The 230,686-nt window shown below is 47.6% G+C and carries 206 protein-coding genes (1 of these 206 cut by a window edge); 86 read left to right on the forward strand and 120 right to left on the reverse strand.

Going from position 1 to position 230,686, the window contains the following annotated elements:
* Both H6H02_RS26840 and H6H02_RS00005 read right to left on the reverse strand, forming a co-directional pair.
* A partial coding sequence (locus H6H02_RS26840) for a hypothetical protein (RefSeq protein ID WP_206757256.1) occupies positions 1-228 on the reverse strand: 228 nt, incomplete at its 3' end.
* Between the two features lie 104 nt (positions 229-332).
* On the reverse strand, positions 333-701 hold the full coding sequence (locus H6H02_RS00005) for an EamA family transporter (protein WP_190813447.1): 369 nt from the start codon (positions 699-701) through the stop codon (positions 333-335).
* 116 nt (positions 702-817) lie between these two features.
* Here H6H02_RS00005 and H6H02_RS00010 point away from each other — a divergent pair, with 116 nt between their 5' ends.
* Entirely contained in the window at positions 818-1,504 is a 687-nt protein-coding gene (locus tag H6H02_RS00010) for a Mo-dependent nitrogenase C-terminal domain-containing protein (protein WP_190813449.1), read from the forward strand.
* A gap of 107 nt (positions 1,505-1,611) precedes the next feature.
* Positions 1,612-2,631: a GTPase ObgE gene (gene obgE, locus H6H02_RS00015; RefSeq protein ID WP_190813452.1), complete on the forward strand. Its 1,020-nt coding sequence runs from the start codon at positions 1,612-1,614 to the stop codon at positions 2,629-2,631.
* Positions 2,632-2,710: 79 nt separating this feature from the next.
* Here the strand turns inward: obgE and H6H02_RS00020 are convergent, their stop codons facing one another.
* The 4 genes from H6H02_RS00020 to H6H02_RS00035 form a co-directional block, all read right to left on the reverse strand.
* Positions 2,711-3,505 (reverse strand): class I SAM-dependent methyltransferase, encoded by a 795-nt coding sequence (locus H6H02_RS00020; RefSeq protein ID WP_190813454.1) that lies wholly within the window; start codon positions 3,503-3,505, stop codon positions 2,711-2,713.
* A 93-nt stretch (positions 3,506-3,598) separates the two neighbouring features.
* Entirely contained in the window at positions 3,599-5,209 is a 1,611-nt protein-coding gene (locus tag H6H02_RS00025) for a 2-isopropylmalate synthase (RefSeq protein ID WP_190813459.1), read from the reverse strand.
* A 100-nt stretch (positions 5,210-5,309) separates the two neighbouring features.
* On the reverse strand, positions 5,310-5,831 hold the full coding sequence (locus tag H6H02_RS00030; RefSeq protein ID WP_190414139.1) for an NYN domain-containing protein: 522 nt from the start codon (positions 5,829-5,831) through the stop codon (positions 5,310-5,312).
* Positions 5,832-6,148: 317 nt separating this feature from the next.
* Positions 6,149-6,991: a sulfurtransferase gene (locus tag H6H02_RS00035; RefSeq protein ID WP_190813461.1), complete on the reverse strand. Its 843-nt coding sequence runs from the start codon at positions 6,989-6,991 to the stop codon at positions 6,149-6,151.
* Between the two features lie 595 nt (positions 6,992-7,586).
* Here H6H02_RS00035 and H6H02_RS00040 point away from each other — a divergent pair.
* On the forward strand, positions 7,587-8,495 hold the full coding sequence (locus H6H02_RS00040; protein ID WP_190813463.1) for an MnmC family methyltransferase: 909 nt from the start codon (positions 7,587-7,589) through the stop codon (positions 8,493-8,495).
* 321 nt (positions 8,496-8,816) lie between these two features.
* On the forward strand, positions 8,817-9,863 hold the full coding sequence (locus H6H02_RS00045) for a two-component system response regulator (RefSeq protein ID WP_190813465.1): 1,047 nt from the start codon (positions 8,817-8,819) through the stop codon (positions 9,861-9,863).
* Here the strand turns inward: H6H02_RS00045 and H6H02_RS00050 are convergent.
* Positions 9,821-9,961 carry a hypothetical protein gene (locus H6H02_RS00050; RefSeq protein WP_190813467.1) on the reverse strand — a complete coding sequence of 47 codons (141 nt, stop codon included), beginning with the start codon at positions 9,959-9,961 and terminating at the stop codon, positions 9,821-9,823. The two genes, H6H02_RS00045 and H6H02_RS00050, sit on opposite strands and share 43 nt — an antisense overlap.
* 56 nt (positions 9,962-10,017) lie before the next feature.
* Between H6H02_RS00050 and glmU the strand changes: the two genes are divergently transcribed.
* Positions 10,018-11,409, forward strand: a complete 1,392-nt coding sequence (gene glmU / locus H6H02_RS00055; protein WP_190813469.1) for a bifunctional UDP-N-acetylglucosamine diphosphorylase/glucosamine-1-phosphate N-acetyltransferase GlmU — start codon at positions 10,018-10,020, stop codon at positions 11,407-11,409.
* 282 nt (positions 11,410-11,691) lie between these two features.
* On the opposite strand, the gene H6H02_RS00060 is transcribed toward glmU, so the two are convergent.
* The gene (locus H6H02_RS00060) at positions 11,692-12,651 is read right to left on the reverse strand and encodes an isoaspartyl peptidase/L-asparaginase (RefSeq protein ID WP_190813471.1); all 960 of its coding nucleotides are present in this window, start codon (positions 12,649-12,651) and stop codon (positions 11,692-11,694) included.
* A gap of 111 nt (positions 12,652-12,762) precedes the next feature.
* A complete protein-coding gene (locus H6H02_RS00065) occupies positions 12,763-12,915 on the reverse strand; it encodes a DUF2256 domain-containing protein (RefSeq protein ID WP_190814162.1) in 153 nt (50 codons plus the stop codon).
* A gap of 113 nt (positions 12,916-13,028) precedes the next feature.
* Here H6H02_RS00065 and H6H02_RS00070 point away from each other — a divergent pair, with 113 nt between their 5' ends.
* Positions 13,029-13,862 carry an RNA methyltransferase gene (locus H6H02_RS00070; protein ID WP_190813473.1) on the forward strand — a complete coding sequence of 278 codons (834 nt, stop codon included), beginning with the start codon at positions 13,029-13,031 and terminating at the stop codon, positions 13,860-13,862.
* 199 nt (positions 13,863-14,061) lie between these two features.
* On the forward strand, positions 14,062-15,882 hold the full coding sequence (locus H6H02_RS00075) for a serine hydrolase (protein WP_347342549.1): 1,821 nt from the start codon (positions 14,062-14,064) through the stop codon (positions 15,880-15,882).
* 607 nt (positions 15,883-16,489) lie between these two features.
* On the opposite strand, the gene H6H02_RS00085 is transcribed toward H6H02_RS00075, so the two are convergent.
* Positions 16,490-16,780, reverse strand: a complete 291-nt coding sequence (locus H6H02_RS00085; protein ID WP_190414708.1) for a Ycf66 family protein — start codon at positions 16,778-16,780, stop codon at positions 16,490-16,492.
* Positions 16,781-16,997: 217 nt separating this feature from the next.
* Between H6H02_RS00085 and H6H02_RS00090 the strand changes: the two genes are divergently transcribed.
* Positions 16,998-18,455, forward strand: coding sequence for an ATP-dependent DNA helicase RecQ (locus H6H02_RS00090; protein ID WP_190814166.1), 1,458 nt, complete (start codon positions 16,998-17,000; stop codon positions 18,453-18,455).
* A 79-nt stretch (positions 18,456-18,534) separates the two neighbouring features.
* Positions 18,535-19,077, forward strand: a complete 543-nt coding sequence (locus H6H02_RS00095; RefSeq protein WP_190813476.1) for a GNAT family N-acetyltransferase — start codon at positions 18,535-18,537, stop codon at positions 19,075-19,077.
* A gap of 166 nt (positions 19,078-19,243) precedes the next feature.
* Here the strand turns inward: H6H02_RS00095 and H6H02_RS00100 are convergent, their stop codons facing one another.
* On the reverse strand, positions 19,244-19,411 hold the full coding sequence (locus tag H6H02_RS00100) for a hypothetical protein (protein WP_190534091.1): 168 nt from the start codon (positions 19,409-19,411) through the stop codon (positions 19,244-19,246).
* A gap of 7 nt (positions 19,412-19,418) precedes the next feature.
* Positions 19,419-19,508 carry a cytochrome b6-f complex subunit PetN gene (petN, locus tag H6H02_RS00105; RefSeq protein WP_190414712.1) on the reverse strand — a complete coding sequence of 30 codons (90 nt, stop codon included), beginning with the start codon at positions 19,506-19,508 and terminating at the stop codon, positions 19,419-19,421.
* Positions 19,509-19,657: 149 nt separating this feature from the next.
* Between petN and H6H02_RS00110 the strand changes: the two genes are divergently transcribed.
* On the forward strand, positions 19,658-20,101 hold the full coding sequence (locus H6H02_RS00110) for a hypothetical protein (protein ID WP_190813477.1): 444 nt from the start codon (positions 19,658-19,660) through the stop codon (positions 20,099-20,101).
* On the opposite strand, the gene H6H02_RS00115 is transcribed toward H6H02_RS00110, so the two are convergent.
* Together H6H02_RS00115 and H6H02_RS00120 are read right to left on the reverse strand one after the other, a co-directional pair.
* On the reverse strand, positions 20,088-20,765 hold the full coding sequence (locus H6H02_RS00115; protein WP_190813478.1) for an SDR family oxidoreductase: 678 nt from the start codon (positions 20,763-20,765) through the stop codon (positions 20,088-20,090). The genes H6H02_RS00110 and H6H02_RS00115 overlap by 14 nt on opposite strands.
* 97 nt (positions 20,766-20,862) lie before the next feature.
* Positions 20,863-21,489 carry a class I SAM-dependent methyltransferase gene (locus H6H02_RS00120; protein ID WP_190813479.1) on the reverse strand — a complete coding sequence of 209 codons (627 nt, stop codon included), beginning with the start codon at positions 21,487-21,489 and terminating at the stop codon, positions 20,863-20,865.
* Positions 21,490-21,567: 78 nt separating this feature from the next.
* On the opposite strand from H6H02_RS00120, the gene H6H02_RS00125 reads away from it, so the two are divergent.
* The gene (locus H6H02_RS00125) at positions 21,568-22,272 is read left to right on the forward strand and encodes a class I SAM-dependent methyltransferase (protein ID WP_190813480.1); all 705 of its coding nucleotides are present in this window, start codon (positions 21,568-21,570) and stop codon (positions 22,270-22,272) included.
* Positions 22,273-22,477: 205 nt separating this feature from the next.
* On the opposite strand, the gene H6H02_RS00130 is transcribed toward H6H02_RS00125, so the two are convergent.
* Both H6H02_RS00130 and H6H02_RS00135 read right to left on the reverse strand, forming a co-directional pair.
* Complete coding sequence (locus H6H02_RS00130) at positions 22,478-23,587, reverse strand: acyltransferase (protein ID WP_190813481.1); 1,110 nt, start codon at positions 23,585-23,587, stop codon at positions 22,478-22,480.
* Between the two features lie 296 nt (positions 23,588-23,883).
* Entirely contained in the window at positions 23,884-24,828 is a 945-nt protein-coding gene (locus H6H02_RS00135) for an ABC transporter substrate-binding protein (RefSeq protein WP_190813483.1), read from the reverse strand.
* Positions 24,829-24,958: 130 nt separating this feature from the next.
* Here H6H02_RS00135 and H6H02_RS00140 point away from each other — a divergent pair, with 130 nt between their 5' ends.
* From H6H02_RS00140 to rpsD, 3 genes are all read left to right on the forward strand, one after another.
* Positions 24,959-28,501 (forward strand): PAS domain S-box protein, encoded by a 3,543-nt coding sequence (locus tag H6H02_RS00140; RefSeq protein ID WP_190813485.1) that lies wholly within the window; start codon positions 24,959-24,961, stop codon positions 28,499-28,501.
* A complete protein-coding gene (locus H6H02_RS00145; RefSeq protein WP_347342550.1) occupies positions 28,498-28,938 on the forward strand; it encodes a response regulator in 441 nt (146 codons plus the stop codon). The genes H6H02_RS00140 and H6H02_RS00145 overlap by 4 nt, the downstream gene beginning before the upstream one ends.
* A 107-nt stretch (positions 28,939-29,045) precedes the next feature.
* Positions 29,046-29,654, forward strand: a complete 609-nt coding sequence (gene rpsD / locus H6H02_RS00150; protein ID WP_190813489.1) for a 30S ribosomal protein S4 — start codon at positions 29,046-29,048, stop codon at positions 29,652-29,654.
* A 61-nt stretch (positions 29,655-29,715) separates the two neighbouring features.
* Here the strand turns inward: rpsD and moaA are convergent, their stop codons facing one another.
* Entirely contained in the window at positions 29,716-30,702 is a 987-nt protein-coding gene (gene moaA / locus H6H02_RS00155; protein ID WP_190813491.1) for a GTP 3',8-cyclase MoaA, read from the reverse strand.
* 45 nt (positions 30,703-30,747) lie between these two features.
* The gene (locus tag H6H02_RS00160) at positions 30,748-32,175 is read right to left on the reverse strand and encodes an MFS transporter (RefSeq protein ID WP_347342558.1); all 1,428 of its coding nucleotides are present in this window, start codon (positions 32,173-32,175) and stop codon (positions 30,748-30,750) included.
* 794 nt (positions 32,176-32,969) lie between these two features.
* Here H6H02_RS00160 and H6H02_RS00165 point away from each other — a divergent pair.
* Positions 32,970-34,184: a pentapeptide repeat-containing protein gene (locus H6H02_RS00165; protein WP_190813496.1), complete on the forward strand. Its 1,215-nt coding sequence runs from the start codon at positions 32,970-32,972 to the stop codon at positions 34,182-34,184.
* An 818-nt stretch (positions 34,185-35,002) separates the two neighbouring features.
* Complete coding sequence (locus H6H02_RS00170; protein ID WP_190813499.1) at positions 35,003-36,217, forward strand: pentapeptide repeat-containing protein; 1,215 nt, start codon at positions 35,003-35,005, stop codon at positions 36,215-36,217.
* Positions 36,218-36,524: 307 nt separating this feature from the next.
* On the opposite strand, the gene H6H02_RS00175 is transcribed toward H6H02_RS00170, so the two are convergent.
* The 3 genes from H6H02_RS00175 to H6H02_RS00185 form a co-directional block, all read right to left on the reverse strand.
* The gene (locus H6H02_RS00175; protein WP_190813501.1) at positions 36,525-36,746 is read right to left on the reverse strand and encodes a hypothetical protein; all 222 of its coding nucleotides are present in this window, start codon (positions 36,744-36,746) and stop codon (positions 36,525-36,527) included.
* 95 nt (positions 36,747-36,841) lie between these two features.
* Positions 36,842-38,344, reverse strand: a complete 1,503-nt coding sequence (locus tag H6H02_RS00180) for a DUF4157 domain-containing protein (protein ID WP_242040486.1) — start codon at positions 38,342-38,344, stop codon at positions 36,842-36,844.
* Positions 38,345-38,840: 496 nt separating this feature from the next.
* On the reverse strand, positions 38,841-39,161 hold the full coding sequence (locus H6H02_RS00185) for a hypothetical protein (RefSeq protein ID WP_206757257.1): 321 nt from the start codon (positions 39,159-39,161) through the stop codon (positions 38,841-38,843).
* Positions 39,162-39,298: 137 nt separating this feature from the next.
* Here H6H02_RS00185 and cbiD point away from each other — a divergent pair, with 137 nt between their 5' ends.
* Together cbiD and guaA are read left to right on the forward strand one after the other, a co-directional pair.
* Positions 39,299-40,459: a cobalt-precorrin-5B (C(1))-methyltransferase CbiD gene (gene cbiD, locus H6H02_RS00190; protein WP_190813505.1), complete on the forward strand. Its 1,161-nt coding sequence runs from the start codon at positions 39,299-39,301 to the stop codon at positions 40,457-40,459.
* A 193-nt stretch (positions 40,460-40,652) separates the two neighbouring features.
* The gene (guaA, locus tag H6H02_RS00195; protein ID WP_347342551.1) at positions 40,653-42,260 is read left to right on the forward strand and encodes a glutamine-hydrolyzing GMP synthase; all 1,608 of its coding nucleotides are present in this window, start codon (positions 40,653-40,655) and stop codon (positions 42,258-42,260) included.
* 200 nt (positions 42,261-42,460) lie between these two features.
* Here the strand turns inward: guaA and H6H02_RS00200 are convergent, their stop codons facing one another.
* Positions 42,461-43,390 carry a cation diffusion facilitator family transporter gene (locus H6H02_RS00200; protein WP_190814172.1) on the reverse strand — a complete coding sequence of 310 codons (930 nt, stop codon included), beginning with the start codon at positions 43,388-43,390 and terminating at the stop codon, positions 42,461-42,463.
* Between the two features lie 144 nt (positions 43,391-43,534).
* Between H6H02_RS00200 and H6H02_RS00205 the strand changes: the two genes are divergently transcribed.
* Positions 43,535-43,873: a hypothetical protein gene (locus H6H02_RS00205; protein ID WP_190813507.1), complete on the forward strand. Its 339-nt coding sequence runs from the start codon at positions 43,535-43,537 to the stop codon at positions 43,871-43,873.
* Positions 43,874-44,138: 265 nt separating this feature from the next.
* Positions 44,139-44,531 carry a hypothetical protein gene (locus H6H02_RS00210; RefSeq protein ID WP_190813508.1) on the forward strand — a complete coding sequence of 131 codons (393 nt, stop codon included), beginning with the start codon at positions 44,139-44,141 and terminating at the stop codon, positions 44,529-44,531.
* 452 nt (positions 44,532-44,983) lie between these two features.
* Here the strand turns inward: H6H02_RS00210 and H6H02_RS00215 are convergent, their stop codons facing one another.
* The 5 genes from H6H02_RS00215 to H6H02_RS00235 all read right to left on the reverse strand — a co-directional run bounded on the left by H6H02_RS00215 (position 44,984) and on the right by H6H02_RS00235 (position 48,121).
* Positions 44,984-45,226: a DUF4327 family protein gene (locus H6H02_RS00215; protein WP_190813509.1), complete on the reverse strand. Its 243-nt coding sequence runs from the start codon at positions 45,224-45,226 to the stop codon at positions 44,984-44,986.
* Positions 45,227-45,526: 300 nt separating this feature from the next.
* Positions 45,527-47,200: a glycoside hydrolase family 3 N-terminal domain-containing protein gene (locus H6H02_RS00220; RefSeq protein WP_347342552.1), complete on the reverse strand. Its 1,674-nt coding sequence runs from the start codon at positions 47,198-47,200 to the stop codon at positions 45,527-45,529.
* A gap of 5 nt (positions 47,201-47,205) precedes the next feature.
* Positions 47,206-47,607, reverse strand: a complete 402-nt coding sequence (gene rbfA / locus H6H02_RS00225) for a 30S ribosome-binding factor RbfA (protein ID WP_190813510.1) — start codon at positions 47,605-47,607, stop codon at positions 47,206-47,208.
* A 51-nt stretch (positions 47,608-47,658) separates the two neighbouring features.
* Complete coding sequence (locus H6H02_RS00230) at positions 47,659-47,865, reverse strand: DUF751 family protein (RefSeq protein ID WP_190813511.1); 207 nt, start codon at positions 47,863-47,865, stop codon at positions 47,659-47,661.
* A 94-nt stretch (positions 47,866-47,959) separates the two neighbouring features.
* Complete coding sequence (locus H6H02_RS00235) at positions 47,960-48,121, reverse strand: hypothetical protein (RefSeq protein ID WP_190813512.1); 162 nt, start codon at positions 48,119-48,121, stop codon at positions 47,960-47,962.
* Positions 48,122-48,228: 107 nt separating this feature from the next.
* On the opposite strand from H6H02_RS00235, the gene H6H02_RS00240 reads away from it, so the two are divergent.
* The 3 genes from H6H02_RS00240 to H6H02_RS00250 all read left to right on the forward strand — a co-directional run bounded on the left by H6H02_RS00240 (position 48,229) and on the right by H6H02_RS00250 (position 51,176).
* Entirely contained in the window at positions 48,229-49,077 is an 849-nt protein-coding gene (locus H6H02_RS00240) for a DNA adenine methylase (RefSeq protein ID WP_190813513.1), read from the forward strand.
* A gap of 158 nt (positions 49,078-49,235) precedes the next feature.
* Entirely contained in the window at positions 49,236-49,904 is a 669-nt protein-coding gene (locus H6H02_RS00245) for an SOS response-associated peptidase (RefSeq protein WP_190813515.1), read from the forward strand.
* Between the two features lie 180 nt (positions 49,905-50,084).
* Positions 50,085-51,176 (forward strand): DUF3616 domain-containing protein, encoded by a 1,092-nt coding sequence (locus tag H6H02_RS00250; protein WP_190813517.1) that lies wholly within the window; start codon positions 50,085-50,087, stop codon positions 51,174-51,176.
* Between the two features lie 234 nt (positions 51,177-51,410).
* Here the strand turns inward: H6H02_RS00250 and H6H02_RS00255 are convergent, their stop codons facing one another.
* Both H6H02_RS00255 and H6H02_RS27440 read right to left on the reverse strand, forming a co-directional pair.
* Positions 51,411-52,436, reverse strand: coding sequence for an SGNH/GDSL hydrolase family protein (locus H6H02_RS00255; RefSeq protein ID WP_242040487.1), 1,026 nt, complete (start codon positions 52,434-52,436; stop codon positions 51,411-51,413).
* 27 nt (positions 52,437-52,463) lie between these two features.
* Positions 52,464-52,595: a hypothetical protein gene (locus tag H6H02_RS27440; protein ID WP_277922489.1), complete on the reverse strand. Its 132-nt coding sequence runs from the start codon at positions 52,593-52,595 to the stop codon at positions 52,464-52,466.
* A 119-nt stretch (positions 52,596-52,714) separates the two neighbouring features.
* Between H6H02_RS27440 and H6H02_RS00260 the strand changes: the two genes are divergently transcribed.
* Positions 52,715-52,912: a hypothetical protein gene (locus tag H6H02_RS00260; protein WP_190414739.1), complete on the forward strand. Its 198-nt coding sequence runs from the start codon at positions 52,715-52,717 to the stop codon at positions 52,910-52,912.
* 257 nt (positions 52,913-53,169) lie between these two features.
* Here H6H02_RS00260 and H6H02_RS00265 read toward each other — a convergent pair whose 3' ends face one another.
* A complete protein-coding gene (locus tag H6H02_RS00265; protein ID WP_190813521.1) occupies positions 53,170-54,009 on the reverse strand; it encodes a GUN4 domain-containing protein in 840 nt (279 codons plus the stop codon).
* A 111-nt stretch (positions 54,010-54,120) separates the two neighbouring features.
* On the opposite strand from H6H02_RS00265, the gene H6H02_RS00270 reads away from it, so the two are divergent.
* Positions 54,121-54,282, forward strand: a complete 162-nt coding sequence (locus H6H02_RS00270) for a hypothetical protein (protein ID WP_190813523.1) — start codon at positions 54,121-54,123, stop codon at positions 54,280-54,282.
* A 197-nt stretch (positions 54,283-54,479) separates the two neighbouring features.
* On the opposite strand, the gene H6H02_RS00275 is transcribed toward H6H02_RS00270, so the two are convergent.
* On the reverse strand, positions 54,480-55,862 hold the full coding sequence (locus tag H6H02_RS00275) for a cytochrome P450 (RefSeq protein ID WP_190813525.1): 1,383 nt from the start codon (positions 55,860-55,862) through the stop codon (positions 54,480-54,482).
* 232 nt (positions 55,863-56,094) lie between these two features.
* On the opposite strand from H6H02_RS00275, the gene H6H02_RS00280 reads away from it, so the two are divergent.
* Together H6H02_RS00280 and H6H02_RS00285 are read left to right on the forward strand one after the other, a co-directional pair.
* A complete protein-coding gene (locus H6H02_RS00280) occupies positions 56,095-56,727 on the forward strand; it encodes an AAA family ATPase (RefSeq protein WP_190814175.1) in 633 nt (210 codons plus the stop codon).
* A gap of 5 nt (positions 56,728-56,732) precedes the next feature.
* Positions 56,733-57,401: a hypothetical protein gene (locus tag H6H02_RS00285; RefSeq protein WP_190813527.1), complete on the forward strand. Its 669-nt coding sequence runs from the start codon at positions 56,733-56,735 to the stop codon at positions 57,399-57,401.
* Positions 57,402-57,568: 167 nt separating this feature from the next.
* Here H6H02_RS00285 and H6H02_RS00290 read toward each other — a convergent pair whose 3' ends face one another.
* A complete protein-coding gene (locus H6H02_RS00290) occupies positions 57,569-58,690 on the reverse strand; it encodes a site-2 protease family protein (protein ID WP_190813529.1) in 1,122 nt (373 codons plus the stop codon).
* 269 nt (positions 58,691-58,959) lie between these two features.
* Here H6H02_RS00290 and H6H02_RS00295 point away from each other — a divergent pair, with 269 nt between their 5' ends.
* From H6H02_RS00295 to H6H02_RS00310, 4 genes are all read left to right on the forward strand, one after another.
* The gene (locus H6H02_RS00295) at positions 58,960-59,457 is read left to right on the forward strand and encodes a 2TM domain-containing protein (protein WP_190666608.1); all 498 of its coding nucleotides are present in this window, start codon (positions 58,960-58,962) and stop codon (positions 59,455-59,457) included.
* The gene (locus tag H6H02_RS00300) at positions 59,445-59,654 is read left to right on the forward strand and encodes a hypothetical protein (protein WP_190813531.1); all 210 of its coding nucleotides are present in this window, start codon (positions 59,445-59,447) and stop codon (positions 59,652-59,654) included. The genes H6H02_RS00295 and H6H02_RS00300 overlap by 13 nt, the downstream gene beginning before the upstream one ends.
* A 170-nt stretch (positions 59,655-59,824) precedes the next feature.
* On the forward strand, positions 59,825-60,304 hold the full coding sequence (locus H6H02_RS00305) for a hypothetical protein (protein WP_190813533.1): 480 nt from the start codon (positions 59,825-59,827) through the stop codon (positions 60,302-60,304).
* Between the two features lie 131 nt (positions 60,305-60,435).
* The gene (locus H6H02_RS00310) at positions 60,436-60,867 is read left to right on the forward strand and encodes a hypothetical protein (RefSeq protein ID WP_190813535.1); all 432 of its coding nucleotides are present in this window, start codon (positions 60,436-60,438) and stop codon (positions 60,865-60,867) included.
* Between the two features lie 103 nt (positions 60,868-60,970).
* Here H6H02_RS00310 and H6H02_RS00315 read toward each other — a convergent pair whose 3' ends face one another.
* From H6H02_RS00315 to H6H02_RS00325, 3 genes are read right to left on the reverse strand one after another with little or no spacing between them, the layout of a single operon-like run.
* A complete protein-coding gene (locus H6H02_RS00315) occupies positions 60,971-61,366 on the reverse strand; it encodes a DoxX family protein (RefSeq protein ID WP_190813538.1) in 396 nt (131 codons plus the stop codon).
* Positions 61,367-61,415: 49 nt separating this feature from the next.
* Positions 61,416-62,978 carry an NAD(P)/FAD-dependent oxidoreductase gene (locus H6H02_RS00320; protein WP_190813541.1) on the reverse strand — a complete coding sequence of 521 codons (1,563 nt, stop codon included), beginning with the start codon at positions 62,976-62,978 and terminating at the stop codon, positions 61,416-61,418.
* Positions 62,979-63,022: 44 nt separating this feature from the next.
* On the reverse strand, positions 63,023-64,231 hold the full coding sequence (locus tag H6H02_RS00325) for a NupC/NupG family nucleoside CNT transporter (protein ID WP_190814177.1): 1,209 nt from the start codon (positions 64,229-64,231) through the stop codon (positions 63,023-63,025).
* A 157-nt stretch (positions 64,232-64,388) separates the two neighbouring features.
* Here H6H02_RS00325 and H6H02_RS00330 point away from each other — a divergent pair, with 157 nt between their 5' ends.
* Positions 64,389-65,219, forward strand: a complete 831-nt coding sequence (locus H6H02_RS00330; protein WP_190813542.1) for an N-acetylmuramoyl-L-alanine amidase — start codon at positions 64,389-64,391, stop codon at positions 65,217-65,219.
* A 143-nt stretch (positions 65,220-65,362) separates the two neighbouring features.
* A complete protein-coding gene (locus tag H6H02_RS00335; protein ID WP_190813545.1) occupies positions 65,363-66,007 on the forward strand; it encodes a molybdenum cofactor guanylyltransferase in 645 nt (214 codons plus the stop codon).
* A 65-nt stretch (positions 66,008-66,072) separates the two neighbouring features.
* Here the strand turns inward: H6H02_RS00335 and H6H02_RS00340 are convergent, their stop codons facing one another.
* From H6H02_RS00340 to H6H02_RS00350, 3 genes are all read right to left on the reverse strand, one after another.
* Positions 66,073-66,720, reverse strand: coding sequence for a hypothetical protein (locus H6H02_RS00340; RefSeq protein WP_190813547.1), 648 nt, complete (start codon positions 66,718-66,720; stop codon positions 66,073-66,075).
* Between the two features lie 315 nt (positions 66,721-67,035).
* Positions 67,036-68,208, reverse strand: a complete 1,173-nt coding sequence (gene moeB / locus H6H02_RS00345; RefSeq protein ID WP_190813549.1) for a molybdopterin-synthase adenylyltransferase MoeB — start codon at positions 68,206-68,208, stop codon at positions 67,036-67,038.
* Between the two features lie 97 nt (positions 68,209-68,305).
* Positions 68,306-68,809, reverse strand: a complete 504-nt coding sequence (locus H6H02_RS00350) for a M67 family metallopeptidase (RefSeq protein WP_190813551.1) — start codon at positions 68,807-68,809, stop codon at positions 68,306-68,308.
* Positions 68,810-69,065: 256 nt separating this feature from the next.
* Here H6H02_RS00350 and H6H02_RS00355 point away from each other — a divergent pair, with 256 nt between their 5' ends.
* Positions 69,066-69,368: a Dabb family protein gene (locus H6H02_RS00355; protein WP_190813553.1), complete on the forward strand. Its 303-nt coding sequence runs from the start codon at positions 69,066-69,068 to the stop codon at positions 69,366-69,368.
* A 131-nt stretch (positions 69,369-69,499) separates the two neighbouring features.
* Here the strand turns inward: H6H02_RS00355 and aspS are convergent, their stop codons facing one another.
* Together aspS and H6H02_RS00365 are read right to left on the reverse strand one after the other, a co-directional pair.
* On the reverse strand, positions 69,500-71,305 hold the full coding sequence (gene aspS / locus H6H02_RS00360) for an aspartate--tRNA ligase (protein ID WP_190813555.1): 1,806 nt from the start codon (positions 71,303-71,305) through the stop codon (positions 69,500-69,502).
* Positions 71,306-71,679: 374 nt separating this feature from the next.
* On the reverse strand, positions 71,680-71,985 hold the full coding sequence (locus H6H02_RS00365; RefSeq protein WP_190813557.1) for a hypothetical protein: 306 nt from the start codon (positions 71,983-71,985) through the stop codon (positions 71,680-71,682).
* A gap of 208 nt (positions 71,986-72,193) precedes the next feature.
* On the opposite strand from H6H02_RS00365, the gene H6H02_RS00370 reads away from it, so the two are divergent.
* Positions 72,194-72,715, forward strand: coding sequence for an orange carotenoid protein N-terminal domain-containing protein (locus H6H02_RS00370; RefSeq protein ID WP_190813559.1), 522 nt, complete (start codon positions 72,194-72,196; stop codon positions 72,713-72,715).
* 121 nt (positions 72,716-72,836) lie between these two features.
* Here H6H02_RS00370 and H6H02_RS00375 read toward each other — a convergent pair whose 3' ends face one another.
* From H6H02_RS00375 to H6H02_RS00385, 3 genes are all read right to left on the reverse strand, one after another.
* On the reverse strand, positions 72,837-73,601 hold the full coding sequence (locus tag H6H02_RS00375; RefSeq protein ID WP_190813561.1) for an ABC transporter ATP-binding protein: 765 nt from the start codon (positions 73,599-73,601) through the stop codon (positions 72,837-72,839).
* A 76-nt stretch (positions 73,602-73,677) separates the two neighbouring features.
* Positions 73,678-74,895, reverse strand: coding sequence for an ABC transporter permease (locus H6H02_RS00380; RefSeq protein WP_190813563.1), 1,218 nt, complete (start codon positions 74,893-74,895; stop codon positions 73,678-73,680).
* Between the two features lie 87 nt (positions 74,896-74,982).
* Entirely contained in the window at positions 74,983-76,569 is a 1,587-nt protein-coding gene (locus tag H6H02_RS00385) for an efflux RND transporter periplasmic adaptor subunit (protein ID WP_190813565.1), read from the reverse strand.
* A 314-nt stretch (positions 76,570-76,883) separates the two neighbouring features.
* Here H6H02_RS00385 and H6H02_RS00390 point away from each other — a divergent pair, with 314 nt between their 5' ends.
* Entirely contained in the window at positions 76,884-77,768 is an 885-nt protein-coding gene (locus H6H02_RS00390) for a tetratricopeptide repeat protein (RefSeq protein ID WP_347342553.1), read from the forward strand.
* 270 nt (positions 77,769-78,038) lie between these two features.
* On the opposite strand, the gene H6H02_RS00395 is transcribed toward H6H02_RS00390, so the two are convergent.
* The gene (locus H6H02_RS00395; protein ID WP_190813568.1) at positions 78,039-78,359 is read right to left on the reverse strand and encodes a hypothetical protein; all 321 of its coding nucleotides are present in this window, start codon (positions 78,357-78,359) and stop codon (positions 78,039-78,041) included.
* Positions 78,360-78,809: 450 nt separating this feature from the next.
* Positions 78,810-79,043 carry a Nif11-like leader peptide family natural product precursor gene (locus tag H6H02_RS00400; protein WP_190813570.1) on the reverse strand — a complete coding sequence of 78 codons (234 nt, stop codon included), beginning with the start codon at positions 79,041-79,043 and terminating at the stop codon, positions 78,810-78,812.
* A 94-nt stretch (positions 79,044-79,137) separates the two neighbouring features.
* Here H6H02_RS00400 and H6H02_RS00405 point away from each other — a divergent pair, with 94 nt between their 5' ends.
* Positions 79,138-79,671 (forward strand): hypothetical protein, encoded by a 534-nt coding sequence (locus H6H02_RS00405; RefSeq protein ID WP_190813571.1) that lies wholly within the window; start codon positions 79,138-79,140, stop codon positions 79,669-79,671.
* A gap of 453 nt (positions 79,672-80,124) precedes the next feature.
* Here H6H02_RS00405 and H6H02_RS00410 read toward each other — a convergent pair whose 3' ends face one another.
* Both H6H02_RS00410 and H6H02_RS00415 read right to left on the reverse strand, forming a co-directional pair.
* The gene (locus H6H02_RS00410; protein ID WP_190813573.1) at positions 80,125-80,343 is read right to left on the reverse strand and encodes a hypothetical protein; all 219 of its coding nucleotides are present in this window, start codon (positions 80,341-80,343) and stop codon (positions 80,125-80,127) included.
* Between the two features lie 161 nt (positions 80,344-80,504).
* A complete protein-coding gene (locus tag H6H02_RS00415; protein ID WP_190813575.1) occupies positions 80,505-80,936 on the reverse strand; it encodes a nuclear transport factor 2 family protein in 432 nt (143 codons plus the stop codon).
* A 277-nt stretch (positions 80,937-81,213) separates the two neighbouring features.
* On the opposite strand from H6H02_RS00415, the gene H6H02_RS00420 reads away from it, so the two are divergent.
* Positions 81,214-81,543, forward strand: a complete 330-nt coding sequence (locus H6H02_RS00420; RefSeq protein WP_190413787.1) for a phosphomannose isomerase type II C-terminal cupin domain — start codon at positions 81,214-81,216, stop codon at positions 81,541-81,543.
* A gap of 139 nt (positions 81,544-81,682) precedes the next feature.
* On the opposite strand, the gene H6H02_RS00425 is transcribed toward H6H02_RS00420, so the two are convergent.
* The 5 genes from H6H02_RS00425 to H6H02_RS00445 form a co-directional block, all read right to left on the reverse strand.
* A complete protein-coding gene (locus H6H02_RS00425) occupies positions 81,683-82,099 on the reverse strand; it encodes an endonuclease domain-containing protein (protein ID WP_190813577.1) in 417 nt (138 codons plus the stop codon).
* Positions 82,100-82,311: 212 nt separating this feature from the next.
* Positions 82,312-82,665, reverse strand: coding sequence for a hypothetical protein (locus H6H02_RS00430; RefSeq protein WP_190813579.1), 354 nt, complete (start codon positions 82,663-82,665; stop codon positions 82,312-82,314).
* A gap of 340 nt (positions 82,666-83,005) precedes the next feature.
* Complete coding sequence (locus H6H02_RS00435; protein WP_190813581.1) at positions 83,006-83,653, reverse strand: Uma2 family endonuclease; 648 nt, start codon at positions 83,651-83,653, stop codon at positions 83,006-83,008.
* A gap of 65 nt (positions 83,654-83,718) precedes the next feature.
* Positions 83,719-86,331, reverse strand: coding sequence for a bifunctional aconitate hydratase 2/2-methylisocitrate dehydratase (gene acnB / locus H6H02_RS00440; RefSeq protein WP_190813583.1), 2,613 nt, complete (start codon positions 86,329-86,331; stop codon positions 83,719-83,721).
* 449 nt (positions 86,332-86,780) lie between these two features.
* Positions 86,781-87,206 (reverse strand): DUF4278 domain-containing protein, encoded by a 426-nt coding sequence (locus H6H02_RS00445; RefSeq protein ID WP_190813585.1) that lies wholly within the window; start codon positions 87,204-87,206, stop codon positions 86,781-86,783.
* A gap of 433 nt (positions 87,207-87,639) precedes the next feature.
* Here H6H02_RS00445 and H6H02_RS00450 point away from each other — a divergent pair, with 433 nt between their 5' ends.
* Positions 87,640-88,284, forward strand: coding sequence for a hypothetical protein (locus H6H02_RS00450; RefSeq protein ID WP_190813587.1), 645 nt, complete (start codon positions 87,640-87,642; stop codon positions 88,282-88,284).
* A 6-nt stretch (positions 88,285-88,290) separates the two neighbouring features.
* Here H6H02_RS00450 and H6H02_RS00455 read toward each other — a convergent pair whose 3' ends face one another.
* From H6H02_RS00455 to H6H02_RS00465, 3 genes are read right to left on the reverse strand one after another with little or no spacing between them, the layout of a single operon-like run.
* Positions 88,291-89,715: a DUF1802 family protein gene (locus tag H6H02_RS00455; RefSeq protein ID WP_190813589.1), complete on the reverse strand. Its 1,425-nt coding sequence runs from the start codon at positions 89,713-89,715 to the stop codon at positions 88,291-88,293.
* A gap of 10 nt (positions 89,716-89,725) precedes the next feature.
* Positions 89,726-91,579 (reverse strand): hypothetical protein, encoded by a 1,854-nt coding sequence (locus tag H6H02_RS00460; RefSeq protein ID WP_190813591.1) that lies wholly within the window; start codon positions 91,577-91,579, stop codon positions 89,726-89,728.
* Between the two features lie 60 nt (positions 91,580-91,639).
* Positions 91,640-92,332, reverse strand: a complete 693-nt coding sequence (locus tag H6H02_RS00465) for a hypothetical protein (RefSeq protein WP_190813593.1) — start codon at positions 92,330-92,332, stop codon at positions 91,640-91,642.
* Positions 92,333-92,496: 164 nt separating this feature from the next.
* On the opposite strand from H6H02_RS00465, the gene H6H02_RS00470 reads away from it, so the two are divergent.
* Positions 92,497-93,774: a Mur ligase family protein gene (locus tag H6H02_RS00470; protein WP_190813595.1), complete on the forward strand. Its 1,278-nt coding sequence runs from the start codon at positions 92,497-92,499 to the stop codon at positions 93,772-93,774.
* A 68-nt stretch (positions 93,775-93,842) separates the two neighbouring features.
* On the opposite strand, the gene H6H02_RS00475 is transcribed toward H6H02_RS00470, so the two are convergent.
* Complete coding sequence (locus H6H02_RS00475) at positions 93,843-94,406, reverse strand: adenylate kinase (protein ID WP_190813597.1); 564 nt, start codon at positions 94,404-94,406, stop codon at positions 93,843-93,845.
* Between the two features lie 302 nt (positions 94,407-94,708).
* On the opposite strand from H6H02_RS00475, the gene H6H02_RS00480 reads away from it, so the two are divergent.
* From H6H02_RS00480 to thyX, 3 genes are read left to right on the forward strand one after another with little or no spacing between them, the layout of a single operon-like run.
* Complete coding sequence (locus tag H6H02_RS00480; protein ID WP_190814182.1) at positions 94,709-95,245, forward strand: P-loop NTPase family protein; 537 nt, start codon at positions 94,709-94,711, stop codon at positions 95,243-95,245.
* A gap of 56 nt (positions 95,246-95,301) precedes the next feature.
* Complete coding sequence (dcd, locus tag H6H02_RS00485; RefSeq protein WP_190537077.1) at positions 95,302-95,883, forward strand: dCTP deaminase; 582 nt, start codon at positions 95,302-95,304, stop codon at positions 95,881-95,883.
* A gap of 12 nt (positions 95,884-95,895) precedes the next feature.
* On the forward strand, positions 95,896-96,618 hold the full coding sequence (gene thyX / locus H6H02_RS00490; RefSeq protein ID WP_190813599.1) for an FAD-dependent thymidylate synthase: 723 nt from the start codon (positions 95,896-95,898) through the stop codon (positions 96,616-96,618).
* A gap of 24 nt (positions 96,619-96,642) precedes the next feature.
* Here thyX and H6H02_RS00495 read toward each other — a convergent pair whose 3' ends face one another.
* The 7 genes from H6H02_RS00495 to pilM form a co-directional block, all read right to left on the reverse strand.
* Positions 96,643-98,148 carry an NAD(P)/FAD-dependent oxidoreductase gene (locus H6H02_RS00495; protein WP_190813601.1) on the reverse strand — a complete coding sequence of 502 codons (1,506 nt, stop codon included), beginning with the start codon at positions 98,146-98,148 and terminating at the stop codon, positions 96,643-96,645.
* A gap of 75 nt (positions 98,149-98,223) precedes the next feature.
* Positions 98,224-99,300 (reverse strand): threonine-phosphate decarboxylase CobD, encoded by a 1,077-nt coding sequence (gene cobD / locus H6H02_RS00500; RefSeq protein ID WP_190813603.1) that lies wholly within the window; start codon positions 99,298-99,300, stop codon positions 98,224-98,226.
* A gap of 26 nt (positions 99,301-99,326) precedes the next feature.
* Positions 99,327-99,608 (reverse strand): HU family DNA-binding protein, encoded by a 282-nt coding sequence (locus H6H02_RS00505; RefSeq protein WP_190413637.1) that lies wholly within the window; start codon positions 99,606-99,608, stop codon positions 99,327-99,329.
* A 373-nt stretch (positions 99,609-99,981) separates the two neighbouring features.
* Positions 99,982-102,600, reverse strand: coding sequence for an AMIN domain-containing protein (locus H6H02_RS00510; RefSeq protein WP_190813605.1), 2,619 nt, complete (start codon positions 102,598-102,600; stop codon positions 99,982-99,984).
* Positions 102,601-102,681: 81 nt separating this feature from the next.
* Positions 102,682-103,473, reverse strand: coding sequence for a hypothetical protein (locus H6H02_RS00515; RefSeq protein ID WP_190813606.1), 792 nt, complete (start codon positions 103,471-103,473; stop codon positions 102,682-102,684).
* A complete protein-coding gene (locus H6H02_RS00520; RefSeq protein WP_190813608.1) occupies positions 103,470-104,273 on the reverse strand; it encodes a PilN domain-containing protein in 804 nt (267 codons plus the stop codon). The genes H6H02_RS00515 and H6H02_RS00520 overlap by 4 nt, the downstream gene beginning before the upstream one ends.
* A 4-nt stretch (positions 104,274-104,277) precedes the next feature.
* A complete protein-coding gene (gene pilM / locus H6H02_RS00525; RefSeq protein ID WP_190814184.1) occupies positions 104,278-105,381 on the reverse strand; it encodes a type IV pilus assembly protein PilM in 1,104 nt (367 codons plus the stop codon).
* 233 nt (positions 105,382-105,614) lie between these two features.
* Here pilM and H6H02_RS00530 point away from each other — a divergent pair, with 233 nt between their 5' ends.
* Positions 105,615-106,895 (forward strand): sugar ABC transporter substrate-binding protein, encoded by a 1,281-nt coding sequence (locus tag H6H02_RS00530; protein WP_190813610.1) that lies wholly within the window; start codon positions 105,615-105,617, stop codon positions 106,893-106,895.
* Positions 106,896-107,033: 138 nt separating this feature from the next.
* On the opposite strand, the gene H6H02_RS00535 is transcribed toward H6H02_RS00530, so the two are convergent.
* The 5 genes from H6H02_RS00535 to H6H02_RS00555 all read right to left on the reverse strand — a co-directional run bounded on the left by H6H02_RS00535 (position 107,034) and on the right by H6H02_RS00555 (position 116,132).
* Entirely contained in the window at positions 107,034-108,398 is a 1,365-nt protein-coding gene (locus tag H6H02_RS00535) for an ATP-binding protein (protein WP_190813612.1), read from the reverse strand.
* 613 nt (positions 108,399-109,011) lie between these two features.
* Positions 109,012-109,944, reverse strand: a complete 933-nt coding sequence (locus H6H02_RS00540) for a PAS domain S-box protein (protein WP_190813614.1) — start codon at positions 109,942-109,944, stop codon at positions 109,012-109,014.
* Positions 109,941-111,800, reverse strand: a complete 1,860-nt coding sequence (locus H6H02_RS00545; protein ID WP_190813616.1) for a CheR family methyltransferase — start codon at positions 111,798-111,800, stop codon at positions 109,941-109,943. The genes H6H02_RS00540 and H6H02_RS00545 overlap by 4 nt, the downstream gene beginning before the upstream one ends.
* 591 nt (positions 111,801-112,391) lie before the next feature.
* Positions 112,392-114,056 carry a chemotaxis protein CheB gene (locus tag H6H02_RS26950; RefSeq protein ID WP_190813617.1) on the reverse strand — a complete coding sequence of 555 codons (1,665 nt, stop codon included), beginning with the start codon at positions 114,054-114,056 and terminating at the stop codon, positions 112,392-112,394.
* Positions 114,057-114,572: 516 nt separating this feature from the next.
* Positions 114,573-116,132: a hypothetical protein gene (locus H6H02_RS00555; RefSeq protein WP_190813619.1), complete on the reverse strand. Its 1,560-nt coding sequence runs from the start codon at positions 116,130-116,132 to the stop codon at positions 114,573-114,575.
* Between the two features lie 515 nt (positions 116,133-116,647).
* Here H6H02_RS00555 and H6H02_RS00560 point away from each other — a divergent pair.
* The 4 genes from H6H02_RS00560 to H6H02_RS00575 all read left to right on the forward strand — a co-directional run bounded on the left by H6H02_RS00560 (position 116,648) and on the right by H6H02_RS00575 (position 120,170).
* On the forward strand, positions 116,648-117,337 hold the full coding sequence (locus H6H02_RS00560; RefSeq protein ID WP_190814186.1) for a general stress protein: 690 nt from the start codon (positions 116,648-116,650) through the stop codon (positions 117,335-117,337).
* 82 nt (positions 117,338-117,419) lie between these two features.
* Positions 117,420-117,929 (forward strand): BON domain-containing protein, encoded by a 510-nt coding sequence (locus H6H02_RS00565; protein WP_190813621.1) that lies wholly within the window; start codon positions 117,420-117,422, stop codon positions 117,927-117,929.
* A gap of 84 nt (positions 117,930-118,013) precedes the next feature.
* A complete protein-coding gene (locus H6H02_RS00570) occupies positions 118,014-118,574 on the forward strand; it encodes a DUF1269 domain-containing protein (RefSeq protein ID WP_190813623.1) in 561 nt (186 codons plus the stop codon).
* 198 nt (positions 118,575-118,772) lie between these two features.
* Entirely contained in the window at positions 118,773-120,170 is a 1,398-nt protein-coding gene (locus H6H02_RS00575) for a TldD/PmbA family protein (RefSeq protein ID WP_190813625.1), read from the forward strand.
* 25 nt (positions 120,171-120,195) lie between these two features.
* On the opposite strand, the gene coaE is transcribed toward H6H02_RS00575, so the two are convergent.
* The 7 genes from coaE to H6H02_RS00610 all read right to left on the reverse strand — a co-directional run bounded on the left by coaE (position 120,196) and on the right by H6H02_RS00610 (position 132,804).
* A complete protein-coding gene (coaE, locus tag H6H02_RS00580; RefSeq protein ID WP_190813627.1) occupies positions 120,196-120,786 on the reverse strand; it encodes a dephospho-CoA kinase in 591 nt (196 codons plus the stop codon).
* A complete protein-coding gene (locus H6H02_RS00585; protein ID WP_190813630.1) occupies positions 120,783-122,981 on the reverse strand; it encodes an EAL domain-containing protein in 2,199 nt (732 codons plus the stop codon). Before H6H02_RS00585 ends, coaE begins: the two co-directional genes overlap by 4 nt.
* A gap of 154 nt (positions 122,982-123,135) precedes the next feature.
* Positions 123,136-123,579: a response regulator gene (locus H6H02_RS00590; RefSeq protein ID WP_190813632.1), complete on the reverse strand. Its 444-nt coding sequence runs from the start codon at positions 123,577-123,579 to the stop codon at positions 123,136-123,138.
* Positions 123,572-127,489, reverse strand: coding sequence for a PAS domain S-box protein (locus tag H6H02_RS00595; protein WP_206757258.1), 3,918 nt, complete (start codon positions 127,487-127,489; stop codon positions 123,572-123,574). Before H6H02_RS00595 ends, H6H02_RS00590 begins: the two co-directional genes overlap by 8 nt.
* 374 nt (positions 127,490-127,863) lie before the next feature.
* Positions 127,864-129,381 carry a glycosyltransferase family 2 protein gene (locus tag H6H02_RS00600; RefSeq protein WP_190813636.1) on the reverse strand — a complete coding sequence of 506 codons (1,518 nt, stop codon included), beginning with the start codon at positions 129,379-129,381 and terminating at the stop codon, positions 127,864-127,866.
* A gap of 180 nt (positions 129,382-129,561) precedes the next feature.
* Positions 129,562-131,082 carry a carotenoid oxygenase family protein gene (locus H6H02_RS00605; protein WP_190813638.1) on the reverse strand — a complete coding sequence of 507 codons (1,521 nt, stop codon included), beginning with the start codon at positions 131,080-131,082 and terminating at the stop codon, positions 129,562-129,564.
* 273 nt (positions 131,083-131,355) lie between these two features.
* Positions 131,356-132,804, reverse strand: coding sequence for a folate/biopterin family MFS transporter (locus tag H6H02_RS00610; protein ID WP_190813640.1), 1,449 nt, complete (start codon positions 132,802-132,804; stop codon positions 131,356-131,358).
* Between the two features lie 514 nt (positions 132,805-133,318).
* Here H6H02_RS00610 and H6H02_RS00615 point away from each other — a divergent pair.
* Together H6H02_RS00615 and H6H02_RS00620 are read left to right on the forward strand one after the other, a co-directional pair.
* Positions 133,319-135,289, forward strand: coding sequence for an adenylate/guanylate cyclase domain-containing protein (locus H6H02_RS00615; RefSeq protein ID WP_242040490.1), 1,971 nt, complete (start codon positions 133,319-133,321; stop codon positions 135,287-135,289).
* A gap of 566 nt (positions 135,290-135,855) precedes the next feature.
* Positions 135,856-136,701 (forward strand): universal stress protein, encoded by an 846-nt coding sequence (locus H6H02_RS00620; protein ID WP_190813642.1) that lies wholly within the window; start codon positions 135,856-135,858, stop codon positions 136,699-136,701.
* Between the two features lie 111 nt (positions 136,702-136,812).
* Here H6H02_RS00620 and psbM read toward each other — a convergent pair whose 3' ends face one another.
* Positions 136,813-136,929 carry a photosystem II reaction center protein PsbM gene (gene psbM / locus H6H02_RS00625; protein ID WP_190414683.1) on the reverse strand — a complete coding sequence of 39 codons (117 nt, stop codon included), beginning with the start codon at positions 136,927-136,929 and terminating at the stop codon, positions 136,813-136,815.
* A gap of 70 nt (positions 136,930-136,999) precedes the next feature.
* On the opposite strand from psbM, the gene H6H02_RS00630 reads away from it, so the two are divergent.
* On the forward strand, positions 137,000-137,236 hold the full coding sequence (locus tag H6H02_RS00630; RefSeq protein WP_190813644.1) for a hypothetical protein: 237 nt from the start codon (positions 137,000-137,002) through the stop codon (positions 137,234-137,236).
* 32 nt (positions 137,237-137,268) lie between these two features.
* On the opposite strand, the gene H6H02_RS00635 is transcribed toward H6H02_RS00630, so the two are convergent.
* On the reverse strand, positions 137,269-137,589 hold the full coding sequence (locus H6H02_RS00635; protein WP_190813648.1) for a hypothetical protein: 321 nt from the start codon (positions 137,587-137,589) through the stop codon (positions 137,269-137,271).
* A 954-nt stretch (positions 137,590-138,543) separates the two neighbouring features.
* On the opposite strand from H6H02_RS00635, the gene H6H02_RS00640 reads away from it, so the two are divergent.
* Both H6H02_RS00640 and H6H02_RS00645 read left to right on the forward strand, forming a co-directional pair.
* A complete protein-coding gene (locus H6H02_RS00640; RefSeq protein WP_199328908.1) occupies positions 138,544-139,416 on the forward strand; it encodes a site-specific DNA-methyltransferase in 873 nt (290 codons plus the stop codon).
* Positions 139,404-140,045, forward strand: coding sequence for an MvaI/BcnI family restriction endonuclease (locus H6H02_RS00645; RefSeq protein ID WP_190813651.1), 642 nt, complete (start codon positions 139,404-139,406; stop codon positions 140,043-140,045). The genes H6H02_RS00640 and H6H02_RS00645 overlap by 13 nt, the downstream gene beginning before the upstream one ends.
* A 255-nt stretch (positions 140,046-140,300) precedes the next feature.
* Here the strand turns inward: H6H02_RS00645 and H6H02_RS00650 are convergent, their stop codons facing one another.
* The 7 genes from H6H02_RS00650 to H6H02_RS00680 form a co-directional block, all read right to left on the reverse strand.
* Positions 140,301-140,771 carry a cupin domain-containing protein gene (locus tag H6H02_RS00650; RefSeq protein WP_190813653.1) on the reverse strand — a complete coding sequence of 157 codons (471 nt, stop codon included), beginning with the start codon at positions 140,769-140,771 and terminating at the stop codon, positions 140,301-140,303.
* Between the two features lie 70 nt (positions 140,772-140,841).
* Positions 140,842-141,141, reverse strand: a complete 300-nt coding sequence (locus H6H02_RS00655; RefSeq protein WP_190813655.1) for a hypothetical protein — start codon at positions 141,139-141,141, stop codon at positions 140,842-140,844.
* Between the two features lie 168 nt (positions 141,142-141,309).
* Positions 141,310-141,789: a GNAT family N-acetyltransferase gene (locus H6H02_RS00660; protein ID WP_190813657.1), complete on the reverse strand. Its 480-nt coding sequence runs from the start codon at positions 141,787-141,789 to the stop codon at positions 141,310-141,312.
* Positions 141,790-141,871: 82 nt separating this feature from the next.
* Complete coding sequence (locus H6H02_RS00665) at positions 141,872-142,450, reverse strand: PadR family transcriptional regulator (protein WP_190813659.1); 579 nt, start codon at positions 142,448-142,450, stop codon at positions 141,872-141,874.
* A 392-nt stretch (positions 142,451-142,842) separates the two neighbouring features.
* Entirely contained in the window at positions 142,843-143,142 is a 300-nt protein-coding gene (locus H6H02_RS00670) for a 2Fe-2S iron-sulfur cluster-binding protein (RefSeq protein WP_190414681.1), read from the reverse strand.
* 126 nt (positions 143,143-143,268) lie between these two features.
* Positions 143,269-144,960, reverse strand: coding sequence for a TolC family protein (locus tag H6H02_RS00675; protein WP_242040491.1), 1,692 nt, complete (start codon positions 144,958-144,960; stop codon positions 143,269-143,271).
* A 257-nt stretch (positions 144,961-145,217) separates the two neighbouring features.
* Positions 145,218-145,784 carry a PadR family transcriptional regulator gene (locus tag H6H02_RS00680; protein WP_190813660.1) on the reverse strand — a complete coding sequence of 189 codons (567 nt, stop codon included), beginning with the start codon at positions 145,782-145,784 and terminating at the stop codon, positions 145,218-145,220.
* A gap of 230 nt (positions 145,785-146,014) precedes the next feature.
* On the opposite strand from H6H02_RS00680, the gene H6H02_RS00685 reads away from it, so the two are divergent.
* Together H6H02_RS00685 and H6H02_RS00690 are read left to right on the forward strand one after the other, a co-directional pair.
* Entirely contained in the window at positions 146,015-147,394 is a 1,380-nt protein-coding gene (locus tag H6H02_RS00685) for an efflux RND transporter periplasmic adaptor subunit (RefSeq protein ID WP_190813661.1), read from the forward strand.
* Between the two features lie 109 nt (positions 147,395-147,503).
* A complete protein-coding gene (locus tag H6H02_RS00690; RefSeq protein WP_190813662.1) occupies positions 147,504-150,695 on the forward strand; it encodes an efflux RND transporter permease subunit in 3,192 nt (1,063 codons plus the stop codon).
* A 150-nt stretch (positions 150,696-150,845) separates the two neighbouring features.
* On the opposite strand, the gene H6H02_RS00695 is transcribed toward H6H02_RS00690, so the two are convergent.
* From H6H02_RS00695 to H6H02_RS00705, 3 genes are all read right to left on the reverse strand, one after another.
* Positions 150,846-152,615: a ribonuclease J gene (locus H6H02_RS00695; protein ID WP_242040511.1), complete on the reverse strand. Its 1,770-nt coding sequence runs from the start codon at positions 152,613-152,615 to the stop codon at positions 150,846-150,848.
* A gap of 323 nt (positions 152,616-152,938) precedes the next feature.
* Positions 152,939-153,823, reverse strand: coding sequence for a 4-hydroxy-tetrahydrodipicolinate synthase (dapA, locus tag H6H02_RS00700; RefSeq protein ID WP_190813664.1), 885 nt, complete (start codon positions 153,821-153,823; stop codon positions 152,939-152,941).
* A 109-nt stretch (positions 153,824-153,932) separates the two neighbouring features.
* Positions 153,933-154,976: an aspartate-semialdehyde dehydrogenase gene (locus tag H6H02_RS00705; protein WP_190813665.1), complete on the reverse strand. Its 1,044-nt coding sequence runs from the start codon at positions 154,974-154,976 to the stop codon at positions 153,933-153,935.
* Positions 154,977-155,422: 446 nt separating this feature from the next.
* On the opposite strand from H6H02_RS00705, the gene tig reads away from it, so the two are divergent.
* The 5 genes from tig (at position 155,423) to H6H02_RS00730 (ending at position 161,331) form a co-directional block, all read left to right on the forward strand.
* Positions 155,423-156,880 carry a trigger factor gene (gene tig / locus H6H02_RS00710; RefSeq protein ID WP_190813667.1) on the forward strand — a complete coding sequence of 486 codons (1,458 nt, stop codon included), beginning with the start codon at positions 155,423-155,425 and terminating at the stop codon, positions 156,878-156,880.
* 157 nt (positions 156,881-157,037) lie between these two features.
* Positions 157,038-157,730: an ATP-dependent Clp endopeptidase proteolytic subunit ClpP gene (gene clpP / locus H6H02_RS00715; protein WP_190813670.1), complete on the forward strand. Its 693-nt coding sequence runs from the start codon at positions 157,038-157,040 to the stop codon at positions 157,728-157,730.
* Between the two features lie 9 nt (positions 157,731-157,739).
* Positions 157,740-159,080 (forward strand): ATP-dependent protease ATP-binding subunit ClpX, encoded by a 1,341-nt coding sequence (gene clpX, locus H6H02_RS00720; RefSeq protein ID WP_190813672.1) that lies wholly within the window; start codon positions 157,740-157,742, stop codon positions 159,078-159,080.
* A gap of 115 nt (positions 159,081-159,195) precedes the next feature.
* Positions 159,196-160,116, forward strand: a complete 921-nt coding sequence (locus H6H02_RS00725) for an alpha/beta hydrolase (RefSeq protein WP_190813674.1) — start codon at positions 159,196-159,198, stop codon at positions 160,114-160,116.
* Between the two features lie 159 nt (positions 160,117-160,275).
* Positions 160,276-161,331 carry a hypothetical protein gene (locus tag H6H02_RS00730; protein WP_190813676.1) on the forward strand — a complete coding sequence of 352 codons (1,056 nt, stop codon included), beginning with the start codon at positions 160,276-160,278 and terminating at the stop codon, positions 161,329-161,331.
* 119 nt (positions 161,332-161,450) lie between these two features.
* Here the strand turns inward: H6H02_RS00730 and H6H02_RS00735 are convergent, their stop codons facing one another.
* Entirely contained in the window at positions 161,451-162,065 is a 615-nt protein-coding gene (locus tag H6H02_RS00735) for a hypothetical protein (RefSeq protein ID WP_190813678.1), read from the reverse strand.
* Positions 162,066-162,106: 41 nt separating this feature from the next.
* Complete coding sequence (locus H6H02_RS00740) at positions 162,107-163,375, reverse strand: glycoside hydrolase family 10 protein (protein ID WP_199328909.1); 1,269 nt, start codon at positions 163,373-163,375, stop codon at positions 162,107-162,109.
* Between the two features lie 374 nt (positions 163,376-163,749).
* Here H6H02_RS00740 and H6H02_RS00745 point away from each other — a divergent pair, with 374 nt between their 5' ends.
* Positions 163,750-164,247, forward strand: a complete 498-nt coding sequence (locus tag H6H02_RS00745; RefSeq protein WP_190814195.1) for a pentapeptide repeat-containing protein — start codon at positions 163,750-163,752, stop codon at positions 164,245-164,247.
* A 122-nt stretch (positions 164,248-164,369) separates the two neighbouring features.
* Here the strand turns inward: H6H02_RS00745 and ftsY are convergent, their stop codons facing one another.
* The 5 genes from ftsY to H6H02_RS00770 all read right to left on the reverse strand — a co-directional run bounded on the left by ftsY (position 164,370) and on the right by H6H02_RS00770 (position 170,159).
* Complete coding sequence (gene ftsY / locus H6H02_RS00750) at positions 164,370-166,283, reverse strand: signal recognition particle-docking protein FtsY (RefSeq protein ID WP_190813681.1); 1,914 nt, start codon at positions 166,281-166,283, stop codon at positions 164,370-164,372.
* Positions 166,284-166,346: 63 nt separating this feature from the next.
* On the reverse strand, positions 166,347-166,985 hold the full coding sequence (gene nusB, locus H6H02_RS00755) for a transcription antitermination factor NusB (protein ID WP_190813683.1): 639 nt from the start codon (positions 166,983-166,985) through the stop codon (positions 166,347-166,349).
* Positions 166,986-167,145: 160 nt separating this feature from the next.
* Entirely contained in the window at positions 167,146-167,868 is a 723-nt protein-coding gene (locus tag H6H02_RS00760) for a DUF502 domain-containing protein (RefSeq protein WP_190814197.1), read from the reverse strand.
* A 306-nt stretch (positions 167,869-168,174) separates the two neighbouring features.
* Positions 168,175-169,080 carry a glycosyltransferase family 2 protein gene (locus H6H02_RS00765; protein WP_190813685.1) on the reverse strand — a complete coding sequence of 302 codons (906 nt, stop codon included), beginning with the start codon at positions 169,078-169,080 and terminating at the stop codon, positions 168,175-168,177.
* 272 nt (positions 169,081-169,352) lie between these two features.
* Positions 169,353-170,159, reverse strand: a complete 807-nt coding sequence (locus H6H02_RS00770; protein WP_206757259.1) for an HpsJ family protein — start codon at positions 170,157-170,159, stop codon at positions 169,353-169,355.
* A gap of 57 nt (positions 170,160-170,216) precedes the next feature.
* Here H6H02_RS00770 and H6H02_RS00775 point away from each other — a divergent pair, with 57 nt between their 5' ends.
* Positions 170,217-170,360 carry a hypothetical protein gene (locus tag H6H02_RS00775; protein WP_190813687.1) on the forward strand — a complete coding sequence of 48 codons (144 nt, stop codon included), beginning with the start codon at positions 170,217-170,219 and terminating at the stop codon, positions 170,358-170,360.
* Positions 170,361-170,786: 426 nt separating this feature from the next.
* Here H6H02_RS00775 and H6H02_RS00780 read toward each other — a convergent pair whose 3' ends face one another.
* The gene (locus H6H02_RS00780; RefSeq protein ID WP_190813689.1) at positions 170,787-171,875 is read right to left on the reverse strand and encodes an adenylate/guanylate cyclase domain-containing protein; all 1,089 of its coding nucleotides are present in this window, start codon (positions 171,873-171,875) and stop codon (positions 170,787-170,789) included.
* Positions 171,876-172,102: 227 nt separating this feature from the next.
* Between H6H02_RS00780 and dnaG the strand changes: the two genes are divergently transcribed.
* Together dnaG and H6H02_RS27445 are read left to right on the forward strand one after the other, a co-directional pair.
* On the forward strand, positions 172,103-174,112 hold the full coding sequence (gene dnaG / locus H6H02_RS00785; RefSeq protein WP_190813691.1) for a DNA primase: 2,010 nt from the start codon (positions 172,103-172,105) through the stop codon (positions 174,110-174,112).
* Between the two features lie 136 nt (positions 174,113-174,248).
* Positions 174,249-174,371, forward strand: coding sequence for a hypothetical protein (locus H6H02_RS27445; RefSeq protein ID WP_277922490.1), 123 nt, complete (start codon positions 174,249-174,251; stop codon positions 174,369-174,371).
* On the opposite strand, the gene H6H02_RS00790 is transcribed toward H6H02_RS27445, so the two are convergent.
* Entirely contained in the window at positions 174,361-175,602 is a 1,242-nt protein-coding gene (locus tag H6H02_RS00790; protein WP_190813693.1) for an FtsX-like permease family protein, read from the reverse strand. The two genes, H6H02_RS27445 and H6H02_RS00790, sit on opposite strands and share 11 nt — an antisense overlap.
* Before the next feature lie 60 nt (positions 175,603-175,662).
* On the opposite strand from H6H02_RS00790, the gene H6H02_RS00795 reads away from it, so the two are divergent.
* Entirely contained in the window at positions 175,663-176,424 is a 762-nt protein-coding gene (locus tag H6H02_RS00795; RefSeq protein ID WP_190813695.1) for an ABC transporter ATP-binding protein, read from the forward strand.
* Positions 176,425-176,441: 17 nt separating this feature from the next.
* Here H6H02_RS00795 and H6H02_RS00800 read toward each other — a convergent pair whose 3' ends face one another.
* From H6H02_RS00800 to H6H02_RS00820, 5 genes are all read right to left on the reverse strand, one after another.
* Positions 176,442-177,413 carry an NAD-dependent epimerase/dehydratase family protein gene (locus tag H6H02_RS00800; protein WP_190813699.1) on the reverse strand — a complete coding sequence of 324 codons (972 nt, stop codon included), beginning with the start codon at positions 177,411-177,413 and terminating at the stop codon, positions 176,442-176,444.
* Complete coding sequence (locus tag H6H02_RS00805; protein ID WP_190813701.1) at positions 177,410-178,561, reverse strand: hypothetical protein; 1,152 nt, start codon at positions 178,559-178,561, stop codon at positions 177,410-177,412. The genes H6H02_RS00800 and H6H02_RS00805 overlap by 4 nt, the downstream gene beginning before the upstream one ends.
* Before the next feature lie 84 nt (positions 178,562-178,645).
* Entirely contained in the window at positions 178,646-180,223 is a 1,578-nt protein-coding gene (locus H6H02_RS00810) for a B12-binding domain-containing radical SAM protein (protein ID WP_190813702.1), read from the reverse strand.
* A gap of 72 nt (positions 180,224-180,295) precedes the next feature.
* On the reverse strand, positions 180,296-181,576 hold the full coding sequence (locus tag H6H02_RS00815) for an aminotransferase class I/II-fold pyridoxal phosphate-dependent enzyme (RefSeq protein WP_190814201.1): 1,281 nt from the start codon (positions 181,574-181,576) through the stop codon (positions 180,296-180,298).
* Between the two features lie 205 nt (positions 181,577-181,781).
* Positions 181,782-182,960 (reverse strand): aromatic ring-hydroxylating dioxygenase subunit alpha, encoded by a 1,179-nt coding sequence (locus H6H02_RS00820; RefSeq protein ID WP_190814203.1) that lies wholly within the window; start codon positions 182,958-182,960, stop codon positions 181,782-181,784.
* A 188-nt stretch (positions 182,961-183,148) separates the two neighbouring features.
* Here H6H02_RS00820 and H6H02_RS00825 point away from each other — a divergent pair, with 188 nt between their 5' ends.
* Positions 183,149-184,324 (forward strand): MFS transporter, encoded by a 1,176-nt coding sequence (locus tag H6H02_RS00825; protein ID WP_190813704.1) that lies wholly within the window; start codon positions 183,149-183,151, stop codon positions 184,322-184,324.
* On the opposite strand, the gene H6H02_RS00830 is transcribed toward H6H02_RS00825, so the two are convergent.
* Complete coding sequence (locus H6H02_RS00830) at positions 184,299-186,008, reverse strand: GH3 auxin-responsive promoter family protein (protein ID WP_190813706.1); 1,710 nt, start codon at positions 186,006-186,008, stop codon at positions 184,299-184,301. The two genes, H6H02_RS00825 and H6H02_RS00830, sit on opposite strands and share 26 nt — an antisense overlap.
* A gap of 182 nt (positions 186,009-186,190) precedes the next feature.
* Here H6H02_RS00830 and H6H02_RS00835 point away from each other — a divergent pair, with 182 nt between their 5' ends.
* From H6H02_RS00835 to H6H02_RS00850, 4 genes are all read left to right on the forward strand, one after another.
* The gene (locus H6H02_RS00835; protein WP_190813708.1) at positions 186,191-187,165 is read left to right on the forward strand and encodes a cupin-like domain-containing protein; all 975 of its coding nucleotides are present in this window, start codon (positions 186,191-186,193) and stop codon (positions 187,163-187,165) included.
* A gap of 78 nt (positions 187,166-187,243) precedes the next feature.
* Positions 187,244-187,747: a sterol desaturase family protein gene (locus H6H02_RS00840; RefSeq protein WP_190813710.1), complete on the forward strand. Its 504-nt coding sequence runs from the start codon at positions 187,244-187,246 to the stop codon at positions 187,745-187,747.
* A 157-nt stretch (positions 187,748-187,904) separates the two neighbouring features.
* On the forward strand, positions 187,905-188,228 hold the full coding sequence (locus H6H02_RS00845; protein ID WP_190425116.1) for an Mpo1-like protein: 324 nt from the start codon (positions 187,905-187,907) through the stop codon (positions 188,226-188,228).
* Between the two features lie 128 nt (positions 188,229-188,356).
* Positions 188,357-189,766: an amidohydrolase family protein gene (locus tag H6H02_RS00850; protein WP_190813713.1), complete on the forward strand. Its 1,410-nt coding sequence runs from the start codon at positions 188,357-188,359 to the stop codon at positions 189,764-189,766.
* A 132-nt stretch (positions 189,767-189,898) separates the two neighbouring features.
* Here H6H02_RS00850 and H6H02_RS00855 read toward each other — a convergent pair whose 3' ends face one another.
* Positions 189,899-190,405 carry a pentapeptide repeat-containing protein gene (locus H6H02_RS00855; RefSeq protein ID WP_190813715.1) on the reverse strand — a complete coding sequence of 169 codons (507 nt, stop codon included), beginning with the start codon at positions 190,403-190,405 and terminating at the stop codon, positions 189,899-189,901.
* Positions 190,406-190,419: 14 nt separating this feature from the next.
* Between H6H02_RS00855 and H6H02_RS00860 the strand changes: the two genes are divergently transcribed.
* A complete protein-coding gene (locus H6H02_RS00860) occupies positions 190,420-190,986 on the forward strand; it encodes a YraN family protein (RefSeq protein ID WP_190813717.1) in 567 nt (188 codons plus the stop codon).
* On the opposite strand, the gene H6H02_RS00865 is transcribed toward H6H02_RS00860, so the two are convergent.
* Positions 190,987-191,376: a hypothetical protein gene (locus H6H02_RS00865; protein WP_190813719.1), complete on the reverse strand. Its 390-nt coding sequence runs from the start codon at positions 191,374-191,376 to the stop codon at positions 190,987-190,989. It abuts the gene before it with no gap.
* Between the two features lie 157 nt (positions 191,377-191,533).
* Between H6H02_RS00865 and queA the strand changes: the two genes are divergently transcribed.
* Both queA and H6H02_RS00875 read left to right on the forward strand, forming a co-directional pair.
* Positions 191,534-192,703, forward strand: coding sequence for a tRNA preQ1(34) S-adenosylmethionine ribosyltransferase-isomerase QueA (gene queA / locus H6H02_RS00870; RefSeq protein ID WP_190813721.1), 1,170 nt, complete (start codon positions 191,534-191,536; stop codon positions 192,701-192,703).
* A gap of 132 nt (positions 192,704-192,835) precedes the next feature.
* Positions 192,836-194,095, forward strand: a complete 1,260-nt coding sequence (locus tag H6H02_RS00875; protein WP_190813723.1) for a tetratricopeptide repeat protein — start codon at positions 192,836-192,838, stop codon at positions 194,093-194,095.
* 53 nt (positions 194,096-194,148) lie between these two features.
* On the opposite strand, the gene H6H02_RS00880 is transcribed toward H6H02_RS00875, so the two are convergent.
* Together H6H02_RS00880 and H6H02_RS00885 are read right to left on the reverse strand one after the other, a co-directional pair.
* Positions 194,149-194,847 carry an NAD-binding protein gene (locus H6H02_RS00880; protein WP_190813725.1) on the reverse strand — a complete coding sequence of 233 codons (699 nt, stop codon included), beginning with the start codon at positions 194,845-194,847 and terminating at the stop codon, positions 194,149-194,151.
* 179 nt (positions 194,848-195,026) lie between these two features.
* Positions 195,027-196,361 (reverse strand): TrkH family potassium uptake protein, encoded by a 1,335-nt coding sequence (locus tag H6H02_RS00885; RefSeq protein WP_190813727.1) that lies wholly within the window; start codon positions 196,359-196,361, stop codon positions 195,027-195,029.
* A 92-nt stretch (positions 196,362-196,453) separates the two neighbouring features.
* On the opposite strand from H6H02_RS00885, the gene H6H02_RS00890 reads away from it, so the two are divergent.
* From H6H02_RS00890 to H6H02_RS00910, 5 genes are all read left to right on the forward strand, one after another.
* Positions 196,454-197,323: a methyltransferase domain-containing protein gene (locus tag H6H02_RS00890; RefSeq protein ID WP_190813729.1), complete on the forward strand. Its 870-nt coding sequence runs from the start codon at positions 196,454-196,456 to the stop codon at positions 197,321-197,323.
* 54 nt (positions 197,324-197,377) lie between these two features.
* Positions 197,378-198,349, forward strand: a complete 972-nt coding sequence (locus tag H6H02_RS00895) for a homogentisate phytyltransferase (RefSeq protein WP_190813732.1) — start codon at positions 197,378-197,380, stop codon at positions 198,347-198,349.
* Positions 198,350-198,419: 70 nt separating this feature from the next.
* Positions 198,420-198,881, forward strand: coding sequence for a tetratricopeptide repeat protein (locus tag H6H02_RS00900; RefSeq protein WP_190813734.1), 462 nt, complete (start codon positions 198,420-198,422; stop codon positions 198,879-198,881).
* 30 nt (positions 198,882-198,911) lie between these two features.
* Positions 198,912-200,603, forward strand: coding sequence for a uroporphyrinogen-III C-methyltransferase (gene cobA / locus H6H02_RS00905; RefSeq protein ID WP_190813736.1), 1,692 nt, complete (start codon positions 198,912-198,914; stop codon positions 200,601-200,603).
* Between the two features lie 687 nt (positions 200,604-201,290).
* On the forward strand, positions 201,291-201,830 hold the full coding sequence (locus H6H02_RS00910) for a phycobiliprotein lyase (protein WP_190813738.1): 540 nt from the start codon (positions 201,291-201,293) through the stop codon (positions 201,828-201,830).
* Here the strand turns inward: H6H02_RS00910 and H6H02_RS00915 are convergent.
* From H6H02_RS00915 to H6H02_RS00935, 5 genes are all read right to left on the reverse strand, one after another.
* Positions 201,827-204,034, reverse strand: a complete 2,208-nt coding sequence (locus tag H6H02_RS00915; protein ID WP_190813740.1) for a response regulator — start codon at positions 204,032-204,034, stop codon at positions 201,827-201,829. The genes H6H02_RS00910 and H6H02_RS00915 overlap by 4 nt on opposite strands.
* A 71-nt stretch (positions 204,035-204,105) precedes the next feature.
* Positions 204,106-204,561, reverse strand: coding sequence for a response regulator (locus tag H6H02_RS00920; protein ID WP_190813742.1), 456 nt, complete (start codon positions 204,559-204,561; stop codon positions 204,106-204,108).
* The gene (locus H6H02_RS00925; protein WP_190813744.1) at positions 204,555-206,603 is read right to left on the reverse strand and encodes a CHASE3 domain-containing protein; all 2,049 of its coding nucleotides are present in this window, start codon (positions 206,601-206,603) and stop codon (positions 204,555-204,557) included. The genes H6H02_RS00920 and H6H02_RS00925 overlap by 7 nt, the downstream gene beginning before the upstream one ends.
* A 330-nt stretch (positions 206,604-206,933) precedes the next feature.
* Positions 206,934-208,703 carry a diflavin flavoprotein gene (locus tag H6H02_RS00930; RefSeq protein WP_190814205.1) on the reverse strand — a complete coding sequence of 590 codons (1,770 nt, stop codon included), beginning with the start codon at positions 208,701-208,703 and terminating at the stop codon, positions 206,934-206,936.
* Positions 208,704-208,812: 109 nt separating this feature from the next.
* On the reverse strand, positions 208,813-210,531 hold the full coding sequence (locus H6H02_RS00935; RefSeq protein ID WP_190813746.1) for a diflavin flavoprotein: 1,719 nt from the start codon (positions 210,529-210,531) through the stop codon (positions 208,813-208,815).
* A gap of 145 nt (positions 210,532-210,676) precedes the next feature.
* On the opposite strand from H6H02_RS00935, the gene H6H02_RS00940 reads away from it, so the two are divergent.
* Entirely contained in the window at positions 210,677-211,432 is a 756-nt protein-coding gene (locus H6H02_RS00940; protein WP_190813748.1) for a pantothenate kinase, read from the forward strand.
* Positions 211,433-211,596: 164 nt separating this feature from the next.
* Here the strand turns inward: H6H02_RS00940 and H6H02_RS00945 are convergent, their stop codons facing one another.
* Together H6H02_RS00945 and H6H02_RS00950 are read right to left on the reverse strand one after the other, a co-directional pair.
* Entirely contained in the window at positions 211,597-212,436 is an 840-nt protein-coding gene (locus H6H02_RS00945) for an alpha/beta hydrolase (RefSeq protein WP_190813750.1), read from the reverse strand.
* A 72-nt stretch (positions 212,437-212,508) separates the two neighbouring features.
* Complete coding sequence (locus H6H02_RS00950; protein ID WP_190813752.1) at positions 212,509-212,964, reverse strand: NUDIX hydrolase; 456 nt, start codon at positions 212,962-212,964, stop codon at positions 212,509-212,511.
* 726 nt (positions 212,965-213,690) lie between these two features.
* Between H6H02_RS00950 and H6H02_RS00955 the strand changes: the two genes are divergently transcribed.
* Together H6H02_RS00955 and H6H02_RS00960 are read left to right on the forward strand one after the other, a co-directional pair.
* Positions 213,691-213,900: an RNA-binding protein gene (locus tag H6H02_RS00955; protein WP_190813754.1), complete on the forward strand. Its 210-nt coding sequence runs from the start codon at positions 213,691-213,693 to the stop codon at positions 213,898-213,900.
* Positions 213,901-214,089: 189 nt separating this feature from the next.
* Positions 214,090-214,284 (forward strand): hypothetical protein, encoded by a 195-nt coding sequence (locus tag H6H02_RS00960; protein WP_190414631.1) that lies wholly within the window; start codon positions 214,090-214,092, stop codon positions 214,282-214,284.
* A gap of 146 nt (positions 214,285-214,430) precedes the next feature.
* Here the strand turns inward: H6H02_RS00960 and argH are convergent, their stop codons facing one another.
* From argH to H6H02_RS00985, 5 genes are all read right to left on the reverse strand, one after another.
* Positions 214,431-215,822 carry an argininosuccinate lyase gene (gene argH, locus H6H02_RS00965; RefSeq protein WP_190813756.1) on the reverse strand — a complete coding sequence of 464 codons (1,392 nt, stop codon included), beginning with the start codon at positions 215,820-215,822 and terminating at the stop codon, positions 214,431-214,433.
* Positions 215,823-216,014: 192 nt separating this feature from the next.
* Positions 216,015-216,215, reverse strand: coding sequence for a hypothetical protein (locus tag H6H02_RS27825; RefSeq protein ID WP_190814207.1), 201 nt, complete (start codon positions 216,213-216,215; stop codon positions 216,015-216,017).
* 202 nt (positions 216,216-216,417) lie between these two features.
* Positions 216,418-217,842: a PP2C family protein-serine/threonine phosphatase gene (locus H6H02_RS00975; protein WP_190813759.1), complete on the reverse strand. Its 1,425-nt coding sequence runs from the start codon at positions 217,840-217,842 to the stop codon at positions 216,418-216,420.
* A gap of 875 nt (positions 217,843-218,717) precedes the next feature.
* Positions 218,718-219,701: a GntR family transcriptional regulator gene (locus tag H6H02_RS00980; RefSeq protein WP_190813761.1), complete on the reverse strand. Its 984-nt coding sequence runs from the start codon at positions 219,699-219,701 to the stop codon at positions 218,718-218,720.
* Positions 219,702-219,978: 277 nt separating this feature from the next.
* On the reverse strand, positions 219,979-221,139 hold the full coding sequence (locus H6H02_RS00985) for a polysaccharide deacetylase family protein (protein ID WP_242040493.1): 1,161 nt from the start codon (positions 221,137-221,139) through the stop codon (positions 219,979-219,981).
* Between the two features lie 367 nt (positions 221,140-221,506).
* Between H6H02_RS00985 and H6H02_RS00990 the strand changes: the two genes are divergently transcribed.
* Entirely contained in the window at positions 221,507-222,253 is a 747-nt protein-coding gene (locus tag H6H02_RS00990) for a dienelactone hydrolase family protein (protein ID WP_190813763.1), read from the forward strand.
* A gap of 63 nt (positions 222,254-222,316) precedes the next feature.
* Positions 222,317-223,219 (forward strand): S1 RNA-binding domain-containing protein, encoded by a 903-nt coding sequence (locus H6H02_RS00995; RefSeq protein WP_190676916.1) that lies wholly within the window; start codon positions 222,317-222,319, stop codon positions 223,217-223,219.
* 88 nt (positions 223,220-223,307) lie between these two features.
* Here H6H02_RS00995 and H6H02_RS01000 read toward each other — a convergent pair whose 3' ends face one another.
* Positions 223,308-227,054: a HEAT repeat domain-containing protein gene (locus H6H02_RS01000; protein WP_190813765.1), complete on the reverse strand. Its 3,747-nt coding sequence runs from the start codon at positions 227,052-227,054 to the stop codon at positions 223,308-223,310.
* A gap of 175 nt (positions 227,055-227,229) precedes the next feature.
* On the opposite strand from H6H02_RS01000, the gene H6H02_RS01005 reads away from it, so the two are divergent.
* From H6H02_RS01005 to H6H02_RS01015, 3 genes are all read left to right on the forward strand, one after another.
* Entirely contained in the window at positions 227,230-227,727 is a 498-nt protein-coding gene (locus H6H02_RS01005; protein WP_190813767.1) for a hypothetical protein, read from the forward strand.
* A 53-nt stretch (positions 227,728-227,780) separates the two neighbouring features.
* Positions 227,781-228,386 (forward strand): glutathione S-transferase family protein, encoded by a 606-nt coding sequence (locus tag H6H02_RS01010; RefSeq protein ID WP_190813769.1) that lies wholly within the window; start codon positions 227,781-227,783, stop codon positions 228,384-228,386.
* Positions 228,387-228,747: 361 nt separating this feature from the next.
* Entirely contained in the window at positions 228,748-229,947 is a 1,200-nt protein-coding gene (locus tag H6H02_RS01015; protein ID WP_242040494.1) for a S41 family peptidase, read from the forward strand.
* Positions 229,948-230,005: 58 nt separating this feature from the next.
* Here H6H02_RS01015 and H6H02_RS01020 read toward each other — a convergent pair whose 3' ends face one another.
* Positions 230,006-230,686 carry the 3' portion of a fructosamine kinase family protein gene (locus H6H02_RS01020; protein WP_190813773.1) on the reverse strand. 183 nt of this gene lie beyond the right edge of the window, so only the last 681 of its 864 coding nucleotides appear in the window; the start codon falls outside the window, past its right edge; its stop codon occupies positions 230,006-230,008.

The following is a 230,686-nucleotide window of genomic DNA, read 5'->3' on the forward strand; positions in this document are numbered from 1 at the left end:
TATCAGTTCTCTGACCCTAGATGAGATGCGGCTGGCTTTGCCGAACGAATTCGCCAGCACTGGCACATTGAAAATCAGCTGCATTGGTCTAAAGACGCGGTTCTCCAGGAGGATGAGGCTCCTTTGTGCGATGGCTATGCCCCTGCTAATTTCGCCATTGTGCGGACAATCGCACTGAATTTGTTTCGTCAAGCGGGTTTCCCTTCTATCACTAAAGGGCTTCGACATTTATCTCATGATGTACATCGTTTATTTTCCTTTTTTCAATGAATCAGCCCTGCCTTTTCAAGGGGGGGTTAAGAAAAAGTGGCGCAGGGCGTAATGCACAAAATTTAGTTTTTCCAAATCACCAACACCACACCGCTGACAATCAGACCCAAACCGATTGCACGGCTCAAAGGAATCGCTTCTCGGAAAATAAAATAACCTAGCAGCACAGAGAATATATAAGTCAGACTCACCGCAGGGCCAGCGATGCTGAGATTCACCCGCGTCAGTAGCAAAATATAAGCAAACGCCCCTAAACCATAGCAAGCCAGACCTGCTAGAAGTTCTGGTGTACTGAGAATGCTCAAAAGATGACCGATCCAATTATCTACATTGACTCTGCCTAACTTCAAAGCTCCAGCTTTGAGCAAAAATTGCCCTGCAACGCTCGCTAGGATCGAAATCAGGAATAATCCAAATTCTGGTGAATTCACAGAAATATCAATAAAGTGAGGAGATCCGTCTATAAGTTTACAGCCATCCGAGGCAGAGCCAGAGCTAGAATCGACTCAAAGCGATCGCAACGTAAATTCAAGTAAATCAGAGTGTTATGACGAGCGTACTTCAATCTCCCTATACCAGCGAGCAAATGGCGGTTTGGATACGCGGCTTGCTAATGGTTGCCTGGGCAGACGGCAATTTTGACGCCGAAGAACAGAAATTAATTTCATCGTTGACTCAGAACGAAATAGCGCCAACAATGGATTTGGGGTCGATCGAACCGATTACGGCTGATGAATTAGCAGCGGCTTTTAAGGAAGACCCCAGAGGCGCAGAAGATTTCCTACGTACCGCTGTTATGGTGGCAGTCGCAGATGGCGTTTATTCCGTCAGCGAGGATGAATTGCTATTCCAGTTTTGTGAGGCATTAGGACAGCAGCCAAAGGCGCTTTCATTGCTGCGGCAAACGCTGATTCCGACGCCGGAAAGCGAGATTTCCTCTGACTCGGACAAAGGAGCAGCGGCTCGCATTCGGCAGCGGGATGTGCTGCGACCTGTACGGGTATGGCTCGATGGGTTAGAAATTCACGATTCCCGATTGGCAAGATTCTTGTGCAAAATGATTCCTGCTCAGTGCCCGTTTGAGCGCGATGTCAAGCTATTTGGTCACAAAATTGTCCACATCCCGCCCCTGTGTAAGCTCAATCCTATCTACGAGCAGTTAGTGGGTTTGCGCTTCCGAGCTTTGTCCTATTTGGCGGATGATTGTGGTGAAGATGTGTCACCGTATTGTTAATGGAAGACTGGCTAATGGCTAATGGTTCATGATTCATGGTTCATGGTTCATGGCATCCCGGAGCAAACAATCAATCGGTAACAATTAGCAATTAGCAAAGGAAATTTATGCAATTTATCGATCAGGTAGAAGTAGAAGTTGAGGCGGGAAAAGGCGGCGATGGAATTGTCGCTTTCCGACGAGAAAAATATGTGCCAGCTGGGGGGCCATCCGGAGGGAATGGAGGTCGCGGTGGTTCGCTGATTCTAGAGGTGGTTGAGAATTTGCAAACCTTGCTGGACTTTAAGTATGCCCATCGTTTCAAGGCTGAGGATGGGGCGCGGGGAGGACCAAATAATCGCACGGGTGCCGCAGGGCGCGATCGCGTGATTCATGTTCCCCGTGGCACGATGGTTTATGATGCCGAAACGGATGAGTTGCTGAGCGATTTGGTCGAAACCGGGCAAACTTTCTGTGTGGCTCAGGGTGGCAAGGGAGGACTGGGAAATCAGCACTTCCTGAGCAATCGCAATCGAGCGCCGGATTATGCTTTAGATGGGTTGCCGGGTGAAAAACGGCAGTTGCGTTTGGAATTGAAGCTCTTAGCTGAGGTGGGGATCATTGGTTTACCCAATGCCGGTAAGTCTACGCTAATTTCGGCGATTTCAGCGGCACGACCGAAGGTTGCAGATTATCCTTTTACAACGTTGGTGCCGAATTTGGGTGTGGTACGCAAACCCAGCGGTGACGGTACTGTATTTGCGGATATTCCTGGTTTAATTGAGGGTGCCCATACGGGTGCCGGGTTGGGACACGACTTTTTGCGTCATATCGAGCGCACCCGATTACTGCTGCACTTGATTGATGCGACCAGCGAAGATCCAATTAGCGCGTATCAAACGATACAGCAGGAGTTGCACTCTTACGGTCGAGGGCTGGCAGATCGTCCGCAAATTGTGGCGCTGAGCAAGGTGGATGCGACCGATCCAGATAATGATGTGGAAGCGATCGCGCAACAGCTTCGTCAGTTAAGCCATGCGCCAGTTTTCCTGATTTCAGCGGTCGCCCGCATTGGACTAGATCAATTGTTGCAGGAAGTTTGGCAGACTCTTGCTCAACTGGATGAAGTAGCAGCCATTAATCATTAGAAATGAAAAATTAAAAATGCAAGAATTTATCTTTCATTTTTAATTTTTACTTCCAACTTTTGCTCTTGAGTAATACAACTCATTTCGTTGCGACTACAGCAAGATTCCAGGCAAAACGCTTCATTAAAGGAATCTTTTTAAAACCGGCATCCAGCTTCTCTAACCGTTGGTAACTCGGTGCCAATCTTTCATGTTCAATAATAATTTTCTTCCAGTAACGCTCTTTATTGGGATCGATTTTTTCTATCAAATAAAAGCGCAAGAAAATCCACAGCGTTGCTAACCAAAACGTATCGTAAGACGTTTCTAAAAACTGGGATTTTACAAAATCGACAATATTAATATCTAGCGGCGTTTCATCTTCAGTTCGCACTTTCGTCGCAATCCGCCGGTACACGTTAATGACTGGATTGTGTTTCAGGGGGTCCCAGAAACAAGCTTTTCCACCAGGTTTAAGTACCCGGTGCATTTCCCGAATGGCAAGTTTCGGATTGGGTAAATGGTGCAACAAATTCGAGGCGTAGACAATATCGAAACTATTATCGGGGCAATCGAGAGCGATCGCATTCATGGTTCGCCCCTCAATCTCGACGCCGTTTTTCTCTGCCAGTTGCAGCGCAACTTCCACCATGCCGGGAGAGTAGTCAGATGCTACGCACAGCGCCCCTTTTTTAGCAAAATAAACGCTATTTTCCCCAGCACCACACCCTAAATCGAGAAGCTTTTTGCCTCTGATATCTCCCAGTTTTCTGAGGATGAAACGATTTTCAGGGGCAGTACAAGCTTCAAAATAATCTTTAACTTTGATTCCATCTACATCAATGGTGGATGCCCATTGATCGTGGAATTTTTTCTCTTTGTCAAAAATATCCATGATTTAAGAATTAAACGCGAAGGTTCGCAAAGGTAAACGCAAAGGTACGCAAAGGATTTTCTCACTTTGCGTACCTCTGTGGCTATTTGCGGTTTATACTTTTTGGGAGATTACGGCCGATCGCGTCTCTTCTTTTTCCAAGACAACATACAACCGATTCAGGGCGTTGACATAGGCTTGGGCGGAGGCGACGATGATATCGGTGTTGGCAGCATGACCGGAAAATACTCGATCTTGGTGCCGTAGGCGAATCGTGACTTCTCCGATGGCGTCAATTCCAGCCGTTACTGATTGAACGGAAAATTCAATCAGTTGGTTGGGGACGTTGACGACGCGGTTGATTGCTTTATAAACGGCATCTACGGGTCCCGTACCAATGGCGGCGTCTGTTAGTTCTTCGCCTGCGGGAGTGCGAAGTGTAACGGTTGCGGTGGGCTGGGAGTTGCTGCCGCAAGAGACTTGCACCAATTCTAGGCGGAAAAGTTCTGGGGCTTGTTGGATTTCATCGTTGGCGATCGCTTCCAAATCCCAATCGGTGATTTCTTTCTTTTTATCCGCTAAGTCTTTAAACTTCAGAAAGGCTTTATTTAACTCGCTTTCTGATAGTTCAAACCCCAATTCTTTCAGCCGAGCGCTGAAGGCATGACGACCGGAATGTTTGCCCAGTACAATCTGATTATCGGTTAAACCGATAGATTGGGCATCCATGATTTCGTAGGTGAGCTTGTTTTTCAGCACCCCATCTTGGTGAATGCCAGACTCGTGTGCAAAAGCATTTGCGCCCACAATTGCTTTATTCGGCTGCACCAACATCCCTGTTAAGTTGGAAACTAACCGGGAAGTCTTGTAAATCTGCTTTGTGTCAATATTCGTGAGGGGTTCTTCTGACTCCTCAGGGCGTCCTAAAAATGGATTGTAATACTGACGCCGGACATGGAGTGCCATCACCAATTCTTCCAGTGAAGCATTCCCTGCTCTTTCGCCAATGCCGTTGATGGTGCATTCTAGCTGGCGTGCGCCATTTTTCACGGCTTCCAAGAAATTCGCAACTGCCAAGCCTAAGTCATTATGACCGTGTACGGAAATAATGGCTTGGTCAATATTCGGCACGTTCTCTTTAATTCCCTTAATTAAGTTACCAAACTCGCTGGGAGTCATGTAACCGACGGTATCGGGAATATTGACCGTTTTGGCACCCGCTGCAATCGTCCGCTCTAGCACTTGGTAGAGGAACTCTGGATCGGAGCGAGCGGCATCCATTGGGGAGAATTCTACATCGTCCATGAAGGATTTAGCGTAGGCGACCATTTCTTCTGCGATCGCTAACACTTCAGGCCGTGTCTTTCTGAGCTGATATTCTAAGTGAATATCAGAGGTCGAAATAAAGGTGTGAATCCGACCCTTTACTGCCGGTTTTAGCGATTCTGCGGCGGCCTCAATATCTGCTTTGATCGCCCTTGCCAAACTACAGATAACGGGACCGTCTTCTGTCCCTACTGTCTTGGCAATTTTCTGAACTGCCTCGAAATCTCCTGGGCTAGCATAAGCGAAACCCGCTTCGATTACATCCACACCCAAACGAGCCAATTGTCGAGCAATGCTCAGCTTTTCGTCTACGTTTAGAGTTGCGCCGGGGCACTGTTCCCCATCTCGAAGGGTCGTATCGAAAATAATGATCCGGTCTTGGTTAGGTTCGACTTTCATAGTTCAAAAAAACACATCCTTCAACTTTGATTCATTAGCCGTTAGTTATTGCATCACTTCTTGCTAATTAGTTATAGCCAAAAAAACTAAGGTTTGAGGGCTAATATTCAGTCTTTTCAATAAATTCCCGAATTTCGTTCAGGTCGATATAACGGTCTGTGGCGTTTCTCAGCTCTCTCGCTATCATTCCTTCTGTGGAAACTACTGTAATATGCGTATTTTTAGAACGTAACAGTTCGATGGCTCGTTCAAAATCGCCATCTCCACTGAATAAAACTACCCGGTCGTACTGCTCTACTGTATTAAACATATCGACAACAATTTCAATATCTAAGTTCGCCTTTTGTGAATAGCGACCGGAAGTGTCATCGTAATACTCTTTAAGAATTTTTGTACGGACGGTGTATCCCAAACTAATTAGTGCGTCTCGAAATCCCCGCTGATCCTGCGGATCTTTTAGCCCGGTGTACCAGAAAGCATTGATGAGATTTGTATCGGGTTGTTCCTTTCTGAAGTATTCCAATACTCGTCTAGGATCGAAAAACCAACCATTTTTTTGTTGAGCGTAGAACATATTGTTCCCGTCTACAAAAATAGAAAGACGGTTCATTAAGAAAGCCATAGAAACTAAAACCTAAAATTTGTAGAAAAGAATTTTAGTGGAATGATTTATTCTAGCAATTAGTTACGAATAGTTATTCATAAGTACTTTAGTGCAATCCCAATTTCTTTTTATCTTTCCGAGTTTCTCAAACCCTGCTGGCATTCAGGAGGTTTTGAGGGTAAAATCGGCGATTAAAGTCGAAAAAGGGAAATAGCACTGATAAAGTCAAACATAACTTCTTCTTTAAACTCTACCTTAGTTGAGGACTCTGTTACTGTCCTAGTGGGCACTATCGTATAATTAGGGCAAGTACTTAGGCACTGCCTTTATAGTATTTACAGGTAGGAACACCAATCACTCCAACTACCAGCATATAGCTTGCCAGTGTGAACTCCCGCTATTTCTAAAGACAACAGATTCACGCAGGCAGTAACGCCAGAACCGCAGTAGACTAAAACCTCCTCGGCTTGCTCTAAGCCTACCCATCGTGCGCGTTGTTCCGTCATCGGTCGTAGGTAAGATTGACTAGTTGATACTTCCTGCCAAGGATAGTTTACGGCTCCGGGGATATGACCAGCAATCGGGTCGATGGGTTCTTGTTCGCCAGAAAAGCGATCGCTTTCCCGCGAATCTACCAATACCACTCCAGGCAAGTCTTTTCTGGCTTTGACGGTTTCAATATCGACTACCCAGTCTTGTCGCACCTGAGGCACAAACTTGCCTCTGTGTGGCGTTGGCAGAACGTCTGTAACCGGATATTCCGCTGCCTGCCATCCGGAAAAGCCGCCATCTAGCAAAGCCACGCGATCATGCCCTAGGTAACGCAGCAGCCACCAGAGACGTGCAGCAAAGGCAAATCGGGAATCATCATAGGCGACAACCAAGGTTTCCTGACAATTTACCCCAATGGCTGCTAACTTATTGGCTAATTCATCGGGATTGGGCAATGGATGCCTTCCCCCGTGCTGTCCGGCGGGTGCAGAAAGGTCTTTGTTGAGATCCAGATAGTGGGCACCGGGAATGTGACTGGTGAGATACTGTTGGTGTCCTAATTCCGGATTGGCGAGGGAAAAGCGACAGTCCACAACGATAACTTGCGAAGGCTCCGGAGCCGCTGCGCTAAGGTTCAGGTGTTCGGAAAGCCACTGGGCGGAAACGACAAAAGGGGTATCGGTCATTGACTTGACTCTCTGCAATCAAAACAGTGTACAAGTCTTCAGGGAGCGATCGCATCTGTGTTGCCGATGCAATGCTGGGCAAGCGATCGCGTTTTTGTTTGGAGTTCAGCCCTAAATATCCATGTGGCTCACTTACAATTTATAGGGTTAGATGAGTGTTAGGAGTCATCAAACTAAATGACAAAACCCGAAATTATCGCCAAGCGGGAAAGGTTAGATTTTTACCAAGGCTAAGTCAGTCTCACAAAATAAACTGCAAACAGTTGGTAATGAATTTAATAAGCAGTATGCTAAATTTTCAAGCCCGTCAACAAGCTTTCATGAGAGGTTTTTAAGAGTAGAGGACTGCGAGTTTTATCACTTTAAAAATTACTTAAATCGGCATTTTGGTAATCCGGGCTTCATGTTCTCTCTTATTGAAAAGTCCGAAGTAATTGATGCATTACGTAAACACTGGGTTTAAGAGTCGGCAAATGCAGCCGAAGTCGTGAGATTTTCCTAAGATTCACTCATCCTCTTGACAAATTAAATTTAGTTTCAACTGAGCTTAAGCAGCTTTTATAGTGCTTTAATAACCTACCTTTCTCTCTGAAAAATGCAAGATATGGGCATCTTTACACCCCAACTTACCGCTGATGGCTCATTCACCTTCTTTTCAGAAGAGTTTGGTGAAACTTTTCATAGTCAGCAGGGTGCGAAGAAGGAAGCCGAACTTAAGTTTGTCGAACCGACTCAACTTAGGCAGAAAGCACAGCAACCAACATTACATTTGTTAGATATTTGCTATGGTCTGGGCTACAACACCGCAGCGGCTTTGGAAACGATTTGGAAAGTGAATCCGAATTGCCGAGTCGAGTGGAGGGGGCTGGAATTAGATGTAGCGGTGCCGAAAGCAGCGATCGCGCATCATCTCTTGAACCACTGGAACCCAGAACACGCTCAAATTTTCCACCAGCTAGCCACTTCTGGCAAAATTCAGACCGAACGCCTGAATGCTCAGCTAATTCTGGGGGATGCCAGAGCCACAATTCAGCAGATATACTACTCAAACTTCCGGGCAGATGCGATTTTTCTCGATCCTTTTTCACCCCCCCGATGTCCGCAATTGTGGACGGTGGAGTTCTTGAGCTGGGTTGCCAAGTGCTTAAAACCCGATGGGAGACTTGCCACTTATTCTTGTGCAGCGGCGGTGCGGGCTGCTCTAATCGCGGCTGGGTTGCAAATTGGCGCGACATTCCCTGTGGGAAGGCGATCGCCTGGAACGGTCGCTAGTTTTACGACCCTAGATTTAGTGGCGCTTTCATTACAAGAACAAGAGCATTTGCACACCAAAGCTGCCATTCCCTACTGTGACCCTAATCTGTGTGACCCTGCTGATGCGATTTTGCAGCGTCGTCAAATCGCTCAACAAGCCAGTGCTTTAGAGCCAACCTCTCATTGGAAAAAGCGTTGGTATTTCCATCCCGACTCGGAATTCCATCGCTCCAGCAGAATCGGGCTTTAGAATAAACTTCTGCTAGTCCCCGATCGGGATTCAATGCGATCGCTCAGTTGGTCTGCTTCCAAACTGCGGTGTATAATCGTAGCATTCTTGGCAACCGCTCAAGTGAAATATTATTAACTTTTTAGAACAGCTTGACAAACCCCGGATATCCAGAGAATCCCTGAAATTTTGAAGGTTATCAAAAGATTAAATCTATACCTTCATGTCTGAGGGCTGGAGCTGAAATCAAGATTTCCGATTAAAGCTGTTAATATCCGTGAAAAACCCGATCTCAGGGTTAAGCGATTCGATCATACTAAAAACAAATTTATGTTATAAATCATGCTCAATTTATCAACTGCTGCTGCTGCTTCTCAAACAAACTCTTCTTCAGTGAGCTTTCTAGATTCGGAGTTGCCCAAAATTCTGGTGGTTGACGATCATCCCTCCAGCCGCATGACGGCGGTAGCACTCCTGTCGGTAGAAGGGTACGAAGTTTTGGAGGCAGAAAGTGGGCCAGATGCATTGAAGCGTGTCGTCGAGTGCAATCCAGATTTAATTCTGCTGGATGTAATGATGCCGGGTATGGATGGGTTTGAGGTATGTCGGAAGCTAAAACAAGACGAACAAACCCGCCTGATTCCGGTTGTTTTCATCACAGCGCTCAATGACCGGCGATCGCGCATTCTGGGTATTGAGGCAGGTGGAGATGATTTTCTGACCAAACCCTTCGATCGCTTAGAACTCTCTGCCAGAGTCCGGTCTCTTGTCCAGCAAAAGCGCTTGAATGAAGACTTGGATCACGCCGAACAAGTCCTATTCTCGATCGCCCGCAGTGTTGAAAGCCGCGATCCCGTGACTGGCGATCACTGTGGAAGACTGGTGGATATGGGGAAAGCTTTTGGTGAATTTCTGAATCTTTCTCGCAACGAAGTTCGAGATTTGATGTGGGGAGGTTATCTCCATGACATTGGTAAAGTAGGGATTCCCGACGCCGTGCTGCTCAAAACTGGGAAACTCAATGACGAAGAATGGGTAATTATGAAGCAGCACGTTCTGATTGGTGAGAAAATTTGTAAGCCCCTGCGAACCATGCGGGGCGTCATTCCGATTATTCGTAATCACCATGAACGCTGGGATGGAACGGGTTATCCCGATGGTTTGGCTAAAGAGGAGATTCCCTTTCTGGCCCAGGTTTTTCAAATTATTGATATTTACGATGCCCTGACAAGCGAACGTCCCTACAAACGCGCGTTTACACCGGCAGAAGCCTTAGAAATTTTTGCAGAAGAAACGGCAAAAGGTTGGAGAAATCCTCAATTAGTAGAGAAGTTTACTGAGTTTATTCAATCAGTTCCCCTCGCTGAAACGCTGCCAGAAGCCGTGTAGGGGCGAACCGACAGGTCGGCTGGCTCAAAAATTAGTCGGATGCTGGCGGCTGATTGGGTCAAGGCTTCACCGACAAAGAACCACGAATGCTCTTTCATGGTTCATGCTTCATCCTTTATTGTTTTAGCTGGTCTGATAACGCGAAAAGCTGAATATGGTAGCAGTAGCAATTCTTGCAGCAGGACGGGGGACACGGATGAAATCGAATCTGCCCAAGGTCCTACATTCCTTGGGAGGGCGATCGCTCGTCGAACGGGTTCTCCATAGTCTGTCTGAAGTCGAACCATCAAGGTGCCACATCATCGTTGGATATCAAGGCGATCGCATCATAGACGCCTTGGGAGAGGTCATCGATCGATTACCTCCACTTCCCACTCTGGAGTTTGTCGAACAAACCCAGCAGTTGGGCACGGGTCATGCCGTCCAGCAATTACTCCCCCATCTGGAAGGCTTCACCGGCGATTTGCTGGTTTTAAATGGGGATGTCCCGTTATTGCGATCGCAAACGCTTAAAAATCTGCTGCAAACTCACCGAGAGCATCAGAACATTGCGACCCTCCTCACCGCCCAAATGCCCAACCCCAAAGGCTATGGGCGGGTTTTTTGTAATGGTCAAAATCTAGTTAAAGAGATTGTAGAAGACCGGGACTGCACGCCTGCTCAAAAGCAAAATCGCCGGATTAACGCAGGGGTTTACTGCTTCAATTGGCCGCAACTGGAAAAAGTATTGCCACAACTGGTAGCGAACAACGATCAGCAGGAATACTATCTGACTGATGCGGTTAAATTCATGGAGCCGGTGATGGCTGTGGATGTGGAGGATTACCAGGAAATCCTGGGAATCAACGACCGTAAACAACTTAGCAATGCTTACGAAATTTTACAAGAGCGGGTCAAGGATGCCTGGATGGCGGCGGGTGTGACTTTAGTGAGTCCAGACACAATCACCATTGATGACACGGTACAGTTGCAACCGGATGTGGTGATCGAACCGCAAACTCATCTGCGGGGAAATACCGCGATCGCATCTGGGAGTTGCATTGGCCCTGGTAGCTTGATTGAAAATAGCCAGATTGGGGAAAATGTCACGGTAGTTTATTCCGTGGTGACTGACAGTGTGGTTAAAAATGGTACGCGGATTGGCCCCTACGCCCATTTACGCGGTCATGTAGAAGTCGGGGAATCTTGCCGCATCGGAAATTTTGTGGAACTGAAAAATAGCACTTTGGGCGATCGCACGAATGCTGCCCACCTGTCCTATTTAGGCGATGCTACTTTAGGGAATAAAGTGAATATTGGGGCAGGGACAATTACTGCTAATTATGACGGCGTGAAGAAGCATCGTACCAAAATCGGCGATCGCACGAAAACCGGCTCCAACAGTGTTCTGGTTGCGCCGGTGACACTGGGAGAAGACGTAACGGTTGCAGCCGGGTCTGTGGTCACGAAAGACGTTCTAGATGATTCTTTGGTAATCGCCCGTGCCCGTCAAATCGTCAGAAAGGGCTGGCGGTTAAAACCTCAATCGGAAGAATCACCCAGTTAACTTTAGCCATTGGCGTTGCCCAAAATCCGCCACTTCAATATTTTTGAGCGAACCTCTCCCTCACCTCTCCGACAAGGCTACCGTTTACACATCTTGTACAGAATGCGAAACGCTGTCCGATCCCCCTTGCATCCCCCTTAAAAAGGGGGACTTTGACTTCAGTCCCCCCTTTTTAAGGGGGTTGGGGGGATCAAAACGTTGTGGGGCAACATCAGAAGACTTGTGTGTACACGGTAGCCGATAACGGGGGGGAAAAGGGCTGGGATTTTGTTGAAGATTGAGCTAACCAATGAAGCCAGATAGGGTGTCACCCGTCCATTCCAAGGTGTCCCCCATCTGTTCGCCAGTGTGAAAAGCGGCGAGGAGGACTTCGCTCGTTTTCCCAAATGCGATCGCTCCAGTTGCATCAATCCCAATCGCCCCAAAATCCCGCTGACGCCCACGCGCTTCAGTAAAGGAACGCTCAAAAGCATCTGCTAGAGACAAACCATCCGTCACCCGCACCACAATCCGCGCCGCCAGACATTCATCAATAATGTCTTCTCCAATCCCCGTACAGCTAATCGCCGCTTGAGCAGTCGCGTAATTCCCCGCAGGCATTGCCGAATCGCTGACTCGACCAATCCGCTCAAAACCCTTGCCTCCCGTCGAAGTGCCTGCGGCTAAATTTCCCTGACCATCCAGAACCACCACTCCAATCGTGCCGCGTCCAGCTTCTGGGTCATCCACCAGCTCTTTTTCAGCCACAACCCCAGCGGCTTCTTTAATAAAATTCTCGCTCCGCTCTTGCAGCCACTCTTGCAAGCGAATCTCGATCATTGGATTGTAAATCGGAACTTGCAATTCCCGCACGAGTTCTGCCGACCCGTAATCTGATAGCACGCGATCGGGAGAAGCTTGTAAAGCTTGAGCTAGGTCAATGGGATGTTGAACGCGCGATACATTAATCACGCCGCTCAATCGCTGAATTCCCCCATCCATCAGCGAGGCACTCATGCGAATTTGACCATCTGATTGCAGTACCGAACCCGTTCCCGCATTAAAGCGGGGATCGTCTTCCATCAAGTGGCAACCATGCACCACTGCTGCTTGGGCAGTTGCTCCTGCCAACAGCAGGGTATAAACTTCTTCCACTACTTTGTAGAGTGACTTGCGGACTGCGTCAGCCCCCTCTTGACTTTTGAGGGCGCTACCGGCACCACCGTGAATAATCACCTTGGGTTGCACCTGATTTACTGACATATTTCAATCCTTTGTAATTTTTAATCCATTAGTTAGCCTTGATTTCAGATTTCAGATTTGTGATGTTTTCAATCCAGGCATCCAAAATCTAAACTTGGGCTTTTACGTGTGCTAATTGGCTTGGGTGCGACGGCGGCGACAGCGCTCCGAACAGTATTTCACATCATCCCAACAATCGGCCCATTTTTTGCGCCAGGTGAAGGGACGCTGACATACCGGGCAAATTTTGCTGGGTAAGTCGGACTTGGAGCGAACACGCTTCATGCTAATTTGACGATACATTGCCAATATTCAATTTTACGAAATCGATCGGAACTATGGTAATTATGTCCGCCCATAGAGAGATGCGCTTTTAGACTATTTTATTATTTTGAATCATGGATGAGAATAGATTAGCCAGGGTGCGGATTGTATTAGTAGAGCCAGCAGGCCCGCTGAACGTAGGTTCTGTGGCTCGCGCGATGAAAAATATGGGATTGCGGCAGTTGGTGCTGGTGAATCCCCAATGCGATCGCCTCTCGAAAGAAGCAACAGATATGGCAGTTCATGCCCTAGACGTACTGGAATCGGCTCAGGTAGTCGCGACGATCCCAGAAGCATTACAAGGGTGCGTGAAAGCGATCGCCACCACGACCCGCCCTCGAACCTTAGAAACGCCGCTAGAAAATCCCAGAATCGCTTTACCTTGGTTGCTGGAAGAACCGCTGCCATCAGCATTGCTCTTTGGCCCAGAAGATCGAGGGTTAAGTAATGTGGAATTAAACTATGCTCAGCGATTTGTACGCATTACCACTAATCCGGAGTATCCTTCATTAAATCTGGCTCAAGCAGTTGGCATTTGTTGTTACGAGCTTTACCAAAATTGGTCAGCCCTCAGCAGTCAGCCGCAAATCACTGGCAATCAACGGTACGAGAACGGTAGTGCCGTGCCCGTACCAACGGACAACCCCCAACTGACAATTGACCCTGCCTCATTAGAAGTTTTGGATGGGTATTATCAACAGATGGAAGCCGTGTTATTAAAAATGGGTTATCTCTATCCCCACACTGCCAGCAGGCGAATGGAAAAATTTCGGCGTCTGTTCAACCGAGCCAATCCCTCCAAAGCAGAAGTGGCAATGCTCCGAGGCATTTTCAGCCAGATGGACTGGGCGCTACAATTTCTGCCAGATTCTGTTACGAATGAATCAGAACAGCAAGACGCACCATAAAATAAGCAAAAGTTGGTAAGAACGTTACCGTTAGCGTTAGCAATGCGTTAGCAGTGTTGCGATAAGCAAAAGCATTCGTTCCCTTATGCAAGTGATAGACCCTGGAAAAGTAAAGCTAAAGCTTCGCCGGTACAGTGGTTAGTCACTCTTTATTAACAGGTAACAATTAACAATAACCATATTGGTGGAGGAGTTAGGAGTGACTCAGCAGTCTGAAACTCAGTCAGTTGTGTCAGAGGTGTCAGGAGGAAGTACGTTTAAAGACAATGGGCAAAGCCCAAACGGTTCATCCTCACCGAACCCACACAATCGTTCTGACATCCGCGAACGTCGGCGGGGGCAACAAAAAAGACAACCCGCGTCACGAAATCGACGCGATGTACTCAAAACTACGCCCTTGAGCGTGAGCCGTGAAGGGGTTGCGACGCCGCGAGGAAAGAATCAAAGTTCAGCAAGGATAGGTTTCGGTTTGAAAAATGCGCCCCTAGACACACAACAAAAGAAATCTTCCCCGTCCCTACGCACTCGAAACTCCTCCGGTGCCAGTCTGTCATTGCGACAGGGGGAGTCAAATAACGCTCCCAATCGTTCCTTAAGATCCACGACGCCCTCCACCACGCCAATCAGGAAATCACCCTTGCGGTTCGGTTCCGATGTGAATCAGGGAAGGCAGCGGATAGAAGCACCCCTACCCCAAACAAACCGTCGCCATCGCTCACGTCAAGGCGGTTCGATCCCCAATCAAAGTCTGCGCGAGGCAGTACGCCCTTACCCCGTCCCGTCCAAGGGGAATGTGAGACGCTTCCAAAAACGCCCTCCTTCCCAGCTAGCTCAGCCCGCAGGCACGCATAAGAGCGGGGGAACTTCACCTCAACGCCGGACGCGATCGCCCGGACGTCCGGTTTCTCCCTGGCTGTACGGTGCCCGTCTGCTCATCTTAGGGGTAGGACTTGGCGCGATCGCGGGAACTGTTTTATCGGCTTGGGACCCAGCAACCCGCCAGGTGGCAGGCGCTGCTAGCAAGGGGTCTGTCCTCCAGCAGTCAGCCGTCGGGGCGATTGGTCAAGCATCGGGACAAAAATCACCGGCTCAAGCTGACGCGGCGATGGGTGCGGCGGCGGGTACTTCCGCCCTGACGCTGAATCAAGAAATTCCAGCGCTGAAAGCACACCTACAGGCGCTGGTGACGCAAAATTCCAAATTAAATCCAGGCGTCTTTTTAGTAGAGTTGGAGACAGGTGCCTATCTCGACTTGTCGGGTAGCGAAACCTTCCCAGCGGCTAGCACGATTAAAGTGCCAATTCTCGTCGCCTTTTTCCAAGATGTGGATGCTGGAAAAATTCGTCTGGATGAACCGTTAACGTTAGAGAAAAATCTGATGGGTTCTGGTTCCGGCGATTTGCAGTACAAAAAGCCAGGGACGAAGTACACCGCCCTAGAGGTGGCAACTAAGATGATTGCGATTAGTGATAACACCGCTACCAATATGCTGATTCAGCGTTTGGGCGGTGCGGAGGCACTAAATCAGCGGTTCCAATCTTGGGGATTGACGTCAACCGTGATACACAACCCCCTACCGGACTTGGAAGGGACGAACACTACAAGTCCTAAAGAGTTGGCGACGGTGATGGCAATGGTCAATCAAGGCAATGTGGTCTCGGTGCCATCGCGCGATCGCATCTTGCATATCATGCAACAAACAGTGACAAATTCGTTGCTGCCACGGGGACTGGGTAAAGGCGCTAACATCGCCCACAAAACCGGCGATATTGGCTCTCTAATCGCGGACGTTGGCTTGATTGATATGCCCACTGGCAAGCGCTACATTGCTGCTGTGATGGTGCAACGCCCCCACAATGACGCGAAGGCCTCAGAGTTGATTCGCCAGGTATCTCGTGCAGCTTATCAACACTTCAACCAACCAGCGACACCACCCAGTTCGACGGAAGCGCCTTCAGGCATCTCTAGCCCAATTCCCAAGCCGATTACGGCGGGAAATCCTACGAGTTTTATTAATTAGCTGAAGTCACGCAAATTGGTGAAAATAAACTGAATTTATTGGGGCTGGTAATGGGTAATTGATAATCCGGAATTGCCCATAGTTAGCGATTAATTGCAACTGACCACCGATAGGAGGATAGCACAACCAACTGTGCTATCCTCAAAGCCTTATTACCTTTTTTCCTTGAAAAACGTAGTCATATTTAATTAGGTTGAGTAGTAAAAAATAAAAGGGCGATCGCTCTGAAGAATTACCGCTTTTTCACCGGACACTCTTCTTAATTTATCTGTGTCGCTCTAACCGCTCAATCACAATATCTTTCCCTATCATATAAAGGATTAATGAAAATAAAAGAAATTGCCCAAATTGTAAAACTGGATCTAAACGCCAACCTTGCAAAAATAAAATTATCCCGGAAATTAGCAGCAAACTTCTTATAATTACAGATACAAATTTATCTAATTTTAAAACTGAGTCACTCAAGTTATTTGTTCGTCTCGATGCTGCACCTCTAATTAAACTTAGGTAGGTGATAGCCAGAATAATATATAGTAGTCCTAAAATCGATGCTGAATTTAAACCAAAATTTATCATTTCATTAAATCCTTTATTATTTTAAATAAAATCAATATAAATTATCTTTAATAATTATGCAAATAATGACCCCTGTTAAAAGAAATTGTTCAAATTGAAGGATTGGATCTATACGCCAACCTTGAGACAATAACATTAAGCCACACCAGAACATTATTATTGGTAAAAGTAAAACTTGAATACCATAAAAAATTACCGATAAAGGCCTCATCTGTCTTGAACGTTCAATTATTAAAATAATAGTCATTATTGGATAAATAAAAGCAATAACCCAATACACTAAACCGAGTATCGAGGCTAAATTTAAACCGTAGTTAACCATTGAGGACACTCCTTTTTAAGAAAAAACTAAAACAAACTACGTTATATTGCGCTAAAGCTTAATATATCTTATTGCTAAGAACAGCCACTAGAATCAACCCTATTTGAGCTGTAGATGCTAGCCCTTCAGATTCCCAATTTCGAGAAAGAAGTCGGGGAGCTGTTATTCACGAATCATTTAGGATTGCTATAGAAGCGATCGCATCTACATACGAATGATGAATGATTCTGAAACAAAATCCTGGGAAGAAGTCCGCGTCGCCTTCAAAAAAATCTGGGGATATGATGATTTTCGACCTCCCCAAGGAGAAATTATTCGCAGCTTGTTGCAAAAGCAAGATGCCCTAATCGTGATGCCAACGGGCGGGGGAAAGTCGATTTGTTTTCAACTCCCGGCGCTACTGCAAACAGGGCTAACGTTAGTGATTTCGCCCTTGGTGGCGCTGATGGAAAATCAAGTGCAGGAATTGCGCGATCGCAAGTTACCCGCCGCCTTGTTGCATAGCGAAGTGCCGACTCACCAGCGACGGCAAACGCTGCAAACTCTTGAACATTTGAGATTATTGTACTTATCCCCAGAAACGCTGCTGAGTTCCCAAGTTTGGGAAAAGTTGTGTCAACCAAAACTAAAAATTAACGGCTTAATTCTCGATGAAGCGCATTGCTTAGTGCAGTGGGGAGAGACATTTCGACCAACTTATCGACGGCTGGGAGCGGTGCGACCGGCGCTGCTAAAATTAAAGCCAGCTGGGACAAAAATTGCGATCGCTGCCTTCACTGCTACTGCCGATCCCTCAGCGCAGCAAACCATCCAACAAGTCTTACAACTACAACAACCAGCGGTTTTTAAAAATAGCCCCTATCGGCAAAATCTACACCTGAAAGTGCAAACCATTTGGACACCCAGAGGACGCCGCCAAGGATTATTCAAGTTTATTCAGGAAAGACCCAAACAAGCGGGATTAGTTTACGTCCGCACCAGGCGAGATAGCGAAGAATTAACTCAGTTACTTAGCGATCGCGGTTATGCAACAGCAGCTTATCACGCGGGGTTGAGTCCAGAGGAACGGCGCTCAATTGAAGCGAGCTGGCTGAGCGATAAAATGCCTTTTGTAGTGTGTACCTGCGCCTTCGGCATGGGAATTAACAAACCCAATGTCAGGTGGGTTGTTCATTTTCACTCGCCTTTGCTACTTTCCGAGTACGTGCAGGAAGTGGGAAGAGCTGGACGAGATGGTAAATTATCTGAAGCTTTAACCTTGGTGAGCGAACGGACGGGGTGGCTGAACCCGGAGGATAAGCAAAGACGAGAATTTTTTGCTGGAAAGATGCGATCGCAATATCAAGAAGCTCAGCAACTCGCATCCAAACTCCCACCAAAAGGGGAAGTAACCGCCGTAACCAAACAGTTTCGAGACGGTGCTGTCGCTCTCGCTCTCCTCCATAGTGCTGGACAATTGGAGTGGCAAGATCCCTTCAATTATGTTCGGCGTTCGGTTGGAAAATCTCGCTCTTTTGGGGAACTCAGTAGCCAGCAGCAGCAAGTTCAGTCCCAGATGGCGCAATACCTGAACACGCGACAGTGCCGTTGGCAGTTTTTGTTACAGGCTTTTGGCTTCACCCAAGAGGCAGCTGGCTGGCGGTGCGGACACTGCGATAATTGCGCTCGACGCTAATCTTCGGAGTCCGTATCAGTCGTTAACCCGGTGCGAGCAACGTTGAAGATGAAGTAGGTTTTCACTTCCGAATGGAGCCATGTTTATTCAAACCGATCGCTTGCTGCTGCGGGAATTTACGGAAGCTGACTGGTCTGCCGTTTTAGCATATCAATCCACGCCAGCATATCAACGCTTTTATCCAGAGGTCGGGCGCACTGAGGCAGACGCTCGCGCCTTCGTTAATCGCTTCCTCCTGTGGCAGCAGGAAACGCCCCGATGGAGGTATCAATGGGCAGTCGTCCGGAGACAAGACGGACTGATTGGTAATTGCGGTATTCGCAAAAGCGATCGCGATGCCTCAGAAGCAGAAATTGGGTGTGAATTGGCTCCCGAACACTGGGGTCGAAATTATCCTATTGAAATGAGTCGTCCGCTACTGCAATTTGGCTTTACAGAGCTTGGACTGCATCGCATTTATGCACACTGTATCGCTGAGAATAGAGGGGCAGTGTCATTGGTGCAGAAACTTGGGATGACCCAAGAAGGTCGGTTGCGAGAGAATGTCAGCATCCGGGGGCAGTGGCATGACACGCTCGTATACGGCATCTTAAAGCAGGAATGGGAGGCGATGGTTGAATAACACCGGGCTAATATCAAATGTGTAAAATTGCCCATCATCAAAGAACCTCACCTCTAAAGCCTTGGAACTTGCCAGTAGCTAGCAAGCAGCAAAAGGCAAAAGGCAAAAGGCAAAAGGCAAAAGGCAAAAGGCAAAAGTAAAAATTTACTTTTGCCTTTTATAGACCCTAGACTTTAGTTGAGCGACGACGAGAGGGCTTATTCTCTCGCCTCTCCCGATCTTGGCGACGGCGATCGCGCCATTCGATCAGCGTCAGATAGATAATGCCCCCAGAAACCACCATTAACAGGGCAAAGGTAGAAAAAGCCAGAACAGTCAGAACAGAAGTTTCCACAATGCTTCTAGAAGCCGTTACGGCCCCAAATGACCATTGAAATCGACCAAGTAAACAAAACCAAAACTGAAACCCAACCCAGCGTCAAAATATCCATAGTTGTATGTAAAGATAAATGCCCAATAATCACTCCAGCGCCTATCATAATTCAATTTGAGGCATCTATGGCAGACCTCAGCGAATGACGAGGTTGCCAAAAAAACCTTTAACTGAACTAGGAGCGATTTTCACAGGATATTGCACGAGATGGTTGATCGGCTTGAGCGAATAGAATCTATCAAAGCAGGAACGGTTGCTGCTTTGTCTTTTTTCCTGGGTTATGGCATTGCTACCCTGAGCAATATTCTCGTGCTGTCGGAGCAGTTTGAGACACTTGCCAATCTGAAAGTCACGAATGGCGTTCACTTTCTGGTGAGTATGGCGATCGCTCTTTTGAGCGGCTTTCTGTTTGGCGTCACCTACCGCTATATTATTCGGGAAGACCCCAACCCGCACCTCAAGACGGGCGCTGTGTTTGCCTTTGGGTTGGTGCGGGGATTAGGGCAAGTGGAGGCTGGGTTAAATTTCCCCGATGCCTTCTGGTCGTTTGGGATTCTGGGAGGAGAGAGTATTTTGCTATTTGCGATCGCTCGTCTTTTCCTCGACTGGACAATTCAGCTTGGCTGGGTAAAACCGTTTAAGTCAAGCTAAATTCCGCAAACTCTGGTTGCCCATACATCATATTTCGGTCAACCGCTGAGAGGATTCTATTGTTAGCAGCATCAGAATTAAGGCACTGGCAAGCTAACTGCGCGACATCAGCGCGATGAATCGTCCCCGCAACTCGCGGATCTTCCGTCAAAACTCCATTGCCAGTTGCTGGTTCAGACTTCAATCCGCCGGGGCGGATAATGGTGTAAGTGAGTCCGCTGTCAATCAGATACTTCTCGGCTTTCTCCTTCTCAATTAACACTGACTTCAGCGTTTCTAAAGCTTGTGGAGGGATAGCCCCGACACTATCTCCACTGCCAATCGAAGAAATTAGGATAAATTTTTTGACCCCTGCTTTCACAGCGGCATCAATGAGATTTTTGTTTCCCAAATAATCAGCTCTTTCGCCGTCTTTGGGTAAACCGCCGATAGTGCTAATCACAGCATGAATTGGTTCATCTCCTAGGATTGCCTGCTCAACTTCGGCAACATTTAAAGCGTCTCCCATAACCGCTTTAATCCCCATTTCTTCCAATTCGGCAGAAGATTCTGGCGAGCGCAGCAGTGCCTTCACCTTCTGATTTTGCTTGGTTAAGTAGTTAGCAATTTCTCGACCAACGCCCCGACTTGCACCCGCAAGAAAAATGTAGGATTCACTTGTCATCTTAAAATTCTTACCGTCATAACTTGTATTTCATATTTTGCCGTAATTGGGGCGAATAAAAAATGTAAATCCCGGCACCTTCTTCAACTTTGCATTTTTAATGTTTAATTTCTAATTTTTTCCTCGCCACCATCACTAGCCAAGATTGAGCTTCACAGGGCACTCCTGGGGGACGATAGTAGTGGTGGAGAATCTCAAAATCAGCTTGTTCTAGACAGGGTGCCAAAGTTTCATATTCCCATCCGGAAACAAAGCGATAGCCGGTTGGACGAACGCTATATCCCTCGCTATCTCCACGACAAATAGAAATAATTATTGCGCCGCCAGGAACCAGAGCTTGATGCAAATCCTTCAGCACCTTCACCATTTGGGCATGGGGAACGTGAAGCAGCGATGCATTCGCAAAAATTCCATCAAAGGTTTCTGGCGGCAGGTCAAGATTGAAAAACGACTGCTGCCAAACCTCACAACCCGTCGCTCGTCGCGCCATTTCCACAAATGCAGGCGTTGCATCCAAGCCAATCGCAGTATGCCCTTGACGTTTGAATGCCAGCAAATCTCGTCCGGGACCACAGCCGAGATCGAGGATTTTCCCTGGATTTTTAGGCATTGCCGCTATCAAGGCATCACGATTTTGGGAAACATCGTGATCCCAAGTGCCCTCCCGAAACGATTCTGCTGTCGCTTGGTACTCCGCAATTGTCAGTTGCTCGTGTTCCTGCATCCTTCGCCTTGCTCAAACCTACTAGAATCTTACTATTCTCTATTTCCTCGTATTCTCTGTACCTCTGTGGTTTAAATTATGTTTCCTGGAGAAGTATTCGCCAACACCGCTGATTTTGACACTGGGATTCGCCATCTGTTGCCACGCTATGACGAAATGCTGGATGCGATTGCCCTTTGTCTACCCTCTACAACCAAAGCCATCCTGGAACTCGGCTGCGGCACTGGCGAACTCAGTTTAAAGATCCTCAAGCGTTGTCCTGATGCCCAACTGGTTGCTGTAGATTACTCTCCTCGGATGATTCAGTTTGCACAAAAGAAAATCCACGCAGCAGGCTATGCAGACAGGTGGACGGGGATTGAAGCCGACTTCGGAGACTGGGCGAATCATGCGCTGGAACTGGCAGAAAGCTTTGATGCCTGTGTCTCATCCTTGGCAATTCACCATCTCAGCGACGAAATGAAGTTGAAATTATTTCAGCGGATTCGTGAAAGCCTTAACCCAGGCGGCGTCTTTTGGAACGCAGATCCCATCCTGCCAGAATCACCAGCGATGCAGGAAATTTACCAAACGGCACGGGAAGAATGGACATTGCAGCAAGGAACAACGCTGGCAGAAATTCGCGACAAAATTGGTAAGAGCAATCCTCAAGGTTACTCTAGTCAAGATCAATTAGCGACTCTAACCTCCCACCTAGAAATGTTGACAAATTCTGGGTTTACTACAGTAGCTGTTCCTTGGAAATATTACGGTTTAGCTGTGTTTGGTGGCTCTGTAGGATAAGTTTTTAACTGCAATGTATGGTGGGAAATTTTTATCTAACCCTGTAAAGGTGAGAAAAAAGCTGGTAAATTATGCCAATCTGCCAGCATTTTCCCCTCACGTATTCGTGGTTCAAAAAAACATTTTTTAACCACGAATACGCGAAGGACACGAAGAAAACCCTCGTCTTTCAACGGGCACTTTAAGCGCGTTAGCAATCCCAATCCTACTGCTGCAATGCTTGAGTGCTTTTATCTGCCAAAATTGCTGAAGATAGGGCTGAACCCTTACTCAGAGAGAATAGGTAAGGAAATTTTATCTTTTTTGTTAGTTCATATAACAAGATTGGGAAGAGCAAACTGAAAAAAGTTACCACAATGATATGTACAACTACATGATTGATGTGAAGACCTTTTTGTAAGAAGATTCTAGTTGATCCCATTGCTAACAGATGAGCTAAATAGATGGGCATCGATAAAAAACCCAGGTAGCGAATAATATCTAATTTTTTTATTTCTGCCAAATAAAAGGATATTCCTAAAGTAAATATGATTCCTCCAGATGCCATGAAAAATCTAGTTCCTGGTTGTTCGCTTAAACCAAGTTGCAAAATGGTCATTTGAAAAATGACAAATATCAGCGTGATCGCGCCAATTTGCTGCTTGTTCAATTTATACAAGGTACTCGGAATATTTCTCAAGTCATTCTGCAACCAGCGTGCCACAATTGCCCCAACGACGAAAAACACAAACATACTCATAAATTTAGTGAGTATTTCGCTAGGTGCATAAGGATTCAGCAAGTAAATTAAAATAGAAAAAGAAAGCAAAATATATATGTTGATGAATCTTTGAGCAAACACAAAGACTACATAAGATGCAAATAAAACATATAAAAACCAAAGAGTGATTAAAGGAATCGGATTGAAAGCCATGTAAAACGGTAAATCTTTCAACTGCAACTTGATAGGATTATTCGTATAGTTTGACATCAAAACCAAAATACTACCTTGGATAACAGACCAAAGTAAGTAGGGATACACAATTGTATTGAATTTATCCCCCCAGAATTTCTTCTTACCCTTTAATAAGCTTTTTTCTACAAATAAACCGGAAAGAAAAAAGAAAAGGGGCATATGAAAGCTAGAAATAAAATGAAAAGAGAAATCATGAAATAAATCATGCATTCCCATTCCAGCATTTTTGAGGTTTGTCAAAACATGGACATAGACAACTAAAATGATGCCGATGCCTTTGGCATAATCAATCCAGTCAAGTCTACTGCTAGATAACTGTTCCGGCTTGGTTGGTGAAATTTGTACTGCGACAGGCTTCATAATCTTGGTAGTTTCCCTTAATTGCAGTGCTGCATGATTAATGAAACCAGCGATGCCTGTTCTATCAAGTGAAGGATATGGCTTCCGTAAAAACTACAGAAATCCTGTATTTCGACTGTCAGGCTACCTGCAACTTCTTTGCAAGTTTCGCGGCAAGCCAGACAAAAAAATCAACCCTCAGCTAGATTTGGGCAGACACATTTTTAGGTATCAGCACTCCTAAACTACTATCTTCATCTGGATAGTGGAGCGAGGTCAGCCCAAAGATAGATTTTTTTGCGGAGGGAGTATGCATTCTATGCCGGGGAATGACCCAATAAGCACTCCCAGCCAGTACCCTCGTATCCATAGTGGAAACTTTCGGAATGCAGAATTTCGGCTAAAATTTCCAGGGAATCTACCAAGCGGGGGCCGGGACGGTTGAAGTAGGCATTGCCATCGGTGATGTAAACTCTTCCGGTTTGTACGGCTTGCAAGCTTTGCCATTCGGGACGTTGGAGTAGCGGCATTGCTTCAGCGCGAGTGCGGTTTAAATCGAAGCCACAGGGCATGAAGATGATGACAGTAGGGTTAGAGGCGGCGATCGCTTCCCACTTCAACCAAGGAGAATGTTCACCCTCAACGCCAAACAGGGATCGACCTCCAGCCATTTTGACTAATTCGGGAATCCAATTTCCCGCTGCCATCAGGGGATCGATCCACTCGATACAGGCAACGGTAGGACGGGCGGTGTCGGGTAGTGCTTGCGTCTTTTGTACGCAAGCGTCGATGCGAGACTGTAAACCAGCCAGCACAGGTGGCGCGGCGATACCCAAGGCATCAGCAACTCGTTGAATATCTGCCCAGACATCGCTTAAAAAATTAGGCTGTAAGGAAATAATCTGCGGTTGGCTGCGGGTAAGCGTAGCAACCGCTTGCTCAACTTCACCGAGGCTGACAGCACAGACTTCACACTGAGCTTGAGTCAAAATGTGGGTAGGTTGCAACTGTTCCAGAACGTCGGTTTTGACTTGATAAACGCTGAGCGCAGATTGCAATAAATCCGTAACGCGATCGTGAATTTCTGGGCTGGTGCCTTCGGGGTTGAATTTGGGCTGGGTGCAAACGGGCAAATTTTGGATTTCGGGCGGATAGTCGCATTCATGCGATCGCCCGACAATCGCATGAGTTAGCCCCAGGATCGCTAAAATTTCGGTAGCACTGGGAATCAAAGAGACAATTTTTAGGTTTGAATGAGTCACTTAACCAACTCCTTTAGCCGCCTCGATTTAAAACTCACGATCAATTCTTTCTAGGACACATTTCTAGGATGGCGCTGATACCTTACCCGTCAAAGAAAACGGCTCCATTGGTTAGGGCTAAACCACGAATATGCCTCTATCTCATTCTCGTCTACTTTCTTTCCGGCAAATCGCGTCTCAAGCGGCGATCGCGATCGCGTTTCCACTTGGCTGTTTGCTGATGCTCCATTGGCTGTTCGATATTCCTATCCTCAAGAATGTCTTTCCACAGGACTACCACCGCGACATCGAACCGGCAATTGTTGGGGTGATGAACGCGGTGGTTTTTGGCATCCTGGTTTGGTGGAATGCGAAAGCATTCAAAGCCATAGACTCCCAACGGGAACAAGCAGAAGAGGAACTGCGCCGACTCAATGCAGAACTGGAGGCGCGAATCGAGCAGAGTACAGCCCAATTGAGGCAAGCCAACCAACAATTGGCAAGCGAAATTGCCGAACGCAAGCAAGCAGAGGAGGTACTTTCCCAGCGTCAGCGGGAATTCAAAGCAGTGCATGAAAATGCGCCCGATGCGATGATGCGTCTTGACAGACAAATGCGTTATGTCTATGTAAATTCATTTGTCGAGCGGGTATCGGGAATCCCCGCGCAGGCATTCATCGGTAAGACTCCCCAAGAAGTCGGCTCACCAAAAGAGTTGTGCCAGATTTGGGAAGATACGCTGCGGATGGTTTTTGAAACAGGTCAAGAACAAGCGATTGAATTCCAGACTCCCACAGTAAATGGATTATGTCACTTCCAATCGCGTGTAGTTCCAGAGTTTAACCAAAAAGGTGAAATCGAAACTGCCTTGGTTGTGAGCCGCGACATTAGCGATCGCAAACGCGCCGAGGCAGCTCTCCAAAAAGAACGAGAATTCTTAAAAGTATTACTAGATAACATAGAAGCCGGAATCGTTGCTTGTGATGCCAATGGTGTCCTGACTCTGTTTAATCAGGCTTCACGAGCATTTCATGGCTTGCCAGAACAACCGCTTCCGGCACAGCAGTGGGCAGAATACTACGATTTATATCTGTCCGACGGCAAAACGCCTATGAAGCGGGAAGATATCCCGCTGTTTCGAGCGTTACAAGGGGAGCATATCCGCGATGTAGAAATGGCGATCGCCCCAAAATCAGGCAAAGTTCGCACCTTATTAGCTAGCGGACAGGCATTTTTTGATTCGCAGGGAACCAAGCTGGGTGCTGTTGTTGCCATGCACGATATCACTGAGCGTAAACGAGCCGAGGAAGCACTGCGAGAAAGCGAGGAACGGCTACAGGCGATCGTGGATAATTCCACAGCGTTGATTTATCTAATGGATACTCAACACAGAATTCTGCTGATCAACCGCAGGTTTGAAGATGTGTTTCACCTGAATAAAGAGCAGCTCCTCGGTAAAAGCCTGTACGATATCTGGTCGTTTGCGATCGCTGATGCCTTTGTCAAGAATAACCAAAAGATACTCGCCGCCAAAATTCCGATAGAAATTGAAGAAGTTGCCCCTCACGATGACGGGTTACACACCTACATTTCGATTAAGTTTCCCCTTTATAACTCTAGTGGCGTTCTTTATGCAGTTTGTGGCATCTCCACCGACATCACCGAACGCAAGCAGGTAGAGGAACACATTCGCACCCTGAATGCCGAGCTTGAGGAGCGAGTTAACGAGCGGACAGCAGAGTTAAGGCTGATCAACCAAGCATTACAAAGTGAAATCAGCGAGCGTCAGCGGGCAGAAGAAGAACGCGCCCAGCTCTTGCGCCGTGAGCAGGAAGCTCGTGAATTAGCCGAGGCAAGCGAACAGCGTTATCGCTTTCTCGCTGAATCCATCCCGCAGATAGTCTGGACTGTAGAGCCAGAGGGTGATTTCGATTACATCAATCAGCGCTGGGTTGATTACAGCGGATTAACCCTCTCACAAACCCAGGATGACGGATGGTTCTCTGTCCTACATCCGGACGATCGACTTGTGTCGATACAGCGCTGCAATCAAGCTGTGGAGGCGGGCGAAAGTTACGAAATCGAAAATCGCTTCAAACGAGCTGCGGACGGACAATATCGCTGGCACCTGACTCGCGCAGTGCCGATGAAAGATTCTACCGGGCGAATCGTCAAGTGGTTCGGCACATGCACAGACATTGACGACCAAAAACGGACGGCGGAGGCATTACGAGAAAGCGAGGCACGATTACAGGCGATTCTGGATAACATTCCCGCAGTTCTCTACCTCAAGGACGCTCAAGGCAAGTTTATTTTCATCAATCACCAGTTTGAAATTCTTTTTCATATTGATAGAGAAAAGGTTAAAAACAAGACTGATTACGATATCTTTCCCAAGGAGATGGCGGATGTATTTCGGGCAAACGATCGAAAGGTACTTGAAGCCAGAACTACTTTGGAGCGGGAAGAAGTTGCGCCTCAAGATGACGGACTACACACGTACATCTCCATTAAGTTTCCCCTGTGCGACGCGGCTGGAGTTCCTTATGGAGTTTGTGGCATCTCCACCGACATTACTGAACGCAAACGAGCAGAGGAGGCATTACGAGAAAGCGAAGCTCGGTTTAGGCGCGTCGTTGAATCCAACATGATTGGGATTCTCTTCTGGGATGTGTCAGGCAACATTACAGAAGCCAACAACGCCTTCTTAGAGATGGTTGGGTACACGCGGGAGGATCTGCTTTTAGGGAAAGTGCATTGGAAAAAGATGACTCCTGTGGAATATAACTATCTCGATGAAAAGGGCATCCAGGAGCTAGCCGCGACTGGGATTTGTTCCGCCTTTGAGAAGGAATATCTTCGTAAAGATGGCAGTCGCATCCCTGTTTTGATCGGCGGTGCCATCTTAGAAGGATCTCAAGATAAAGGTGTGTGCTTTGTCATTGACATCACTGAGCGCAAGCGGATGGAGGAGGCGCTCTTCAAACAAGCACAGGAACTCGCTCGTTCTAATGCGGAACTGGAACAATTCGCTTATGTAGCTTCCCATGACTTGCAGGAACCGCTGCGAATGGTTGCCAGCTACACCCAGCTTCTGTCTCGGCGCTACAAAGGACAACTTGATGAGGACGCCGACGATTTTATTGATTTTGCCGTCGATGGCGCGAACCGGATGCAACGGCTGATTCAAGATTTGCTGGAGTATTCGCGCCTAGGGACGCGAAGTCGGGAATTTGAGATGGTAGATTGCGATCGCTCTTTTGCCGAAGCGATCGCAAATCTGCAAATTGCGATCGCCGAGAGTAATGCCACTATTACCCACGATCCCCTGCCATCGGTGAGGGGGGATGCTACTCAAATCGGGCAGCTGTTACAGAACTTAATTGCGAATGGAATCAAGTTTTGCAAAGATGCCCCTCCCCAGGTTCACGTTTCAGCTCAAGCAAGCGACAATGAATGGATCTTCTCCGTCCGCGATAACGGTATTGGGATTGCCCCAGATCATCAAGCACGAATTTTTATCATCTTTCAACGCTTGCACGCACGCGAGACTTATCCTGGTACCGGAATTGGTTTAGCTATCTGCAAAAAAATCGTCGATCAACACGGTGGACGGATCTGGGTGGATTCTCAATGGGGGCAGGGAAGTGTATTCTACTTTACAATTCCCAGATCAGGAGAGAACCCAAGGTGAATTTGGGTAATAGACCCGTAGAAATCTTGCTAGTTGAAGATAATGAGGGTGATATTCGTCTCACCCAAGAAGCGTTTAGAGATAGTAGGGTTGGGAATCACCTAAATATTGTTAGGGATGGTGTCGAAGCGATCGCTTTCCTCAGAAAAGAAGAACCGTATGCCAATGCCGTTCGTCCCGACATTATCCTCCTTGACCTCAACTTACCGAAGCGCAACGGTATTGAAGTGTTGGCAGAAATCAAGCAGGATGACCAGCTTAAAAGGATTCCTGTCATTGTTCTGACCTCCTCCCAAGCCGAGTCCGATATTCTCAACGCCTACGATTTGCATGCCAACTGTTTCATCAGTAAGCCGATTGACCTAGATCAGTTTTTGCGTGTGGTGCAGTCAATCGAGGACTTCTGGCTCACCATCGTCAAACTCCCCCCAGAATAGAAAAAGCGAACCGAAAAATATTTTTCTTTTGACTTTTAATTTCTCCTAGATTGGGCTTACAATGATAGTTTTGGTTAAAGTCTGAAGGGTACACAAGAGGAAGCTATATGTCCCGATATCGAGGCCCACGCCTCAGAATTGTGCGTCGTTTGGGCGATCTGCCCGGTTTAACTCGCAAATCAGCCCGCCGTGCATATCCACCCGGACAGCATGGTCAAGCCCGGAAGAAGCGCTCAGAGTATGCTGTCCGACTAGAGGAAAAGCAGAAACTCCGCTTCAATTATGGCTTAAGTGAAAAGCAGCTGCTGCGTTACGTGCGGAAGGCACGTCGCGCCACGGGTTCCACGGGTCAAGCACTGCTGCAACTGTTGGAAATGCGTCTGGATAACACCGTTTTCCGGATGGGGATGGCTCCTACGATTCCTGGGGCGCGTCAGCTAGTCAATCACGGTCATGTGTTGGTGAATGGTCGCTCGGTGAATATTCCCAGCTATCAGTGCCGTCCGGGAGAGGTCATCAGTGTCCGCGATAAGGAAGGATCTCGCCGGTTAGTGCAACAAAACCTGGAATATCCAGGTTTGGCAAATATGCCCAGCCATCTAGAGTTTGACAAAACCAAGATGACTGGCAGAGTCAACGGTGTGATTGAGCGCGAATGGATCGCGCTGCAAATCAACGAACTGCTGGTGGTTGAGTACTACTCACGCCAAGCTTAAGATAGTTTTGAGTTTTGAGTTTTGAGTAATTAAAAACTTATTCAAAACTCAAAATTATTTTTTAGCCCCCAATTTGCGACATGGTGCGGCTATACGCACCAGTCGTGCCAGCATCTCGCTGCTTGTAGTTAATCTCTGGTTTCATCAACAGCAATTGCTGCACTTTATTGCGGAGTTCGGCTGTATCAACACCGGCGCGGAGGGCGGTTTTTAGGTCAAGTTGACCCGTCTCATTTAGCAGACAAGGACGCAACCAGCCATCCGCAGATAGACGCATCCGGTTACAGCGATCGCAAAAACACTCGGACATCTGACTGATAAATCCCAGCGTCCCTTTGGCTCCGGGAATCTGGAACACATCGGCGGGGCCGTTGCCCCGAACATAAGATTCGGTCAAGCCAAAAATGTCGCGGATGCGTTGGCGCAAATCGGCGGATGCCACCCAACCATTTCCGACAAATAACTGATCGTTGCCAATTGGCATAAACTCAATAAACCGGACGTGCCAATGCCGGTCAATTGTCAAGGCAGCGAGATCCAGCACTTCTTGGTTGTTCACACCGGGGATGACCACCACATTTAGCTTCAGAGGGTCGAACCCGACGCGATGGGCGGCTTGAATTCCGTCCCAAACTTTCTGCCACTGAGAACGACCGCGATTGCCGATAATTTTGTCAAAAGTTTCGGGATTAAGCGAATCCAGACTGATATTCAGGCGTCGTAACCCGGCGTCGTAGAGTTGTTGCGCGATTGGGGCGAGTAAAAACCCGTTGGTAGTCATGGAGAGGTCTTGCGTTTCCGGCAGGGACGCGATCGCCCCCACCAACTCCACCACCCGCGGACGCAGTAGCGGTTCGCCCCCGGTTAGACGAAATCGAGTAAATCCTACCGGGATAAATACCTCTTCGAGCAGGATGAGCAATTCTTCATCAGTTAACAGCTGTTGCTGCAAAATGTAGTCAAGCTCAGCACCCTCCGGCATACAGTACTGACACCGGAAATTGCAGCGGTCAATTAAGCTAATCCGAAGGTAGTCTACCTGATTCATGTTTTTTTTGGGGTTGATGAGAACACCAACCCCTAACCCCTACCCTTATTCTGATCCATTTGTCAATGGATCTACAGTAATTGGGGCCCGAAGCGGCACAAGTTGCAGTTTCGGCGAAATGAGCGTTCGCCAAACCTTCCGAATCGGATGACTGCGATGCTCTTTGACAAAGACTAAAGGCAGGATAGCCACAAGTCGCAAAACAGCGGACAGAGCAAACACGGTTGGCAAGCCACCGAAATTGTCCAACTCAGCCAGAAATCCCCCGACAGTTGTTCCCAGTGCGCCACTGACACCTGCAACCGCCGCAGCGATCGCAAAGTAAGCAGATTGATGGCGTCCTGCTGCCACAGCCATTTGCAAATTGTTGGTACACAGGTCAATCGCTGCCCAGGTGCCACCCATGAACAGGTGTAAAAGCGGGAACCAAACCCAAACCGAAACTGGGTCAGCCCCCAGCCCTAGCCAGAGTAAAGGTGTCAGTGCTGCCAACACCCCCACAAATACCAGAAGCGGACGATTCCCAATTCGGTCTGCCAGCTTTCCCCATACCACCATCATCACCAAGGTAGCCGCCGCCGTTAAGCTGCTATAGAGCGTTACCCAGCTGACATCCATATTCAGGTTGTCTAGCAGGTAGAGACCGAAAAAAGGAGTGCAGATATTAACGGCAAATGCCCAAAAGCTAAAGTAAAGCAGAAACCTGACAAAATTGCCATTTTTGAGTAGAGCGATCGCGGTTCCCCAACGCTCAGTTGCCCCTGCCTCGTCAGCAGTGCCGTGCTGCGTCTGGGGATTCACATCCACCATGAAGAACTGACATCCTAAACTAATTAACCCAATGATCACTCCCAAGAACAAGACCACACCGTACCCCTGAAGCGGCCCACCAGGCCAAGCCGACACAGCTAGACCGAGCAGGGGTACAGAGAGCAGAGTGGTCAAGCTGATAGCACTATTGCGAAAACCAAAATATCGCCCCCGCAACTTTTCCGGAACCAACGCCGCCATCCAACTGAGCCAGTTAGCACTGCCCAAGCTACCAATGATATTGGTTGCCAAGACAATTGCTAGTGTCCAACTGACCAGGTTGGGCGAATTGGTTGGGTGCCAACAACTCCAACCAATTCCCGCCACTAAAATTAGCCACAGCAGCCGCGACGGGCCGTAAATCCAGACATTAAACCAGTGGCGACTGATGGTTCGTTCTGACAGATACGCTCCTAGTGGTTGCAGCAAATTCACCAGCATGGGAACGGACGACAACATCCCAATCTCCATTGGGCTTGCACCCAATTGGAGTAAGAAATTACTGAGCAGGACGCCGCCAGTAATGCCACCAAACACGACAGCAAAGACAGCATCCCAAGTAGACGCTTTTAGGCTAGACCGAATTACCTGTTTGGAAAGTTTGGAGGGTGAATTGGAAGAAACTACCAGCGGGGAAGCGGCGGGAGTTTCTAAAACCTCCAAAGCTGGAAGAGATACGGTTTCAGCTGGGACTTGCAACGGTAAACTCCTCGACTGGTTTAAATAGGCTGGAATAGGGAACCACTGACTTTGTCTCTACTAAAGAAACCTCTTGCCGACAGCACGGACAACAGCCTTGTCTGTCTTGGCTCGAAGATGGATGTTTTAGAAGGATAGACTGAGAATTCTAGGTTGGGCAGCTTCCCGCAGTCAGATAACTTTCTCAATCCTTTGAAACAAAGATTCAAAATAATTAAATCTTTCTGCCGCTAGTTAATAAATAGTAGCAATTGTGCCTGTGACCAGTGGACGTAAAACCAATACAGCTTCAGTTAACCTTCCCGCTGGAAAAGGCTGATTCCGTGGTTTCCCCTGGCCTTGTAAGGAAGGATTCAGGGGTTAGGTTTGTCTGAGCGGGGAAAAAATTGAGCGCCAAACTTCCCTCCCTTAAACATCCCTTTTCCACTTTTTCTACCCAAAGACGGACTGGCGAGTGACAGCACTTAAAATCTCGGCTCTCGTCGTCAGAGTAGAGTCGCTGTCTCTTCTAGGGTTCCCAAGAAACCTCAGTGAATATCTACAAGCCGGTTAATAAATTGCTCGAACTGCCATTGTCCAAATCCTTTTCTTTCAGAAAAAAAGGATTTCAACAGTCTTTTGAGAATTTGCTACCAGTATCATCTCTATATCAGGGCGCAGGAGAACCGATTTGAACCGCCAAGACATCGTCGGGTACCCTTTGTGGGTGCCTAACCAATAATCATTGCATCCGCCAAAAGAGAGGAGAGCTGAAGTGCATGGCAAACAAGCAACAGCGGGCTTTACTTAAGCAAGGAGTAGAAGCCTGGAATAAGTGGCGTAAATCGAGTCCCGGAATCCCGCCAAATTTAATTGGAGCCGATTTACGCCAGGAAGATTTGGGTGGAGTTAACCTGACGGGCGCGTCTCTGTGCAGTGCTGACCTGAGTGGAGCCAATCTGATGCAGGCATCTCTGCATCGAACAGACCTTCGGGGTGCGGACTTGAGGGGAGCATATCTGAGTAAAGCGGACTTGTCAGAGGCAGATATCACTGAAGCGAATCTCAGCGAAGCCTACCTCTTTGAGGCGAACCTGAGCCGGGTAAACCTTCAAGGTGCAGATATGCACTGGGTCTACCTGGGTAAAGCTGATTTATCCGGGGCGAATTTGATGGGGGCGAACCTCACACAAGTAGATATGCGGGGAGCCAATCTAATCGGGGCGAACCTCCGCGAGGCGGATTTGTTCAAAGCGAATCTGATTGGGGCGGATTTACAAGGAGCCGATCTGCGCGGGACGAATTTGGGTGAGGCAAACTTAATGGGGGCAAGGTTGCTCAAGACTAACTTTGAGAATGCAAACCTGGAGGGTTGTTTAGTTTATGGGATTGCGTCTTGGGGGTTAAAGCTGGAAGGAGCCAACCAGTCAAATTTGGTGATTACTCCGCCAGATTATCCAGCGATCGCACTGGATAATCTGGAAGTGGCGACATTTATTTACTTGTTGCTGAATCATCAGAAAATCCGCGAGGTTTTTCCCTCGATTGCCTCCAATATCGTGCCGATCTTGGGCAGTTTCAAAGGAGATGGGCGGAAAGGTTTGCTGGAGGGGCTTCGCAATGCTCTTCGCCAACATGACTATTTGCCTTTATCGGTGGAGTTAGAAAAAGCAGCGACGCCGGAACTCGCAGAGGCAATCTCCACCGTAGCTGGGATGGCGAAGTTTATGATTGTGGATTTCACGGACGCTAGCAGCATCCCCCAAGAATTACTGAAAATTCTCCAGGGCATCCCTTTGGTGCCGGTGCAACCGTTAGTGCAAGTAGATAGCGTGGATAGCAAAGAGGTGGCTGTGTTGGAAGAGTTTCAGGAATATCCCTATGCTCAACCTATTTACCAGTATCAGAGCCTTGAAGATGCAATCGCTTCTGTAGAAGAAAAAATTATTTCCCCGGCTGAGGCGAAGGCGAATGATTTACTCAGCGGAAGTTAGGCGTGGCAATCCCGTACTTCTACGATAGCTGACGTTGATTGTTTGCTGAAATAGCCATCTTGCTTAGGGTGTCTTCCGCAACTACGGACAGTAGTTCGTAGCTAAGACTACAAACTACTGTCCAAATCGGCGTGGCACATCTGGTCAATTTTTCTAGAATTCGCGGGCGTAAATCGAGAAAAAGGTGGCAAGACACTTGGCAAATCTCTGCTGACTTCTCCGGAAACTGGCTTTCAATTTTACCAAGTGGTTATTCTAGACGTGTGTACCGCCCATACTGAGCGATCGCGAAGTCAATCGCTCAGTACGATCAAATCAACTGCTTTCTTCAAATTTATTCAAAGAGCCTGAAAACCGCTCTATATATGCTTTTTGACCAAAACATGACTCTTGGCAGCAGCGCTAAATGCGATCATTTTTCCCTTCTTCTTCGGGAGTTCCGCCCTAATCTCACGTAGTTCAACAAAAGAGAAGGTATTTGAACTGACTCACATCAGGTCATATTTGTCTGCATTTCAGTAAAATTCAGTACAATTCTTACTTTTGAACCCAGTAAATATACTATTTTCTTAAAGATTCTGTAAATATTCATCCTTTAGTGTAGTCATACTCAGGGCGTATTCCTTAAGATAGAGATGCTCAAATTAAACTATTTACGTACAATTACGTACATACCTAATTTGTTAAATTCAAAATCACAAGAATTAGCTCCCTGCAAAAGCGCGAAGTCTCTGGTCACAATCAGTTGAAGTCTGCTTGTATATCTGAGTTCAAGTACTGAATGTTTCTGAATTTAGAGAGGATTTGTAGAAGGCTATATGACAAAAAACAACCTAGATATTAAAACAGACCCTACAGTAATCGAGATTGTAACTGGGTTAACTAATCGGACAAGCAAGCAACAAGTGGATCTGCTCAGACAAGGAGTGGAAGCCTGGAATGCGGAAAGACAACAGAATCCTCAAATCCGACCAGACCTAAAGATGGCTAACCTGAGACGAGCCAACCTCAGCACAGCGAATCTCAGCGGGATAGACCTCTCCTTAGTCAACTTCAGCGGGGCTAATCTGACCTCAGCTAACCTGAGCGGAGCAAACCTCAGTAGAGCAAACCTCAGCGGGGCAGACTTGAGATGGGCAGACCTCAGCGGGGCACTCTTAGAAGGGGCTGACCTCAATGGCGCACTCCTGAGTGCAGCGAATCTCAGCAAAGTAAAATTCAACAAAACCAACTTAAAAGGGGCAGTCCTCAGCGGAGCCAACTTAAGCAATTCACAAATCAGTGAAGCCAACTTTAGTGGGGCAGACCTGAGATGGGCAAACCTGAGACGAGCCGTCGTCAGCGTAGCAGACTTCCGGAAGGCAGACCTGAGATGGGCAAACTTGAGCGAGGCTCAGGTGGTGCGGACAAATTTAGAGGGAGCCAACCTTGAGAGGTGTTCGATTTATGGGATTTCCACTTTGGGATTAAAACTGAAGGGAGCCAAGCAGTTGAATTTAGTCATCACTGCTTTTGGCGATCCTGCGATCGCAGTGGACAATCTGGAAGTTTCAGAATTTATCAGTCGGCTGCTCAATACTCAAAAAATCCCCGATTTCAATAACACTATCTGTTCTAAAGTCATACTGGTTCTGGGTCGTTGCACTCAGGAGCGCAAGCCAATGTTGGATGCGCTTCGCAAATTTAACTACTTGCCGGTGGTTATAGACTGCGAAACATCGACGAGTAAAGACCTGACGCAAACCATCTTAACGGTGGCTCAGATTTCACGGTTCATTATTGCCGACCTGACCGATCCTAGAAGTATTCCCCAAGAATTGCACACCATTATTCCCAATCTGCAATTGGTGCCGGTGCAGCCATTGCTCCATACTTCAGCCCAGAAAGAATACGCGATGTTTGAAGATTTCCAGCGCTATCCTTGGGTGTTAGAAACGTACTGGTATAACGCTTTTGAGGAAGCGATCGCTTCTCTCAAGGAAAAAGTCATTGCTCCTGCTGAAGCGAAGGCAAGGGCTTTATTGGGCGGTTGATTTGGATTAGCAGCAACCTGAGATAACCATCATTTGCTCGATCATCATCCCCTCTCTGATACCTGAGCAGGGGAGGATGATCGTCTTCCTTCTCGGTTAACTTGTCTTTAACCGAGAAGGTCAATCAAAACACTTCCTTGTCTTGCCCCACAAATAGTCGTTTGTGAGGGTAAAACCAACACTTTCTAAGTTGATTTGGATTACTGAGAATAATCAGAACGAATCTACTAGCTGCCAGTTGCGATCGCTCTAATGACCAATGCCCAATTGCCTTACCCCTACACGATGATTGCAGGGGTTTTGCTGCCTATGATGCTTGTTGACGCAGTTTTTCCACATACTGCTCAAACTCTTTCTCAGAAAGATAATCTATTTCCCCATCTCCCAAAGTAATCTTTGAAAGATATTGCATTGCCCGCTTAAACTCGCCAGTATCCCACTCATAGGCAAGAACATCCATGCCCCCGTCTTCCGTCTCGATTGCCTTAACGGGTCGATCTCCTACAATACAGTAGATTGGTAAGTCCATAATATGATGATCCGATATTCAACTGAATTCTCTGCTTGTTCCGATTCTGATTGAGTGCATACCGACATTACTCTGAGTTATCCAGTCAATGTCAATTATCCACCTGCGTTAGCTAAAGCCTGATCGTAAAGTGCCTTTGCTTCTGCATTAAGCTGCTCAATTTTTGCTCTTTCTTCTGAGCTTAAAGCCCGATCGGCTGTTTGAGCTACTGCCTCTATTTTCCGAACCTCTTCATATATTTTATGCCCTGCACCTGACTTAACCTCTAGAATTTGGGTTAGATGAAGTTGCAATTCCGCAATATGACCATTTGATAGCTGAACGTTTAGAAGAATATCGCGATAGCCAGCCGGAGTGGGTTGTGCAAAGCGATTCTTTTCTCGCACCAGCGTTAAATTTCTATTGCATATATCTAGCCCACCCATTAAGTCAGCAAATGACTTGTAAACAATAGAACCGCGTGCAATATCTACTAATTTAGAAACATCCCCCTTGTAATCAGCCATTGTTTTCTCCATCGCTCGTTCTCGTCCTTTTAGGGCTTGAGGTAGCTTTGCCTCCCCACCTGTCTCACTTGCAATTTGAGTGACTTTTCCGTAGAGTTCCACTTGAGCTTCTTCTGCTTGTTTGTAGAGGATGTCTAAATCTCCTGCCACATCTCCAGTAAATCCTGCTGTTGGCTGTGCAGGACTTTGATCGCCTTGGCGCTGAATAACGGACTTTTGCTGCGGTTGCAGCGATCGCTGTACTGCACTACCATTCTGTTGAACAACATGCGTCAACTCGTGGGCAATCAACTCTTGCCCACCCCGGCTTCCCGGTTCATACGCTCCCTCCCGGAAGAAAATATCTTGCCCAGTCGTAAATGCCTTTGCCTGGATTGAGCGATTCAGCTGGTTAGATTGAGCATCCGTATGAATCTTCACCCCACTGAAGTCAGCTCCAAATGCCTGCTCCATCGGTTCCAGGATGCTCTGTGCGAGTGGCTGTCCGCTTCCTCGTGCCTGTTGGATGCTTGCTTCGAGATCCGGTGAGGCGGGTTGCCCATCCTCACTAGACTGACACTGTATCATCGGCTTCATCTGGAGTTCTTTTTCCTGTTCCTCTTCTGGCATCACCTCACGTTGGAGGGCGGGTACATCCAACTTTCTCATCAAATTGTTTTCACGATTCGGGATTCCCTGTTGATGAATTGAGTTGGAGTTTTGCACCATACCAGCTTTTATGGTTTGAGCCAACTGACTTTCCGGCTGGCTAATATCCCTTCCATGACTCGGCATCGGTGCATGAAGCCGCTGCACCACTTCTGCTGCTGTCTTGTCTGCTTCCTGTTCGTATTTATCTCCAGGCTCTCCAATCGTAAGCTTCCGTTGAATCGGCGGCGGTGTTGTGATTGATGTGTTAGGACTTTGGATTGAAATATTGGCAAAATTGTGACCGAAGCGCTGGGCACTTTCTAGTTGTGCCTGTAGGTCTGGTGTTTCGTGAGTTTGGGGTTTCGCCTGAACTGCGAAAGGGCGCGGCTGAAACTGGCTATTGACTGGAACGAAAGTAGAATTTTGCGGAGCTTTTTGGGGGTCGTGCGATCGCGTTGCCATAGCCAGAGATAACCTCTTCTATTCAGTTCAGTTAAGGAATAATTGAGAGCCATCAGGCTCATAGATAGAACCTAAGCGAGAACTCACGGTGTAAGTAGAGTATATTTACGGATTTTCCAATTTCAAAGAGCTAGATATAGCAACACAATGTAATAAATCAACTGTCGGAGAAGAAATCTATATCACCCAAATGTTGAGTCGAGAACCGTTTTTCCTAGTCAATTCGTTCAGGCGATCGCGATAACCAATAACAAGCGAATGGATTCTGAAAAGACTGCCATTGCTGAATTCACTTGTACTGATGAAGTTACTCCTGAACCAGACAAAGCAGTAAGGTGAGGCGTTAAGTTTGTCCACTCCGAAAAATAGGAGTCTCTATCTTGGCTAACAACTGGGATGATCGAGCGGTTCTCGCTTGCGTTTAAGACATCGGGAGATTAGCGCAGAGCTAGGTCTGCGCTAATCTCCCGATGTCTTGAACCCTCATTGACAACTGCTATAACGCAAAGTTGTTCTGAGCTGATTCCAGAACGGTTTGCGTTGCCACATCCAGAAATTCAATCGAAAGATTCTTGCCTAATGCTACGGCTCGCTTCATTCCAGCCAGTAAGCACTTGACTCCGTCCCTTTTGACGGCATTAACTGACAGCAGATCCACTACGACGGTGTCAGTTGCCCATTCCAAGGCTTGCTCTAGAGACTTGCTGAAGGCGGGGCTGGTGACACTATCTAGACAACCGCTGGGTCTTAACACCACTGTGCTGGGGCGAATTTCTTGGCAGATGAATTGGGTACGAGGCTTGGTGTCTGAGTTCATAATGGCTTTCATGGGATTTTCTAAAACCTGTCGTCAATCGAGGAACACTAACCGATCTACAGACACATTCCAATAAAATCCCGAAGCTTTTGATATAAAATTTCCCTCTTGTCAAGGTTTGCGATCGCTATTTAACAATGATCTCGTCCCAACCTCGGTCTGGATATACATTGCCCGTGTTTGCCTGCGCCGCCGCTATTGCCGCCCTGCGCTGGTTACGGCAAGAAGCATTACCATTGGACGCTGTGCCCGTGGATTTAATTGAACCCGCCGAAACGGCATTGATTCCCATTGAGCAGGTTGCCGGTATTGGGGAGGGAATGGCGTTAGCGATCGCTCGCAGCGATCCTGGCGATAACCTTGACCTGACCCGCAACACGCCAGTCTGGGCGCTGGTAGAAATGAAAAATGAAGGATTAAAAATTAATAATGAACAAAAAGAGTTTTTAGCTCCTCAGCCTTCAGTCTTGATCAAAGGTGGCGAAGGGATCGGGCGTTTGGTGAGTGCTGATGACCAACCGGCTATTTATCGTTATGCTCAGCGGCTGATCCAAGAAAATTTGGGGCGGATGCTGGAACCTGACGAGAAAATTCAGGTGACGATTATTTTGCCAGAAGGGCGTAAACTCGCTCAACGCACCTCAAATGAAGCCTTTGGGGTTGTGGAAGGACTCGCCTTACTTGGAACCACCGGCATTTCCCAACCGCTGAGTGCCCCCGGACAACTGGAGGCTTTCCGTGAGGAACTGCAACAGAAGGCTAGCTGTTTTGATTGTTTGGTGTTTTGTATCGGGGAAAATGGCTTGGATCTAGCCCAGCGGTTGGGAATCAATCCTGACAGAATGATTAAAACAGCGAACTGGCTGGGGCCATTGCTTGCATCATCAGGCGTGCAAAAAGTCAAGAATATTTTATTATTTGGCTATCACGGAAAATTAATGAAACTGGCGGGTGGGATTTTTCACACCCATCATCACTTAGCAGATGGACGCCAGGAAATTTTGACGGCTCATTGTGCGAATCTAGGTTTGCCGACGCCGGTATTACAGGCAGTTTTGAAGAGTGCCACGGCTGAAGACGCCTTGAAATACCTGCGCCAATTGGATGCAGCAGATAGCACTGATTGGGTAGGACAAGTTTATGGCGCGATCGCTCAAAGCATTGACAAGCGATCGCACGATTACATCCATACTCACAGCGAACAACTGGTTACGGTCGGTTCCGTCCTGTTTGACCGCGATCGCCAAATTATCGTTAAAAGTAAAACAGGTACCTCGTTACTGTATCAAGTGTGTTAATTTTATATGAATACACATCAACTTAATAAATAGCAATAAAGAAGTTTTTTATCTGTCGCTGTTATCAGTGACTAGCAGTGACTAATGGAATCACGGAAGGATGGCTAATCGAATCAACAATTAGCAATTAGCCCGTCTTCGATCGACTAAAGACTATCTGTACATCCACACTCTAGCTACTCAGGATACTCCGGTGACTCTACAGACTGAAACACCGCCTCAAATCGAGTATTTGGGGCAACTAAATCGCCAAATTATTGTAATTCTAGACTTCGGCTCTCAGTATTCAGAACTGATTGCCCGCCGAATTCGGGAAACACAAGTTTACTCGGAAGTTCTTTCCTATCGCACCACTGCCGAACAGCTACGACAGCTTAATCCCAAGGGGATTATCTTCTCTGGTGGCCCAAGTTCAGTGTATGACACAGGTGCCCCCCATTGCGATCCGGAAATATGGAACCTGGGGATTCCCGTCCTGGGAGTCTGTTACGGGATGCAGATAATGGTGCAGCAATTGGGTGGGGAAGTCACCAAAGCTGACCGGGGAGAGTATGGCAAAGCGTCCCTATTGATTGACGATCCCACCGATTTGCTCACCAATGTGGAAGATGGCACGACCATGTGGATGAGCCACGGGGACTCTGTAACCAAGATGCCATCAGGGTTTGAAGTGCTGGCACACACGATAAACACGCCAGCCGCAGCGATCGCTCACCACGAGAAAAAGCTGTACGGAGTTCAGTTCCATCCCGAAGTCGTCCACTCGATTGGGGGGATTGCCTTAATCCGCAACTTTGTCTATCACATCTGCGACTGCGAACCCACCTGGACAACAGCGGCGTTTGTTGAGGAGAGCATTCGAGAAATCCGCGCGAAAGTCGGTGATAAGCGGGTATTGCTGGCACTCTCTGGCGGCGTTGATTCTTCTACGCTTGCCTTTTTGCTGCATAAGGCGATTGGCGACCAGCTAACGTGCGTATTTATCGACCAAGGATTCATGCGTAAGTTGGAGCCAGAACGGTTAGTGAAGCTGTTCCACGAGCAATTTCACATTTCTGTCGAGTATGTGCAAGCACGCGATCGCTTCCTTAATCAAATTGAGGGAATCACCGATCCTGAAGAAAAGCGCCGCCGCATCGGACACGAATTTATCCGCGTATTTGAAGAAGAATCTCGCCGCCTTGGCCCCTTTGACTACCTTGCCCAAGGCACTCTCTACCCCGACGTGATTGAATCAGCCGACACGAACGTCGATCCCAAAAGTGGCGAACGGGTAGCCGTGAAAATTAAGAGTCATCACAACGTCGGCGGCTTGCCCAAAGATTTGCGCTTCAAGTTGATTGAACCTTTGCGAAAATTGTTCAAAGATGAAGTGCGAAAAGTCGGTCGTTCGATTGGCTTGCCAGAGGAAATTGTACAACGCCAACCCTTCCCAGGACCCGGGCTAGCAATTCGTATTTTGGGCGAAGTCACAGCAGAACGGTTAAATATTCTGCGGGATGCTGACTTAATTGTTCGTCAGGAAATTAATCGCCAGGGAATGTACCACGACTTCTGGCAAGCTTTTGCCGTGTTGCTGCCGATCCGCAGTGTGGGCGTGATGGGCGATCAGCGCACCTACGCTTACCCGATTGTCTTGCGCTTTGTTTCCAGCGAAGATGGCATGACGGCAGACTGGGCGCGTGTTCCCTACGATTTGTTGGAAACAATTTCTACCCGAATTGTGAATGAAGTTCGGGGCGTAAATCGCGTGGTTTACGACATTACTTCTAAGCCGCCTGGAACTATCGAGTGGGAATAATAAAGTTGTAGGGATTTTTAACGCAAAGGTACCCAAAGGTTAACGCAAAGGTACGCAAAGTTTAAGAGATGGAGCGAAAGCTCTGTCTCTTTTTGGCTTGAAAGAGCGGTTCAACTTTATTTTGAGATAAATTATGTTTTCTTTAACTTTTGTGGAAAACTCGTAAAATTCTGTGGAAAAGTCCCTTCCTCTGTGGAAAACTACCTAGATTTTGATTCTGTTTCGTAGGTAATTTGATCGGATTGGTAAGCAGGTGGCTCGATGTGAATCAAAATTCGTACGGGGCTAAATCTTTCTTCTAAGAGGTTCTCGACTTCTTCTGTAATTTGGTGGGCAGTTTCTACATCAATGGCATCTACAATCAAGTGCATTTCGATGAACACCTGACGCCCGACAACACCTCTAGAAGCAATTTCGTGACAGTTAATCACTCCTGGGACTTGGGTAACAATCCCATGAATAGCTTCGGGCGCGATCGCCATCTCATCGACTAGCCAGGGCAAATTTTCTTTGATCACGTTCCAACCACTGCGAAACACCAACAAGGCAACCGGAAAGGAGAGAACGATATCCAACCACTGAAGTTGCGGGAGATTGAATATCTGTCCTTGCCAGACGCCTATTAACCCTGCCAAAACCGCGATCGTTACCCAAACATCGCTCATGGTGTGCTGGGCATCTGCAATCAAAATGGGGCTGCCTACCTGCTGCCCAACATGGCGCTCGTAGAACGTGACAAAAATATTTATGCCCAGTACAATCAGCAGCAACCACAGCTCTGAAGGGGAAATAATTACAGGTTTACCGCCGCTAAGGATTCGTTCAATTGCGCCTTGCAAAATTTCAAAGCAGGCAATTCCTAAGAATGCGGCAATTCCTAACGCTCCCACGCCTTCAAATTTCTGGTGTCCGTAAGGATGATCCCGATCAGGCTGGGGTGAAGAAAATCGGCTGGCAATTAATCCCAAAATGTTGTTGGCGCTATCGGTGACGCTATGCAAGGCATCCGCTAGCAAGCTGAGAGAACCCGTCCACGACCCCAGCACTGCCTTCAACGTCATTACGAACAGATTGAGCAGTAGGGTAATGATTAAAACCTTACGCACTGCCGAGCGGTTATCTGCTACCACAGAATTTTTCTCACTCGCCATTTAGAGTTCTATGGCATTCAGTCTAAAGCTTATGGCTTCACCTTGCATCTATCCCCTTGTAAATGCTGTCTGTCTAAGTTATGAGTGATAAGTTGATTCAAAATTCAAAACTCTTGATTGCTCATGTCTTCACCACTCATTCTCAACTTAATTGAGGGTTCTGTTTCCTTCAGCTTTACGCCCCAGGCAGCGCGAGATTTACAGGGCGCGATCGCTCAGTTGATGCAGAGTCTCAAGGTCATTGCTGGTGGCGGCGGCAAAACCAATCCCCAAAAACCAATGGAATATCGATTCACCGGGGATGTCTTTCTAGAGATTTTCTGTAATCCCAATATCTGGCCGACTCCTTTTGCCGCTAAAGTTCTAATCACCCTCCGAGATGACCGCATTCGTCTGACTACGGAGGCAGAACTCACTCGCTTAATTGAGGATGTTAATCAGTATTTAGAACAGATGGGCTAAAACTGGGCGGGCCAACGCTGGTGTCTTTAGATTCTTTCTTAGGACGGATGCTACCACCCTAAAAAGTAAGCAAAATGTGCTTTGGTGCGTGCTAAATGGTAGCATATAAGACGCTAAATCCTGCGCTTGTTTACTCACTTGCCGGAAAGCTGAAAGCTAGAACCTTAAAAGTAGAACCTTAAAAGTGAGTTGTGCCGATCGATTATTTATCTAAAACGATCGCCAAGGGCTGTCTAACCTTCATTCAATCTGACTGATTTATCTAATGAACTCTAATAATCTGCTGGAGTTAGTACAAAAAGGATTTCGCGTTACTTTGGGTGCAACCGCTTCTCTAGTTGAGAGCGTACAAGACACTCAAAAGCGAGAACAAAATCTTGAGTTGCTAAAGTCAGATGTCAATCTGGTGGTTCAACAGTTAGCAGAAAAAGGAGAGATTACGGAGCAAGAAGCCCGCACTTTCCTGAATTCTCTAATGGCGCAAGCCAATAATGCAGGTAGCACACAATCTTATGGAACTCCCAGTACCCCTGCTACAACGCCGGTAACAACAGTTGTCCAGCCAGATGTGCAGTTGGAGCTAGAGGAGCTAACTGCACAAATTGCTGCAATGCGAACTGAGATGGAAAAGCTGCGCGACCCCGACTCAGGAATTTAGTCAGGGATTACCAACCGCTTTATCAGAGGATTTTCCGGGGCATTTGTCGGGCTTCCTCCTAATAGCCTATCCGAAAATTTTTGCTGAGCAAAACGAAGAAGTTGAAGCGTTGTCACCCATCTCAATTTGAGCAGAGATGCTGCAAAGAGACGGGCGCGAACCAACAGGTCGGCGCTTCGCTATCGCACCGCGATTTATGACAACGCTTAGGTTAACGCTCCACGGCGTTTCGCTCAGAATGATATTTTTTCTTTTCGGATAGGTCTAAGAGATGAGCTTAATTATTCGCACTTGAAGAATCAGAATATTCACCAAACCGCTCTAAGTAAGAATCGACAGGTGAGGGAGTAAAAGCAGTCTTTCCTTAAGCTCGGGCAAGCGTAGAATCAAGCTTGACCTGAGTTTCACTGTTCCCAGTGGAACTGTAGGATTGTCTTAAAGGTAAAAAAATATCAATCGTTTTCCCAATGTTCTTGCCCCATCAGATCGCTGATGCGATCGCGGAGTAAGATATTGCATCTTTCTAATTCACACTCAACGCAAACCCACTCCCGTGCAGGGATGTACTGGCACAGAACGTAGATAGGTTGCTGTCGAGTCACAATTCCCTTTTCTACCAAGTGACGGGCTTCTTCTTGAAGAACGTCGATGGAGTATCGAACAGATGATTTAAGCGCCATTGTATCAGCAGTCATGGTCTCAGCCTCGAAACTAACGAGCTACGACTATAACTTAATATAGTCCAATACTGCTTAGCGCGGAAATAATTTTTGAACAGTATATCAAGTTACAAATGAATTTATTCGTTTGATAAGGATTACAAAAGTCAGGGAACTTTGACATATAAATATATCCTTATGCTGATGAAATCCTCGAATACCAAACCTATTAATAATTAAGGCTAGCGCTGGCAAATTTAAGACCCGGTAGATAAGTGGTTATGACATTGATTAAAAATATTAATCAATTGGCTGCTGAGTGCTAAATGCTAAGTGCTAGATACGGAGACTTGGGGAGCCGAATAAAACTTCCAGAGCGATCGCCTGAGCCGCTGGGATCTGCCCGTAAGAAAACACGCAAGGGATATGGGGGGGCAGATGGGGGAGAAACTGCTCTAGAAGATAAGGACTACCGTAAATGACTAGCGCTTGGAGTTCGGACTTTTCTAATAGTTTTTTAAACAAGTCCTGAGCCAAGGGCGTCAAGCCAGCACTGCCTCGGAAAGGATTCCCACGGATGAAGAGCTGGAGTAGGGTCGGTTGGGCATCCAGACCCGATTTATGATAAAACACCCAGCCAGGAATTAAGGTGGTGTGGGGATCGAGCAGTTGGAGTTGATAGCCGTGCTGTTTTGGCAGAGCCACAGCCGGTGTCTGTCGATCGAGAAAATCACAATTCAGGGTGTCATCCACCACGATTAAGTTGCGTAAGTTCCCCTGACTGGGACGCAAAGGGGTTTCGCCATGAACGACTAGGGACTCCCGCACGATGTTGGCAGCTGTGGCGAGGGCGTGTGGTTGAGCCAGTTGGAGGAGATGAGGTGGGAATGCAGAAGGCGCTTGTTGGACTTCAGGCGCGATCGCGCTTGCCTCTACGGGCGGCTGTGCTGTATCTGGTTGGACTTGGCGCTTAGCCGTCCAGATACGCTCAACAGAGGCACGAATTCGTGTCTCTGAAATGCGTCCCTGTGCCACTGCATCACACACCGCTTGGATAGCACCGGCAGGATCGACTGGCATCAGCAAAATATCCGCACCGGCTTCGACGGCTAAGACAGGGGCTTCATTGGCTCCATAGCGGTTGGCGATCGCTCCCATCACCAACGCATCGGTAACAATTAATCCCTCAAATCCTAGCTGTTGCCGTAGCAGTTGAGTCAAAATCGGGTGGGAAAGCGTGGCGGGGCGTTCGGCATCCCAAGCCGGGATCAGGAGATGGGCACTCATCACGGCATCTATACCGGAGGCGGTACCCGCGCCGATCGCTTCTTGAAACGGCAGTAACTCAATCTCAGCCAGTCGTGCCGAGGAATGGGACAAGACGGGCAAATCTAGATGGGAATCCACCGTCGTATCGCCATGTCCGGGAAAATGCTTAGCAGTCGTTAACACCGGATAAGCTTTCGCCCCCCGGATGAAAGCAGACGCCAGTTGAGTCACTTCCTCTGGGGTTTCGCCAAACGCCCGGACGTTAATCACTGGATTACTGGGATTGTTATTCACATCCACAACCGGCGCAAGCACCCAGTTGATGCCAATCGCTAGGGCTTCCGAGGCGATGATGCCTCCCATTTGTTCGGCGTATTCCAAGGCAAGAGAGGCATCTTTCCGGAACACTGCCCCGATAGCCATCGGTGGCGGAAACCAAGTTGCCCCAGAAAATCGTTGCCCGACACCTTCTTCAATATCAGCCGCGATCAGCAAGGGGATTTTTGCCCAGTCTTGGAGTTGTTGCGATCGCAGCGCTAATTCTCCAGCACTGCCTCCCAACAAAATTACACCCCCGACGCCCAAATCCTGCACCCAGTGTTGCAGAACGGCCGCCGGTGGTTCCCACTCTGGATACTGAATTTGGTGGTCGAACAGGTAGCCTGACGCCCGTACCACGACCATTTGCGCTACCTGTTCTGCCAGAGAGAGAGATTCCCACTCAGGCAGCAACTCTGCCACAGATTTCAATCTTCTGCCTCAACGATGTCTTCTTCTTCCACACTCTCAGCCGGACGGTCTTGATTGAGCTGATTCAGCAAAGTCAAGATGCGATCGCCTCTTTCCAGAGAACGATCTTCCTGAAACATTAACTCTGGCGTCCGACGCAGCCCCAATCGTTGACCGAGTTCGCTGCGGACAAAGCCAGTTGCTGCTTTTAACCCAGCCATCGTTTCTACCTTTGCTTCCTCGGTGCCATAGATGCTGACGAAGATTTTAGCGTGTTGCAGGTCGCCTGACACATCCACATCGGTGACGCTAACCATGCCAGCACCCACGCGATCATCTTTGACTTCGGTTAGCAGCATTTGGCTGATTTCGCGTTTTATCAGTGCGGCAACGCGAGAAACGCGGCGACTTGTAGCCATAATCATCTGCTGCCTTTAAGACAGTGTGAGCAATGCTTTTACTCATCCTACCTAAATCGGACTCACTCCCAGCATCGCCCGTAGGGTTAGGGTAATAAAAGTTAAGGCTGCCACCAGGAAGCTAATTAAAGCGATCGCGCTGATTCGATTTTGGAGCAGCGGTTTCAACCATCCAAAGGTATAAAAGAATACCCCTAGGATAATAGTGACAAAGTAGCGGGGGTAGCGAGAGATATTTTCCCAAAAGCCATCAAACATATTATTTAAAGTAGCCGACACAAAAAGCGGCGATAAGTCACTGCATCTTAACTGGTAACATTTGTCTGCGAGTTCGACAAGATCGACATTGCCCCTAAACGGGGTTTCGTCGAGAGATGGTTCGCCAAGCGTCCGGTGGTAGCACGCTACTACCTGCCATATTTATGCAACCGCGACATATTAACTGATCACACATTGACTCATAACACATTGCCTGATAAGAGCGATCGCGTGCTTTTGTCGCGGTGATAGTCATTTTTTTCCTCTTGTCGAACCCGCTAGGGATTCTAAATTAAATTATATCCCCCCACTTCCACAACAACTGTTACAAACGCTTTAAATTTTTTAGATAGATGGAAGGCAATGTCAACTCAGACGGCACCACAAGAAATAGCGCGTCCCTTTCTAAAATGGGCTGGTGGAAAAAGCCAGCTAATTCAGCAATATATTCCCTATTTTCCCGCCAAATTTACAACTTACTATGAGCCATTTTTGGGCGGCGGCGCTCTTTTCTTTCATTTATTGCCAAAAGTATCTATTTTGACGGATATTAATGCCGAGTTAGTCAATGTTTTTCGGTGTGTGAGGGATGAAGTAGAGCCGCTAATTGAATTCTTGCACCAGCATCAAATGAATCACAGTAAGGAATATTATTACTGCGTCCGCTTGATGCAAGCTAGCACACCCCTAGAAAGAGCTGCCCGATTTATTTATCTCAACAAAACTTGCTTTAACGGATTATATCGAGAAAACTCAAAAGGCGAATTTAATGTTCCGATTGGAAAATACAAAAATCCGAAAATTTGTAACGCAGCTTTACTTAGGTCAGTTTCCGCTGCACTTCAGAGTGCCCAGATAGATGTTAGACCTTTTGAAGCTGTTTTAGAATCTGCGTGGAACGCTGAAGATTTTGTTTTCTTTGACCCACCTTATTATCCTCTAAGCCCTACCAGTAACTTTACCGCCTATAGCCGTAATTCTTTTAATGAAGCTGACCAAGTTAGGCTCAGGAATGTCTTTGTAGAACTGGCGAACCGGGGTGTTAAAGTGATGCTTTCTAATTCTGACTGTCTGTTTATCCGAGAAATATATAGGGATTTCAAGATTTACGAGATATCAGCTTCCAGAATGATTAACTCCAATGCTAAAAAAAGAGGCAAAATCTCTGAGTTGTTAATTGTTTCTTATGGAAAACATCTAATCCAATTATAAAAAAGAGATAATAAATTAAAGAATCGGCACTATAATCTTTCTTTCCGCTTTATTAGTTTTTGTTATAATAGTATGTATGTATCAATCGAACGTTAAAGTCGTAATCTCTCAATTGAAATAAGCTTACCACTTTGTAATTTACCGCGTGGGATAGAAGTATGTGTGGAAGATTTACACAAAGTAAGTCCGCTGAGACAATCGCCCAAGCATTCCAGGTAAATAATGTTCCTCTCCTGAAGCCTCGTTATAATATTGCGCCAACCCAGCTAGTACAGACAGTTTTACAAAATACCGAACAGTCTCAACGAGAGTTCAAAATGTTGCATTGGGGGCTGATTCCCCGTTGGGCAAAAGATCCAAAGATGGGAGCGAAACTGATTAATGCACGGGCGGAAACGGTGGCAGAAAAACCAGCTTTTCGGGCAGCTTTTAAACAACGGCGTTGCTTAGTAGTGGCGGATGGTTTTTATGAGTGGAAGCAGCAAGACGGGAAAAAGCAGCCATTTTATTGTCGAGTGAATGATGGACAACCCTTCGCCTTTGCTGGTTTGTGGGAGCATTGGGAAGGAGAGGATGGCGAGGAAATAGATTCTTGCACGATTTTGACAACAGAACCCAATGAGGTAATGTACCCGATTCACAACCGAATGCCAGTCATTCTCGACCCAAAAGATTATGATTTGTGGTTGGATTCACAGGTGCAAAAGCCGGAGTTATTACAGCCTTTGTTGCGTCCATATTCAGCAGAAGAAATGGCGACTTATCCAGTCAGCACAAAGGTAAATAAACCAATGAATGATACGGCAGAGTTGATCAATAGCCTTTAAGCGATTTTAGGTGATCGCATTCTCAGGATAGTCAGGTGAGCATCGATCGCCTTACTCTCCAGTCTGCCTCCGCAAAAACTTCCAAAACTTCTGTCTTCCGGTAGAGAGCAGAAACCAGTCAAGCGTGAGCTATGCTGGCAGTGACTTCTATCGATCCCCAACCCTTTTAGGACAGCAGTTATGCCAGAAAGTTTTTTACTTAGCCGCGTACTAATTCGCTTCAACGGCAAAGCTGATGAACCTCTTAGTGCAGATTTATCGGCGGCTGCTTTGACACCTGATGGAAGCTTGTGGGTAGGTTCTGATGAAACGAGAACGATTGAGCGCTTATCCCCTGTCAAGCCATATATTTTCGGCAAACATCAGCAATTTTTCGTTAAAGATTTCATCGATTTATTCGATCCGGAAGGCGAAATCGATATTGAGGGAATGGATTATACAAACCATTATCTTTGGTTCATCGGTTCCCACAGTACAAAGCGGAAAAAAATGAAGGGCAAAGACCTTGAGAAGGATCTTGATAAACTAGCAACCATAAAGTTTGAGGCAAACCGTTATTTACTCGCCCGTATTCCTGTAGTAGACGGTGAATTATCTAAATCCGTCTCGCATCCAGAACAGCCGGATAAAAAACTAACAGCAGCCTGTCTGCAAAAGATAGAAAATAGTAACGTCCTGATAGAAGCACTCAAAGAAGATCGGCACTTAGGGCCATTTCTAACAACTTCTATTCCCTCGAAAGAAAATGGATTTGATATCGAAGGCTTAGCGATTCGGGGAGACCGGATTTTTATCGGCTTGCGGGGTCCCGTACTGAGAGGCTGGGCAATTATTTTAGAGGTAGAAGTTGCAGAAACAGCGCCAGGAATTTTAACGTTGAAGAAAATTGGGAAAGATGGGCAGCAATACAAAAAACATTTTGTAGAGTTGAATGGGTTAGGTGTGCGGGAACTGTGTCTGGATGGTGAAGACTTGATCATTTTAGCGGGACCCACGATGGATCTAGAAGGTTCGCTGAGAGTCTTCCGCCTAAAAAATGCCTTAGAGCGTGATGAAAACAGCGTATCTTGGCAGAAAGAGGGAGAGTTAGAAGTTTTGTTTGACTTGCCTTTCAGATTTGGTTCAGACCATGCGGAAGGGTTGGCACTGTTTCCCTGCTTAGGGCAACCAAATTCTCTGATGGTGGTTTATGATTCTCCTGATGAGAATAGAGTCGTGAAGCCGAATGGTATTTTTGCAGATGTCTTCAGTCTGAAGTCTCTACCTAGTTAACTTTCAGGGACACGTCAATGCCGTGTCCCTACAAACAATTTGTATTGCACGCTCATTGAGAACCTCGATAATCGCTAACGGGGTTGGGGATTATTCGCCATTTGCAAAAGCGGAAAATGTGAACTGACAAGTCAGCACTAGGCTAACGCCTCGCTTCGCTGTTTTCATGCCCAAAGGGCTGTACGCGATCGCTTCCTTCGCATAACAGCCACTCAGGCAAGGGGAAATCGCTTGTTAGGATTTGTTTTTCATCCCATGAATGCGCGTCACGATTAACCCGCCACCGACAGCACCCAATATAATTCCACCTACTGCAATAGTGGGTTCAACAGTGGTCTCAGAGACAGTAGTTTGAGAGCTAGAAACTGCGCGAGGTTCGAGCGTAGATTTTAGCGCTGGGAAGGCTAACTCTACAAATAACTTATGGGCAGCAGTCGTGGGATGAATGCTGTCCCAAAATAAATATTCGTTTGGATTGTTACATATTTTGGCTCTGCTAACGCAGGCGTTGGTTACATTCGTGAAACCGAATTTTTTTGGATTGTTAGTGACTTGATTATAAAGAGAATTGACATCAAGATAGGTGATTTTGGTATCGGCATTGAGTTGCTGACGCAAGCCGTTGAGGGATGCGGCTAATCCAGAGTTGTGCTTCTTTGTTAAAACGTTGAGGGACTCAGAACGTTGAGTTGTGCGCGTGCCGGGAAGCTTTCCTAAATCTGGTAAGTTAACGACTACGATATTTTTTGCACCCGCTGCGGAGAGGGACTTCACCGCGATCGCTAAATTGTTGATTGGCACGGTAGAGTCGGTAGCGCCTCTTAGGTAATCATTTGCACCAGCCCATACAACATACAGAGCCTTCGGGTTAGCAGAGGAATGGGTTGCTTTGAAGCTCTCGATTTGTGCCAGCAATCCTGGGGTAATCTGCCTAGAATTGCCTGTGGTAGCACCTCCGTAGGCGAAGTTCGTCTCTGTACTAGATTTTAATTTCAGCTTAGAGGCGAGATAATCTGCCCAAACAGGACCATTGGAATAGCGTCCTTGAAAGTAGGGTGGGCTTGGGGGATATTGCCCGTTGGTAGCCTCTAATACATTGCCAACATCGGAGAGGCTATCTCCAAAAACATAAATTTGATTAAGATTTTGTGCCGAAACCGCATTCGGAAATCCCAAAACGCCGAAGAGCGTGAGAAGCGCAAGGACGCACCTAGGCTTTGCGATCGCTGCTTTGGCACTCGCCATGCACAACTTTTTCATGAACATCCGCAGATCCGATTAGAGTTATCACCAGCCGCTTTCTCCTTGTAGCAAAGTTTCTGGAAGATGGCTGAGCGAGTAGCGATCGCTTTCCAGACTGTGCTTGTCATCTGCAATCCATGCATAAACGCGATCGCGCTTATGCTCAGGGACTTTCAAGGCTTTACCCTAACTCATGTTTCAAAAATGTAACTTTAGCTACTTTTTACTCAAAATGTCATTAAAATATGACTTATACGGTCTTACCCCGCACCCGTTCTATCAGCAGAGGTTGTCTTATGCCAGAACTTATCTGTACTGTTCCCGTTCCTAAAACCCCACAAGAATTGGAACAAGCCGTTGAGCAATACATAACTAGCGATATCAGCGGTACTGAACTCATTTGTAAGTGGCAAGCCATCCGCGATGCTTCCCTAGATCAAGACTTTTGCGTGCCTACTGATAGCGACCAAGTTGCAGGCGGAGACAGCTATTAAGTTGCGTTTATTGACACGGTTTGGGTGCCCCAAGCACCCAAACCAGACATTTATTAATACTTTTTCAAGGCTTGGTAGATATTAGGTGTTGCACATCAGAAATTAGGGATAGGACATCGCACCACTCTCAATGACAAAAGTGACGCTCTTGGATGTTATCGAGATAAAGGGTTACATATTTCTAGAGGAAGGTGAGAGCAATTACTGTAAGTTCTGCAATAACTATTGAATTATCAAACTTCTGCTATTCGCTGCAACTACTGCATGTTACATTTTGTGATTTTTGAGAAGAGAGAAGGTAGTATAGCCCTGCGTGCCTTCCAATGACCATCAGGTCCAGAGCGCACTTTTGTTAGAGTATATTCGACTTCCCACAATCCCTCCAAATAATCGCGAGATACACCAAACTCCAGACTTGGAAGATGCCCTTTAGGAGCATAAATAGAGTTTTGTACCCTTACAATCCAAGAGCATTTTACACGCCATCCTACAGTATCTCCAAAACGCTGAAAAATCTTCAAATCTGATTCGTTGCTACTCACAAGAGCCTGCCAGATGTACTTCTGTACACTAAAGCCGAATCGCCCGTTGCTGTATTTTACCCAGAGTTCGTTGATGGTATGTAGGTCTTCACACGGGAAATTTTTGATGTTTTCTTTGAGAAGCCAGCCATTCTCTTCTCGACCGGATATTTTCAACATGATAATATCGGTTTTCCGATCAGCTTTTTGCCATTCACCTGCTTTTAATAGAGCCTCTAGTCGAGTGTAGTCTACTCTCCTTTCAGAAGTCCGCTCGGTTTGTAAGGTAATTTGCGCTTCAAGGGGTATGGATAAGGCATCAGCCGATGCTCTTATATCAAAGTCACTGTATTCGTCAGTTATTTTCTGTAATTCTTGTTCTGTGACTCCTAAACCCTGTGCAATCTTCTGACGCTTATCTTTTCTAGGTTCTTCAATATGACCATTGACAAGCTTGCTAACGTAGCTAGTCTGTAGCTTGGTTCGTTTGGCAAACTCTCGCTGACTCAGATTTTTTTTTCTGAGCAACTTTTTAAGAGCAGCTCCAAATAACTTAGATTTCTCGGGCTTGTACATTAAAATTCAACCGTTGAATTTAACTGTCGTTTGGTAGTTGAAGATTTGCAATCTTCCTGGCAAACCCAACATGAATTTAGGATAGGGCTTGTAAACAACTGAGGCAACTCAATGAGAACCCAAACAACAGCCCAATATCCCGTAGAAGTCCCGGCTACTCCGGTCATACTTCCGCCTTTCCAGGGAGATAGTACCTTTTGGACTATTGTAGCGATCGCTATTCTAGTAAAGGTACTTTTAGGAAATTTACCTCCTAGCAAATCATGCAAGTAAAATTCATGAAGTTAATGGGCGACTAAGACTAAGTGAGGGGCAGTCGCCCTTTGAGTCTCCCAATTGCTAGTCAAAAGCGCGATCGGGGACATCATCTGTTGAAATAATCTTCATGCCTCCACCTCACAAGTGATCGCTCCCACAAAAAACTCCCCCGGCTATCCAAGGGAGTTTGTGTTTAAATCCTTAAAACCTAATTAAACGGAAACTGGAGTATATGCAGGCTTCTTCAGCCGAGGAGTTGCAACCATTTTCATGCCTTCCGGTGCGGCTAAAGTCAAACCCCGACGCACTGGAATCACCGGACGCTTATTAACAAGCGATACTTGAAAACGCGACACGATGGTTGCTAGAACCAATTTCATTTCATACATAGCAAATGCCATCCCGATACAGCGACGATTCCCGCCGCCAAAGGGCAAATACTCGTATTGAGAAAATTGCCGTTCTAAAAAGCGCTCTGGCTTGAATTGCTTTGGCTGGGGGTAAGTTTCCTCCCGGTGGTGGGCTAAATAGATACTAGGGAGGATTAGCGCTCCTGGGGGCAATTTGTAGCCGCCGATCTCGATAGGCGATCGCACAACCCGAACAAAAGTATTCGGAGCAATTGGGTAGATGCGAAGCGTTTCAGAGCAAACCGCTGTTAGATAGGGTAGTTTAGTGATGATGCTTGGATCTGAGTCGGCGTCAACAGAGTCCAACTCGGCGAGCAGTTTGTCGCGCATCTGCGGTAATTGGTCAACCCAGTACAAAGTCCAAGTCAGCGCAGAAGCGGTGGTTTCATGTCCGGCGACTAGCAGAGTCATTAACTCATCGCGTAACTCGATATCCGTCATCGGTTGACCCGCTTCATCACGAGCAGACATCATTAAGCTGAGGATATCTTGCCGATTCGGGTTAGCTTCGGCTCGACGTTCCGCAATCTGAGCGTAAATCAGCTCGTCAATTTGTTTGAGTTGGCGCAGCATCCGACCCCAAGGACTCCAATCGCCTAAATCTCGTTTAAGAAACTCAAAAAAGAAGGCGCTGGAGTTGAAGCGAGAACTCATTAAGTCCAGCGTGGAACCGACTAAGCTGCGTAGTTGTTCCAAACGCGACCCTTCATCTAGTCCAAACACCACCCGTAAGATGACGCGCAGGGTAATTTCTTGCATCGACGCACGGATGTTGAAGGGTTTGCCAACCGTCCATTGATTCATCACCTGCTCAGCGATTTCAGAGATAATCTGACCGTAAGCCCGCATCCGTTCCCCGTGAAAGGGAGGGGTTAACAGTTGTCGTTGGCGCTGATGGCGATCGCCATCAAGCAGTAGCAGAGAATTATCTCCCATTAAAAACTCTAACCCGCTGTTCCCCCTCCCGGCGTCTAACTGACTAGAATCAGCATTGAAAATCGTTTGCAGGTCTTGGGGTTGGCTGAAATACACAATCGGAGTCCCCTGACTTCCCTGGATGGTGAAGGTGTCACCATAAGCTTTCGCATAATCATCCAGGTACTTGATGGGCTGAAAAATAAATTTCATTAACCGCAGCGATCGCGGAGTGTTTGGCCCCTTGGGTAGGCTGTTCGTGAGTTCCATTGAGGCGTTTTGTGTTCAGAACTATTCGATTCTATTGTGGCGAGTTTTGAGGGCGGAGTGTTGGCTCACAATGCTATGTCCTCAAGAGGGCGATCGCTTGCTTCGCATCCCAAGTCGCACCCCAAGCGATTGACCAAGGTTGCGCCAGCTAAGCGCTAACACTAACGTACAAAAAACTCCCCTCGATCCCATTAAGCGGTATATTCGGTGGAGTCAGCATCACAAGCAAGCAGTGCCAAGAATAATTGCTATCCTCAACGGTAAGGGAGGAGTCGGTAAAACCACTACAGCAGTCAATCTGGCTGCAACCTTCTCCGAAGAAAAACGGGTTCTTCTGGTCGATGCAGATATTCAGGGTTCGGCGACTTGGTGGGTTGAGCGTAGCCAGAAAGGAATGGGCTTCGATCTCGCTCAAGAGACAGATCCAAAACTTTTAGGTCGTTTACGTAAGATAGAAGGCTACGATTTAGTAGTGGTGGATACGCCTCCAGCATTGCGATCGGAAGCATTAGCGGCGGTAGTCGCGATCGCTGATTATCTGGTTTTACCCACGCCCTGTGCGCCGATGGATCTAGCTGTACTCATTGAGACAGTAAGAGAAGCCGTCATGCCAGTTGGAATCGCCCATCGGGTACTTCTGACGAAGGTAGATGCGCGAAGTTTGGGGGAAGCACTGGAGGCTCAAAACACACTTCAAGAGCTAGGAATTCCTGCTTGCCATAGCTTCGTCCGTGCCTACAAAGCCCACGAACGAGCGGCTCTTGAGGGGGTGCCAATTCATCAATGGGCGGGGAAAAAGGCACGGGATGCGGAAGCAGACTATCGCCGCGTGGCTAATGAAATACAGCGTGATTGGAGAAACTAAAAATAATGGCTAAAAAACGTATTTCAGACTTACTACACGAAGAAGCTCAAAAATCGCCAGATTTAGAAGCTGAACCTGTTCTAGAGGCGACCGTAGAGGAAATTATCGAAGTGAATGCGGAAATTGTAAATGACTCATCAACAGATACGTCCGATAAAACTTCTGATAAAAACTCAAATTCAACAGCGGCTGGCTTAGAAGCAACTGTGGCAGAGTTAAAAACAGCTCTGGAGCAAGCACGCCAAAGGGAAGAAGCTCTACAGCAGCAAATCACCGAATTGCAATCCAATTTGGATGAGCAAAAATCCCTGATGACTGACTTGAAAGGTGTTGTGAAGGAAACACGTAAAGTGGAAGCCTCTTTACACCAGCAAATTGCCAATTTACAGGCGGATTTGGATGAGCAAAAAAAATTGCTCAATAAGCATCAAAAAGCTCAAGAGCAAGCCAAACAGTTGAAAACAGAGTTGGAGCAAGCGAAAAAGGCAGCGATGCAACTTGCAGAAGCGAACTCTAAGCTGATTGAAGAAGCCAATGCTCGACACCAAGAGCCGAAATCTCAACCACAGAAGTACAAAACCTCTGAGCGGACATATAACAACTTCCCTCCATCTCAACCTCAACCTCAAACCGATGAGCCTGCTGATTTTGCCGCCAAAAGTTGGTTGTTGTAAATACACTCAGTCTGACAAGCAAAAGATCCTGTCTGGAACGTTTTTTTGAGCGTTCTTTAGCTTTAGGTTGGCAGGCTTAGTTTGTATAGCAGTAGGGGCGGGTTATCAACCCGCCCCTACATCTAAGCGCACTTATTTAGTTAACTGAATTCAAAATCCGAAATTGATTAAGCAGGATTAGCTTGCGCTCTTCTCTGGAGTAAGTTGAGAATCGAAGCTTTTTCCAGAAGTCCCACTAGCACCCCGTTTTCACGAATGACGGGAAGCTGAGTAAGCTTTTCTTGTTCTAGCAGTGTCACCACTTCTAGTAACGATTGATCAGATTTAACGGTTGTAGAGAATTCAACGGGTTTTGTTAGCTGTGCGACTGATATTTCAGTCCACTGTGAAGTCGGGACGGCTTTGAGATCGTCAACTGCGATCGCGCCCACTAATTGTCCCTCTTCATTGGTCACTAAGAACCGCGACGCTTCGCTTTTGCCAATGATGAACTCGTTAACAAACTCTCTCAGGGAAAGCGACTCAGAAACAATTGGGCTATCGGTCATGACTGCATCTTCTGCGGTCAAAGCGGCTAGTTGTTCTTGCACTCTGGCAGCTTGGGTTGCTCGACCCGCGTTTTGCAGTAGGAACCAACCGATTAACAAGTTCCAGAAGTTAAGACCGCCGCCTAATAGTAACGGAACCAGACCAGAAGCGATCGCTATCCAACCAATGACTTGACCGGCGCGACCCGCAAACACGACACCTTTATAAAGATTGCCGGTGATCTTCCAAACCAACGCCTTGAGGATATTCCCACCATCCAGGGGCAAGCCAGGAATCAGGTTAAACAGCGCCAGCACTAAGTTGACGTAACCCAGCACTCCGAGGATTGCTCCAAACGGCCCGGAAATGCTCGTGGTAAAGCCAATCGCGCTAATGAGACCAAACAGCGCCAAACTGACTAAAGGCCCTGCGATCGCCAGCCAGAATGCTCCTGCTGGGGTCTTTGATTCTTTTTCTAAGCTGGCGAGACCACCAAACAGAAATAAGTTGATAGATTTAACTTCAATTCCCTGCTTGATGGCAACAAAACTGTGTCCCAGTTCGTGCGCCAAGACGGATGCAAACAACAGCAGCGCCGCAATTAATCCCAGTAGCCAGGGTAATCCCCCGCCGAGTCCGGGAAATTGAGCCGCTAGTCCACTGCCATAACTCACCGTCACCCAAGCCAGGACAAAGAACCAGGTTGGATGTACGTTGAAGGGAATTCCGAATAAATTGCCGACGCGAATCGTGCCGTTCATTACGCCACCTCTGATTTAACATCTGAGAGGCTTACATTGAACCTCTCTCTTGCACCTCTTTATCGTAACGATATGTAACGAGGATTTTAATCTTTCAGCTACCGTACTATCCGTCCGTTAAGGTTCGGTTTTGGAATAGTCTAGTGTGAGACATTCTTACTTTTGCCTCGGCATAATAGAATCAGTACTGCTCTTGAAAGGCTGACTTCTGCATCACGTCCTTGGGGCAGAAAAGCTCTCCCAACCTCGATGACCGCAGGTGTTTCCCTATGCCCGTCTCCGAAACTCAAATCACCCGCTCCTACAATCAAGAAGAGATTCAGCAAATTCTCCAGATAGCGATCGCGCGTCAAACTGACGACACAGAATTTACCCGCGAACAGCTACTGGAAATCGCCTCTGAATTAGAAATCTCTCCAGAGTGCCTTCAGGTGGCAGAACAGCAGTGGCAAGCCAAACAGGGAGAAATCCAAAAGCGGCAGGATTTTAATCTCTACCGGCGCAGCAGATTACAGAAACAAGCTGGCAAATATACAGTTATCAATTCGTTTTTGATGCTGCTGAATATCGTGAATGCTGGTCAGCTTTCTTGGTCTTTATATATCGCCCTATTCTGGGGATTAGGTCTGGGGCTTAATGCTTTGAATACCTTTCAATCTGGAGGCGAAGATTACGAAAAAGCCTTTCAGAAATGGTATCGTCAGTACCAATTGAAACAATCACTGACCACTGTTTGGGATAAGGTTCTCAAAGCTTGGCAGACTTAAAACATATTCCCCTAGGGAAGAGAAATTTGCGGCTACGCAAAGGAAGGGGGTTGAAAATCAGTCTTTATGAGCGAGAATTTTGTCTAGAGACGTTGTATGCAGCCTCTTGGGATTCGGTAATTCATGCTTGGCAGATATGCCAAAGGCGCGATCGCGTACAGCCCTTTGGGCATGAAAACAGCGAAGCGAAGCGTTAGCCTCGCGCTGACTTGTCAGTGCTCATTTTTCCCCAGTCAGTATATCTCCTACAGGAACAGCTTTCGTTTGCCTTAAAATAATCCTGTCGGCTTGGTTAAACTAACCAGACTTTTACGGCTAGACAAGTTACGGCTAAACAAGTTCTCTCTGCATTCTCCCTGCATTAGATATGGTTCAGTACACTCTCGCACAAAGCCCAGAAGTCATCCTGACTGTTTCAGGCAAAGATTCAAAAAAAGCCCGTGAGAAAGCAATGGAGCAGCTCATGGAACTCATGGATGCAGACAAGCTACCCACCGATCTTGAAGATGGATTTAGTCCAGAACAACTGATTGAAGTCAAAGAGCTGGAAGCGGATGGGACTAGCGATGAAGACGCCGTAACCCAAGCTGTACAAGTTCTGAGCAACCTTGCCACACTAAAGCTGAAGGTGCAGGAGTCACGCGCCGAGGCGCTGAAGGTTCGCGCTCAAGTAGATATTCTATTTTCAGAAAAGTCGGTGAGTGAAGAGGAAATCTCTCAACTCAAGGACGGTTTTAAGGTTCTCAAAACCTTTGCTCAAGTGAATCTGCGCTACCACGAGGCTCGCTCGAAAGCAGAGCAAGCTCGGAGCGTGTTAGATCAAGCTTTAAAGTCTCCTGAGAGCTAATTTCTCTGCTTAGGCGCATCTGCTGCGCGATCGCATCAGCGAGAATTCAGACTTGATAAGCGATCGCGCTGTTGAGTTTTTCTCTCATTCGCAGCGCCAAATGCATCTGTAACCACCCAAGAAGATAAGCAATGATTCAATTTGGTAAAACTCCTTCTGATTCCGGAGAAAAAAACTGGCGAAACCAGCTTGCTCAGTTTGTCAAAGCCAATCAGCAAGAATTGGCAGCATTATCTTGGGGTTTGTGGTTAGAAAATGGAGACACTCAAGGTTATTTAGGGATCGATGTGCAACCGAAGCCGCATTTCGTCTATTGTCCAAAAGAGGCAATAGAAACACTCAATAATAAAGTCGAAAATCAGCTTCAGGAGATGTTAGGAGTTGTGGAGGCTCATAACCCTGAAGTGGAGGTTATGATCATTGGAATTGGTGAGGGACAAATAAAGCTAGTTCAGTTTCAACCAGAACCTCCACCTCCCGCTTGCTTTGAGAAAGTCGCCGCAGATGTTAATACATTGCTAGAGCGATTGGAGCAGCAGATGGACGAGCAGATACAAGGTTAAATCCTAAAAAGCGATCGCGTCAGCGTATGCATTCTTAGTGATACTCGCACGCTGGCTAGTGAAGGGAAACGCGATCGCATCTTTTCTCAACCACGTTAGTGAGCTAATCAGAACGCTTAGATGCCATCTGCTCGTCCAAACTAATTGGCCCAGAGCCAATATAGTACACCATGAGCAATCCGCCGATAATTGCTAAGTTTTTCATGAAGGCATTTACTTGCATTCGGTCGGCAAAATCGGTGTGAAAAATTAGCGTAGCCGGAATCATAAAGATAATTAGTGCGATCGCTCCCCAACGCGCTTTGTAACCAAGCAATATTGATAATCCGCCAGCCAATTCAAGAATAATTGCCGCAACGAGCAACAGTGCTGTCAGGGGTAAGCCCTTGCTAGCCATAAACTGTTGCGTGCCACTAAAGCCCGTAATCTTGTCAAAGCCAGACTTTAAAAAAATGGCGGCTAAGAAAGCCCGTCCTATGAGGGGGATGTATTTTTCCATATTGATACCTGCGATCGCTTGCCTTTAACTTACAACAACATCGTAAAATTCACTCCGCCATGTCTTGAATTACGCGCATGGCGGCATTGTGCCCCGCCGCACCAATCACCGAACCTGCTGGGTGACAGCCTGCACTAGCAGAGTATAGCCCTTGAATGGGAGTAACGTAAGGCAATCTGTCAGCGAAGCCGAAAGAGTTGTCAATGTGGTGGATATGCCCGCGAGTTAAGCCGAAGTGCTGCTCAATTTTCTGGGGATGCAGGGCGAACACATCTTGGACTAATTGTGAGGTGCCGGGGGCGAAGCGATCGCAAATTGACAACAAATGCTTAACATAGCGGCTTTCCTCCTTCTCCCAGGTGGTTCCTTGCAATTCATAAGGCACCCACTGCACAAATAGCGCCGAATTGTGGTGCCCGGAGGCATCCTGTAGAGAGGGATCGAGGGTGGTATGGATATACCACTCTATTGCGGGAAATTCAGGTAAGCGCCCTGCCTGCACATCAGCGAAAGCACGATGCAACATCCCCATCACCTCTTTTTCATCCGGTAAAAGGTGAATTGTCGTGCCGTACTGACCGCAATTTTGGGGCAGGCAGGTAAACTCAGGCAGTCCGCGCAAACACAGATTCACCTTAAACGTTGAACCATCCTTCTGATAAGCATCGAGTCGGGAGTTGTATTCCATCGGCAAATTCTCAGCCCCAACTAGCTGGCGCAAGCGGAAAGGATCGGCGTTGACAATGGTTGTCGTAGCGTTGATTTCAGTGCCATCCTGAAAAACCACCCCTTTAGCAACACCTCGTGAGAGGAGAATCTGGGTAACGCCTCGCCCGGTTTCAATTTGTACTCCGGCTTTTCTTGCCGCTTCCGCAAGGCGATTCGTCACCGTACCCATTCCACCCTTTACGATCATCCAAGTGCGATCGCTACCCGGTAGCCGACACATATTGTGGATGAGAAAATTCATCCCAGTACCGGGAGTATCCCAGGTACCATACAATCCTGAGAACCCATCCGTCACGGCATACATTGCCTTTACTAAGTCGCTTTTGAAATTAAATCGGTCGAGATATTCTCCGACTGACTTGCGGCAGAGATTAATAAAGACTTGGCGCAATTCTGGGCGCACATACCGTTGAGCCGTTTCTTCAATCGAAAGCGGTTCCTCTAACCAAGTGGGGGCAATATCGTCACGCATCTGGGCAAGTTCATTCTGTAGCGCTTCGTTTGCTTGCCAATCTGCTTCCGAGAAGAACGATACAAACTGCCGTTTCATCTCTTCTTGGTTTGAGCCAAATAGCAAATAACGCTTGTCAGTTGTGGGCAAAAAGTAGTGCGGATCGCGCCGAATCACCGGGATGTCCACATCAAGAAGACGAATTAATTCCGGTGGCATCAACCCTAACAAATACGCACCCGTCGAAGTGCCTAAATTGGGTGCTATTTGAAACGGATGCTCAGTGCGGCAGGCACCGCCAATAACATCCTTTGCTTCCACTACTAGAACCTTTAGCCCCTGACGTGCCAATAACAAGGCTGCCACCAAACCGTTATGTCCAGCACCCACCACCAGTACATCTACAGAATTCTCGATCCAACGTGGTTTCATGCTCTTTTGCTGCTTCTGTTTTCTGGGTGTTCATTGGGGTTCGTTTACAATAATATTCCTGCGATCGCAGCGGTCATAAAACCCGCGAACAAACCGCCGATCATCGCCCTGACACCCATTCTCGCTAAATCTTTCTGACGGTTCGGTGCCATGCCGCCAATCCCGCCGATGGTGATTCCAATCGAGCCAATATTGGCAAAGTTGCACAAAGCGTAGGTTGAGATAATTACCGCCCGTTCGGATATCGCCTTCTGCTCAATCAGCGCCTTCAGATCCAGATAGGCGATAAAATCATTCAAAATCGTCTTTTTACCTAACAACACCCCCACCTGAGCGCAGTCAGCCCAAGGCACCCCAATCAGCCACGCAACCGGGGCCATTACAAAAGACAACATCCACTCCAACGACAGCAAAGGCACGCCAAGAAGCCCCCCCAACCATCCCAGGAGAGCATTGACGAAAGCCAGTAACCCCAAAAAGGCAATAATTACCGCCGCTACATTTACTGCCAGTTTCGTCCCGTCAATTGCTCCCGCCGCCGCTGCATCAATCGCATTCACAAAGGTACTCTCCACCTCTATCCCTGCTTTGCCAACCGTTTTGGGGACTTCCGTTTCTGGATAAAGCAATTTTGAGGCAACGAGGGAAGTCGGGGCAGTCATGAAGAAAGCGGCAATCAGATGTGCTGGTGGAATCCCAAAGGAGAGATACGCCCCTAATACACCACCCGCAATTGTCCCAAATCCCGCCGTCATCACCGCATGAAGTTCTGATTGCGTCATCGTCGCCACATAAGGCTTAACGAGCAACGGTGACTCAGTTGGCCCTAAAAAGACATTCCCAGCACACGATAAAGACTCAGCCCCTGATGTTCCCATCGTCTTCATCATGACCCACGCCATCACATTCACTACTCGCTGCACAATGCCGTAGTGGTATAACACCGTGATGAAGGAAGAAAAAAAGATAATTGTGGGCAGCACTTTAAAAGCAAAAAAGTGATCGACAAATTTATCTCCAAAAACAAATTTGGCACCCACATCAGAGAATTCTAAAAAGCGGCTAACGACATCGCCGAGAAACTTAAATACAGCTAAACCGCCGGGAGTTTTTAGAATCAGCAGTGCAAAAATAAACTCTAACCCAAGCCCCCAAAAGACCGGACGCCAACGCACAGCACGCCGGTTCACTGAGAAGGCATAAGATAATCCCACAAAAACAGCCAAACCCAGTGCTGAAATCACCCGCTCCATCGACTCTCTCAGGGCTAAGTTACAATACGGCGTATCATAGCCTGGATGTGTGGGCAAGAAAGTATCGGCTGAGCCTGCGGATTCTATCTTTGTGGGGATGGATCGCAATAAATCACGACAACATTCAAGGCGATTAGAATTCTGGAGAGATCGTAAAATGGTACGAATTTTTCTTTCCGCTGGACATGGTGCTGGCGATCCGGGCGCACTAGCTGGAGGCACTACAGAAGACAGAGAAATGCGGCTTACCCGCGATGCTGCGGTTAAGGAAATGCGATCGCGCGGTTTAGAGGTTTCCTCGGTTCCCGATTCGTTGAGTTTGAAGCAGACAATTACTTGGATCAACGCTTACTCCCGCCGTGGCGATGTTGCTTTAGAAATCCACGCTGATGCTGTCGGAAACACTAATATCCGGGGTGCCAGCGCCTTCTATACTGACGGCAACGAGCAACGCGAAGCCGATGCTCAGTTGGTGCTGCAATCCTTACTGAAGGAGGTATCCGGTTTGCCGTCCCGTGGGGTTAAACCGGATACTGCCACGGGTGTCGGGAGTTTAGGTTTCTGCCGCCAAGTTGATATTCCCTCGATTCTGATGGAGTTGGGGTTTATTACCAATCCGAGCGATCGCTCTTTATTTCAAACGAAGCGTCTAGACTTCGCCCGTGGATTGGCAGACGGTCTAGAAGCGTGGAGTCGGAAGGAAGCTCAGAGGCAGGGCTTAACGCCTCCCCCTCCTCCTAGCTACCCGGTTATTAGTGTCAAAATCAACGCCCAGCTATATCAAAATCAAGGAATTTTGGTGAATGGGAATGCTTGTATTCCGGTTGTTTTCCTAAAGTCTTTAGGAATCGATCCGAGTAAAGTAGCAGACTTCCGCACCACTACTCACCGGAATCTCGAATATATCAAAGCGGTGGATTTGCAGCCCTTTAAAGTATCTGTTAAATGGGACAATCTAACCCGCACAGTCATTTTAACCACCTATTAATTTGCTTTCAATTTATTGGGTGATAGTTAATTTATATTCAGTTGAATTTTGAGTTTTGAATGAACAACTCATGACTCACTGCTTATGCGCGATCGCTCTAAAATTACCTACTTCCGATTTCCCTATGGTTCAATGAATATAAAATGAACCCATCTTCTGCTGTATCGCTGACAGCAATTGTTTTGGCAGGGGGAAAAAGCTCTCGCATGGGGCGGGATAAAGCCTTAATTTCTGTGAACGGCGTTCCCCTGATTCGGCAAGTTTGTGAAGTTGCCCAAGCGTGTGCTTCAAGAGTATATGTGGTAACGCCGTGGAGCGAACGATACCAAGATATTGTATCCAGCACCTGTCAATTAATTCGAGAAGTCGGTACAGGAGAAAACCGCTCTTTTTCTAACGATGAGAAACCCCACGGGCCACTGATTGGCTTTGCCCAAGGACTCGCGCCAGTACAAACAGAATGGGTGCTGTTACTTGCCTGCGATTTGCCCAATTTAAAAGAGGAATTTTTGCTCAATTGGGTACAGCATTTACCAGAGGTGCCAGAAGATTGTATTGCGTTTCTTCCCCGACATCCCAAAGGCTGGGAACCGTTATGCGGTTTTTATCGCCGCAGCTGTTTGCCTAGCTTAACTGAATTCATTCATAAAGGGGGCAGATCCTTTCAGCAATGGTTGTCTCAACATCCCGTACAAGAACTGCCCCTAACTGAGCGATCGCTCTTATTTAATTGCAACACACCGGCTGATTTGGGAGAGGTAATGGGTAATAAGAATTTTGAGTTTTGAGTTGTAGAGACACGATAAACTTTTTACCTTTTACCCCTTACCCACGACCGATTACCTATTACCTTTTAAGGATTAACCGGCGCAGCCGGAACAACGGGTTCTGCTTCCAAACTTGGCAAAGGTGTCAACTGAGGGAGAGGTGCCTGTGGCGGTGTAAAGTCAGGCGTCGGCTTCGGGGGTGGTGGTGGCGCAAAGGTGGGGGATAAGTTGCGGGGCAAATCGGATGCGGAAATGCAGGTATCCAGTGCCTTGGTGGCAGAAATCTCCAACTGGCGATTCAAGCCGACAACGCATTCAGCAAAGCGGATGGGTAGGAGGCTACGACGACAGGAATCGAGAACCTCAAGCAACGGCGGGTTTTTGGCATCTTGGGAAATATTAATCACGCACCTGCCTAACTCGATGGGACGTCGCACCCGGAGACAGGCAGCCAGAGCATCTTGTGAGGCAATCTGAGTTTCTCGGTTAATATTAAACACGCAAGCGGATAAATCTGTCGGTTTGAGGGCATCCGAACAGCTAGCGGCAGAGAGTTCTGTAGAGATACCAACCGCCCTTAATTCGGCAGCGCAGTATTGAAAAGGGCTGAAATGGGTAGCGGTGGCAGGAACAGTCTCAACAGCGATCGCAAATAATCCTGCGGTAAGGGCTAGCCCAGTCGTTGATAATCGTCGGGAACGAGACAAGGCACGTTCGCTACTTTTGTTTTGCATGATAGTTCTACATAAGTCGGTCACAAGCTATCCTACTTGGACATTGGTAGTAGTTTGCACCTTTGCACTTTTGTATTTTTACTTTTGCATTTCTACTCAGTGCAATGTTATCGGCTGCAACTAAAAAATGCGATTGGGGAAGCGAACCGACACGTCGGCGCTTTGCTATCCCACTCCAAAAGCGAATAAAAATCGAACCCCACATCTGCACCCAAGAAGTTAGCAAGTTAAAATTAAGAATCAAATCTAGAAAAATAGAGACGTTCTCACAGAACGCCTCTATTGAAGGTTACTAAATTCAAAGCTGTTACCTTTTTAGTATTCAGGCACCGAAGGGTCAATTTCTCGACTCCAAGCGGTAATTCCACCTTTGACATTGGTGCCTTCTATTCCAGCTTGTTTGAGAATACCCAGTGCCTTCGCAGAACGTCCACCCATCTTGCAGTGGGCAATCAAGCGATGACCGTTGAGCAATTCTTTCACTTGGGCGACACCCGAACCGTTTTCAATATCTGGTAACGGCACCAAAACGGAACCCGGAATTTTAGCAATTTCGTACTCGTTAGGATTGCGAACATCAAGCAGGACAAAATCATTTGCACCGCTATCGAGCAATTCCTTCAATTCCCGAACCGTCATTTCTGAAATTTCCATCTGCTGTTTTGCCTCTTCCGCTTTTGCTTGTGGAATACCGCAGAATTCTTCGTAATCAATTAACTTGTCAATGACTGGTCTTTCCGGGTTCGGACGCAGTTTCAGTTCCCGGAACTTCATTTGCAAGGCATCATACAGCAACAACCGTCCACTCAGGGTATTCCCCTGACCTAAGATGATTTTGATCGCTTCAGTTGCCTGGATGGTGCCAATCACGCCGCACAGAACGCCGAGAACCCCTCCTTCAGCACAAGAGGGAACTAATCCGGGTGGTGGCGGTTCCGGATAGAGGTCGCGGTAATTGGGACCGCCTTCGTAGTTAAATACCGTTGCTTGACCTTCAAAAAATAAGATGGAGGCGTAGACGTTGGGCTTGTTTAACAGCACGCAAGCATCATTCACTAGATAACGTGTGGGGAAGTTATCGGTACCATCTACGACAACATCGTAGGGTTCAAGGATTTGCAGGGCGTTCTCTGAACTCAGGCGGGTTTCGTACAAGTCAACTTGGCAATCAGGATTAATTTCTAAAATCCGGTTTTTTGCCGATTCAATTTTGGGTTTCCCGACCCAAGAGGTGCCGTGAATGACTTGCCGTTGTAAGTTGGAACTATCAACGACATCAAAATCAACAATGCCGATGCGTCCGATACCGGCAGCTGCGAGATACAGCAGCAGGGGCGAACCCAGTCCACCTGTACCAACACACAGGACACTGGCGGCTTTGAGGCGTTTTTGCCCTTCCAGTCCAACTTTGGGCAGGATTAGGTGGCGAGAGTAGCGTTCGTATTCTTCTTTGGAAAGCTGGATTTCATCCAGATTGGGATTGAGCATGACCTTTTAGTGAGGGCAGACAGAGTTAACAGCCTATCAAAAATACAATATCTTTGTATGTTCGGGTCTTAATCGTTTTTAAAATTAAGTTTTTAATCTAGGTTATTTCAACCGTTATCATTTCTTCTGGCTGAAACTGGTGGGCGTCGTCGAGACTCCAGTTGCGGAGGTCGCCAGCTTTGCTTTGTTGAACCGACACAATAATATACGAGTACACTGACCACGCACACGCCCGATCGAATTCAGAAGGAATTGCTGGATGGTCGGGATGAGAGTGGTAGATTCCAATGATATCCAGTGGACTGGGTGAAGCACCGCGTGCCTGCTTTTGTGCTTTTAGCATATCTTCGGGAGCGATCGCGTATCTGTCCCGCTTGTCTGAACCCAGTTTGGCGGAACCTTCAATCTCTTGAAATGCTTCCACTGCTTCTGCATTCCAGATGTTCTGGGTTGGCATGACTTCCACGACGGTTTTGCCATCTTCCGCCAGTTTACCCAGCAGCAAGCCGCAGCACTCTTCGGGATAGGTGCTTTCGGCATGGATTCGGATGGCTTGCAAATGGTGAGGATGGAGTTTTAATACTGCCAAGATGCCAATCATTCTGCGGGAGATGTGGAACTATTGTATGGCACTTGGTGTATGGCACTAATATCTCTCGTTTTTATTGTCTGACTATCTGGTTTTCCTGCACAATAGCATTGCTTCTTCAGTAATTTTGAAGAAAATATTCAAAAACAGCAAGCTTGAAGAGCGATCGCTTGTGACTGAATTTTATTGAGAGCGATCGCATCTGGCTTTGTGTTCTTTCTGTTCCCAGCTAAGCTTTTAGAGACTCTGCTATCAGTAACCTAAGCAAATGCCTCAGATTCAACACATGGTTCTGCTCAAATTTAAACCCGAAATAACGCCGGAAAAGATTGCAGATTTGTTAAACCAACTGGGTGAACTTCAGCAATTAATTCCCGGCATTACCTACTATTCTGGGGGAGCCTATTCTAGTCACGAGGGACTGAACCGGGGCTATAACCACGGATTTTTGATGACATTTGAGAGTGCAGATGCCCGCGATTTCTATCTGCCGCATCCCGAACACGAACGAGTGAAGTCTGCGATATTAGAATGCTTAGACGATTTCATCATCTTTGATTTTGAAGCTTAATCGTCTTTTGGGAGATTGAGAAGAGAGGGGAGCGATCGCTATCATTTCCTCACGCCTCTTTTTCCCTTTCCAAAAAGTTAAAGGCGCACAATGCATTGTGCGCCTCTAAACCTCTACTGCGATCGCGCGAGTTACTGCTTGTCTTTCTCGCTGGATTTGGGCTTGTATGTCGAAGCGACGTGCAATTCCTTCAACTGCTTCCCATCAACACCAGAGGGCGCATCGGTCAATAAACAACGAGCCTGCTGCGTCTTCGGAAAAGCAATTACATCCCGAATTGATTCTTCACCCGCTAAGAGCATCACCAAGCGGTCTAACCCATAGGCAATTCCCCCGTGTGGCGGCGTGCCGTATTCAAATGCCTCTAGGAGAAATCCAAACTTGCCATAAGCTTCCTCTTTAGACAAGCCAATGGCTTCAAACACCTGCTCTTGAACCTCTCGCTGGTAAATCCGCCGACTTCCACCGCCAACTTCTACGCCGTTGAGAATCAGGTCATAAGCTTGCGCCCGTGCCGTCTTCAGGTCGTGCAAATCGTCGGGATGCGGAGCGGTAAACGGATGATGCAGCGCTTCTAGGCGCTTCTCATCAGCATTCCTCTCAAACATGGGGAAGTCTGTTACCCAAAGCAGGTTGTTTTTGTCAGGATCGATGAGTCCCAGTTCGCGACCAATCACTTGGCGCAATCTGTCGAGGGTTTTATTAACCGTATTGTGATCGCCCGCACCAAATAGCAAAAGATGACCGGGTTTTGCACCTGTGCGACTCAGCAATTCTTGCTTCTGCGCTTCGGTGAGGTTGTCTTTAATCGCGCCAATGGTGTCGAGTTCGCCGTCATCTCGCACACGAATATAGGCAAGACCCTTCGCACCAGCTTCGCTGGCTTCTTTAAATAGGTCGCCGCCTGGTTTGATCCGCACGTTGGAGAAGGCATCGTTTCCGCCGGGAATGGGCAATACTTTGACGATACCGCCAGAGGCGACAGCGCCAGAAAAGACCTTAAACCCAGAATCTTTCAGCAAATCGGAAACGTTGACAAGTTCTAACTCAAAGCGGGTGTCTGGTTTATCGCACCCGTAGCGATCCATCGCGTCTGCATAAGTCAGGCGCGGGAAGGGATGGGGTAAGTCGATGTTTTTTACGGTCTTGAAGATATGGCAAACTAAACTTTCGTTGAGCTGGAGAATCTCTTCTTGAGACATGAAGCTCATCTCCATGTCTAACTGAGTAAATTCTGGCTGTCTGTCTGCGCGTAAATCTTCATCCCGGAAGCAACGAGCAATCTGGTAATAGCGGTCATAGCCGGATACCATCAGCAGTTGCTTAAATAGCTGCGGCGACTGAGGCAGCGCATACCACTCGCTGGGATTAACGCGGCTGGGGACGAGGTAATCCCGTGCGCCTTCGGGAGTCGATTTGGTGAGAATCGGCGTTTCGATTTCGATGAAGTTTTCGGTATCTTCTAGGTAGCGACGGATGGCTTTGACGACTTGGTGACGCAACTGGAGGTTGCGCGTCATGCGATCGCGTCTTAAGTCTAGATAGCGATACTTCAGTCGCAAGTCTTCGCGCAGGGATTCTGTATCTCCAGCCCCTACTTGGAAGGGCAGCTGCTTGTATACCTGATTGAGCAGTTCAATTTTATCTGCGTAAATTTCAATCTCGCCAGTCGGAAGGCGGGGATTGAGTGAGTCATCGGGACGTTTGCTGACTCGACCCGTAATTCTGAGGACGTATTCGTTGCGCTGGTTTGCCGCCTCTCCATAAGAGTCAGGCGTCCGGACTGGGTCGCTGATAATTTGAACGATGCCGGTGCGATCGCGCAAATCTAAAAATATCACCCCCCCGTGGTCGCGGCGACGGTCTACCCATCCACACAAGGTGACAGTTTGTCCAATATGTTCGCTTCTAGGTTCGCCGCAGTAATGGGTTCGCATGGTTGCCGATCGAATGCTTGCTGAAAGATTGGGATTTAAAGGTAACAAAATGTGAAAGCTTTGCCCATTATCCTGCATTCTTTGTAATTCTGTTCAAACTGCTAGGGGCTGAACCTACCGAACCCCTAACAATTCCTGACATTGGCACCAAAATAACTAAAGCTCAACCAACGCTTGGTTGAGCCATATTTTTGCATTTTGAGCGATTGGGATACGTCGCAGTGACCCTAAACTAGCCTAGAGCCGAATCATTGCGGCATCGTCTACGCGATCGCTATCCTGATTTTTTTTAAGTGAATACGGCTTTACTTCCCTGGTTTACCCAGTTCTATCGCTTTTTCCACGATTTATCGCTTTTATTGGCTGCTTTTTTCTTAAACTCTGGGATTGACATCCTTCGCCATTTCTCGGTAGTCGTCCGGATTGCTATGGGCGTCTGGTGAGGATTTCATCTCTGTTGGCTGGGGCATTTTCTGGGCAGCACCTGTTGCCGCTTCAGCCGCTTGGGCACCAGCACCACTGCGGTCAACTTCACTAACGCTAAGCTCTTTTGATGCTGCGTAGTCAGCGTCGAAATCGACACTTTGGGTTGCTTCTTCACCCGCAGCCATGCGTTCGGCGGCTAGCTGGGCATCTTGAGTTGTCGCTTGTTTCGGATCGGGTTTCACTTCTTCAGTCATAAGTAACACCTATTTATTTAGACTTTTTTATCTGCAATTTAGATTTTAAGGGAGCGATCCCCGTTCCTTTGACCCTCTTGAGATAGATCCTTACTTAACTCTCAATCTCCAAAACTGAGATTAGTCAAACTCTCTCTCTTGGAGGGCGATTTTAACCCACCAAGTTTGTAACTCTTGGAAATATTAACCTGATTGTTGGATAAAATTTATGACTACAAACCAAAAATCTCAAGCTCTTTCCAATGAAACTCAAAAAGTGGTTGAGGCTTTTGAAGCGTTGAACACGGATGACAAACTAGCATGGTTTTATTACGTTTATGAAAAGATGGGAGACTCGATTACTCCCGCTGCCCCAACTGCAACCGATCCGGAACTGGCTCCGAAGCTGTTAGGAGAATACTTTGATTTGGATGACGATCGCCAGTTGGCAATTATGCGAGAAATTGTCAATCGCGAAAATACAGAATATTCCCATGCTTATGGGGCTTTGAAAGAGAATAATCAGTTAATGGTTTGGTATGCTTGGGCGCAGGGTATGGGTGATACGGTTGTAGATGTGCCCTCGGACTACCAAGCCAATAACCCAGTTAACGACCTGATGAGCCAAATTGAAGGTCTTGACTTCGAGGGACAAATTTCCATGTTCCGGACAATCGTTAGCAACATGGGCTATACGGACGTGAAGCCAATTCCCTCTCAAGCTGAAACTGGTAAGACTGCCAGCCTGTAAATTATTTCATTTTGCGATCGCAAGGGCGCACAGCCGTGCGTCCCACGATTTGCTCCGAAATGCCCTAAAAAAAAGAGCGTTCTTGGGATTGAACGCTCTTTTTTTGGCTCTTTGTTGGAAATTAAGAAACGGCGACTTTTCCAATCTCTGCTGGGGTGAGATGGGAATGCAGCACTTCTCCATCGCGGAACCAGACGATGCGTTTGGTGAGACGAGCGACTTCAGGCTCGTGAGTTACCATAACCACGGTAATGCCACTGGTATTGAGTTCTGTGAAGATATCCATCACTTCTTCGGTCGTTTTGGAATCCAGTGCGCCAGTGGGTTCATCCGCAAGCAGTAAGACGGGTTTGTTGACAATCGCACGCGCGATCGCGACACGCTGCTGTTGTCCCCCAGATAGTTGATTTGGTCGATTATTTAGGCGATGTTCTAAACCAACGCGAGTCAGAGCAACGGTTGCTCTCTGGCGTCTTTCAGCGCTGGGAATCCCAGCATAAACCATCGGCAACATAACATTTTCTAACGCGGTTAGTTGTGGCAAGAGATGGAATTGTTGAAACACAAAACCAATCTTCCGATTGCGAATTCCCGCTAAGTCAGCATCTTCTAGAGAGGACACATCCACGTTATCTAGGTAATATCGTCCGTCGGTGGGTCGATCGAGACAACCGATAATATTCATGGCAGTAGATTTGCCCGATCCAGACGCCCCCATAATCGCGCAATATTCGCCTTCCTCGACAATTAAGCTCACACCACCAAGGGCACGAACTTCTGTATCGCCAATCCCGTAAACCTTGGTGACATCCTCCATGCGAATGACGACAGGCTTTTTTGGAGGATTGAGGGCTGAGGACTCAGGAGTGAGTTGTTGATTGCTCATTGAAGAATCGAATAATTGCTAATTGTTCAAACGCCCTTAGTTATGAACGATGAACGATGAACATTGTTCGTGCATTTTAAGCACTCCGCAAAGCCACAATTGGATCGAGTTTAGCGGCTCGTCGCGCCGGGACGACGCCAAAGAATAGCCCAATCCCACCAGAAACACTGACAGCAATAACAATTGCCACGGGTGAAATGCCAGCTTTCAGAGGGGTGAAAGCGCTGACGAGCGAGATCCCGCCAACGCCAATCAGAGTGCCTAATAAGCCACCCGCCGCTGAGAGAATCACGGCTTCGATGATGAATTGAATCAGGATATCTTGCTCTCGTGCGCCAATTGCCTTACGAAGTCCGATTTCTTGGGTACGTTCGGTGACGGAGACGAGCATAATGTTCATCACGCCAATGCCGCCAACAAAGAGGGAAATCCCCGCGATCGCAGCTAACATGAATGTCAAGCCGCTAGTAATCGTGTTCACAATGCCCAAAAGGTCTTTTTGGCTGCGAACTGTAAAGTCATCTTCACCGTTGATTTTGTGCCGTAGCCGCAGCAGATTTGCTACCTGAAACTGAGCGGCTCCGATGCTATCTTCATCTTTGGCAGAGATAGAAATGGCTGTCACTTCCAGACCATAGGGAGACGTATTTCCCACAATCCGATTCGCTAGGGTAGTGATGGGTACATAAGCCGTTTCATCCGGATTGTCTCCGAGTGCGGAACCTTTGGTTTTCATCACGCCAACAACTTGAAAGCTGATATTTTTAATCCGCAGTTGTTGCCCGACGGGATCTTGATTGTCAAACAATTTATTGGCTAATTCCGACCCCAAGATGACAATTTGGTTACTCCGTTTAATATCGAGATCGGTGATAAATCGTCCTCGATCGACATCAAAGCTTCTAGCTGAGAGATACTCAGGCGTTGTACCGAGAACCAGAGTTGTCGTGTTTTTGCTGCGGAAGGTAACTAATTGTCTGGAGTTGATTTGGGGCGCGACATCTTGGACGGAAGGCACCTGAGTTGCGATCGCTCTGGCATCTTCTAGAACTAGCGTTTTCGGCACCTCAAAGGTCGTATTCCGAGTTTTCTGAGAACCGGGAACCACAAACAGCACGTTTGGCCCCAACGACTCAAACTGCTCCGACGCTAGCCTTTGCGCTCCCTGTCCGATTCCCACCATCGCAATCACCGAGGCATTGCCAATCATAATGCCCAGCATGGTGAGACTGCTACGCAGTTTGTTTGCTACCAGGGTCGTGGCAGCCATTTTGACGCTTTCTACAATATCCATATTCGGTAATCGGTAATGGGTAATCGGGAATGGGTAATCAGAAGCGTGACCAATGACTAATTAGCCATTACCCATTACCAACTGTCTTTACTCCTCTGGCTTGGGTTTGCGATCTTTGGGCAAATCAATGAATACGCGATCGCCTTCTTTGATACCATCTAAAATCTGCGTTTGGTTTTCAATCGATGGGCCAATCGTCACCGCTTTAAACTGGGGTTTGTTCTCTTCGTCAGGAACTAACACACCCGTTTTCCCTTTCTCAGTGACAATTGCCACAGTGGGAACAACCAAGGCATTATTCGCCGGTTTCCCCAAAAAAGTCAGGTCAACATTCATCCCCGACCGCAGTTGTTCCTTACCCGTTTCCAGGGCGACCCGCACCTGAAACGACGTGACGTTTTGCTCGACCACCGCTTCTGGCGCAATCAGCTTGACCTTACCTTTAAACACCTGGTCAGGATAAGCATCTGCCACGATCTCAACCGCCTGTCCCTGGGTAATCTGCCCAACATCCACCTCTGGGACTTTCGCCAGAATTTCTAAATCTCTGGCAATAGCAACAATCGAAGTTGAGGTAGCGGAAGCCGTACTGGAAGCAGAAGTTGTGGGGGTGACGAAAGCCCCTTCTGTCGCGTATTTCTGCGTCACAATCCCCGAAAAGGGAGCAACGATTACCGTATCAGAGAGCTGGACTTGCACCGCCTGCATCGAAGCTCTGGCGGCGTCCGATGCTGCTTTTAACCCAGCAATCTCCTCTCGGCGCGTCCCATTTTCTAACTGTCGTAGAGCCGCCTGCGCTTCTGCAACATCCGCTTCGCGCTGAGAAATTTCCTCGCTTCGACCACCCTTTTGGCTTTGCTGCAAGGCAGATCGTGCTTCTGCGACCGCCGCTTGACGCTGCTGGATTTCTTGGCGGGTGCTATTTTTGAGTTGCTCTAGCCGTCGTTGGGCTTCTCTGAGGTTGGCGCTGGCATTGCGGTACTCTGTCAACACCTCATCCAACTGGTCTTTAGAAATGGCTCCTTGAGAAGCGAGCTGTTGATTGCGATTGGCTCGTTTTTGTGCCAACTCTACCCGCGCTTCAGCAGCAGAGATTTGAGCTTCGGTCTGGGCAATTTCTTCGGGACGACCAATTTGCACCGATGCTAAATTCGCTTCGGCTTGATCCAGACGGGCTTTGAATTGGGCAACTTCTTCGGGACGACCCACCCGCGCCGCGGCTAAACGGGCTTTCGCTTGCTCTAGACGGGCTTTTGCCTGATTGATTTCTTCGGGACGGCTCCCCGCTTGTGCTTGTTGCAGTTTGGCTTGAGCTTGCTCTAGATTGGCTTTGGCTTGAAAAAATTGAGCCTGAAGCTGGGAATTCTCCATTTGGGCGATTTTTTGCCCTTGCTGTACTCTATCTCCCTGCTCGACGTATAACTTTGCCAAACGCCCAGATGTGGGAGGGCTGAGATTAACGCTTTGAACGGGCACGACGGTACCGCTAGCGGTAATCCGTACTTTCAAGGTTTGCGATTTAACGGGTACGGTCAGGCTCTCGATATCTAGTTTGGGTGTTGCCCGACCCAGGATGAAATAAGTGGTAGAGCCAACTACCAAGATGCTAGACGCTATCAGCCCAATGACCCACTGAGAAGGGTTCTTGACTTTGCTTATTAGTGGAAGTTGCATTCGCGTAGTCTTTAAATCCGGTAGTACGAATGAACAGATTGCTTAATGAGGGTAATTTTAATGACGATGGGATTCAGCTTTAGCACCAAGGAGTCACACTCACCTGTATCGATCTACAGCAAGTTGCTTATTCTTTCCCTATTTTAGCGAGTTTGAACTTCCTGACGGATTGAACCTTGTTTCGTGTTTCCCGTCAATCCGTTATAACGATCCCCAAATTGACGTGTAGCTTTGCTCTCGATTTCTGCTAGGGTCAGTTAAATTATTGGTAAGGTTGCTAAACATTTCTTCGCTTATTTCTTTGAGGCTGCACCGTGCCTAAACGTTTTTCGATATTCCCACTTCTTGTTTTCCTTGGTTTAGGGAGCGTTGCTCTCCCCGCCTCCGGGCAAGCACTCGTGCCCTATACGCTACAAATGGAGTCAAAAGAGCTAGAGCAGCAGGGCTTGAATCTGGCACAAGATGCGGCTCAGCTAGCGCGATTCCAACAATACGATCTAGCATTGCCCAGAGCGCGATTGGCGACTCAGCTGGCTCCCAGCAGTTATCAAACCTGGTTTTTACTGGGGAGTTTGTTTTTGCAAGCGCAGGAGGTAAATAATGCCATTGATGCCTTGCAACGCGCGAGAACCCTTCAACCCAACGAACCGGGGATTCTATTTGCTCTGGGAAGTGGGCACTTTCAGCAGGAAAAGTATCAGGAAGCTGTTAGTGTTTTGCAAGCTGGGTTAAAGATCAAACCTGATGTCCCGGAAGCTTTGTTTGATTTAGGCAATGCCTACTATAAATTGAATCGGTTTCCAGATGCGATCGCTCAATATCAAAAGGCGGTCGCGAAGGAAAAGAAATTCTGGCCTGCCATTAATAATATTGGGCTAGTTAAGTACGAAATGGGCGATGTGGACGGAGCGCTCGGTGAGTGGCGTTCCGCTAGCTCTCTCGATAAGGAGGCGGCAGAACCCCGGTTGGCAATGGCGGTAGCGCTGTATGCGAAGGGCGATCGCGAACAGGGTTTGTCTTTGGGAGAGGCTGCGATTCGGTTAGACAGTCGCTATGCCGATGTAAAATTTCTCCAAGAAAATCTTTGGGGCGATCGCTTGCTCACAGAAACGAAAAAGTTCCTGTTAACTCCCAGAATTCAGGAGACAATTGCCCAAAATGAAAACGCCCCTCCACAACAGCAAAACGCCCCTGAGTGAAGCATGAAAAATAAAGGACGAAGGATAAAATTTTATCTTCGTCCTTTATTCTTTGGCAGGTAGTTTTAAATGTAAGGGCATGAGAAGTTCAAGGCTGACGCACAAACACTAGATAGGGTACGGTCTACGCCAGATGTATCGAGATGCTCAACAGCTTACTGTTTAGTGTGAATGCCCGATCGCTGTTTTACTTTCATAGTGCGATCGCGTGAAATCCTCTAAAATTTAGAACATAATTCTTCGTACAGACGAAGTAAAAATTCTACCTTCTTATTTGGAGCGATCGCCCTCAAAAAAGAGTTTGTAAGCAACCCAACCCACTGCCCCAAATATAATCACATAGGAAAGGGTTCCCACTAGCTGAATGCTGACAACGATGGTAACAACGATGGCTACAAACTTTCCAACGTTCGCCAGTTTTTTGTACCACGGCTGGGGTGAACGCTGAGAGTCTTGATGCTTAGTAGTTTGATGCAACGGCGGTTGATTAATTTCTGCCTCTATCTCTCGGAGTCGATTAGCTCTTTTTCGCTCCTGAAGCTCTCGTTCCCTGCGTTGAAGTTCGTTATCTTTATTGTCTGGAGAATTCATAAGTGTTTATACTGTATAGGCTTATAAAAGTGTGTGATTATTAGCGTCAATCTTAACCTCGGAACCTGGCAACTGACTAGAGCAAATTAGAAAAAATTTAGTTAAAAAATTTTAGGCATGCAAGCAAAGAAAGTGCATTTGCTCTGCCTCTCCCTGTAAATTCTTACGATTTATGTGTTAAATAGCACACTATCGTAACTCGAAAAAAATATATATAAAAGCGATCGCTATCTGAAACAAGTGTAAAAGTTCTGTTCTAGTAATCTGCCGTGGTTGCTACATAAGGTATAAAATAAGTGATTTCCTCACTATATCTATAAAAAAATTGTTGATTGTGTAATAGATTCAATTTTGCTCTGAACCTGTATAAATTAGGGTGGGCATTGCCCACCCTAAACTCTAATAGCTAAGCTCACAATAGCTTTTAACCATTAGCTAGTTCATAATACACTAAATCCAGTTAACCCTCCGCAGCCAAGGCCAAACGCCCGTCTGCCTTCTCAAGATGACACCTTCACTATGTTCTTTGACGACATCCTTCAATTCTTCAGTGGTTAAGGCATAGCCTAATTCACGAGCAACTTTTACGAATTCCTCTGGACTGGCTGCTTCTTGGAACTTTTCGCGTAAACCTGGATCGTAGGTAGCAGCTTCCAAAAATTGACACGCGCTTTCTTTAGACATGTTGACAATCCCCTACTCTACTGTGTCTTTTTTAGCTCATACACTATAGCCATTTTAATCGTGCGCTATACTGCCGAAATTCTTTTTTAATCCTATGTTACAGACAGCCGCATCTACCGACATGAATATTCTTTTAGAAAACCTCCTTTTCCTAGTAATTGTTACGTCTTTTCTTGTCTTTGCGGGTTGGCTTTGGAGACATTCACCTCCCTTCACGATTCCTCAACCACTTCCGCCTTGGTTTAGAGCGTGGTTATTGGTTGTACTGCTAGTGGGAGTGGCGCTTCCTCTGGTAGCAATGGTTCTGTGGGGCGTCTGGTGGAATCATCCCAGTGTATTTCAGGTACTGGTGCCGTACTTTGTCATTTTGGGGTTACAAATCTTATCCGAAAGTGTGACAACGAGACGCTTTCAATCCTGTACGTTCGTGATGGTTCCTTGCTTATACCTTCCTTATCGCGTTTGGCAATTGTATAGTGGATTGACGCTTCTGAAGTGTGAGAGTGGAACAATCTGGATACAGAGATTATTAGTGCTAGAAATTGTTCTTTGGATTTTTAATTACGGCGTACACTTGTCGCAGATTCCCCGGCTTCTTGATTGGGAAGCAAAGCCTCAAAACAATTGAATTTTGGCGGTAGTTGTTGAAAGATAAAAGGAGTTGAAAAGACGTAATTTGATGAATCATGGCAGCATATTCGCATCTTAATGCCATAAATTTAAATTCATAATACTTAGGAATTGTTTTGCTTAGTAGGTTAAAAACACAAAACAGAGTACCATCGTTCTAAATAATTTGTGAATAGAAAAATTCTCGACTTTATTAGAAAAGTCGGAAAGTCGAAGGGTTAGCATTTCGCACATCCAATAGGATTACTATAAAATTAATTATCATGAAGTTTATAGATAAATATCCAATTAATATTTTTATAATATAATTTTTTTTAGTTTGTAAAAATTGCTTGTAAAATTGAATATTTTCTCTAAATATTCAATTTTGTATATTTCCAAAATTAAAACGCAGCAAAATAATAAAAGAATCAATAATAAAGTAATAGAAACTTTCAATCAGCAACACTATTTATATTAGGGCAGAAATTTCATCTACAACTTTCAGCCGGTTCTTACGGACAGCATAAAGTAGGCGGTCAATTGCTCGCTTGTCTTCTTCGCTGATTGCATCTTGCAACAGTGCAGCCATCAACCCATATCGGTCAGCCAGAGTGATACTACCAGAGTAGGTAGCTTGAGCAAATAGTTCAGCGATCGCAGAGTCGAGAGGGCAGATTTGAACAGGCATCTTACGGACATTAACTCGATACTTCTAATATCACGCTTTTGCCCGGTTTACTAAGTGATTAACCACTGTAAAAAATGTGACGATACCCTAGATAATCATGCGATCGCAGGTTTAGGTAAAGGTGATAAGCCGCTAATTGCTGAGTGATATAAATCACACAGCTAGCCAATCGGCTGAGACTGATCTGGGTGCGATTCTACCTTGGGCTGAACCACGACCGAAAGATACTCGCGGTAACGACAAATCTTGTCGCTGCAAACATCGAAAGCGATCGCCCCTCGGTTCTGATAAGGCTTCCCCCGCAGATGCCCTTGAGAGCGAATCTCAAACACAACAGTCGTCTCGTTACTGGTAACGCCATCTAGCGTCACCGCCAGCTCATTGTTGAAAGCTTCAGACGCATACTTAAAGAAAGCATCTGCCCGTGCTTTACCAACATTTTCCCCCTGATATTGCCCCACCGGAAACCAGAAGCTAAAGTCGTCCGCAAGCATCTCTAGGAACGGGTCCCACTCGCCAGTTCCCATCCCCTGAGTGAAGTGCCCAAATGCACGTTGGGCAGTTTCCATCGTGCTTTGTTGTGTTTGTGCCATGTTTGTAAGCTGCTGCAACTAAATCAATTGTGGCAAAAACAAGCGGAGAGAAGCCGTAGAAATCTCATCGGAACCGCAGGATGCCTGCTTGCACGCTTCGGATGCCGCTACCAGCTACTAGCACCCTCGATATATTGTCCTACCGATAATTAGTGCAGAGGAACTTTCAAAAATGCGGCAAAATTGAGATGCGAATCTTCGGAGACAAGCAGGGATGAATAGCAACCAAAATGAGGGGCAGGCTTCGATTCTGCCCTTACCTGAAGATAGTGACACAATGCGGATACGACCTTGGGGCACAGTCACCGTTTTAGAAGAAGGGCAACGCTACCGGATTAATCGCATTGAACTCAACCCAGGTCATCACATTAGCACCCAAATGCACTATCACCGCAGCGAACACTGGATCGTTGTATCTGGCACCGCCAAAGTGATTTGTGATGGTAAAGAGACAACCTTAATTCAAAAACAGTCAACCTACGTGCCGATGTCTACAGCTCACCGGGTTGAAAATCCAGGGTGTATTCCTTTAGTGATGATTGAAGTCCAAAATGGAGAATACCTTGGAGAAGATGACATCATCCGTTTCGACGACGCGGAAACCTAACATCTCAAAATCAAAGGATATCGTGGTTCTCCCTTGAATCGAATACAAGATCAAACCCCTAGCCTATTCTCTATAAGGGAAGGGGCTAGGGGTTTCATACAAAGACAGAAAAAAAATGTAAGGGAAGGGGTCTAGGAGGCTAGCTGTTTTTGCAACAAGTAGAAATACGCATCAAAACTTTATCAACATTCTGTCTTACTTCTTCATTCTTAATTCGTAATAAACGCAATCCTCTGGCTGACAAAATTTTGTCGCGTTCTGCATCATATTCAGCTTGTAGTTCGTGAATTTCTCCATCTACTTCTACGACCAATCCGACAGCGTGACAGTAGAAATCTACAATAAATCCATTAATAATCTGCTGGCGGCGGAAGTGGAAACCATTCAATCGATTAGCACGAAGATATTGCCAAAGAATTTTTTCTTCCGCTGTCATTTGTTTGCGAAGTTCTTTGGCACGTTCCATTTTAGGTGAGGCTACATTTTGTCCAATAACAATATTGCGAGTTCCCTCTTTTCTCGGTGATGAAGGATGCTGGGGTGTTGAGTTATTCATCGACTAAGTATGAAGATATATTGGTATGTTTGATTGTGGCTGACCTCTCCCCCAACCCCTCTCCGCTTCGGAGAGGGGAGCCGGAAGCCCCCTTCCCTTGTAGGGAAGGGGGTTGGGGGTTAGGTTTTTTGGTGATAGGCGGAGGATGCGATCGCACTTTTGAAATCAAGATGCAATCGCATCTGCATCATCATTGACTTAGCGCACCAACATTAAATAAACATCTTCACAGTTTCATACACAAGGGTGGTGGAGTCAGCAATCTGCTGATTGTTCACTGTTATCAGAGCTGATGATTTTACTTTCTGAAGAATAATGTCACCCTCAAGCCCTGAAAAAATGTTCTTCCATTTCACCCCGTTGCTCTGATACTGCTCCAATTTAGCGATCTTATCCTTTGTTAATCCGCCCAATTTAACCGTGTAAGTTTTTTTCTTACACGGATACCTTGAAATACTACTACCGCTATTTATGGGAACCGTAATGGGCAAGTTTATCTCACCCTCCTGGATTTGGCTGAGATGGACACCATACCCTGGTAGACCAGGTATTTGAATGTATGACACGATTTAGTTCCTCTAGTTATTTGAATAATTGCATAGTAGCCCTGTCAAGGTGTTAACCAACAGGTTTTCGTGTTTTGAGCGAATTTGTCTGTATTGATTAGCAATAACCTGAGCTTATTGCTAATGAAATTAGCAACCTTGAAGATGTGCTTTCTGGTTCGCCATAGCTTATACTTGAGACCCTGGTGGTTTTTTTATACTGGCGATCGTCCGTCATCAGGCACTAGCGTAACGCACCAGTTTAAATTCCTATATATCTTCAATTCGGGGCATTTCTTCCGGCGCAATTAGGCAACCTTTACCTCAAAAACAAGTATTTGTGTAAGTTGAGACTGAAATTTTACGATGCTGCAATTTGTTCTCTTATCCAATTTCTAAAAGCTCTCATTGTCTTATTCCTACCAACACCCTTAACCTGACTTAAATATTGGGGAATCACCTCAATCAGTGGTAAATTAGGGAAAATTAGACTAAACTCTGACTCAGTATATTTTTGCTCTTGTAATATATTAATTTGTAACTTACCATTTTCAAATCGCCAAAGCTCAGGCACTCCTAAAGCTTCATAAATACTCGGATGAGTGCGAGAAGTTATATCTATCTCTAAGGCTAAATCTGGAGGTGGGTCGATGGATAAGTCTAATTTTTCTTTTCCTCGTACTGCTGCTTCATTTTGAATATAAAAACAGTTATCGGGTTCTATCCCTTTCAGCATATCCCGGTTTTTAAAAGTAGTAGAACCAAGAGGATAAAAATCAATATCTAGTTCTTCTAGAATAATTTCAATAAAGTTGCTGATAAACAGTTTATTGGTTTCATGCTCTGACAAGGGTGTCATGATTTCTAATATTCCATTGTCATAAGCTACTCTTGACGCACGATGTTCGCCTAACTCTTCTAAGATGGTTTCAAATTCTTGCCAGGTTATATCTTCTAGAAAAACTTTATGACCAGGCGGGATATTAAATCGCTTTAATTCCAATAGCATCTTTAAGCTTCATCTTCAATATTGGAAAGTAGGGTGGGCAATTCCCACCCTACCTTCATTATGAACTAGCGCAACGCACCGGAGGGAATACCCAAAATATCCTCAATCTTGGGCATATCTTCCAGGGAAATTACGCGACCTTCATCCTCAAAATTAGCGATCTGGTCGAAGTTGAGATAGCGATACAAATCACCAGCAAAAGGATGAATTTTCTTCCCAACAATTTCCATATATTCTTGCACTGTGGGAATGCGTCCTAACATCGCACAAACAGCAGCTAATTCGGCAGAACCGAGATAAACTCGCGCATCTTTACCCATGCGATTATTGAAGTTGCGAGTGGAAGTAGAAAATACGGTTGTACCGTCATCCACACGCGCCTGATTTCCCATACAGAGACTACATCCCGGCATTTCTGTACGCGCACCTGCTGCATCAAATACGCTATAAACACCTTCTTCCTTGAGTTGGTGTTCATCCATGCGGGTTGGAGGACAAATCCAGAGGCGAGTTTTAACTGCTGCTTCCCCTTCCAGTACCTTCGCAGTGGCGCGATAATGACCGATATTCGTCATGCAAGAACCGACGAATACTTCCTGCACAGGGTCATTCTGAACCTCGGACAGCAACTTAACATTATCCGGGTCATTTGGTGCGGCGACGATTGGTTCCTTGATTTGGTTCAAGTCAATCTCGATAATTTCCGCATATTCTGCATCTGAATCGGCTTCCATTAATACGGGATTTGCCAACCATTCTTCCATTTTTGCAACGCGGCGCATGATGGTACGGGCATCTTGATAACCCCGCGCTACCATATTTTTCATCAGCGCTACGTTGGAACGCAGATATTCAGAAACTGTCTCGATACTTAACTTAATTGTGCAGCCTGCACAAGAACGTTCGGCACTGGCGTCGGTAAGTTCAAAAGCTTGCTCAACTTTTAAATTTGGCAAGCCTTCAATTTCCATGATTCGCCCGGAGAAGATGTTTTTCTTGTTCTGCTTCTCTGCTGTTAGCAAACCTTTTTGAATTGCTACGTAGGGAATCGCGTTCACAATATCCCGAAGCGTCACACCGGGTTGCAACTCGCCTTTGAACCGCACTAAGACGGATTCTGGCATATCTAAAGGCATCACGCCCAAAGCAGCTGCAAAAGCAACTAAGCCGGAACCGGCGGGGAAGGAAATTCCCAAGGGGAAACGGGTGTGGGAGTCGCCGCCCGTTCCTACGGTATCGGGTAGCAGCATCCGATTCAGCCAAGAATGGATAATGCCATCGCCGGGTCGTAAGGCCACGCCGCTACGAGAAGCAAAGAAATCGGGCAGTTCGTGATGGGTTTTGATGTCAACGGGCTTCGGGTAAGCGGCGGTGTGGCAGAAACTCTGCATCACCAAATCTGCACTGAAGCCGAGACAGGCGAGTTCTTTTAACTCGTCGCGGGTCATGGGTCCTGTTGTATCCTGAGAACCAACCGTTGTCATCAGCGGTTCGCAGGAAGTGCCGGGACGCACACCATTGAGTCCGCAGGCTTTCCCGACCATTTTCTGCGCTAGAGTAAATCCTTTGCCGGTATCGATGGGTGGGCGAGGACGGATGAAGATTGGGCTGGGTTCTACTAATCCGAGGGCAATTCGGGTTTTATCGGTGAGGGTACGCCCAATCAGGAGGGGAATACGTCCGCCTGCGCGTACTTCGTCGGTGATGGTGTCGGGTTTGAGGCTGAAGGTGGAGATTACTTCGCCAGATTCGTTGGTAATTTCACCTTTATAAGGATAAATGGTGATTACCATGCCGGTTTCCATCTGGGTGACATCGCACTGGATGGGCAATGCACCTGCATCTTCGGCGGTGTTGAAGAAAATCGGCGCGATCGCACTCCCTAATACATATCCCCCAGCCCGTTTATTTGGTACGAAGGGGATATCGTTGCCAATGTGCCACAACACGGAGTTAATCGCAGATTTGCGGGAAGAACCCGTTCCCACGACATCGCCGACATACGCCACGGGATGTCCTTTTTTCTTTAACTCGACAATCGTTTCCAAACTTCCCGGTTGCCGAGATTCCAGCATTGCCAAGGCGTGCAAGGGAATATCTGGGCGGGTTGTGGCATGGGTTGCGGGAGATAAATCGTCGGTGTTCGTCTCTCCGGGCACCTTAAACACGGTGACGGTAATCGCTTCTGGCAAGGTGGGGCGACTTGTAAACCACTCCGCCGCCGCCCAAGCGTCAATGACTTGCTTGGCATAGGAATTCGTCTCGGACAATTCCAAGACATCGTGGAAGGCATCATACACCAGCATGATTTTGCTTAAAGCTGTTGCTGCGGAGGCAGCCAATTGTTCATCGTCAGATTTGAGTAAATCTATCAACGATTGCACGTTGTAGCCGCCTACCATTGTTCCCAGCAGTTCTACTGCGTAGATGGGGGTAACTAGAGGGCTAATGGTTTCGCCTTTGGCGACAGCGGTGAGAAAGCCAGCTTTCACGTAAGCAGCTGGATCGACGCCTGGAGGAATGCGATCGCGCAGCAATTCCAACAATGTCTCTTCTTCACCCGTGGGAGGATTTTTCAGCAATTCACACAATTGAGAAGTCTGTTGGGCATCCAACGGCAGTGGTGGAATTCCGAGTGCCGCCCTTTCAGCGACGTGTTGACGATAAGATTCAAGCATTTTCAAGTCTCCTAATCTCAGCAAAATTTTGGGGGCGGTAGCGCTTTTATCGCATCGCTTTTGTGTTCTCAATCGGGAGGATGCGATTCACACGCTTTTGCCCTCGATAGTTAGAAGTCAACACAAGGTATGGCGCTACTACTTAACTCGCAGATCAACTTTATTAATTATTGTGAAAAAATGGAATAAAATTTGTAGGATTCGCTGCAACTACCCTTACCCGTAACGGTTTATCTGGCAGGATACATTCCCATAAAAAAAGGGCGATCGCTCTCTATCGCCCCCGTAGCTTTATAAACCAGGAATCCGTCGTCTTCAGCTTTGAAGATTTCGTGCTTAGATAAAATTTTACACCTAAAGGGGGAGGAGTGCGCTCCTTCACTCTTTGCGGTTGAGTCAGCAGTTACTGCTGACTCAACCGCAAGCACAGCCAGATATTCCGGAAACTCCTAGAGGCACAACGTCAGTTGCTTCGACTCTGCTTCTAGAAGACGAATTAGATTTTCATCACCTTTGGCTTTAGCAACCTGTATCCGATGTTCCAGGCTGCGGTGGATATTCGCTAAGTGACTTTTAGCCGCGTTATCCAACACTTTTCGACGAGTTGTATCAGTTGGCAATTTCCGATCGCCTAGAGGTGCCATCCCTTCACATGAGATTTGCCTCTCTAGAGCATCCCTAGTCGAGCCGGTTTTGCCGATGAAGTAGGGGACTCCCCGATAGTTCAAGTTAACAATCGCATCGGGAACTGCGATATGTCTGGGATATGCAACGTTGTAAGTCTGTCCCCGATACTTACCCACAATCTCGCTTTCGGTTACTTCCAGCGTGGGTGAAGTTTTTTCGTAGCTGACGCCGCGATAAGAGAGTTTCATAAGTTTCGCCTCCGATTGAGTTTCCTGAGTATTTGTTACTAAGCAAGGCACGCTGCTTCGCGATCGCGCTTTACTTCTATTCCCCAGAGCCACTGACGGCTATGAATACTCAGTCAGTGGTGAACGGTCTAAATTATTTCTGTATCTATTTTTACATTTTTCTCTTTAAAGTGTCAATTTTTAAGAGATTTTAAGAAAATCTTTTGAGCGATCGCCAGGAAGTTGTCCAATTTACTTCTCTGGCGGCTGAGGCTAACTGCTTTACCTGATTCAGTTGCTGGGAGAAGCGACAAGCCGCTGTACAAATCGGGAAACAATTAATGGTTAATCAACGACACTAAAAATATTCGATAATCTTCTATCGGAAGTATTAAACCTCATCTACCTCCTAGGAAGGATAAAGAAGCCTGTTGTAGTGGTACTAAGAAGAATTATGAAACTCAAAAGCTTTTCCGCGTTACAGATTGTAATCAAAAAAACTGCCTTTCTAATCATTGCGGCTTTCGTGCTGGTTGTAGTTTTTGTGAATCGGGCGAATGCAAGCGGGGCTGAGTTCCTGGTAAGTAACGGCAATAATTTCGATGTCAATGAAATTCAATTTAAGCGAGTTGAATATGTCGGGCAATGTCCGGGAACTGTGATGAATCCGGGCACTAGAAAAGCTCAGTTTGTTTCCAAATCAACTCCACCCGCACCGAAGAGGAAAGTGACAATCCGAAACGTGACTCAGGGCATGAAGAGTAATCCTTATCCTTACACGAGCAGAGGTTACAGTGAAGGGCAATATTCTCAAGGCGTTGATTTGAGTTTGGGAAATAGCCATCAAACTCGTACTTTTGCAGTTTTAGAAGGCGAAAATAAGTTTGAGTATGAAATTAAAGAAGGAGAAAGAATAATTGAACAAGGCACTTTTACAGCGGAAGTTTCTGTAAAAGATGTCGGAGTTTTTCCGCGCGATACCATTTGTGAGGAAAAATTAGAATGTCGAGACGATGGAGACTGTTACGACAGAAACGGAAAGAAGAGAGGAAGTCGCCAAAGATGCTATACAACTAATACCTGCAATTGTCCTGGCTGATAAGACTTATGCGGCTGGCAAGTCCCGGAGGAAATAGAAGCGATCGCTCCCATCACCCCCTTTTTTTCGCCCCAAGTATCCCGTTAAAGGCGAGGAAAGCTCAATTAGAATATCGTGCATTTCTTCGCGTTTCAAAGGCTGAGGTGGACTGGAGTAAAGATAAGCGACATGAAGGGCATCAATGGCAACAGTCTCTTCGCCTGTAGTTTCTAGATGCTTTTTCAAAAGCTGGATGAGGTGCGATCGCAACTTGATATCTTGGTTAATTTTATCGATGTAACGATTAACTTTATCGTCAGCCAATCCAAAGGGAGCTTGCTGCAAGCACTGCTTTAGCTCTAACAAATTGATAGAATTTTTGTGTTGTGCTTGCATTTCTACTAATCTTTGTAGCGTTTCGGGTCTAATGACATTCATTTGATTCTCAGTAGCTGTCCTATTGGCATAAAAATTTAATTCTCCCGCCGCTACAATCAATTTGATTGAACGCTCATACTGACTTTTACCGAGATGGTTCATGCCAATTTTAAGGAGTTGAGCAGGCGTTCCATCAGGGACTTTCTCTGTTTTAGTAGCCTTACACTCTCCCACCATTGGATAAGGAGCGTCACAGTAGAAATCCATACCTCCAGCTCCACCCATTGAGTTTGGATCGAGTCCAGAACCACTGAAGCCTAACTTCAAAAATCCTTTACGAACTAATTTTTCAAAAGTATGACCGTCGCTGGAATTCCCGATTTGTGCAATTTTCTCAATCCAAGATTCATCTGAATCAAGTCGCTTTGCAGGCTTACCACTACCCCAACCTAGAAATATTTTGATGTCCCGATCTAGTTCTTCCGCTGCTGGATTATCAGCGGATAGTTGAGCGATCGCATTCTGCAACTCTTCCAATTCTGGATGCAGTGGTGGCTGTCGAAGTTCTAGCTGCTGGCGGCGTTGGGAGAAGACGCGATCGCTCAATACAGGCGAAGATTCAGTAATAGTCAGGAGATTCGGTAATGAAACAAAATTCCCCTTGGTATTTACCGGAACTTCAAGCGGTTGAGGTAGCAGATAGACGCGCAAATATACCAGGAAAATATGACCCCGTTGAGAGAGTATTTCCTGTAATGCTTCAGATGTCCATACTGTTAACCGCGACAAGGCAGCTAAAGACTCAGCATCATTTAGGATTTGGCAGGTTTCGCATTTTGCCCAAGCTTTAATCAAAACTGTTTCAGAATTTAGTTGAGCGAGCGCACTTTGGGCAATTGGCAAGAAATCTGAGCGGTAGTAGTGCTCAGTTGGCAGTAGGTTAATTGAAGCATCGGAAGAATAGAGAGCAAATTGCCGCCTCGGATTAAGGAATATTTGGGACATGGCGGCAATCATTCGCCCTTGAATTAAGGCTTCAACGTCTGGAGCAGGTAGACGCAGTGCAGTGTTCATCAAAGTCAAATTACTCCTTCATGATCGACGCTAATAAGGCATCCAGATGAGAATCATCAGTTGGCTGTGATGCTTTACTTAATATTGTCGAAGCTTCTTCAAATAAAGCATCCTCATCGACTAAACCCTCAGGAGTTTGACCGGATGGATCGCTCAGGATTTCCCGAATCAATGGGTTGTTTACTGTTAACTCTTTTTCAGTAATAAAGTTGAATATTTGACTTTCACTCAAATCAAGGCTTTCATGCTTCTGATAAACAGCCCAAATCGCTATTAGTGGTTTAATCTCCTCCTCCATCAACTTCACCCACTCTCCACCTTGCTGTTCTACAAGTTGCTTTCGATATTGCTCGGCTACTACCGCCTTAGGAGGTATTGTTTTAGAACGGACAAAACACCCGCGAGTTAGATCGTAGGTTTTATATTCAGTAAGAGCTTTCAACCCAGCTTTTATACCTACCCCACCAGATGCCTGAATAACCGCTACTCCAATCTTGACTACATTGCTATCCTCTTCACCAATAATTTTGAAATCAATGCAATTAGTTCTTGGTTTAACTGGAGCTTCAATCTTATCAACTTTGACACGATCTATTGTTTTGCCAATGATTGTATTGAATGCAAAGATAAGAGCTTGAGCAATTTTAGCTTCATCCTCTAGAAAATCTGCAAGACCTTCAAGTTCTTCTTTAAAAGCTAGCTCGACTCGATTATCCTTACCCTTTTTAATTTTTTCGGCGCACCAGGTCAAAAGTTCTCTTGCAGTTAGCCCTTGTTTACCAAGTTTTCTAAGCTCCCCCTCGTCAAATGGATAAACTGGATAAGGTAGAGTAATTCCATGCTCATCACAGAGCTTTTTCAACCGTTGGGAAACTAAAGCAACAACTTCATCAGAATTGAGGTTTCTTAAATCAATAGGCTTGCCAGAGCTAAATTCAGCCATGCGATCTATCACTGCATTTGCATCTGACATATATGCAATCTCAGCTTCCCAGGTAGCAGGATAGATAGTGGTAAGTAACACACCACGCTTTATTTGGTTGTATAAATCTTTAACGAAGCTGGCAACTACCTGCGCCCTTGTAAAACCCTTGTCATCGCATCCTGCTGCACTATCTAACTCGTCAAAACAAAGTAGCGGTGTTTTGTAATCACTGATTATGTCTAGGATATAGCAGAGTGTTTTAGAAGAATCGACAGCAATGGTAGGCAAACCCATTGCTTCAGCTTGTAATTGTGCTAATTCTTCCCCTGCCAACCATTTGATTGCAAAGGGTGCGTGGAGCTGGGAAAGCGTCCACACAATAGCTCGTATGATATAGGGATCAATATCAGGCTTTGCTAGAATAACTTTATTAGTCAGATTATTAACTAGCTTGGGATCTTTTGCCAAAGCTGGGAGAAATTTATTAATCAGATCCTTAGGCGTGTAGCTTTTTTTGGAGACTTCACTGACTAAGGCGGCTGCTAGTTCTTGCCATTGCATTACATTTTGACTGCCTACCTGTTTGAGGCTAGATGCCAAGGTCTGTAGAAACTCAGACTTAATCTGATTTAAATCTTCATACTCAGCCATGTAGACAAAGAAAGCACTGCCTTCAGTCTGAAGACGCTGGCGAATCCGACTAATAATGTGGGTTTTTCCTAGCCCCCTGTCAGCCCTTATAGTAATACCTCTAACTTGACACTGACCTGTGCGAACTTGCCTGATTGCTTCAAAAACAGCATCAGAAGCATGAGCATTTATTGCAGAAACCTCTGGGAAACTTTTCCCCCATACTTGTGATTTCTTGACAACTTGATGTCCGTCAAATACATTGTGGTTTCTAATTAAGTCTTCGATTGAGGATACAGTGCTAGTCATCGTTGTATAAGGGCTAAAGTTCAAGAAAGATAAAAGGACAGCAAAATTACTTAACTAAAGTTAGGAAATTAGACGCTTAGCATAACAGCGTAAATTGCCCAGTTCATTCCTGATCGAGTCTTCGATTTTATCTGGGGCACTATCTTCTACCCCGCCACCCTGAAGTTGCAAAATATCGTTGGCTTGCATCTCCATCATCCACTCGGTGAACTGAGCACGAGTTACCCGATTGCCAATCTCCCGCCGAATTCGGTAAATCGGCACCAGATCGTTCAGATTGTAGTCGCGGTTCATCTGGTCGTAGACATCCGATGCCACTTGCTTGAACTCGTCGTAGGATGCGATCGCTTTCTCGGTTGCCTTACTTGATGTAGCAGTCGCCCCATTTACAGGCGTTCCCGTCTCTCTAAGCCATTTCAACAAAGCATTGCCAGTTTTTGCCCCAATTTGGCTGTCAAACTCGAAATCAGCGTTTTTCAGTCCCTCACCAAGCATCTCAACGCCTTTACCAGACAGGGATATTTTGTTTTTGGAGATAGCGATCGCTCCAGATGTTTGCAACTGTTCAAAAACGCCTTGATAGTCTCCTGCCTTCTCGTTCGTCCGTTTAACTCTTTCGGTTAATTCGCCTTTTTTAACTTCCTCATCAGTTCCTCCCAAATCCCACAAAGCAAGAAGCACGCGAGTTTTAGCGTGAGCTTCCGTACCTCTTAACCCTTTAGCGGTATCTTTTGATTTTTCTTTGGTTGCCATCTCAGTAATTCCAGATAATTGCGATCTACAATTAGTATTCCCACTCAATCTAGCCAAAGTTATAGTTCCCGTCACTCTCAAGCAAATTGCGATGAGATAGGGAAAAAAAGCTAATTAACGGAAACATTAAGTTTGGTTAAAAAAAAGTTAGTATCTGGTGGCTTGTGGATATCGACTCAATTCTTCAACCGTTTCAGCGCTTTGGTGTTCATCTCGGTTTAGAGCGCATTCAAAAATTATTGGCAAATTTGGGCAACCCGCACCACAAAGTACCAGTGATTCATGTCGCTGGAACGAATGGCAAAGGCTCAGTTTGTGCTTACCTTTCCGCAGTGCTGACTGAGGCAGGTTATCGCGTGGGGCGGTATACTTCCCCTCATTTAGTCGATTGGAACGAGCGCATCTGTCTAAACGAACAACCGATATCGCTGGAAACGCTAGAAAAATTGCTGCTACAAGTCCAAGCAGCTATCCAACCAGATGAAGAGTCACCCACGCAGTTTGAAGTCATCACCGCTGCGGCTTGGTTGTATTTTGCTCAAGCTCAGGTAAATGTAGCGGTGGTGGAAGTGGGTTTAGGAGGGCGTCTGGATGCGACGAATGTATGCCCGAACCCCCTCGTCACAATTATTACTTCTCTCAGTCGAGAACACTGGCAGAACCTAGGCCCTACTTTAGCGGATATTGCTAGAGAAAAAGCCGGTATCCTCAAGCCGGGATGTCCTGCTGTGGTGGGACAGCTGCCAGAGGAGGCGAGGGCGGTGGTACAACAGCGGATTCTTGAGTTGGGGTGTCCGGTTGTTTGGGCTGAACCGGCGGTGGAGTTAGGAACCGCGAAGACGCTAAGGACGCAAAGAGAAGAAAGAAGGGTGGAGTATCAGGGGATAAAGTATCCTTTGCCGTTATTGGGAGATTTTCAGCTGAATAATTCGGCGTTAGCGATCGCATCTTTCCAAATTCTTCAACAGCAAGGTTGGGAAATTTCAGAAGCAGCGATCGCTTCTGGTATGGCAAAAACTCAATGGATTGGGCGTCTTCAGTGGACAAGTTGGCGAAATCATCGGTTATTGATCGATGGTGCCCATAATCCAGCCGCCGCGATCGCGTTGCGTCAATATGTCGATACTCTGGAAAAATCGCCGATCCATTGGGTGATGGGGATGCTTTCCACGAAAGATCATGCCGATATTTTTAGTGCATTACTCAGAAAGGGCGATCGCTTGTATCTAGTCCCCGTCCCGGATCATAGTTCCGCCGATCCAGAATATTTAGCTACCTTGGCTCAAAATATCTGCCCAGAATTAGCCGATTGTCGCACCTACCCGGATCTCACGGCTGGATTAGAAGCGGCGATTTCCCCAGAAAGTTTATTGGTTTTGTGCGGTTCACTTTATTTACTGGGTCATTTTCTGGGACAAAACCGCTCTGCTGCATCCAGATAATCCTTGTATTTTCAACGCAGAGGAACGCTAAGGTAAACGCAAAGTAACGCAGAGGAAGAATCCCTGGATTACTCAGCACTCGCCGCCAAGTTTTTGCCTAAAATGTCGTGCTGCACTTGCTCTGGGGTTTGGTTTCCGTTGACAGTCAACAACCGTTGGCAATGTTCGTAGTATTCCAGGATGGGAATCGTGCGTTCTTGAAATAATTCGAGGCGGCGTTGTACGATTTCTGGTCGATCGTCTGGACGCGATCGCTCTAAAGAACGGCTTATCAACACTGATTCCGGCACCTCTAGCCAAATTGCCCAATCTAGGTGTTGTCCCAAATCTTCCAACAAAAAATCTAATTCCTCTGCTTGAAAAGCAGTACGCGGATAGCCATCTAACAGCCAACCACCCTTGATATCCGGCTGTTGGAGACGCTGGCGCATGAATTCGATCATCAGGGCATCGGGCACCAACTCACCCTTTTCTACATAGGTCTGTGCTTGGATACCAAGGGGATTTTGGGATGCGATCGCTTGCCGCAAAATGTCGCCCGTGCAAATTCCAGGAATCCCCAGGTGACTACATAGCAATGCAGTCTGCGTTCCCTTACCTGCCCCAGGCCCTCCTAGAATTATTAGTCTCACGGCACCTTGCTCCTGCTGTGATTGAATCAAGCATCGCCGGAAGCTGAACTTTGATCAGCTTTCAACCAAGCCTATGCTGGCTATTTTGCCATTGATCGGTCGCTCAGCGAGACTGACGAAGCCAAGAACTAATACAAGAACTAATACAGGATAGTCAGCACTTAACGGGCTTGACGGATAGATATATCTAGTGTTTGATTATGAGGCAAAATAAAAAAACACACTACATATCGTTTGCTAACCAAACTTTTCTGGGGCAAGCGATTCGCTCTTCAAGATTCCTCACGATTAAACTTCGCCTTATGGTTGCCCAGCTAGAAACCCCAGCGCTTCATTCAGATCGTCGCCTGCTCCCCACTATTGAAGGACTGGTGCAAGTTTTTACCGGCGCTCACCGCAGCTTTTTTACCGGCGTGATAGCGCAAGCACTGCGAATTGCCGGTCAAGGAACCTCAGTTTTAGTGATTCAGTTCCTCAAAGGCGGAATCAATCAGGGACACGAGCATCCCATGCGCTTAGGGCAAAATCTAGATTGGGTTCGTTGCGACTTACCCCGTTGCATCGATACCCCGCACCTCGATGAGGCGGAAACTCACTCTTTACTCCAGCTTTGGCAGCATACCCAGAAAGTAATATCCGAAGGCAAATATGCCCTTGTCGTTCTGGATGAATTGAGCTTAGCGATTAACTTTGGCTTAATTCCCGAATCCGAGGTACTCGCGCTGCTCGAAAAACGCCCTGCTCATGTAGATATCATTTTGACTGGCCCAGAAATGCCCCAAGCACTTCTGGATGTTGCTGACCAAATTACTGAAATACGTCGCAGTCACCGACCGTAGGGAATGCACTCACTTCACGCTATCCTAGTATTCCGGTTGGGATTACTTGTGAACCTGTGATTAAGAACGATATCTGGATTACTGAAATGGCTCAAAAGGGTATGATTTCGCCCTTTGAGCCTAAATTAGTTCGTCGTGTGGACGACTTACCTGTTATCTCATTTGGTCTGAGCAGCTTTGGTTACGATATCAGGCTCTCGCCTGTGGAATTCCACATTTTCAGGCATATTCCCGGTACAGTCGTCGATCCCAAAAACTTTAATCCTGAAAATTTGGAGCCGACAAAACTCCATACCGATGCGAATGGTAGCTATTTCATTCTGCCAGCTCATACCTATGGATTAGGAGTGGCATTAGAAAGACTAGAAGTGCCTGAAAATATTACTGTATTGTGCATTGGAAAAAGCACGTATGCACGCTGCGGGATTATCTGCAATCTAACGCCTGCTGAGGCTGGTTGGAGAGGACATTTAACCCTAGAGGTTTCCAATTCATCAAATGCAGATTGCCGTATTTATCCCAATGAAGGAATTGTGCAACTGCTATTTTTTGAGGGTAAACCTTGCGAGGTGAGCTATGAATCTCGGCAGGGTAAATATCAAGATCAGCCAGAAAAAATTGTTATAGCACGAATATAAGGAAATACTCAGGTGAAATATTTTCGTGTTGAGGTAGTTGCTGCCACGCCGAATCCCCAACAAGTTATCTGGGCAGCAATGCATCAAGATTACTCTGAAGAGTTGGTTTGGAATAGTTGCGCTCGCTGGCCTGATGAGGAACGAAGCGGCGAACTGATTATTAAACATTTATTATCAGGCGATCGCGGACATTACGGCCCTCTAGAACATCCTCAAATTACTGTTAATGTGGGTTATTTCCCGCATTCGATGATGCAGCAACTCCGCACTCATCGCGTCGGCGTGAGTTTTGATGTACAATCCTTCCGTTATACCGGACAGAGAATTGTTGATGTTGTAGAGGGCAAATTAGATATAGAAGAAGCTTTCTATTTACGTCCGGTTGGTAACTATACGAACCGTCAGGGAAAACGCTATTTGTATTCGGAGGAACAACGTCAGGCTGATTTGCAATGGTGCGAAGATGCCTGCAAACATTATAAAAAACGCATAGATGAAGGACTTTCAGAAGAACACGCTAGAGGAATTATTCCTTTTGATGCCAGACAGCATTTTGTGCTGAGTTGTAATGTGCGATCGCTCATGCATCTTTTAGACTTGAGATGGAAAAAAGATGCTCAACTTGAAGCGCAAAAGTTTTGCGAATTGCTCTGGGTTCATTTTGAACAATGGACACCTGCGATCGCTCAATGGTATTTGGAAAACCGAGCAAAAAAGGCAAAATTAGCTCCATAGCTTGCCAAAATAAACTTTATATGGTTACGAAGACCATGACCGCCTGAAGTTAAAAAAGCCTTCTAAGAAGTCTTCCAGGCGGGTATTTTTCCGAAGTCGTTGTCGGTGCCACTCGTTAGCAGTTTGCTGAATAATTTCTGATAGGGTGGGAGAAATGGCAGGCAGTTGGCACAGAGCATCCACTTTGATTTTCTGCCGCATAGCCAGAGCGATCGCTCCCATTAACTCACCCGCTTCCATCCCCACTAGCGTTGCGCCTAGAATTTCTCCATTGCGACGCACCAGAATTTTACAAAATCCCGTGATTTCCCCTAATATCTGGGCTGCTGCCACTGCCTTGAAATATTGTCGCAACACTAAGACATCTTTACCGTACTGGCGTCTCGCTTGCGCCTCGGTTAAACCAACCCGCGCCAGCATCGGTTCAGAAAAAACGCCTGTCGGAATGCCGCGATAGTCTACTTTGAAAATAGGCGCAAACAAAGCATTTTTGAGGGCGATGCAGGCTTCGTACCGGGAAATGTGGGCAGCTTGATAACCCCCAGCAACGTCACCACAAGCGTAAATCCGGGGGTTCGTTGTTTGCAGTTTCTCGTTCAACTCCATGCCACGGCGATTCATCTTGACGCCAACACCTTCCAAGTTTAAAGAGGTGACATTCGGTTGCGGTCGAGTACATAGCACAATTTCATCGGCTTCAATCGCTTTGTTGCCAGCGAGAACCCACTTTTTACCATCAATTCGTTTAACTTGCGTCACCTCTGTTTGAGTCAAGACGCGAACGCCCTCAATTTCTAGCTGTGCTTGTACCACTCTTGCCGCCTCTGGGTCTTCTTTCGGCAGAATGTGGGAACTGCGTACCACCAGGGTGACATCTGCGCCCAACCGAGATAAAGTCTGCGCCAGTTCGGTGCCAGATGCGCCACCGCCAATGACCACCCAGCAGGGGCGAGGAGATGCGTCTACAGCTATCTGTTCGGGGAATATCTGCTGCCAAATATCTATCGGCGTTCGATAGCCAGTAGCTTCGAGTCCGTCAATTGCTGCAATCCCCGGACGAGAACCCGTGGCAATCAGGTAAGCACGCGATCGCAATCTCCGTCCGTTGACGACAAAGCCGAGGTAAGGTTTTCGGCAAAATTCCCCTTCCCCGACAACAACATCAACGCCCAAAGAAGCCAAAATCGCTGGGGAATTTTGTTCTTCCAGGGTGGAGACCATGCTATCTGCCCACTGGATTGCCTCAGCCAATCGCACCCCTGGAATGGCTTGCTGTTCTGTAGAATCAGCCAGATCCCAGGAGACACCGAATCGATCGGCGTCACTCAGCGGGTGAATCACTCGCCTAAGCTGAGTCAAAGCTTTGGGATAGAGAGACCCTAACTGTAAAGAAGATCGCTCGCGTTGCCCCTCCGGAGTCGGCTGGGGTTCAACTAAGGCAACGCGGGCTTGCAGGTTGGCAGCAGCAACTGCGGCATGACGCCCTGCCTCTGTGCCGCCTATTACGACTAAGTCGTACTCAACTGCCATGATTTGTTCTTTGTCAGTTGTTAATTGCTGAGTGCTAATTGTTTATGGCTAATGGAAAAAATTAATAATTAGCCATTACAAGATTGCTGCTAGACCGTCGATTAGGCGCTGGTTATCAAATTCAGAACGCACCGCGACTCGGAAGTAGCGATCGCCTAATTCTGGAAAGCTCAAGCAGTCACGAATCAGAATTTTACTCTGCTTGAGAAGTTTTTCCTGTACTTGCGAACTGGGTTGTTCTGACTCAACCAGCAAAAAGTTAGCAGCACTCGGTAGCGGTTGCAATCCCGGTATTTGCGCCAAACCTTGAAATAGGTAGGACCTTGCCGGTTCCAACCATTCCCAGGTTTGCTGTTGAAATTGCGTATCTTTTACCACCGCAACACCAGCGGCAGCGGCTAAGGTGTTGACGGGCCAAGGATCGCGCCACTGTTGCCAGCGACGCAGACGGTCTGGGTGAGCGATCGCATAACCTAAGCGCAGCCCTGGCAGACTGTAGAACTTGGTGAGCGATCGCAGAATCACCAAATTCGGGTACTCTTGCACCACTGGAATAAGGCTTTGCTGCTGGGAAGGCGGCAGAAAATCCATAAAGGCTTCGTCCATCACCACCAGCGCAAATTTCTCCAGATAAGGGATCAGAGTCTCCCGCAAAAACATCTGACCCGTGGGATTGTGCGGGTTATTCACCAGTAGACCAATGGGATTTTGGATTTTGGATTTTGGATTTTGGATTGGGAATCGTAAATCCAAAATTGAAGATCCAAAATCGGGAAGCGGGCACTCATGTACGTTGGCGTTAAACGTCCGGAGTGCCCGCCAGTAATCGCCAAATGCTGGTGTCACCAGACACGTTCCCGTCAGTTCTGATAAATCCCAACTTGCCCAGGTTAGTAACTCTGCCGAGCCGTTTCCAGGCAGAATCCAGTCTGGCGGGAGTTGGTGCAGCTTACCCAGAGACACCCGCAACTCGCCATAATCTGGGTCAGGATAGGCACGCAAGCGCTCTAGATGTGCCCCAATCGCCGCGAGTGCCGACTGGGGAGGCCCCAACGGGTTAATACTGGCAGAAAAATCAACAATGAGGTCGGGGGAACAGCCTGCCAGTGCAGCTGCCCAGGCTAAGTTACCCCCGTGAACAGGCCGAGTCAAGGATGATTGCCGCTTTGGATGAGTGGTTAATCTTCGGGTGCGACTTTTTCTTTAAACAACTTACCCGCAGAAAATGCAGGAACCTTCGTTGCGGGGATTTCCATCTTGTCCCCAGTTTTAGGGTTGCGACCCTCGCGGGCTTTGCGTTCCCGCGATTCAAAGGAGCCAAAACCCACCAAAGTCACCTTATCGCCAGAAGAAACAGCTTCCATGATAGCTTCCAAGGCAGCCGTCAAAACAGCATCTGCTTGCTTCTTAGTGACAGAAGCCTTGTCTGCCACTGCATCAACCAATTCACCTTTATTCATGTTTCGTCACTCCAAATGGTTTGTACGGGCGTGATTATCACAGCTCTAAAGTCCCCAATCGGGGCTATAGACACGAGCCTTTGAGGGCAATTTAGCCTCAAAAAAGCTGAAACTCTCGCTGTCTCGAAGTTTCACTGCATTATTCTAAAGTCTGCGTGCTGGATATGGATCGTCGAAAGCTTTAAGTTATGTAGATTTGAGGATTTTTTTGATTAATTTTTCGGCAACGGGCACTTTCTGAGAGTTGCACAGCCTCGTTTCCTAGCCAAAAACTCCGTCTACGGCACAAATAAGCCCCCTGTCGGAAGTCGAACAGGGGGGAAGTTGTGTCTTGTCTCCTCAAGACTCAATCGCTACCTGTTACTTACGCGCCTTACTGACGCTCCAATATCTGACGCGCATTTTGTCCTGGGGTGTAGCTGTAGCCAAACGCGGAACGCGACGAGTCATCGATAATCTGAGGCGTCAGCAACACAATTACTTCTTGCCGTTGATTGACCTTGTTGGTACTTCTAAACAGGGCACCCAGCAGCGGAATATCGCCCAAAATTGGTACTTTGGATACGGTCGTTCGCTCTGAATCTTGAATAATGCCCGACAAAATCAGCGTCTGACCATCTCGCAGGCGAAGTTGTCCAGAGTTCAGGTTACGCACCGTCAGCAAAGCGATTTGGTTAACATCATCACCAACGACTATATTTTGCTGACCCCCAATCGCAGTCACGGTGGGATTTACCGCTAGAGTGACGAAACCATTATCGTCAATCCGCTCGACTCGGATATTGAGAATTAAACCTGCCTGTTTAATTTCTGCGGTGACGGTTGTATTCGTCGTATTTTCAGTTGTTTCCGTTTCTCGCCGAATATTGCCGACGACCTCTTGAGTCAAGTTGACAGTAGCCGACTGTCCTTCCTGGACAACCAGAGTCGGGTCAGTCAAAATCTTGGCATTACCACTTTGAATCTGCGATCGCAATGAGGATAAGAACCGGCTGGGGAACTGCAATAGGGAAGGGAGAGCTGCCGTAACCGTCCCAACCGTCCCCGCTGTTGCAGTTGATGTCACCAGCCCGGTAGCGGGGTCACGGGTTTGAGTAATGATATTGTCTGTAGCTGGAGTAACGGTTATGAAACCACCCTGTAGCGGATTATTTAAATTCACAACAGGTCTAGGAAAAAGCCCAGCTCCTGTATTTTGCGCCCTTGTAACACCATTCGGACCAACTATGATGGTACCTGGTACAGTGCCCGGAACGCTGATAGGATTATTTGGATCGAGGAAAACATTGGCTCCGCTAAAGGGATTTGGGATAACAGGGGGGCTAACCTGACTCGTATTCACCTGCTGGTTTGTAGGGGGTCTGACACCGCCATAATTAAAGGCTGCTGCTCCCTGGTCAACGCTGAAGAAACTGTCCCCGATGCCGAAGGAGAAGCTAGTATTAAAGTCTTTGGTGTTCAATAGGTTGACATCAACGACCTTGACATTCACTGCCACCTGGCGACGGCGGGCATCTAGCTGGGTCAAGAGGTTTGTCGCAATTTCAACTTTGCGAGGAGAGCCAACCAGGGTGATGGCATTGAGTCGCTCATCGGCTGACACTGCTAACCCTTTGAGTAATAAGGGGGCATTTCCCTCGGTAGCTCTCAGTGCTAGAATGCTTGGCGTTCTGATTTCTACCGTTCGAGCGGCGGCTCCCTCTCCAATGGTCTGAATTTGAATTTGCTCTGTAGGGATTTGCGTCTCTGCCCCTTGGGTCGTCAAGAAGTTTGCTGCCGCAGTGACAGGAACTTGATTGAGTCGCAGGCTGCGCGTGATGATATTTCGAGCATCGTCAGGCAGTCTGGCACCCACAAAAATTGTTCGTCCAACTCGGTTGGCTTCTAAGCCGCTCAGCTGAAGGACGTAGTTAAAGACATCTTGAACGGGTTCGTTTTCGATATCCAGGGAAATGGTAGGTCCTCCCTCGGTAGCTGCACCACCTGGACCAGGAGCGGGGGCTGGTTGCCCAGGAGTACCACCTGCTGCTGCGCCGCCCGTAAAGGCAAGGTTGAGACCAGCAGAACGGGCAAGTAGCCCTAAAACTTCTCGAACTGGGGCATCCCGCAGCACTAAGCGGGGTACGCGCTCCGCTGTACCGAGATCGATGACAGCGGGGGCAGCATTGGTGTTGGAGGTGGTGATATCGCCGACTGGGGGCGCGATCGCTCTCGGCAAGAAAGGCGGTGCTGGACTAACGGGTTGAACTGTTCCAGCCGCTGGAGCCGGAACTCCGTCAATCGTAATGCGCGGGTTTGGCACCAGAACGTCTGGGTTTGGCGGGTTTATGACTGGTTGAGGCTGAACCTCCGGTAGACCGGGCGCAGGGGTTACGCCACCGGGTGCTGGAACCTGTGGGATTTGACCGGGTGGCGTTTGGGGGAATACACCGCCCGGAACTGGCGTTTGAGCGAGTCGGGTTGGAGCCGGTGGCGTCTGTGCCGTTGGTGCAGGTGCAGTAGGCGAAGAATTAACAGGTGTCTGGGAGGAGAGCGTCGGCGGTGTTGCTTTATTCGGCGGTGCAACAGAGTTAACGTTTAAGGTGATTCCCCCTTCCTTGTTCTGGCTAATCTGCCCGGTCGGTATGCTGTTAGCCGCACTGACTGTTACTCGGACGCTATTGTCCTCCCGCTGGCTCACGACGATTGACTGAATGCCAGGAGCCGGATTTTCCTGACGGAAGCTGTCTCCCTCAGGTAAGCTCAGCTGGGCATTCACCACATCTGCCGTTAACTCATTCCCACGGCTGAGGGTGAACATCTGAGGGCGGAGGACAGAGTCCTTGCCGGGGGCATCGCCCTCAGATGTCTTTAACATCACTTCAACACCGTTTTCCGTGGGATTAAGTTGTACAGCGGTTACTTGCGTGGCAGCTGCTAAGACCCGTTGTGTTCCGGGTAGAACCAGTGCTGAACCGAGCAAGATTCCACCCAATATTGATACCTGTTTCACCGTTTCCTCCTCACACAAAAGCAATTTTTGCACCTGAATAACAGCTTTCAGGTCGAATTCTCGACACCTACTCGCTGTCTTCTACTGGGCCGGTTGAGCTGCCGCCGCTGCTGCCGCTGCCGCTGCTGCCGCCTCTTTCGCTTCCTGCTCCGATAATGGCAGCAGCACCTCTAAGTTAAAAGAGGTGTTAATCAAGGTTCGCTCTTTAAGTTTGCCAGTGGGGACAATTTTACCCTGCCGGTTCACCGTAATTTTCTGGCTGCTTGCCGCGTCCTTTAACTCTGATTTCAAGTCTTTTACTACTAGCAGTTGCTGGAGTCGTTCTAGACTTCTCAGAATGGATTGGGTTTGACCGTAATCGCCTTCAAAGCTTACATTGTATACCTTACGTTTGAGCTTACCATTGACTTCCGGTCCTAAAGAGCCATCAGTAATAATGTCACTACTGTTGGCATCAGCAGCATCATTTTTCTTTGGCTCATACTTGGTCAATTTGCCCTGTCTTGCTTTAACAAAACGATTGATATCCAGCATTAAGGTATCCAGGGTTTTGGCACTACCAAACATGGAAAGGACAGCAGCTCTTTGCTGTTTTGCCTTGCCTAGGTTTACTTTTGCCGCATCAATTTTTTGCTGAAGTTGTTCCTGTTGTTGAATTTGCTGCTCGGTGTTTTCTACATCAGCTTGCAGTTGTTGATAAGAAGTCCACGCAGGCAACAACAAGTTAACGACCAAATAAGCTGCGCCAGCTAGACCCAATACTGCCAGCAAGGCACCACTGACTGTTGGTGTGAACGTAATCCCAAAGGCACTGGGATAGGCAGCCTCATCTTGGCCTTCATCGGATGGTATAAAGTCTTGACTTACCGTCATTTTTGCAGCGCTCCTGTGTTCTGAAGGTTTCTCAGCCGAGTCGCTAATCCCACTGCACCTTTGCGCTCCCACTCTCTAAGTAGCTGGGAAGCTGGGGCATCACTCAGGCTCGTTTGAATGGTGTATTCCACCACTTTTGGCAATTTAATTTCTACTCTAGCGTTGGAATTTCCTTGATCCTGGGGCTGTTGCACCTGGGTTTGATTGTCTTTCAACTCGGCAGCCACGATTTGGGTATCTTCGCTATCGAATAAGTTAGACCGCTGTAGCGTGAGCAAAAAGTCATTCACTTCATCAAAGGAGCGAGCATACCCTTTAATTGCCACGTTAGAGCTGGGAGGGGCAGCGGCAGCCGTGGGGCTAGGGGCTGCTGCTGCGGCGGTGGCTGGATCTGGCGCGGTTTGCTCAATGCTGGTGATTTGCAGACCTGGAGGAACGCGATCGCGTATATCCTGCAAAATCGCTGACCAAGGAGCTAGTTGATTGAACACGCTGGCAAGTGCCTGGGTTTCTCCTTTCACTGCCTGAATTTCGTTATTGATTGCTTGAATTTGCTGCTCTTTGGCTTTGCCTTCATTCAGCTTCTGTTCCAATTGAGCTTTTTGTGCAGTCAATTGTTCGGTTTGGTTTTGCAACAACAACCACAACGCCCCAACCCCTGCTGGCAATAGCAGTCCGACTGCTAATCCTGCCCACAGCGGCGTCATCTTTTTATTCCCAGCGGGAGCTTTGGCACCGGGGGCATCGCGGCGTATGATGTCCGGGCGATCCTTAAGAAAATTAATATCTAGGCTATACATCCCTTTAAACCTCTCGTAGTCCTAATCCCAATACCACTCCCAACCCCGGTCTTTGTACTGGTGAAATTTCCTCTGTCATTTCCAAGGAAAGGGCAGCAACTGGATCTACTTGCGTCGTCGGCAAGCTCAACCGTTGCGTGAAGAATTCATCCAGTTGTCCAATTCCTCCTCCTGGGCCTGCCAGTAGCAGCTGCGCCACTTCCAAATTTTCGCTCTGATTTAGATAAAAATCGATTGAGCGACGCAGTTCATCAGCAAGCTCTCCCAATACTCTAACTAAAGCTCCCATACCAGGGTTAATTCCCGTTGCACCCGTGCGGACATTATCGACGGGGGTGTTGGGAATTGTCATCCCTTGCAGGATTTCAGTGTTTCTCGATGTCGGTAAATTCATCGCCCGATTCAGGGCACTCTGTAGCTGATACGTCCCAATCGGTACGGTACGGGAGAATTGGGGCACCCCATCCACGATGATGGCAATCTCGGTGCTGTCGAACTCAATGTCTACCAGAACGGCAGCTTCTTGAGGGCCAAATTGCCGCAACTGCTCTCGAATCGTCCGAATCAGAGAAAAACTACTAATCTCCAACACATCAATTTTTAATCCCGCTTCGCGGAAGGTTTCGATATAGGTGTCTGTCACATCCTTGCGGGTGGCAACTAGCAGCACCTGCACCTTCTCAATTCCATCTTCATCGGTGAAGAATCCCAGCTTCTGGTAGTCTACATCTGCTTCTTCCCGTGGAAATGGCAAGTAGAGACCGGCTTCGTGATCCAATACCATTTCCCGCAACTCTTTGTCATCGAGTTCCGCAGGTACTGGGATAACGCGCACCACCGCTTCGCGCCCTGATACGGCAGTGGCAACGTTCTGGACTTTTATCTTACTTTCAGCGATCGCTTCCTTAATCAGTTCGGCTAAAGCTGGGGCATCAATAATCTTGCCTTCTTGAAAAACTCCTTCCGGAACTTCCTTAGAGGACAGCGTTGTTAATTTGAATCCTTGACCCTGCTTGCGTAGTTGAGCAATATTAATCCGTTCAGGGGCAATTTCTATACCAATTCCTTTGGTACGTTTAGCTATTAATCCTTTAAACCGGGTGAACATATCTTTAGGTTTGCTGAGGGAAGCAGCCATTGAAAGTTTAGTTAGAGAAGAGAGATTGCGTGTAGAGAGGGAAATAGAGACAGAATTATGGTACCCAATCTAGCCGACAAACACATCGGTAGAGACAAAAATACACCCTAGTAGATTCCTTACCAATAGATATACCTCATCAGGTAGGATGAGTTACTGCTAGCTGGGTTACTACTAGCGCTGAAAGTGGAATTGCAATTTACATGATCCGTAGGAAAACCTGGAGACGATTGGGCATTTGTACCCTATTGGGGTTCATTTTCAGCTGGGTTATCAGCTGTAGCCCTGGCTCTTCCCCATCCGGAAAAGGGGAAATTGAGTTCTGGACGATGCAGCTGCAACCGCAGTTTACTGAATATTTCAACAAACTGATTACTAACTTTGAAGCCGAAAATACCGGCGTCAAAGTGCGCTGGGTAGATGTACCCTGGAGTGCGATGGAAAGCAAAATTCTGACGGCAGTTTCGGCGAAAACGGCACCCGATGTCGTAAACCTGAATCCGGACTTTGCCTCCCAATTAGCGTCGCGCAATGCCTGGTTAAATTTAGATACTAAAGTTCCCCAAGCTGTGCGCCAGCAATATCTACCTAATATATGGAAGGCTAGCACGCTCAGCGACCAAAGTTTTGGCATTCCCTGGTATTTAACGACGCGGGTGACGATTTACAACCAGGAGTTGTTTAAAGCCGCTGGTGTGAGCAAACCTCCGGCGACTTATGCCCAACTGGCACAAGTCGCTCAGCAAATTAAGGAAAAAACCGGCAAGTATGCGTTTTTTGTGACTCTGGTTCCAGAAGATTCGGCTGAGGTGCTGGAATCGATGGTGCAGATGGGGGTTGAATTAGTGGATACCAAAGGAGAGGCGGCTTTTAATACACCCGCAGGGAAAGCGGCGTTTCAGTATTGGGTAGACCTTTACCAGAAGAAGCTGTTGCCCCAGGAGGTATTGACACAAGGGCATCGACGTGCAGTTGAACTCTACCAAGCGGGCGAGACGGCGATGCTAGCAACGGGAGCAGAGTTTATGGCGACGATAGAGAAGAATGCACCCGCGATCGCGCAAGTCTCTGCTGCGGCACCCCAGATTACCGGCGAAACGGGTAAAAAGAATGTAGCCGTGATGAATCTGGTGATTCCCCGCGACACTCCAAATCCGGATGACGCCCTAAAATTTGCTTTATTTGTCACGAACGATCAGAATCAACTGGCTTTTGCCAAGGCGGCGAACGTGTTGCCGTCTACCGTTCAGGCAGTGCAAGAGTACCAACGCCAGATAGCCACTAATCCTAAGGTGTCGCCCGTGGAGCAAGCTCGCGTCCTTAGTGCCAGCCAATTGACATCGGCAGAGGTTTTAGTCCCGGCGATCAAGGATCTCAACAAGTTGCAGAAGGCAATTTATGAAAATTTGCAAGCAGCGATGTTGGGGGAAAAGACGGTAGATAAAGCAGTTGGGGATGCAGCTTTAGCGTGGAATCAGCGGTAGGGATTTGCGGTTTGCTCCTAGACCTAACCCCCAACCCCTTCCCTACCAGGGAAGGGGGGCAAGATTCAAAGCCCCTCTCCGTTTCGGAGAGGGGTTGGGGAGAGGTCTGGAGAGGCACTTTTTTCTCTAGATAGGGAGTTACTTTGACACGATTGCAGAAGTGTTAGAGCTTGAAGTGACTTTACGGGGCAACTCTAGGCGAAAAGTTGAACCTTCTCCGGGCTGACTTTCCACCTGAATTTTTCCATGCATCATGCCAACCAATCGGTCAGTAATGGCAAGCCCCAAACCCGTACCGCCATAAGTGCGCGTCAGGCTTTGACTAACTTGGCGAAATTCTTGAAAAATTTGCTTGATTTCCGACTGCTCAATCCCAATACCAGTATCTTTGACAGCGATCGCAATTTGGTCGGGTGTCGGTTCGCAAGCGTCTACGGTTATGCTACCCGAATCGGTAAACTTAATCGCATTGGAAAGAAGATTAACCAACACTTGCCGCAGGCGATTACTGTCATTTACAACATAAGGGTTATCTAGACAAACGTGAATATGAACTTCCAATTGTTTCTGGTGAGCTAAACTCTGGAGTTCTTCCACCGTTTGCGTGACTAGCTCGACTAAGTTAAATTCTTCTAAGTTTAATTCCAGGCGTCCCGCCTCCAACTTAGAGAAATCCAGAATATCCTCAATCAGCTTGAGCAAGTGTTTTCCACTATTAAAAATACGCTCCAGCATATGTAATTGATTGTGACCCAGTTGATGCTGAGCTTGGCGCATCAACAATTGCGAAAAGCCAAGAATCGCGTTCATCGGAGTCCGCAGTTCGTGAGACATCAGCGCCAAAAATTGCGATTTCAGCCGAACTTCTTCTTGAAGGTGCAAATTTTGTAGATGATAACAGCGAATTTTCTCCTCCGCTTGCTTGCGAGCGGTGATATCCCGTAGCATCCACCGTAGGGAAGATCCCTGACCTGGCTTATCTCGGACGCTGGCAACCGTCAGAGCAGCATCAAAGAGGTTTCCTTGACGCGATTTTAGTCGCACCTCCCACTCCTGAAGTAAGCCTAATTTCGGCAGATGAGTCAGTTGAGAACGAAAGGCTCGACGAGTATCCTCCGGCACAAAGATGATCAGCGGTTTGCCCACTAAGTAAGTGTGCGCGACACCGAGAAGCTGGGCGGCGGCTTGATTGGCTTCCCGAATCATTCCAGCCCCATCTGTCACCAGGTAGCCGTCTGGAGCCAAATCGAATAAGTCTTGATAGCGCTGGCGTTCCGATTCCAATGCACTGCGAGCCGCTAGCAAACTCTCATTCTGCTGGCGCAGTTCTTCTTCGGCGACGTGTAATTCTTCTAAGGCAGTTTTTAATTCTTCCAGCGATACCGCTAGCAGCTCTGGGTCTTGCTTAGGCGAATCGACAATGCGCTGCTCTAGCGCCGCTGCGCGTTGACGTGCAGTCTGTACTTTTTGGCTAAACTGCTCCCCTTTCTGGTGGAAACTCATGCAATTTCTAATCACTACCTTTTTGTAAAATTTCGTAAAGTTTTTGTTAAACGATTGAGGCACCCATTGGGGTTGCGAGCAATTAAAAAATTAGATTAGCTCTAAGCTCCCTCAGTGACTAGACAAACCACACCCAGCTTTTCGCTTTTGGTGGTAAGTGCGATTGAACTTATTCACTTATTCAATGTTCAATGAATAAATTCCAGTAACTTGAAGGGTGTGCAAAATCTCAGAGAAACATTATGTACACACCTTGAGTTAACTGTAAGAAATTTATTTGTAAATCCTCTTAGAGACTGATCAGTTAGGCGAAAATCCATAAGCTGTAACCGGAGCCTCGTTCACAGACCCTTCCTAGCCATTTTCAACCCAGATAAACCCGATCCCCTAGCCTGTTTCCCACCTCGCGCTAAACGTCTTATGGTTAAAATCACAAAAAGATAGAATATTTTAGCTTTTTTAAGCAGAAAAAGGCTGAGTTTAACTTTCTTCATATCGTCTTTTATATTGTCGCAGCGAGGTTCGGAAAGCGGTTAATTCTATTACCAGTAGGTTTAAAGTTTTACCTGTACTTAGAAAATATATTTCCACAGAGACCGTAGATTTAAAATTTTTATAACGTTGGCATGGCGCTGGGTAATTCTTGCATTAACACAATCACTCCGTGAATTTCTTTCTTTAAAGTAAATAGAGGCATACAGGTGACTTTACATTGAATTGTTCTCCCGCGCCGGTTGAGAGCATCTAGCGTTTGTTCGTGGTGTTCTGATTCCCCGGCTAAACAGCTTTGAATCGGCTGTCTGAGTTGCTCTATCGGCAAGCCAAGCTCCAAATTTAGAAAGTGTTGTCCCTGGATTTCATGGCTTCGCAGCCCCCACAAATCTTCAGCTTGAAGATTCCAGACTTGGATGTTCAGCTCTTGATTTAATACGGCGATACCGCCCGGTAGACTGGTAAAAATAGACTTTAAAAAGGCGTTGGCTTCGTTAAGATCCTGGCTGGACAGTCGTAGTTCTTCCGTTGTTAGCCGTAGCTCTTCGTTCCTCGTGTCTAATTGTTCCGATTTTACTTGTAAATCCCCGTCACGCGCCTCTAAGCTATCGACAGTGGACTTGGCTTGAGCGATCGCAGCTTGCAGTTGTTCGTTGACGACAAGCCAATCGTGGTTTTTATCCTCTAAAGCGCGATCGCTCTTGGCTAATGCTTCGACAGTCGCTTGCAGTTGCTCATCGAGAAGTTGTAGCCTCTGCTTGGAGGATTGCAGCTGCTTCAACTGTTGAGACTGGTTTGTGTCTGGGCGATCGCGCTGGCGATCTCGATTCGATGGGATTGTCAGATAGTCGTTGTATTGGGATACCTCCTCGTGTTCCACTAGCAAGTCTTCTAAGATGAAGCAAAATTCCTCAAACGCTGCCGTCCCCAACACGATTTGCTGCAAGAGCAATACCTGGATGGGCGATGAATCAATGGCTAATAAATATTTGTGCAGGGTTGAAAAGTGCTGTTGCAGAGTACTTATCTGCTGCAACAGCTTGTTCTGATTCATTGAAGAACCTCCTCTTGCTCCTCCATGAATAAAAGCACTCCCCGAATCTCTGCTTCTTTGCCTAACAAAGGTTTGCAAGTAACTTTACACTCAATTGCTTTGCCGCGTCGATTGGTGGCATTGAGGATAATTTCTTGGAAATCTTCTTCCCCAGATAGACAAATGCGAATTGGCTGTTTAAGTTGCTCTACTGGCAAGCCAATATCCAAATTTAGAAAGTGTTGCCCTTGGATTTCATCGCTTCGCAGTCCCCACATATCTTCAGCTTTGCGATCCCAACTCTGGATATGCAAATCTCGCCCGACTACGACGACGCCACCCCGAAGACTGCCCAAAATCGACTCTAAAAAGGCGTTCGCATCGTTGAGTTCTTCGCTGCGACGGCGCATTTCATCGTTAAGAGCCTGCAATTCCTCATTCGTGGATTGCAGCTCTTCGTTCATGGTTTCCAGCTCTTCATTAGAAGATTGGAGTTCCTCGTTTGTCGTCTCTAACTCTTCGTTAGAGGATTGGAGTTCCTCGTTTGTCGTTTCTAACTCTTCATTCGTAGACTGGAGTTCTTCATAAGCCATTTCCAGTTCTTGGTTGGATTGTTGCAGATCCTCCTGTAGCCGTTTGTAGCGGCTGACATCAATAAAGGAAATACTAACGCCCAAAGGATTGGCGGATACCTCTACGAGCGGTACCACCAGCACGTCTAGAGTAATCGTTTCTCCCTTAGGGGTTTGCCACCGTACATCCCGGATAGTAATCTGTCGGCGCTCCGCGTAGGCTTGATCGATACAAGAGCGTAATTCCAGGGGACGATAAGAAATTTCCAAATCTTGCAAGGGGCGTCCCTGATCCTTCGGAGTTAGGGGAAATATTGCCCTAGCTTGTTCATTCACCAACACGAGAAACCCATTGACATCGATGACTATCTGGGGTGTCGGACTGCTGTCGAAAGCAACTTCCCGGATGCGTACATGAGTGGCGATATTGTTTGCTGCCTCCTCACTACCAGACTGAGCCATAAGTAACAACCGTTCGCGTATTCCTATTTTATGGGCTTTGGTAAAGACACGGCGCTTCAAATCCACAGGTGTGAAAGTATGGCTGTGGGTGAGCAACATCTCCGCTTTCCCTAAAAAGATAAAGCCACCGTCATTTAGGGCAAAGTGAAAGCGGGCGAGGATTTTGGCTTGAGTTTCGGAATTGAAATACATCAAAGTGTTGCGACACACCAGTAAGTCAATGCGAGAGATGGGAGCATCAATCGTCAAGTTGTGACGCCCAAAAATCACGGCTCGGCGCAGATCCTTACGAAAGTTATAGCCCCGCTCGCATTCCTCAAAATACTTCTCTAGCATTTCGGGAGCCAGCTCCGCGACATTTTTGGCTAAATAAGTGGCTTGGCGGGCTTGATTGAGGGCTTCCTCGTCTAAGTCGGTGGCATAAATTTTCACCCGCTCTTTGAACTGTTCCACTCCCAGCGCTTCGGCGAAGGCTATCGCAATCGTATAAGCTTCTTCTCCAGAGGCACAGCCAGCACTCCAGATGCGGATCGGTTCGTTGATTGGTTTGCGGACGGCAATGTAGGGAACGATTTCTTTAATAATGTAATCCCAAGCTGAGCGATCGCGGAAGAAGGCAGTCACATTAATCAACAATGTGTTGAACAGGTGTATAAATTCTTCCGGATATACTTCTAAGTAATCTATATAATCGTTGTAGCTTTCTATTTCTACTATCTGCATCCTTTTGAGGACGCGACGCATCAGAGTAGAACGTTTGTAGCCTGTAAAATCAAAGCCACGGGTGCCTTTAAGATACTGCAAGAGCGCTTCAAATTGGGGGTCGATGGTTGGGAGATTCATAAGTAGCTGTTAGTTATAGCAGTTCTCGGTATGTGTGGTACAGTTTTGACCTCGCTTCCATTGCTCTGGAGGAGGACTCCGAGAGAGGCTTTGAATTATTCACCCACAACCGTGTCGGGAAAGGGGTTAGGAGCTAGATTTCCTTGGGAATACCCCAATACGTGAACCCACACCCATCAGGGTGGGGCTTGCGCTTGTAAAGTCTGTCTACGCCTGAATAATTTTAGCTTGCTCCCGGTAGGCTTCGTTTATGTAAACTTCCGCTAGAAGCGTGGGGGCGTGTATTTGCTTACATTGAATATTTTTTTACAAACCATCATTGATTAAACTATATTAGCGTAACTAAATATCACACTTTGGCAGTGGTAGAAAGGTGAGTTTTCATTAACAGGAAACGAAGGATTGAAGACACCTTGAATCCTCTAATTTTTCCCGACTACCCGGTGTTGCCAAAGTTACATTGATTGCTTTCGCTTGGATTAGCAATTTTTGATAAATTGCTAGCTTTTTGTCTGATTTCTATTATTTATCTTTTCTCCAATTTTATCTATAAATAATTTGCGATCGGTGATATAATAAAAATATTTCCTATTAGTTATTTACCAAATCCACCAAAGCAGCGGCAATTTGATCTAATGGGAGTATCCAATCGACAGCTCCAGTTTTAATCGCGGCTCCCGGCATCCCAAAACACTCCGAAGATTCCTGATCTTGCGCGATCGCAATCCCGCCCATTTCTTTAATCGCTTTGATGCCGGTTGCCCCATCGCTACCCGTCCCGGAGAGGATAACAGCGATCGCCCGTTCTCTAAAACTCGCCGCGACTGATTCAAAGAGTAGGTCAGCGGAAGGACGGACGAAATGCACCAGTTTGGTCTGGGTGAGAGAGAGGGTGGCGTCTGGGTCGATCAGCAGGTGATGATTCGGAGGAGCGATGTAGATAGTCCCCGGACGCATTTGCTCTCCTCGTTCTGCCTCCTTGACCGCTAAAGACGTGCGACCATTCAGGATCTGTGCGAGCAGGCTGGGGTGTTTGGGGTCTAGGTGCTGTACGATGGCGATCGCTGCCGGAAAGTCTTCTGGCAAGGTAGAGAGCAACTCACTGATGGCTTTGATTCCACCCGCAGACGCCGCCACTGCCACGACAGGAAAGGAAATCGCCGGGTGATTTTCTTCGGTTTCTGAGTTCGATCCGGCTGTTTTCCCGTTTTTCTTTTCTTCTACGTGTTTCCCATTCTCCGGATCTGCGTCCGTGGGTTCTTCCTTATTGCCATTCAACAGCAGTTGCCGAATCACGGTAGCGTTGTGCTGGGCTTCGTGCGCCTGTTCTTGAAAGCGTGCAGCCGATCGAATTTGGTTGCGATCGCGTGCCCCTTGATGCATCCGACGGGACAACGCAGCACGTTCTTCGAGTGCCCTAAACGCATTCCACAGTGCCGTCTCTAGTGCCTCAGATTGCTCTGCCAGCAGAGTCTCAGCGGAAAAAGCGTGACCCGTGCGGCAGCGGAACCGAATCAACTGACCGTCGCGCAGTTCCCACAGGGCACCCCCGCAATCTGGACAGCCAAAGCCTGCGGGTATTCCGGGTCTGTCACTGTCATCTTTGTGTAGAGCAGCCATATCTAATTCCGCGATCTCGGATTCCATTTCCATTTCGTCAGTTACGGAGTCGTCTTCGTCCTCTTCCACTGGCTCATGAGCCAAGCTTACCAGGGTAGAAGCGATCGCTGACAAAGGCAAAATATAATCTATTTCTACGTTCTCGATAGCGCTACGGGGCATTCCGCTAAACAAGGCGTCATTAGGATCTTGAACCACTGCAACACCGCCTCGCTGCTTCACCGCTGCGAGTCCCGCCGTTCCATCGTCAAGATTGCCTGAAAGCACCACACCCACCACCCGCCGTCCGTAGAATCGGGCTGCCGTGCGAAATAAAGGATCGATGGCAGGTCTGTGACCGTTTTCCCTAGGGCCGCGAGCTAGGTGGATGCATCCGCGTTTAACTAATAAGTGGTAATTGGGGGGTGCCACATAAATCCGCCCTAACTGAATCTCCTCGCCGTCCTTGGGATGAGACGCTTTCAAGGAGCCGCAGCGATTTAGAATACTTGGCATGAGGCTGGTGCTGTGGGCAGGAAAGTGTATGACTACAAAGATTGCGGCTGGCAAGTCCGGCGGCAAAGCCTTCACCAGTTGAGTCAGCGCTTCTACCCCACCAGCAGAGGCACCGAGGACGATAATATCGTGACCAGGCATTTATTTTCTCAATGCAGCGGATGAATTAGATTACTGATTACTAAAGATAACGAAGACTGAATTCTCAAGATTCTCCCCAGCGAACAATCCCCATCGAACAAGTGGCTGAATCATCTCCGCAGGCGCTTCGAGATCCCGCATTGTTTACTTTAAGTTAATATTTGCCACTCTCCATCAATCGTAGGCATGAAACGTGGGCATGAAAGCACTCACTGAGTGTCGAGCAATCCGATTGGAGCTGTGAGCCAGCCCTTCAGATCCCGGCTTCTTCGAGAAGCTGAGGATCTCGACTTCTGGAATCCTTTAGAGGATGGCTGAAAAGTTTCTATTGCTACATTGCGTCACTTTCGATCCCCTAAATCCCCGCTCTCTTCGCAGAGGCTGGGGCATCAAAACGGCTTTTGAAACTTCACACTTCTTCGACAGTCTCGAAGAGGGCGAGGAGGGATCTCCAAGATTTCAGCGTCACATCGATAATTCAAACATCTTTTTAGCTGATGACGACTGACTCTTCACCTACTGCAACTTGATGTACTTTTCCACATCTTCAATTTGGGGATCTGGAAACTGAGTTAGCACTTGCCACAAAACCGTGTAACTGCCATCAGCACGACGGCTGACGGGACGGAAGGCGACTAGGACATCGCTGCTGGGAAATTCTAGAACTTGGTCAAGATAGCGGCGTTGTTCCCTAGAAACGGTGCCTCCCGCCTGAACTACTTCCGGCACCTGGAATTGGACTAATCGCATTAAGTAGGTATGGTTCAGGATCGCTGGCGCATTTGCAGAGACCCGGTCGATCGTAGAGGCGATCGCTGTGGTGTCTTGCACGGGTTCGCTGAAAGCCACCTGACCCAGCTTGCCCGTGATAAAGCGCTGTCGATCGACTTGGATGGATGCCAGTTGATTTGGCGGACGATAATTGAGGAAAAACTGGCGCGTTTGCGGTGATAAGGCGCGGGCTTTCTTCAAGGTGGAGTCGAGGTTTTCTAAGGGGACTTCTCCCAAATCCATCATGAAGCCATAATCTAGCCCTTGCTGGGCAATCTCAAAGTTACTTCCTTCCATCCGAACCGCAAAGCGCGGGGTAAATTCATCCCCAGGAGCAATTTGCACCGATGAGGGAGTCGTTTCCTCATCGCTACCACCACCAATTCCCCGCAGCAAGGCTGGAAATGGGAAACGCTCTGCGACGCTGGGCGAGAGCCGGTTTCCTAGGGGATTTAGTTGTTGACGGTAAGCCGCAGAGGGTAAAACGCGGGCAATGCCAGTGTTGGGCTGAGAAAGAAATTCGGTATACCGACTTGGCTCTTGCGGATACAGGACGTAGTTATTGCTTTCGTTTAATTGGTACGTTTCAGCGATATCAGTAAATCGAGCGGAGGGGGGAAATGCTGCTACAGCTTGCCCTAAGAACTTTTTGACAGTTTGTAGGGTTGTCACTGTTTGTTGGGAGGGCGCGATCGCAGGCTGAATTGGCGGCTGATAGCCAGAAATTGGCGTCTTTGCCGCTACGCCAACGACGGGCGGTTCCGGAGCGGGAAATTTGGGCACTGGAACCGGCAACCGTTGGGGAGCTACGGTTAAAATTGACGGTTGACCAATTGCCAAAGGATTTCCTCTGGTGGGAGCGAGCATGGCCTGTCGCCGTTCCAGCACCGGACGCAGGGGCAATAGTTGCTGCGTTGAACCATGGAGGGCGCAGTATACCTGCGCCTGCTCTAAGGTTAAATTAGAGCCTGCCGGGGTAACGCCGTTCGTGCGCGTACACAACAGGGCAGGATTAGGATATTGGCTCTTGAGAAAGCGGTCTACTTCTCCCTGGTGGAGGAGGATCTGCCCCTCAGCACCGAAAGCCGGGTAGGGGTCGGGAGACGCACTTGCTCTTTCGATTCGATTAATTAAGGTGATTTGCTTTTGCACCAGTCGCTGCGCTTGAGACCAGAAATCCGCCGAAGTTGACCTCGAAGGGATTTGGCGGCTGACATCCAGCCTTTGCGACTCCGCCTGCGCGATCGCCTGTCCGGACACCAAACTTAGTACAGACGACACAAAAATTAATAATAAGTACCGCATCGATAACTCCTCTATCTGACGACTTGATGAAAATAGCCCAGTAGATGTATTTATATTTCCCTGTTTTGAGCCGAAAATTAAAGTTCTCTGTTTTAAGAGAATCATTAAATCAGAAAAAATCTTTCTCCTCTCCATCCCTTATTGAACTTCTTACTTAACAGTTTACAGAAGTCTACTTATTAGTTTTCTTTTTCCTGGAATTTTTTAAATATGTGTTTTTTTATTAAGAAAACAAGTTGCTGTGATCGGCGGCTTCATTGGCTTTACTTAAACACACTCAAAGAATGATTGGCAAAGGCTCAAACAGCCAAGATTCAACTGCCTGAACAACTATCGATCTAATTCTTAAGGAAGATAGTTCGTTTAAAAAAACAGAAACCTAGGGATTGAAGTTATATCGGAAGATTGATGGCTTTAGTTCTTAAAAAAGTAACAATCGAACTGTTGCTGACAGACGAAATATTGAATCTGTAGCAACACAAATTGGTTAGGTTCAGTGGTAATCGGAGAAAACACTGATGTTAGGACAACATAAGCGTGCTGTTGGCGTATTTTCAAACTATCGAGAAGCCGAAATAGCACTGACTGAGCTAAAAAATTCTGGTTTTTCTATGGACAAGGTGTCCGTAGTAGCCCGAGACGCGGACAAAGGGAACGACATTGCTGGTGCTGATGTAAGCGATCGCGTTGGCAACAAAGCCGACGAAGGTGCGAAAGCGGGTGCCGTCACCGGCGGTGCTTTGGGCGGTCTAACAGGCTTGTTAGTCGGGCTAGGAGCCTTGGCAATTCCAGGAATTGGGCCTGTCATGCTAGCAGGAGCAGCAGGTACCGCGATCGCAACAACCCTTTCTGGTGGTGCCATTGGTGCAGCCGCAGGAGGTTTGTTGGGTGCATTAATTGGTTTGGGAATTCCTGAAGAACGAGCCAGAGTCTATAACGATCGGGTATCTCGTGGGGATTATTTAGTAATCGTAGACGGCAACGACGACGATATCCATCGTGCCGAAGCGATTCTCAGCCATCGGGGAATTCAGGAATGGGGCGTCTACGATGCACCTGCCAGCACTACAACTAATACTGCAACGACAACTCGGACTTCTGATATCGCCGATCCGAGTGGCACGTATCAAACTCCAGTAGTCGATCCGACTCCACGCACGGATAGCCCGGTTCAAATCATCGACCGCCGGGAACAGACTCTTTAGGCTGAATGAGAACGATTGAATGAATGAGGTGGGGGGGTAAATTACTTCCACCTCTTATCTGCTCCAAGTGAGGAATTGAAAAATGAACAAGTTTTTAACATTACTGTTTAGTGGCGTCTTGTTGGTGAGTGTTGCTGCTTGCGACAACAATGAGAAAACTTCCGCCGGAGCGGATTCTGATGCGGTTCAGACTTCCCCTGCGGCAACTGGCGCATCGCCTGCGGCAACTGGCGCATCACCTTCAGTCGATGATTCAGCTAAACCCGATCAAGGCGCGCAAAACGATGCATCGAGTGATGTCCGCAAAAGACAGCTAGAAGCTGATATTCGGGCACGCGAACAACGCAACAAAGTGGCTGGCGACCCCCTAGAAAGAGCTGATAGCGATTTGGAAAGCGAGGTTCGCAGCAAGTTAGAAGCGAACCTGCCTAGCAGCAAATTAGAGATTGACGCCAAAGACGGAGCTGTAACAGTTGCAGGAACGGTAGCCCAGCCAGATCAAGTTGCCAAAATAGAACCACTGGCGAAGGAAATTAAGGGGGTTAAAACGGTGGCTGTTCAAGCGAAAGTTGCCCCGAAAGCTAAAGAGTAACTGCAATGGCTTTGCAACTGTAATTTGATTTCGCTGGTGGCAAAACTCCGAACAGATCGATAAAGAGTCAGAGAGGAAAGGGTAATGGTGCTTACTCAGCCAAAACGCGCTTTTGGCGTGTTTTCAAACTTGCAAGATGCACAAGGCGCAATTGCGGAATTAAAAGCAGCTGACTTTCCGATGAATCAGGTTTCTGCGATCGGTAAAGAATCTGAGCCAGTATCGCCACCACCGACTTCTAAAGCGCAAGAAGGAACAACCCTTGGCGCGATCGCGGGTGGTGCAGCCGGAGGCGTCTTGGGTTTGGCGCTGGGACTAGGCACCATTGCTGCTATTCCTGTTTTAGGGCCAATTAGCATTATTGGGGTGGCAGCAACCGCTTTAGCAACGACCTTAACCAGTGGCGTCATTGGTGCAACCGCAGGCGGCTTATTAGGTGCGTTGACAGGCTATGGGATTCCTGATGAACAAGCCGCAGTTTACAGCGATCGCATTCATCATGGCGACTATTTCTTAATCGTCGAAGGTACGGAAGCAGAGGTGCGTCAAGCCGAAGCAATTCTCAACCACTGGAACGTCCAAGAATTGAGAATTTACGAGTTTGCGACATCACCACCGTCATCCATCAATGAAATGCCTCTTTAATATTAAATATTCTTGTCCAGGTAGTAACAGGTGCATCTAACTTTACAAACCCCTTTTCCTCGCGAAAAGGGGTTTTTCTTCGTTGTATATCTATCGATTACCCTAACCTCCCCGGCTCCTCATTTCCTGCTTCCAGTGGCAAGGTGAGACCAAATAATTGCACAATGGAAGCAGTTTATTAATGTTGCTGCAAGACAAATGCCGACCTTACTGGCTGATGCCAAAAACTTGCTCGCCGACTTAATCGCTCGTTACTCACCCCAAGTCGATTATTTGGCAGTTCGGATAGAAGAAGCCGAAGGAACTGATATCTTTTTGCGCGGCGATAAGGTCGAAACCCTCACAGAAGGCATCTCCATTGGTGGACAAGTCCGGGCTTGTTTCAAAGGAGGCTGGGGCTTCGCCAGCTTTAATCAGCTTTCTACCCTAGCAGACCGAATTGAAGAAGCGATCGCTGCGGCTCGGATTATTGGCGATGAAGAAACCCTGTTGGCTCCGATTGAGCCAGTGCAGGCGACTTGCAAACTTCCCCTAGAAGGCAGCGATCCGCGAGAGGTATCGCTGGAAACCAAGAAACAATTGTGCGATCGCTACACTGAAATCCTCAAAAGCGCCAGCCCTTCAATCACCACCACCTCTGTGCGCTACAGCGACAGCGCCCAGCGAGTCATCCTCGCCACCTCAGACGGAACGCTGATTGAGCAATCGTGGGTGGATATGGAAATGCGCTTTGCCGCCACGGCTCGGAATGGCGAAACCGTCCAAACCGGACGCGAAACGACTGGCTCCCGCAAAGCCTACGAAGACTTAACAAATTTGGACGATCAGGTTCGGAGCGCTGCTCTGCGTGCCGTGAATGCCCTCTCTCTGCCTCCAGTGAAAGGCAACACCTACACGGTCGTCATCGACCCCATTCTCAGCGGTTTATTTGTCCATGAAGCGTTTGGGCACCTTTCAGAAGCAGACATGGCTTATGAAAACCCGGATATCTTGGAAGTGATGACCCTGGGACGCCGATTTGGGCCAAAAGAACTGCAAATCTTTGATGGGGCTGCCCCTCCCGGTCATCGCGGCAGCTACTTATACGACGATGAAGGGACACCCGCGACCACCACGCAGCTGATTAAGGATGGCATCTTAGTCGGACGTCTCCACTCCCGCGAAACTGCCGGAAAGCTGACCGAAGCCCCCACCGGCAATGCCCGTTGCCTGAACTACCACTATCCCCCTCTCGTCCGGATGACGAATACATGGATTGAGCGGGGCAAAACGCCTGTGGAAGATTTATTTGCCGGGATCAAAGAAGGCGTCTACGCTCGTAACTGGCTGGGTGGTATGACGAATGGAGAAATGTTTACTTTCTCCGCTGCTGAAGCTTGGATGATCCGCGACGGCAAGATTGCCGAACCCGTTCGGGATGTGACGCTTTCAGGGAATGTTTTCAGCACCTTGGCGGATATTGAAGCGATTGGGGATGATTTTTACTGGGATGAATCCGGCGGCTGCGGGAAGGGAGGTCAGAACGGCTTGCCAGTAGGCTGTGGCGGGCCAAGTCTCCGCATTCGCAATGTCATTGTGGGAGGCGATGCAGAATAGTTAAAAATTGCCTAATCCCCAATTTTTAATTTGGGCTTTTGAATTGCTTATCTACCTGTTTGAGCAACGCTTCTAGGGTGGAAGAGTTATCTAAAATTACATCAGCGCGATCGCATTTCTCCTCAATGGGCATTTGGCTAGCAATCCTTGCTTGCGCTTGTTCTAAAGTTAAGCGATCGCGCTCGATTAATCTCTGAAGTTGATGTTGCTCGGAACAGTATACAACCCAAGTTTCCGTACACAGAGCCGTCATCCCTACTTCAAATAGCAAAGGCACTACCAACACTACAGTCGGATGCGAGTTGAGTGCTTGCATTTTTTCAATCATGCGATCGCGCACATAAGGATGAATCTGTTGCTCTAACCAACGCCGCTGTTCGGGCGAATTAAAGACAATATTGCCAAGCTTTCGGCGGTCAAGCGTCCCATCCAGTAACAGAATATCGGCTCCATAACGCTCAACAATTTCGCCGAGAATGGGCGAACCCACTTTTACCGCTTCTCTGGCATAAATATCCGCATCCAAAACCGGCAAATTGCAGTGACTGGCAAGATAATTTGAGACAGTCGTTTTGCCAGTACCAATGCCTCCCGTCAGACCAATAACCCGCATCATGAATTCACTTGCAACTGTGCCAAAATTAACTGTCCCGCAGCCCCATTATCTACAGGTTTCGAGAAAAAGTATCCCTGTCCTCGTTCGCATTGCAATGCCTTGAGTTGTGCTAACTGTTGAGCCGTTTCTATCCCCTCCGCAGTCACACTCATTCCTAAATTATGCGCCAGCGCCACGATTGCCTTGACAATCTCTGCATCCTTGCCACCCGCTCCCATCCGGTTCACAAAAGAACGGTCAATTTTCAAGGTATTAACGGGAAAGCGGTGTAGATAATTCAAGGATGAATAACCTGTACCAAAATCATCAATGGATAATTGAATATTTCGATCTCGCAATTGCCAAAGCAGGATAGCGGCGGCTTCCGCATTTTCTAGCAAACAGCTTTCAGTAATTTCTAACTTTAAATAGTGTCCATCCAAGCCAGTCTCCCTCAAAATTCGGTCAATCTGCTCAATCAAATTGGGTTGCGAAAACTGCTTAGCGGAGAGATTCACGCTAATTGCCAAACCCTGAGTCGTAGAATACTGCTGCTGCCAAACTTTTAGCTGACGGCAAGCTTCGTCCAATACCCAAGTACCCAAGGGAATAATCAGACCCGTTTCTTCTGCCGCAGGGATAAAATCACTTGGAGGAACCATGCCACGAGTCGGGTGATTCCAGCGCACCAGAGCCTCAAAAGCCTTAATTTTACCCGTTGCTAGCTCGACAATCGGCTGGTAATAAAGTTGAAATTCTGTGGCGATAATCGCTCGTCGCAGATCCGTTTCTAACTGCAAATGCGCCACTGCAAGGGTATGCATGGCTGGATGGAAAACAACATAGCGACCTTTACCCTCTAACCGGGCATGATACATCGCCGTGTCGGCTGCCCGCAGCAGGTCTTGGGGACGAGGCAAGAGGTTGCTGTGAGAGGGTGCAGAGGGACAAAGCGATATAGGGGCATCTTTCCGAACTGGCTCCCATCCCTCTTGTCCCCTTCCGGCAAAGGCAATTCCAATGCTAGTTGTCGTGAATACTTCGCGCCCATCCAAGTTAAAAGGCGAATTCAGTTCCCGCTGGATCTGCTCGACAACGCGAATCGCATCGCTAACATCGTGAATATCCTCCAGTAGAATTGCAAATTCGTCTGTGCCAATCCGAGCTAGGGTGTCCGTGGGACAGAGACAGGTCATCAGTTTGCGAGCTGTAGCGATGAGTAGTTGGTCGCTTACTAAGTGTCCCAGGCTATATTTGACCATCTCGAAGCGATCCAAATCCAGAAATAGGACAGCAAATAAACTGTCTTTTTGTCGTTGGGAACGCTTGATTTGGCTGGCGAGACGTTCGAGAAATAATGTCCGATTCGGCAAACCGCAAAGCGAATCGTAGAATGCATGGTGTCGCAGTTGCTCCTCGGCTTGCTTGCGCTCAGTAATGTCGTGGCAGTTGACGACAATCCCCTGCACCGCCGGATCTTTTAGGAGGTTGGTGGTGACTGCCTCGAAGATACCCCAAGAGCCATTGCAATGCTGCACTCGATACTCACCGAGTCGCTGAGCTACGTTGGGATTTTGAATCGAATTTTTCAGCCTTTGCTTAACCAGTAGCACATCCTCTGGATGAATAAATGTCAAAGCATTTTTACCCAGGAGTCCATCGGGTGCGTATCCTAGAATCCGATTGACAGAAGGACTCACATAAGTCACTTGACCGCTGGCGTTAACAATGATGATGATGTCGGTCGCATTTTCGATCAGCGCTCGAAATCGTTGCTCGCTCTCTTGTGAAGAGGCGATTAATCTGGTTTTTTCCGCCTCAGTCTGCCGCTTTTGGTCGCGCATTTGTTTGGCTTGTAGGGCTTGCGCCACTGCCGATCCTAGTCGCATCAGACGGTCTTTCAGTAGATAATCTGCTGCTCCCTGCTTCATGCACTCCACCACCACTTCTTCGCTCACCGTGCCCGTGATAACGATGAACGGAATATCTAAGCCGCGCTCTTGCAAAAGTTGCAGCGCTCTGAGGGCGTTAAACTGAGGCAAGCTATAGTCAGCTAAAATCAGCTCGATACCGGGATGCAGTTGGGCAAGGTAGTCGGCTTCTGTCTCTACACGCTGCCAGTTGGATTTAAAGCCTGACAAACATAGTTCGTGCAAAGTTAATTCAGCATCAGCCAGGGAATCCTCAAGCAGTAAAATCTGGAGCGGAGCGGACATGATGACCTTCTTGTAAGCAGGGAGAACTGATCCGTGGGCGAGGTTACACTACTGTGCGCTTTTAGAGAGCTAGAGCGTGCAGTCAGAATTATGAGGTGTTGAGCGTAAATTTAATTGCGGTTTTTAGAATTTTTAGCCTGAAGAATGCTGGCTGCTAGCGGCTTGGCTGCTGGTTTAACAGCAGCCAGTACAACCCTAATTGCTGCACTGCTTCGGTAAACTGTTCAAAGTTCACCGGCTTAACAATATAACTGTTGACGCCCAACTGGTAACTCTCTACGATGTCGCGTTCTTCGTTCGACGAGGTGAGGATGACGACTGGAATCAGGCGGGTTTGGGGGTCAGCTTTGAGGCGCTGCAAGACTTCCAACCCGTCTACTCTGGGCAGTTTGAGGTCAAGCAGAATGACTTTGGGGTAGTTTTCCGGGGAGCGATCGCGATAAGCACCTGTCCGGAAAATGTAGTCTAAGGCTTCCGCACCGTCGCGGGCAACTTGAATGCGATCGCCAAGGTTGTGCTTTCGCAAAGCATAAAGTGCTAATTCTAGGTCGTTGGGATTGTCTTCGACCAGCAAACATTCTGCTGAGCGCTCACTCATGAATATTTCCCCCTGCCAGGGTAAAGTAAAATGTTGTGCCTTGGTTAACGACTGACTCAGCCCAAATACGTCCGCCGTGGCGATGGATGATGCGCTGCACAATCGCAAGTCCCACTCCGGTTCCTTCGTAATCTTCCGCACGATGCAGCCGTTGGAAGACGCCAAAGAGTTTATGGGCGTATCGCATATCAAAGCCTGCGCCGTTGTCTTTGACGAAATAAACGACAGTGGTTGAAAAGTCATTTGTCCCTAGTTCTGGGTTATTGCTGAATGACTGATGACGATAGCCAATTTCGATCCGGGCAACTTCCCGACCGCGCGTGAATTTTAGAGCGTTTGTCAGCAAGTTGACAACCACCTGCTTAAGTAAAGCAGGATCGCCTTCTCCGGTGGGTAAATTGCCGATAATCATTTCAAATTGGCGATTTTGCTGTTCGTGCCATAACTCTGCCAGTACTTGGCGTACTAAATCAGCGATCGCTACAGTTTGTTTCCGCAGTGGCTGGCGCGAAAGGCGCGAAAATCTCAGTAAGTCATCAATCAGTTGACCCATTTGCTGGGCATTATCCCGCACCAGTTTCTGGTAGCGTTGAGCTTCCGGATCGAGTTGTTCTAGATATTCTTCCAGCAAAATCCGCGAAAATCCGTTGATAGCACGCAAGGGCGCTCGCAAGTCGTGAGAGATGGAATAACAGAAAGCTTCTAACTCTTGATTTGCGGCTTCCAGTTGCGCGGTTCGTTTGATGACTCGTTGTTCAAGTTCCGCGTTCAACTGGCGAATTGCTTCCTCTGCCTGGACTTTTTCAGTAATGTCGGTGCAGGTGCCGATCCACTCTCGCACGTCGCCGTCTTTTGATAATACTGGAACCCCACGGACATTGAAGTAGCGGTAAATACCATCAGCACGCCGCAACCGAAACTCAGTGTCATAGAGGCTTTTCGTTTGGATAGCGTTAGACCACTGCTGAGAAACGCGATCGCGATCGCCTGGATGAACGGCATCTAGCCAGCGCCAGCCGAGTATTTCTGCCTCGCTTTGACCCGTATAAACTCTCCAATCCGGTTGATTAGTCACAACCTCACCTTGGGGGTTGCAAGTCCAAACCATCTGCGAGGTGGCGCGTGCCAAAGAACGATATCGTTCCTCACTCTGCCGCAACGCCTCCTCAGCCGCTTTCCGTTCGGTGATGTTGCTGACTAAGGCAATAAATCCTTTGACTTCACCGTGTTCCCCAAAATGTGGCAGGTAAGTGGCATTGACCCAACGCATCCCTCCATATTCATAGGGTATAGGGCTTTCGTAGGTTACTTCCTGCCCGGACAATGCTGCCTCGACATACGGCTGAATTGCCTGATAAGCCGAGTCCCCTAAAATTTTTCTAATGTGCTGTCCGGTGACTTCCGCCTGAGATTTGCCGAACCATTGTTGGTAAGCCTGATTGCTAAAGCGATAGCACTGTTCCAAATCAATATAGGCAATCAGCACCGGCAAAGCATCTGTAATCAAGCGCAGTTGATCTTCACTCTGTTGCAATGCTGTCTCTGCTTGCTGGCGTTCCAAAGCAATCCCCGCAATTTGGGTCGCAATCTCGGTCAGATATAACTCATCCCGATTCGGTTGCCTCGCGTCGGGGTGATACATTACAAAAACGCCCAATACCTTACCATTACAGGAAAAAATAGGCGTAGACCAACAGCTTCGCAGTTGATGGCTTAATGCCAAATCTCGGAAATCCGCCCATAGGCGATCGCTATCAATATCTGAAACAATCACGGGTTTACCGAAATACGCTGCCTTACTACAGCAACCAAAACCAGGGCCAATCGCGATACCATCAATCGCCTGAGTGTAGCTTTCGGGAAGGCTCGGAGCAGCTCCATGCCGTAACTTGTTCTCTTTTTCGTCAACTAGCAGAATCGAACAAAAGCTCTCACCGGATTGTGTCTCGATAAACCGAGCCAAAACATCCAGAACATCACCCAGTACTGCGCCAGTGGCAATCATTTCGAGTACCTGTTTTTGCCCTGCGATCAGCGCCTCAGCTTGCTTGCGCTCGCTGATGTCTAGCATTGCGCCGATCATCCGCACTGGATTCCCCTGATCGTCATAGGCGACAAATCCCCGATCGATCGCTAAAGCATAAGAGTTGTCGGCGCGACGGTAACGGTATTCATCTGACCAGATTTGTTCTCCACTGTCGATCGCCGCATGAATCCCACTGACAACCCGCTCTCTGTCTTCTGGATGTATATTTTCGTACCACCAATTGGCATCAAAACCCACTTCAGTTTCCGCGTAGCCGAAGAGTTTTTGCAGGGATTCGTTCCACTCTACGCGGTTTGTCAGCAAATCCCAGTCCCAAATTGCATCGTTGCTGGCTTTGGCGACGAGGCGGTAACGGGTTTCGCTCTCCCGCAGGGCTTCCAGAGCGCGTTGGCGCTCGCTAATATTGGCGAGGATGCCAATGCTGCCGATAATCTTGCCATTGACATCTTGCAGCAGGGCTGTCCAGAGGCTAACGTCAATCAAGGTGCCGTCTTTCTTTTGGCTGCGGAATTCCCTGCCACCGCTACCACAATGTTCCTCGCCCTGCAAGTCAGTCTGAAGCAAGGCATGGAAAGCTTCCTGTTGATCTGGGGGGAAAATCGGCAGCGGACAGCCGACAACTTCTGCCGATTTCCACTCAAAAAGACGTTCAGCCTCTGGATTCCACAGGGTGACGTTCCGATTAACATCGAGCGTCACGATCGCTAACGGTGAAGTTTCAATCAGCGCTTGCAGCGTTTGGTTTGTGGTTAACAGGGCTTCTTGTGCCTGTTTTTGCTCCGTAATGTCGCGCAGGGTACCGGACGTACCGATAATTGTCCCGTCGGGAGCCAATGTTAATTTGGCGTGTCCTTCCAGCCAGCGATAGTCGCCGCTTGCACTCAGATATCTCGCCTGATAGCGATAAGATCCTTTCTGGCGTTCAATGAGAGAGCGAAACTCTTCGAGGTGTTGTGGGCGATCGCTCGGATGAATCGAATCGATTAAATTCTTACCGATACTTTCTTCGAGGGCGAAGCCGGTAATTTCTTTCCAGGCGGGATTGAGAAATGTCCAATATCCAGCTTCATCAGTCTGGAATAGCACCTGTGGCAGGCTGTTCACCAAGGAGCGATATTTTTTCTCTTGCTCTCGCAAGGAGGTTTCTGCCGACTGGCGATCGCGCTCAGAACGTTCTAGTGACGCCGCCATCGTGTCAAAGGCACCAGCCAATTCGCTTCCAAAACCGTGATTCACGCCACTACGAGCGCTCAAATCGCCCTCTGAGAGCTGCTGCATTGCCTTCAGGAGCGCCTGCACCCGACGCAACATCAACACCTCACTAACCACCCAAGTAGCACCGATCGCTAACACGGCGACCAATCCCATGCCTGCTAAGTTGCGATGCAACTGCCGATCGGCAGCAGCAACGACGGTTTTAGGGATGCCCGCTGACACGTAGAGGTTGCAGCGATCGCTCTGGTCTCTACAAGTGCCCTCCAAGGGCACGATCGCATCCAAGCTCGTTACATCATCCACGCCGGAAGCCTCCACCGTGCCTGCCCTTTTTTGCGTCAGCATCGTTTTAAACAAAGGTGCTTCCGGTGCAGCTTGCCCGACCCAGTCAGGGTTAGGATAACGAGCTAAAATTATTCCTTTGCTGCTAATCAAGCGTGTTTGATTAGCAGTAGCCAGCCTAGTCATCTGTAACGCCTCTGCCTGAATTTGAGTTGTTTGGTGTCGGCGTTCCTCGAAGTTTGTGTATATCAGCGCCAATATCAGGACGACAACCAGCAGTACCAGGCAGATGAGGCGCGATCGCAGTGAAACTGCGTATGCTTTTGCTTTTTGCAGTTTCACTGCGGATGCCTTTTCTCTTTGCACACTCGACTCAACAGAGTTCGATGATTTTGATTGCGATCGCTTACACCAGCCCATTCTTCAACATCCTTTTATGCAGGAGCAAGCCTATACCCCGGAGAATGGCTGTCGCTTCGCTAAGGGCTTTTTAAAGCTTGGGGTGAGATGAAACATAATATAGCAATCTATTTTAGTTGTGAGATGCTAGTGTTTCAGATATCCGAATTTTTTAATAAGTCGGGTATTTCTCCTTCACAATGTATTTAAGACGACAATATTATGTCAACATCAAAAAGCGATTAAGGCAATATTATTTAGAATAAAAAAAGGCGGTTGAGCCGGAGGGAAAGAGAAAAAGTAATATTTTTACCAATGTTGAAATGTCACGATTTCCCCATTCAATCCTGATTTTTGCCTTCTGGTAATCTGTATAGCACTAACCGGCGAATTAGGGGTTCTTTATGATGGCGCTGCCGCAATAAAATAACTTTGATTAATAGCTTCCAAGCAGCGAAGGAAAATATAGCCGGGAATGCCATTTGAGACGCGATCGCTAACTTCCCTTGCTGAACTGCTAAAAATGCTGCACGCAGCTTAAAATAAGCCCGCCAGTTTTGTAAATTGGAAATACTAGCTTGATGCTTTTCACTCACTAAAGCATATATTTTTTCCATCACCAGAATATTTTTTTCTAGGAAATGCTTTTGAATCGGGTGCTTTTTACTAACAGCCTGAGGGAAATCAGCTCTATCGAAGACCTTCCAGGCAATTAGCAACGAAACAGCATTGAAAGCCATTTTGATAGCACTGAAAATTTTTCCTTGTCTGAGAGCAATCTGGCTACAGCGGAATTTTAGAGAAATGCGTAATTCTTGAAGATGCGCTATCTTAAAACGAGTCTTTGGAGTAATCGACCCATGCATGGATTCAGTCTGGGGAATCGATGCAGGCAGCAACCCCTGAGAAGCAAGCTGCTTTTGACGCGAAAAGGGTTGCTGAGGATGGGATAAATTGTTAATCGCTAAAAGCTTCCAAGCAGACAGGGAAAAAACTGATGGGAATGCCATTTTGATGGCGCTCAAAATTCTTCCTTGCTTGAGAGCCACCAGACTCCAATGCAGTTTAATATAAGCTTGAATATTTTCAATTGGAGGAGTTTCTGTGCGGTGACTTTCACTCACCAAAGCATAGATTTTCTCCTTCATCAAAATATTGGTAGCCAGCCTAGTTTTTAGAGGAAATTTTTGGTTGTAAGCTCCCGGCCAAATCGTGCGATAAGCAAGACACTCGTTTACAAAAACAGCATCCCCAAACTGGGCAATTTTGATCCAAGAATCAATGTCATCGAAGTTTGCATCTAAGCGAGAATCCCAACCGCCAGATTTCAGAAAAGCCCAACGAGCGAAGACTACTTGAATAGGAGTGCCAAAAGGGATAAGTTCTAATAGCATCCCAAAATGAAGGTCTTCTTGGGGAATCGCGAAGGCTTTACCAGGACCAATTCGTTTGGTTCTGTAGAGTTCGATTTCGTTGACATCAACCTGCGCCGCCTGACAAGAAGCGATGACAGCGTCTGGACACAACGAGATCGCCCGATTCATTTCCTCTAGAAAATTCGGTGCTAAATAGTCATCATCATCAACCGGCTTAATCCACTCGCCTCTGGCAAGCTGCACTCCTGCATTCATCGTCGCGGAGTGACCGAGATTAACCTGATTGCGGTGATAAACGAGGCGTTCGTCACCTTTGGCACGAAGTGCTGCCACTAAACTGGTCACATAGTCTTGGGTACCATCCGAAGAGCAGTCATCCACAACAATGACTTCACAGGGCAGCGTTTGGGCAAGCGAGGTGTCAATTGCCCGTTTTAGCAATGAAAGGCGGTTATAAGTCGTAATAACGATGCTGAATTTCATCCCAGCTCCGCTTGGGAGAACTTTGCCAAACTTATCCCGTCTTGACACATAAACAGAAGATAAAGATTACGAAGTTTGCAAAGCTTTATACTACAACGGTCAGTCAATTTTAGGTTTTAGAGTAGCGATCGCTCACTTCTCCATAATCGCTTTAAAATCCAAAATTGACTGACGAGAGAGCTAGTGGCTGGGCGCAAAGCCGTGGGACGTGAAGTTGCCATGCAACCCGTAAGGGATATGATGCTTCAAGTGCAATCGCGCCACCGGACCTCGATCGACGTGTGCGGCATCTAAAATAACGACATCAGAGCGGTGGTGAGTAGAGTCGTACACTAACGTCAGCACCCAACCCTCATCTTCACCTGTAGCACCCGGACGAGGCACAAAAATCGGTTCGCTAACATAGCCTTGGGGTGCTGCACTCCAGAGTTGGCGACGATCTGTTTTTAAATCCACCTTGAGGATAGCTTGGAGAGGTGCATTGCCTTGGGCAGCATGAGCTGCACCTAGATATAGATACTGATAAGGGCGTCCGACTCGTTCGGGATGAACGAAGGGAAACTCGCAGCAACGGCTTTCTAAAAGCCTCCGCCGTACCGTTTTATCTTTATCCTTTAAGTTCAACTGGAACCGCCACATTTGTCCGGGGGATAGCGCCTGAAAGTCCACCTCTCGATAGTCTGATTCCGGCTCAACCTCTGGAAAAGACTCATAGCAAATTGAGTCAATGCAAATTTCGTCCCCTTGCTCAAAGGCATTGGCATGGTGGAAGACAAAACCCGACTGAGTTTCAAAAATTTGCATTTTTTCCCCTGGTTGCGGGTTGCGGGGAATCACCACAATCCGAGTGAGTTGCTCCGGTTGGAACTTGACACACTCACCAGCACCCCGAAATCCTAACAGGAATGGTACTGGGTTGAAGGAAACGGGATTTTGGAAGAAGATGCAGTAATTGGGCGTAATCGCAAAGTCATGAATGAAGGCGAAGCCAGGAACGCTGTGAGAGTTTCGCTGCACAACTTTGCCATCCACATCTAATTCATAGATGATGATGGTGCTGGAAAGACCCGGCTTAATCGCAAAGTTCACTAAGCCAGGGGCACCCCCGAAGCGATCGCATTTAGGGTCAATGCGAGGATGGGCGGCAAAGGCGTCACCATTTTGCAAAACTCCGTCTAGATATTCTTTCCCCAGCGTTTCTAAGGTGTTGGGGTCTAAGCGATGAGGTTCGGCAGCTTCCCAAAGCGCCAGGAGTTTGCCCCCCCAGTAAATAACGTTGGTGTTGGCAATATTTTTGAGTTTCACATCAAAAGCATTGGCTAGCCAACCACCGGGCTTCTGGGTGCCAAAGACGCCGCGATAGAGAATTTTACCGGCTTGCTGTTCTTCTACATAGCCCTGTGTGCGGACATAGCGATTGCGAAAGTGGGCGCGACCCTCTGAAAAGGCAATCCTGGCAATCATGCCATCCCCATCAAATGGGTGGTGGATGCGTTGACCCTTGACATCTAGCAACCCAGGACCATTCCGAAACAGGGTTCCTTCTAATTCTGCGGGAATCTCCCCTTCAATGTCATCAATCCAATAATCAAATTCTTGCGGCAAAGATTCATAGCCCTTTTGCCACTTTTTGATGTGGTAGGGAAGTTTATCGGGCACCTCTGTAGGCACCGGAAAGCGTTCTGGTGTGGGTATTTGCATATTAAACGGTTCGGCTTAGAAAAATTCTTGACGCGATCGTGAACGAGGACGGAAGTGTTAGCGCCGCTGCACGTTAAGTCGGCGGGATGAATGATTTATCGGATGGGATAGCGATCGCTATCCCATGCAAGTGTTGGGTTTCCTGATGTCCCAACCTCCGAAAATCTTCAATTTAATTGCATCCGCCTCCTGGGTGCAGCAGCCTTCTGATTCTTGTTCCCAGTTTGAAACTGGAAGCGGAATCAGCACTGCCTACTCTCGATCCTTCCTCTTTTAGTCAGCGGGTTCTTCTACTGTGGGGATGAGTTCTGGAAGAAAGTCAGGAACAAAAGACCGTTCCCGATGCTGGATGGGTGCTGACTGTATATGTATGGCTGATGACGGTTGCAAGCTTGGCATCTCCCCAGATGGCTCGGTTTCCGGTTTGCCTGCGGGTAGCCAACCAATCAGTGGCAGCGGCAGAAGGGTTGATAGATTTGTAATCACTACCAGCTGCCAAAGATGGTCAAAATTCCTTTCGGTGATGCCCAGCCAATAGGTGAGGACGGCTCCCAGTTCGTGGGACAATAACCCTGCCATATTTGTCACCGACATCAGTAGCGCAAACAAGGTTGCTTCCACTCCAGGCGGACATAGCCGCGCTGCGAGTACCAACAAGGGCATATAGGCAATCTGTCCCATGACTGTCAAAATCAGACTGTCTCCCAGGCTGAACCAGCGGTCGTCGATGCCTAAAGAGCGGTTGGTATGAGTCACCAGCAGCAGCGTGGTCATTCCAAGTGCCGCGGCGATGATCGTTGTCCAGGTGAAAATGGTGCGAAAGGGGACAGCTTTGAGAAATCGCTGAAAAATTGCAATTCCGATCAGGGAGGCGAGACTGGTGACAAGACGTACCCGTCCCAAAAATTCTGGTTCAAATCCCAGTTCGTTGGTCGTGAAGTAGAAAAAGGCACTATCTGCGGTTGGTGTGGCTTGCAAGAGAAACAGAAAGGCGGTTGGTAGCCAAATCGATTTTTGGCTAACGGCTTTTCCCAGTTGTTTGATCTGGTTGGCGACGGTGGAAGCATCCGGGCGATCGCTAATTGGCTCTTCTGCAATTAACCAAGCAACTGCTGACACAATTAAGGGGAAACCAGCGGTAATCGCAAAAATAGTATGGCTTCCGAAGTGTTGCAAAAGGGAACCGCTAAAATACGCAGTGACTAAGCCTCCCAGCGATGACGCACCCCATGAGAGGGATTGTAGGGAACCGGCATCACTCTGAGACTCTGCCCTGGCTCGTTCTACCACCAGCGAGTCTACAATTACATCACTCACCGCTACTGAGAGGGATGAAAGCGCGATCGCGACGGTCGCCGCCCAAGCCGTATGCACAACCGTTGCCAGACTAAACCAGGAAATCGCTCCCAATAGTCCGGATAAAATCAGATAGGGTCGCCGCCGATAGCCAAACAATGGTAGACCATCTGACAGAAAACCAAATAATGGCTTTACCACCCAAGGGATGGCAGCAATGCCCATCAAAGCCGAAACTTGAGCCGGACTTAGCGACAGTTCATCTTTGAGAAAAAAGCTGACTGCTAGACGCGCTAAACCCAAGATTCCCTGCACCAAATAGACGGTTAGAATGGCGCATAACTCAGGAGTCGGCTCATGACCAAAGAACACCTTTTTGATTGCGGAGTTCTTGATTTCGGACATACCAGAGGGGGAAAACTGCATTGATAACTTTTTTTAAGAAATATCAACATTCACCCTATGATAACCTCCCACTTTGGATGTGTTGTTAATCCCAAGCCGGGATAGCTAGTCGTTGGGAGTCCTTAATTCCGACCTCTCCAAAGAGTACAGATAAGGTAGGACAGGAACTTCAGGGGCGTCAGGGAAGGAATGGGAAAATAACCCCATTCAGTAAATTTGTGGAAAGAAAGAAGTTGTCTATAAACATCGACTTGTATAGGTTTGGCGATATTTGTAAGTCGCTTTTTGCTCTCGATCAAACCCATTCCTAGAAATTAGCGATTTTTTCTTTTTCCCTGACTCCTGACCGTTTACCCAGAATGAGGGGTGTAGCCCATCATTCCCTAAGTGCCATAATGTGGTGATGCCAAATCAGCAGCCGGTAAATTTACCAGGTTTCGATTCCCGCAATTAGCCCTAAAGCTACAGTAAAAAATGCTATGGCTCTGTCTTTGCCTCTGTTTCTCCCCATGTTAGCTGCGCTAAGGCTAGGGCGATGATGAAAGGCTTTTTTGAATCCCAGACATCGGCGCTATTGAATCTAAGCGATCGCCTCCAGATTGCATTGTTAGACTTCACGGGTGTGCGAGTGGTCGCGATCGCGACTCTTGTTGTGAGTGGGTTTGTCTTGGGAGTGCGTCATCTGGGCGGTCTACAACCTCTAGAACTGATTGCTCTAGACCAACTGGTACGCTTACATCCCGATCCAGGTCCCGACCCCCGGCTATTGGTTGTGGGCATTACAGAAGGCGACATTCGCACTCAGAAACAATGGCCTATATCCGACCGGACAATGGCGCAGCTATTGGCAAAGTTGCAATCCTTTCAGCCCCAAACGATTGGCTTAGATGTGTATCGGGAAATCCCGCAACAGCCAGGAAATGCCGAACTTAAGGTGCAACTCCAGGAAAAAAATATCTTTGCCATTAAGAAATTTGGCGACACGGAGCTGGAACTGGTGTCGCCGCCGCCGGGATTTCCCGAGGAGCGAGTTGGTTTTAACGATTTGCTGCTCGATGCAGATGGTGTTGTCCGCCGCAATCTATTATTTGTCTCCGATGATACAGGCACTTACTTCGCATTTTCCCTACGACTTGCGATCGCCTATTTAGAAAGCGTGGGCATCACACCAGACTCCAGCCAACAGAATCCCGATCATATTCAACTGGCAAAAGCCGTATTTGTCCCGCTCCAACCAAACTCTGGCGGGTATCAAAATGTGGATGCGCGGGGCTACCAAGTTCTGCTGAATTACCGATCCTCAAACGTGGCGCGGCAAGTTACGCTCACCCAAGTGTTAAAAGGAGAGATTGACCCGAACTGGGTGAAAAACAAGATTGTGCTGATTGGCACAACGGCACCCAGCGCCAAAGATACTTTCTCAACCCCCTACAGCCCAGCCGAAAAGAAAACCGCTAAGATGCCCGGAGTCTTGGTTCATGCCCAGATGGTCAGCCAATTCCTTGACGCTGCCACGGGGGAGAGACCCCTATTTTGGTTCTGGGATGAACGGATAGAGGTGTTATGGATTATCGGATGGACACTGCTGGGTGCGATCGCAGCTTGGTGGTTGCGGCATCCCGTTGTCTTAATTTTGGGCTGCGGCGTTGGTTTGGGGGTTTTGTTGGGCACTTGCTTCTATCTGTTTACCCAGCAAGGATGGGTGCCTCTCTCGGCTCCCGTACTGGGATTTATCCTCACCAGCGGGGTGGTCATCACCTACCGCTCTTATGATGCACAGCAGCAGCAACAAATTATCATGAAGCTGTTGGGACAAAATACTTCACCGGAGGTTGCTGAGGCTCTCTGGAAAGGACGCGATCGCTTGCTTAAATCTGGGAAATTACCAGGAATTAAGCTAATCGCAACCATGATGTTTGCAGATATAAAAGATTTCAGCACCATTGCCGAACAAATGCCTCCGGAAGCTTTGCTGGAATGGTTAAATGAAATGCTGGATGTCGTTACCCACGAAATCATTAACCATGAAGGCATTATCAACAAGTTTACCGGGGATGGCTTCATGGCTGTGTTTGGCGTGCCGATGGATCGCATCCACAAGGAGGAAGTTGCTCTTGATGCCCAGCGCTCGATAGAGTGCGCTTTAGCCATCGGCGAAATTTTAGAGGACTTGAACCAAAACTGGAAAACTCGTGGCTTGCCGGTTATCCAGATGCGAATCGGAGTTTTTACGGGTCCCGTCGTTGTTGGTAGTTTAGGAGGCAAAGACCGCTTGGAATATGGCGTCATTGGCGATAGCGTCAATACTGCCGCCCGCCTAGAAAGTTGCGAGAAACACCGCCAACCAAGCAACTGCCGCATCCTTATCGGCAAGGAAACCCTGGTTCATCTTGATAACCAGTTTCTGGTTGAATCTTGGGGACCATTGCCACTCAAGGGCAAACAGCAAATGGTTGATGTCTATCTTGTTGTGGGGCGTCCAAGGGAAAGAGCGTCAGAAGTTTGATGAGTGACAAATTTTCTAGGAAACGGCGAGTTGATTCTACGGACGCGATCCGGAAGGGGCATTTGCGATCGCTTTCTTGGCAATTTTTTTTCTTTCTTCGTACTGGCTACTCAAGCGGGGACAACTTTTGTCTCCTCTCAATTCATACTCCCCTATCCGTTGATCTAGCCTTTACCCACATCAGTTGAAAGCCCTGCCATGCGATCGCGGAGAAGGGCTTTTGGACTTATCAGTAAAGCATAGATCCGTTGATCGGGTGGAGTTCCACTTGTCCCGCTTTTGTCCCGCTTTCAACGGGTAGCCCTCTAACTATTTTGATTAATTCTTTTACAAAAATTCATTAATATTTTTTACGCTTATTAAAGCAGTGTCATAAATCGTTAAAAATTAAGGGCACTATCAGAAGTATGCTGAATGATGAAAAATATCAGTTCCCAGATACTTCCCAGATAAATCGGTCTCTCTTGTTAGCACTTATCACATTTTCATCAACATCAACTTCCCGATTCATTGGGTCAGAAAGCAATAAAAGCAAAGCGATTTTTTCTGAGTAAAGAGGCATTTCGATGATTGAAAAAATTTTGTTGGCGGACTCTGGAACCGGACATTCTAAAGAGATGCTCAAGGCTTTGATAGAACTGCCTTCGATCCAACGGGCAGCAGTCACCATCTTGCACGTCGTTCCTTCTCAAATTACCACTGAGGCAATGACTTCAAAGTGGGAAGAGGGAGGCAGGCTTCTCGCTACAGCCATCCAATCTCTGAACCTAGATCCAAATCACGTTAACACCATGCTGCGGCAGGGCGATCCCAAGGATACGGTTTGCCAGGTAGCAGAAGAAATAAGTGCTGATTTAATTATTATGGGTTCGCGGGGGCTGAAGCGTCTGGAATCCATTTTAGAAAACTCAGTCAGTCAATATGTTTTCCAATTGTCTTCCCGCCCAATGTTGTTGGTAAAGGACGATATTTACGTCAAGAAAATCAACCGCATTATGGTTGCAATGGACGGCTCAGAATCGGCACAACAATGCTTAAATCTGGCTTTGTACCTGTTGCGAGATCAAAAGGGAGGGCAGTTGGTTCTGGTTCACGTCAACAAGGCTCGGACAGGTTTTGAGGAAGCCGCTAACGCTGAAAAAGATCCTGTACTTGCTCCGGCGATCGCTGCTGCCAAAAAACAAGGCATTTCTTATAAGTGTGTCACCGGAAATGGTAAGGCAGGCCCAGAAATCTGTCGTTTGGCAGAGGAATTAAATGTTGACTTGTTAATGCTGGGTTCTCCCGATCGCCGCCCTTCCATCGCCAAAGGTTTACCAGACTTGGATCGCTTGCTAGGAACTTCGCTATCGGATTATGTGCGGGTTTATGCAAATTGTCCCGTTCTCTTAGGACGCACCGCGACTACCTAAGAAACGCCAAACCTAAGCCAAACCTAACTGTAAAAAAATTCCCCTCGCCAGAAGGACATGGCAAGAGCCTTGTCCATACTACAGCGGGGGGATTTTATTCGATACAGATGATTAAGGATTCTTGTTGCTTTCGCGGCTAGCAGTTTGGATGTACAGAATCAACAAGAAAACTGTGGGAACCAGCACAAACAGGATGCTGGCGACAAAACCAAGATCGTTAACTTGCATTGAACCCAGCCTCTAATTAACTTTAAAGCACCACCTTTAAGCATATCATCCGGCGTCTGTCTTGAGGAGAGTGCGATCCCAAGAAGTCAAAATAGCGATCGCATTTTCCAAAGCAAGGGCGATAGCGTTAGCGAAGCGAGGCGTTAGCCTAGCGCCGACCTGTCGGTTCCCATATTCCCCCGAACAGTACGATAGTGAAGTGCCGACCTATCGGTTCGCTATCTTGGAGCAGACATTGAGGCGATCGCATTCTCAACTCTACAAAAGCGCGATCGCTAAGGAATTCACCAAAGACATCTATGGCTGAAATCAAACGCAGTCTGGCAGTGGTCATCTAGCTCAACTGATGTGGAGTCTGAGTGCTAAAATGCCTCCCAGTGCCAGCAAACCGAGCGCCCGACGGAAGTAGTTGACCCCCTCAAACAACTCCTGCCATGCCCAGGTGAACAATGCACCGAACCCTACTAAATCAACTTCTGTCTGGAGATTGCCGCTAGGCAGAACAAGTTGAAGTAGGGTCGCTGCCAACCCAACCAAAAGCGGTAGATTGGGTGGCTGAGCAATGACAATCTTGCCAGAGCTGTCTCGAAAAGTACGATCGAACAATGTAGCTTCCTGCGCCTTAAGCTCTTCTGAATTACGGTTCAACTGGGACGACATCTGACAAAACCTTAATACTACTTAACTCAAATGTTAGGGTTGGGCCGTCTAGTTGGGGTCTAGCTCAAGTCGGAGATTACTAGAGCGATCGCTCTAGTCTTCTATCGCATGAAACTGGAAGGGTATATTTTTAGAATTTGCTTTTAGAATTCGCGCCCTCAACTTTGGTGCTGTGAGAGGGGCTGTTTTAGTGCTACTTCTTCCATTCCGCATCTGCACAAAAATTGCTTCAAATTGGCAGACAATTGGATCGGATATAGCAGTCAGTTCTAAAACTTTCCTCTCTCTACAGGACTAGATTGAAGCGTAGAATTGCGATGCCTTCAACACACAGGAACGCGATCGCAAAATTAGATTTCAAAGTCTGAATAGAGCAATCAAACTTCACTCTCCAAGCATTGGTCGTACTTGCAATTTCTAGAAGTTTCAATTAGAACCTCCAATGATTAGCTTTTATTTGATTACAACCTGTAGCTTATGTCGCATACATAGAGGTCTAACGGTGAGGTTGTGCGGCGGCAAGCAAACTCGAATACCTACTGATAACCTCTGTTCCGTCCGCACCAAAGCAATGTTTAGACCGCGTATGCTCTATGCGTTGGCTCTGAACAAATAGATCCCCCACATAAGATATAGACCCACATTCCGCACCCCCTACTGTCACAATCGGTTTTTACGGAGTTCAGTGAGCTGATAAGGGTCACTTGTTATACAAAGAACTAGAAAATCAGTTTTACGATCACGAAACCAAAATCCCCAAAAAGCCAAAATTCGTAGTATGACACTTTGAGGTGCGGAAAGTGGGTCATAACACTAAACATTGGGATTGCAACCAGCAGGTATAGTACGCATAGTATTTATGACTGCTATTGAGTACAGCAAAGTAATATGCTTTCATCCCTATTTTAAAATAGACAGTACTCCTGATATACAACCCGTCAAAAAGAAAATCTAATGACAGCACAGGTACAATTTGAACAAAATGCCCACAACACGACGAAGCCGAACAAACCAGAGGTGGTATGGAAGTCTAGCGATGGATTTTCCTGCCTGTACCACGGCGATAGTTTAGAACTCATGGCTTCGCTGCCTGCTGAAAGCATTGACTGTATCTGGACTGATCCCCCCTATAACCTTTCAAATGATGGAATTACCTGTGTCGCTGGGCGCATGGTTAAAGTTAACAAAGGTGAATGGGATCGTAGCCAAGGTGTTGAGCTAGACCATGAGTTTAACAAAGCATGGCTAGCTGCTTGCTATCGTCTACTTAAACCAACGGGCACTATATGGGTAACCGGGACTCTGCATGTATACCCATCAGTTGGATTTGCTATGCAGCAGCTTGGCTTTCGCATTCTAAATGACATTATTTGGGAAAAACCTGCTCCACCTCCGAATCTAGGGTGTCGCTGCTTTACTCATTCAACAGAGCTAATATTGTGGGCGACTAAGGCACGTAAAGGAAAAGAACGCTACACCTTCAATTACGAGGAGATGAAGGCTGAGAATGGCGATAAGCAGATGAAAAACGTCTGGAGAATGTCTGCTCCTAACAAAGATGAAAAACTTTACGGTAAACACCCAACACAAAAACCTGTCGATCTTGTTGCACGATGTCTTCGAGCAAGTACAAATCCAGGCGATTTGGTTTTTGATCCTTTTTCGGGTTCTTCCACCACTGGAGTTGCAGCTTTGTCACTAGGTCGAAAATTTATTGGTTGTGAAGCAGATACAGATCACATTGAACTATCAATCAAACGACTGACTAAACCTGTTCAACTAGATTTGCCACCTGCCTTGAAGCAAGGTCATCTATGGAAAGAGTAGACGCGATTAATAGGCTTACCGCACTGGTAAGTAAAGATCTTCGGCAGCTAGCAGACCAATTTAATGTTACAGTTTGGAGCCAAGAAGGTAAGAAAAATAAGGGCTGGGCTGGTCACACGATTGAGCGCTATCTAGGCTTGGCTATCAACTCGTCTCGATCTCCTAATTTTGGTAGTTGGGAGTTAAAGCTAGTTCCATTAGTAGCCAGACGAACAGGAATACTTAGGGTAAAAGAAACGATGGCGATCACTATGATCGATCCTGTGGAAGTTGTAAGCAAAGAGTTTGAAGAAAGTCATCTCTTCAACAAATTACAGAAAATTGTTGTTGTGGCTCGTGTTTTCGAGAGTCAAGCAGACAAGCGTTCTCTTGTACATTCAGTAGCCTCCTTTGATCTTGATAATCCTGAAATATATGATCAAGTGAAAGCAGATTATAACCTTGTTCGGGAAATAATAAGAATTCAAGGATTTTCAAGTCTTAGCGGCAGAATGGGCAAACTTGTGCAGCCAAGAACAAAGGGTCAAGGTCATGGAAGCACTTCTCGCGCTTTCTATGCTCGCACAGTGTTTGTCGCGCATATTTTGGGAGAGGGCTACTCGATTCCTTTGCCCGTTACACCAGAATAAACTTTTTCTGGAAAATTCCGATGTAACTTTGCCGATCACTGGAGGCGGAGCCTTCGCGGAGTATGCCAAGGCGGAGTATTGGAACGAGTGAGATCGCTCTTCGCTGTAGGTTGGATTAATTACAGTCAATTCCTTGCTTGTAAATCAGTAGGTGATGCGAAACCAAACAGGACTAGATTGGCCGATCGCATTAAGTTGAAGGATACAATGCGATCGCGGAACGTTCTGGTGCCGCCCGGTTGTTAAATAGTGACCTTAATAAGCGCGACCATCTTTGTGCGTTAAAGCCCATTCGCCATTCGGCAATTGTGTTGCTTTGAGATCGTCATTTGGAAATTCGACCTCATCTCCCTCAGTGCGATCGCCAATTTCAAGATAGGTTACATTTTCCTCAGATCGATTAATCAGTTGATGGGCGATCCCGGTGCCTGCCTTAAATCCATAGCAGTCACCGGGATGCAAAACGAATTCCTCTTCGCCTAGTACCAGCGTTGGACTGCCTTCCAATACCAGGATAAATTCTTCTTGCTTTGAGTGGCTGTGAGCCAGAGCAGAAACGGCACCGGGTAAGAGATGGGTTAAATTAACTCCAAAATGAGTCAATCCGAAATACTCACCTAGTTTTCGCTTTTGTCGTCCCTTCACAAGGGAAGCATAAGGTTCTGGATATATCGTCTTACCGAGCGGTGCTGAAATCGATTTAGATGAAATTGGCGCTTGCTTCACAACTTACCCTCCCTTGGTATTTTTCGACACAATGCTCATTTATCCACCCGTTATTTTCCTCAGCTTGCTATTACATACCCCACGTATTATCCCAGCTATCGCACTCTTGAATCAGTTGGTGTACCGCAGCATCTGCGGTTGAAAATGTACCGCAATTAGTTCTTTTTGTTCCAGATGCCGCATGACCCACATCTCGATACAACACAAACTGACCGTCCTCAGAGTGAATAGAGAGCGTAATAGCAACGCCATTTGTATACTGTTTCCACAAGCTAACAAATGAAGCTCCTTGTGGTATCAGGTTTACATCTTCAACATCACAAATCCATTGCCGTTGTTGCAAGTCTGTCCACGTATGTTCCTCTATCATTACATTCCATGCTCTTATCGTATTTGAGTTGTACTATTACCTAAACAAACACTAATTGAGCCAAAACTGTACTAGACACGGATTCTAAACAACGATTTACAAGAACGAACGAGCGATCGCATTAAGTTGAAGGATACAATGCGATCGCTTTCATCAACACATCTGCAATTAAAGCTTCTTGAAGTATCTGGCAACTGGGAATAGCTCAAAGCCCACCTTTTCATAGGTGTGATGGGCTGGGGCATGACCCGGATCGCCTCCAGTTTCAACCATCGCAATAGACATCCCAGCATCTTTCATCCAACCCAGAGCGAATTCTATCAGAACACTACCAATACCGCGACCTTGATAGTCTGGATCGACAGCAACCATGTAGATTTCACCCATGCTGTCCTCTGAATGGAGTTTCACAGCTACAAAACCCACAGTAGAACCGGCATCAATAGCAACCCATACATTCGTGTCTTCCGCAGCACAGACATCCTCGACAGCTTTTTGCTGGCTCACACGCCAATGATTGGGATAGAATGCCCGGTACACATCAGCGTTCATCGCTTTCTGAATCGAATCAAAGACCGGAGTCCATGCCCGAAGCGAAAGACGAATAACCGCATCAAGGTGGCGAGGGTCGTATGGTTCAATTTGCATTCCCACATCAACTCCAGTTAATGCAAGCTTTATCGAGTATACTACAATACACTACAAGCTCTGGTAGCTTAGCTTTGAATGCTTACTGCTCTGCAAGCAGCTTGTAAATCTCACGCTTTACCTGAACAAGCAGATCGCGTACTCGATTGGCTTGCTCCACATTGCCACTTCGAGCAACTTGGGTGACGGCATCATTCAACTGAGTTAAAGTATGCCGCAACTCAATCAATTCAGAAGGCTTACTTTCCGTAAAACTGTCGCGAGCGTTTCTAGAATGAGAGTGCTGGTGGCGATCGCTCAAGAATTGTCTGCCACTCTCTGTAATCGTATAAACTCGCTTGCCCTCGACCTCCTCACTGGTCAAATAACCGCCTTCTTCCAGCATCTGAAGCGTTGGATAGACAGAGCCTGGACTAGGGCGGCGAAAGCCACCGCGACGTGCTTCTAACTCTTTCATCAATTCATAACCATGCTGGGGACGCTCAGAGAGAAGCTCCAGCAGAATGAACTTAATATCGCCGCGACGGGTACGAGGCTCATCTCCCCATCCACCACCAGACGAACCTCTGCCTCCATGTCGCCCACTCATGAAAAATCGATTGCCAAATCCTTCTCCTGCCCATGCTGGCATGGGAGTACGTGAATGAAATGGTCTGAACATACTTAGATCCTGGTAAGTTTTGGTTAACGTATCGCGATATATCGCTTATTTTTATAATCTATCGCGATATATCGGATTCGACAACAACAAACCCCTACATTTTTTCTCAGTTACCGATTGCTACAAACAATCGGCTTACAGCAAATTACAGATGGGTGCGAGCTTCTGATAAGCCATAATCACATACAACCAGGGAAGATGCCAATTTATCAAAAGATTAGTAAGAGTTTCTCAAGCTAGTGCCTCTGGGACGATGGTTCTAGGCAGTAGAGCGAGAAAATTTAAACGCAGAGGATGCAAAGGAAGCGCAGAGTAACGCACAGAATTTATCATCCCTTAGCGTAACTTTGCAAAATCCTTTACGATCTTTGCGTTAATAAACCTTCAATTTTTTATCGCGGCTTTGTTTTCACACTTGTTGGACCATTTACAAGAGTTTGACAAGCTAAGCGATAGGTTTCTGGCTTTTTCTTCAGTTTGCGATTTTCCACCTCAGTGCGAGGCGAAAGATTTTCCATGCCTTCCACAATTTCCACAATGCAGGTGCCGCATTGACCGTAGCCCCCGCAGTTCATCATCTTTCCCCTAAAGGTATAGATATCAATTCCGTTCTGGAGAGCTTTTTCTCTTAAGTTAGCCCCATCCGCTGCGATCGCTTCTTGATTTTCGTTGACAAATGTAATGTTAGCCATCCGCCTTTTAACTCACCTCGCTTCTATTAACAAATCTTAAGAAATTATACAAATTTAGCAAAGCCAATCTCTACGGAAATGCCAGTAGTGTTTTGAGACACCGTAGAATCGATTCACTTCCCCTGCCTATTCGGGCTGATCGAAAAGTTGACTATCTGGGAGATTGCTAATGTTGCGTTGGAGAGCTGCCAGGGAGCGATTGTAATCCAGAACCGCTGTAAGACGGTTGACTCTAGCACGAGTTAGCTCGGTTTGAGCGCTAATTACATCTGTCTGGGTGCCAACGCCGGATCTAAATCGTAACTCTGCCAGACGCAAGCTTTCTTCTGCTTGGGTAACGGCAAAAAAGGCAGTTTGAATATTCTCGGCATTCGACCTTAAGTTGAAATAAGCTTGTTCTACCTGGAAGCGGATTTGGTTGCGCTGGTCGGCAAATTGAGTTTCAGCGATCGCAATGTTGGCTTTTTCCTGATTTGCTCTCGCTCTGGCAGCTCCCCCATCGTAAAAATCCCATCGGAATTGTGCCCCCAGCGTTAAACCATCGGCTGGCCCCAAATCGTCATTTAATACCCCTAAAACGCTGTAGTTGGCAATTAGGTTGACTTGCGGTCTGGTTGCTGCTAGGGCAATACGCCTTTGCTCTTGGCTGATGTTCCGTCGCGCCAAGAGCTGTTCTAGCTCGGCTCGGTTCTTCACGGCGAGGATAATACTTTGTTCTAGAGTTAGATTCCATTCCCCGGCAACCTCAATTTCGTCTGCTGCCGCCACCTCAACGGTTTGCCCTAAACTTAAGAGCTGCGTTAACTGTCTGCGGGCAATGCTCTGTTGACTTCGGCTACGAGTGAGATCCTGCACGGCATTTGCCAGCTGCACCTGCGCCCGCAGTACGTCAAATCGCGTTCCTAGTCCAGCTTGTTCTAGCAATTGAGCATCCCGGAGACTCCTGGCGGCATCTGTCACGGCTGCTTGGGAAATCTCAGTTTGGGAATCGGCTTCTTGCAGATCGTAGTAGGCATTGCTGACATCCAGGCGGAGTTGCTCGGACTGGCGTTCTACTTCTAACTGATCGAATCGCAGCTGTTCTTCTGCCGCCCGGATACGTGCCCCGCGCCGCCCGGAGGTGTAGAGTTCGTAACTCACTTGCAGGCTGGTGTCAAAGGATGTCGAGACGGTATTATCGTCATCATTCCCCAAGAATGGGTTTAATGGCGATGACTGTTGTCGCTGATTTTGTAGCTCAGCATTCGGGGAATCTGACCGAGTAAAATTTGATTCTACGCCGATTGTTGGAAACTCAGCCGCCCGAAATTCTCGCACGGATGCCCGCGATCGCTCTAGGGTCAGAATCGCTACTTGTAAATCCCGATTGTTGCGCCGTGCTAGCTCCAAAGCTTGTTGTAGGGTAATTCGTTGGAAGTTTTGGATTTGCACTTCCTCAGATCTGGTAGGAAATTGTAGGGGATTAGCGCTGGGGTTAAGGTATTCAGGGGGTAGGCTATCCAGAGAGGCGGGTGCCTGTGGCGATTGTGCTGGAGCCGACTGGGAAACACCTGTCTTGGCTCCCGTTGAGTCTGGAGAGTTAGCTCCATCTCGGCTAACGGCTTCCTTTAGCGTCTGGGAAGAGATTGCGGGAAGCGTTGGGGTAGGGTCACCCGACGGGGTTCCCTTACTTTCAACTGAAGCCTGATTTGGCTGAGTCAGAGGAGGCTTTTCTTGTGCAACACTCAGTTTTGCACAGCTCATGGCGATCGCTGCACTTGCACCTACAGCCATGAGACCAGTTCCTACCCGGTGAAACGAATGACTAGAATTTGGCATAAGTTTTTGAATTTGGTCTGCGCTGTTAGAAAAACTTCTTTTCTTTAGCTCAAGCACCTTAAGAAGGATACTGGGTTGCGAATGTGCTTGGCAAACGAATTTTTGTGACTTGGGGCAAGAACCTGAAAATGCAGAACCCTAAGCTTGATATTGGTGCATTCTGCCAGAAATCATTAACTCGATGCAGCCCTAATGCCGATAGCCATTGTATTTCCCTTCACATGGCTTTGCCATCCGGTTGCAGTATTCGATGTCTTTCAAGTGGCAACGATTCCCGTCTCCACCTCGCTTTGCTCTGAACTTTCCACACAGGGTTGTGTTCGCTCAAATGCCAGTCGTTCGTTTAACCATTCAATTTCGCTTTGAATCACTGCCATGCATCGGTGCCAAACTTCTGTCTGGTAGGGTTCTGCTGACAGCGGTTCCATTTCTTGGCTTTCCAGACGCAGCCGACAAACCATCAGGCGATGCTCCAGCAATTTAATCCGTTTTGCGGGTTCTAAGTGACCAAAAAAGAAAAACTTGATCGTGAAGCGAGAGCGAGCATTCACCCAGCTTTCATGAGGATATTCCATCATTTTGTGCATCCAGCGCTCGCGCCCTTGATCTGTAATGCTGTAAATCTTGCGGAATGAACCCGCTTCTCCTTCCTCCTCTACCAGCACTGATATTGCACCCCGTTCTTCCAGGCGCTTCAAGAGCGGATATATAGCTCCATAGTTGACGCTGATACAACCACTCATGAATAGCTCTAATTGCTGTTTTAAGCGGTAGCCATGTAGCGGTTCGCGTTGCAGTAGACCTAAAGTAGCTAATTCCAGCATTTATATCAAACTGATACAATTAATTGTTGCATTTGATTTTAATATATGTAGATATCTATCTGCTGTCTCTTCTGGCTCAATCATCAGACTGAGGTGGGGTAGCAATGACCGCAAGCCCATTAAGAAAACTATATAAGCCAATCGCGACGCTGTTGAAAGTCCTTTAAGTATCGGTGTCTAAGCGTAGAGCGGTTTGCTATTAATACTAAGTAAAAGGAGAGGAAACGAAGATGCCCGATCCTGAGTCCCCAAACTCCCCAGCTTCAATTGACGCAGAACAGCCTGCGATCGCAGACGATCGTCAGGCTCTAGAAAACGATGAGTCTACGTATCAACCAAGGAAAAGACAGCGTTGGTCTGTGGCGCTGGGAATTATCCTTTTAATTGTCGGTGCAGGTTTTGGTTGGCGGTGGTGGCATAGCCGTGCTAATGATGCACCGAATGCGACTGCGGCGGCGGCGGGTCAACCTCAAGGAGTTCCTGTCAAGCTATCAACGATAGAAACAGCGACAATTCAGGAAAGTTCCGAGTTTGTCGGTGCTTTAGAAGCGCAACGTTCAGTGGTATTAAAGCCTGAAATTGACGGACGAGTCAGTCAGATTTTTGTTGCTGAAGGCGATCGCGTTCCGGCTGGGAAGCCCTTAGTCCAACTCAGCCGCGAAAAGAGACAAGCAGAATTAGCTGGCGTCCTCCAGGCTGTTAACGCCGCCCGCGCCACCCGTGCCAATGCCGCGTCGCAAATTAAAGCCTTAGAAGCAGAACGGGCTTCTCGTGTCGCTGAAGTGGAACTACAACAGGAAAACCTCCGCCGCACTTCTACCCTCGTACAGCAAGGCGCGTTGCCCAGAGCGCAACTAGACCAAGTTACCCGCGATATCCGCGCCGCCCAAGCCGCCTTAAATGCTAGCACCCAAGGCATTCAAGCAGCAGAAGCCAGCCTTTCCGAAGCGCAAGCAGGGGTTCGGCAAGCTGAAGCTAACGCCAATCTTTCCAACGAAGAACTGAAAGATGCCACAATTGTCGCCCCCATCGCTGGCGTTGTCGGACTTATCCCAGTCAAGTTAGGAGACTACGTTAGGAGTGGCGATACGATTGCCACGGTTACTCAAAACCAAGCGCTAGACCTGCGGTTATCTATCCCGCTAGAACGAGGGCCAGATTTACGCTTGGGGCAGAGAGTTGAAGGGAAGGATTCTCAAGGAAAGGTGCTAGGTACAGGTCAAATTAGCTTCATTTCGCCTAGAGTCACTAGCAATTCTCAGAGCATCCAAGCAAAAGCTAGCTTTGACAATTCACAAGGACAACTGCGGGATGGACAATTTATCAAAGCTAATCTGATTTGGCAAGAACGTCCGGGAGTTTTAATCCCCACTAGCGCTATTTCTCGCTTGGGTGGAGCAACTTTTGTGTTTGTGGCGCAAACACAACAACCTCAACCAGGGCAACCAGAACAACCCAAACTTGTGGCTAAGCAAAAACCCGTGAAGTTGGGCGCGATCCAGAAAAATAATTATCAAGTGCTAGAAGGATTACAACCCGGAGAAAAAGTTATTGTCTCAGGCCTTCAGAATTTATCTGATGGCGCTCCCATTCTTCCTGAGTCTAAGTAATCAGTAATGGGTAATAGGTAATGGGTAAGATAATGGAGAATTTTCTTCACTAATCCCTAATATCTAATACTTAATACCCACCGATTACCAATTACAAATTACTAACAATATGTTTGCAGATTTTTTCATTAAGCGACCAGTCTTTGCTACAGTCTGCGCCATCGTTATTTTGCTAGTGGGAGGAATTAGTATTCCCACTCTACCTATCGCCCAGTTTCCAGAGATTAGCCCGACTCAAATCAACGTTACTGCTAACTACAGCGGAGCTAGTGCTGAAGTCGTAGAAAACGCTGTCACCAACATCCTAGAAAGGCAAATTAATGGAGTCGAGGGATTAAAATATCTGAGTTCGAGCAGCAGTAACGATGGCACCAGTACAATTACAGCTACCTTTGACTCATCCCGGAACAAAGATATCGCCGCAGTCGATATTCAAAATCGAGTTTCCGTCGCCCAACCGCAGCTACCACAAGCCGTACAACAAACTGGCGTCACGGTAACAAAACAGTCCAGCAACATCCTCTTAGCAATTGGTTTGTACGCCGAAAATAAAGAGTACGACAACATATTTTTAAGCAATTACGCAGACCTCTATTTAACAGATGCTCTGAAAAGATTAAAAGGCGTTGGTGACGTGCAAATTTTCGGCGAACGCCGATATTCTATGCGTTTATGGCTAGACCCGAATCGGCTTGCTAGTCGCGGTTTAACGTCTCAAGATGTAGTCAACGCACTCCAAGAACAGAACTTACAAGTCGGTGCTGGGCGAATCGGTCAAGAACCTGCTCCAGAAGGGCAAATGTATCAAATTGACCTGCGTGCAGTCAGTCGGCTGACAGAAGCTTCTGAATTTGAGGAAATTGTCTTAAAAACGGATACTGATGGCACGCTTGTCAAACTTAAGGATGTGGGGAGAGCAGAATTAGGAGCGGAAAATTACAGCTCTTTTCTGCGATTTCGAGGCAATGATGCTGTAGGTTTGGGTATCTTTCAGCTTCCCGGTAGTAATGCTTTGGATGTTGCCAGAGCAGTGAAAGCAGAAATGGCAAAGCTGGCTACTCGCTTTCCGCCTGGTTTGCAATATCGGGTGGCGTTTGACACAACTTTGTATGTTGAACAATCGCTCAAAGAAGTAGTTAAAACACTATTTGAAGCGATTGTTTTGGTCGTCTTGGTTATTTTTATTTTCTTGCAAGATTGGCGAACAACTCTGATTCCAGCGGTGACAATTCCCATTTCCCTGATAGGAACTTTTGCTTTTATCAAGGTATTCGGGTTTTCGATTAATAGCTTGTCTCTGTTTGGTATTACATTAGCTACTGGCTTGGTGGTTGATGATGCGATCGTTGTAGTTGAGGATATCGATCGCTTGATCCAGCAAAAGGGGATGAATCCTCGTGCCGCTGCAAGTGAAGCGATGCGGGAACTTTTTAGCGCCTTAATTGCAACTTCACTGGTGCTAATGGCGGTGTTTGTTCCAGTTGCATTTTTTCCCGGAACAACGGGAGCGCTGTACAAGCAATTTGCCTTAACAATTGCTTTTTCAGTTGGTATTTCTACCTTTATTGCTATTACACTAACTCCATCTCTTTCAGCTTTGTTATTGCGTCAAGGACAAAAGCCTGGAGGATGGCTTGGCTGGATTTTTGACCGAATTAATGGAGCAATCGACTGGACGCGGCGAGGATATAAGCGATCGCTTAACTTCCTGACACGCTTTCAAGGCTTCGTAGTCGGGTTGTTTATCGTTTCTTTGGGAATAACTGCTTGGCTTTATCTGAGCGTACCTACAGCGTTTCTTCCCGAAGAAGATCAGGGTTATTTCATCACGCTTGTCCAAGGGCCAGAAGGCGTTTCCCTGCAATACACAGGCGAAGTTATGGATAAGGTAGAAAAAGAAATTCTTAAAAACCCCGAAGTAGTCGGAACTTTCGTAGTAGGTGGCTTTAGTTTTAGCGGTAATACTTCTAACAATGGGATTATATTTACTACTCTCAAACCTTGGGAGGAACGCCATAAAAAAGAGCAGTCAGTGCAGGCGATTATTGGCAGTTTGTTTGGTACGCTATCAGGTATCACCGAAGCAAGAGTCTTACCCGTTAATCCTCCGGCAATTCAAGGTTTGGGCAGTTTTGGCGGCTTCCAATATCAGTTGCAAGACCAACGCGGTAATAGTCCCCTAGAGTCTTTGGTTCAGTCAATGGGTCAACTATTAGGTCGTGCTAACCAGACACCTGGATTGCAACAAGTATTTAGCACTTTTGCTGCAAATACGCCACAGCTACTAATCGAAGTTGACCGCAACAAAGCTAAGGCTTTGCAGGTTTCGGTAGACGATATTTTTAATACACTGCAAACATTTTTGGGTTCGCAATATGTAAATGATTTCAATTTACAGCAGCGAAATTATCGGGTGTACGTGCAAGCAGACAAACAGTTTCGCTCTAACCCGGAAAATATTGGTAATCTGTATGTCCGCTCCCAACAAAATCAGATGATTCCTTTGAGCAATTTGGTAAAAATTACTCCAACGACTGGAGCGCAAACTATTAATCACTACAATCTATATCGCTCCATTGAAATCACTGGTTCTGCTGCTCCTGGCTATAGCTCAGGACAAGCAATTAAGACAATGGAGCAGGTATCCAAACAGGTTTTACCCGTTGGTTTAGGTTATGAATGGTCGGGGACTTCACTAGAAGAAATTGAGTCTGGCGGTCAAGCACCAATAATTTTTGGTTTGGGACTTATTTTTGTGTTCTTAGTGCTGGCTGCTCAGTATGAAAATTATGTTGACCCCTTCATTATTCTGCTTTCAGTTCCGCTGGCAATTTTAGGGGCATTGTTAGCTCAATCGATGCGCGGGTTGTCTAATGATGTTTATTGCCAAATTGGTCTAGTAATGTTGATTGGTTTGGCGAGTAAAAATGCAATTTTAATTGTAGAATTTGCCAACCAACTCCGAGAAAGCGGGATGTCAGTAACTAAGGCGGTGATTGAAGCTTCCCAAGAGCGTTTGCGACCAATTCTGATGACTACTTTCGCCTTTGTCTTGGGTATTGCTCCTCTGGTAAATCCCGAAGGAGCAGGAGCCGCCAGCCGACGTTCTCTGGGAACTGCGATCGCAGGCGGTACCATTGTCTCCACTGTCTTAAGTTTGTTTGTGGTGCCAGTTCTGTATATCGTAATTGTGTCGGCACGCGATCGCTTGAAAGGTGGTGGGAAAAAATCTGGTGGAAAGTCTCAACCGGCTAAAAAGCCAGAACCGAGTCGAGAAGCTGATATCTTGCACCATCACTAAGCGCACAAATTCAAACTGGCGATCCTTTCTGGATCGCCAGTTCTCAGGGAATTTTATTTCCAACTCTAATTTTGCACTGTTATCTTTTCTAGCGAGAGGGAAGCTATGCGCGATCGTCCATAGCTTCCCTCACACTCTCTATCTGCGTAGTTAAGATGCGACCTTCGCAGTCGAACGGCGGCGGCGTCTTCCAGCAGCCTTCGCAGGTGGCTCTTCTTCCGGAGTTTGCAGTAAGAAGACGAGCAATGGGCGAGAAGACTGGAATTCGCGGCGGATTAATCGCTGGAGGGCGGACTCCATTAGCGTTTGCAGTCCTATCCAGTCAACTTCTAAGAGTTCATCGTCCAAGGTGCGGGCGAATTCTGACCAGCGATCGCTCAAAAGCGATTCTAGGGTTTCGCGGACAATTCCCTGTAGGCGATCGCGTTCCATTAAAGTCACGACACCGCGCAGGTGAACTTCCGGCTTAGCACTCAGTTTGCCCTCCCAGTTCACCGCTGCTGCGATCGTCACAATTCCATCCTCAGCCAACTGCTGCCGTTCCTTCAGCACATTGGCTTTCACCACGCCAGAATTATCTACCAGCTCAATGCCAGAAGGAACTTTACCTTTCACCTGGATGCCATCTTCCGACACCGCTACGACATCTCCATTGTCAATAATCACCATATTTTCAGCGGGGATGCTCATGCTTTGGGCGGTCTTGGCGTGCTGAATCAGCATCCGATGTTCGCCGTGAACTGGCAAGAAGAATTTCGGACGAGTCAGGGCAATCATCAGCTTTTGGTCTTCCTGACAGCCGTGACCGGAAACGTGAATCCCCTTATCACGACCATAGATGACATTAGCACCCTGCATCATCAGCTTATCAATGGTGTTTACCACTGCAATGGTATTTCCCGGAATCGGGTTTGCCGAGAAGATCACCGTATCGCCTTTACGGATTTTAATTTGCCGGTGTTCGCCGTTCGCAATCCGCGTCATTGCTGACATCGGCTCACCCTGGGAACCTGTCGTTAGAACGATCACCTTCTCTTCGGGCAGCTGATGAATCGACTGCAAAGGTTGGAATAGATTGTCCGAACACTTGATATAACCCAAATTGCGTGCTTGGGCGATCACATTCAGCATCGAACGACCCACAACGGATACTACCCGTCCATGTTTTTGGGCGATTTCCAGAACCATGTTAATCCGGTGGACGGACGAAGCGAAAGTCGTCAATAGCACCCGTCCCTTTGCCTGACTGATAAAGCGTTCAAGATTGGGATAAACTGAACGCTCAGAAGGAGTAAACCCTGGTACTTCTGAGTTTGTAGAGTCGCTAATCAGGCATAAAACGCCCTTCTCGCCGTATTCAGCCAGTCTCTGTAAATCAAAAAACTCGCCATCTACGGGTGTGTGGTCAATCTTAAAGTCACCTGTATGGATGACGACACCAGCGGGAGTATGGATAGCGACGGTAAAGCTATCAGCAATTGAGTGAGTGTTGCGAATGAATTCCACGAAGAAGGAAGCGCCAATTCGCACCATGTCACGGGGTCCCACCCGTTTGAGTGTGGTGCGGTTGGAAACGCCTGCTTCTTCTAACTTGCCTTCTAGCAACGCCATTGCGAGGCGGGGACCATAGATGACTGGAATATCAAACTGTTTGAGGTGATATGCGATTCCCCCAATGTGGTCTTCATGACCGTGGGTGACAATCATGCCCTTAATCTTGTGGCGATTTTCTCGCAGATAAGTCATATCGGGCAGGACGATATTGACGCCGTGCATTGAATCGCTGGGGAAAGCCAATCCAGCATCTAATAGAATAATTTCGTCGTTGTATTCAAAAACACAGGTATTTTTCCCAATTTCATGGAGTCCGCCCAGGGGAATAATTTTCAGGGTGGGTGCGGATGATTCGTTCTTATTCAGGAGGGGTGCGGATGACTCGTTCTTATTCAAGATGGGCGCGGAGGGTTCGTTCTTGTTGAGGATGGGTGCGGAGGGTTCGTTCTTATTCAAGATGGGTGCTGATGATTCGTTCTTAGTCATTTGTTTCCTTCTATTTAGTCAATCAATGTCAATCAATACAAAACCGTTGAAAATTTGCATAAGCTAGGGCAGCTTTGGCACATAAAAAGCCCCAAGTAAAAAGAAAAGGTTCTGTCTTTCGCCTTTTTACTTTGTCTTTTTTGCCTTTCGCCTTTTTACTCTTGCCTTTGTGGACGTATTCAGTTTTTCAAAAAACCGTCGCCTTACACCAAAGCCATCTGAGTCATTACAGCCGCTACCATTTGCCTATCTGACTCTGGGAGATGGCAGAGTGGTGGACGAGTGGCACCTACATCCCAACCTTGCAGTTGTAGAGCTACTTTGACGGGGATAGGATTGGTTATGCAAAACAAAGCTTTAAATAAGGGAAAAAGTTTCAGGTGAATCTCGGTTGCTACCTGAGGTTGACCGTTTTCAAAGGCTTGGATCATCTGTTGGAGCTGAGTCCCTACCAGATGGCTAGCAACGCTAATAACTCCCGCCGCCCCAATGGCTAATAAAGGTAGCGTTAGGGAGTCGTCCCCGGCGTATATTTGAAATTCCGGGGGGGTTGTGCGTCGGATCTGGCTCGCTTGGTCTAAGTTGCCACTGGCCTCCTTGATTGCCACAATATTCGGGATCTCTGCTAAACGAGCCACAGTTTCTGGCTGGAGATTCTGTCCGGTGCGACCGGGTATGTTGTAGAGGATCAGGGGCAGGTCTGGGCAGGATTGGGCGACGCCGAGGAAATGCTGATACAACCCTTCTTGCGGAGGCTTGTTGTAGTAGGGAACAACTTGTAAAGATCCATCTAATCCTAGTTTAGCGGCTTTTTCGGTGGCTGCGATCGCTTCTTTGGTTGAATTTGACCCCGTACCTGCGATTACCTTCGCTTTGCCAGCTACCGCCCGCTGCACTACCTGAAATAACTCGTATTCCTCATCCCAAGTCAGTGTCGGAGATTCCCCCGTCGTGCCGCATACTACTAAGGCATCGCTGCCATTTTCAGCCAAATGAGCCGCCAGTTGCTCTGCAACAGCATAATTTACACTGCCATCTTCTTTAAACGGCGTCACCATTGCGGTGAGAACGCGCCCAAAATTTACCACACTCTTTTAACTCCTCCCTGTTTTTCGTGATTGGTTTTGTGATGAGTTTTTGTTGGGAAGGGCGCACAATTACTGTGCCCCCTGCTGTTGCGAATCGTCGTGTAAAAAACTATTTAGAAAAAGCTGGGGTTGTCGGTTTCAGTAGATGCCGTCCCACCAATAATTCGGCAATTTGGACGGCATTGAGCGCCGCTCCCTTGCGAATTTGGTCTCCACTCAGCCACAGTTCTAACCCACAAGGATGAGAAATATCTTGCCGAATCCGACCTACTAGCACTTCATCCCGACCGCTCGCTTCAATGGGCATCGGGAAATAATTGGTCTGCCAGTTTTCGACCAACTTAACACCAGGAGCATTCGCTAGCACTTCCTTTGCCTTGGCTACTGGGAAGGGCTGCTCAAATTCTAGGTTAATCGCTTCGGAATGGGCACGGAGTACGGGAACCCGCACGCAGGTTGCTGTCACTCGCAGCTCAGGCGCACCGAAAATTTTGCGCGTCTCGTTCAGCATTTTCAGCTCTTCCTCACAATAACCCAGATCGGTCATGGGGGAATTATGGGGAAATAAATTAAACGCTAAGGTGTAGGGAAAAATACCCGGTTTTGGCTCTTCTCCCCGGAGAATCGCTGAAGTGTGAGTTTTTACTTCTTCCATTGCCCTCGCACCCGCACCACTTGCCGATTGGTACGTAGCGGCAACAATGCGTTTGACTGGCTGCACTTGATGCAAGGGCCAAACCGCCACTGCCAACAAAATCGTCGTGCAGTTGGGATTGGCAATAATTCCTTGATGAGTTGCCGCGGCTTCTGGATTCACCTCTGGAACCACCAGAGGCACCCCAGGATCGAGGCGAAAGGCACTGGAGTTATCGATCACCACTGCCCCGGCGTCTACTGCTTTCGATGCCCAAGCTTTAGAAGTAGAGCCACCGGCAGAAGCTAGCACGACATCCACATTATCAAACGAGCGATCGCTCACTGCCTCTACAGGCAAATCTTCGCCTAAAAATTGCAAAGTCCGACCGGCGGAACGGGGGGAAGCCAAGAGTTTCAACTCAGCAACCGGAAAGTTACGGGATTCTAGGAGTTCTAGCAACTCCGTACCCACCGCACCCGTTGCTCCCAGAATGGCAACGCGATAGGAATCAGACAAAGATGGTTCCTCCTCTTGAATACATAGTAAGTGTCAAAAGCTTTAATGAGAGTGAGCCAAAGTTAAATATTTTTTTGTGAAATTTGAGCTTGTACAGTGAAGATGCTTTTTATTTGACTGTTGCTTGTTATATAACGAATATCTCTAATGAAATTTTACACAAGCTTAGCACCGACTTCGTCGAAGTTTCCAGTCCCGAACCAGCTAAATTGAATTCGCAACAGAGCGATGGCTTAGTCAATGTACTATCATCAAATATGTCAACGAGAGGGATAGGTAAGGTTTTATTTACCAAGGCTCTAACTGTTGCAAAACTAGGATATCACGGGGTTGAGACAGAAATTGTATCCCTTTGGCTTGAACCGACCGTCCGAAAACGTCTGCAATACCCGCCCTCTCGAATTGTTACCAACCTTGTCGCTCTGAGTTTTGAGAGAAGTTAACGGATGAAAGTTACCCAGGAAAAGCTTCCCGCCAGCAAGATTGGCTTGGAAATTGAAATTCCAGCCGATATGTCAAAAAATGCCTACGAGCAGGTGATTCAAAAGCTCGCACGCTCAGCCAATATTCCTGGGTTTCGCAAAGGAAAGGTGCCTCGCCAGATCCTTCTACAGCAACTGGGGACGGCACGAATTAAAGCAACTGCCTTGGAAGAACTGATTCAAGATGGTCTTCAGCAGGCTCTCAAGCAAGAAGCAATTGAGGCGCTTGGTAACTTTGAGCTGCGTTCTGACTTCGAGGAATTAGTCAGCCAGTTTAAACCCGGAGAACCCATCACTTTCTTAGCTGCGGTAGATGTCCAACCGCAGGTGCAGGTGAGCGATTACAACAATCTCGCGATCAAAGCCGAAGAAGTCCCCTATGACTCCAGTGCGGTAGAGAAATTTTTAGAAGAGCGTCGCGTCGAGCAAGCTACGTTAATTCCGGTGGCAGGTCGTCCGGCGCAACTGGGAGATGTAGCGGTAGTCGATTATACCAGCCGCTTTGTCAGCGAACAAGAAGATGAAGCACAGGAAGAAATTAGCGGGGGACAGGCAGAAGACGCTCAAATTGAGCTGGTAGAAGGGCGGTTTTTGAGCGAATTTATCGATGGGATTGTGGGAATGAATCCCGGAGACAGCAAGGAAGTAGAAGTAAAGTTTCCGGAAGATTATCGCCAAGATTTAGCTGGTCGCACAGCGATGTTTACCATCACGCTCAAAGACCTGAAGGAAAAAGAGTTACCGGCGGTGGATGATGACTTCGCCCAAGAAGTCAGCGAGTTTGAAACCCTGGCTGAATTGCAAGCTGACTTAGAGAAGAAATTCCGAGAGAAGGCTGAGCAAGAAATGTCAGCCAATAAAGAGCAAGCGCTTGTCAAGGAACTTTTGAAAAGAGTTGAAATTGACCTGCCGGAGACCCTGATTCAGCGGGAAGTTGAAACCATGCTTCGTCAAACCATCATCCAGATGGGACAGATGGGGATGGATGTCAAGAAAGTGTTTACGCCCGACATGGTAAAACAAATGGGCGTGCGATCGCGTCCGGAAGCCATCGAGCGGATCAAACAAACTCTGGTACTTGAGGAGATTGCTCAGCGCGAATCCCTCAAAACTGAACCGCAAGAGGTGACAGACCGAGTCAATGAACTACTCCAGCAGTTCCCCGATCAAGAGATCGACCTAGAACGGTTGCGTACCATTGTTGAAGGCGATCTGCTCAAAGAAAAAGCGATCAAGTGGCTAGAAGAACACGCCACGATTGAACTGGTTCCCCAAGGCTCTCTCGCTCCTGAGGAGACAGAGGAAGCTCCGGCTGAAGCAACCACTCCAGACTCCATAGAAGCGGCACAAGCTGAAGACACTGAAGTAGCAGCAACCACTACTGAATCCACACTAGAGGCTGAGACGTTTGAGGTTGAATAAACCTTGCGTCGGGGCAATTTTTAAATTGCCCCGACCTCTGCACAGGTAGTCCTGAATGGTCAAATACACCGGATTCGGATATAACGGAAGTATGTGGTGAAGAGCCACTCGCCAGTTCACTCGATAGTGCAGCGTTTAAATATAAGTTTCGCTCGTTATGGATGTATCTCTGTCCCGGAATTACGAAATCACAAACCTGAGGAAGAGTAATATTTACTCACAACTCCCCAGTAACGTCGTCCCTATGGTGGTGGAACAGTCCGGAATGGGGGAACGGGCGTTTGATATCTACTCGCGGCTGTTGCGAGAGCGCATCGTTTTCTTGGGGACGCCGGTTGATGATAATGTGGCTGACTCGATTGTGGCTCAGCTGCTCTTTTTAGACGCCGAAGACCCGGAAAAAGACATTCAGCTATACATCAACTCCCCCGGTGGATCGGTGACAGCTGGGATGGCAATCTATGACACGATGCAACAAATACGTCCTGATGTTGTTACCATATGCTATGGTTTAGCAGCTAGTATGGGTGCATTTTTGCTAGCAGGTGGAGCGCAGGGTAAGCGCATGGCTTTACCCAGTTCCAGAATCATGATTCACCAGCCCCTGGGAGGCGCTCAGGGACAAGCGGTTGATATAGAAATTCAAGCAAGAGAAATTCTCTATCATAAGCAAAAGCTGAACGAGCTACTGGCTCAAAATACTGGTCAGCCGTTTGATAAAATTTCGGCAGATACCGAACGCGACTTCTTCATGTCATCTGCTGAAGCAAAAGATTACGGTTTGATCGATCAGGTCATCTCCAGACAGAATCTTCCTCACTCGGAAGCAACTGTCCCTTCACTGAGGTAAGAGGCAAGTATGTCTAAGTACGACTCCCATCTAAAATGCTCATTTTGCGGCAAGTCTCAAGAACAGGTACGCAAGTTAATTGCAGGGCCGGGAGTCTACATCTGTGATGAATGCGTTGACCTGTGTAATGAAATTTTAGATGAGGAGTTACTGGACTCTGGGGCACCCGCACCCCAGCCAGTGCCTCGTGCCGAACCTCCCCAGAAGCGCCGAACCCGGTCGGGAAATATTTCTTTAAGTCAAATTCCCAAACCGAGAGAACTGAAAAAGTATCTCGATGAACACGTCATTGGTCAGGATGAAGCCAAAAAAGTCCTTTCTGTAGCGGTGTACAACCACTACAAGCGCTTGAGCTTTATTCAGTCTAAAGGCAGTGCCAAAGGGGGGCATGAAGATCAGGTAGAACTGCAAAAATCGAACATTCTCCTGATTGGCCCGACGGGTTGCGGGAAAACCCTGCTGGCGCAAACGCTGGCGAGTATTCTGGATGTGCCCTTTGCAGTAGCGGATGCTACCACGCTTACAGAAGCAGGGTATGTGGGGGAGGATGTAGAAAATATCCTACTGCGACTGCTACAGGTGGCAGACCTCGACGTTGAGGAAGCACAGCGGGGGATTATTTATATAGATGAAATTGATAAGATTGCCCGAAAGAGCGAGAATCCCTCAATTACGCGGGATGTTTCTGGTGAGGGCGTTCAGCAAGCTTTGCTGAAGATGTTGGAAGGGACGGTTGCGAATGTGCCGCCGCAGGGTGGACGCAAGCACCCCTACCAAGACTGCATCCAGATTGACACCAGTAACATCATGTTTATATGTGGTGGTGCTTTTGTAGGTCTGGAGAAGGTAGTAGAGCAGAGAACTGGGAAAAAGTCAATCGGCTTTGTCCAGGGCGGGGAAGGGCAACCGCGAGAAAAGCGGACAGCAGATATTGTGCGGAACCTGGAGCCGGACGACTTGGTGAAGTTTGGGATGATCCCAGAGTTTATCGGTCGGGTGCCAGTGGTGGCGGTCGTCGATCCGCTGGATGAAGAGGCGCTGATGGCAATTCTGACAGAACCTCGGAATGCTTTGGCGAAGCAGTATCAGAAGCTGCTGAAGATGGACAACGTGCAACTGGAGTTTAAGCCGGATGCGCTGCGAGCGATCGCGCAAGAAGCGTATCGGCGGAAAACAGGCGCACGGGCACTGCGCGGCATTGTTGAAGAACTGATGTTGGATGTGATGTACGAGTTGCCGTCCCGCAAGGATGTGACTCGCTGCATGATTACGCGGGAAATGGTCGAGAAGCGATCGACTGCCGAACTCATCGTACATCCCTCCTCGATGCCGAAGCCCGAATCTGCCTAAAGCTTGTGTTCGCCCTAGGGACAAAAAAAGCTGAAAATAATATAGAAACCCGTTTTCTTACTCGAAGACGGGTTTTTTACATAATAGGCATCACTCAAAACTCAAAAATTTCAACATGGCTCATATTCAAGTTCGTGGCATCGCCCATTATTACGAGTGGATTAAGACACCCAGCGAGGAAGGTAAAAATAAGCCGGTGATGGTCTTTCTGCACGGATGGGGGGGATCTTCTCGATACTGGGAAAGCCCCGCAAAAGCCCTGTCGGATACGTTTGACTGCTTGCTGTATGATATGCGAGGATTTGGGCGATCGCGTAAACCTTCGGCGGTGGGGAACGGTAGCGCCTTAGCAGAAGAAATCTCGTCTCCACTGGCAGACGAACCTGCGACAGCGGAAGAGTTCACTTACGAAATGGAGGAATACGCCGATGACCTAGCAGGCTTATTAGATGCCTTAGAACTGGATCGCGTATACCTTAATGCTCATTCTATGGGCGCATCTGTCGGAGTCTTTTTTCTAAACCACTATCCAGAACGAGTGGAAAAGGCAATTCTAACCTGTAGCGGCGTTTTTGAATACGACGAAAAATCATTTAAAGCTTTTCACAAATTTGGCGGTTACGTCGTCAAATTCCGTCCCCGTTGGCTGTATCAACTTCCGTTTGTTGACCGAATGTTCATGGCGCGATTCTTGCACCGTCCCTTACCCGGTGCCATCAGTCGTGCTTTCTTAGATGATTTTCTCATGGCAGATTATCAAGCTGCTGTAGGCACTATGATTACCTCAGTTAGCGAAAAAGCATCTGAAGTGATGCCTAATGAATTCGCCAAGCTTACCGTTCCAACACTTTTAGTTGCTGGCGAATACGACATCATTATCCCCGCAGCAATGGGGCGTCAAGCAGCAGCATTAAGTGAGAAAGTCGAGTATGTTGAGATTCCCGATACCGCTCACTTCCCCATGCTAGAGGCACCGGAAGCTTACCTGAAGGTAGTGCGAGAGTTTCTGGGACGGGACTCACTTCAAAATTTTTAGATTCAGGGAATGTGTCAACCTTTAGGTTGTCTTCTAGTTGTCTTCTAACAGTGTATAAACGGTGAAGGTCATCGCACCTTCACCAAAAACTAGCGTTGATTTGCGACAGCAAAATGGGACATTGCACTCAGTATGTTAAGACAATCTAAGGGAAAGTTTTTGTTCAAATCTGAAGCACTGCTTGAAGAATTCATTTGGTTACATCTTAGTTCATTGCTTAATTTAACTCACCTTAAGAAACAACACATTATCAACAAACAAAATAGAGCGGATATCTTAGGGATGAATTCTTTAGGGAGACTTGCAATTTTGGAGATTAAAAAAGGAGGTGATAAAGGCAGTATAGACCAACTTATACGATACAAGGATAACTTAATTAACAACCGTCCGCAAACTCCTGAATTCTCCAAAGTAGATTTCAATAAAGATTTTATTCTAATCGCTGTAGCGTCTTCCTTTTCAGATTCTACTATAACCTACGCTGAAAGTAAGATACCAGGTTGTTTGCTTTTGACTTATCAAGTCAAAAAAACTTTAGCCGGTGAATACTATTTAATATTGAAAAATATTGATAACACTGTATTGTCTCAAGTAAAAGTTGAGGTATTTGAGGATTCTCTCTTTGATTCTCTGCCATCATTTATGCAGGCATACTTGTTGGAAAAACCTCAAGTCCGAGAAAATGTATTGAAAATGATTCAAACAATACAATCTTACAGTTCAGATATACGATTTGACAGCTACGCAAGTTATTCGCAAGATAATGTCTCAAAAAAAATTGTATTTGCTAAATACAATAAACAAGGACAAGTGCCAAAAGACAAAACTTGTGCTTTTTTTAGTTATGATTATGGACTAAATTTCCCTACAGGAAAGCTATCTCTAGAGGTTTACTTACCAACTGTTGACATTAACCCCCGAACATACAAACGAACCAAGAAAGTAGATGGTATATATGTGGAAACCAATGATTTTGTGAAGGTGACTGAACTAAGAGATTTAAATTATACATTTTATAAGAATTTGGGTTTACCGTTACGGTATCCGTTTAAAACCCCAGAGATAGATAATACATTCTACAGTTTTGAGGACTACTATATCAACTACCGGAAGTATATGAAGTCTCGGCAGAAGTTAAGCCCAGTTAACCACTCTGATTTTACTTCTGTAGAAGGAGTAGTGAAAATGGCTCTAGAAGATTGGTCCGTAAGATAAATTAGAAATTGAATATGTTAAGTGAAAATGTTACAGTTCAAATGCCAGAAATTATCTGTTAGCGGTTGGTTAATACTGCTTATCCTACTGGGCGATCGCTCTCTCCACAAAAGTTCTAGTTAGCCAGGTTTAAAGCGCACCAAGCCAATTAGGGCAACGCCTGTAATCGCAGCAACGATAACCCATGCCACGGCTAAACCCACCACCTCGCTAACGAATAAGCGCGTCGCTTCGCGCAACAGTCCCCCAACAGCCCAACCCATCGCTAGCCCCATCGCCCAGCTGACAGAACTGACCAAGACCCAGATCCAAGCTTTTTGCGCCTGCTGAAACAGGACAAGCCCTTGCAGCAGTCCTAGCAAAGCGCCTGCCAGCCCCCCATTGAAGATTCCAAAGATAATCCTGGCTTCAAATAGTAACGTTCTGGGTGCCACCCAGCCGATGGCTCCGACGCCACTGCCGCCGATCAAGCCCCAACTAAGTACACTGGTGAGTACCCACCAACCCGCGATCGCGTTTGGCATCGTTTTGCTCACCTCAACTTGCTGTCTGAGAACGAACGCTTGTGCCAAACCAACCGCAGATCCGCCAATTGCACCTTCTAAAACGCCGATATCGGGTCTTTCACCCACCTCAATCCACAGCAAACTAACCAAAAAACCCACAAGCGTGACGCATACCCACTGGAACCAGAAAATGTAGAAATTGGTAATCGGCGATTGGTCATTGGTCATTGCTGATGGCGAATTGCTCATTGTTCATCATCGATTACTCATTACCGATTACCGGACTTTGGCAAAATCTGGGGTCGTGTAGCGCTAGCAGGAAAAAGTGCCCGGAATGCTTCTCGGCGTCTCTTTGGTGGCTCTGGAGACATATAACCCCACAAGCTTTCCCAGTAGAAGAAAGATACCCCACTAAAACCGCGATCGCGCACCGCCTGAACTTGCTGTTGAATCTGCTTCATGTCAATCGGACGACTCGCTAACCCCGATAAGATCCCGACACCCACTGGAATCTGACGACGCGCCATCTGCACAGAGGGTTGCGACAATTCAGCCAAAAAACTTTTTAGGTCATCTCGATACACCTGTAATACCAACTCCTCCACCAAACCCCGCTGCACCCAAGTCTGCCAATCTTGAAGATAGAATCTGTAGGCAAAAGAGTAGGGGTTAGGAGACAAAGACACCAAGCATCCGGGTTTGACAGATTTAACAGCCTGAAAGAGCCGCTGCATAAAATCAGTAATCTTATTTGCTCTCCAGCTCATCCACTCAGCATCTTTAGGGTTGGTAGGAGGATTTTTACCCTCGTGTTCTTGCCGATAAAGCTCGGCTGTAAAAGGATCGTAACCAAACTCAACCGGCAAGCCAAAGTGATCGTCCATCTGAATGCCAGCTACATCATACTTAGTAACGACTTCAACCATCAGATTTAGGATAAACTGCTGCACTTCTGGATGTAGAGGGTTGAGCCACACGATTTTCCTGGCAAACTGGTTGCGGATAAATTGTTCGACTTTTCGAGAGGAAGGCTGAACATTTGGCTTTGCCGGGTTGAGCAAGTCCTGTTCCAGAATCTCCGGCAAGATATTTTTGGTGCCGTCTTGACGAAGTGAGATCCAGTCTGGGTGGCGCTTTGCCAGTTCTGAACTCGCAGGAGCCATAAAGCCATACTCAAACCAAGGAATCACTCGAATTTGCCGTCGATTTCCCTGCTTGATTATCTCAGCTAAAACATCTCGCCCCAGCCCCAGAAGCTCTAACCCTTGGTCTTGAGGGCGACCCGTCTTCCGTCTTGCCACAGTGCTGGGGTAAAAAGTATGTCCCCGATTCCAGACTACAGGGTAGACGGTATTGAAATGTAATTGAGATAGCTGGTGCATCGCCCGGTTGACTCCCCAGGGCATAAATAGCACAGAACTCGCAACATTGGTCAACCAAACGCCCCGCAATTCCGTGGAAGCTACAGAAGGCGGTGACTTGGCTCTAAACTGGGGAGAATAAATGGAGAACGCGATCGCTAGGCCCAAAGAGAGCAAGGAAATGAACCAAGTATAAATCCCGTTCCTTTTTCGGCGGCGCGACCTCCTTAGACCATTGGGCTTTGAACTTGCATAATTTCTAACCACTGATTCTAACCACTGATAAATACGCCGCTAGATTGCTTCGGTTAATCCAACATCCAAAATGGCATAAGTTGAGTCAACCTCATCTGAAATTTTTGTTCAAAAATTTGAAATTGAACCGCAACGCTGCCATTCGCTGAAGAAATCCGAATTGGAAGTGCCGTATCAGGAACTCTAATATCCAATCACCTAGCCAGTCATGGCATGATTAATCTAATTGTCGCGAACTTGACTGTTCTCGAAAAATCCTTTATTTTTTCAAGCGGCTCGTGAAAAATCGATCTAGTATGAAGCATTTTCTCCGACTAACAGCATTGGTTGTGGCACTCGTGCTTATCTGTTTTTCCCCTTCAGCACTCGCCGCTAGCTCTTCTTCCATTTCCCGTTCAGCTAGCCAAGGGGAACTGATGGGTAAGGATTTCTCTGGTCAAAACTTACAAGCAATTGAGTTTTCCAACGCCAACCTGGAAAATATTAACTTTAGTAATGCCGACTTACGGGGTGTGGTGTTTAATGGTTCAGTGCTGAGCAAGGCGAATCTACATGGAGCAGACTTTACCAATGGAATCGCCTATTTAGCTGACTTCACAAATGCAGATTTAAGTGATGCAGTGTTTGAAGATGCGATGATGTTGCGATCGCGCTTTAACGATGCGAACATCACAGGTGCCGATTTTTCTAATGCGATTTTAGATGGTGTCCAAGTAAAAAAACTGTGTGCCAGAGCAACGGGTGTTAATTCTAAGACAAAAGTGGTCACTCGCGAATCTTTAGGCTGTCGATAAAAGGCGGTTGATCTAGATATTCGGGGCTGTCGGTTTTCATGCACAAAGTTGCTGACAAATCAAAAACCCGTTTTCTCAAAGAAAACGGGTTTTTCAAGCTAAAAAATTAGGTTAACAGACTATCAGCCACTCAGCAGGGCTTCTACAAATTCGTAGCTAGAAAAGGGACGTAAATCTTCTATACCTTCCCCCGCACCGATGAAGCGGATGGGCAAGCCAAGCTGTTGTACTACGGCTAGAGCTACGCCTCCCTTGGCAGTTCCATCGAGTTTTGTCAAGACGACGCCGCTGAGTTTTGCAGCTTCTGAGAAGACTTGTGCTTGGCGCAAGCCATTTTGACCGAGGGTGGCATCAAGCACCAGGAGGGCTTCTACTTGGGCTTCGGGGGCTTTTTTATCGACAATGCGGCGGATTTTGCTCAGTTCGTCCATCAGATTTTTCTTGTTCTGGAGACGCCCTGCGGTGTCGATTAGGAGTAATTCTGTACCCCGCGCCTGCGCTGCTGCGATCGCGTCAAACACAACAGCAGCCGGATCGGTATTCTGTCCTGGGTTGGCAATCACTTCAACACCACTGCGCTGTCCCCAAATCTTTACCTGTTCTACCGCAGCGGCCCGGAAGGTATCGGCAGCGCCAATTAAGCACTTATAGCCGGATTTTTGGGCTAAATGGGAAATTTTGCCAATCGTAGTTGTTTTACCCGCACCATTAACCCCAGTCATCAGCCAGATATTCAGAGTGTCTTTTGTTGGGACAAAGGTGGGACTGTAGGATTCCTGAATGGGTTGGTCGAGTAAGTCGCGCAGGATTTGTTTGAGGTAGGCGATCGCTTGCTCTGGCGGTAGCACCTCATCTCGGAGCCTCTTTTGGAGCGTATTGATGATAGAGTCTGTCGCCTCAACGCCAGCATCTGCCTGCAACAGCAGCGCCTCAATCTCCATGACCGCATCTTGATTCAACGGCCCTTGACCGACAATTGCCTTCAGTCGGTTGATCAAGCTGCGACGAGTTTTATCCAAGCCTTGCCGCAGTCGCTTCAGCCAGGTAATTTCTTCAATTGAAACATCCTCCGCCCGACGCCCCTGAGCTGCCAGCACTTGCGCTGACCACATAAAGCCCTCATCGAAGGTGAATCCTGGTATCGATTCAGTCTCCACGGTTGCCGCTGCTGGCTGCACGGGTGCCCTGACAGGCTCTGGTTCTGGCGTCTCTATCGCCGTTGCCTTGAGGCGTTCTAGCCGTGCCTGTCGGTCTTCCCGTGCCCAAAAGGGCACCGGGGCACTGGTGGCGGTCTCACCTGTCTGGGATTCAGTCGCTACTGGTCCTGGTGATGCCTCTGGGGGTACGGCTTCTAAATTGACGCCGGTTTCGGCGATCGCTGTCTCGACCTCTGGTTCCTCTGCCTCTGATGCTGGAGGTGTGGCTTCTAAATTGATCCCGGTTTCGGCGATCGCTTCCTCGACCTCTGGTTCCACAGACTCATCTGTTGCCGGTGCCTCTGCCTCAACGACGGGTTCGGGCGTTTGAGTCGTTTCTGCTTCTGGTTCTGGCGCTGTTTCTACCGGGGACGCTTCTGCCAGTGGCGGCGTTTCCGACGTTTCCGGTGCCTCAGCTTCAACCGTGGTTGTCGCGGGTGCCTCAACTGATTGAGCCGTTTCAGCCTCTACACTGACTTCTGCCGTTTCTACTTCGGCTGTTTCTACTTCTGCCGTTTCTACTTGGGCCGTTTCTGCAACAGTCTCTAATTTGCTGGGTTCCGCTGCCGAAGTGGCGGGTGACTCAGCCACCGCTGGAGCCGTTTCCACCTGGGATTGTTGCTGTTTTTGCTGAATATTTTTGTAGGCTGCTTTAGCGTAGCTAAGCAGGTCTTCAGCAACCTGCGGTGACTGAGCCTCTGTTGTTGATTCTGACGTTTCGGTTTCGGCTTCCGGTTGTAGAGACGCAATATCTGACGTCTCTACATCGGTTTTTTCCCGTTCAACCGGGGAATCACTTGTTTTATCGCTAAACTGACGACGGAACCAATTAAAAACCATTGCACCTACAAAACTCAGCAGCAAATAAGGAGCTATTACTGCTACTAACTATAGAGAACTTTTCTACGTCGTGGGCGACTGAGTCTTCAGCTGGTCAGTAACTCGGCGCAGGACGCCTTGAATAAACCGATGCCCTTCCTCATCACTGTACCGTTTGGCTAACTCTATCGCTTCATTGACGGCAACTCTATCTGGCACGCCGATATACATAATTTCTACTACTGCCACCCGCAAGATATCCCGGTCAATCCGAGGCAGGCGGTTTAACTGCCAATTCACCATTGCTTCGTCCAGCAGTTGATCGATCTCTGCCCGCTTGGCGTTGACTTTGGTAATAATTTCTAAGGCGTAGGCGCGAACCTCCTGCTGGTTTGATAGTTGAATAAATTCTGGCAGTTCTAGAGCAGTTCCCACTCGGTTGATGGCTGCCTGAGTTAGCTCAATGGCTTCGTTGATCATCGCCTTTGCACTCTGAACATCCGAGGCGCGGGTTTCGCTACTAAGCAAACGCTCGCTTGAGCGTTGAACTTCTGCTGCGGCAACCTCTAAAGTCTCTTGAACTTCAGCGCTGAGGGCGCGGATGGCAGCAGTGACGAGACTGGATATTTGCTGGGTCGCCATTCGTTCTACAGTCCCGCTCAGCTGGCTAAGGCTGAGGAGAGCTAATTCACGGGCAATTCGGCGGGGTTGGCGGTTTTGCATGACAAATTCTAATGGGTAATTCGGAATGGGTAATCGGTAATCGGTCGTTGGTCAAAAGCTCATTCGTCATTGGTCATCAGCCAGTAGCAACAAACCAAGGACTAAGGACTGAGAACGACTAACAATTACCCATTACCCATTACCCATTACTCGGGATTTTTTAATCTTCCTCTGTAGGTAAAACCTGCCATCTCCCTTCAGAAACTAAGGGTTCTAGTTGGCGATCGCTACCAGTGGGAACCGGCACCAAGGGAGGGGGGTTGGGACTAACAATTCCTCCCGAAACCACTACCTTGAAGGCATCTTCAATCGACATGGAGAGGTTCAGCACTTCTTCTTCCGAGACAATCGCATACCAGCCGGTGGTTGGGTTAGGCGTAGTTGGAATAAAAACGCTGAGCATGGGACCAGGCATCTGACATTGGATTTCGCTGCTCATCACACCTGTAACAAAAGCGATCGCCCAGACCCCTCGACGGGGGTACTCTACCAAAACGACACGACGAAACTTGCCGTTTGTATCCCTTAAAATCGTTTCTAGTAACTGTTTGAGGGTTTTATAAACCGATCCTGCTAATGGAATCGCCTGCAACAGTCGCTCCCCAAAATCTAGCAACCACCGTCCGGCAATATTGCGTGCCATTAAGCCAATCAGCAAAATACACAGCAATGGAACGGCTAGTCCGACCAACAGATTTAGGACATTCACCAGGATGGGATGCAGACCATCGAAGGGGTTTACCTGCTTTGGAATGCGGGTCAAAAAGTTGATCACCCAGCTGGCAATTGTAATTGTCAGCCAGATTGTGGTAGCCAAGGGAATGACAACCAGAAGACCTGCTATCAGGTCATTCTTTAAGTCCTGCTTGAAGCGTTGGATCACAGATTGCCCAATCTCCTTACAACTGGCGGTGCTTTCTTTATATCGGGCTGCCAACTCTTATCAAGTAAGCGTTGGCTGAAAAAGTTCGTCAATCAACCCCAAAAGACGCTCCTGCAAAACTGGAACTGGGCATTCTCTATAGATTGCTGCTCCTTCATGCATAGCTTACCTGCCGCGAAAGCGCAGGATTGATTCTGGGATTGTGCTTTTCTATCTTTCTATCTTTATTTGTAAGACTTGTGAAGAATTGTTGCAAGTCCCCTGGTATCTAGTATCACACTTTACACTTTAGCATTTACAAGCCCGCTACCTTTGTCGAGGAGAGGAACTGACTGTCGCCGCATCCACATTTGTGTCGTCTGGAGGAATTGGTGGATTTGGGTCATCCAGTGGGGGCTGGGGCAGATGCTTTAGCTCCCACACCTTAAGTAAGATCAGATATTCGTAGAATGCCTGCAAGGTACACCAGGCAAACCCTCCTCGCCCATCCAAAATGCCACCTAGGAAGAAATACATATATACGAAGCGCACGAGCGGGCGGAAGGGCAACCGCAGGGACAAATCTTTGAGGGCGCGGCGTTTTTCTACTTCTGAACGACCCCAGAATAAATCTCGCCAGTTGACACTTCCTTTTTCTAACTGGCGCAGGGTTTCAACGGCTTCGTCTGTAGAGTAGCGGTTGTGCTTGTCAATCCAGCGACTCAATCCTTTACTACAGGTGTAGTGGGGATAAGTTTCTTTCAAGAAGCTGGTAGGTCCTTCGCAAACTTCCCGTTCGGTATGACCGTAGTCGCTAAACCAAACTTTGCCTGGTTTCAACAGACGCATCTGGTAGCGGGGATACTGAGTGCTGCGGCGAATCCAATTGCCCATGAACATGACGCGCTCTGCTGCGTAGTAGCCGACATATTCAGTCGTTTTAATTGCTTCCAGGCATTCCTGAAACAGCTCTTTTGTCATCCGCTCATCAGCTTCTAGGATATAAATCCATTCGTGTTTGGCGGGGACTTCTTGGAGCATCCAGGTTCTTTGTCGTCCGTGACTTTCAAACCGATGCTTCACCACCCGTACATCGTAGCGACTGGCGATTTCGACGGTGCGATCGCTACTGTACGAATCCACCACGATCACATCATCCGATAGCATTGCCGATTCAATACAAGCGGCAATATCAATTTCTTCGTTATGGGTCAGTATGTAAATTGAAAACATGCGATGCCGTTCGTGAGAGGAAAGAACCAATCCCTGCTTTGAGATGCACTCCAGTAAAGGAGATCCCGATTGCGTCGGGTTCCTTGGGGCGTTGTGACTTCAAAGAGTAGAAGTATGTTAATAGATGCTTTCTTCGTCGGATGAAGGATGGGAAATTGCAGCCTTCATCCTAGCCTACTCAACAGGCAACAGCTTCGCCACTACTCCGTCGAGGGGAAAGCCAACAGCTTTTTTGGCGAATGAACCCCTAACCCCTCGCAACTCGCGATTTCTTACCGCGCCTGAGCTTTCCGACGGCTTCCTCCCGAACCTGTCAACCCCAGCGCCGCAATGCTAAGGTAGCCAATCGCTAAGAGTAAACTGCTCAGTCCATTCCGGATACCCGTCTTCCAAAGCTCGCCTTGAGCTTGTTTTTGGGCTTCTAGTTTGCCGCCTCGAACTTGGGTTTTAGCTGCATCGACTTGTGCGTTCAAAGCTTTTGGGTCTTGCTTTAACTTCTGTAATTGATCTTTGAGTGCTTGCAATCTCGCCTGTTGCTCTCCTTGGACTTGACCGCTCCTGAGTGCTTGATCTAGTTCCGAAAGCTTCTTGCTATCTTCAAGCAGGGCGGTAACTTGGGCTGACTGGCTGGCAATTTGAGTTTCAACTTGAGTGGCTCTTTGGTTAATTCGGGCGATCGCTTCCTGGTTCAGCAGACGCAAGCTATTGATGTTCAGTAAAGGAACTGGCAGCAGGAAACTCAAACCTAAAATAACAGAGAGTATCAGCGCTCCGATTCTCACTAGGTCTTCCCAACCTTTTCGAGCGATTCCAGAGTTAGAGTCAATCCAATATCCAGCGAACAGTAGCGCCAGACCTACCATTGGAATCACCCCTCTGTCAATTAGCTGCCCTGTAACGCCCTGTTGCCACTGTAGGAAGTTCAGCCGCCACTGTGGATCATCCACGCCACCGGGTCTATTTGGCGGAATTAGAAAAACCGCATAGTCAACCAGCGAGGACACAATTAGGATCACTCCGACCAACTTAAGGATTTTGGAGGCAACGGAGGAAGGTTGACGGCTATTAGCTGCTTTCATGGTTTTCGTCGTGAGTTATGAATTTTTTACTTCAAACTTAACTGAATAACATACTGAGTGACCTATCTGCCTACCGGAGAATTACTCATTTATCAAGGTTTAGAAGACTCAGTAAAGGGGGAAAGTCTTCCCAATTCACCCGTTGGCTTCAGGGCAGTTAACCCAGAGGACTCCGGCTCAGTTGTTGTCGGTACGCGGTGATTCTCTTCAGTTTAAAGCCGCTGATTCTTTAGAGATTCTGTTAGCAAGTTCAACATCTTACATCAACTGGGTCTATCCGTGTTAAAAAATCACAATTTGCAACTGAAAAGATAAAATTCTGTAAGCAGGTCAATCGTTTATGTTCATCGTCCAAAAAATTCGCGGCGAGAGAGTAAGGAACTGCTAAAAATGAGTTTTTTTGCTTATTAGCTAATAAATCCTAGCCCTTTTTTAAAAGGAGGGCTATCGTTAGTATATGATTTCCAACTCAAAGGACGCTAGGCTAAGAGAAATAATAATATTTACTGAAAGCTACTTAACAGAAAGATAAAATTTATATGAAAATTAGGTTAACGATATCAATGTAGGGGTGACTTCCCTTACCCTTTGAGTTGGGAGGGAGAAAAGTTAAGACATCACCAGCTTTCAGCAAATTGCCTTCATTAACTCAATCCGATGAACTAGAATCGGTGCATCCAATCCTTTAAAACTTATGGTGTTACATAGCTGGGGGCAATCTTTGACAGCACTGGCAGCATCAGCGTCCGTGAGTACAGTTTCGGTACAAGCAATGTCGTTGCCTTGGCTTGTCGCCTGCACCCGTGCTGCTGTATTCACCGTTGTGCCGAAGTAGTCAAGCCGCTCGTTTAGGGTGACACTAATACAGGGGCCGACATCAATGCCAATTTTGAGGATAAGGCGATCTTCTGCTGTTAGTTGCAACTGTTGATTCAAAACTTCCATCTGCTGGTGCATGGCGATCGCGCTTCTCGTTGCATCAGCAGGTGCAGTGAATGCTGCCATCACCGCATCCCCAATCGTCTTGACAACCACACCATTGTGGGCATCTACTACCTGAAACAGCAGCTCGAAGTGTCGGCGTACCAGATGATAAGCCCGCGAATCTCCCCGCCTTGCGTAGAGTGCCGTTGAACCAGCCAGATCCGAAAATAAAATCGCTACCCGCCGGATCGTTAAACTCTCATTAGGCGGAATCGTCTCGCGGGGAAAAAAGTCGCGGAAAGTTTGCAGCGTCAGCATCTGGTGTCCGGAAACTACCCCATATTGAGCATCGACTTTAGCGCGGAAATCCGGATCGTCCGCGTCCCTTTCCAGGCGGCGCAATCGTTCGTCAATACTAAACGTAATCCGCACCTGCTCATCAGCATCAGTAGCATGGACAATGTGACACTGTGGGCAGGTATGGTTTGTCCGCAAATCGTACAGACTTTTCGGATTGAAGTCGATGCCCCGACACATGGGGCATTGAATGTCCCAGTTGAGAGATAGGATGCCTTCTTTCAAGGCGGTGACTAAAACTCGCAGCGCCTCCCGTTCGCTTAAGTGCAATCGTTCGGCAATTCGGCGGGGGTTAGCATGGTAGAGTTCTCGGCTGTCGCTTTCCTGCAAAAATGCTGTCAGATGTTGCCGTACTGCTGGTTTAACCCCATAAGCTTCCAATGCAGCGACAGCTTTGGCGATCGCGCTTTGGCGTCTAGGAAAAAAGTTAAGCACTGCCCGGTTTATCCTCTATATCGCTAGGTTGATTGAGAATTTTGGTAGCGTGCGACCCTGAGTGTAATCCCAATACAATGATGATTAGCGATTCAGTTTTAGCAAGACGAATGGGTGCCAAGAGTTTTCTTAGTACCAGCTTAGAACATTACTAGGAAGACCCCTTTGTCTTTGTTTAGAAAAAAACACCAATCACGATTGGTTCTCTCGATACAAAAAACTAAGCTGTGCAAATTCCCCGGCTGCATCCAGACACGATTGAGGAAGTAAAGCAACGGGCTGACATTGTAGATGTCATCTCGGAATACGTCCTATTGCGGAAGCAGGGCAAAGATTTGGTGGGTTTGTGCCCTTTTCATGAGGAAAAAAGCCCTAGTTTTAGCGTCAGTCCCAGCAAGCAGATGTATTACTGCTTTGGTTGTCAAGCTGGGGGAAATGTAATTACATTCCTCAAGGAACACTCTAAGCGCTCTTTAGGCGAAGTCGTACTGGATTTGGCGCGGCGCTACCAAGTGCCAGTGCAGATGCTGGAGCCAGAACAACGACAGGAATTGCAGCGCCAAATTACGCTGCGAGAGCAGCTGCATGAGATTTTGGCAGTGACTGAAAGCTTTTATCAGCACGCCCTCCGGCAAGCTCAAGGAGAGGTGGCTCTAGAATATTTACGCTCAAAGCGGGAACTCTCACAAGAAACTATCCAACAATTTCATCTAGGCTATGCACCGGCGGGTTGGGAAACCCTCTACCGCTACTTGGTGGAACAGAAACACTTCCCGGTGCAGTTGGTAGAACAAGCGGGGTTGATTGTTCCTCGGAAGACGGGCGGCGGTTATTATGACAGATTCCGCGATCGCTTGATGATTCCGATCCACGACAGTCAAGGGCGCGTCATTGCCTTTGGCGGTAGAACCTTGGGGGATGAGCAACCCAAGTATCTCAACTCCCCCGAAACTGAGTTATTTCATAAAGGCAAAACTTTATTTGCTTTGGATAAAGCTCGTGACGCGATTGGCAAGCAGGATCAAGCCGTCGTGGTAGAGGGATATTTTGATGCGATCGCTCTCCATGCAGCAGGCATTTCCAACGTCGTCGCTTCTCTTGGCACCGCCCTCAGCTTAGAACAAGTGCGGCTGCTGCTGCGATACACCGAATCCAAGCAGATTATCTTCAACTTCGACGCCGACGCCGCTGGGACAAAAGCAACTCAACGAGCGATTGGAGAAATTGCCAATCTCGCTTACCAAGGACAAGTTAATCTCCGAATTCTCAACCTTCCAGATGGGAAAGATGCTGATGAATTTATCCGCAAAGGCGGCACTCAAACCTATCGGGAACTACTGCTCAACGCCCCGCTGTGGCTTGATTGGCAGATTCAGCAAATCTTAATCGGCAAAAACCTCAAACAAGCAGATCAATTTCAGCAAGTTACAGGAGAATTGGTGAAGTTACTCAACAATCTCACCAACGACGATCAAATTACTTACTACATCAATCACTGTGCGGAAATCCTGAGTCAGGGCGATTCTCGGCGGGTGGGGTTGTTATCAGATAATCTTCTCAATAAAGTTGTTCGTCACTGGGAAGAACTCCTCAATCAAGATAATTCCCTACAAGTGCCGCTGCTAATTAACAATCTTCTTAAGCAGAGTCAGCCCAAACAGAATAAACGTTCCCAGTCGCGCCGTACTGGTAGCAATAATAAACGCCAACAGCCAGTTGTATCGGGTTCTTCGGAACGCAGTCTTTTAGAACGAGCCGAAGCTTTACTTCTGCGCTTTTATATCCATTGCCCCGAATATCGGCAGGCGGTTATTGATGTGCTAGAAGAACGAGATTTGTTCTTTAGCCTTCCCTACTACCGATTTTTATGGCTAAAAATTTTAGATATACAAAGAAATTCTGAGGCGTCTACAGTAGAAGCGTCAGAACTGATATCTTCCCTCCAAAACTTGTTAATTGAGTTTCCTGACGATTTGGCTCAAGTTTCTCCGCTGTTTCATCTCGACGAAAATACACAGCAAGATATTCTCTCTCCTGAATTGATTAAAGCAGCCGCCGCTTGTATGGAACGGGTAATGTGTGAAAACATCGCCCGCCGCTTTTTGGAACTCTGGAAAAACCCCGATACCTCAATTGCTCCTGAAAAGCGGGAATATTATTGCCAGGAATTTTATAAGGCAAAACAGCGGATCAAAGAGCTAGATGGGCAACTGCAATTTTCGTATTTTTATCGTTAAGCCATCCATACATCTCAGTTATCGTGGTTCTCCTTTGAGTGCAATATACACTTGGAACCTCACCCCCAACCCCTCTCCGTTCACGGAGAGGGGGGAATATTGAACCCAGAGGGGTTCACGGGGTAGAGCAGGGGTAGTGCAAACGGCAGCGCGAGAGTATCAAACTCAAACAGTATCAGGAGGAGTTTGCCCAATGGATGATTTGGCAGATGGCGTAGCGGGTATTGTCAGCTTAACGGTTCTAGGAATTAAGCCTTGAAGACGATCGCTGGATCGACGCGAGTGACCTTTTGGATGGCAAAGATGGCAGAACCGACGCACATGATAACCGTAATTCCCAAGGCAGCGATCGCAGTCGCTGGTGTGATTAAAATGATGATTCCCTGACTGGAAAATGTCCAGGCTACCACTCCTAAGCAAAGAACCATGCTGGGAATATAGCCTAGAATTGCCATCCACAGCGCCTGCTCGATGATTGCACAGTAGATAACCCAATCGGATGCGCCCATCGCTTTGAGGGTGCCAAATTCTTTGATGTGATCGGATACTGAGGAGTAGAGGATCTGACCGACAACGATCGCCCCAACAATGATACCCACCGCTGCACCAAGACCCAGAAGGAACCCAATTCCAGTTCGCTTTTGCCAGTAAGTCTGAGTCATTTCAATCATTTCGGCGTGAGTGTACGCACGGGTATCGGGTAAGGCGGCTTCTAGTCTTTGTTTAAGTACCTCTAAATCCTGACCCGGCTTGGCTTGAATCAAGACATAAGTGATGGGGTCTGATGCGGCTAACGGTTTGGGTACAGAAGTAGCAGTGGGATCGAGCTTCTCATAAGTGTTCGTACATTGGATTCCCCTCGATCCCGATTGCAATCGGCAAGACAAATTAGAAGTTTGACCAGAATTTAAGTAAGCGTTGGCACTCTCTAAGGAGGTAAACATATAAGCATTCGATGCTATTGAGCGATTTCTTTGGGTGAAGCCAACTAACCGTGCCGGTAAAGTACCTACTTGAGCAACATCACCGATTTTTCGTACCTTTAAGGCATCTAGGTTCGTTACATCCACCATTACGGTGTAAGGTTCTTTTAGGGCACTCACACTTCCTTGGGTGATATTTGTTGGTACAAACAATTGCCCATTTGGGTTAAATCCGATGACTCTGACTGGAGCAATCTCATTTGAAGCGTGACGCCATACGGAACCCCTAGCAATGAGTGCTTCGGCTCGCTCTACGCCTGCCACCTCTTGAGCCAGAACGACGTGCGCTTGGGGGATTGGCAACGTCAAGTCAAGGTACACCATACTCTTGGATGCCACCCAAATATCGGCTTGGGAATTGTCAATTAATTTAGCAGCGGAGCGACTAAAGCCATTGAAGATACCCGTTTGAATTGTTACTAGGCTAACGGCAAACATAATCCCTGCCTGAGCCACAAGTAAACGAGGAATGTCTTCGAGCAAGTGCTTCCGAGCTAGTGAAACCATAAAAAAAGATTGACGATTACCTGCAAGTTTGACCAAAAGTTAGGCTAAAGACTTAAACGGATGAGTGCTTCTCAAATTAACTCTACTGTGTTTAAAAAGAGCCGAAGCCAGGATGATTCTACCGCAAGAGAATTTAATAATCGTCAAATGGGAGAGATTGTTGCCAAAGGGGTAGAGATGGCATTTCCATCAGGGCGACAGTCTTATCAAGTTCTTAAAGGGATTAACTTAGAAATCTGTAGGGGCGATATCCAACTCTTGATGGGGCCGTCTGGATCGGGAAAAACTACCCTGCTGTCAATCTTAGCTGGGCTGCTGACACCCTCTGCTGGAAAGGTGTACTTACTCGGAGACGAGATTACAGGAATGTCTAGGGCAAAGCTAGCACGGTTCCGACTACACAATATTGGCTTTATTTTTCAGGGTTTCAACTTGTTTCCAGCACTAACAGCATCTGAAAATATTGAAATCGTGCTGAATGTTAAAGGCATCCGGGATAGGGTAGCCCGACAGCAAGCAAAAGTTTTGTTGGAACAGGTGGGATTAGGAGATAAAGCGAATCAAAAGCCGGGTGATTTGTCCGGAGGACAAAAACAGCGGGTGGCGATCGCGCGGGCTTTAGCAGGCAATCCCCAATTGATTATGGCAGATGAGCCAACTGCTGCCTTAGACTCCCATAGTGGGCATACTGTGATTGAGCTACTGCGCCAGCTAGCGAAGGAAGGCGGTTGCACGGTGCTGATGGTGACGCACGATCCTCGAATTGTCGATGTAGCTGACCGAGTCGCTTATCTCGAAGATGGAGTTCTCAAGAGAGAATAGTGCAAATCGTGCAACATTCACGATGCGGCTTGCATGATTCGGACAATCTCACGCAAGGTTTCTGATGCTGAGCGAGGATGCCAACCAAGTTCCTGAAAGGCTTTGGTAGCATCCACCCGGACGCAGCGGTCGTAAATGTAGTGAACGCGCTCCCGACTGAGGGGTGGCTGCCATTTGAGCAGGCGTCCGACTGGATCGAGTAAGTTTCCCAAAAATCTCACGACGAGCTTAGGAGCTTCGGCGGGGGCTGGAATACGGGTTTCCTGGCTGAAAATCTCAAACATTTCGCGGGTAGTTAGCTCACCAGCAGAAATAATGTAGTGTTCTCCAGGTTTGCTTTTTGCTGCTGCTAGAATCATCGCCGCAGCTAAGTCATCCACATGGACAATGCCGGTAATGCGATCGCCTCCTGCCCACAGCTTTAGCCGTCCTTTGATAAATTGCTGCATCACGGGGCCAAAATGGGGATCGTCCGCCCCAAAAATCCCGGAAGGCAGAAGACTAACAACCGGAAGCCCTTGCGCCGCAAATCGATCCACCCATTCTTGTGCTTGGTATTTAGTGCGATCGTAGGCAGAGGAAAAGTTAGTCTGTGTCCGCTTAAAAGTTTCATTTACAAGTTTGCCCCCCGTATCGCCAAACACGCCAATCGTGCTGCAATAAACCACTTTAGAGACACCAGCGGCTTGAGCAGTTTCTAACACGCAGCGAGTTCCTTCCACATTCACCCGCTCCATTTCTGCTTCATCGACGATGCCCAGTTCTACATAAGCCGCCGTGTGGAAAACTGTATCTACCCCAGTCATTGCCGAACGCATGGCATCCCGGTCGGTAATATCTCCGTAAACCAACTGCACGTTGCAATTAGAAAGACGCGCTAGATTGCTTGATTTTCGGACTAGCCCTACCACCAAGTCGCCCTGCTGCTCTAAAGCCCGCACTAAGTGAGAACCTGTAAATCCACTGGCTCCAGTAACTAGCGCCTTCATAATGCTTTTTCATAAATGCGGTAAGTTTTATAAATCTTGCCCCCCGCTGCTTCAATTAGCTTCCGGGAGGGAAAATTATCTTCATAGACCCAGGAAAGTTCCGCTTGCTTATAGGGTTTCCCTTTTTGAATTCCCCCTTGCATTCCCAAATAAATCAAGGCGAGAGGCACCATTTTTCGGCGATACTCCGGCAGCGAACAAATGGCAATTACTCGCCCTCGGTCAATTTGACGGCGATACCAAAGGAACTTAAGAATCCCCAGCCAATTTAACTTTCCATTGACGTGTTTTAGAGGAATATTATAGTCGGGTAATCCCATCCAAAACCCAATCATTTCCCCGTTATATTCGGCGATGGGAAAGACATCCGGATCTACTAAAGTCTGTAGTTCCTTCGCTTCTTCTAAAAATTCTTCCTGGCTGCGCGGGGTTGAACTCCAGTTATTAGCGAAAGCGCGGTTAAAAAGATGATAAAGGCTGATACAATCTTGTTCAAATCCTTCTCCTTTCGTTCTTAACGGACGAAAGGTAACACCTGATTTACAAGCAATCCGATAAGCTTTCTCAAATTCTGCTGATAAGGGTTTATCTAAAGAAAAATTATAGGCGTAAGCATCCTTAGCTTTATGCCAGCCATCTTTCTCTATAAATTCTGGATAGTAGAACGGATTATAGGGCATCATCACCATTGGTGGCGAGTCAAATCCGTCTACTAAAAATAAACAATTATTGTGAGTTGAGAGGTCGATGGGACCCCGAACAACTGTCATCCCTTGCTCCCGCAACCAGTTGCAGGCAGTCTTAAATAAGGATTGCGCGATCGCAAAATCTTGGATGCACTCAAAAAAACCGAATAAACCAACATTTTGCCCTTCTCGCTCAATCAACCGATGATTAACTGAGGCAACAATGCGTCCTACCGCGTGAGAACTGTTTGCTCCTTCGGATATGGCAATAAACTGTTGTAATTTCCCATACTGAAGGAACGGATTACTAGGAGTAAACTGCTTGGCAATACTGCTGCGAATTGGCGCTACCCAGTGAGAGTCGTTCGCATAAACCCGCTCCGGAACATCTAGAAACATCTTGGTTTCTTCCGGAGTTGTTACCGCTCGAATTTGAACCTTTGTTGTTTGATTTTCCACCATTTTTAGACTTATAAAAGTGTCTAATGAAACAACTTTGGTTAACTCTCCGAATCCATTGGTAAAGTCAATCCAAAATTGAATGACTCAGCTTGCCAGAACCTTTTCTTGAGGAGTTTCTGTTGCCTTACTTGCTAGATATTGGGCAAGTTGAGCTTCGATTTCGTCCCGTACAATTTGACGGTACTCGATGAAATGCTCAATATGGGCGCAATTAATCAAATAAGACTCAAATACACCCGGATTGTGTTGAATGATGGAGAACATCTGACGCCAGAACTGGAAGCGGGTATTGCGCTTCAGTCCTTGTCGCCAACAAATAATAAATAATGCCTTGATATCACTGAATCCCGGCATTCGGAACTTCTTCTTGTGAGGAGTCGGCTTCATCTGTATAAAGTGCCGATAGACTCGTGCTAGATAGCGAGATGGTTCATACAGTTCCCAGAAGCAACTGACGTATTCACGAGCCAATTCTTCTAAAGGACGACTGGGGATAAAATTGGTCAGTGTTGTCTGATGGATATTCGCCTCTTCACTCCCCTCCAGCAAACGACCCTCTTTTTGAAGTCGATGCCACAGCGCCGTATTCGGCAAAGCCTGAAGCATACTGAACAGTGCTTGAGGAATTGCTGTCGCTTCCACAAAATCAATGATCCGACGACCTGCCCCAGCCTTTTCACCATCAAAGCCAATGATGAAACCAGCCATCACGCGCAAACCCACCCGATTGATTTTCTGAACCGATTCCATCAGCGAATTGCGCGTATTCTGGAATTTTTGAGTCAGAGCCAGACTCTCTGTGTCTGGTGTTTCGATGCCCAAAAACACTGCACTGAAGTTGGCAGCGACCATCAAATCCAACAGTTCCTCATCCTGTGCTAAGTCTACCGAGGCTTCAGTCGAGAGACGGAAGGGGTAGCCGCGAGCTGCCATCCAGGGACCGAGTTCGCGTAGCAAGAGCTTGACGTTGCGCTTGTTGCCGATGAAGTTGTCATCAACGACAAAAATGGAGCGCCGCCAGCCCAGGTCATAGAGGGACTGCAATTCAGCAAGCAGTTGCGCGGGGGTTTTCGTGCGTGGCTTCCGCCCATAGAGAACAATGATGTCGCAGAACTCGCACTGAAAGGGGCAACCCCGCGAAAACTGCACCGACATATCGTTGTAGGCGCTTAAATCCAGCAGGTCGAATCTGGGAATCGGTGTGTTAGTGACATCGGGCTTTTCGCCATTGGAACGAAATACCCCCTCTGTTTCACCCCGCTCTAGCGCCTCGACTAAGAGCGGCAAGGTAATCTCGCCTTCGTCTAAAACCAGAAAGTCTACTCCGGCTTCCTGTGCCGCAGTTGGAACTGAGGTGACGTAAGGACCACCGACTGCCACCAATTTGCCGCGCTGCTTCGCTTCGCGGATCAGGTGTAGCATATCGGGTTTCTGGACAATCATCCCTGAGATGATGACGAGGTCTGCCCAAGCCCAGTCTGCTTCAGTCTCAAATTGAACATTGCGGTCTACTAAGCGGAACTCCCAAGTTTGGGGCAGAATCGCTGCGACTGTAATCATCCCCAGCGGAGGAAGTGATACCTTCCGTCCGATTAGTTCTAGTGCTTTGTCAAAAGACCAGAACGATTTGGGAAATTGTGGATAGAGGAGCAGTACACGCATCAGGCACTCCAAAAAGGGGGTTAAGCAAACAGCTAGTCTTGCGGCAAAAGTGTCAGGTTAAGCCTGGTATTGCTATGCACTAATGGTTGGTTGATACAACAAGTCCCGAATGTCTACCATCGCTGCCACCAGACGATCCATTTCCTCTTGAGTGTGGAGAGCGTTGACGGTAATGCGTAGGCGGGGTTTGGCAATAAACCAAATCGGAGAGACCCAGAGACCGCGATCTTTCAAAAGTTGTCTGCCAAAGACCTTGGGATTAATCTCTGACGGTAAAATGACTGGGACAACGTTTGTCTCGCCAATTGCGGCAAAATCATTTTCAGCTAAGCGCGATCGCAAGTATCGGGTATTTTCCTGAAGCTTTTGGACTCGTTCTGGCTGTTGGCGAACGATACGGATGCTTTCTAAGGCAGCAGCGGTGATGGGTGGCGGTAAAGAAATGGTTCCAATTGAGGTGGGCGAAACATTCAGCAGCGGTTTTAGCTCCGCGACATGGCTGCTAATGGCGGCTCCTGCTGAGGCGGCAAACTTAGAGAAAGTTGTCATAATCAGCGGCACGACACCCCGCTCAATCGCATAACTGGGCAAAATGCCAAAATGCTCGTAGATCCCTCTTCCTGTGGCTCCAATGGCACCGCTGGCATGAGCTTCATCCATCACCAGCACGCTGCCCTCGTATTTTTGCAGGACCCCGATCATGTCTAGCAGCGGCGCGATATCCCCATCCATTGAGAATACGGCATCGGATACAACCAGAATGCGATCGCCGGGTCGGGCATATCGATGCAGTTTCCGCGCTAAATCCTCGACATTACAATGGCGGTAAGCTTTTACACGGGTGCGGGGGCTATTACCAAATACTTTTCCGGAACGAGTCCCGGCATTAACGACGGCTGAGACAATGCAGCCATGATTGAGGACATCGGTGAGAATTAGAGTTTCGCGGGTGTTCTGAAATCCCGGCACGGGAATTGCCAAGTGACAGAAGGCATCCATTAAGGCTTGCATTGCCATCCAAGCGTTCAGAAATAGCTGGGTATGGGGCAGATGCTTAAATGCTGAAATCTCGTCCTCTAGCTGTCGATGCAGATCGATTCGACCGCTTAGGACGGAGCAGGAGCTGTTTGACGTTCCGTATTTCAGGATGGCATTAATGGCACCTTGCTTAACGGCTTCTTCCTGAACTAACCCTAAGACATCATTGGTGCAGAAGCTGAGAACGGTTTGACGCTCACCCGTCGCCGTGTCTTCAATCTCGACAGTATTCCCCTGCTTCTCATGACAGATATATTCATCGGGGTCAAGTCCGCTCTCGTACCAATGCTGGACATATTCTTTGACAATTTGCACAAGTTGACTCCTCTCAGCTTTTACCAGATCGGCGATCGCCTCTGGCTCAACAGTATATTTGCCAGACTCGGTTTCTGCTATCCAGGTCTGACGAAACGTCCGAAGGAAGAAGACCTCATAGTGTTTATGAATACATGGCTCCAGCTCGCTTGGGAGCCGCAACCCTGAGAAAGGGCTAGAGAATACACCGCTGCTAAGATTGCCTTCATCCGAGTGAATTTTCTTGGGTTAGTTCAGATGGCTCTCTGGCGTTCGCGGAGTGTGCGCGAAGGGCATTCGCCTCAGCAAAAGAAATAGACTTTTCTGACTTCCCCTGATGATTGTTTTGCGATTGACTAGATTCTTGCACAAATTTCTCATATTGCCGGACAATTAGCCGCTGAATCGCAATAATCGCTGGATTTATTTCTACATAACGTCGCTGGGGATCGGCTAAATAGGTTCGCTGCTCGCTTTCGATCATCTCGATGTCTTGGGCGAGAAATTTCAACAACACAAAGCGCGGGAGCAGGTTTTGCAACAAAGGTCTGAGCGGGTTGAGTACCCATTTGGGCAGGCGGACTTTGAAAAAGAAGAAGGCAAAAGAGCGGCTCTCCGTTAAGCCGACGGGCAATCGCATCAAGTATAGGGCGGAAACTCCCTGGAGAACGGTATAAAAATGTGGGTAGCGATACTGAATCGAGATCGGTAAGGTGGTGACTTGGTCAGCGCGATCGCTCAATCCGAGAAACTGAGCCATGCGACCTTTGTAGGAAACATTGTATTCGGCACAGACTGCCGCGTCTGTCTCCCGCAGACTCGTTAGCACCGGATCGAACCAACCCTGCAATTTTTGGTGCAGAAACCCATGAAAAACGTCCATCGTGTTCTCATTGCAGATGGAAAAATGGGCTTGGAAGTGGGCACTCACTGGCACCATTAACCAATCTGGCTCGTCAAATTCAGGGATATCCGGCGGCTGACAGGTGGTGGCGAGGGCGCGATCGCCAGGGAAGATCCAGATAAGATTATATTTTTCTTGAACTGGATAACTGCGGGCTTGGGCGCGGGGAAGTTTTTGGGTGTCGGGAAGATAGGGAATGCTGACACAATGACCTTCACCGTCAAATTCCCAGCCATGATAGGCACACGCTAAGTTACACCCTTGAACGGTGCCCTTGTGCAGTGCGATGCCTTTGTGAGGGCAAGCATCCTCTAAGGCATGGAGATTCCCTTGAGTATCGCGAAAAATTGCGATCGCTTGCTGCCAAATGACGACAGGCATAATCTCACCGGGCTTCAGTTGGCTTGCCCACCCAACCGGATACCAGTGATTTCCGTTGATGCCCACCTCTCGGACAGCATTCTGAACTGTCTGGCTGGTTAGAGTCGTAGCCAATTCCATGAATTGTGCCTCTGTTGCCTGTTTCTGTGACAATATTTAGCTTCCTAGCAACCGATAAGTCAATATCAATTTGTTTTGTCTTTTGGGATTTTTCAAATGATGAATCACCCATCACCCAGAACAGCCCGAAATAAGTTGGGTTCCACCTATCTAGGTTATGATGACCAAAAATTGCAGGTTTCTGGCTTATGTTGGGCGATCGCAGACTGTTAGTGCTGCTGGCAGCAGGCTCCCTGACGACCATGACGGGGGGAGTCATTGCGCCAATTTTGCCAGAAATGGTACAACAACTTCACCTCGATCCTGCGTTTGCCGGTAACTTGGTGAGCCTACACTGCCTGACAATTGCCCTATTTAGCCCACTACTAGGGATTTTGGCAGATCGAGTCGGTCGGTTGCGGGTACTCATTCCTTCCCTAATTCTCTACGCTCTGTTCGGCATCGCAGGAGCTTTTATGCAAACTCTGACGCCGCTGTTAGTGATGCGGGGGTTGCTGGGTATCGCGAGTGGGGGGATTGCGGCGGCGAGTCTGGGCTTGCTGGGAAATATGTATGAAGGCGAAGCGCGATCGCAAGCTTTAGGTTACGCGACCAGTACCCTAACCCTGACGGGTATTGCTTTTCCGCTCTTAGGAGGCTGGGTTGGTGCCACTCACTGGCAATATGCTTTTTATCTGTATGGGCTTGGGCTGCCACTGGCGTTTTTGGCTGCTTTCATGTTGAAAGAAAAGCCGAATCAGGTTAAAGGTCGCGCCACCGATTCCAGCCAAAAGCTGAGCAAAATCCTGACAAGACCCCACGCTTTGCAGTTGTTACTCACCCTTTGCTTAGCGTCAGTGGCGATGTATGCCGTCGTGATTTACGCACCCCTTTACCTCAAGGCAACGATTGGGGCAGGGGCATCTCTGAATGGGATTGTCTTGGCATCGCGGGCAATTGGGGCAGCCGCTGTCTCAGCTTTTGCCGCTAAGAGGTTAGCGAAGCGACTCGGTTTAAATCGAGCGACCGCAACCGGATTTGCGCTGATGGCATTAACCTTGGCAACCATCCCACTACTGTCCCAACTCATCTGGATTTTGTTAACAGCGGTACTCTTCGGTGTGGGATTTGGGATTGCGCTACCCAACCTCTATAGCGCTTTAGCCGATGTCGCCCCCTCTGGGCTTCGGTCTAGCGTGCTGGCAGCCGGAACGGGTGCCGGTTTCCTCGGACAGTTCCTGTCCCCGATTCTACTGGGACCAGCGATTAATTATGGCGGGTTGCCAGGGATTTTTTATGGGGCAGCAAGTGTCTCGATAGTGGCAGGATTGCTGCTTTTATGGGGCAGCAAAAACAAATTTAAGCGCGATCCTCTGGAAGCCTAACCTCTTGCTCCACTTCCAGTCCAGCCAGAAAATTCCGATCCTCGCTAATATGGGGAAATTTCAATTGAGAATCTGGAATTCCCCTTTCCACCTGACGTTGGCGAACTTTGGCAAAGCTGCCAGCCGCCAAAATCCGCAGTCGGGGAGGAGGCACCTGATCCTTGCGCTTGGATTGATAGTAAACGTTCGTTTCCTTGAGTTTACGGTCAAAGCTTGCTAAAAAAGCGAGGCGATCGCTCAAACTATGACCGCTAACGAGTTCAATATTCACTAGATAATGGGCGGGGAACTCATTTTCGGACAAAGTGATACAAAAATCCTCTAATGGCAAGCCAAATTCTTGTTGGAGGCTTTGCATCACTTGAGTGGCATGAAATTCAGTCGTCTTCTCCGTCGTGGAAGACAAGATCCCGCCTCGACGGTGACGAAATACAATCAGAGGAGCCTGCTCGTAAAAGCCCAGAACTTCTACAACATCACCAATATCGTAACGGTAGAAGCCGCTATAGTTGGTCATCAGAATCCGGTACAGTTCTCCCGCCTTTACTTCCGTGGCGAGTAAGGTTTTGGGATGCTCTACTTCCCACTGGTCTTGCGGGATAAATTCAAAAAAGCCTGCTTCAATGGCTAAGATGCTGCCATCGTTGTTGAGGTCGTGGTAAATACTAAAGGTGCCTTCAGCGGAGGCGAAGACGGCACCAAAGCTAGGGATGTCGTCAAAGTAGTTGGGAAATCGCTCAAAGTAAAAATCTGAGGTTCCTCCCCGCGCGGTGGCGGTAAAAGATAGCTCAGGCCATGCTAGTTTTGGGGTAAGCCGTCCCTCTGATTTTAAGATTTCACGCAATTGAGCGGCGCGACCTGGATTTGCTGACCATTGCCGTTCCAATTTGGCTCGAAGTTCCGGTTCGAGTGTTAACCAACTGGCAATGGTTCCGGTTTCGATGTCCCGGATCAAATCTTCCGCGTAGCGCTCTAAATAGTTGCAGATTCGCAGGATGAGCATGGGAAAATTGGCTCCCATTCCGCGCATCGAGCGATCGCGCAGAGCAAATAGGAAGCAAAGATAATGGCGGGTGATACTATCCGCTGCTTGTAGGGTTTCGTAAGGATGGGCAAAGAGTTGTTCGTAGAGAAATTTGCCCATGCGGAGGACGCCTGTACCTCCCGGTCCATACTCAATCCCGCCACTGGTACGTCCCGTTATTTGGGCGGTGTTGGTGACTAACAGTTTGCCAAATTTTCGATCTTGCGAACGCGCTTCGCGCACGCTTCGCGAACGCAGCGCCTCACCTAAAAAGCCGATGCAAGTCAGATTCGCCCATCCCAACGAGTTCTGAAATCGCTGAGTCACCGGGATTAATTTCTGATTTCCCGTCGATCCACTGGTCGTATTGAGATAAACGACCGGATCTGGCGTTAAAATATTTTTTTCACCTTGAGCAATGCGTTCAGTATAGAGTTCATAGCTGCTATAAGGCAGAATTGGAATCTGTTGTTGAAATTGCTCGATTGTTTTGATATCTCTCAGCCCATATTTCCGACCTAATTCGGTATCTTTATGAGCTTGCAATACTTCCCTTAATAACTGCTCCTGTACCGCCGAAGTTTGGCGAGTTTTCTTCACGAAATTCGCCCTAGCACGTTCAGCAATCGTCGTCAAAAGTGGCAGTAATATATTTGCCATCAGTGCATTGTATCCGTTAGCAAGAATAACTAGTCGATTAAAGCAGATTTTTTCTTTTTCTCCAAATAAAATGCTAAAACTTTCTATTGATTGTCATTAATATTTAATTTTTGTTTTTTGTAGCAATGGAAACTAAATTTTTTAGTTAAGAAACATTAACCTGAAATTGGTGGGAAATAGGAATGGAAACTAAAGCGGAAAAGAAGTTGAATATAGAGCTTGAAAATCAGGTTGCTCCAATCGAACGAGTGGACATATCCTCAATAACGCCAGACACATTTTTTGAAAAATATCGAAAACCCGGAACCCCAGTTATCATTACAGGCTTATTGAAGAATGAAGGTGACTGGGATTTAGACTATTTATGTGAAAAATTTGGCAATCAAGAATTAATCTTCCGAAATCCAGGACGTGCGAGGGAAAAAGAAGAAAAACGCAAATGGAAAAGCATCGGAAGTGGAGTTAATCTGCAAAGTATGCCATTCACAGAATATGCAGAGATGTTGCGTAACCATCAGGCTCATGAAAATGACATTAATTTAGGAAAATGTCCGCTCAAAAATACCCCGCTTGCTGATACACCTTCTTTAAAAGATATTGGAAACCGCCTTGGTTTAACGAAGCCTGCGAGTGAAATGAACATTTATGTGGCTCCGGGAGGTCATAGTTCAGGCTTACATTATGACTCAGTGGACGGCACACTAATGCAACTACATGGTGCTAAAAAAGTGATATTTTTTCCACCGTCAGACACTTATAATCTCTATCCATTTCCGGTTTATATTCATTTGCGCCACGGATTGAAGTTGCGTTCTTGGTTTAGTCAGGTGGATCTGGAAAACCCCGACTTTAAAACAATGCCAAAATTCAAGGAAGCACTCCAGCATAAACGCGAAGTAATCCTTGAGCAAGGTGAAACCCTTTATATTCCTGCCGGCTGGTGGCATGAAGTCATCGGATTGGGCGATGAAATGGTGTGTGCAGTCAATCGTTTCTGGAGGATATATCCTACATCACGAGCCGTGTTCTCTTGGAGTCGATGGCGTGCAGCTTGTGGAATGATATTTGCATTACCCTATACTTTTTTAAATTTAGCGATCGCGCTAGGCAGCCGCAACAGAAAACAAAAAATTAGCAAGATTTCCCATAGGATGTAAGCGTCCTAGCCAATCAAATCGGAGCAAAAACCTTTAGGTGTGCGTCGCGATACAGAAAAACTGTGAGGAATAGAGTTTATGAGCTTATTAGCAAAGCTTTCTGTAGGAATCGCTTGTTTTACTCTGGCGTTTATCTTGGCAAGTTTAGTGGAATATTGGCTACATCGCTTGATGCACGTCTCGCCTCGGATTGGCGAACGTCATCGAGATCATCACCGTCGTAACGAAGGACAGGGGGTGCTGTGGGAGTTTCGAGACTATGTCAAGGGCAGTTTGCTGGTAATGTGCCTGATGTTTTTCTACTCGTGGGAGGCTGGAATCGGTTGGTTCCTCGGTGGCTTATTCTATGCTGCATTTTCAGCCTATGCCCATCAGCTACAGCACGAAAACCCCACCAAGTGCTTCTGGATGAAGATGCCAGTTCACTACGTGCATCACAAGTATGGAATGTGGCATCACAATTTTGGTTTGGCGGTGGATTGGTGGGATCGGGTTTTTGGCACTTACAAGCCAGTAGAATGGCTGGGCGAAGAGGAACTGAGTCAACAGCCACGGGGTTATTTGCAACTCCGGTGGCGGTAGGAATGTCCTAGCTGCCATCCAAGGGGAAATTGTCCAACCTGGGTTAAAGCAACCTAAAAAAATTCTAATTTCTCTGACTTTCGCAAGAGACTTAGTGATATCGTTCCTACAACGCTTTGAGTTTGACAAATTCGGGTTTCACCGCAGGAGAATTACTTTGAGCTACTTCCAGGAGGCTAAAGCCCACTTTGTTGCGAGTCATCAGCATCCCATCAACCAGTTTCTGCACCACTTGACTAATGTGCTAGCGATCGCTGCCGTGGTCTTTCTGTTTTATGATTGGCGGTTAACGCTCGTGTGCTTAGTCCTAACCCAAGTATTCGCCTTGGGCGGTCATGCTGTTTTCGAGAAGAATCACCCGGCTTTTGTCAAGTACCCCGGCATTACCATCCTAGTTTCCCTCATGTGGTCTTTTGAGAACTGGTTTGGTCTGCGCCAAGTTTGGACATACTTGAATCGCAAGCAGAAAGCGTTGAATTAAATTTCAGCCGCAAGGCGAGTATTCAATTAAAAACATTGTGTCTTCATCGGGGCAGGCTTCTATCCGACGCCCTGAAAACCTGGAATTTATTTGCAGGTAACGATTGAGCAAATTATTAAGGAGTGTTCATGTATCAAGGTCTACTGGTAATTGATGCAGATGCCCATAAGATAGAAAATCCTTTAGTAATGCGGGATTATCTAGAGCCAGAGTATCGCGATCGCATCGGTTTAGCGATTGATAGTCTGGGCGACCAACGGGCGAGAATCGTAGACTTTAATCCGGCAACGGGTAAAAACGACTTTATGCGGATGTTCCCGCAGCCTCAGGGACTGGGGAAAGGTGGCTTTCGCAACCTGCATCCAGATACAACCTTGGGGGCAATGTTCAATCGCGTGCGGATTGAACACATGGATAAAGAAGGCATTGATATCCAGGTAATTTACGGCACGCTCAACTTAGTCTTTTCTAGCTTATTGGATAAAGACTTTGCGATCGCTCTGTGCCGTGCCTACAACAACTACATTGCCGATGACTGTCGGGGTTATGATAACCGACTCAAACCCATTGGTGTCTTGCCTCTACAGGATGTAGATGCCGCTGTAGCTGAAATGCACCGCTGCATCAACGAACTGGGCATGATTAGCGTCGCCGTTGCCCCAAACCTCCCAATCCCCCATCCGAAAGCGCCCCAAGCTTTCCCGGATATTCGCACCTGTAAAGCGATTAGCCATCCTGACTTCCGCCCGATCCTGCAAGCAGCAGCCGATTTGGATATTGGTCTTGGCATTCACGGAGGGCCGGGATCTTACATGGTGGGGGGAATTGCCGATCATGTGGAAACCTTTGTCCTGACGCACATTTTTGTGCAGCGAAACCAGCAACAATTGGCTTTGGCAAGGATGGTTTTTGATGGCGCGTTTGAGCAATTCCCTTCCCTGCGGGTTGGTTTTTTAGAAGGCGGTTGTGGTTGGGTGCCGGATCTTGCCCATGCTTTCCACGAGCATTGGGAAAAACGCATCCGTGACTTTGACCCCAAGCATCCTTATCGTCCTTCCCTGATGGAATTCACCAAGCTGATGATTCAGGAAAGAGGCACCCACAACAATATCAACCTGATTAGTCAGGCAAAAAACCTCTTCGATCTGCTGTGGAATGCTCAGCATGACCCGTCTCAGATTGAGGATGCAAGTCTTTATGAGCATTACGATCTCCGCCATCGAGATCCCTTGGAATACTTCGAGCGGGGTCAAATCTTTACTTCCTTTGAATCAGACGATCCAGGCCCTGCTTATCTTCACATTGCGATGGGAGAAATTGGCAAACATCTGGCTTGCTTCTCTGGGGATTATGGGCACTGGGATGGCGTACTCCATGACTGTGTCAAGGATGCTGCAACTGTTGCCGATTATGATCGAGAGCATTTAGAACTATTGCTTAGCGGCAATGCACTGGCTCTTTATGGCGATCGCTTGCGCCCATCAGCGATCGCGAATCCAATCGCTGATGCACCCAGTCTGAACACTACGGTTAATTAGCCCTTTTTGAGCGCAGAGAATTCCGTTAGGGACACGGCAATGCCGTCCGTGTCCCTAGAGAATTTGTATTGAACCCTAAGTGACAACCAAGTGAAAAATACTGAGTGAAACAATACAACCGATTGCAAAGGATTAGGGGCAAAACAAAGTTTCGCGGGTTTCCCGTCCAGTCGTGGGATTGGTGCCAGACGCTATCTTACACAACTGTTGTTGGACATCCTGACGAAGCAGCACATCTGTAAAATCAGCTCCATCAATAATCGCACCTTCAAACTTAGTGTTAAAGGCAAACGCCCCTTCCAAAACGGCGTTCGTTAAGTTAGCTTTGGTCAAGCGGGCTGTATCCAAAGTTGCGTTTCGGAGATCGGCTCCTTCTAAATTGACGCTTTCCAGATTAGCCCCGAAGAAACTAACCCCCCGCAAATTCGTATGACTCAAGTTACTATTGCGGAGATTCGCTTTAGTAAAACTGGAGTCAGTTAGCTCTTTGCCGGAGAAGTCTGCACCAATCAAAAATTCTTTGTTGTAGTCGTTCGCCCAAGCGGGAGATGCGATCGCGCCAAAAGAGGCAATTGCGATCGCTACCAGTAATAAACTGAGTAAAATTGTCGAAATCCGATTATCTAGCCTAAACTTCATGCTGGTTCCATTTGATGGAAAACCGTCGTCTATCTCATTATCCCGATATCGGTGTTTTAGGAGAAGACCTAGTTGCTCAATGGTTGCTTTCCCAAGCCTGGGAAATTCTTGAGCGTCGGTGGCGTTGCCGCTGGGGAGAAATTGATATAATTGCGCGACAACGCCCAGATGAAAGCAGGGTAGGGGGAGACATCGAGACAGAAACACAGCATTCATTACCCATTCCCCTGTCCTCTTGCTTAATATTTGTTGAGGTCAAAACTCGCAGTCGGGGAAATTGGGATGCGGATGGAATGCTGGCGATTACACCAAAAAAGCAAGCTAAACTCTGGCGCACAGCGGAGATTTTTTTAGCAGATCGTCCAGATTTAGTAAATCTTCCTTGCCGATTTGATGTCGCTTTGGTCAGATGTCAGCGCGTTCCTAAGAGCAATACTGTTTTGTTATCAGAACCTTTGTTAGCAGAACCTGCAAAGACTCCCTTGGTTTCTTCACCGGAACCGAGAAACTTAGCCGTCAGAGAATATGAGTTGAGTCTACAAGACTACATTCAGTCTGCTTTCGATGAGCCGTTCAGTTAATTAAGCCAAAGTTTCCGGGCAATATCCCAGACCTTTGGTGAACTGTTGGCGGAATGCTTCAATGTCGCTCCGATCGGGACTACCATGAGAAACCACAGCGACTTGGTAGCGACGCATCACATCGATGGGGGACTGGCCGGTTTCCAGGCTCCAAAGCGCCATCTGGAGGCGAATGGCAGGGTCGTAGGGAATTCCCAGTTCGTTCATGAACGCCCGGAAGTCACCATCTTGCTGAGAGTTTAGATGATTATTCATTTTGACCTTAATCACCCAGCCATCAATCTGATGAATCACCGTCATTAAACGAACGGGCAACTGGGGCATTGTGTGTAGATACTCAACAACCCGTAGTGTCAGGCTGGCATTGGCCAAAAAGTAGACGTATTCCATGAGAAATTCTTAATGTCTAGGTCGTGCTGCTTCTATAACTCTCATTCTCTATGAGTAAGATAGTCTGCGATAGGGGAGAAGCCCCCGTTCTGATCTGGGGGTTATTACCCAATCTGCAAAGTTAAATTGATCCATACCTTATCAGTGAACTAACGGCATGACAGAATTTAGCGAAGACAGTCCCATCAGCGATCCCCTGTCTGGAGATTCAAAAGCCGTCAGTCAAAGTATAGATATCGAGCGGTTATTAGCTAGTTATGACTACGAACTCCCGGCAGAACTGATTGCTCAAAACCCATCTGTGCCAAGGGATAGTGCGCGTTTATTGGTGGTAGATTCCCCCAATCACTCCAGCCACGGCATTTTTCGAGATTTACCCGACTTCCTCCAATCCGGAGATTTACTGGTTCTCAATAATACTCGCGTCATTCCAGCCCGCCTCCGGGGTCGTAAATCTACGGGTACCCCCGTAGAGGTGTTGCTGTTGGAGGAACAGCAGAACAACTGCTGGCTAGCTTTGGTAAAACCGGGGCGGCGTCTCCAACCAGGGGCGCAGATATTGTTTGAACCACCGAAATTGGGGGCTGAGGAAAATTTGCACCCATCCCCAAATCCGAATCAATTCAGTGCAACAGTTTTGTCTAGGGATGAGGCGACTGGGGGGCGGGTATTGCAGTTCGATGTTCCAGCCGGGAGTCGGTTTGAAGATTTGTTGGAGGAATATGGTCAAGTACCGCTACCTCCTTACATTACAGATTCTCAATCTCAGGCGGAACAGTACCAAACTGTGTATGCCCAGGCTCAAGGCGCGATCGCTGCCCCCACCGCTGGACTACACTTTACCCCAGAGTTGCTCCAACGCTTGCAAGACCGAGGCATTCAACAGGCTTCGGTAACACTGCACGTCGGGGTCGGGACGTTTCGCCCCGTGGAAGTGGAGGATATTACCACCCACAAAATGCACGGGGAGTGGGTAGAAGTCCCCATATCTACAGTGGAACAAATTCGGGAAACCCAGGCGCGGGGGGGTCGGATTATTGCCGTGGGGACAACCGTTGTGCGATCGCTAGAGTCAGCCGCTGTTGATGGGGAATTACACGCTTTTAGGGGCAAAACGGAGTTATTTATCTATCCCGGCTATCAGTGGCGCGTGGTAGACGGGCTAATTACCAATTTCCACTTACCCCGTTCGAGTTTGCTGATGTTGGTGGGTGCTTTAGTGGGGCGTCAGCGGTTGCTGGAATTGTATCAAGTGGCGATAAAGCATCGGTATCGCTTCTATTCTTTTGGGGATGCGATGCTAATTTTGCCGGAAGCCACAATTTGATGACAATTGGACAAATTAAGGGAATGAGGAATGGTCAACTATCCCTGGTCAGTGGTAAATTGCAACTAACAACTCATTCCCTTTTTCCCAATTGCCTTTTTCCTAATTAGCGAGTGGTGCGGGTTTCTAGATATGGTTAAAAACTACAAACGAATTTATCTCGTTGCGGCTGCTTTGATCGGTTTTGGTTTGACGAGTGCCGGTACTGCCTTTGCGGGTGAATCGCGGTATGGACGACAAAAGATAACCTCTTTTGAGTCGCCCGTACATACTAAGCAGATGGTCGAAGGTCTATACACTCAAGATTTTGAGGCAGCGACTTACTTCCAGCAAGGGGTGACGCGATATAATCGCGGAGACTATCGAGGGGCAGAACTCGCGCTTCGCAAAGCGCTGGAGTTTGATTCCAGCATTGCGATGGCTTATTATCTGTTGGGGAATTCTCTAGCCGAGCAAGGACAGCTTGATAAGGCAACGAACGAGTACCTGCAAGCGCTTCGTCTCGACCCCAATTTGGGAGAGGCTTACTACAATTTGGGCGTTGCTTTATATAAGCAAGGGCAACCTGATGCCGCACTGACTGCCTATGAACGAGCGCTAAGTTTAAATCCTAAGTTGGCAGATGCTCACTATAATGTGGGCTTGGCGTTAGAGGCAAAAGGTCAGACACAGGAAGCGATCGCTGCCTATCAGCAAGCAATTCAGAATGACCCCAAATATGCAGCCGCTCACTATAATCTGGGACTGCTGTTAGTTGACAAAAATCAAAATGAAGCTGCGATGGCTCAGTTTCAAAAAGCAGTGGAAATTGACCCGGCTCTTGCCGATGCTCAATATCAACTGGGGTTACTTTACGCTCAGCAAAATCAGCCGACACAAGCGATTAACGCCCTGAATGCAGCGGCTTCTAAAAATCCTAACTTGGCAGCGGCTCAATACCAGATGGGTCGGATTTTTGTCGAGCAAGGCAACTACAAAGCAGCAGCCAACCGATTTAAGCAGGCGGTGCGTCTCAATCCCAATGATGGCGAAGCGTATCAACAACTCGGCGCAATGCTGTTAAAGGAGAACCAGGCAAAAGATGCCGCAGCGGCATTGAGGGAAGCCAAGCGTCTCAACCCAAATGATGCTGTGACTCTCTATAATTTGGGCGTAGCTCTGCAACGGCAAGGTCAGTTTTCGGAAGCGATCGCAAATTACCAGGAAGCGATTGTCATCAATTCCACTCTGGCAGATGCATTTTTTAACTTAGGAGTAACCCTGCAACAAACTGGACGCCGCGAGGAGGCAATCCCCTTTCTTGTTCAAGCGAAAACCCTATTCAATCAGCAGGGAAATCCAGACAAAATTGACCAGATTAACCAGGTTCTACAGCAGCTAGGCGCTTCTTGAATTAAAAATTAAACATTAAAAACTTATCTTTTTAATGTTTAATTTTTAATTTTTTAAATGGGTAGGCGATTAATGTCTTTGTTGCAGCCAATCACTACCATTGCCGACCCTTTATAAAGCCGCCGGTTGGGATTAGGGTTAATTTCAAATTTGCCATCGTGGCTGACCGCTAGCAGATTTAAACCATAGCGGCTGCGAAGTTGCAATTCTGAGATGGTTTTGCCGTGAAAATCGTCTGGAATAATCACTTCTACAATACTGTTATCAACATCCAGATCGAACCGATCTAAAATTGCTGGTTTAGTGAGCGATCGCGCTAAAGTACAGCCCATCTCATGCTCTGGAAATACCACATGATCTGCCCCCACTTTTTTCAGGAGTTTCATATGAATTTCTGAGGACGACTTCGCCACCACATGAGCCACCCCACCTTCCTTGAGATTTAGGGTCGTCACCACGCTAGCTTCCAGATAATTGCCAATCGCCACAATCACCGTATCAAAATCAAAAATTCCTCCCTCTTTAAGCGCAGCAGGTTCTGTCGAATCCAACTGCAAGGCATGGGAAGCGATTTGATCGGTCAAAACTTGGGCTACTTTCTTTTCGTCGGCATCAATGCCCAGTACTTCGTAGCCTAGATGGTGTAGAGTCGAGCAGACGCCACGACCAAAACGACCTAACCCAATGACTGCAAATTGATGCTTGTTAGTAGTGCTGAGACTGCGAAAAAAGTTTAAAGATGATAAGTTCACAAATAAACTCCGGACTGACTCATTGAGTTAGGGATCATTCGTCAAAAACAGTTGCAGGTTTAAACCAACCTTCTAACTTTCAACCTTTTAATCTACAAGCTGCAATTCTGTCATGAACATCTGACAAAAAGCTTGAGGTTACTCAGGCTCTAGCTTATGGAGCTTCGGGGATGCGATCGCTATCCTACCAACAAATTCTCCTCCGGATAGCGGATAACGCTGGGAGTAGGATCTCCAAGAATGGCTGACATTAGGAGCAACACTCCCACCCGACCCATGTACATGGTGGCAATCAATACAAGTTTGGCAAACGTTGAAACACTCGCTGTAATACCAGTAGAAAGTCCAACTGTGGCGAATGCTGAAACAACCTCAAATAAGATTCGGATAAACGCCACCTGTGGATCACTTAGCGCAATTAAAGTCGTGGAACCAATGACCACCAGAAGCGAACCAACCGCAACCCCAGTCGCTTTCACAATGAGCGCCATCGGGATTTGGCGTTGATAAGCAATTACCTCTTCCTTCCCTTGTAATGCTGAAAAAGTAGAACTCAGTAAAACCCTTGTCGTCGTGGTTTTAATTCCGCCGCCGGTACTGCCAGGATTTGTCCCAATAAACATGAATGCAATGGTAATAAAAAGAGAAGCTTCGGTCAATTTCCCAATATCAATGGTATTAAAACCAGCTGTTCGAGGTGTTACCGATTGAAACCAAGCCGCCATGAGCTTCTGGGGAAAATCAAGTGCGCCAAAGGTTTGGGGATTGTTGAATTCTGTAAACAAAAAGAGAATTGTTCCCAGAATGAGTAGAAACACAGTGGTAGTGGTAGCAATCTTAAAATTGAGAGAAAAGACAACACAAGCTTGACTCTTGGATAAGCGATCGCGCGTCCATAAATACAGCTCCATAATCACTTCATAGCCAATCCCACCCAAAATAATTAAGGCGGTGACAATCAGGTTGAGCAAAGGCGATCGCACATATTGCATCAGATTATCTGAAAACAAGCCAAAACCTGCATTGTTAAAAGAATTTACACTATGAAAAACTGATAGCCAAAGACCGCGATCGAACCCATAATCGGGTACAAACACCAACATCAATAAAAAGATGCCAGTTATTTCAATAATCAACGTCGTGGCAATAATTGAGCGCACCAATTCCAGCACACCGGATAATCCAGGCTTGTCGAGGGATTGTTGAATCGCTATCTTCTCTCGCAGTCCAAACTTGCGTCCTAGCAACAGCAACAGGCACGTCGTTGCCGTCATGTAGCCCAATCCCCCCACCTGAACCAGCAAGACAATGAACAATTGTCCCCAAAACGAATAAAATTTCCCCACATCGACCACTGATAAACCAGTCACGCAGACAGCAGACGTGGAAGTAAATAGCGCGATTACCGGATTGCTCCAACTGCCGTCACTGATTGAAAATGGCAGCATCAGTAAAATCGTTCCCAACGTGATGACAGCAAGAAATCCCAGGCAAATAGTTCTGGCAACAGTCATGGTCTAGCGGTCTATCAGGAAAAGTATTTTTAGAGCTTACTGCTTTCCGAGTTCTGGTAGGCTAATTTTCAGCAACACCGCCTGAAAATTTCATGACTTCAACTCTTTATCAGCAAATTCAGCAGTTCTACGACGCTTCCTCCGGTCTGTGGGAACAGATTTGGGGAGAACATATGCACCACGGATACTATGGCGCTGATGGTACTCTGAAAAAAGACCGGCGGCAAGCGCAAATTGACTTAATTGAAGAATTGCTCAAGTGGGGTGAGGTGCAGGTCGGGGAAGGCTTGACTACCCCCGCCAATATCCTCGATGTTGGCTGCGGGATTGGCGGCAGTTCTCTTTACTTGGCGCAAAAATTCAACGCAACGGCAACGGGAATCACCCTGAGTCCCGTCCAGGCGACTAGAGCCAAAGAACGGGCAGCCGTTGCTGGATTAAGCGATCGCACATCGTTCCAGGTGGCAGACGCCCTGAATATGCCCTTCGCTGACGATTCCTTTGACTTTGTATGGTCGCTCGAAAGTGGCGAACATATGCCCAATAAGCAGAAGTTCTTGCAGGAGTGCTACCGGGTGCTGAAGCCGGGGGGGACTTTTCTCATGGCAACCTGGTGTCATCGTCCGGTTGGGGGCGCAGATGCACAGTTGACAGATGATGAGCGCAAGCATCTGGCAGAAATTTACCGCGTCTATGCTTTGCCTTACGTGATTTCGCTGCCAGAATATGAAACGCTGGCTCGCAAAGTTTCGTTCGAGAATATTCGCACGGCAGATTGGTCAAAAGCTGTCGCACCATTTTGGGATATCGTGATTGATTCGACGCTCGATCCCAAAGCCGTTCTAGGTTTGCTTTTCTCCGGATGGACAACGATTCAAGCGGCGCTTTCACTGGGGTTAATGAGCCGGGGCTATGAGCAAGGTCTGATTCGATTCGGATTGCTCTGCGCGACTAAGAAATAACGTTTGGGAACAAAAATTGCTTAAAATCAAGCCTGAGTATTCATTCAGGCACGCATGAGCCAGATTTCTCCTGAAAAGTCTTCCCTTCCCAAAACCAGTCCTTCTGAGTCCTACCCTGTACAGCGCACTGGTTCCTGGCTCTACGCCTTATGGAAGTTCTCCCGCCCTCATACGATTATTGGCACCAGCCTGAGCGTGATGGCGTTGTACGCGATCGCGCTTGCAACAGCTTCCGGGGGCGTCACCAGCGTCGAACAGTTTTTGGGTGCATGGATTGCCTGTCTGGGCGGAAATGTCTACATTGTCGGGCTAAATCAGCTCGAAGATGTGGAAATTGACAAGATTAACAAGCCCCATTTGCCTATCGCTGCTGGTGAATTTTCTAGGGCGCAAGCTCAAATTATTGTCGCCATTAGTGGAAGTGTGGGGCTGCTGTTGGCACTTCTTCTAGGACGATATTTACTGTTCACGGTGGGGGTTAGTTTAGCCATTGGTACAGCCTATTCTCTGCCGCCGATTCGGTTAAAACGATTTTCCTTTTGGGCAGCGCTGTGCATTTTCACCGTGCGCGGAGTCATTGTCAATTTAGGGCTATTTTTACACTTCAATTGGGTATTGCAAAAAAGTCAAGTGATTCCGGCATCAGTCTGGGCGCTGACGATGTTTGTGTTGGTATTTACGTTTGCGATCGCTATCTTTAAAGACATCCCCGATATGGAGGGCGATAAGCAGTACAACATCAACACCTTTACGATTCAACTCGGTAAGCCAGCCGTCTTTAATCTATCTCTTTGGGTGATTACGGTCTGCTACCTGGGCATGATTGTGGCTGGGGTATTATCGCTAAGTGCGGTTAATTCCACATTTCTGATAATTACTCATGTATTCGCACTCTTGTTGCTGTGGTGGCGAAGTAGAAGTGTAGATTTGCAGGATAAGAGCGCGATCGCATCTTTTTACCAATTTATTTGGAAACTCTTTTTCTTGGAATATCTGATTTTCCCCGCTGCCTGTCTTTTAGCATAAGAAAGGTTAAAACCCTCATCAGGGTAAGCTTAAGGAAAGGGGTGCCACAAATGCCGGAGGGCTACCAAGGGTGGAAACAGAAACATCTCAACTAACTTATTTTCTGGCTGTCGCTGTCGTCGGCATTAGTCTGACTCTCCTGGTTTTTTTCTTGGGGAAGACATTTGTCGCTTCAAACTTTTTTAAAAAAGGGGTGGCACTTTATAAACAAAAAGACTATGCAGGTGCAGAGGCAGCTTTTCGCCAAGTGATTCAGCGACACCGCACCAATGACATGGCGCGATTGCTGTTGGGAAATGCTCTGATGGCGCAAGATAAGATTGACGAGGCAACGCCGATATATCGGGAATTGATTGAGCGATCGCCCAAAAATGTCGATGCTTATTTGAGGTTGGGAGACACGCTGATTAAACAAGACAAAATTGAGGAAGCGATCGCCGTCCTTCAAAAAGCTAGAAACTTATATAAAACGGGCACCACAGAGCAACAACAACTCGATCAACTCATCCAGGAAATGGACGCCCCAAAATAACCTGCAAATTCCTTCGATCGCAGCTAAATCATGACTGAGCGTACCGGAAAAGTATATCTGGTGGGGGCAGGGCCTGGAGATATTGCTTACCTCACCGTCAAGGCACAACATCTGCTTGTTGAGGCACAGGTGTTAGTCTACGACGCCCTCGTAGATGCCCAGTTGTTGGAGTTGGTGCCAGACAGTTGCCTGAAGTTGGATGTGGGGAAACGCGGTGGACAACCCAGCACACCGCAAGCCGAAATTAACCAACTGCTGGTGGAACACTGTCAGCAGGGAAAGCAAGTCGTGCGGCTAAAAAGTGGCGATCCGTTTATTTTTGGGCGTTCGACTTCCGAAATTCAGGCATTAATTACCGCTGGGTGTCCTTTTGAAGTCGTACCAGGGATTTCTTCAGCCCTAGCAGCACCTTTGCTCGTGGGGATTCCGCTGACAGATCCGGTGATGAGCCGAGGTTTCACGGTAATTACTGCCCACGAACCGGATGTTTTGGACTGGGAAGCACTGGCGCGGATGGAAACGCTGGTAATCTTGATGGGAGGGCGCAATCTCGGTGAAATTGTCTATCAGTTGCAGCGATATGGGCGATCGCTTTCTACTCCCGTCGCCGCAATTCGTTGGGCGGGAACGCCTCAACAACAAGTCTGGATAGCTACGCTGGGCACTATCGTTGAGCAAACTAGGGGCGAATCTCTCTCTCCCACCGTGATTGTCATCGGGGAAGTCATCGGTTTGAGAAAATACTTGCGATCGCCAGATGCACCAGTCGTCTTAGATCGACGCCTAAATCCGCCCGTACAATCATCAGAATCTTCAACCCCATCAGCACGGGTGAGTTTATCAGACATACCTATGGGAAGCGATTCGCAGAAAACCTCGTCCCTCACGACTCAAAACTCTTCCCAACCGCTAGCTGGGAAAACGATTTTAGTGACACGCGCCGCAGGACAATCGGGTGAGTTTTGCTTGCGCCTCCAAGAAGAAGGCGCGACAGTGATTGAGATGCCGACGCTGGAAATTACTCCTCCTTCCAGTTGGGAAGAATTGGATAATGCGATCGCGCACTTATCCAATTTCGACTGGTTAATTCTCACTTCCAGCAACGGTGTTGATTACTTTTTTGAACGACTGGAAGCGCAAAATCAAGATGCCCGCGCCTTAGCCGGGGTCAAAATTGCCGTCGTCGGGAAGAAAACCGCCCAGAGTCTCAGGCAGCAGGGCTTACAACCCGATTTTATTCCCCCAGCTTTTGTGGCAGATTCGCTGGTTGAATACTTTCCAGAATCGTTAGAGGGCAAGAAAATTCTCTTTCCGAGAGTGGAAACGGGTGGAAGAGAAGTCTTAGTGAAGGAATTAACCGCCCAAGGTGCAGAAGTAATCGAAGTGGCGGCTTATCAATCTCGGTGCCCGGAAGCGATCGCACCCGCTGCCTTAGATGCCCTCCAGCGACAAGCAGTGGATGTGATTACTTTTGCAAGTTCTAAAACCGTGCAATTTTTTGGTCAATTAGTCGGAGAAATCGACAAATTGCCCCTACAAGGTGTCTGTATTGCCTCGATTGGTCCTCAAACTTCTAAAACCTGTCTTTCTCTGCTGGGGCGAGTGGATGTAGAAGCCCCAGAATACACTTTAGACGGCTTAACCCAAGCGATCGTCCAGTGGGCGACATCTGAGGAGAATGTCCGCGATCGCTTGGCTCACAACTCAAATATAGATTGCTAGATAGCTATTCTCGATTGGATGCCGTACATTTTAACCCCACCCCTGCCCCTCCTCGTTTACGGGGAGGGGTTCCCTCTTCTCCCCGATTCCCTGCCCCGCCTTGCTGCCGCTAGTGTCTCCCCCTAAACGAGGAGGGGTTCCCTCTTCTCCCCTCTCCGTGAACGGAGAGGGGTTGGGGGTGAGGTTCCATATTCTCCTCTCCGTAAATGAGGAGGGGTTCCCTCTTCTCCCCTCTCCGTGAACGGAGAGAGGCTGGGGGTGAGGTTCCAAATATCGACACTCAACTGAAAACCGTGATAATCTCTCTCGAAAGCTTTGCAGAAATTTTCCTCCTTTCGTCGCGCCCTAGGGGATAGAGGGTTTCGAGATTCTTCCGGATGGCAGAGCCGATGGTAAGTATTTTTAGCTATGATTTATTATTATTAAGATTGTTAACAGTAACTTGCATTTTGGCAGCCTTACTACTCCATATAGGGTGGTACGCCAGCTAAGTGCCAGATAGCTGACCCGATTGAGTGACGCTCAACTGTACCCAGATCGGGTGTCACTAGAAACTGCGACTTGCACAACCGTTCATCAGATTGCTTGCATAAAGGTCAAATAAAAGGGTGATAAGTCCCATAGCTACTTAGCAAAAATTGACGCTTGCAAGAACTTTATTTTCACTTCGTATGAGGACTGGTACTGGTGACATCACTAAGACAACTTGCCCAAACCCATGAAGAATCTTTAATTGCAGCGTTTTTTCAGGAATCGGAGGGTAAATGGCGCTCTGAAAGACGCTACTATACGCTGCCGGATGGAGAAACCAAGGAGATGGTGAGTCTGATTACCGTCCGGTTTTTGGAACAGGGAAGCTCGGAATTGCTACATTTGGCAGAGTTACATCAACTAGAAGATCCAGGGGCACTGATTTGTGGTTCTTATGTAGAGTGGGACAGCACAAATTCAGTCACAAACCGCAAAGAGTCCAAAGGTTCGACACTGTTTGGCGCATTGGGAACCACACTCTATCGCGATCGCGGCTTTGCTACTCCAAAACCCGTCACGGCTGAGTATTATTTCTCCAATCCCAAAACTTTGTGCTTGCGGACAGAGTACAGAGACTCTTCATTTGAAGAAGAATTAAAACTGATTGGTCGAAGCTACCGCACCCGGCAAACGATCATCTCCCGCGCCGGAGAACAGCAAATGATCGGTCAATATCTAGAAAAGCGCATTAGCTAGACTTCACTTGCACGCCCAGCCAGAAGTGCTACCGCCGCCACTAAATCATCAGGCTCGACTGGCTTAGGCTGATACATTTGAAAACCTGCCTTTAGGGCACGGTTTTTGTCTTCCTCCCTAGCGTATGCCGTCAGCGCTAGGGCTGGAATTTGTTTTCCGGTCTTTTCTTCCAGAGTTCTCACCTTGCCGATGAGGGCATAGCCATCTTCCTCTGGCATTCCAATATCACTTACCAGCAAATCGGGCTGCCAGTTACGAAGGACTGCCAACGCCTCGGCTACGGATGCGATCGCTTTCACTTTCGCCCCAGACTCTTCAAGCACAAGGGCGATCAACTCCCGTGTATCCGTATCATCATCCACAACTAGCACCTGCACTCCGCTCAAGAGTGGAGGTGCTTGTGCTACCTTCTCCTCAGCTTTCCCGATCCCCGGCTCCTCTACCCCCCGGTTCTCCTGCCCCTCTATTTCCCGACTTTTATCAAAAAGTGGCAGAAGCACTGTAAATGTTGCTCCCCGCCCGATTCCGAGACTAGCAGCACGAACGGTGCCACCGTGCAGTTCCACCAAGTGACGTACAATCGCTAATCCGAGTCCCAATCCTCCATGCGATCGCGTAGTGCTAGCATCAGCTTGACGAAAGCGGTCAAATGCATAGGGTAGAAAGTCGGGACTAATGCCAATGCCGCTGTCGCTAATTTGGATTTGGGCAAAGCAAGTGGAAGGTTGCGGGTGATTCGGTTCAGAGTCAGAGGATTGCAAGTTTGGGATTTGATTTAAAGCTTCTACTTTTCCTTCAACCTTTAAACCTTCAACCTTCTCCAGTCGCACCTCAATTTTCCCGCCTTCTGGTGTGAACTTGATGGCGTTAGAGAGTAGATTCCAAACGACTTGCTGTAAGCGATCGGGATCGGCAGCGACTAAGCCAACTGAGCGATCTAATACCGCCTTGACTTGAATTCCCTTGCCATCCAATGCCGGACGCACAATATTAATTGCCTCATCAATGGTGGGAACTAGATCGATTGAGCGAATATTTAGGTGCAGCTTGCCTCGAATAATCCGCGAGACATCCAGAATTTCATCGGTGAGTTTTACCTGCGCCTTGGCGTTGCGTTCGATACTCTCAAGGGCGCGATTGGTAACAGAGGAATCTAGCTTCTGACTGCGGAGTAGCGTTGCCCATCCGAGGATAGAGTTGAGGGGAGTGCGGAGTTCGTGAGACAGCGTTGCTAAGAACTCGTCCTTGAGGCGGTTTGCGTCCTGCGCCTCCCGGTAGAGTCGGGCATTATCAATTGCCAAAGCAGCCCGATCCGCGAGGTCTTGCAGAAAGAATTGGTCATCACGAGTATAGGAATATCCAGGGCGATCGCGCGAAACGAATAAAGTCCCAATCCGCCGACCTCGTACCTCTAAAGGTGCGATCAAAATGCTGTACATCCCAAAGCGCTGCAAGTAGGGCAAATACTTGGACTCGCGCAAAGGTTGTATCTCCTCTGACGACACGACTGGAATCAGTAGCGTCTCGCCCGTTTTAAAGACCCGACCCGTCAAACCCTCATCAACGCGGTGCGCCTCCGTGGCGAGGGCTTCTTCCAAGCAGGCGAGGGCTTCTGGGTTTGGATGATAAATTGCTACCGGCTTGAGGTACTTTCCATCATCTGATAGGATGCGGACTACGCAGAGATCGCCCAGTAGCTGAGCTACCTGCTGACTGACGAGTTCTAGAACTGCTTGGAATTCTGGAATTTTCTCAGCGAAAGCCCGCGATACCTCACTCAAAGCTTGCCGATGCGCTTCCAGACGGGCGGATCTGCGCTGAGTTTCAGCTCGTTCTAGGGCTAACTGCACCGCAGCAGGCAGACGGTTGTAGTATTTGGGCAACTTCAGAACGTAGTCGGATAGCCCCGCCTTCATCGCCTCTACAGCGATCTCTTCGCTGCCTGTATTGGTAAACATCACCACGGGACAGTCGGGATACCGCTCTTTGACGGCACGCAACACCTGTAGACCATCACTCCAGCGCAGTTGATAGTCAGTGACAACGGCGTCAAAGCCATCTTCCTCCAGCGCCTGGTTTAAGGCATTGATTTCTGCGATCTCCTGGATTTGGAGATCGGAAAAAGCTCGGCTGAGCTGACGAGCTGCTAGGAGGCGATCATCAGGGTTGTCATCAATTAGTAAAATCCGTAAAGTCTGGCTCATATTCACTACTTAGTTGGAAGGTTGAAAGAGGTGAATGTTTTAGCTTCCAACTTTCAAAGTCTTTCCAACTTTCAACCCTCCTCTAATTTTGGTCTTTGGTTGAAAATGAGCCAATATGAATTCAGTGTCTTCACCATATCCAGTAACGCTTCAAAAGCAACTGGTTTAACCAAGTAAGAGTTGGCTCCCAGGTCATAGGCTCGGTTGATATCACGATTTTCCTCAGAGGAAGTTAGGACAACAACCGGCAGGCGCTTCAGGTCTGGCTGCTGCCGTAGCCATTCCAATACTTCAAGACCTGACTTGCGAGGGAGTTTTAGGTCTAGCAGGATCAGAGCGGGTAGAGGGTAGCGATCGCGATCGCTATAAGGCTGCTTACCCGCAAGGTAAAACACGGCTGCTTCCCCATTTTCCACCACTTGCAATGGGTTGAGCAGGTTGGCTTTCCGAAAAGCTCGCTGAATCAGGAAAACATCATTGGAGTCGTCTTCCACCAGCAAAATAGTATAGTTAGACACGTTCAACATTCGTCTCTAGCCTTGGGCAGGTCTATCCAAAATCTGCTTCCCTGATTAGCTTGCGACTCGACTCCGGCATAACCTCCCATGCGTTCTAATCCTTTACGCACAATTGCCAACCCAATGCCAGTGCCGGGGTAACTTTCAATTCCGTGTAAACGCTCGAAGACGCGAAAAATGCGTTGTTGATGTTCTGGAGCAATGCCGATGCCGTTGTCTTCTATCCACAAGCGTACCCACAATTGGGAATTTGCTGAAGGTTGATGACTCTCTGACTCTTCAGCTATAGACGCGATCGCTCTTGTTTCTACCCTTGTCTCTACAATACCCTGTTCCTCGGCTTCCCCTCTCTCCCTAACTTCTGCCCAGACTCGCACCTGCGGTTGGACTCCAGGAGCGATAAATTTCATTGCATTATTTAGCAAATTTGTCAAGACTTGAATCAAAGTGGTGCGATGCCCGACGACTTGAGGCAGCGGGGATTCTACTGCCACCTGGACTTGTTTTTGGCGCACTTCTGGCTCTAGTTGAGCGAGGACTTCTATCACCACCGCTTCTAGGTGAATCGGCTGGAGACGGATCTCCGTGCGGCTGAGGCGGCTATAGTCGAGCAGATCCTGGATTAAGATATCCATGCGCTGGGCAGCCGTAACGATGCGCTGGGCATAGTCTTGCCCGATGACATCGAAGGAGTCGCCATAATCTTCTAACAAAGCGGAACTAAAACCCTGCATGGCACGCAATGGCGCACGGAGGTCGTGAGAAACGGAATAGGCAAACGCCTCCAATTCAGCATTGGCTTCCTGCAATTGGACAGTGCGATCGCTGACGCGCTGCTCCAGTTGTGCATTGTACTGTTCGAGTTGTTCTCGTAACTCAGCTTGCTGCATCGCGATCGCAAGTTGGTCGGCGACCTCCCTGGCAATCTCTTGGTGTTCGGGATTAAACGTTGTCGGTTCCGTGGCACTCAGAATCAGTTCGCCGAGCAGATTTTCTTCGACCCGCAGGGGTATAGTCATGCAGTTACTTTGCCCTTCCCCCATTCGCTTTATGGCAGGCGGACAACGATTGATTGTCGCGTTCTCTACAGAATAGGATCTCTGTTGCCCTAAGACAAATCCAGGCAGGAACTCGTCAATTTGGAGCGTAGCGCCTTCTGGGAACGGAAAATCTCCGTTAACAGTTCCGGCGATCACGTGGGCAATGCCAGTTTCAAAGTGAAACAACACCACAAAAGCCTGTTGGCAAGGCACCAAGCGCTGCATCCGCGACAATGCCGCGCGGACAACTTCGGCGGGTGAATGTGCTGCCAGAATCGCCCGGTCAATCTGATGCAACGCTTCCAACCGTTGGGCAGATCGACGCAGTGCCTCTGTTTGCTCTTGGGCGATTGCAAGGGCGTGTTTGTAGGTTTTTGCTACTGCTATCAACTGACGGTTGGTGAACAATGCCAGGAGGCTTCCCAACCCAACCGTTAAGCCGAGAGTGCTGCCAATTGTCAGTTGGGTTGTTTTTTGAGCGGTGTCGGTGCGAACATCCCGCAGTACCTCCTCGGTTTCGATGAACGAGGCAAGCTGAACCCGCATCGCGTCCATCAGATGTCTACGAGTGTTAAACACAGAGAATTGATAATCACCACTGCGCTGCTTCCGAGCGATCTGGGAGGGGGCATATCGATTCCACTGTTCATAAATTGCCCGCAACTCTTTGAGGCGCTGAATTTGACGCGGGTTGTCCGAAATTAAAGAACGCAAGTCATTAAAGGCAGGATCGATTAACAAACTTGACGCTTGGTAAGGCGCTAGAAAACTCGGATTGCCGGTGACGAGATACCCGCGTATCCCGCTTTCCATATCTAACAGCAATCTCTGAGTATAGTTTGCTTGAGCAATGACTCGATCTGTGTGGTCAACCCACCGCGTCACCGAAAGTAGATGGTTGAGCTGCAAAAATAAGATGCCGGAGAGCGCTAGCATCAAAATAAACGGCAACGCGATCGCACGAGTTAGCCTGCGGCGAAAGTTGGTTTGGGCAGTCTCAAATAGCGCCATTTCAACCCTTCGAGCCTTTCGGCTCTAGCAGTAAGCTTTAGCGATCGCATTCGGCGGAAGCCGTCAGCACCGGCTATGTTGTCTCTTTTACTTTGAAAAAATACTGAGCCAGCAGATCCAAAGATAGCGATCGCCTACTTCCAAGCTAACAACTTACAACACAATAGCAATCCCCAATTAGTTATTAGTTAAAACTCTGTGCATCTTTCTGGATTTCTTCGAGTAACATTTCCCTCGTTAAACTCCTGATAAATGGGTGGCTCAGAAAAAGTTGCATTGGGCGTTATGCACTGAGCGTTATGCACTGAGTGTTATGCACTGGAGCGTTATTTAATAATGGCTACCCGATTTTCGGTGATGAACGGCGGTGACGCCTTCCTGCTGTAACACCTTGCCATTTTCCACCACAGCGTAAACCAACCAGTGATCGCCACATTCCATGCGATTCCGGGCAGTACATTCTAGATAAGCCAGGGCGTCGGTGAGAATCGGACAACCATTTTGGGCGTCTTGCGTACCGACACCTGCAAATCGGTCTTCACCGGGACCAAAAGGTTTGAGAAAATGCTTCATCAAGCCGAGGTGCTTGCCTTCTCCCAAAATATTTAAAACAAATTTTCCACCAGAATGCATCAGCGACTCAATCGCTCGATCCTTGGCGACAGCAATGGTTAAACCGGGGGGATTAAAAGTTGCCTGAGACACCCAAGAAGCCAACATCGCCCCGCTGAGTTCGCCTTGTTTTGTTGTTACTACCGAAAGAGAGCCAACCAGATGCCCTACCGCTTGTTCGATCCTGGCAGATTGCGAAGGTGAAATCGGTTGCACACCTAACTGTTGTCGGGCAACTTTGGCTTTTCTAGCTTTTTTCAAGGCTTGGGCGAAGTCTGTCCCCGCTTCTTCGCAATATTTCAGCGTCACCTCAGTGGGTTTAAATTTGACCCGAATCGGGTCAAAACCAAAGCGATATCCCGCATCTTTTAACTTGCCTTCAAGTAAATCAATCGCTTCCCCACTCCAGCCATAAGAACCAAAAACCCCCGCTAGCTTGCCTTTGCTCGCATTGGATAGGACAATACCTAACGCGGTTTGAATCGGCGTAGGAGCATGACCACCGAGGGTAGGAGAACCCATGATAAACCCATCTGATTTTTCTACAGCTTCTTGAATTTCAGCAGGTTCGGCAAATTCACAGTTAATCGATTCGACAGCAACCCCCGCTTTGGTAATCCCACTAGCGATCGCTTGCGCCAAGGTCGCTGTATTCCCATAAGCTGAAGCATAGAGCAGCGCCACGCTCGTTTCCGTTGCCCTTTGCTGCTGGTTCCATTGCCGATAAGCTTGAGTCAACGGAATCAGGCTGTAACGCACCAAGGGGCCATGACCCGTCCCATAAAGTCTGGCTGGCAAATCCTGTGTCAGTTTGTCTAGCGCTGTTTCGACTTGCCGAGCGTGGGGAGCCATCAGACAATCGTAATAGTAGCGCCGATCTTCGCTAAACACCGTCCACCCTTCATCAAACACCTGATCGCCACAAACGTGCGCCCCGAAAAGCTTATCAGTATACAAAATTTCGGTTAGGGAGTCGTGGGTGCAGAGGGCGTCGGGCCAACGGGGACTGGGGGTGGGGATAAATTGTAAGTGATGACCTTTGCCTAAATCGAGGGTTTCTTCCCCCCGCATTACGGCAATTTGGAGATTGTGTTCTTGTAAAGTTTCTGGGAAAGTGCTTTCAAAAAGATTTCGCAGCAGAATTGAGCCTGGATTTGAGCAAACAAATGTAATTTGAGGAGCCAGTTTTAGTAAAGCATTCAGCGTAAAGGCTCGGTTGGGATTGACGTGTCCCAAAATTACATAATCCAGCTTTTTCAAGTCAAACCGCTGCTGTAAAGCGGAAAGAAAAATCTCTGTAAATGATTCTCCCGGCGGATCGATGAGTGCTGTTTTATCCGCTTGAATTATATAAGAATTCGCCGTTGTGCCTCTTTGCAGCGCATATTCGACTTCAAACTTAAGTCTGTCCCAAGTGCGCGATCGCAATACAGTTGTATCTGCACCAATCGGGAGAACCTGAACATCGCGGGGTTTTGTGGCTGTCATCATAAGTTAAAACGGTAATTTTTTTTAACGCAAAGGTACGCTCTCGTAGCGCAAAGTTAAAGCTGCCTCTTTGCGTACCGAGAGCGTTAACCTTGGCGCACCGAGAACGTTAATAATAATTTCCGATCTTACGATGGTGAACGGCTGTGAGGGCGTCGGCTTTGGAGACGCGACCGGATTGAACGGTGCTGTAAACAATCCAGTGATCGCTGCATTCCATACGGCTTGCAACTTCACACTCCATGTAGGCGAGGGCTTCTGTCAGAATCGGGGAACCGTTCTCCGCAGGCTGAGATTTTATCCCGGCAAATCGATCCGCGCCAGGGGGGAATCGTTTTAAAAAGTGGCGCATCAAATTTTGATAATTTCCCTCTTCTAAGACGTTGAGGACAAAGCGATCGCCTACTTGCATCATGGACTCAATTGCCCGGTCTTTTGCGACAGCAATGGTGAACCCTAGGGGTTGGAAGCTAGCTTGTGCCACCCAGGAGGCTAACATGGCACCGTTGACTTCGCCTTTTTTGGCAGTGATGATGTAAAGTCCACCACTGATGCGTCCCAGCGCTTTTTCTAAGTCGGCATCAAGGGACTTAATCTGTTTGATGTTGCGATCGCGGGTAAGCACTTGCCCCAAGTCAGTTCCCGCTTCTTCGCACAGCTGATAGGTGGCTTCTCCGGGTGTGTCTTTAATCCGAATCGCTGGAAATGCGACTGTCAGCCCTAACTCTCTAAATTTACTCACTAGCGGATCGACGGGTTCATCATCTCCTCCATAGGACTCCAGAATCCCAACCACTTGTTTTTCCTTGGCGGCGGCTAAAACGGTGCCAATCGCCGCTTGGGCGGTGGCAGAGGCGGCTGGGGGTGTGGCAATGACTAAGCCAGATGAACGCCCTACCAGTTCTTGTACTTCCTGGGGATCGGCGGATTTCAGGTCGAGTGTCTCAACGGCGACGCCGGTTTTGGTGATCCCTTTGGCGAGAGATTGGGAAAGGCGATCGCTATATCCGTAATCGGAGACGTAAAATACCGCTACTGTCGTCTCTCCCTTAGTTTGAGCTTGGCTCCACTGCCGATAGCGTCCCGTTAGTTCCACAACGTTGTGGCGCAGCAGTGGGCCGTGTCCGGTGGCGATGGTGCTGACTTCTGGCAGTTCTCCCATCCGCTTCAGTGCAGATAGCACGGAACGGGCATTCGGAGCCATCAGGCATTCGTAGTAAAACCGATAATCGGCTTCGATGGCGGCTAAATCTTCATCAAAGGTGCTATCCGAGCAATAGTGCAAGCCAAAGGCGTCGCAAGTATACAGGATTTGGGTTTTGTGGTCGAATGTGAAAATCGTGTCGGGCCAGTGCAAGTTGGGGGCAATCACGAATTCCAATTCGTGTCCGTTGCCTAAATCCAACTTGTCGCCATTTTTGACAATTCGCCGCTCAAACGGCTGATGCACAAAATCTTCGATAAACTGAATTGCGACTTTTGACCCAACCACCGTTACTTGGGGAGCCAGTTTCAAGATGTCTTTGACTAATCCGCTGTGGTCTGGCTCGGTGTGGCTGATAATCAGGTAATCAATTTCTTTAGGGTCAATCAGTCCCTGTAATGCATCCAGATATAGCTGGCGAAACTTTTCGTGGGAGGTATCCACTAAAGCCGTCTGCTCACCCCGAATGATGAAGGAATTATAAGTAGTGCCGTTTTGCAGTCCAAATTCAATGTCGAAGCGATCGCGATCCCAATCGAGCGAGCGAATCGTTGTGGTGTCAGGGGCGATTTCGCCAGTCTGCATGGTGAGGCGTTTTTGGGTTCGGTCGGTGAGCGCTACCATCTCTGGTCTCCTTCTGTTGCAACCCATTAGGTATTTTTTCTTCTTTCATTCTGCCACGAGTATCTTGTAAAGATTTATTAAAAAACCTATGAGTGAGTTAAGAGTTCTAAAAGTGTGAACCCGCAGAGGCACAGAGGACACAGATATGAATTGGCTAGGTTTGATGATTGGAAATTCGCAGATGCACTGGGCGTACTTTGAAGGAGAGACGCTTCACAAAGCCTGGGACACTCATTATCTAACGGCAGCATCTGTGAAGGAGCTGATGCAGGGTTTGATGGCAGGTGACTTACCAGCGGAAATTTCACCACCCAGTCAGCTACCTCTTTATCTGGCTTCGGTGGTTCCTAGGCAAACGCTACTTTGGCAAAGTTATCCTAATGTTCGCATCATTACTTTAGAAGAGTTGCCTCTTGAGGGAATGTACCCAACGCTGGGAATTGACCGGGCTTTAGCTGCGTTGGGTGCTGGTGAAGTCTGGGGTTTGCCAGTGCTGGTAATTGATGCTGGTACTGCTCTAACGTTCACGGGTGCAGATGCCAATCGTTGTCTGGTGGGTGGGGCAATTCTTCCAGGCTTGAGCCAGCAACTACTGTCACTAGCTTATAGAACAGCTGCCTTGCCATCAGTCAAAATACCACAGGAAATGCCGCCGCGTTGGGCGTTGAATACACCAGAGGCCATTCAGAGTGGCGTTATCTACACTGTCGTGGCTGGAATCAAAGATTTTATCCAAGCTTGGAAGCAGGAATTTCCAAGCAGTCGGGTGGTTTTGACGGGAGGCGATCGCGCTAGTTTACTTTCCTATCTCCAAACCCAGTTTCCTGAAATAGCCAGTCAAATCATGAACGACCCCAATCTAATTTTTATGGGCATGAGGTCAGTCGTCCTTAGTTCTTAGCCCTTAATAAAGCTACTCAGATCAAATCTGCTTGATTCTCCACAATTGAGAAAAACCTCACCCCGCCTCCACCTGCGGCTCCGGCTCCCCTCTCCGCAAGCGGAGAGGGGTTGGGGGTGAGGTTCTTTCATTAACTCCAGTAAAAGCGCACAGCCTATGCGCTCCTACTGCTTACTAACGAAATCTCGAATATACTGAGCCACAACATCTGGCAGCGCTTCGGGTAGATCGTTTCCTGCAAAGCCAATAATTTCTAACTGAGCTGATGGAGTTAAGTCGGCGTAGGCTTGACTTTCGGCAATTCTGGAACGGTTATCTCGATCGCCTTGCAAAATTAAAACGGGGACTTTCAGCCACTCCAGTCTTTCTTTCAATAATTCTGCTTGAATTTCGGCGCGACGGCGTTGAAATAATAGCTTGTCAGTAGTGGGAAACTGTACCGGCTGTTCTTGTCGCCGCTTCTTTTGCCCAGTCTGCTTGCGGGCAAACAGGCGATTGTTAGAGACACGATTGATCGCATCTATAAGCGATCGCGACCCGGAGGATATTACCTTAGACAGCCGCTTAAATAGAGATGTAAATAGAGATGGGCGCGATCGCTCGGTTCTTAATCCCTCCGCTTCCACCCCAATTGGAGCTATCAGCACTAATCCGCGTACCTGTTCCAAATATTTCAGCGCGAAGCTTGCCGCAATCCATCCCCCCAGTGAGTGGGCAATTAAATAAACTTCCCGCTGGTTCAACGCTTCTAACAACTCACCGAGACATTCCACCTCTAACTCAATCGAGTAGTGGATATTCGGGCGTTCTGAGTCACCAAAGCCGAGTAAATCTGGAGCAAAGCAGTGATAATCTCGACTCAAACAATCGATGACAGGTAGCCATTGACTGCTATCGTGAGCCGATCCATGTAAAAAAACCAAAATCGGTCCTTGACCGACTTCGCGCCAGAAGATTTGTCCTTGGGACAGCTTAATTCGAGAATTGCGTAGCGGTAGAGTCATCCTAGATTTTTAATTTTAGATTTTGATTTTAGATTGACGATGGATTCACGCATCCAAAATCGAAAATCCTGCTCATGCGAGGGTTGTCAAGCCGTTCAAGTAGTCCTGCAACTGCTGGTCGTGGTCATGGCAGAGTTTCCCTGGAGGCAATGATGTCACAGAGAATGCTTTTACTTCCATAATTTCCAGCGTATCCCGAACCTGCATTTCTCCTTGCACTTCCGCTTCTAGCGCTACACAAATCGAATGAATTCTGGGATCGCGGTCTGGCGAAGAGTAAACTCCCACTAACCGGCGAATTTTTACTAACTCTAGTCCGGTTTCTTCCGCCAATTCCCGCCGCGCTGATGTCGGAATATCCTCACCCCAATCAACAATGCCGCCAGGAAAACCCCATTCACCCGTATCTCCGCGTCGAATAAACACAATTCGACCATCCGGCAAAATCGGGATGATAGTTGTGCCGATGATGGGATGACGGAAAATAATCCCTAGCACTGTTTGTATGAATCGCCATAACTGACGCATAGACAAAAGAAGCTTTACTTCAACGCAGAAAGGATACTTTTACTTTTAGAGTCAATTTATGACCAGGAAGTTCTCCGATTACAGATAAAATTTAAAACTTTGCAAAAGGAGGGTTTCCCCAAGGGCGGAACCCGCATAGTTCTGGGGATGCCAGAATTGCTGATTCATCCACCTCTACAAATTAAAATTTTTAAATCTGCAAGAATTTCTGTTTTTTGAGATTCCGCTCTCACTGGGAGATAAATCTTCTCAATGTTACCATTCGAGCCGATCTCATTCATGTGTGTCGCTGAAGGCGGATCAGTTGCTTGCTGCGGAATTTTTCAGCCCTTTGCTGTCGTTGTGGCTGACAATTTTACCCACCAAAGGAGCAGTGCTACTGAGTTTCAGGGATATGGGGCTATTTTCAACCGCAGCAAGTCAGGGCTTTTTAGTAGGCTGCTGACGGGCTGTTATGATATACGTTACGGATGCAAGTTCGGTCACGTCAGTCAGCGACCCGCCGTTTTTAGGCTAGCCTGCTTCGGTGTTTCTTCCACAGGTTTGAAGGCAGAGGCTTCCAGCGCCAAAAAAATGCTCTGGGGAAGTAACACACTCTGTCTAGACTCGCTTGGACAAGAGTACGTTCTGAGAAGTTGCTAGAGACGCTTTAAATTTTGCGCTTCTAGGTTGCTTTTCTGTCTCTGGGCTTTCATCTGAATCAATTGTTCGGATGGATATTGTTGGATGACTATTTACATCGAAAGTCTGTCTTTGCAGGTTACTCCAGAAGACCTTAAACAAGTCTCTGCATCAGGTTTAGCCAAAAGTGTGGCGATACCAAGCGACCGGAAGACAGGCAATGTGCGGGGCTTTGCTTTCCTAGAGAAGGTGGACGCTCCGCAAAAAAAGACAGCTATTTCGGCGCTGGATGGTGCAAAATGGATGGGGCGTTAGATGCAGCTCAAACCAAGCCAGATCGAAGGAGAACCCTCGAAAAGAGGGCGATCGCGGTAGATTGGCAGATTGGCAGATTCTAGTACCTGCTTTTACAAGCCTTGGGCATGACTGGCAACACCAACAAGCATCAGGTGCGGGGGAAAACCCAAAGGCACCATTTTTTAGTCGTATATCAAAGAGGTGAACATGGCGAAGCGCCGTAACCCTAAGAAAGAAAAGGCGCAGCGTAATCAAGCATACGCCCGCAAGTTTCGTAAACGTCAAACTACGGGTCGGTTCTCTAAATTCCGGCGTCAAAGATCGCCCGGAGAGAGAACCAATGAGGAGGATGAAGACAAGATGGGAGGAGGAATGGGAGCAATGGGCGGCGCGATGGGTTAGCCATTGCTCGGTGCTGAGGATTGAGCGCTTAGGACTGAGGGCAGAGGGCTGAAGACTGAGGAAGAAAAATATTTTTCCTCAGCTACTAACTCTTTTGCGAAATTGAGAAAGCCCCTATTCAGTCCTCAGTCTTGATTACTCAGTCCTCACTCCTGATTACTCAGCCGAGACTGGGCAGCTTGAATCGCTTGTCTCACTTGCTCGAATCCGGTACCGCCGTAACTGTTACGAGCGGCAACCACTTGTCTTGGAGAGATGGCTTCATAGATGTCTGGCTCAAAAGCTGGGTGCAATTCCTTCCATTCGTCTAAGCTCAAATCCTTGAGAAGTTTACCGGCAGCGAGGGAAGTTTTTACAACCTTGCCCACGAGATTGTAAGCTTCCCGGAAGGGGACACCCCGCGCTGCTAGGTAATCAGCAACATCGGTCGCGTTAGAGAAATCTTCCGCGACAGCTTCTGCAAGGCGAGCGGTACGGAATTCTAGCCCCTCGCGAAACAAAATGGTCATTGCTTCTAGGCAGCCTTTAACGGTCTTTACACTGTCAAATAGGCTTTCTTTGTCGTCTTGTAAGTCTTTGTTGTAAGCCAAGGGTAGCCCTTTCATCAGCACTAGCATTCCTTGCAGATGCCCAAAAACACGACCTGTTTTGCCCCGCACGAGTTCAGGCACGTCGGGGTTTTTCTTTTGGGGCATGATGCTGGAGCCGGTGGCGCAGCTATCTTTGAGGGTGACAAAGCCGAATTCGTGGGATGACCAGAGGATGACTTCTTCCGATAGACGGCTGAGGTGAACCATGATCAGGCTGGCGCTACAGAGAAATTCAATCGCAAAGTCGCGATCGCTCACACCATCCATGCTGTTGGCATACACCCCATCAAAGTTCAGCAGTTTGGCGGTGTAGTGTCGATCGATGGGGAAAGTGGTTCCAGCCAGTGCGCCACTCCCTAAGGGCGAGACATTGACGCGCTGATAGACTTCTCCTAGGCGCTCCCAGTCGCGTTCTAGCATTTGAAAGTACGCAAGCAGGTGGTGAGCTAAAGAGACCGGCTGGGCGCGTTGTAGGTGCGTGTAGCCGGGAATCAGGGTTTCAACGTGATTCTGGGCAAGGTTGATGAGAACTCCCTGAAATTCGCGCAACTGGCTGCGAATTTGGGAAATTTGATCTCTTAAATAGAGGCGGGTGTCGGTGCCTACTTGATCGTTGCGCGATCGCGCCGTGTGCAGTTTTTTGCCGACATCTCCGGTAATTTCTGTCAGTCTGCGCTCTACCGCAAAATGAACATCTTCCGCATCTATACCTGGATTGAAGTTCCCTTCCCGGTATTCTTGGCGGATTTGTTCTAAGCCTGCGACTAGCTGTTGTGCCTCCGACTCGGAAATAATGCCGGTGTGAGCGAGCATTTTGGCATGGGCGACCGAGCCGGTGAGGTCGTATTCGATGAGTTCTATATCGAAGCCGATACTAGCGTTGAAGCGAGCGATCGCTGGATGCAACGCCGATTCAAACCGTTGGCTCCAAGTTTTTTGTTCAGTCACGAGCTTGTTGATAACGTTGGAAAGTTGACAGATTCAAAGGCGAGCCGGTTGAAAGTTGGCTCGGCGAGCAGATTTTAGCTTGCCTTTGCAAGCATCTTACTCTTTAACAAATTGCAGGACGAGCAAGCTGTATCCAAACATTCAACTTTCAACCTTCAACCTTTAACTTTTTAGACCTTCAAACGCCATCCACTAAGCGGTAATCCCTCGAATCAGGTAGCCAAAAAACAGTCCGATTAACAGCGCCCAGACTTGCCCTGATTTAATGAAGTAGTTAAACGCATTTTGCATCTGGTCTAACACTTTTGGGTCTCTGATTTGCTGCGCCAACACGGGCCAATTGACCGGCGAGTGCGAAAACCACAGCGATACACTATCGTAACTGTGGGTCAAGTTGGGCAACCAACCAATTATTTCGTGCATTTCGTTAAGCACCATGACTCTGATTTCCTCACAACAAAAGAGAGATGTTGGCAAAGGTTGCTCGCGCATCCGTTCAGATTGTATTAACACAAAGCTGATGTCTTTGCTAGTGGGGGAGTCAGTGATGGGTAATGAGTCATGGGTATCGGAAATGACCATGACTCATTACCGATTAACTTTTGACCTGCATCACCACTAGCGTCATATCATCTCCGTTACGGCTGGTCGGGCCGATAAACTGCTGTACCTGCTCAAATAGGTAATCTAAAATCGCTTGGGTGCCGTTGCAATGCTGGCAAGCCCACTGGAAGGTGCGGCTCAGCTTTTCTTCGTCAAAGCGATCGCCATTTTGATTTGCCGCATCGGTAAAACCATCGGTGTAATAAATAATCGTGTCGCCGGGATACAGCTGGACTTGGGCATCTTCATACTGGGAATCGGCATCTAGACCAATCAGCATTCCCCAGGTATCCAAGCGCTTGATGGAACGGGTTGATGCCTGCCACAACAAGGGAGGATGGTGGGCGGCATTACTGTACGACAGGATGCGGGTTTGCGGATCGTATTCGGAATAGAACAGGGTGACAAACCGATGGGAGTTTTCCAAATCGGCGTACATCACCCGGTTTAAATGTTGCAAAATCTTCGCTGGTGAGTGCCTGTTTAGCACTTCGGCTCGCAGCATCCCCCGCGTCATCGTCATAATTAGACCGGCGGGGACACCTTTGCCCATCACATCCCCAATTACCAGGCTCCACGGAACCAATCCTCTTTGGGCGGTTTCCACTTCCGAATCGCTGCTCGTTTTGGGTCGCAGCTGGTCATAATTGGCGGGAATGAAATCATAATAATCTCCGCCAACGCGACTAGCTGTTTGGCACTTTGCCGCTAGTTCGACTCCATAAATATCAGGGCATTGTCGCGGCAGTAAGCGCAGCTGGATATCGGCACCAATTTCTAATTCTTTATCCAGGCGTTCTTTTTGGCGGAGTTCGACGGTGAGTTCATCGTTCGCGATCGCTACTGCTGTTTGATCGGCAACTAAGCGCACCAACTTTTGTCGGGTATCTGTCCAAATATATTTGGGATCGCGGCTGAAAACATAAAGACGCCCTCGCTCTGCATTTTTCACCAGAATCGGAGTGCCAAATACCTGAATGTCTGGCCCCAAAAACCGAGTCAGTTGAGCATCCAATGATGGCGGGGAAGCGATCGCCTCCCCCTCTGCTGTTGTCGAAGCATTACTTGTCTGACGGGTTGCGGCGTTAAGCGCCTTGCGAATATCCTGACAAGACTGACCTTCCTGACAGTGCAAGCGTTCTAGCCGCACCTGACCATTGGGCAAAAACCGGATGAGAATGCCACCATCGGCATCTGTCACCCGCGTTGCCATCAGCGGAATCAACTCCAAAAACTGATTTAAGTTATTGAAGCTACGCAGGGCAAACCCTAACGACGAGAGCAAGTCTTGAATCTTGCGCTGTTCTCGATGCAAACGCGCCACCAGTTCTTTGAGCGCAAAAACTGGCGTTGTTTCGGCAGTGGTACCGCCGTCAGGCAAGGGAGATGGCTGGCGAGGAAGGGGCACAGCAGTCATAGCATCAGGAGTCAGAGTTCCGCACAAAGGTTTTAGCTGTCAGGATATCTTCACAGATTCTGGCTTCAGGATTGCCAGTTTCGGCAACGGTTTGGAGAAAGCGCCTCTTATTTAAAAAAAATCAGAAGGCGTTAGAGGAGAATTGTTCCCGATTACTATCGCAACTGTTGCCGGTTGCAGCTAGCTGTCCGGACGCGATCGTTCAGCAATAGGAGCCGATTTGGCTGTTCTTGAGGTGTAACTATACCCCTAATTACAGGTTCTGCCAATCACCCGGAGGGGCTTTTTGAAAACTTATACATAAGTCTATAGACGGAAAGTTCACCATAGCTGTCGCCATCGTAAACCCGATCTCTCCTAAAGCGCCCTTCCTTCTGTTTTATTCGTTCATCGGCAGTATAGCCTAAGGGTAGCAGAGAGAAAATATCTACCTATAGAGGGATTTTAAAAGAGAAGGCTGTAAATCGTAACTGGATGGGGCGTGTATCCCCAAAGTAAAAATTTCTTCCAAAAGAACATCTGGAATCGAATCGGGTCAGAAAGCTCTAGTAGCATGGCGTTTCTCGATAGCATTTTTAGTAAACCCATTGCAGGTTTCATGTCAATGGTTCTCTTTGCTCCGCTTGCTTCTTAGCAGTTTTTTAGCAAAGAATTGCCAACTTTGATTGCCAATTTTAAGAAAGGGCTTCCGGGTGAGAAACTTGAATCCCTGACGACGACCCTAAAGAATCTGATCATCCAAAAGTTCAGCCGAAACCGAAGGGTGCAGGTGGGGATTGCCCACCTGAATCGGCAATTTAGGCTGCCCAAGGAGATGAACTACATAGACTGTCTAATCATGAAATCTAATCATTGAAATCCAAAATCCAAAATGGTCAACCTAAACCGAGTTCGCGCTTGAGCAAGTTAATTGACTTGGTGCCAATATAATTTTCGCTACATAATACCTCCGGAGGACGAATAATGTCTTCCCGGGCGGCGCTGACTGCCGCTTTGACGGTGGCAAAACTGGCGCGATCGCTAACAATCGTTTGGGCACTGCGAACGATTGCGTTGAGTTTGTAGGTGTCTTTTACTTGGGCTGTCATCACTAGCAAATCATCCCCACGCAGGCTGTGGATAAGAATTTCTGCAACGCCGAGAATGCCTGAGCTGAGGCTCACCAGACCCATACAGCTGTCTTTAGGGAGGCGTTGAACTAGATTGAGTTCTTGAGCGTAGTCGTAAATATCGACGGGGATGACGCGCACTGCTCTTGGGGCAGCGATCGCTTCCGCATCCCCAATAAAATAGCGGCTAGTCACCACGGTGCCAGAGTGGGTTTGATCGAGGACTTTACTGAGTTCCTCCATCGGCACCAATTGAACGGGTATCCCTAAAGATTTCTCCAGTTCCTGAACCATCAACTCCCCAGCACCCATGTCTCGTGACGGGACTGTAACCAACACCCGCGCACTACAGCGTAAGCGCCAGTCAACTTCTGCTAGGAATAGTTCCCTGGCTTGGTTGAGGGTGCAACCTTGGTTGAGCAGGTCATCCAGGCTGTGCTGCACCAGCTTGTAAGCTTGAGGATATTGTTCGTGTATAGGACCGCTGTGTCCAGTACCGCCCTCGTTTCCTTGGGCTTTGACATAAATTCCCGATCCGGCTTGGGATTCTACTAATCCAGTGTCTTCTAGTTGCCGGTATACCTTGCTAATGGTATTCCGGTGCAGACCTGTTTGCATTGCCAGCTGCCGAGTGCTGGGCAATCGATGACCAGGGGGAAACTGTCGCGAGGCGATCGCAAATTGCATTTGGTCAAATAGTTGTTTTGATGCTGGAATTTCACTGTCTGGTTGAATATGAAACTGAACCATTTGTGAGCCTCCAAGGACTCTGATTCTCATGAAGCCGTGAGAAGGGCAATTCTTTAATAGCATAATGCGCTACAGAAGCTGAGTTATCACGCTGGTTTTTCAATATCCTGTTTCCTCCTCAATTGACCTGCGGTGTACACCCAAGTCGGCAGACTCTCCCCAAACCCCTCTCCGATACGGAGAGGGACTTTGAAGATTTCTCCCCTTAGAAAGGTAGGGAAGGCGCTGTTCTTGTTAGGTCTGAGAGCGCTTTGAGCAAAATAAGTCTAGAGCGCACTCACTCAGGAAAATAATTTTCGGGTTGTTCTCCGGGTGAGTGCGGAAATTCCTCCAATAAAGGGGGAATCTGTGTTTCTGCTTCCCCAGTAGAGACGGAGTTAGGGGCATCTATCGTTTCTTGCCTCTGGAGGAGTTCTGGCAGGGTGACAAACTCATATCCCTGCTTTTTGAGTTTTTCAACGATCTGGGGTAAAGCCTGAACCGTTGTCGAATGGTTGCCGCCACCATCATGCATCAGCACAATAGAGCCGGGAAAGGCACTCTTGAGAATGTTTTTGACCAATTTGGGTGCGGAGAGGCGGTGGCGACGACTGTCCGCGGAGTTAATCGACCACATCATCACGGCGTAGTTGTTCTTTTGGGCGTAAGCTGCTAGTCCATTTTGTAAGTTGCCGCCGGGAGGGCGGAAGTAAGCGGTTGTGACTCCGGTTGTCTTGTAGATGAGTGCGGCTGTATCGTCTATTTCCCTTGCCGCCGTAGCCTCGTCCATCTGACGATAAGAGTGATGCCAGGTGTGGTTGCCAATGGCGTGACCTTCCGCAACCACTCGTTGAGCTACGGCTGGATAACTTTGCAGTTGTTCTCCTACCCAGAAGAATGTGGCTTTTATGTTATTTTTCTTGAGGATGTCCAGCACTTGCAATGTCGTTTTACCCCAAGGGCCATCATCAAAAGTGAGGGCGATGATTTTATTCTTCGGCGTTACCCGATAAATGGTTTTTCCTTGATATTCGATAGGCACTGGGAAGGTTTTTTCAGATGCGGGTGGGAGAGCGATCGCAGAAGGTGTTGTTTCACTCGGTAGATTTTCCGGTTCGACAATGGGGAGTAGTTGCTGAACTGGATTGGATGGTGCGATCTCCAAGTGTATGGGCGATCGCGAGGCGTCTACTCTTTCGGCTATACCGCTACTCGCTGGCGGTATTATTTCCCTCGGCGACGAAGTTTCGGGTTCGACACTGGGGCGTTGTTGAGGGAGTTGTTGAGCTTCCGGCTTGTCCTGACGAACCTCTATCGCAAACTGATCCTGAGGGGAAGGTTGAGGTGACGGCTTGATGATTTTATTGACGATAAGCGCCGTTAAGGTAACGATAGCGATGCAGGTAAGTTGCTGAGTGAATAATCCGGTTGGTTTTTCTTTTTCTTTCCAGTCTGCCAAGGTTGAACTCCTTCCCTTACCCCTTGATAATTTTTGAGTTTTTAATGATTACAAAACCTAGTTATTGTTCTTGACTCACCCCCCTAAATCTCCCTTTTTTCGGCAGCCAGCAACTCTTCAATAACCGCACAAAACTATACAATAGAGCTGCCGAAGATTACAAATTATTTAAAATATAGAATCTTTTAAACAAACAAGCTATGGTTTGGTTTATATAAAATTTCTTCATAAAAAAATGCGATAATTTGTGCAGCACTTCCATGAAGTTTTAAATACTTTATTCCGGTAAAAAGTAGGGCACTTTGCTGGTAGACAAAATAGTAGCACTATCTGCTAAAAAAACGGCAGAGGACACAGAAGAATTATCATGACAGAGAGCAAGATTCGGACAAAAAACCTCAAAATTGCCAATGGCGATCTAGAAATTGCGGCTTACCTGGCAATGCCGGAAGGGGAGGGGTCTTTTCCCGGTATTGTGGTGTTGCAGGAAATTTTTGGGGTGAATGCCCACATCCGGGAGGTAACGGAACGAATTGCCAAGGAAGGCTATGTAGCGATCGCGCCAGCAATCTTTCAACGCCAAGCACCGGGTTTTGAAACCGGCTACACTCCAGAAGACATTCAAATTGGCAGACAGTACAAAGACCAAACTCAAGCCTCAGAACTACTCGGCGATATCCAGGCGGCAATTAATTACCTCAAAGCCTTGCCCGAAGTAAAACCTGTCTTTGGCTGCATCGGCTTCTGCTTTGGGGGTCACGTTGCTTACCTCGCCGCTACTTTACCCGATATCAAAGCCACAGCATCATTCTACGGTGCTGGCGTTGCCACGAACACTCCCGGCGGCGGCGAACCAACCATCGCACGCACAAAAGACATCAAAGGCACGCTTTACGCCTTTTTCGGCATGGAGGACGCTAGCATCCCCGTCGAACAGGTAGATCAAATTGAAGCGGAGCTAGAGAAACACCACATTCCCCATCGTGTCTTTCGCTACGATGGAGCTGAACACGGGTTTTTCTGCGACCATCGCGCCAGTTACAATGACACCACAGCCGCCGATGCCTGGAAGCAGGTAAAACAGCTGTTTGAACACGAACTTCAAGCGGCATAAATTTTTTCCCACACTAGCAATCAGCGAGTTGGGAATTACTTTTTTTCAATCAACTAAGTTGTCATGAATTCCAAATCGACCTCTTCTCAAGATGCAAAATCCTCATTTTCTATGGACGATTTTGCCAAAGCTCTCGAACAACACGACTACCAATTTCACAAGGGGCAAGTCGTGCGCGGTAAAGTGGAAACCCACGAAAGTGATGGTGCCTATGTAGACATTGGCGGCAAGTCTTTGGCTTTTTTACCTGTTGATGAGGCGTCGTTGAGACGGGTAACAGATTTATCGATTGTGCTGCCGTTGCAGGAAGAACGGGATTTCCTGATTATCCGAGAGCAAGATGCAGATGGTCAGGTGACGCTTTCAGTGCGGCAAATGGAGATCAAGCAGGCGTGGGATAACCTGGCTGATATGCAGGAAGCGAATCAAACAGTGCAAGCCCGTGTCACTGGCATCAATAAGGGGGGCGTTACGGTAGAAGTGCAGGGGTTGCGGGGGTTTATTCCGCGATCGCACTTGGTGGAACGCGATAACCTGGAGTCCCTGGTTGGTGAAAAGCTAACGGCTAGCTTTTTGGAGGTTTCTGCTGACACGAACAAACTGGTGCTTTCTCAACGGCAAGCGACTCGTTCTGTTGCCATCACTCAGATAGAAGTTGGGCAGTTAGTCGAAGGGAAAATTACTGGGGTGAAGCCCTTCGGTGTGTTTGTTGATTTGGATGGAATTACTGGTTTGCTGCATATTAAACAAGTAAGCCAAACCTACATCGAATCTCTAGCATCATTATTTCAGGTGGGTCAAGTAATCAAAGCGTTGATTGTTGATATCGATGAAGGTAAAGGTCGGGTTTCTTTGTCTACCAGAGTCTTAGAAAATCATCCAGGAGAAGTGCTGGAAAATATGGCTGAGGTAATGGAATCAGCTGAGTCGCGTTCTGAACGGGCGAGGAAAAATCTCACCAGATAGGTGTTTGGAAGATAAGAAGCGATCGCACTTGGGAATCAAGAGTGCGATCGCTTTTGATTTGAAGGATGCGATCGCGTCTTTGTTGATGTCATAAGGCGATCGCATAATAATCTAACGGGGTTTTCCCCGCACCCTGAAGCCAGCGTGCATCGGGTTTCCATGCACCATTGAGTTCTTCGCGGCGGCGAGTGTAAACGGTGAGTTGGTTGTCTTCAAATTTCAGCAGGTTGTACTGAAGGGGATAACCAGGCACCCACTCGCGTACAGGTGCGCCAAAGGTTCCGGCACAAATCCGGTCTAATTTTCGCCCGTCGCTACTCATGTCGTAGCGGAAGAGGCTGGTTTCGGCTTTGTGGATGTGTCCATGCAGGAAGAGGCGGAATCCATTGACGGCGAGTTGTTCTAGGAATCCTTGGTCGGTGATGCGGTCTGAGTAAGCACTATCGAGGGGATGGTGCCAAACGGCGATTTTCAGGCAATTTTTGTAGTCTAGGTTGCGGCGAATTTGGGTGAGGGCGTTGCTGAGGGCGTTCGTGTTGATGCTGGCGCGGGTTTTGTAGTGGTGGTCGAGTTCCCAAGCGGAGTTTAGACCCAAGATGAGCAGGTTTTGTTCTGGTAGGTGGTCTAGGGTATATTGCTGGTCGTATTCGAGGGGATAGGGGTTTTGTTTGATGGTTTTATAGAAAGAGCTGAAGTGGGCAAAGCGCTGTTTATATTCGGTTTCGTCGCGAACACCGATGACGCTTGCACTCTCTTCAATGTAGTGACCATCAATAAGTTGTCCGTCGTAGTCTTCGCGGTAAACGGGTTTGTATGCTTTTTTTGCGAGTTTCCAGTTGAGGTCGTGGTTGCCGGGAACGAGGATAATTTGCTCTGGGTTTAGGGGCAAGTCTTGGCGAAGGTTGTCGAGAAATTGTGCGGCGGCTTTGTATTCGTCGTCTGTCGAGTAGTTGGCGATGTCGCCAGAGAGGATGAGGGCGTCTAGGTGAGAGATGTTGATGTCGTTGTATAAATCTGCTGCGAGTTGATTAGACCAAAGATTGGCTTGGTCGAGGGTGCCGAAGTGGAGGTCGCTGAGGTGGAGGATGTGCATGAGGGAAGTGAAGATGAGCTGAATTGGTGGAATTTTGAGTTGAGTTTCTGGGACAAGGATTGCTTCAGTAAGGGTGTAGTTGTAGAATTTGCAGCGCTCTTGAATTGCAGCAATTGTATTGAGTACCCAACGAAGTAAACTACTGTCTACAGTTGTTAATAGAAACTCACACAAACGAGGCAGTATCTTAGGGCTACTGCATTTTTCTAATGCCTCAGTTGCACTGCGACGCACCCAAAACTCTTCATCTTTCAAAGCCTCAAGCAGAGCTGGAATAGCAATCTCATTTCCAATCCACCCTAACGTTTGAGCAACACTTTTCCGAACCGTGTAATCCTTATCTTTCAAAGCCTCAAGCAAAGCTGGAATCGTAATATCACTGCCGATATGACCTAAGGCAAAACTGGCACGTAGCCGAACATGAGGGTGTTCGTCTTTCAAAGCTTCAAGCAAAGCTGGAATCGCAATCTCACTGCCGATATTGCCTAAGGCTGAGGTGGCACACATACGAACACCGTAGTTTTTATCTTTCAAAGCTTCCAGCAGAGCTGGAATAGCAACCTCACTGCGGGTATCCTCTAACGCCTCGGCAGCTCTCCTCCGAACATGAGAGTCTTTATCTTTCAAAGCTTGCAACAGAATAAAAATTGCCGACTCATCGCCAATCCTGTACAAGGCAGAGGCGGCACGCATACGAATACAGGCATCTTTATCTCTCACTGCTTCAAGCAAAGCTGGAATCGCAATCTCACTACCGATTAGCCCTAATGCATAGATAGCACGCTCACGAACCTGAGAGTCTTGATGCTTTAGAGCATGGTGGAGCAGAACAGATATTGCTGACTGATTGCCCATGCTGCCGAGTCTTCCCAATCCAAGAGTAGCATTGACACGAACGATAGAGGCTTCATCATTCAAGGCTTTGAACAAAGCCGAAAATGCAAGATCACAATCGATTCTTTCTAATACACTGAGAACGGTTTGACGAACAGTGGGTGATTTGTGTTCTAGAGATTGGAGCAAAGCTGAGATAGCAGCATCATTACCAATTTTTTCCAATGCCCAAGTAGCATGCATAGTTACACCAGAATCTTCGTCATTCAAGGCTTGAAGCAGAGCTGGAATTGCAGCCTTACCACCTATTTGCCCTAACATCTCTACGGCATTTTGACGAACAAGAGAATTTTCATCATTCAAGGCATTAAGTAGAGTCATAATGGTAGTTTCACTCCCAATTTGCCCCAACGCATAGATAGCACTCTCACGAACTTGAGAGTCTTCATGCTCTATACCTTGGAGCGGAGCAAAAATTGCACCATCAGAACGTGTTACACCAAGAAGTAAAATCTTAAATTGTTGGCAAATTTCTAAGCTAGCAACTAAACTAACTGCTGCCTTTTGAAATTCAAGTTTTACGGCTCCTGCCAACCTCGCCCCCAACCTCAAATCCACCTCTAAGGCTAACTTCACCACTCGTACCGCCTGCGCCTCATCCTCTACCAACTCCAGCATCAGTGCCAGGGGTTCTGTCCATTTCAGATAATTCAGATACTCCCGTTTCAATTCGTCATCACTGAGACTTGGTAATAGCTTCAGCAGAGTTTCTGCCGTGCAATGTTCCTGAATTAATTGATGGCGAAACTCTATCTGATTCTTGGTTCCCAGTTGCAGCAGGTGATACTTAAGTAAATCTGCTAGCCATTCCATAGCGCAGTTACGGGGTTGAGCAAACCCCTCATTCCGTAGATAGGCTGTTAAAATTTCCTCTGCCTCGTGTCGGGAAATAGCAACTTGTAATTCCGTCGCCTCCCGCCCCTGTGTCATTCTCCAAGCAAGATGCTGCAACATTAACTGACACCAGCGCCGCGACTCATCACTAACCGGGACATCCTGTTTCAGCTTGTCATAATAACTCTGAGTGAACTGACGAAACACTAAACCCAAATTCGGCGGCACCTTCCCCATAGCCCTAAACAGGGAACACAGCATCCACAACAGCAGAGGTGTTTGCCCAAGTTCCCGCAACCGATCGCCCAACTGTCTCAACATCTGCTCTCCCTGCTGGGGCAGATAGGCGCGGACAAACTGCTGCATCTGCGCTTCACTCAGGGGTTGCATTTCCAGCTTCTTGGCAATGTCCAAGTCGCCCCCTACCCCCAAATCCCGCGTCGTGAAAATCATCGGCGTGGCAGCATTCGTCTGCCGAAAAGCCTTCAAATCCCGCCTAGCAGCTTCCGAGGGCAATTCATTAATGCCATCCACCAGCAGCAAAAATTGCTTCTCGAACAGCAGCCTTTCAATCTCGGAAGTGTTGAGAAACAATCCATGCTGTTTCAAGAAGTCCCGAATTAAGTCTAGGACGGAGGTTTGGTAGTAGCGCAATTCTACTAATACAGGGATGCGTGAATCCGCCAGGGAATTTATTTCCCGGCTGGCTTGCGCTTCTTCCAACAACAACCGCGCCAGTGCCGTCGATTTCCCGGAACCGGGACGCCCCACCAACAACACATGATCTGCGGCATATTTCCACAACCCTTCCAGCACCCCCAAACGCTCAGCTTTCTGCTGTGCTTCGCCGGCTTCTCCCTTGGCAGGTTGCACCGTCTCCACCATAAAATCAAGCAGTAGCGGTGATTCCACCTCAACCCGTTGGCGTCCGACTACATCCGTCAGCGTGTAGACTTTCCACCATTGGGCGTATTGATTGCAGAGGGCTTCTAGGTATGGCTTCCAGTCAATCATGCTGAGTGAAAATATAGCTAGGTTGAGGAGGTAGCGATCGCCCCGATTCGCCTTTAATCAATTCCCAGGTTTAAACTCTTGGCAAGGATAAGGCACAATCAAAAAGTCCTAGTGTCAGCTACCCGTGGCGTCATGTCCTGACTTATCTTAATCTCAGTATCCTCTGACCTGCCCAATGTCTAACCCACCAACCGCCGACTCTCAACCCCAGCCACCAAATACATCAGAATTAGAACTACTCAAACAGGAATACTTTTTCCTACAAAACACGATTGAAGACTACAACAAGCAAATCTGGACGATCAAAGCCCTTGGTATCGGTGGCACTGGGGCTGTTTTAGGTTTGATGCTACAGCACAAATCAAGCGTAGTTCCTTTAATTGGTTGTGCCATTCCCCTATTTTTCTGGATTCTCGAAAGTCAATGGAAGCACTTTCAACGTGGCTTTTACCCTCGCGTCACGGAGATTGAAACTATCCTGAGCAACGATTATCATCTCCGTAGCCCTGCGATTTTTGGCGGCTGGGCGAGTGCCTTTAAGCGCACACCCGCCCCAAAACGTCGCGGTTATCTGTGGGATGGTTTGCTCAATCGCAGCGTTTTTATCAGTTATCTACTGGAAATTATATTTTTGTTGCTGCTAGCTGCGATCGCGCCTCGTCTCTGGAAATAACCCGCAAGCGATCGCATCCCAAAATCTACTCTTGAAGTAGTTTAGGTATAAATATGCTCAAATTGTATCAATTTTTCTCTTCTGGAAATTGCTATAAAATTCGTCTTTTACTAACTCAACTAGAAATTCCCTTTGAGAGTATAGAACTAAATATTCTCAAAGGCGAAACTCGGACTCCTGAATTTTTAAGCAAGAATCCCAACGGGCGAATTCCAGTATTGGAAACGGAATCAGGTCAATTCCTGGCGGAATCCAACGCAATTCTTTTTTATCTGAGCGAAGGAACTGATTTTTTACCAAGCGACCGTTTTGAACGCGCAAAAGTGTTGCAATGGTTGTTTTTCGAGCAGTATAGCCATGAGCCTTATATTGCTACTTCCCGGTTTTGGATTTCTATCCTTGGCAAGCCGGAAGAATATAAGGAGGCACTTAATCAAAAGCGCGAACCCGGTTATGCAGCGCTAACGGTTATGGAAAAACATTTAACAAATTGTAATTTTTTTGTAGGGGAACGCTATACGATTGCTGATATTGGATTGTTTGCTTACACCCATGTGGCGGATGAAGGGGGATTTGATTTAACAAGATTTCCGGCAATCCAAGATTGGATAGAACGAGTTAAAACTCAGCCTCGGCATATTAGTATCGCGCAATTATAATAGAGTTCGGTATGAGGATGTAGGATACGCGATCGCTTCATTCGCATACCATAATTTAGGTAACTGTACCTAAACAAACCTATCTGTAGAACCATTGATTAGCAGCGCCTACTCTACAACATCTAGTAATGAGTTTGAAACCCGCGTCGGCGGGTTTTGTCTGTGTAGTTGCGGTTTATAGCCACTAGCATTTTTTTGTAAAAATGGGAAGATTTATACCCAATTTTAACTAGATGATGAGCTATACTGACTGAGGTTAACTTTAAATAATAAAACAATGATAACCATTAAAAAAACTAACCGCTTTTTAGCTACTTTAAGCCTTAGTCTTTTAGTCATTCTTGCCTTATCATTTTTTCTCTTGCCTATCACTTCAAGACTTCAAGAATCACCAACGTTAGCTGTTTTTGAGGAAGTTTGGCAAACCGTCAATGACAATTTTTTTGACCCCAAATTCAATGGGGTTGACTGGAAAGCCATGCGAGAGAAGTATAAACCTTCAGTCAAGCAGGCAAAGTCTATTGATGAAGCAGCAGTTGTCATCAATCAAATGCTGTCTGAGTTACATACTTCTCATATCGGCTTCTATCCGAAGACGGAACCCGCTTACTATCAGCTTTTGGGGATATTTAATCAGGGTTACTTTTTAGAAAAAATTCAAAAGTTATTTCCCAAAGGCTTAGAGTACACTGGCATCGGAGCTTTCACTAAAGAGATAAATGGGAAGACGTTTATCACTGCTATTCTCGATAAAAGTTCTGCTGCTCAAGCGGGACTCAAAGTAGGCGACCAAATATTAGCCGTTGATGGCAATCCGTACCAGCCAATCGAATCTTTTGTTAATAAAGCAGGACAACAAGTTAGTATATCGATTCAACGGACTCCCGATGCAAACAGCAATAAGAAGGTAACTGTAGTTCCAAAAATAATAAAACCTACTACAGTTTTCTTAGATGCAATGCGGTCGAGCATCGAAATAATCGAAAGCAATGGAAGAAAACTGGGTTATGTTCATATCTGGTCGTATGCTGGCGATAAATATCAGGAATTACTGGAAGAAGAAATTGCTTATGGACGCCTTAAAGATGCAGATGGATTAATTTTAGACCTAAGAGATGGCTGGGGTGGAGCTACTCCGAATTATCTGAGTATTTTTTCCGAAAAAGTTCCAGTATTAACCCAAATTCCCAGAGATGGAATAAAAACTACCTTAGATTATCAATGGAGAAAACCCGTTGTGATGCTGGTGAATAAGGGAACCAGAAGCGGAAAAGAAATTTTAGCTTATGGTTTTGAGCAGTATGGAATTGGAAAAGTCGTTGGTAGTCAAACAGCAGGAGCAGTTGTTGCGGCTCGTCCTTTCTTGCTCAAAGATGGTAATCTTCTTTATCTGGCGGTCGTTGATATTTATGTGAATGGAGAACGCTTAGAAGGAAAGGGCGTGAAACCAGATATAGAAGTGCCGTTCCAGTTAGAATATGCTCAGGGAAGCGACCCTCAAAAAGCGAAAGCTGTAGAGGTTCTGGCTGAAGCTGTCAAGAATCAGAATCGAGGGGCATAATTGCATTAATAACCTCTCGGAAAGATGCGACTAATCGCGTCTCTACTATCTCTCTCTACTATCTCAAAATACGCTCAATCATCCCGTTGGCTTGCGAACTGTAGCCGCCGCCAAACAAATTAAAGTGATTAAGGATGTGATAGAGATTGTAGAGGGTTTTCCGGCGCTCGTAGCCTGGATCTAGAGGAAATACTTCGTTATAGCCGCGATAAAAGGCTGCGGGGAAGCCACCGAAAAGTTCTGTCATGGCGATATCAACCTCGCGATCGCCATAATATGCCGCTGGATCAAAAATGACGGGTTCTCCCGATGCCGTAAAGCCTGCATTTCCTCCCCACAAATCGCCGTGAACTAGGGATGGTTGAGGGTGGTAATCCGCTAGCAGTTCGGGAATTGTCGCCAGCAATTTCTCCTGTTGGGGAAAATGACCGCCGCGACGCTTTGCTAGCTGAAATTGATAGCCGAGACGATGCTTGGCATAGAATTCCGCCCAATCGGCTGTCCAAGTGTTGATTTGTGGCGTGGAGCCAATGGTGTTATTTCTGTCCCAGCCGAAGGCGTCTTTTCCAGCGCATTTGTGCATCGCCGCTAACTTCCGCCCCATTTCTTCCCAAGAATGGGTGTCGCCGCGCCCCATTTCCAGCCACTCCAGTACGATATAAGCAGAATTCCCCCCGGTGCCCCAGCCAATCGGTTTTGGCACCCGAATCGTGTGAGTTTCCTGCATTTGCTGGAGTCC

The organism is Coleofasciculus sp. FACHB-1120, from assembly GCF_014698845.1.
GTDB lineage: Bacteria > Cyanobacteriota > Cyanobacteriia > Cyanobacteriales > FACHB-T130 > FACHB-T130.

Excerpts from the sequence above, each read along its gene's own strand:
- H6H02_RS00250 (WP_190813517.1), top strand. The coding sequence starts at position 50,085 with ATGCCAGAAAGTTTTTTACTTAGCCGCGTACTAATTCGCTTCAACGGC.
- H6H02_RS00395 (WP_190813568.1), bottom strand. The coding sequence starts at position 78,359 with ATGAATTCTCCAGACAATAAAGATAACGAACTTCAACGCAGGGAACGA.
- H6H02_RS00505 (WP_190413637.1), bottom strand. The coding sequence starts at position 99,608 with ATGAATAAAGGTGAATTGGTTGATGCAGTGGCAGACAAGGCTTCTGTC.
- ftsY (WP_190813681.1), bottom strand. The coding sequence starts at position 166,283 with ATGGTTTTTAATTGGTTCCGTCGTCAGTTTAGCGATAAAACAAGTGAT.
- H6H02_RS00865 (WP_190813719.1), bottom strand. The coding sequence starts at position 191,376 with ATGGAATACGTCTACTTTTTGGCCAATGCCAGCCTGACACTACGGGTT.
- H6H02_RS01000 (WP_190813765.1), bottom strand. The coding sequence starts at position 227,054 with ATGATTGACTGGAAGCCATACCTAGAAGCCCTCTGCAATCAATACGCC.
- H6H02_RS00585 (WP_190813630.1), bottom strand. The coding sequence starts at position 122,981 with ATGTCCGCTCCGCTCCAGATTTTACTGCTTGAGGATTCCCTGGCTGAT.
- H6H02_RS00065 (WP_190814162.1), bottom strand. The coding sequence starts at position 12,915 with ATGAAGCGTGTTCGCTCCAAGTCCGACTTACCCAGCAAAATTTGCCCG.
- H6H02_RS00620 (WP_190813642.1), top strand. The coding sequence starts at position 135,856 with ATGATTGAAAAAATTTTGTTGGCGGACTCTGGAACCGGACATTCTAAA.
- H6H02_RS00605 (WP_190813638.1), bottom strand. The coding sequence starts at position 131,082 with ATGCAAATACCCACACCAGAACGCTTTCCGGTGCCTACAGAGGTGCCC.
- H6H02_RS00125 (WP_190813480.1), top strand. The coding sequence starts at position 21,568 with ATGTTTCCTGGAGAAGTATTCGCCAACACCGCTGATTTTGACACTGGG.
- H6H02_RS00520 (WP_190813608.1), bottom strand. The coding sequence starts at position 104,273 with ATGTATAGCCTAGATATTAATTTTCTTAAGGATCGCCCGGACATCATA.
- H6H02_RS00050 (WP_190813467.1), bottom strand. The coding sequence starts at position 9,961 with ATGAAAGAGCATTCGTGGTTCTTTGTCGGTGAAGCCTTGACCCAATCA.
- H6H02_RS00955 (WP_190813754.1), top strand. The coding sequence starts at position 213,691 with ATGACTATTTACATCGAAAGTCTGTCTTTGCAGGTTACTCCAGAAGAC.
- H6H02_RS00270 (WP_190813523.1), top strand. The coding sequence starts at position 54,121 with ATGAGAACCCAAACAACAGCCCAATATCCCGTAGAAGTCCCGGCTACT.
- H6H02_RS00350 (WP_190813551.1), bottom strand. The coding sequence starts at position 68,809 with ATGATTGGCATCTTGGCAGTATTAAAACTCCATCCTCACCATTTGCAA.
- acnB (WP_190813583.1), bottom strand. The coding sequence starts at position 86,331 with ATGCTTGAATCTTATCGTCAACACGTCGCTGAAAGGGCGGCACTCGGA.
- H6H02_RS00045 (WP_190813465.1), top strand. The coding sequence starts at position 8,817 with ATGCTCAATTTATCAACTGCTGCTGCTGCTTCTCAAACAAACTCTTCT.
- H6H02_RS00450 (WP_190813587.1), top strand. The coding sequence starts at position 87,640 with ATGAAACTCAAAAGCTTTTCCGCGTTACAGATTGTAATCAAAAAAACT.
- H6H02_RS00095 (WP_190813476.1), top strand. The coding sequence starts at position 18,535 with ATGTTTATTCAAACCGATCGCTTGCTGCTGCGGGAATTTACGGAAGCT.
- H6H02_RS00010 (WP_190813449.1), top strand. The coding sequence starts at position 818 with ATGACGAGCGTACTTCAATCTCCCTATACCAGCGAGCAAATGGCGGTT.
- H6H02_RS00460 (WP_190813591.1), bottom strand. The coding sequence starts at position 91,579 with ATGACTAGCACTGTATCCTCAATCGAAGACTTAATTAGAAACCACAAT.
- H6H02_RS00640 (WP_199328908.1), top strand. The coding sequence starts at position 138,544 with ATGACAGCACAGGTACAATTTGAACAAAATGCCCACAACACGACGAAG.
- H6H02_RS00110 (WP_190813477.1), top strand. The coding sequence starts at position 19,658 with ATGGTTGATCGGCTTGAGCGAATAGAATCTATCAAAGCAGGAACGGTT.
- H6H02_RS00930 (WP_190814205.1), bottom strand. The coding sequence starts at position 208,703 with ATGACAGCCACAAAACCCCGCGATGTTCAGGTTCTCCCGATTGGTGCA.
- clpX (WP_190813672.1), top strand. The coding sequence starts at position 157,740 with ATGTCTAAGTACGACTCCCATCTAAAATGCTCATTTTGCGGCAAGTCT.
- H6H02_RS00545 (WP_190813616.1), bottom strand. The coding sequence starts at position 111,800 with ATGAATCTCCCAACCATCGACCCCCAATTTGAAGCGCTCTTGCAGTAT.
- moeB (WP_190813549.1), bottom strand. The coding sequence starts at position 68,208 with ATGCTCAATCCCAATCTGGATGAAATCCAGCTTTCCAAAGAAGAATAC.
- H6H02_RS00140 (WP_190813485.1), top strand. The coding sequence starts at position 24,959 with ATGCCTCTATCTCATTCTCGTCTACTTTCTTTCCGGCAAATCGCGTCT.
- H6H02_RS00260 (WP_190414739.1), top strand. The coding sequence starts at position 52,715 with ATGCCAGAACTTATCTGTACTGTTCCCGTTCCTAAAACCCCACAAGAA.
- H6H02_RS00840 (WP_190813710.1), top strand. The coding sequence starts at position 187,244 with ATGAGCTTATTAGCAAAGCTTTCTGTAGGAATCGCTTGTTTTACTCTG.
- H6H02_RS00885 (WP_190813727.1), bottom strand. The coding sequence starts at position 196,361 with ATGACTGTTGCCAGAACTATTTGCCTGGGATTTCTTGCTGTCATCACG.
- H6H02_RS00060 (WP_190813471.1), bottom strand. The coding sequence starts at position 12,651 with ATGTCAGTAAATCAGGTGCAACCCAAGGTGATTATTCACGGTGGTGCC.
- H6H02_RS00400 (WP_190813570.1), bottom strand. The coding sequence starts at position 79,043 with ATGTCTAAAGAAAGCGCGTGTCAATTTTTGGAAGCTGCTACCTACGAT.
- H6H02_RS00540 (WP_190813614.1), bottom strand. The coding sequence starts at position 109,944 with ATGAATCAGAACAAGCTGTTGCAGCAGATAAGTACTCTGCAACAGCAC.
- H6H02_RS00860 (WP_190813717.1), top strand. The coding sequence starts at position 190,420 with ATGGAAAACCGTCGTCTATCTCATTATCCCGATATCGGTGTTTTAGGA.
- H6H02_RS00275 (WP_190813525.1), bottom strand. The coding sequence starts at position 55,862 with ATGGAACTCACGAACAGCCTACCCAAGGGGCCAAACACTCCGCGATCG.
- H6H02_RS01010 (WP_190813769.1), top strand. The coding sequence starts at position 227,781 with ATGCTCAAATTGTATCAATTTTTCTCTTCTGGAAATTGCTATAAAATT.
- H6H02_RS00120 (WP_190813479.1), bottom strand. The coding sequence starts at position 21,489 with ATGCAGGAACACGAGCAACTGACAATTGCGGAGTACCAAGCGACAGCA.
- H6H02_RS00610 (WP_190813640.1), bottom strand. The coding sequence starts at position 132,804 with ATGCAGTTTTCCCCCTCTGGTATGTCCGAAATCAAGAACTCCGCAATC.
- H6H02_RS00995 (WP_190676916.1), top strand. The coding sequence starts at position 222,317 with ATGAATTCCAAATCGACCTCTTCTCAAGATGCAAAATCCTCATTTTCT.
- H6H02_RS00990 (WP_190813763.1), top strand. The coding sequence starts at position 221,507 with ATGACAGAGAGCAAGATTCGGACAAAAAACCTCAAAATTGCCAATGGC.
- H6H02_RS00435 (WP_190813581.1), bottom strand. The coding sequence starts at position 83,653 with ATGCTATTGGAATTAAAGCGATTTAATATCCCGCCTGGTCATAAAGTT.
- H6H02_RS00240 (WP_190813513.1), top strand. The coding sequence starts at position 48,229 with ATGTCAACTCAGACGGCACCACAAGAAATAGCGCGTCCCTTTCTAAAA.
- H6H02_RS00915 (WP_190813740.1), bottom strand. The coding sequence starts at position 204,034 with ATGAGCCAGACTTTACGGATTTTACTAATTGATGACAACCCTGATGAT.
- H6H02_RS00875 (WP_190813723.1), top strand. The coding sequence starts at position 192,836 with ATGGTTAAAAACTACAAACGAATTTATCTCGTTGCGGCTGCTTTGATC.
- H6H02_RS00115 (WP_190813478.1), bottom strand. The coding sequence starts at position 20,765 with ATGACAAGTGAATCCTACATTTTTCTTGCGGGTGCAAGTCGGGGCGTT.
- H6H02_RS00685 (WP_190813661.1), top strand. The coding sequence starts at position 146,015 with ATGCCCGATCCTGAGTCCCCAAACTCCCCAGCTTCAATTGACGCAGAA.
- H6H02_RS00810 (WP_190813702.1), bottom strand. The coding sequence starts at position 180,223 with ATGCGTGTACTGCTCCTCTATCCACAATTTCCCAAATCGTTCTGGTCT.
- cobA (WP_190813736.1), top strand. The coding sequence starts at position 198,912 with ATGACTGAGCGTACCGGAAAAGTATATCTGGTGGGGGCAGGGCCTGGA.
- H6H02_RS00070 (WP_190813473.1), top strand. The coding sequence starts at position 13,029 with ATGGATGAGAATAGATTAGCCAGGGTGCGGATTGTATTAGTAGAGCCA.
- H6H02_RS00285 (WP_190813527.1), top strand. The coding sequence starts at position 56,733 with ATGGCTAAAAAACGTATTTCAGACTTACTACACGAAGAAGCTCAAAAA.
- H6H02_RS00405 (WP_190813571.1), top strand. The coding sequence starts at position 79,138 with ATGTTACAGACAGCCGCATCTACCGACATGAATATTCTTTTAGAAAAC.
- H6H02_RS00825 (WP_190813704.1), top strand. The coding sequence starts at position 183,149 with ATGTTGGGCGATCGCAGACTGTTAGTGCTGCTGGCAGCAGGCTCCCTG.
- H6H02_RS00425 (WP_190813577.1), bottom strand. The coding sequence starts at position 82,099 with ATGAATAACTCAACACCCCAGCATCCTTCATCACCGAGAAAAGAGGGA.
- H6H02_RS00355 (WP_190813553.1), top strand. The coding sequence starts at position 69,066 with ATGCCTCAGATTCAACACATGGTTCTGCTCAAATTTAAACCCGAAATA.
- H6H02_RS00290 (WP_190813529.1), bottom strand. The coding sequence starts at position 58,690 with ATGAACGGCACGATTCGCGTCGGCAATTTATTCGGAATTCCCTTCAAC.
- queA (WP_190813721.1), top strand. The coding sequence starts at position 191,534 with ATGACAGAATTTAGCGAAGACAGTCCCATCAGCGATCCCCTGTCTGGA.
- H6H02_RS00040 (WP_190813463.1), top strand. The coding sequence starts at position 7,587 with ATGCAAGATATGGGCATCTTTACACCCCAACTTACCGCTGATGGCTCA.
- H6H02_RS00770 (WP_206757259.1), bottom strand. The coding sequence starts at position 170,159 with ATGAAAGCAGCTAATAGCCGTCAACCTTCCTCCGTTGCCTCCAAAATC.
- rbfA (WP_190813510.1), bottom strand. The coding sequence starts at position 47,607 with ATGGCTACAAGTCGCCGCGTTTCTCGCGTTGCCGCACTGATAAAACGC.
- H6H02_RS00665 (WP_190813659.1), bottom strand. The coding sequence starts at position 142,450 with ATGTTCAGACCATTTCATTCACGTACTCCCATGCCAGCATGGGCAGGA.
- H6H02_RS00180 (WP_242040486.1), bottom strand. The coding sequence starts at position 38,344 with ATGGCAACGCGATCGCACGACCCCCAAAAAGCTCCGCAAAATTCTACT.
- H6H02_RS00895 (WP_190813732.1), top strand. The coding sequence starts at position 197,378 with ATGAGCCAGATTTCTCCTGAAAAGTCTTCCCTTCCCAAAACCAGTCCT.
- H6H02_RS00515 (WP_190813606.1), bottom strand. The coding sequence starts at position 103,473 with ATGACGGTAAGTCAAGACTTTATACCATCCGATGAAGGCCAAGATGAG.
- H6H02_RS00635 (WP_190813648.1), bottom strand. The coding sequence starts at position 137,589 with ATGTCGTCCCAGTTGAACCGTAATTCAGAAGAGCTTAAGGCGCAGGAA.
- H6H02_RS00480 (WP_190814182.1), top strand. The coding sequence starts at position 94,709 with ATGGTTGCCCAGCTAGAAACCCCAGCGCTTCATTCAGATCGTCGCCTG.
- H6H02_RS00725 (WP_190813674.1), top strand. The coding sequence starts at position 159,196 with ATGGCTCATATTCAAGTTCGTGGCATCGCCCATTATTACGAGTGGATT.
- rpsD (WP_190813489.1), top strand. The coding sequence starts at position 29,046 with ATGTCCCGATATCGAGGCCCACGCCTCAGAATTGTGCGTCGTTTGGGC.
- H6H02_RS00735 (WP_190813678.1), bottom strand. The coding sequence starts at position 162,065 with ATGACCAATGACCAATCGCCGATTACCAATTTCTACATTTTCTGGTTC.
- H6H02_RS00370 (WP_190813559.1), top strand. The coding sequence starts at position 72,194 with ATGACTACAAACCAAAAATCTCAAGCTCTTTCCAATGAAACTCAAAAA.
- H6H02_RS00030 (WP_190414139.1), bottom strand. The coding sequence starts at position 5,831 with ATGGCTTTCTTAATGAACCGTCTTTCTATTTTTGTAGACGGGAACAAT.
- H6H02_RS00565 (WP_190813621.1), top strand. The coding sequence starts at position 117,420 with ATGAACAAGTTTTTAACATTACTGTTTAGTGGCGTCTTGTTGGTGAGT.
- H6H02_RS00265 (WP_190813521.1), bottom strand. The coding sequence starts at position 54,009 with ATGTACAAGCCCGAGAAATCTAAGTTATTTGGAGCTGCTCTTAAAAAG.
- H6H02_RS00855 (WP_190813715.1), bottom strand. The coding sequence starts at position 190,405 with ATGAAGTTTAGGCTAGATAATCGGATTTCGACAATTTTACTCAGTTTA.
- H6H02_RS00675 (WP_242040491.1), bottom strand. The coding sequence starts at position 144,960 with ATGCCAAATTCTAGTCATTCGTTTCACCGGGTAGGAACTGGTCTCATG.
- H6H02_RS00245 (WP_190813515.1), top strand. The coding sequence starts at position 49,236 with ATGTGTGGAAGATTTACACAAAGTAAGTCCGCTGAGACAATCGCCCAA.
- H6H02_RS00765 (WP_190813685.1), bottom strand. The coding sequence starts at position 169,080 with ATGTTTTCAATTTACATACTGACCCATAACGAAGAAATTGATATTGCC.
- petN (WP_190414712.1), bottom strand. The coding sequence starts at position 19,508 with ATGGATATTTTGACGCTGGGTTGGGTTTCAGTTTTGGTTTTGTTTACT.
- H6H02_RS00320 (WP_190813541.1), bottom strand. The coding sequence starts at position 62,978 with ATGAAACCACGTTGGATCGAGAATTCTGTAGATGTACTGGTGGTGGGT.
- H6H02_RS00945 (WP_190813750.1), bottom strand. The coding sequence starts at position 212,436 with ATGACTCTACCGCTACGCAATTCTCGAATTAAGCTGTCCCAAGGACAA.
- H6H02_RS00130 (WP_190813481.1), bottom strand. The coding sequence starts at position 23,587 with ATGAAGCCTGTCGCAGTACAAATTTCACCAACCAAGCCGGAACAGTTA.
- H6H02_RS00185 (WP_206757257.1), bottom strand. The coding sequence starts at position 39,161 with ATGAACTCAGACACCAAGCCTCGTACCCAATTCATCTGCCAAGAAATT.
- H6H02_RS00660 (WP_190813657.1), bottom strand. The coding sequence starts at position 141,789 with ATGCAAATTGAACCATACGACCCTCGCCACCTTGATGCGGTTATTCGT.
- H6H02_RS01005 (WP_190813767.1), top strand. The coding sequence starts at position 227,230 with ATGTCTAACCCACCAACCGCCGACTCTCAACCCCAGCCACCAAATACA.
- psbM (WP_190414683.1), bottom strand. The coding sequence starts at position 136,929 with ATGCAAGTTAACGATCTTGGTTTTGTCGCCAGCATCCTGTTTGTGCTG.
- H6H02_RS00555 (WP_190813619.1), bottom strand. The coding sequence starts at position 116,132 with ATGCGGTACTTATTATTAATTTTTGTGTCGTCTGTACTAAGTTTGGTG.
- H6H02_RS00950 (WP_190813752.1), bottom strand. The coding sequence starts at position 212,964 with ATGCGTCAGTTATGGCGATTCATACAAACAGTGCTAGGGATTATTTTC.
- H6H02_RS00230 (WP_190813511.1), bottom strand. The coding sequence starts at position 47,865 with ATGTTTGATGGCTTTTGGGAAAATATCTCTCGCTACCCCCGCTACTTT.
- H6H02_RS00035 (WP_190813461.1), bottom strand. The coding sequence starts at position 6,991 with ATGACCGATACCCCTTTTGTCGTTTCCGCCCAGTGGCTTTCCGAACAC.
- H6H02_RS00340 (WP_190813547.1), bottom strand. The coding sequence starts at position 66,720 with ATGCAAAACAAAAGTAGCGAACGTGCCTTGTCTCGTTCCCGACGATTA.
- H6H02_RS00365 (WP_190813557.1), bottom strand. The coding sequence starts at position 71,985 with ATGACTGAAGAAGTGAAACCCGATCCGAAACAAGCGACAACTCAAGAT.
- H6H02_RS00920 (WP_190813742.1), bottom strand. The coding sequence starts at position 204,561 with ATGTTGAACGTGTCTAACTATACTATTTTGCTGGTGGAAGACGACTCC.
- cbiD (WP_190813505.1), top strand. The coding sequence starts at position 39,299 with ATGATCTCGTCCCAACCTCGGTCTGGATATACATTGCCCGTGTTTGCC.
- H6H02_RS00890 (WP_190813729.1), top strand. The coding sequence starts at position 196,454 with ATGACTTCAACTCTTTATCAGCAAATTCAGCAGTTCTACGACGCTTCC.
- H6H02_RS00210 (WP_190813508.1), top strand. The coding sequence starts at position 44,139 with ATGAACTCTAATAATCTGCTGGAGTTAGTACAAAAAGGATTTCGCGTT.
- H6H02_RS00385 (WP_190813565.1), bottom strand. The coding sequence starts at position 76,569 with ATGCAACTTCCACTAATAAGCAAAGTCAAGAACCCTTCTCAGTGGGTC.
- H6H02_RS00530 (WP_190813610.1), top strand. The coding sequence starts at position 105,615 with ATGATCCGTAGGAAAACCTGGAGACGATTGGGCATTTGTACCCTATTG.
- H6H02_RS00310 (WP_190813535.1), top strand. The coding sequence starts at position 60,436 with ATGATTCAATTTGGTAAAACTCCTTCTGATTCCGGAGAAAAAAACTGG.
- H6H02_RS00085 (WP_190414708.1), bottom strand. The coding sequence starts at position 16,780 with ATGGTTAACTACGGTTTAAATTTAGCCTCGATACTCGGTTTAGTGTAT.
- H6H02_RS00835 (WP_190813708.1), top strand. The coding sequence starts at position 186,191 with ATGGAAACTAAAGCGGAAAAGAAGTTGAATATAGAGCTTGAAAATCAG.
- H6H02_RS00215 (WP_190813509.1), bottom strand. The coding sequence starts at position 45,226 with ATGACTGCTGATACAATGGCGCTTAAATCATCTGTTCGATACTCCATC.
- H6H02_RS00615 (WP_242040490.1), top strand. The coding sequence starts at position 133,319 with ATGATGAAAGGCTTTTTTGAATCCCAGACATCGGCGCTATTGAATCTA.
- H6H02_RS00205 (WP_190813507.1), top strand. The coding sequence starts at position 43,535 with ATGTCTTCACCACTCATTCTCAACTTAATTGAGGGTTCTGTTTCCTTC.
- H6H02_RS00570 (WP_190813623.1), top strand. The coding sequence starts at position 118,014 with ATGGTGCTTACTCAGCCAAAACGCGCTTTTGGCGTGTTTTCAAACTTG.
- H6H02_RS00465 (WP_190813593.1), bottom strand. The coding sequence starts at position 92,332 with ATGGCAACCAAAGAAAAATCAAAAGATACCGCTAAAGGGTTAAGAGGT.
- glmU (WP_190813469.1), top strand. The coding sequence starts at position 10,018 with ATGGTAGCAGTAGCAATTCTTGCAGCAGGACGGGGGACACGGATGAAA.
- pilM (WP_190814184.1), bottom strand. The coding sequence starts at position 105,381 with ATGTTCACCCGGTTTAAAGGATTAATAGCTAAACGTACCAAAGGAATT.
- H6H02_RS00170 (WP_190813499.1), top strand. The coding sequence starts at position 35,003 with ATGACAAAAAACAACCTAGATATTAAAACAGACCCTACAGTAATCGAG.
- nusB (WP_190813683.1), bottom strand. The coding sequence starts at position 166,985 with ATGCAAAACCGCCAACCCCGCCGAATTGCCCGTGAATTAGCTCTCCTC.
- H6H02_RS00940 (WP_190813748.1), top strand. The coding sequence starts at position 210,677 with ATGAATTGGCTAGGTTTGATGATTGGAAATTCGCAGATGCACTGGGCG.
- H6H02_RS00295 (WP_190666608.1), top strand. The coding sequence starts at position 58,960 with ATGCCCGTCTCCGAAACTCAAATCACCCGCTCCTACAATCAAGAAGAG.
- H6H02_RS00380 (WP_190813563.1), bottom strand. The coding sequence starts at position 74,895 with ATGGATATTGTAGAAAGCGTCAAAATGGCTGCCACGACCCTGGTAGCA.
- H6H02_RS00020 (WP_190813454.1), bottom strand. The coding sequence starts at position 3,505 with ATGGATATTTTTGACAAAGAGAAAAAATTCCACGATCAATGGGCATCC.
- H6H02_RS00850 (WP_190813713.1), top strand. The coding sequence starts at position 188,357 with ATGTATCAAGGTCTACTGGTAATTGATGCAGATGCCCATAAGATAGAA.
- H6H02_RS00790 (WP_190813693.1), bottom strand. The coding sequence starts at position 175,602 with ATGGTTTCACTAGCTCGGAAGCACTTGCTCGAAGACATTCCTCGTTTA.
- H6H02_RS00165 (WP_190813496.1), top strand. The coding sequence starts at position 32,970 with ATGGCAAACAAGCAACAGCGGGCTTTACTTAAGCAAGGAGTAGAAGCC.
- H6H02_RS00690 (WP_190813662.1), top strand. The coding sequence starts at position 147,504 with ATGTTTGCAGATTTTTTCATTAAGCGACCAGTCTTTGCTACAGTCTGC.
- H6H02_RS00315 (WP_190813538.1), bottom strand. The coding sequence starts at position 61,366 with ATGGAAAAATACATCCCCCTCATAGGACGGGCTTTCTTAGCCGCCATT.
- moaA (WP_190813491.1), bottom strand. The coding sequence starts at position 30,702 with ATGAATCAGGTAGACTACCTTCGGATTAGCTTAATTGACCGCTGCAAT.
- H6H02_RS00575 (WP_190813625.1), top strand. The coding sequence starts at position 118,773 with ATGCCGACCTTACTGGCTGATGCCAAAAACTTGCTCGCCGACTTAATC.
- H6H02_RS00090 (WP_190814166.1), top strand. The coding sequence starts at position 16,998 with ATGAATGATTCTGAAACAAAATCCTGGGAAGAAGTCCGCGTCGCCTTC.
- H6H02_RS00330 (WP_190813542.1), top strand. The coding sequence starts at position 64,389 with ATGGTACGAATTTTTCTTTCCGCTGGACATGGTGCTGGCGATCCGGGC.
- H6H02_RS00805 (WP_190813701.1), bottom strand. The coding sequence starts at position 178,561 with ATGGTGGAAAATCAAACAACAAAGGTTCAAATTCGAGCGGTAACAACT.
- H6H02_RS00645 (WP_190813651.1), top strand. The coding sequence starts at position 139,404 with ATGGAAAGAGTAGACGCGATTAATAGGCTTACCGCACTGGTAAGTAAA.
- H6H02_RS00535 (WP_190813612.1), bottom strand. The coding sequence starts at position 108,398 with ATGAGTTTCCACCAGAAAGGGGAGCAGTTTAGCCAAAAAGTACAGACT.
- H6H02_RS00255 (WP_242040487.1), bottom strand. The coding sequence starts at position 52,436 with ATGAAAAAGTTGTGCATGGCGAGTGCCAAAGCAGCGATCGCAAAGCCT.
- H6H02_RS00025 (WP_190813459.1), bottom strand. The coding sequence starts at position 5,209 with ATGAAAGTCGAACCTAACCAAGACCGGATCATTATTTTCGATACGACC.
- obgE (WP_190813452.1), top strand. The coding sequence starts at position 1,612 with ATGCAATTTATCGATCAGGTAGAAGTAGAAGTTGAGGCGGGAAAAGGC.
- H6H02_RS00975 (WP_190813759.1), bottom strand. The coding sequence starts at position 217,842 with ATGACTGCTGTGCCCCTTCCTCGCCAGCCATCTCCCTTGCCTGACGGC.
- H6H02_RS00655 (WP_190813655.1), bottom strand. The coding sequence starts at position 141,141 with ATGATAGAGGAACATACGTGGACAGACTTGCAACAACGGCAATGGATT.
- H6H02_RS00670 (WP_190414681.1), bottom strand. The coding sequence starts at position 143,142 with ATGGCTAACATTACATTTGTCAACGAAAATCAAGAAGCGATCGCAGCG.
- H6H02_RS00420 (WP_190413787.1), top strand. The coding sequence starts at position 81,214 with ATGCGGATACGACCTTGGGGCACAGTCACCGTTTTAGAAGAAGGGCAA.
- H6H02_RS00335 (WP_190813545.1), top strand. The coding sequence starts at position 65,363 with ATGAACCCATCTTCTGCTGTATCGCTGACAGCAATTGTTTTGGCAGGG.
- H6H02_RS00375 (WP_190813561.1), bottom strand. The coding sequence starts at position 73,601 with ATGAGCAATCAACAACTCACTCCTGAGTCCTCAGCCCTCAATCCTCCA.
- H6H02_RS00935 (WP_190813746.1), bottom strand. The coding sequence starts at position 210,531 with ATGGTAGCGCTCACCGACCGAACCCAAAAACGCCTCACCATGCAGACT.
- H6H02_RS00925 (WP_190813744.1), bottom strand. The coding sequence starts at position 206,603 with ATGGCGCTATTTGAGACTGCCCAAACCAACTTTCGCCGCAGGCTAACT.
- H6H02_RS00495 (WP_190813601.1), bottom strand. The coding sequence starts at position 98,148 with ATGGCAGTTGAGTACGACTTAGTCGTAATAGGCGGCACAGAGGCAGGG.
- H6H02_RS00445 (WP_190813585.1), bottom strand. The coding sequence starts at position 87,206 with ATGAAACTCTCTTATCGCGGCGTCAGCTACGAAAAAACTTCACCCACG.
- H6H02_RS00980 (WP_190813761.1), bottom strand. The coding sequence starts at position 219,701 with ATGGTTCAGTTTCATATTCAACCAGACAGTGAAATTCCAGCATCAAAA.
- H6H02_RS00305 (WP_190813533.1), top strand. The coding sequence starts at position 59,825 with ATGGTTCAGTACACTCTCGCACAAAGCCCAGAAGTCATCCTGACTGTT.
- H6H02_RS00820 (WP_190814203.1), bottom strand. The coding sequence starts at position 182,960 with ATGGAATTGGCTACGACTCTAACCAGCCAGACAGTTCAGAATGCTGTC.
- H6H02_RS00410 (WP_190813573.1), bottom strand. The coding sequence starts at position 80,343 with ATGCCTGTTCAAATCTGCCCTCTCGACTCTGCGATCGCTGAACTATTT.
- tig (WP_190813667.1), top strand. The coding sequence starts at position 155,423 with ATGAAAGTTACCCAGGAAAAGCTTCCCGCCAGCAAGATTGGCTTGGAA.
- H6H02_RS00745 (WP_190814195.1), top strand. The coding sequence starts at position 163,750 with ATGAAGCATTTTCTCCGACTAACAGCATTGGTTGTGGCACTCGTGCTT.
- H6H02_RS26950 (WP_190813617.1), bottom strand. The coding sequence starts at position 114,056 with ATGCCTGGTCACGATATTATCGTCCTCGGTGCCTCTGCTGGTGGGGTA.
- H6H02_RS00830 (WP_190813706.1), bottom strand. The coding sequence starts at position 186,008 with ATGGCAAATATATTACTGCCACTTTTGACGACGATTGCTGAACGTGCT.
- H6H02_RS00680 (WP_190813660.1), bottom strand. The coding sequence starts at position 145,784 with ATGCTGGAATTAGCTACTTTAGGTCTACTGCAACGCGAACCGCTACAT.
- H6H02_RS00175 (WP_190813501.1), bottom strand. The coding sequence starts at position 36,746 with ATGGACTTACCAATCTACTGTATTGTAGGAGATCGACCCGTTAAGGCA.
- H6H02_RS00325 (WP_190814177.1), bottom strand. The coding sequence starts at position 64,231 with ATGGAGCGGGTGATTTCAGCACTGGGTTTGGCTGTTTTTGTGGGATTA.
- H6H02_RS00235 (WP_190813512.1), bottom strand. The coding sequence starts at position 48,121 with ATGACTATCACCGCGACAAAAGCACGCGATCGCTCTTATCAGGCAATG.
- H6H02_RS00415 (WP_190813575.1), bottom strand. The coding sequence starts at position 80,936 with ATGGCACAAACACAACAAAGCACGATGGAAACTGCCCAACGTGCATTT.
- clpP (WP_190813670.1), top strand. The coding sequence starts at position 157,038 with ATGGATGTATCTCTGTCCCGGAATTACGAAATCACAAACCTGAGGAAG.
- aspS (WP_190813555.1), bottom strand. The coding sequence starts at position 71,305 with ATGCGAACCCATTACTGCGGCGAACCTAGAAGCGAACATATTGGACAA.
- H6H02_RS00600 (WP_190813636.1), bottom strand. The coding sequence starts at position 129,381 with ATGAAATTCAGCATCGTTATTACGACTTATAACCGCCTTTCATTGCTA.
- H6H02_RS00795 (WP_190813695.1), top strand. The coding sequence starts at position 175,663 with ATGAGTGCTTCTCAAATTAACTCTACTGTGTTTAAAAAGAGCCGAAGC.
- H6H02_RS00590 (WP_190813632.1), bottom strand. The coding sequence starts at position 123,579 with ATGAGTGAGCGCTCAGCAGAATGTTTGCTGGTCGAAGACAATCCCAAC.
- H6H02_RS00800 (WP_190813699.1), bottom strand. The coding sequence starts at position 177,413 with ATGAAGGCGCTAGTTACTGGAGCCAGTGGATTTACAGGTTCTCACTTA.
- H6H02_RS00455 (WP_190813589.1), bottom strand. The coding sequence starts at position 89,715 with ATGAACACTGCACTGCGTCTACCTGCTCCAGACGTTGAAGCCTTAATT.
- H6H02_RS00960 (WP_190414631.1), top strand. The coding sequence starts at position 214,090 with ATGGCGAAGCGCCGTAACCCTAAGAAAGAAAAGGCGCAGCGTAATCAA.
- coaE (WP_190813627.1), bottom strand. The coding sequence starts at position 120,786 with ATGATGCGGGTTATTGGTCTGACGGGAGGCATTGGTACTGGCAAAACG.